Below are 223,592 nucleotides of genomic sequence, written 5' to 3'. Positions count from 1 at the left end.
GGCGAGGGCCACCGGCCGTTGGCAAGCATGGCCAACGTGCGTGTGACCGCGGGCGGTGAGAAGCTGCTTTCTTTGGTTACTTTCTTTGCAGCAGCAAAGAAAGTGACCCCCGCCCCGGGGAGGGGCAGTGCTAATAGACCACCGCGAATACGGGACCTAGCGAAAAAAACCTCACCCCGGCACATACCCCCGCCCAATCCAGGCAAGACTAACGGGCCCACCACCCCCTCGACCATCCACAACCCGCCGCCTTTCGATCACAACCCCCACCGCCTCGACATCATCAAACTTCGCGGGCTTGGCAAGCTCGACCCGCACCCAATGCGCCCCAAAATCCGCGATGACCAGCTGCGCGATGCGCTCAGCCAGCGCCTCAAGCAACTGCAACCCATGCGACGCGAGCAGCGAAAGAATCGCCTCCCGCACTGCCGCATAATTCACCGTATCTTCGATCCGATCGGTCACGCAAGCGCGAATCGAAGGGACGCCAATCGCGAGACTAAGACGCACCGGCTGCGGATCATGCAGCTCGCTCGTGTCGATGCCGATAACGGTCTGCCCCGTGAGTCCCTCGATATACACGATATCCATCGCACCGCCAGCGCGCCCATCGGAAAGAGCAGGTTGCGGCGCAACATAAACAGCTTCGCGAATCGGTTCGAATCGGCCCATATGCTCATCGCCGCGCAAAGCGGCCCTTAAGAACCCCCGACGCCCATCGCCGAAGTCATCCGTAAGGTGCAAGCAAAAACCGGGCGAGTTCGCCCTACTCTATGCGACTACTTATTGAACCTACGCGTCTAAGGATGTAAAGTTTTTGAGAACCGGGCCGGATCGGGTCCCAGACAGCACCTGAACCATCCCGACCACCCGGCCACGAGGCGCGCCTGCGAGCGGAAATATCCGCGAAATCGAAACAGGCAGAGAAAGCCGCAGCGCCAGCGTAAAACACAACAGATTCGGCGCCGGACGGCCGCGCGACACGCGCGCACCGGAACGCGGCGCAACGGAGACTTGCCCCCATGTCGTCGCTTGCTGACGTAGACACGCATGTCCGGGAAGTGCTGAACATCGTCAATAATCCGCTGGCCGCACGCCGCGCCAGCGATTCGGTCGCGCAATCGTGGCTGCGGTGCCTCACGGAATTCAGGCTCGATCCGGGCCGCTTCGTCATGCCGCCCGTGCTCACGCAGCACGAGCTCAACGATCGCCGCGAAGCCGCGACCGATCTCATCGCGTGCTCGAAGCTGGAAATGACGACGTTGTATCAGCAGCTCGCCGACCCCGAACTCGCCGTCGTGCTCGTCGATGCCGACGGCGTCATCGTGCATCAGGTGTCGTCGGTGCCGTTCGGCGAAGCCGTCGCGGCCGATGGCCTGCGCGTCGGCGCGCTGTGGAGCGAGCGCGAAGCCGGCACCAACGGCATGGGCACTTGCCTCATCGAGCGCGATTGCATCGCCGTGTGCCAGCACGAGCACTTCTATCCGCGCTATACGTCGCTCACCTGCTCGGCCGCGCCGATCTTCGACGAGCGTGGCACCGTCGTCGGCGTGCTCGACGTGACGAGCCGCTCGAAGCTCCTGCAACAGCATTCGCTCGTGCTCGTCGGCATGTCGCGGCAGATGATCGAAAATCGTCTGATCGATGCGCGCTACCGGCACGCGAACATGATCCACTTCCACAGCCGTCCCGAGTTCGTCGGCACGCTGCACGCGGGCAAGCTCGCCGTCAGCGACGATGGCGTCGTGCTCGCCGCAAGCCGCAGCGCACTCTTCCAGCTCGATCTGCGCTCACCCGGCGAACTGTGCGGCAAGCGCATCGAGGAAGCGTTCAATGCATCGCTCGAAGACATGATCGCGCGCAGCATCCGCGGCTCGTTCCACCCCGTGACGGTCTATAGCGCGAAGGCCAACAGCCGCTTCTTCCTCACCGCGCAGACGCCGCGCGAAGGCGGCAGCGGCGCGACGCGCATCCTGATGAACGATCCCGTCTCGCGCGACCTGTCGGCGCCCGCCGCGCGCCCGAAAGCGCCGAAGAAGGACATGCGCGAGACCGCCACCGCCGGCCGTCTCGACAAGCTCGCGCATCTGGAATTCGGCGATCCGCGCATGGCCTCGCAGATCCAGCTCGCCGCGCGCGTGATCCAGCGCAAGATTCCGATCATCCTTCGCGGCCAGACGGGCACCGGCAAGGAAGTGTTCGCCAATGCGCTGCACAGCATCAGCCCGAACGGCACGGGTCCGTTCGTCGCGGTGAACTGCGCGTCGCTGCCGGAGAATCTGATCGAAAGCGAGTTGTTCGGTTATCGCGCGGGCGCATTCACCGGCGCGCAGCGCGAAGGACGGCGCGGCAAGATCGTGCAGGCGAACGGCGGCACGCTCTTTCTCGATGAAATCGGCGACATGCCGCTCACGTTGCAGGCGCGTCTGCTGCGCGTGCTCGAAGAGCACGAGGTCACGCCGCTCGGCGCGGAAACCATCGTGAAGGTGGATTTCCAGTTGATCAGCGCGAGCCACCGCAATCTCGTCGAACTCGTGCAGACGGGCATGTTCCGCGAGGACCTGTATTACCGGCTGAACGGGATCGAGATCAATCTGCCGCCGCTGCGCGAACGCGCCGATGCGCTCGCGCTCATCGCTCATATTCTCGAAACCGAATCCGACGATCCCCCCGCGCTCTCCGCCGAAGCGCGGCAGGCGCTGCTGTCGTATCCGTGGCCGGGCAACATCCGCCAGTTGCGGCATGTGCTGCAAATGGCGATCGCGCTCTGCGACGGCCCCGAGATCCGTTGCGCGCATCTGCCGGCGGAGATCGTGAACGGCGCCGCGCCGATCACGCAGACTACGGCGCGCGCACCGGTTGCGCCGGCGCCGCATCTGACCGAAGACGCCGATACATCGTCGCTCAACGCGATCCAGGTGAAGGAGCGCGAGACCGTGCTGCAATTGCTCGACGAGCATCGCTGGAACGTGAGCAATGTCGCGAAAGTGCTGGGCATCAGCCGCAATACGCTGTACCGGAAGATGCATCGTCTGCATATTCGACTGTCGCACGACACGCCCGACGCATGACGGAACCCACGCCCGCCCGCCGGCTCGACGAGTTCAAGCCCGACGCGCGCTTCGCGTGGTGCGTGACCGGCTCCGGCCATATGCTGGAGGAGTCGATCGCGCTCGCACGGCAACTGCCGGGCGTCGATCTGTTTCTTTCCGCTGCCGGCGAGGAAGTGCTGCCGCTCTACGGCTGGACGCTCGCCAAGCTGCGCGAGCACTTCAAGGTGTTTCGCGACAACAGCGCGAGCAGCGTGCCCGTCGGCATGATCTATCACGGCGAATATCACACGGTCGTGATCGCGCCCGCGACGAGCAATACCGTCGCCAAATGCGCGTTAGGCATCTCCGACACCTTGCCCACCAATCTCTATGCGCAAGCCGGCAAGCAATGCGTGCCGGGCATCGTATTCGCATGCGATACCGCGCCGAGCGTCATCACGCAGACCCCGCACGAATGGGTCGAAGTGAGGCCGCGCGCGATCGAGTTCGAGAACGTCGAGCGGCTCGCGCGCTTCGCGCATACCACCGTGGCCCGCTCGCTCGACGATCTCAGGGCCGCGCTCGATCAACGCCTGTCGGACCTGAAGCTCGCATGGAACACATCGTCTTCCTGACGGGGCGGCTCGCGCAGTTGAGCCTTCATCAGGTACTCGAAAGCATCGCGCCCGCCGCCGTCGGATCGCCCTTCACGTGGGAAGTCCGCGAGATCGGCCTGCAGGTCGCGGGACTGATGACCGCCGACATGATCCGTCGTCGCGTCGAAACGCCTTTGAGCGAACGCACCAGCCGCATGATCGTGCCCGGCCGATGCCGTGGCGATCTCGATGCCCTCACCGCCCATTACGGCGTGACGGTCGAGCGTGGCCCCGAGGAAGTGAAGGACTTGCCGCAGTTTTTCGGGCGCGAGGCGCGGCATATGGATCTGTCGCGCTACGAGACTGAAATCTTCGCGGAGATCGTCGATGCGCCGCGCCTCGATCTCGATGGCATCGCGGCGCGCGCGCGCGAATACAAGCGTCAGGGCGCGGATGTAATCGATGTCGGCTGCCTACCGGAGACAGCCTTCCCGCATCTAGAAGATGCGGTTGCGATGCTGAAGGAGCAGGGCTATCGCGTGAGCGTCGATTCGATGCGCGACGAAGAACTCGTGCGCGGCGGACGCGCGGGCGCGGACTACGTGATGAGCCTCAACGCCGACACGTTGTGGATCGCCGATGAAATCGCCTCGACGCCGATTCTGGTGCCGCGCGAACCCGCCGACGTCGCCTCGCTCGATGCCGCGATCGAAGCGATGACGAAGCGCGGCCGCCCCTTTCTCGCCGACCCGATTCTCGATCCGATTCCGTTCGGGCTCGCGGCGTCCATCGCGCGTTACGTGTCATTGCGCGAACGCTATCCCGATATGCCGATCATGATGGGCGTCGGCAACGTGACCGAGCTGACCGAGGCGGACACGAGCGGCATCAACGCGGTGCTGTTCGGCATGGCGGCCGAATTGCGCATCGCTGCCGTGTTGACGACTTCGGTGAGTCTGCATGCAAGGCGTGCCGTTCGCGAAGCCGATGTCGCGCGCCGCGTGATGCATGCCGCGCGCGAAACGCAGACGCTGCCCAAAGGCATTTCCGCCGATCTGTCGGCGCTGCATGCGAAGCGGCCATTTCCGTACGACGCCGACGAGATCGCCACCCTCGCCGCCGCGATACGCGATCCGAATTTTCGCGTGCAGGTATCGGCGGACGGCATTCATGTCTATAACCGCGATGGTCATCATGTCGCGATCGATCCGTTCGCGCTCTATCCCGAGCTCAAGGTCGAGAGCGATGGCGGTCATGCGTTCTATCTCGGCGTGCAGCTTGCGCGCGCGGAGATCGCCTGGCAGCTAGGCAAGCGCTTCGATCAGGATCAGCCGCTCGATTGGGGATGCGAAGTCGATCGGCCGGATGAGGATCTGATGGCGTGGCATGCGCCCGGCAGCACCAAAAAGAAGAGCTAGGGCTTCCATTTGATCGAGCATCCGAGCGCCGGGTATTGGGCTTCGGGCGCTTCTCCGTTTGCGGCTATCGCGCGCATCGCTTCGAACAGATCGCGACGCGCGTCGGGCAAGGCTTCCTTGCGCGATGCGTCGATCCGGCCGCGATATCTCAAACGCAGATCGCGGTCGAAGCCGAAGCATTCCGGCGTGCAGACCGCGCCGTAGGCTCTTGCGACCTCCTGCGTTTCATCGTGCAGATAAGGGAACGGCAGGTTCCATGCTTTCGTGAGCGCGACCATGCGATCGAATGCGTCGTCGGTGTAGACGGTCGCGTCGTTCGAGTTGATGCCCGCCACATTGACGCCGATGTCCTTCAGCGCCCGCGCATCGCGAATCAGATTCGGCATCGCGGCCTTCACGTAAGGGCAGTGATTGCACATGAACACGATGACGAGACCGTTCGCGCCCTTCAGCGAGTCGGGCGTGTAAGTCTGGCCGTCGGTCGCGGGCAGCGTGAATGCGGAGGCTGTCGCGCCGAGTTCCGCGGTCGGAGATTCTGTGGGCATGAGATAGCTCCCAAATTGCTGGGTTGGCCGTTCGGCATATTGGCGGGTTGGTCGGACTCGGATAGCATGGGATCTCTTGTTAGTTATCCGGAGTAATCGTGTACATTTTCAGTATTGAAGAGGCGCAGAAGGACTTGCAGAAGCTCCTCGACCTCGTGGCGGACGGAAAGGATGTGGCTATCGGTGGCGAGCGTCCGGTGCTGTTGCTCAAGGTACGGTCGGTCAAGAATTTCGATAACGACCAACCTGAAGCCACCGGTTCGATCATCGTGTTCGATCCCGAAGACGAGAGCGTCTTCGAGGACGAATCCTTCAAGCCTTTGCCCGATGACATCATCGACCAAATGTACAACGGTCCAATTTTCCCGGAGGAAGCCAACGTCATTCACGAGAGCCGATGATGCGTGTACTGCTCGATTCTCACGTCTACATCTGGCGTGTGTCGAAAGATCGGCGACTACCCGCTCGTATTCGCAAGTCGATAGATGAGGCGGAGCAGGTGTACGTCAGCACGGCCACCATCTGGGAGCTGTCGATCAAGGCGGCGCGCGGCAAGCTGGACCCGCGCGCCGCACGAACCATCGACGAGCTTGGAGCGCAACCGTTCATCGTGCTTCCTGTTCAACTCAAACATGCTCTCGCGGTGCGGGACATGCCTGACCTGCATCGCGATCCGTTCGATCGTCTGTTAGTCGCGCAGGCGCGAACGGAAGTGCTCAGATTTCTGACAGTCGACAGTGAACTTTCCGAATACCTTGACGCCACGATCCCCGCCTGACCCAGCGCCGCCCGTCCCAAACCAACGAGCGGCGCTCCCTCAGTGATATCGCTTCGCCATCGCCTCCAGCGCCATCGGCCTGATCCGATCAGCATGCCCCGCACACCCGAACGCCTCGAAGCGCTCGATACACAAGTCCCGCGCCGCCGCCGTCGCCGCTTTCAACGCATGCCGCGGATCGAATTCCGACTTCGCCGACGCCATCGCCCTGCGCATCGCGCCGGTCATCGCGAGGCGGATATCCGTGTCGATGTTCACCTTCCTCACGCCGTTTGCGATGCCGCGCCGAATTTCCTCCACCGGCACGCCGAATGTCGCCGGAATTTCGCCGCCGTGCTCGCGAATGATCGCAAGCCATTCCTGCGGCACCGAAGAAGACCCGTGCATCACGAGATGCGTGTCCGGAATGCGCGCGTGAATCTCGGCGATGCGATCGATCGCGAGGATATCGCCAGTCGGCTGGCGGCTGAACTTGTACGCGCCATGCGAAGTGCCGATGGCGATCGCGAGCGCATCGATGCCCGTCGCCTCGACGAACGCGCGCGCTTCGTCGGGGTCGGTCAGCAATCGATCGTGACTCAACGCACCTTCCCCGCCGACGCCATCTTCCTCGCCCGCGCGCCCCGTCTCCAGCGATCCGAGACAGCCCAGCTCGCCTTCCACCGACACGCCCACGGAATGCGCCGCCTCCACGACGCGCCGGCTCACCTCCACGTTGTACTCGTATTCGGCGGGCGTCTTCTGATCCGGCATGAGCGAGCCGTCCATCATCACCGACGTGAAGCCCGAGCGTATCGCCTGCTGGCAAACAGACGGGCTCGCGCCGTGATCCTGATGCAGAACCACCGGAATATCCGGATGCGCCTCGACGGCCGCGAGCACCAGATGCCGCAGATACGGCTCGCCCGCATATTTGCGCGCGCCCGCCGACGCCTGCAGGATCACCGGGCTCTTCGTCGCCTCGGCTGCCTGCATGATCGCGTGCACCTGCTCCATGTTGTTGACGTTGAACGCAGGCACGCCGTAAGCGTGCTCCGCCGCGTGATCCAGCAACTGCCTCAATGCGATGAAAGCCATCGTGATGTCTCCATGCAGGGTGCGAAAATTCAGGCCGCCACGCGGCGCGCTTCATCGACGAGCGCCGCGGTCGTCACGCCGAAGTGCGCGAACAATTCGCTCGCGGGCGCGGATTCGCCGAAGCGATCGATGCCGATCACGCCGCCATCCAATCCGACGTACTGCCGCCAGAAGGCCGTGACGCCCGCCTCGATGGCGACGCGCGGCACGCCTTCGGGCATCACGCGTTCACGCCACACGTTGCACTGGCGATCGAACACGGTCGTCGATGGCATCGACACGACGCGCGCGAGAATGCCCTCTTCCTTCAGCGGCTCAACGGCCGCGAGCGCGAGCGCCACTTCCGAGCCGGTCGCAATCAGCACGACACGGCGCGCATCGCGTTCGCATGTCGATGGCCAGTCGAGAAGCACGTAGCCGCCGCGCTCGATGCCATCGATCTGCGCTTCATCGCGCGGCACGAAAGGCAGATTCTGGCGCGACAGCAGCAGGCACGAAGGCCGGTCGCGCTCCACCGCGCTCACCCATGCCTGCATCGTTTCGACGGTATCGCAGGGACGCCAAACGTCGAGGCCCGGAATCATGCGCAGGCTCGCGGCATGCTCGATCGGCTGATGCGTCGGGCCGTCTTCGCCGAGGCCGATCGAATCGTGCGTAAAAACGAAAACCACGCGCGCTTTCATGAGCGCGGCCATACGCAACGCGTTGCGCGAGTAGTCGGAAAACGTGAGGAAGGTTCCGCCGAACGGCAGATAGCCGCGATGCAGCGCGACGCCGTTCAGCACCGCGCTCATGCCGAACTCGCGCACGCCGAAGTGGATGTAGTTGCCCTTCTCCGGCGCTGCGCTCACATCCACTGCATCCTTCCAGCGCGTGAGATTCGATCCGGTCAGATCCGCCGAGCCGCCCAGCAGTTCGGGCAACGCGCGCGACAAGCCTTCGATTGCGAGTTGCGATGCCTTGCGCGTCGCCACCGTCTGCCGCGCGCGATCCGCATCGCGCACGAGCACATGCGCCATGTCGCGCCAGTTCGCGGGCAGCGCGCCGCGCACGCGACGCTCGAACTCGGCGGCCTCATCCGGAAACACACGGCGATACGCGTCCATGCGGCGATTCCAAGCTTCCTGCGCCGTCGCGCCCGCCTCGCGGGCGTCCCAAAGCGCGCGAACCGATGACGGAATCTCGAAGGGCGCATGCGTCCAGTCGAGCGCGCGGCGCGTCGCTTCGACTTCGTCGGCGGGAAGCGGCGCGCCATGCACGTCGTGCGTGCCGGCCATGTTGGGCGCGCCCAGGCCGATCACCGTCTTGCAGCAGATCAGGGTCGGACGATCCGACTCGCGCGCTTCCTGCAACGCACGCGACACGTCTTCGACATCGTGGCCATCGACCGCGCGCACGACGTGCCAGCCGTACGATTCGAAGCGCTTCGGGGTATCGTCGGTGAACCAGCCGTCGACATGGCCATCGATCGAAATGCCGTTGTCGTCATAGAGCACGGTGAGCTTGCCGAGCCGCAACGTGCCCGCGAGCGACGCCGCTTCATGCGACACGCCTTCCATCAGACAGCCATCGCCCACGAAAACATACGTGCGATGATCGACGATCTCATGTCCCGGCCGATTGAATTCGCGCGCGAGCAAGGCCTCGGCGAGAGCCATGCCGACCGCATTCGTCAATCCCTGACCGAGCGGCCCGGTCGTCGTTTCGACGCCGGGCGTCACGCCCACTTCCGGATGCCCCGGCGTCTTGCTGCCCATCTGGCGAAAGCGCCTGATCTCGTCGATGGACAAGTCATAGCCGCTCAGATGCAAGAGCGCATAGAGCAGCATCGAACCATGACCGTTCGACAGCACGAAGCGGTCGCGATCCGGCCAGTCCGGATCGGCGGGATTGTGCTTCAGATGACGCCCCCACAGCGCGACCGCGATCTCCGCCATGCCCATCGGCATGCCGGGATGACCGGAGTTCGCCTGGCTGACGGCATCGACGGCGAGCATGCGCAGCGCGTTCGCCATCTGTCGCGTATCGGGTGAGCGGTGAAGTCTGGGCAAAGCCTCAGCGACGGCATTCATGAGATGCCTCCTTTGATACAAGATGAGAAATCTTTCTAGGCGCGCGCGCGTCGGTCGCGCAGTTGCAGAATCATCGGCGTGAAGATGAGCTGCATCGCGAGACCCATCTTGCCGCCGGGCACGACGATCACATTCGGCCGCGACATGAACGAGTCGTGCAGCATCGTCAGCAGATAGGGAAAGTCGATGCCCTTCGGCTTCGCGAAGCGGATCACGACGAAACTCTCGTCAGGCTGCGGAATCTCGCGCGCGGTGAACGGGTTCGACGTATCCACGGTCGGCACGCGCTGAAAATTCACATGCGTGCGCGAGAACTGCGGACAGATGTAGTTCACGTAATCGGGCATGCGGCGCAGGATCGTATCGACTACGGCCTCGTGCGAATAGCCGCGCATCGTCTGATCGCGATGCAGCTTCTGAATCCATTCGAGATTGATGATCGGCACGACGCCGACGAGCAGATCCGCATGGCGCGCGATATCGACCTTGTCGGTCACGGCGCCGCCGTGCAGGCCCTCGTAGAACATCATGTCGGTGCCGGGCGTAACGTCCTCCCACGGCGTGAAGGTGCCCGCGTCCTGTTGGTACTGCGCGCCTTCGCCTTCATCGTGCACGTAGTGGCGAAACTGTCCGCCGCCCGTGCGGCCGTAGGTATCGAACAAGGATTCGAGTTCTTCGAGCAGATTCGCTTCCGGCCCGAAGTGGCTGAAATTGACGCGGCCGTCGCGCTCGCTCTGCTTCATCGCCTCGCGCATGCCGAGACGATCGTAACGATGAAACGCATCGCCTTCGACGATCTGCGCATTGATTTTTTCGCGCCTGAAGATATGCGTGAAGCTCTTCATGACGGTGGTCGTGCCGGCGCCGCTGGACCCGGTCACCGCGACGATCGGATGTTTGACTGACATGCGCTGCCTCCCTGGTATTCATGTAATGAGCGCTGTTTCAGATGCGTTTCTACGCTTCCGTCTCCGGCAGGAACAGCGAGCGTTCCTTGAACAACGGCGACGTGAACGGCTTGTCCTCGCCGCGATCGTATTCGCCGTGATAGCGCTGAATGCGCTCGACTTCATTGCGCGAGCCGAGAATCACCGGCACGCGTTGATGCAGAGCCTCGGGTTCGACATCGAGAATGCGCTCGCGTCCCGTGATCGACAGCCCGCCCGCCTGCTCTACGATGAAGCTCATCGGGCTCGCTTCGTAGAGCAGACGCAGGCGTCCTTCCATCTCCGGCGTCTTGAAGTCGCGCGGATACATGAACACGCCGCCGCGCATGAGGATGCGATGCACTTCCGCGACCATCGAAGCGATCCATCGCATGTTGAAGTCCTGCGCGCGGCAACCCGTGCGGCCATCCTTGCATTCCTGCACGTAACGGCGCACGGGCGGCTCCCAGAAGCGCTCGTTCGATGCGTTGATCGCGAACTCGCACGAATCCTCGGGAATGCGGATATCGGAATGCGTGAGCACGAAATTGCCGACATCGCGTTCCAGCGTGAAGCCGTGCGTGCCGTTGCCGACGGAGAGCACGAGCATCGTCGATGGTCCGTAGATCGCATAGCCCGCCGCGACCTGTTCGCGTCCGGGGCGCAGAAACGATGCGTCATCCGGCGGGCCGCTTTCGTCGCCGACGCGTCTCAGCACAGAGAAGATCGAGCCGACCACGCCGTTGATGTCGATGTTCGATGAGCCATCGAGCGGATCGAACGCGAGCAGATACTCGCCGCGCGGATACGGCTCGGGAATCGCATAGACGCGCTCCATCTCTTCCGACACCATGCCCGCGAGCAGACCGTCCCATTCGCAATGTTGCAGGAAGATATCGTTGGTCACGAGGTCGAGCTTCTTCTGTTCCTCGCCATGCGTGTTGACCGATTGCGCCGAGCCGTGCTGTCCGCCCAGCGCGCCGCGCGTCAATGCGGCCGCGATCGTCTTGATCGATGCGGCCACGTCGATGAGAAGCGCGGACAGGCCGCTCGCGGCTTCCGGACCGGGCTTACGGTCCAGCGTGTCGATCAGGAACTTCGATAAGGTCGTGCGTCCATCCTGCATCGCGCTCTCCTTTCTTCATCGTGAATCGGTGAACACACGGCTCGCGCGGATATCGCTTGCGTCGAGTTGCATCAATGCATCGGCGTCGGCGATGGCGCTGCCGTTTTCGGCGGCGGCGAACAGACGATTCGCCTGACGCAGACGCGCGCGATCCAGCGCATTGCGCACCGAGCGCGCATTGGCGAAGTTCGGCTGTCTGATGCGGTGCGCGAGATACGCTTCGAAGGCGCGGCGCGCGTCTTCGTCGAAGCGGTAGTGCATGTCGGTCAGCATGTGCTCGGCGATCTGCAGGAGCTCGTCGGGCGCATAGTCCGGAAACACGAGGTGATGCGCGATGCGCGAACGGAAGCCCGGATTGCTGTGAAAGAACGTCTCCATGCGCGACTCGTATCCCGCGAGAATCACGACGAGATCGTCGCGCTGGTTCTCCATCGTCTGCAGCAGTATTTCAATGGCTTCCTGCCCGTAGTCGCGCTCGTTCTCCGGGCGATACAGGTAGTAGGCCTCGTCGATGAAGAGCACGCCGCCCATCGCACGCTTGAGCACTTCGCGCGTTTTGGGCGCGGTATGGCCGATGTACTGGCCGACCAGATCGTCGCGCGTCACCGAAACGAGATGATTGCGCCGGATATAGCCGAGCCGATGCAGCACCTGCGCCATGCGCAGCGCGACCGTGGTTTTGCCGGTGCCGGGATTGCCCGAGAAGCACATGTGCAGCGTGGGCGGACCCGACGCGATACCGAGCGTCTTGCGTGCGCGCTCGACGAGCAGATGCGCGGCGATCTCGCGGATACGCGTCTTGACCGGCGCGAGGCCGATGAGATCGCGATCCAGTTCCGCCAGCACTTCGCCGATGCGCGATTCGCGGTAGAGCGCCATCAGGTCGGCTGTGGTTTGAAGCGGCGCTTCCTCTTCGAGCGTGGCTGCGGCGCTCATGATGTCTTCTCCTCATCAATAGCGCTCGCCGCTCGGGCGATCGGTTGCGTAGGTGCGGATTGCGTAGCGCTGGACGCGGTTTTTGTCGTCTTGGCGTTCGAGGCGGAAGCCTCGTTCTTGCTCGGGGCGGTTCACCATGAACGACAGGCGCATCGTTTCGAAGCCACGCACCGAGTCGAAGGCGTTCACTTTTATGTAGTGGTTCGGATACGTCTTGCGGCATTCGTTCACCTCCATCAGGACGCCAGCGGCATCGCGGAGGTCGAACATCGGTAAGCCCCACATTTCCCAATACGTGTTGCGGGGATGGGGATCGTCGGTGTATTCCACTGAGCATGACCAGCCCTGGTCTAGGGCGTAATTTATTTGCTTCGAGATTTCCTCGTCCGTAAGCGGGGGCAGGAAGGAGAATGTTCCTTGGGTTATGTTCATTTCGATATCCTTAGGGTTTGGTTTTGCGTTTGCGTTTGTAGAATCCTGATTTCGTGTCGGTCTATTAGTACTGCCCCTCCCCGGGGCGGGGGTCACTTTCTTTGCTGCTGCAAAGAAAGTAACCAAAGAAACAGCTATCCCCAGCCTAAGCACTTCATACCGGCCGCGGCACAGGCGATTGGCCTAATGGCCCGGCAGTAGCGAGTGCCCCCGCAAGCAGACAAGGGCTTGGACCGCGCACGGTCCGACAAATCGCACCACACAAGAAACTGGTTCAGCACGAAATAGCTCCAGCCCGCTTCGCGGCCGACCGGTCAATCGGGTTTGCGCGCGCTTCTTTGCTAATGCCTCTCCTATAGATGGTTTCCCTTGCAAACCCCACGGCAGCGCGTAGCGCTGTGCCGAAGCTATTTGGTGCTGAACCAGCGCGCTAAAACTTCTAGCTCGTCAGACCGTGCGCGAGCCAAGCCCGGTAAGTCCTTCGAGGGCGACACTTAGGCGAGTGTCACCGTGGGCTGGCAAGCATGGCCAAACTGCGTGTGACCGCGGGCTTAAACGAGCTGCTTTCTTTGGTTACTTTCTTTGCAGCAGCAAAGAAAGTGACTGCCGCCCCGCATAGGGGCAGTGCTAATAGACCGACACGAATACGGGATCCTGCGAAGAAAAAAACCCCTTACACCGCCGTAGCAGTAACAGCAAAATCCGGCGTATCCGTCGAAGCATAGTTAAAGGTCACATCGCGCCAAATATCGAGCGCCTGCTTCAACGGTGTACACCCCCGCGCAGCGGCTTCAAGTATCTCCGGTCCTTCATTAGCAATATCGCGCCCTTCATTCCGCGCCTTCACCATCGCTTCGAGCGCAACGCGATTGGCCGTCGCACCGGCCTGAATACCTTGCGGATGCCCGATCGTGCCGCCGCCGAATTGCAGAATGCAGTCATCGCCAAAGAGATCGAGCAGTTGATGCATCTGTCCTGCGTGAATGCCCCCCGATGCCACCGGCATCACCTTGCGCAAACCCGCCCACGGCTGATCGAAGAAAATGCCGCGCGACAGATCCGGCTCGTTGCGCGCGTCGCGGCATACGTTGTAATAGCCCTGCACCGACAACGGATCGCCTTCCAGCTTGCCGACCGCTGTGCCCGCATGCGCATGATCCACGCCGGCCATGCGCAGCCACTTCGCGATCACGCGGAACGAAATGCCGTGATTGCGCTGCCGCGTGTACGTGCCATGCCCCGCCCGATGCAGATGCAGGATCATGTCATTGCGACGCGCCCATTTCGACATCGACTGAATCGCGGTCCAGCCGATCACCAGATCGATCATCACGATGCACGAGCCCAGTTCCTTGGCGAATTCGGCGCGCTCGTACATGTCTTCCATCGTGCCGGCCGTCACATTCAGGTAATGGCCCTTCACTTCACCGGTTTCGGCCTGCGCGCGATTCACGGCTTCGATCGCAAAGAGATAGCGGTCGCGCCAGTGCATGAAGGCCTGCGAGTTGATGTTCTCGTCGTCCTTCAGGAAGTCGAGACCGCCTTTCAGTCCTTCATACACGACACGTCCATAGTTCTTGCCGGATAAGCCGAGCTTCGGCTTCACGGTCGCGCCGAGCAGCGGCCGCCCATACTTGTCGAGCCGCTCACGCTCGACGATGATGCCCGTCGGCGGACCCTGGAATGTCTTCAGATACGCAACCGGAATGCGCATGTCCTCCAGACGCAGCGCCTTCAGCGGCTTGAAGCCGAACACATTGCCGATGATGGACGCCGTCAGGTTCGCAACCGACCCTTCCTCGAAGAGATCGAGCTCGTAGGCGATGTACGCGAAGTATTGCGGCTCGTCGGCGCGTGCGTTCGGCACGGGTTCGACGCGATACGCCTTCGCGCGATACATGTCGCACGCGGTGAGGCGATCGGTCCACACGACGGTCCACGTCGCCGTCGACGATTCCCCCGCGACGGCGGCGGCCGCTTCCTCCGGCTCGACGCCCGCTTGCGGCGTGATGCGAAAGAGCGCGATCACGTCCGTCTCCTTCGGCGTGTAGTCGGGCTGCCAGTAGCCCATCTCGCGATACTTCATGACGCCGGCCGCATAGCGCGAGCGCGGATCGGACGGATTGCGCGCCGCCTCGACGGCGGCCTTGCTGAAGTCGTTCATTCCGTTTCCTCGACAGTGAGATGAGAGTGACGTGCGCCCCGATATCTGAAGCGACCGTCGCGCTTGTGTTGCCCGCTGTGATTCCAGACTACGCACTGACCGAGAGGAAAGGAATTCACGAATAACTTGCCGGACCATAAGCGATGCCTTAGTCGGGATTAGCCCTGATGCGTTTGTGGCGGCGCGAGTGGGACACTTTGTTCTGATTTCGTCACAGTCGGCGCTCACGATGAGCGAGCCGCGTTCTTCGGCATCCGCTTCATGCCATTGGCATGACGCTTGCATCGTCGAAGTGCCGGCTCCCTCCCGGCCGCCTGGCGGATTCGTCCGCATCGGCAAATCATTGAAGCGGTAACCGAGGCATCAACCCAACTCACATGGAGGAACGCGCATGCAATGGACCACGCCAAGCTTCACCGATATGCGTTTTGGTTTTGAAATCACGATGTATATCGCCACCCGCTAAACGCGGATCAAACCCGCACGAAGCCGCGCCGAAGCGTTTCGCGGTCATTTCGTGCGGCTTCGAAGACTTTCGCCGACCATCATGATTTACGAGACCATCGTCACGACCGCGGATCGCGATGGCCGGCCCCACATCGCGCCGATGGGCGTGCGTTTCGAGGACGGTTTCGCGATCCTCGCGCCATTCCGACCATCGACGACGCTCGACAACGTCATCGCGACGCAGAGCGCCGTCATCAACTTCACGACGGACGTGCGTGTGTTCGCGGGCTGCGTGACGGGCTACGCGCGCGACTGGCCGACGCTCGCCGCGGACACGGTGCCGAGCGTGCGGCTCGCATCCACGCTTGCGCATACCGAGCTGCGTCTCGCTGAACTTGTCGACGACGAAACGCGTCCGACGCTGCGCATGGCATGCGTGCATCGCGCGACACACGCGCCGTTTGCGGGCTTCAATCGCGCGCAGGCCGCTGTCGTCGAAGGCGCGATTCTGGTGAGCCGGCTCTTCATGCTGCCATCGGAGAAAGTGGACAGCGAGATTGCATATCTGAAGATCGCGATCGACAAGACCGCTGGCGATGTCGAGCGTGAAGCATGGCAATGGCTCTTGCGGGCAATCGAGGCGCATCGCGCCAAAGCGCTCACCTGAAGCGTCTTCCGTGGCATTTCCATTGGAGTTTTGACGATGACCGCACTGCTCGCGAGCGTCCGCTCGGCCGACGAAGCATTCGATGCCGCCGACGCCGGCGCGGAACTGATCGACCTGAAGGAGCCGGACGCGGGCGCGCTGGGCGGCGTGGTGATCGGCGATATTGCGCTTATCGTGCGGGCGTTGCGTGCGCGCTATGCGGTGCGGCCGATCAGCGCGACGATCGGCGACTTGCCCAACGATGCGCTCGACGAGATGACCGCGCGTGTGCTCGATGTCGCGGCGGCGGGTGTCGATTATGTGAAGGTCGGGGTGACGCCCGGTGTTGGTGCTTCCGCCTGCTTGCGGCATCTGGCGAGCTTGCCGGCGGCGGTGGTGCCGGTGTTGCTGTCCGATGATGGCGTGGATCGTGAGCTGGCCGCGCTGGCGGTTCAATTGGGCTTTGTCGGCATCGTGTTCGATACGGCGAGCAAGAACGGACGGACGTTGTTCGATTGCGTCGATGTGGACGTGCTTGCTTCATGCATCGTCGATGCGCGCGCTCGCGGGACGATGATTGCGGTTGCTGGTTCTCTTGGCTGGGACGATCTCGACAGGATTCGCAGGCTCGCGCCGGATATTGCCGGGTTTCGCGGGGCGCTGTGTGATGAGCGTCATGGGAGGGGGGGGCGGCTTGATCCCAGCCGCGTGGGGATGTGGGTTCGGGCTTTGCATGGTTTTGGGGGTTAGTTGGGGTGGGTTGCTTAAGGTTGTTGCCGGATCCCGTATTCGTGTCGGTTTATTAGCACTGCCCCTGTGCGGGGCGGCACCTACTTTCTTTGCTGCTGCAAAGAAAGTAGGCAAAGAAAGCAGCTCGTCACAGCCCGCGGTCACACGCACGTTGACCATGCTTGCCAGCCGCAGGCGGCACTCGCCTAAGTGTCGCCCTCGAAGGACATACCGGGCTTGGATCGCGCACGGTCTGACGCGTCGCACCACAGAACAAATTGGTTCAGCACCAAATAGCTCCGGCCCGCTTCGCGGCCGACCGGTCAATTGGGTTCGCGTGCGCTTCTTTTTCGACGGTTTCCCTCGCATACCCAACGGCAGCGCGCAGCGCTGTGCCGAAGCTATTTGGTGCTGAACCAGCGCGCTATAACTTATAGTGCGTCAGACCGTGTGCGATCCAAGCCCGATTGGGCCTGTGAGGGCGACACTTAGGCGAGGGCCATTGCGGGCTGGCAAGCATGGCCAAACTGCGTGTGACCGCGGGCTTAAGCGAGCTGCTTTCTTTGGTTACTTTCTTTGCAGCAGCAAAGAAAGTGACTGCCGCCCCGCACAGGGGCAGTGCTAATAAACCAATAAGAAATCGGGATCCGGCGACAAAAACCTCAAACCGCCACATTCAACAACCGATCCCGCATAACCGCCGCATCACCCTTACTAAAAATCTCGACAATATAATTCGCATCCCGCACATAAGCAGGAAACCGCCGATCCACGATGCCTTTCGCGGCGAGCGACTCCAACGGCGCATCCGCATCAACCTCACACGACTTCACGATCATCAGCCGCTCGGCATTGAGCAACGTCGAAAGCCACGCGGCAAGACTGTCCGAAGTGGTATCCCAGTTGGTCATCGAATCGGGCGTCGCGCGCATCAGATCCGTCGGTACCCACACCGCGACGCGCCCATCTCGCAATGCCCGCCGAATGCGATCCTCGTTCGACGCCAGCACGAGCTCCGGCACCACGCCCTGCATCAGTATCGCGTACTGCGCCATCGCGAGCAGGCACATGTTGTGGGCGGCGAGATCGTCGAACTGCCATTCGTGCTGATACTGCCGCACCGCGTCCGCAAAATCGCCGCCGCCCGGCACGATCACGACGCGCCCTCCGCCCACTTCCCAGAGCCGCGTCAGCCACTCGCGCAGCGCCGGGTCGTGGCTGAGGCTACCCCCGATCTTCACCACCCACATGTTCCTGTCCTCGTTCGATGATGCCGCCGGGCCACGCACCCGGTTTCGATACGCCGTCTTCGCTACGCTATATTTCGCACGCTATCACGCCGCGCGCGGCGATGCATCGTCGCGGGGACGGGCTTCGTTGCCTGCCGCGCCCTTCGCCGCCATCGACGCCAGCAGCGCGACCGCCACGCTCGGCGCGCACGTCGATACCCACTCGGCACGCGTCGCGTCGTCATCCGCGACGCCCGCGAGCCGCGCGAAATCGATATAACCGCGCGCCTCCTGCCGCGCCAGCGACGCCGCCAGAAAGCGCCCGCAGCCCGCGCCGACGATCGGCGCAGCGGCCAGCGCCGCATCCCGCGCGATCACGCGCGCGAGATTCGTCTCCAGCGCGCGCAACTGCTCGTGCCGCCAGCTCTGCGCAAAGCGCCGCCATTCGGCATCGCTCGCATCGGCGGCGTCGCGGCCGATCATCCGCGCGATACGCGCCCGGCTCGCGGCCTCCGTCTTCGGCCCGTTGTCGGCGCTCGGATGCTGGTCGTGCTCGGGCCACAACTCGCCCGTCAGTCGATACACATCGGCCGTCGTCGCGAACCATTCGTTCATCACGCCGGTCGTCTCGCCGCGAAACGCGATGCGATGCGCCACCCCGCACAACGGCGTGCGCACGATGCCCTGATAGACCAGTTCGCCGCTGATGAGCCGCTCGGCGTCGTTCGCGCCGCTCGCCACGACACGGCCGCCGACGATCGGGATGATGTCCGTCGTCGTGCTGCCGATATCGATGAGCACCGCGTCCGGCACGCACGTCGCGACCCATTGCGCGGTTGCGAGCCAGTTCGCCGACGCGACCTTGCGCCAGCCGTCCGCGCACGCCGAGCGCGCGAGCCAGCCGCCATCGCCGGCGAAGAACATCGTGCGCGGGCCGAGCCGCTGGGCGAGCGTGCGCGTCAACGTGCGCACGCCCTCGGCGCGGTCGGCGAAGAGATCGACCATTTCGCCCGTCATCGTGACGGCGTGACGCGCGGACGCATCGGCGGCGGCGGGCCAGCGCTCGAACATCGCGTCGATCACGCGTTCCAGATGCGGAATGCCCTGCCACAGCGGACACGCCCATTGCGCGACATCGGCGAGTACGCCCGCGCGCGTCGCCATCGACACCTTGACGTGCGCGCCGCCCACGTCCCAGCCGAACACCGGCGCATCCGCTGAAGTCGATGCCGTCATGACGCCGCTCCGCCGCACGCGCGCAGCAAACCGGCGTCGCCGTCGAAACCGGGCACGCGATGCGCCGCGAGCAGTTCCGCCGCGAGATTCCTGCCGCCGCGCCGGCTCAACTCGGCATACGCGACCGTCAGACGCGGATTCACTTCGATCACGACCGGCCCGCGTTCCGGATGCCACACGACATCGATGCCCACGAAGCCGCGCAAACCCGGAAACGCTTCGGCGACGCGCAACGCGAGCCGTTCGAGCGCGCGCCCTTGCGGACCGTGCCGGTCGATGCGATCGACATCGACGCCATCGAACTGCACGATGCGCGCGCGCCGTTCCGATCCCGCCGCATCCGACAAACCGATACGCTGACGATTGATGCTCACGAGCCGCGACAGCCGTTCGCGGCAAATCAGCGAAAGACTCAGCGGCTCGCCGTCGATCCATTCCTGCAACACGGGATTGCGGCCGGCTTCCGCGCGCGCCGCGTATTCGTTGCGCGCGGCTGAGAGGTCGTCGTAGACGTAGGTGTCGAGGCCACCCGCGCCGTCGTCGGGCTTGACGACCCAGCGCCGCCCGATTCCGGCGGACGCGTTCTCGGGTTCGAGCGCGGGCGTCGCCGGAATGCTGCGCGCGGCGAGACACGCGGCCGTCGCGCTCTTGCTCGATGCCGCTCGGATCGCTTCCTTCGCGCAGCCGAGCCAGCGCGCCTGGCCGACGGCGTCGTACAGCTTGAGGAGCAGGCCGTCGCACTCGGGCGCGACGATGCAGGCATAGTCGTGCTCGCGCGCCACGCGGGCGACGAAGCGTATGACCGGCTCGCCGGGCTGCGCGCGCACGTAGCCTTGTGCGTCGTCGAACTGCTCGAAGCGCGAACTGGCGACGGTCACTTCGATGCCCGGCAGCGCGCGCAGATCGGCGGCGATGGCATCGCGCATCACGCGGCCCTCGACGATCAGCGCGGAGAGGTCGGCGAGGCTGCCTGCGCCCGCCGCGTCCGGATCGATGCCGCCGCCGGTGAGATACTCGAATACAAAGATCTTGGTCAAAGGAAAGCCATCCATGCAGGTGATACCCGTTCTCGATCTGCTCGACGGCCACGCGGTGCGCGCAGTGCGCGGCGAGCGTTCGCGTTATCGGCCGATCCAGTCCTCGTTGTGCGCCACGAGCGATCCGGTTGCGATCGCTCGTGCGCTCGTCGCCGCCACCGGCGCGCGCACGTTGTACGTCGCCGATCTGGGCGCGATCCTGCAGCGCGGCGCGCACGACCATGCGCTCGCCGCGATTTGCGATGCCCTCGGCGAGGGCTTTCGCATCTGGCTCGACGCGGGCTTCACCGCATTCGCGCCGATGCGTGCGCTCGTCGAACGTATCGCGCGGCTGACTCGGTCCGTATCGCCCGCCGCGATCGTGCCCGTGTTCGGCACCGAGACGCTGCTCGACATCGGCGCGATCGCGGAAGCATCGGCTTGCGGTTTCGAGCCTATCCTTTCGCTCGACTATCGCGGCGGGCTCGCGCTCGGTTCACTCCATGCCGAGAGTTCGTGGTGGCCGTCGCGTGTGATCGTGATGACGCTCGATCACGTCGGTGCTTATGCCGGGCCCGATCTCGATACCTTCGCTTCCGTGCGGGCGCTCGCCGGTGCGCGCGAGCTCATCGGCGCAGGCGGTATCCGCAATGACGATGATCTCGCTCGGGCCGATGACAGCGGCGCACATGCGTGGCTCGTGGCCTCCGCGATTCACGATGGCACCGTGGGTCGGCGCGATGTGCATCGCCGAGCTTTCGACCTCTGAACTCAATATCTGTGCCAAGGGGGGTGGGCTTTGATTGCGCTTGTAATCCTTTGGCAAGCACGTGTTGCATTCAGTGATGCATAGGTGACAGTGTGTTGCATTGCGGAGCAGTTTTTTTTTGGTTTTTTTGGTTTCTCGCCGGATCCCGGTTTCGTGTTGGTCTATTGGCGTTGCCCTATGCGGGGCGGCAGTCACTTTCTTTGCTGCTGCAAAGAAAGTAACCAAAGAAACAGCTATCCCCAGCCTAAGCACTTCATGCCGGCCGCGGCACAGGCGATTGGCCTAATGGCCCGGCTGTAGCGAGTGCCCTCGTAGGTCTCGCGGGGCTTGGACCGCGCACGGTCTGCGCCACCAAATGTTTTGCCTCACTGGTTCAGCACCAAATAGCTCCGGCCCGCTACGCGGCCGATGGGTCAATCGGGTGTGCGCGCGCTCCTTCTTCGAAGGTGTCCCTCGCATACCCAACGGCAGCGCGTAGCGCTGTGCCGAAGCTATTTGGTGCTGAACCAGCGCGCTGAAACCTCTCGGGCGGCAGACCGTGCGCGATCCAAGCCCGGTTAGTCCTTCGAGGGCGACACTTAGGCGAGTGCCACCGCGGGCTGGCAAGCATGGCCAACGTGCGTGTGACCGCGGGCGGTGAGAAGCTGCTTTCTTTGGTTACTTTCTTTGCAGCAGCAAAGAAAGTGACCCCCGCCCCGGGGAGGGGCAGTGCTAATAAACCACCGCGAAAACGGGACCCAGCGAAAACCAAAAACGGCATAGACCTTGCTTAGAAGCACGACCATGCCCGAGTCCTCAACAACACCGAACCCACAGGCCACAGCAAGAAAACCCTGGACCTGTCCGTTCTGCCCCATGCTATGCGACGACATCACGCTCGCACCAACCGACGATCGACGGCTCGCAGCACCGTCCACCGCATGCCCGCGGCTCGCAGCATCCCTTGCAAGCTACAGTCCGCAGGATGCAAACCGCAAACCCGCGATCGACGGGCAAGACACCGACCTCGCGTCGGCGCTCTCTCATGCCACAGCGATCCTGTCGAACGCACATCGGCCGCTCTTCGGCGGCCTCACAACCGACGTGGCCGGCGCCCGCGCGCTCTATGAACTCGCCGCGCATTGCGGCGCGATCCTCGATCACCTTCACGGCGACACGCTCGCCGACAGCAACCGCGCGCTGCAAGATCGCGGTTCCTTCTTCACGACGCTCTCCGAAGTGCGCTCACGCGCCGATCTCGTCATCGTGTTCGCGTGCGAGCCCTCGCGGCGCTATCCGCGCTTCTATGAACGCGCCATCCGCGATGACCGCGACGTAAGTGTCGTATTCGTCGGATGTGACATCGATAAAGCAGCAAACGCGCGCGCCGAATCGATCACGCCGACCACCGACCCCTTCGATACGCTCGCGCTCTGGTCCGCGCACGTCGAAGGCGGCCGCCCGATTCCAGTCGCGGAACTCGTCGCACTCACAGAGCGCATCACAAAAGCGCAATACACCGCGTTCATCTACGAGCCTGCGATGCTGCCGACCAGACACGCGGCGCTCGCGATCGAGGCGCTGCAACGCATCGTGAAAGCGATCAACCGCACCGCGCGCGCAGGCGCACTCGCGCTGACCGGCGACGACGGCGCCGCATCCGTCAATCAGACGATCGCATGGCTCTCGGGCTTCCCGTCGCGCACGCGCGTCGCATACGGCCTGCCGCTCGATCACGACGCGCATCGCTATCGCACCGAAACGCTCCTGAGCCGCGGCGAAATCGATGCGCTGCTCTGGGTATCGAGCTTCGCGCCCGAGCCGCTGCCCGCATCGCTCGACGACGACGTACCCGCCATCATCCTCGGCCATCCTTCGACGCAACTGCCCGCGCGCAAAGGCCCGACCGTGTTCATTCCGGTCGCGACGCCCGGTATCGACAGCGGCGGGCATCTGTTTCGCGTGGATACATCCGTGGTCGCGCAGCTCTCCGCCGCACGCGATGTCGACCTGCCGACGGTCGCCGCGATCGCCTCGCAACTCGCGCAGGCACGGAGGCCGTCATGAGCCTCGCGCGTCTCAAGGGCGGCACGCTCTACGATCCGGCGAACGGCGTGAACGGCGAGAAGCGCGACATCTATATCCGCGATGGACGCATCGTCGATCACGCGCAAGGAGAAAGCATCGAACACGATTTCGATGCAAACGGCATGATCGTGATGGCAGGCGGCATCGACCTGCATTCGCATATCGGCGGTGGCAAGACGAATCTGTCGCGCCTGCTGCTGCCCGAAGATCATCGCGACGATCCGCGCGCCGTGCCCGATCGCCCGAACGAAGGCCGCTACATGCGTCTGCCTTCGTGCGGCGTGTGCGCGCCGGGTACGCTCGCCGCAGGCTATCGATATGCGGAAATGGGCTACACGGCCGCGTTCGAGCCGGCGATGATCGCGTCGAACGCGCGGCACGCGCATCTGGAAATGGGCGACACGCCGATCATCGATCACGGCGCCTACGTGATGATGGGCAACGACGAGCTCTTTCTCCAGATGCTCGCCGCGAACGAAGACTTCGAACGTCTGCGCGATTACGTCGGCTGGACGATCGATTCGGGCAAGGCGCTCGGCGTGAAGGTCGTGAATCCCGGCGGCATCTCGGCGTTCAAGTTCAATCAGCGCTCGCTCGATGTCGATGAAAAGCACGTGCACTACGGCATCACGCCGCGCGATGTATTGAAGACGCTCACGCGCGCACTCACCGATCTGCGCGTGCCGCATCCGCTGCATGTTCACGCAAGCAATCTCGGCGTGCCGGGCAACATTGAATCGACGATCCGGACGATGGACGCAGCCGATGGCCTGCCCATTCATCTGACGCATATCCAGTTTCATAGCTACGGGACCGAAGGCCCGCGCAAGTTCTCGTCGGGCGCGCGGGCCATCGCCGAAGCGGTGAACGCGCGGCCCAATGTGACGATCGATGTCGGCCAGATCATCTTCGGTCAGACTGTCACGGCATCCGGCGACACGATGATGCAGTTCAAGAACGCACCGATGGCCCGCCCGCGCAAATGGGTGCTCGGCGATATCGAATGCGATGCGGGCTGCGGCGTCGTGCCGTTCAAGTATCGCGAACAGAGCTTCGTGAACGCGCTGCAATGGATCATCGGGCTGGAAATCTTTCTGCTGGTCGACGATCCGTGGCGCGTGTCGATGACCACCGATCATCCGAACGGCGCGCCCTTCACGAGCTATCCGCACCTGATCCGCTTGCTGATGGACAAGTCCTTTCGCGACGAGCAACTCGACAAGCTCAACGCCGATGCGAAGACCGCGAGCGCGCTCGGCGAAATCACGCGCGAATTCTCGTTCTACGACATCGCGATCATCACGCGCGCCGGTCCCGCGAAACTGCTCGGTTTGAAGGATCGCGGCCATCTCGGCGCGGGCGCTGCGGCGGATATCGCCGTGTATCGCGATGATGCGGACCGCGAGCGCATGTTCACATCACCCGCATACGTGTTCAAGGACGGCGAGCTGATCGCGCGCGACGGCACGCTGCTCGCCACGCCCACCGGCGGCATTCATTACGTGAGCCCCGAGTACGATCGCGCGATCGAAAAGCGCGTGCGCGAGTATGCAGAGGCGAATCTGGCGACGCGCTTCGAAAATATCGCGATCGGCGACGACGAAATCTGCGCGTGCTGCAACGGCGGGCGGCTCTTGCCCGTCGCGTGCTTCGCGGCGAGCGGGAGTTGACGCATGCGCATCAACGACACGCTGATCGACGACACCTTCGCCGAAGCCTTCCCGATGAAGGCGACGCGCCTCGTCATCACCGCGCATACCTCGACGTGGGCGCGCCATGCGGCCAATTCGCTCACAGGCTTCGCCACGTCCGTCATCGATTGCGGCTGCGAGGCGGGCATCGAACGCGATCTGACCGGCGCTGAAACGCCCGACGGCAGGCCGGGCATCGCGGTGCTGATCTTCGCGATATCGTCGAAGGAATTGGCCAAGCAGATCGCGCGGCGCGTCGGGCAATGCGTGCTGACGTGCCCGACGACGGCGGTCTATGGCGGCATCGATCCCGCGACCACGCTCGCGCCGCTCTCCGACAACGCGCCGCTCGGCGCGGGGCTGCGCTTTTTCGGCGACGGCTATCAGATATCGAAAGTGCTCGACGGCACGCGTTACTGGCGCGTGCCCGTGATGGACGGCGAGTTCGTCTGCGAGGAATTCACCGCGACCGTGAAAGCGGTCGGCGGCGGCAACCTGCTCTTTCTTGCGCGCGATATCGACAGCGCATTGCATGCCGCCGAATCCGCCGTCGCCGCGATGCATCGTTTGCCGAACGTCATCACGCCGTTTCCGGGCGGCGTCGTGCGTTCGGGTTCGAAGATCGGCTCGAAGTACGCGGGCGCGACGGCATCGACGAATGACGCGTTCTGTCCGACGCTCGTCGGCTTGTCGAAGAAAAGCGAGCTGACGCCCGATGTCGCGTGCGTGCTCGAAATCGTGATCGACGGCTTGACCGACGCCGATGTCGGCGCCGCGATGACGGCCGGCATCGCCGCCGCCACCAAGATCGGCCGCGCGGGCGGCGTGCTGCGCGTTTCCGCGGGCAATTACGGCGGCAAGCTCGGGCCGTATCACTTCAAGCTGCATGAACTGTCGAAGGACATCGACGGGAGCCGCGCATGAACGCGATCACGTTGCGCGTAAAAAATGCGCCGGGCTTTCGCGTCGATGGGTCGAAATTGCTGCCTGTCGAACTTGCGGTTGCTTCGCGGACCGAATTGCCGCGCATCGTGCTGCAAGGCGCGGGCGAAACGTGCGCGCTCGGCGATCTCTTCGATATTGCGCTGATCGAGAACGAAGAGCCGTCGCTGACGATCGAAGGTGATGTGCACTGGCTCGATCGCATCGGCGCGAACATGACCGAAGGCACGCTCACGGTGCACGGCAGCGCAGGCGATTACGCGGGCATAAAGATGTCCGGCGGCGAGTTGCACATACAAGGCGACGCAGGCGCTTTCGCCGCGTGCGAGATGCAAGGCGGCCGTCTCTCGATTCACGGCGACGCGGGCGATTTCGCGGCGGGCGCGTTGCCCGGCGACATGGAAGGCATGACGGGCGGCACGCTCACGATTCACGGCAACGCGGGCGCGCGTCTCGCGGACCGCATGCGGCGCGGCACGGTGCTCGTCGCGGGCGATGCGGGCGATTTCGCGGCGTCGCGGCTCATCGCGGGTTCGGTCTGCATCGGAGGAAAAGTGGGCGCACACTTGGGATACGGCATGCGGCGCGGCACGGTGTTGCTGACAAACGCGCCATCTCGCATTCCGCCGACCTTCACCGAAGGCGGCCGCGGTTTCGACGTGTTCTGGCTGCTGTTCACGCGCATGCTCGCCCGTGAGATCGCACCGTTTTCGACATGCGCCGGTCATGTGTTGCCGCGACGCTACGCCGGCGATCTCGCGGTGGATGGACGGGGGGAATTGCTGATCGCCAATTCATAGCCTGGAGATGAACAATGGATTGTTGGCCATTCATAGGAGAGATGCGATGAGCACCGCGCGGACATCCGCGACCTCGCGCGACGGCGGCATCGGTGCCGCGAGCGAGCGTTACGCACGCCCGATGATCGCGCTGCACTGGCTCATCGCGATCGCGATCATCGCGATGCTGTGCATCGGCTTCTATATGGTCGGCCTGCCGCGCGGGCTGCCGTTCAAATCGGACCTCATCAACTTCCACAAGTCGCTTGGAATCACGGTTTTCCTGCTGGTGCTGATCCGCATCCTGGTACGCCTGGCTTATGGCCGGCCGCCTCTGCCGCCGATGCGAACGTGGCAACGCGCCGCCGCGAGCATTACGCAGGCTCTTTTATATGCAGGCATGGTGGCGATGCCGCTCACCGGTTATCTCGGCTCGTCGTTCAACAAGTTCGGCACGAAGCTCTGGGGCATCCCGCTGCCGCAATGGGGCTGGGACGACAAGCAGTTGCGGCAGATCTTTTTCGGCATCCACGAATATCTCGCGTGGATCATGGCCGCGCTGGTCATCCTGCATTTTCTCGGCGCGATGAAGCATCAACTGATCGACCGCGACGGTCTCATGCGGAGGATGCTGCCTTGAAAATACGCGTGCTCGGTTCATCGGCGGGCGGCGGCTTTCCGCAATGGAACTGCAACTGCCGCAATTGCGACGGCGTGCGGCGCGGCACCATTGCGGCGCGCGCGCGCACGCAGTCGTCCATTGCCGTTACCGATAACGGCGAGGACTGGCTGCTCGTCAACGCATCGCCGGACATTCTGGCGCAGATCGCGGCGAATCCCGAACTGCAGCCCGCGCGCCGCGTGCGCGACACGGGCATCGCAGCCGTCGTCACGATGGATGCGCAGATCGATCACGTCACGGGCCTCCTGATGCTGCGCGAGCGCGGCACGCCCTTGCCGCTCTACACGACCGACGCCGTGTGGCAGGACCTCTCGACGGGCTTTCCGCTCACGTCGATTCTGTCGCATTACTGCGGTGTGGAGCACAGGCGCATCGCGCTCGATGGCGCATCGTTCTCCGTGCCCGAGCTGCCGCGCGTGACCATCGACGCACTGCCTTTGTCGAGCAAGGCGCCGCCTTATTCGCCGCATCGCGATGCACCGGAAACGGGCGACAACATCGGCCTGATGTTCACGAATACCGCGACGGGCAAGCGCGCATTCTATGCTCCCGGTCTCGGCGCACTGGAACCGCACGTGCTCGACGCGATGCGGGAAGCGGACCTGCTGCTCGTCGATGGCACCGTGTGGACCGACGACGAAATGATCGCGCTGAAGCTCACGAAGAAGACCGGCAAGGACATGGGCCACCTCGCGCAAAGCGGCGCGGGCGGCATGATCGAAGTGCTGGATTCGATCGATCGCGGGAACGTCCGCAAGGTGCTGATCCATATCAACAACACGAACCCGATCCTCATCGAGGATGGACCCGAAAGACGCATTCTGTCGGAGCACGGCATCGAAGTCGCGCACGACGGCATGACCTTCGAGCTATGACATTCGCACCGGATACTGGAGACCGCCCGATGTTCGACCCGATGCTCAACCCGACCACAGGCCCGATCTTCACGAAAGTGAAGGACGATGGGCCCGCGTGGACGCGCGAGGAATTCGAAGCGCAGTTGCGCGCGAAGGGCACGGCGTATCACATCCATCATCCGTTCAACGTGACGATGAACAGCGGCGGCTGCTCGAAGGAACAGATACGCGGCTGGGTCGCGAACCGCTTCTACTATCAGATCAACATTCCGCTCAAGGATGCTGCGGTGATGTCGAATTGTCCCGATCGCGAAACGCGCCGCCGCTGGGTGCTCCGCATTCTCGATCACGACGGCTACGGCAATCAGCCGGGCGGCATCGAGGCATGGGCGCGCCTCGGCGATGCAGTGGGCCTTTCCCGCGACGATCTGTGGTCGCTCAAGCTCGTGACGCCGGGCGTGCGCTTCGCCGTCGATGCTTACGTGAACTTCGCGCGGCGCGCGCCGTGGCAGGAATCGGTGTGCTCGTCGCTTACTGAAATGTTCGCGCCGCAGATCCACAAGGATCGGCTCGCGACGTGGCCCGAGCATTACACATGGATCGAGCCGGAAGGGCTTTCGTATTTCCGCTCGCGCGTGTCGCTCGCCCAGCGCGATGTCGAGCACGGGCTCGAAGTGACGCTCGCGCATTTCACGACGCGCGAGGCGCAGCAACGCGCGCTCGATATCCTGCAATTCAAGCTCGATATTCTCTGGACCATGCTCGATTCGATCGAAAAGGCGTTCCCGCAATGAGCGACAGCAATCCGATTCAACGCAAGCAGGAAGCCGTCGTTGCACCGGACGATTCCCTGCATCCGAAACTGAAGCGCCTGTTCCGGCTGCAGTGGGAGCCGGCGCAGGATGCGCACGTGCTGCTGTATCCCGAAGGCATGGTGAAGCTCAATCAAAGCGCGGCGCAGATTCTCCTGCGTTGCGACGGCACGCGCGACATTCCCGCGCTCGTCGCGGATCTGGAGCAGGCGTTCAATGCGAACGGCCTCGGCGACGACGTGCGCGCGTTCATCGCCGGTGCGCGTGCGCGCGGCTGGCTGGAGTAGCGTCATGACCGACTTGTCCGAACCGATCGCGAAGCCCGAGCACGAAGGCGTGCCGATAGCGCCGCCGCTGTGGCTGCTCGCGGAGCTGACGTATCGCTGTCCGCTGCATTGCGTGTTCTGCTACAACCCGGTGAACTACGCGGACCACACGCGCGAACTCGATACCGGTCAATGGATCGACGTATTGCGTCAGGCGCGTGCGTTAGGCGCGGCGCAACTCGGGTTCTCGGGCGGCGAGCCGCTCTTGCGCGACGATCTCGAAACGCTCGTCGGGGAAGCGCGCAAGCTCGGCTTCTATACGAACCTCATCACGTCGGGCATCGGTCTGACGGAGAAGCGCATCAGCGCATTGCAGGATGCCGGGCTCGATCACATCCAGCTTTCGTTTCAGGATTCGTCGCAGGAACTCAACGACTTTCTGTCCAGCACGAAGACCTTCGACTACAAGAAGCGCGTCGCGAGCCTCATCAAGGCGTACGGCTTTCCGATGGTGCTGAACTGCGTGCTGCATCGCTATAACCTGCCGCATATCGGACGCATCATCGATATGGCGCTCGCGATGGGCGCCGAATATCTCGAGCTCGCGAACACGCAGTACTACGGCTGGGCGCATGCGAACCGCGCGCAACTCATGCCGACGAAAGCGCAACTCGACGAAGCCGAGGCGGTGGTCGAGCGCTATCGCAATGAGATCGGCGACAAGTGCAAGATCTTTTTCGTCGTGCCCGATTACTACGAGCGCCGGCCCAAGCGCTGCATGAACGGCTGGGGCTCGGTGTTTCTCGGCATCGCACCGGATGGCGCCGCGCTGCCCTGCCACACCGCGCGCTCGCTGCCGGGCCTCACGTTTCCGAACGTCACCGAGATGCCGCTCAAGGACATCTGGTACGAGAGCGATGCCTTCAATCGCTTTCGCGGCTTCGGCTGGATGAAGGAGCCGTGCCGCAGTTGCGACGAGAAAGCCATCGACATGGGCGGCTGCCGCTGTCAGGCGTATCTGCTGACGCAAGACCCCGCGAATGCGGACCCGGTGTGCGACAAGTCCCCGCATCACGAGCGCGTGATCGAAGTGGTCCGCGCGGCAACGGCAAGGCAGGAACCGCAGGAGCAACCCATCATGTTCCGCAACGATGCGAACTCGAAGCGCATCGCGGCCCTTGCTCGCGACAATGGTTCAGAAGAAGGAGAAGACAAGCCATGATTGCCGATATCTCCGTGCTGCTCGTGGACGATCACGCCGTCGTGCGTGAAGGCTACAAGCGTCTGCTCGAACTGAGTCCCGACGTGAGTGTCGCGGGCGAAGCGGCGGATGCCGCCGAGGCGTATCAGAAGTTTTGCGCGTTGCAGCCCGATGTGGTCGTGATGGATCTCGCGCTGCCCGGCGCGAGCGGCATCGAGGCGATGCGGCGCATGCTGGCGCGCGAACCGCATGCGCATGTGCTCATCTTCAGCGTGCACGAGGAAGCGATCTTCGTGCGACGCGCGCTCGATGCCGGCGCGCGCGGCTATGTCACGAAGGCGAGCGCGCCCGATGTGCTCGTGGAAGCGGTGCGTTCCGTCGCGCGTCGCGCGTGCTATCTGAGCCCGGATATTTCGCAGGCGCTCGCATTGCGCGCGACGATTCAGGAAGGGCCGCCCGGCCGGCAGTTATCCGCGCGCGAGTTCGAAGTGCTGCGTCTGCTGGTGCAGGGTTATACGCTGCCGAACATCGCGGAGAAGCTGGGCTTGAGTCAGAAGACGGTCGCGAATCATCAATCGGTGATACGGCAGAAGTTCGGCGCGGACAATGGCGTGCAGCTTGCGCAGATCGCGAATCGCCTGGGCCTTCACTTCGCCGATTTCGCGTCGTCGGCTGCTGCTTCGTTCGGACCCGAAGTCGGCAACGGCAGCCCCGCCTGAGCCGGCACGCGCGCGCAAAAAAGGAAGCCGCCGCCCGGCTCGCTGGCGATATGAAACTCCCCGCCGAGCGCTTCGACGCGCTCGCGCATGCCGATCAGACCGAGCCCTTCGCGCGGCTTCGCGAGATCGACGCCGGGACCGTCGTCGGCCATCGTCACGACGATTTCCTGCGGCGCGCGCGCCAGATAGATCTCCACGCGTGAGCGCCGCGCGAACTTCGACACGTTCGTAAGCCCTTCCTGCACGAGCCGATAGAGCGTGATGTTGAGCGCATCGCTCAGATTGTCGAAGTCGCCTTCGACGGCGAGCGTGAACGTCGCATCGGGCAAACGCTCGCGCCAGCCATCGACGCAATGTTCGAGCGCGGTCGGCAAGCCGAATTCATCGAGCCCGATGGGACGCAGCCTGCGGATCATCCCGCCGATCTCGCGATATACATGCGCCGCGCTTTGCATCAGCGACAGCGACAGCCGATGAACCTCCGCCTCGCGTCCCGCCGACAGATCGCGGATGCGCCCGGCATCGAGCGACATCGCGTTGAGATACTGGCCGAGCTCGTCGTGCAGTTCGCGCGCGAGATGGCGGCGCTCGGTTTCCTGCGCGGCGAGCGCCTGGCTCGCGAGCCGCCGGTTTTCCGCGAGCAGATGCTCGGCCTCTTCCTCCAGCACGCGCCGCCGGCGCACTTCCGACTGCGCCTCGCGATAGCGCCGCCATGCGAACCACGCGAAGCCGATCGCGAGCACGACGAGCGTCGGCGGCAGTTCGTCGAGCTGGAAACGCTCGGCGCTGCGCGTCAGGCGAAACGCGTACTCGCTGAAATCGAAGCGTGCGAAGAGCGCGCCGGCGACGAGCGTGACCGCAAGTACGCAGGCCAGATCGCGCCATGCCGGCGAGCGCGGCGCGCGACGGTCTGCGTCTTTCGCGAGAGAGGGCAGGGATTCGGATGGCATCACGGAATGCATTCTACGCACGGGGTCGTCGTGCTGCGGAGTAGCCGGAACGCGATTGGGAGCGCTTCCCTGCAAGATCGGGAAAAGCTCCCGGTCCACGCGTTCATTCTTATGCGACGCTTTCATTGAAAGAAACATACTCGAAGCGTGGATCGAAATATAAGAGGAGACGACGATGAGAAGCATGCCGCGCCTGCCCGCGCCCGCGCATCCGTTCAAACCCCGAGCAGGGATGCGGCTCGTATTCGGCGGCGCGTTCGCGAGCATCACGGTGGCTGCGTGGGCGCAAACGCCGCCTTCGACCGATGCGGCGGAAGCACCGCCAGCAGCTTCGGCAACGCAGGCGCAAACGCCGCCGAATACGGAGCTGCCATCGATCATCGTCGTCGGGACCACGCCGCTCGTCGGCGTCGGCACGCCGCTCGAAAAAGTGCCCGCGAACGTGCAGACCATCAAGGGCTCGGAGATCGAGGCGCAGCATTCGCCCACGATCGGCAATTACCTGGAGAAGAACGTCGTCAGCGTCGATACCAACGACGCTCAGGGCAATCCGTGGCAGACCGACATCAACTATCGCGGCTTCACCGCCTCGCCGCTGCTCGGCACGCCGCAGGGTTTGTCGGTGTTCATGGACGGCGTGCGCATCAACGAGCCCTTCGGCGATGTCGTGAACTGGGATCTGATTCCGCAGGCCGCGATCCAGACGATGCAGATCATCCCCGGCTCGAACCCGACCTTCGGCCTGAACACGCTCGGCGGCGCGGTCGCCGTGACGACCAAGAACGGCCGCAGCAATCCGGGCGGCAATGTCGACATAGGCTTCGGCTCGTTTGGGCGCAAGTATGCGCAAATCGAGCAAGGCGGCGTGATCGGCGATCATCTGGATTACTACTTCACCGCGAACATCACGAACGACAACGGCTGGGCCGATCACAATTCGAGCCGCATCCGCCAGGCGTTCGGCAAGATCCGCTACACCGATGCCGATACGACCATCTCCGTGTCGATGGGCGGCGCGGACAATACGCTGAACGGCTCGCAGACGATCCCGCGCTCGTTCATGGACAATTTCCGTCAGGCCTATACGTTCCCCGACACGAACGAAAACCAGGTCGGCTATCTGACGATCAACGCGGAGCATTACTTCACGCCGAACGTGCAGTTGAGCGGCAACGTGTACTACCGGCACTATCGCAACAAGAACGTGAGTTCGAACGTCAACGACGATTTCGATCCGGACGGCGACGATGCCGACGAACTCACGCAAGCCTTCAACGATCAGTCGGTGATCGTGACGGACAGCTACGGCGCGAGCCTGCAACTCACGCTGCTCAACAATCTGCTAGGCCATGACAATCAATTGATCATCGGCGCGGCGGGCGACTTCGCGAATTCGCACTTCAGCCAGGCCGAGCAGCCGGCCACGTTCGAAGAGAACCGCGCGACCATCGGCACCGGTCCCTTCGTGCCGACCACGGACGCGAAGACACACAACTCGAATCTGGGCATCTACTTCGAGAACACGTTCTCCTTCAGCGAGCAATGGTCGATGACGCTCGCCGGCCGCTACAACTGGGCGAAGGCGACCATCGGCGATGAAAGCGGCGTGCAGCCGCTGCTCGACGGGAATCACACGTTCTCGCGCTTCAATCCCGCTGTCGGCTTCAACTGGAATCCGACGCCCTACTTCACCGCCTACGCGACGTACAACGAAGGCATGCGCTCGCCGACCGCCATCGAACTGGCGTGCGCGGACCCGGCCGCGCCCTGCTCGCTGCCCAACGACTTCATCGCGGACCCGGACCTGAAGCCCGTGATCTCGAAGACCTTCGAAATCGGCGCGCGCGGTCGTATCGGCAGCCATACGCAGTGGAGCGCCGCGGCCTACAGCACGACCCTGACCGACGATATCCAGTTCGTCAGCAGCCAGGGCGCGGCGAGCACGCTCGGGTATTTTCAGAACGTCGGCAAGACGCGTCGGCAAGGCTTCGAACTCGCGGGCCGCACGCAATGGGGACCGGTCGGCGTCGCGGCGAGCTATAGCTATGTGAACGCGACCTATCGCTCGACGTGGACCGAGAGCAGCGCGAGCAATTCGAGCGCGGACGACAACGGCAACATCACCGTGCATTCGGGCGACCGCATCCCGGGCATTCCGGCGAACACGGTGAAAATGCGCGTGGACTACAACCCGTTCGCGCGCTGGAACATCGGCGCGAATCTCACGTATCGCAGCAACATCTTCGCGCGCGGCGACGAGAACAATCAGGACGTGAATGGCAGCGTCGCGGGCTATTTCCTGATCGACCTCGACACGACCTACAACGTGACCAAGCAACTCCAGGTCTATGCGACGGTGAAGAACCTGTTGAACAAGCGCTACGCGAACTTCGCGATTCTCGGCCAGAACTTCTTCGACGGACCCAATCACACGTTCAACAACGGAGCGACGGTGAACGAGCAGTTCCTCGGCGTGGGCGCGCCGCGCGGCGTGTGGGTGGGAATGCGTTACGCGTGGAAGTGAAAACGAAATGGCCGCACGCGCGGCCATTTCCCCGATGTGAACCACGCATCCGCTCAACGCCCGACGATCGACCCCGCGCTCGGCGGATACGTGACGATGCCCCACGCGAGCGGCAGATCGCCGATCTGCTTGACCTCCTTGTAATCCGAACCGTCGAGCACGTAGACCGCGTTCGAGCGCCCGCACGCGAGCAGCAGCTTCGAGCCATCCGGCGTGAAGCTGAAGTGCCAGCAGCGCTGACCGACGGGCACGTCCTGCACGTGCTCGTAGGTCGCGCCGTCGAACACCTGCAAGGTCTTGTCGCGCGATGCCGCAACCAGGAGCCGCTTGCCCGATGGATCGAACGAGACGCCATACGGGCCCGTCTTCGTATCGACGGTCTTCACGGTCTTCAGGCTTTTGCCGTCGAGCACGACGAACTTGTTCGCGTTCTCGAGCGTGACGACATATTGCTTGCCGTCCGGCGACGCCTTGATGCCGCGCGGACGCGAGCCCTTGTCGAGCTTCACCGTGCGCACCGGCTTGCCCGTGCCGACGCGATACACCGACACCGTGTCGTCGCCCTCGTTGGTCACGAGCATCAGCTTGCCATCGGGCGAGAACTCGACGCCTTCCGTCTCGTGGCCGCTCTTGACCGAATGCGTGACCTTCATCGTCTTCAGATCGACGATGGCGATTTCGGCGGGCGGCGAGTTGGCGTCGTCATCCTTTTCCGGTTCGCCCGGCTTCGGCGGGCCGCCGCTTTCGCCCGGCTCGTAAGTCACATACGCATAGCCGCCGAACACGCGCACGAACTCCGGGTTCTTGCCGATCTTCACGCGCTGCACGACCTTGCCCGTCGATGTATCGATCTCGGACAGGTCGCTCGTCGCCTTGTTCGCCACGTACAGACGCGTGCCATCCTTGTTCAGCGAAAGGCCGCGCGGGCCGTCCTTGCCGACATCCCAGGTTTTCGAGAGCGAGAGGCTGTCGAGATCGATCACGCCGACTCCGGCGTTCTCGGTCGTCACGTAGGCGGTCGGCGCGGCGGCCTGCGCGAGGCTCGCGGCGAGTGCGAGCGATGGCGCGAGCACCGACGCGCAGGCGATGCGCGCCGCCTTGAATCTGACTTGCATGGTCGTCTCCAGCGGTTTCGTTTGGCTTGTTCGAGTTCACGGGCGCACGCGCGCGGCGCATCGCACGGCGCGCATGCCTGCAAATCCAACTTAGCCTAATCGGCGCCGCCGTGGCAACGGCATCGGCCGGGAGAAATTCCCGAATTCGGCGGGGAAAGCCGCATCGCGGGATTCAGCGCGTCGCGGACGGATCGCTTGCAAGGAGATCGACGAGCGCTTTCGCCCCGCGCTTCCAGGAGAGATCGGTGTTGCCGCGTATGTCGACGGAGCGCTGAAAGAGCATCGCGCCGCTGTCCGCGTCTTCGACCCGCAGGTTCATGTTGAGAATAAGGTTGCTGATCTTCTGCACCCAGCACACGCCGACGCGCGACGCGCCCAGCTCTTTCGCCACACGCCGTTCGCAGCCGTTGCACGCGTTCATGTCCTGCGTGCTTTTCAGCGACGCGATCAGATCGCTCGCCCGCGCATTGTCGGCGACGCGAAAGAGCGCGCGTTGGCGCAGATCATCGCGCAACGCGCCGCTCACGACCGCGAGGCGCTCGGTCTGAATGCGATCGATCTCGGCGTCGTTGTAGGCGGCGTTGTCGTCGATGAGCGTGCAATCGAGCATCGCGATCGATTGCGGCGCCTGCTGCGCGAGCGCGCCGCTCATGAAGAAGGCAAGCGTGATCGCGAGCATCGCGCGAAACGTGGGGATCATGATCGTGGCCTCGTCGATGTGCCCTTCAACATACCGGTCGATGAAGCAACGATCAAGAGGCCGCGCGCAACGCTTCATCCGCGACGGCGAGCCGCGAAGCCATCATCTTCACGACGAAGCGATGCCATTCCTGCGCGGTCAGCGGATCGTCGAGTTCGAGCTTGCGCAAGGCGGCGAGCGTGAGACGGCGCAGGCGCGCAGGCTCGTCGGCGAAGACATCCGCGCTGCGCGGCGCGTTCGTGTACACCGCCATTTCGCCGATGATCGTCCCCGGCCCGAACGAGCGCAGCCTCACCGAGCGGCCGTCCGCGAGCGGCAGCGACACGGTCACGCGCCCTTCCTCGACGATATAGAGCGCATCGCCCGCATCGCCGCGGCGAAAGAGCGCCTCGCCCGCGCCGATATCCCACACGTCGAGCAAATCGGCCAGCCCTTGCAGCGCGCGTGCCGTGAAGTGCGGCGCGAGCATCGCCCGAAAATCGCCCGACGGCACGCGCGGTTCGAGCGCGTGCGTCAGCTTGGCGAGCTGCTGCGCTTCGATCCATTCGAGGCCCGCATCGAGCGTGTCGAACTCGCGGATGCCGAGCGAGAGCGCGCCGGTGCGCTTGAGCAGCGCGCGCGAGTTGTGCGGCAGCGCGGTCAGCACGAGATCGGCACCGATCGCCGCGCACGCCTGACGCAGCTTCACGAATGCGAGCGACACGGAGGCGTCCATGCCGTTGGTCCAGCCGAAATCGAGCACGACATGCCTGACCGGACGCGGCCCGTGCGAGCGAATGCGTTCGCGCACGCGTTGCAGCATCGAGTTCGCCGAGCCGAAGAAGAGAAAACCTTGCAGACAGACGCCGCAGATTTCATCGCCGCGATCGATCAGAAAACGCGTCTCCTCGATGCTGCGCTCGACATTCGAGGTGCGCGTGCGGCCGTCGAACTCCATGCGCACGCAACCGGCGCGTCCGTAGAGCAGCGCGAACGTCACGCACGCCGCGACCACGCCCGCGACGACGCCCGCGATCACGCCATAGAACGCGATCACCGCGAGAATCAGCGGCACGAGGAGGTATTCGTGCCACGTGAGCTTGCGATACGCGCCGACGAGCCAGTCCATCATGAGCCGCAGGCCCATGTAGATCTGCATGCCGACGAGCACCGGCACCGGAAACAGCGAGACGAGATCGGGCGACGCGATCAGCACGAAGAGGCACGCGAGCGCGGCGAACACGCCCGCCGCGCGGCTCGTCGCGCCGGCGCGCGCATTGAGCATCGAGCGGTTGTACGACTGATAGCCGACCATCCCGCCGAGCAGACCGCTCGCGATATTCGCGAGGCCCGCGGCGCGCATCTCGCGGTTCAGGTCGATGTCCTGCCCGGTGGCCGCCCCCATCGCGGTCGAGTTCATGATGATCGTGACCGCCGACACCGACGTGACGATGAGCGTCTCGGGCAGATGCGCGACGATCGCATGCCAGTCGATCTCGCCACGCGCAAGCGACGACGGCAAATGCAGCTCGGGAATGTGCAGCGCGTGCGTCGGCACATGCTGAAGCAGCAGGCCCATGTCGCGCGCCTCGTCGGGCGAGATGCCGGCGACGCTCAGCAGCACATAGAAGAGCGCGATGCCGATGGCGAGCGTGATCGGCAATGCCGCCGCGTGCCGCCAGGTGCGGGCGAGGATCGTGGCGAGTGCGCCGACGAAGAGCGCGGGCGCCCACGCGAGCCAGTGCAGTTGCAGGAGCCGCGGCAGCGTGTGCCAGTCGAGCGCGACGCCCGTCAGCACGCGAAACGCGCCCGCGATCAGCAGATAGCCCGTGCCCGCGAGAAAGCCGCCCATCACGGGATAAGGCAGGAATTGCAGCGAGCGGCTGCGTCGGGATGAACCGATCGCGAAGAGAATCAGCCCCGTCACGAGCGAGCACAGCGCGATGGCGACGAGCACCGTCAGCAGGATTTCCGTAGGCGACCCGCCGTTCGCGCGCACGCTGCTCGCGACACCCGCCGCGACGCCGACCAGAAACGCGGTCGCATTGCTGTCCGGCCCGCCGATGTTTATGCGCATCGAGCTCGTCAGCGCGATCACGAACGCGGTGACGATGCAACTCACGAGCGCGGTCGGGACGCCGAGTTCGGCATAGCGCGCGAGATCGGCGCTGAAGATGAGCGTGCCGAGGCTCATCGCGTAGCACAGCATCATGAGCGTGGACACGGTGCCGGCGGTGACGTCGCCGACGAGCGCGGCTGCGCGCGGCATGGCGCGCGCGAGAACCGTGCGATGTGTCGTAGCTGGCTTCACGGCGCCTCCCGATGCGGGAAAACGGCAGACGTACACGCGCGAACGCAAAGCGCGCCGAAAAGTATCCGCTGCGCGCGAAGACGCTGTCAAATCTATGTGAGCACGCTTTTCATCTGACGTGAATGACCTTCGCGGTGGATTCATCGCGCCAACTGGAGTAACGTTGATCGACGCGAGCGAACACTACACCAAGGAGGCGATCATGCCTGACGATCCCGCTCAGTGGCACGTTTTCGACTACGAAGGTTTCGAGATTCACGTGCAGCCGCAATTGAAGCCGACGCCCGAGCACGCGGCGGCGGGCAAGGCGGATCGTTACGTGTACATCGGACATGTGTGCCGGCCCGGCGCGAATGCGGACATACCCGGCGAAGCGGTGCATTTTCACGCCGACGGCGAAGACGCCTACAAGAGCGCGCAGGATGCCGTCGACGATGCGCGGCATATCGGCAAGAGCATCGTCGATGGCACGCATCCCGATCTTTCGGTGCTGCCGCTCGTGTCGCATCAGCATCATCCGGGATGACGAACGAAAGCATGGGATCGCCAGACGACGACGCGCACGTCGAAAGCCTGAGCGCGATCACGCTCGCGACGCACGACATGCCGCGCGCGGTGCGCTTCTATGAAGCGCTCGGCTTGCGCATCCTGCATGGCGGCGCTAACGACGCCTTCACTTCGTTCGCGCTCGGCGGTTCGTTTCTCAATCTCACCAGCGAAACACACGGCCCGATTCAGTTCTGGGGCCGCGTGATTATCTACGTATCCGATGTGGACGCGCTCTACCGGAAAGCGCTGGCGCACGGCATCGAGCCGCAATTCGCGCCGCGCGATGCGCCCTGGAACGAGCGCTACTTCCATCTCACCGATCCTGACGGCCACGAACTGAGCTTCGCGCGTCCGCTCTGATATACACGCACACGCACAGGCACGACATTCGCTTCAAATCGAGTGACGGGTAGCGTACGCATCGGCCATTTCATATGACCGATTGCGCACATACCCCGGCATCGCGTTGCACGACGATGAGTTCACGGCGGTACGCGTTTTTCATGAACGGGGCATGGCGGAAGGCGCGTGAAAGTTCGCTGTTGCTATTTCGCAAAAACGGGCACTGCTCTGAATTCAAGGCGTAGAGTTCAAGTGCTTTATGAAGAACGTGATGCGTTGCGGCAGGGTTTTCATGGATTCGGGCTTTAAACATCGGCAGGTTCGGCCGTTAACCCTTCTATGAATGCCGCAGGAGACTGAAATGAAAAACGCGAATGAGCGGTCCCTTCGTTACCAGGTCGAAAAATGGCTCGCTCCGGGCAGCATGCCGGTGCATGTGAGACAGTTCAGCCGCACGCGTGCCGACAGGCGTCGTTATGTGTGCGTCGAAGCGTTGCACGGCGCGGCGGCGAGAGCGCTGTTCTTCTTCCGTCACGATGACGGTCACTGGTGCGTCTATCCGCCGGCGCCGAAGCAAAGCAATATGCGCGGTGAAAGGCTCGCGGCCTGATTTCCTGCCTCGCGCGATCAGAAACGAAGGTTGTTGAGGAACTGAAACCACATCGCGCCGAGCGGATTCGCAGCATCGGCGCTGGCAGGCTCCTTCTCTTCCTTCCTGTTCGTTGCAGTTTCTTCCTCTCGTTCCTTGATTTCTTCCCTGGCTTGTCGCGATTCATGCAGCGCAATTGCGCTGTCCGCGATCTGGCGCGCCGCAGGCTCTTCGCACTGCGCACCGAGCAGCACGCCGAACACGACATCGCGGTTATATCCTTGCGATGCAAAGCGCATCGCTAGCGATACGCGCTCCGCATAGAGCGCCTCGCGTGCCTCGCGCTCCTTTGCCTCACGTGCCTCGCGCTCGGCTTCTTCCTGGCGCACGCGTTCTTCCCAGCGACGCATCTCGTCGGCATAGATGCGGTCGTACACCTCGCGCTGCGCGGGGTCGGACAGAATTGCGTAGGCTTCCTTGATCTCCAAGAATTTTGCGCGGGCGATGTCTTCGTTGCCCACGTTGCGATCGGGGTGGCAGCGCATCGCGGCCTTGCGATACGCGCGCTTGATTTCTTCTTCGGTGGCGTGCTCGTCCACGCCGAGCGTCTGATATAGCGTTGCCATCTTGCCTTCTGAGGACACGGATCGCCGATCATCGTAACACGCTAAAAACGGGGTCCTTTCGTCAGATGCGGCATTGCAACACGCGCGGCTAGCGGCCTGTGATCCTGCCTCCGAGCACGTCGTACATCGCGCGTGCAGGCTTCAGATAGCGGGAGATGTGAAACCGGATATTGACCACCGCCAGCACGAAGATCGCGAGCGTGATCAGCAGATAATCGCGCCGCTCAGGAACGACGTGATAGCGCGTATGCAGCAGCACGAAGACGATCCACACGAACGCCGGCGCATGCAGGGTCCAGTGGCGCTGCGCGAATTGCCACGCGAGGCGGCGCACGTCGCGGCGTGCGGCGCGATCGAGTCCGGCGAGTTCGGGGCGTCGGCTGAAGTAGAAAGGCATGGTCGAATCGATTCTGCGCGTGGCCATCGTCGCGTCATAAATTCCTGCGACGATTGCGCGTTGTCCCGCTTCAGCATACCCGCTCGACCCTTTCCTTACGATGGCGCTTACACTCGACGACATCCGGCATCTCTTCGACAAGCACGGCTCGATCGCCTATAGCGGCGAGCCGGTCACGCAGTTGCAGCACGCGTTGCAGAGCGCCGCGCTGGCCGAAGCGGCGGGCGCGAGCCCCGAGCTGATCGTCGCGGCATTGCTGCACGACCTCGGGCACCTGCTGAATCTGCAGGGCGAAACGCCGAGCGAGCGCGGCATCGACGATCTGCATCAGTACTACGCACTGCCCTTCCTGCGCCCGCTCTTTTCCGATGCCGTGCTCGAACCGATTCGCCTGCACGTCGATGCGAAGCGCTGCCTGTGCGCGATCGATGCGTCGTATCACGCGCGGCTGTCCGCGGATTCCGTGCGCAGCCTGCAACTGCAAGGCGGTGTGTTCGACGATGAAACCGCGCAAGCGTTTCTGGCAAAGCCCTACGCACGAGACGCCATCGCGTTGCGCCGCTGGGATGACGAAGCGAAGGACGCGCATCGCGTGACGCCCACGCTGCCGCATTTCATGGATATGGCCGCGAGCATCGCGCTCAGTTAGCCGCCGAGGCAGCGGGCTTTATCTCTTCAGCCGGAAACAGCGAATGCGTCCGATGATGCAGCGAGCGGAATTAAGATAAGCGCCGGCCAACAGACCATATAGAAATGCTTCTAAAAGTGACGTGTATCCAGACCGCCACGATTTATCTTGATCCGGTTCTTGCGCGGGTTATAAGCGAAAAGTCTAAATGATGTGGCGCGCGTGGCTGCCGATGACGAGGAGACGGTCGCGTGGCGAGCGCGGCTGCGGAAACGCAGCGTTGTTTGGGGCCGCGCCACAAAGACGCGGCTAAGACTCGCTTATTTTCGCTAGACCATCATTGGATTTTCAGAATTGTGAGCGTTCCATTAACATGCGCTCCTTCATCGGACGTTTTGTCGTAGCCCAGTCCGCATGTCCCAAACCCTCCCTCAGACTTACCGCAGAGGGTGAAACCGTAAAGTTGCCGACCGTTGTCCTGAACCGGCAATTGCAAATAGGTCTGAACTGCGAACTGATAAGGCCCAGGGTAACCCCAGCTCCGATCAAAGAACGAAGCCCTAAATTGTCCACTTGCAGAAGTATTTAATAATCCGAACATGAGAATTACAAATTGCCCCGGCGGAAAAACAAGATATCCGTTATCAAACTGTAATCCCGGAATGTCACCGCCATTTCCTTTTGAAAAATCATATCTCCAGTAATCACCCTCATCAATTCCATTCGCATTGTTCGGCTCATCGGTATGTCCAATGTCCCAAAAAGCCGAGGGTATGAAAGGGGACCCGGACGCATATAATCCATCGTCTCTTCTCATAATCGCATTGCTCGAGTCGCCGGAAACCGGAATTGAATCAGGGTTTAGAACGTCACCATAGTCTATTGGCTTGTGAATGTTATTAACTGCCACTACCGGCTGCTGAATACTCATGTTGAAGCTCCCATTCATAATAGTATGAAGATGGATATTTCAAATTGAAAAACTGTTTAAGCGATCAAGAAACGGTGCTGCATGAGAAGCTTAGGAATAAATCGTACGACCATGCGAGCGAGATTTCGTAATTGTTTATTTCAAAAAATGCGTCCATCCCCGCTTACCAGTTCTGCGAGCATGATGTAGACTTTTCTCGTTTAACGGCAAGAAGATACGAATGGAACTCACAGGGTTTTACTTAAACCTCGACCGCAGCATCGACCGGCGGACTAATATCGAATCGCAGTTGCGACGATTAAATTGCGAATGGATTCGTCGCTTTGAAGCAATTGATGGCGCGACAAATGGGCCATTCGACAACCAATTCAATAATAGCGTATGGGCGTGCCGGAAATCGCATGAGGCGGCAGTATCTTTAACGCCGACTGACGCCGCCATGCTGATCTTTGAAGACGATGTCGAAGTAAGTAATGAATTTCCGGCATATGTGAATTGCTCTACAGTAAATTCCTTCGTTCAGAATTTCCCTGATTGCGACATCCTGTTTCTAGACTGCGTTCCTTTCTATGCGCGAATACCCTTCCTCCTGTCGACATGTGAAGAACTAATGGCAGGGCGAAATCAGGACGATGCCGTCGGACTGGAAAGACATCGCCTCAACGGTGTCAGCGTTGTTGATTGCAAAACGTTGTACGCTTATTGCTCCGCGGCCTATATCGTCACGCCAAAGGGTAAGGTCACACTCGAATCTTTGTTCTCCAGCGATGCAACGCCGGCGGCGGCGATCGACATGTTGCTAAGAGATTGGATCGCTGACGGTCGGCTAAACGCGAAGCTCACGGTTCCATTTCTTGCCTCGCCCCCGTTTTCGAACGCTTCCACGATTCCTTATTCGGTGTTCAACAATCCGAGTCTTAGCAATTACGAAGGATTACTGAGTAATGCGGTTCGCCGATTGCTGTTTGCTGGCGAGTCAAATATAGACTTCGATCAGATTTCTAAACTAATAAAAACACGCCCTGCCTCAGTCGAATACGAAACTGGAATGCGCTTATACGAGACGCTCCGGGGGGGGTGCAAAGTGAGCGCCAACCGTCACGGATGAGGGAAACCGCTGTGCTCATTGCTGGCGCAGACGCGTACATGTCGTCGTAATTGACACTTCCACAGTAGTTGGAGCATAAGCGCCCGCATCATGAATGCGATGAAACCCGATCGCATCACACTAAATCTGAAAAGAATTAATCGCCATCAAAAACAGGGGATTTGCGGGGGAACGGGCATCATCGACTTCCATGCTATTCGCGCTAGACTGGCGGCATGAAATTTCATCCACTCCAACATCTCTCGCAGAAGCCCTCCCAGCAAGGCGCGAGCCACGCATCGTGAAAGGCGGCAACTTCCGCATCACCGCCGCCGTCGTCGCGAGCGCGCTCTTCATGCAGAACATGGACGGCACGATCGTCGCGACCGCCATCCCGACGATGGCCCGCGATCTCCAGGTCGACCCCGTCCATCTTTCCAGCGCGATCACCGCGTATCTCGTCGCGCTGACCGTGTTCATCCCCGCGAGCGGCTGGATCGCCGACCGCTTCGGCGCGCGCCGCGTGTTCATGTGGGCGATTGCGACTTTCACGCTGGCGTCCGTCGCATGCGCCGCCGCGATGAATCTGCCGCAACTGCTCGCCGCGCGCGTCGTCCAGGGTCTCGGCGGCGCGATGATGGTGCCCGTCGGCCGCCTGATCCTGTTTCGCGGCGTCAAGCGCGAGGAACTCCTGCTGGCGACGACGTGGCTCACGATGCCCGCGCTCGTCGGCCCCTTGCTCGGGCCGCCGCTCGGCGGCTTTCTCACCGACGCGCTCTCGTGGCGCAGCATCTTCTGGGTCAACGTGCCGGTGGGCATCGTCGGACTGTGGCTTACCTGGAAGCTGCTGCCGCCGTCGCCGCCCGAGGATCGGACGTCACCCGATCTGCGTGGCATGCTGCTGTCGGGCGCATCGCTCAGTCTATTCATGATCGGCATCGAGAGCGCGGGGCGCGGCGTGCTGCCCGTCGGCGTGCCGTGGATCTGTGTCGCGGTTGGGCTGCTCCTGTTTCGCGTGACGGTGCTGCATTGCCGCCGCGTGCAGAATCCCGCCATCGACTTCTCGCTGCTGTCGATTCCGACCTTCCATGCGGCGACGGTCGCGGGCAGCCTGTTTCGCGCCGGTGCGGGCGCGTTGCCCTTTCTCGTTCCGCTCACGTTGCAGACCGGCTTCGGCTACAGCGCGACTGCGAGCGGTCTCGTCACGTTCGCGAGCGCGCTCGGCTCATTCTGCATGCGTCCGATGACGGCGCTCGCGCTGCGGCGCTTTTCGGTCCGAACGGTTTTATGCACGGGCAGCGTCGTGTTCGCGGCCGTGCTGCTCGTCTGCTCGACGATGTCGCAAGCCTGGCCCGCCGTCGCGATCTTCCTGCTGCTTCTGCTCGGCGGACTCGGCCGTTCGCTCAGTTTTGCGACGATGGGCGCGCTCGCCTTCGCCGATGTGCCCAAGGCGCGCCTCGCCGCCGCCACCTCGTTCCAGGGCACTGCGCAGCAGTTGATGAAGGCGATCGGCGTGACGGTCGCGGCCGGCACGATCCAGGCGACGATGCTCGTTTCCGGCAGCGCGCACACCGAGCGCTGGCAACTCGCATGCGGATTCATCGTGACGGCGCTCGTCGTGCTGGCCTCGTTGCCGATGTTCGCGCGGCTCTCGAATGACGCGGGCGAAGGCATTTCGGCGCCCTCGGCGAAGCGCGCCGAACGCACGTAATTCATTCCGATTCGCGGGGTGAAACATCATATTTAATACAAGTGCATGATCCACAAGGATTTTTTATCTGGCTATAATGCGGTTCCGCTTTGATCCGTGAGTCCGATGCGCCGTTTCCTTCCTATCTTTGCCGCCCTGACCGTAACGCTGAGCGCAGCGCAACCCGCGCTCGCGCAGGAAAATCCGGTCGCCGCAAGCGACGCGGCCGCGCAGTCCACCGCTCAGGCGGACCCGAAGACCGAGCAGGCGAGCCACAAGATTTCGGAAATGCTGACGCGGAAATTCGGCGTGGCGCGGGAGAAGGCGCAGACCATCGCGGCGGCGGTGATGTCGTCGGCGTCGAAATATTCGCTTCCGCCAGCGCTCCTGCTCGCCATCATTTCGATCGAATCGCGCTTCAAGGAAACGGCCAAGGGGCCGAACAATGCGACGGGCCTGATGCAGGTGGTGCCGTCTGCGCACAAGAAGCTCGTGCGCAACGTAGACCTGACGGATCCGGAAGACAACATCGAAACCGGCTCGGCAATCCTGCACGGCTACGTGAAGTCCGCGCAAGGCGATGTCGATGCCGCGCTGAAGAACTATGGTGGATCACGCGCCTACGCCGAAAAGGTCAGTTTGCGCGTCAAGACGTTCGAGCCGGCTGCATCCGTGGATGCGGCATCGGCGAGCGGACAATAGTTTGTCGAAGTACGCGCGCCGCCGCCAGGCGGATGCCGGTTTCGCGTCTCAATGACGCCACGGCGATCGCACCCGCAAGCGCGCAGACATCGTTTTATATTCAATACGCCTTCTGGTTGCCGGTGCCGTCCGACTTCATGCCGCCGGAATTCATGTTGCCGTTATTCGGCGCGCTGCGCTTCACGGTGCCCTGATCCTGGCTCATGCCGTTGGTCGCATCGTTGCCCATGCCGCTCTTCACGCCGGTGCCGGTCGAACTATCCGCCGCGCCGCCCACGCCAGCGCCGCCCATGCCGACGCCACCGCCCTTGCCGCCCGCCGCCGAGCCTGCACCCGCCGAACCATTGCCGCCTGCGCCCGCCGAGCCGCCTGCCGCGCCGCCACCACCGCCCGCTTGCGCATAGACACCGCCGGACAAGCCCAACATCAGCGCGGAAATAACCAGTTTCTTCGTAGTCGCATTCATTGCAAGTCTCCCTGATTTGCGTATCGGTCGCTGCGCATTGGATGCAACGACCGTGTTCGCATTAGCGCAAGGGACGTGCCGCGCCCGACACTTGATCAATAACCGCAGGGCACATACGCGCCACGGTAGTTGTCGTAGCAGTAGCCGGGCGGCTGCGCCGGTTGTGCATAGACCGGCTGCGCGTACGCGGGTTGCTGATAGACGGGCTGCGCATACGTGGGCTGCGCACTCGCCACCGACGTCACCAGCGCGCCGAGCACCGCGCCGCCGATCAGCGCACCGACGATCGCACCGCCATCCCCGCCGCCGCCACGATGACCACCGCCGTGTCCATGCGCCGACGCCTGGCCTGCCACAGTCAAACTACCGATCATCAACAAGACAAGTGCTGCGCGTTTCATGAGCTTCTCCATTTCCCGTTTGGCCGGGTTTATGGAGATCATCTTAAGCAGACGGCTAAGAAATAACTGCAGCAGTTGGTAACCGTGCATTTCAACGATTACAAATAGCGCTTCGAAAAGTCGCCTTGGAAGATTCGATTCGGATGCCGAACTTCCCTAAGAGCCGTTACAAATGGAATTGAATTCGCCAATCGGTAACAGCTTTCGCGACGCGGTCGGTAACGCGCTTCGACATCCAGAAACGATGCAGCCGCTTTTACCGCACGCGGTTTCATTTGCTAGCCACTGGTTACCGTTTGTCACCAGAACGACGTCAACTGGATCGATGGACGCGGCGTTTTCATCGTCAACGCGGCGCACTGCGTGCCACGTGTCCTCAAAGAAAAGATCAAAGGGAGTTTCAAACCATGAAGAAGATCGTCGCTGCTCTCGCATCCGCCATGCTCGTCACCACCGTATTCGCGCAGACTGCCGCAACCGATGCCGGCAAAGCGCAATTGAAGGCAAACAACGAAAAAGCCGAGGCTCAGGCAACCGCCAACAAGAAGAAGGCCGACGCACAGCACGATGCCGCGAAGGCGCAGGCATCGGCGAACGAGGACAAGGCATCGGCGCAAGCCGACGCCAACAAGGAAGCCGCGAAGGTAGCGCAGGCGACCACGCCGGAACAGGCTTCCGACGCCCGCGGTGATGCCACCAAGGCACAGGCGAAAGCCAACAAGAAGAAGCACGCTGCGCAAACCAAGGCCGACAAGAAGAAGCAGGACGCAGCGAAGGATGCCAACGTGGCGCAAGCGAAGGCCGATAAGGAAAAAGTCGAGGCGCAAAGCGACGCTAACAAGACGGCCGCCGATGCGAAGGTGGACGCGGCGAAGAAGTAAGGGAGGCCAGCGTCATCGCATCGCGCACTGGGCATTGCACATAAACAATCCAGTGCGTTCGATTCAGGCGAGCCTTCGGGCTCGCCTTTTTGCATTTCCTTTGGTCCAACTTTTTGCGTGCGACTAAAGGAAATGCTCTACTTGCCGATATCGACGAGCGGCTTATCATTCGTGAATTAAAAGAACACGAACGGAGACGCCCGACATGCGCACGCTGACCGATCAGTTGTCGCAATACGCCGAATATCATCGCGACAGGCGCAACATCGCCACGCACTTCATCGGCATTCCGCTCATCGTGCTCGCGATCGCCGCGTTGCTGAGCCGTCCCGCATGGCCCGTATTATCCGGCGCGTTTCTGCTCACACCCGCGTGGGTGCTGTTCGCGCTCGCCACGCTCTACTATCTCTGGCTCGATGTGCCGCTCGGCATCGGCATGGGTATCGTGTCCGCGTTGAGCGCGGCGTTCGGGCAGTGGGCCGCGTCACAGAGTACATGGAGCTGGCTCGCGATCGGCATCGGCATGTTCGTGATCGGCTGGGCGTTTCAGTTCGTCGGGCATGTGCGCTATGAACATCGCAAGCCGGCTTTCGTCGACGATATCGTCGGCTTGTTGATCGGGCCGCTCTTCATACTCGTCGAGCTGATGTTCGGCCTCGGCCTCATGCGCGATCTGCACGATGCCATCGAAACGCGCGCCGCGCGTTGATCAGTCCACGCGCTCGATTTCCTCCGCGACGGTTTCATGCTCGACGCTCGCGTGGTGCTCGCTCATCGGCAATGTCCGCTTGTGCGACCGCTCGCGCATCAGCAGACGCGCGCTGTGCACGCCGGTCAGCACGACGGCGATCCAGATCGGCACATAAGTACCGAGTTGCCGCGCTGAAAACGGCTCGCCGAGCAACAGGACAGCGACGCCGACGAGCAGCACCGGTTCCACGTAGCCGAGAATGCCGAAGAGCGCGATCGGCAGATGACGGCTCGCGCGCAGGTACGAAGCGAGCGCGATCGTGCTCAATGCGCCGAGTCCTGGCAGAAGCAGCAAGCCGAGACGCGGCTCGCCGGCGACATCCGCGAACGAGCCGCGCACGATCAGCATGATCGCGGCGACGGGCGCGATCAGCATGATTTCGACGGCGAACGACACGAGCGGATCGGCATTGAGCCGGCGGCGCAAGACGAAGTAAGGCGGATAGCCGAGCATCACGACGAGCGTCGGCCACGCGAACGCATGCGTGATGACCAGTTCATGCGCGACGCCCACGGCCGCCGCGGCGACGCCCGCCCACTGGAAGCCGTCGAGACGCTCGCCGTAGTGAAAGCGGCCGAGCAGCACCATCGCTAGAGGCAGAAGAAAATAGCCGAGCGATACTTCGAGCGCGCGACCGTGCAGCGGCGCCCAGAGAAAGATCCACAACTGCACGCCGAGCAGCGCGGCGGCAATAGCGAACGCCAGCAGCAGTTGCGGCGTTTTGGCGAGCCTCGCGACGAGCGCGCATAATTGCGGCCAGCGCTTGCGCAGCGCAACGAGCGCGAGCGCGCCCGGCAGTGTCCACACGATTCGCCACGCGAAGATGTCGAGCCCGTCGAGGGGCGCGAGCCATTTCGTATAGCCGGACATGAGCGCGAAGAGCGCGGAAGCGGCAACGGACAGCGCGATGCCGCGCCCCAGGTCATGCTGATTCATCGAAAGAAGCGCTACGCGCTGAAGGTGACTGCAAGCCGAACGAAACGTGAACGCGCATTCTAACGGTGCACGCGCGCAATTTTCAAAACCCGCTTCAATCGAAATTCCCGGACGTGCCCGCTTTTTGCTTCCTTCATGCTTCGCATTTCCGCATGAACTCCGCTGCCTGATCGCTGTCACTTGCGGTTGTCTTTAGCCGGTCACGATGATCGGCGACCCTTGTCGGTCCGGCATTTGCCGGTCCGGTCCCGAAGTCCGGGCGGCGCCGCGTACGAACATCCGCCGCTCACGTCATTGCATCCGCAGCAACACGCGCCGTGCCGTCATGTTCGACGATGGCACGCGAAGAAAACGCCGCATCGATGGAGACGTCATGACTCAACCTGCCTTGTCGCCCCGCTTTTCCAACGCCTTCGCAGAGGCCGTGTACGTAGGACTCAGCAAGCGTCCGCAAAAAGAACTGCCTTCGATGTATCTGTATGACGAAGTCGGCTCGGCCCTCTTCGAAGTGATCACCGCGCTGCCCGAATACGGCGTGACGCGCGCCGAAGAACGCGTGCTGAAGGCTCACGCGGCGGACATCGTCGCGGCCATGCCGGGCGATATCCAGGTCGCCGAACTGGGCAGCGGAAGCGGCCGCAAGACGCGCCTCATTCTGGAGGCGCTGTGTAAAAAGCAGCCCACCGCTTACCATCCGATTGAAATTTCTCGCACCGCCTTGCAGTTGTGCCGGCGCGAATTGAGCGATATCGAGCGCGTGTCGATCGTCGGGCACGAGCGCGATTACCTCGCGGGATTGTCGGAAGTCAGCGCAAAGCGCAAGGACGGCGAAAGACTGCTCGTGCTGTTTCTCGGCAGCACCATCGGCAACTTCGCGCGGCTCGCGGCGACGAAGTTCCTGCGCTCGATCCGCGGCATGCTCCAGCCCGGCGACGCGCTCCTGCTCGGCACCGATCTCATCAAGCCGCTGCCGGTGCTCGTCGCCGCGTACGACGATCCGATCGGCGTCACGGCCGCGTTCAATCTGAACATGCTTGCGCGGATCAATCGCGAACTCTCCGGCGACTTCCCGCTCGATGCCTTCGAGCACGTCGCGCGCTTCAACCCGGATGCGCGCAGCATCGAAATGCATCTGCGCGCGAAGCGTGCGCTGTCCGTGCGCGTGCGCGGCGCGGACCTGCACGTCGAGTTCCGCGAAGGCGAGACGATCTGGACGGAAAGCAGCCACAAATATGCGGCCGATGAAGTCGCGCCGATCGCCGCCGATGCGGGCTTCGAATGCACGCATCAGTGGCGCGACGAGCAATGGCAGTTCGCGGAGAGCCTGCTGGTCGCGAAATGATTCAGTGCTGCTCGAAGCGCTCGTAGCGCTTCTCGACGTGGCGCTCTTCGCTGTGGAAATCGGTGACGCGGGCATGCGGCGGCCCGCGTCGCAGCCATTCGAGCATCAGATCGACCTGATTGGCCGCGCCCTGCACGATCGCTTCGACGGAGCCGTCGTCGAGATTGGCGACCCAGCCGCGCACGCCGAGCGCATGCGCCTTTCTGACCGTGTAATGCCTGAAGCCGACGCCCTGCACGACGCCGCGCACCCGCACGTAATAGGTTTCGATTCTCGTATCCAGATCCGGGCCTGGCATCGTGCTCACTCCTTTCAGATGTCGATACGCCGCATTGTAGCCACGCTCGTCAACTCAGACGGAAAGGCTGCGCCATGTCCGCGCGCTCGCCCGAACGCGGATGCGGCACGCGCGGCAGCGTCACTACGAACACCGTGCCGGATTCGGCGGTGGAGTGCGCCTTGACATCGCCGCCGTGCATCTGAGCGATCTCGCGCGTGATGTAGAGCCCGAGCCCGAGACCGCTCGATTCGTGCTGACGCCGGCCCGAGCGATACGGCGCGAAGATCGTCGGCAGAACGTCGGCGGGAATTTCGCCCGCATTCTGCACGGTGATGATCACGTCGTCGGCGTTGCCGTCGAGGCGCACCTGAATCGCCGAGCCTTCGAGCCCGTGTTGCAGCGCGTTGCCGATGAGATTCGAAAACACTTGCGAGAGCAGATCGCCGTCGCCCTGCAAAAGCGTATCGCCCTGACGCAGCACGAAGATGCGCCCTTCGCCGACCCGCGCCTCGTATTCGTCGACGATATTCTTCGCGAGCGTCATCAACTCCACCGCGCGCGGCTGCAAGGTCACGCGTCCGCCGCGCAGTCGCGCGAGGTTCAGCAACTGATCGACCATGCGCACCATGCGCATGCCGCTCGACTTGATGCGCGTGCCGATATTCGCGACGTTCTCGTCCGGCACGAAGCGCGCGAGATATTCCGCCGACGCGATCACCGCCGAGAGCGGCGTGCGCAGATCGTGGCCGAGCACGGCCATCAGCATCTCGTTCGCATCGAGCAGTTGCTGCACGGTCGCGAGTTGCGTCGCGAGCTGCTGCTTCTGGCGCTCCATCTGGATGAACACATCGACCTTCGAATTGAGGATGCGCGAATCGAAGGGCTTGTAGAGAAAGTCCACCGCGCCCGCTTCATAGCCGCGGAAAGTGCGGCTCGCGTCCTGCGCCGTCGCCGTGAGGAAGATGATCGGCACGTGCGCGGTGCGCGGGCTGCCGCGCATCAGCTCGGCGAGTTCGAACCCGTCCATGCCGGGCATGTTGACGTCGAGAATGGCGAGCGCGACTTCGTGCTTGAGCAGAAGCTCGAGCGCGGCCGGTCCCGATTCGGCTTTCAGCACCGACAGATCCGGCCGCGCGAGCGACGCTTCGAGCGCGGTGATGTTGTTGCGGATGTCGTCGACGATCAGCACGTGGATGGGTTGCGTCATCTGGTGACTCCTTGCCTTGCTTCCTTCATTGCCTGTAGCCGATGCACTGCGTGAGCCGCATCGCCATGTGATCCAGCGTGAGCACTTCGTTCACCGCGCCTTGCGCGATGGCCGCGAGCGGCATCGCGGGCGCGCTCGCCGTCGCCGGGTCCTGCGCCCAGCATGCGCCGCCCGCATCGCGGATCGCGCGTGCGCCGCGCGCACCGTCGTCGTTCGCGCCGGACAGCACGATGCCGAGCAGCCGCTCGCCATACGCATGCGCCGCCGATTCGAACAGCACATCCACCGATGGCCGCGAAAAGCGCACGGGCGGATCGACCGACAGCGCGATCGCCGGCGCTGCGCCGCCCTCCGCCTCGACGAGCATGTGATAACCCGGCGGCGCGAAATACACGGTGCCCGGCGCGATTTCGTCCTTGTCGAAAGGCTCCACGATGGCCATCTCGCAGCGCGTCGCGAACAATCCGGGCAGGAGGCTCGGCTGCCCCTGACGCACATGCACCACGACGAGCACCGGCGGCGCGAACGCCTTCGGCAACGCGGGCAGCAAGTGATTGAGCGCCTCGACGCCGCCCGCCGATGCGCCGATCACGACTGCCCCGATGCGGTTCGCGTCGATCATCGTCACACCTTCTGATAAAGCCGCTCGCGCGGATTGAAGTCCGCGAAACGGTCTGCGTACGTGGAAAAGCGCAGGCTCTCCTTGCTGCCGAGACCGAGAAACCCGCGCCGCACGAGCGAATCGCTGAAGAGGCCGAGCGCGCGATCCTGCAGCGCGCGATCGAAATAGATCAGCACATTGCGGCACGACACCAGATGCGCTTCGAGAAACACGCTGTCCGTCGCGAGACTATGATCCGCGAACACGACGCGCGACTTGAGCGTCTGCGAGAACTTCGCCGCGCCGTAGGCCGCGTGATAATAGTCCGAGAGCGAACGCTTGCCGCCCGCCGCCAGATAGTTCTGGCTGAAGCCCGCCATGCGCTCCAGCGGATAAATGCCGCTTTCCGCCTGACGCAATGCTTCGGCGTTGATGTCGGTCGCGTAGAACACCGTGCGGTCCGCGATCTTCTCCTCCGCGAACAGCACCGCGAGCGACCACAGCTCCTCGCCGCTGCTGCATCCCGCGACCCACACCTTGATCGACGGATACGTCTGCAGAATCGGCACGACCTGTTCGCGGATCGCGCGAAAATACTGCGGGTCGCGGAACATCTCGCTCACCTGCACGGTGAGGTACTGAAAGAGCCGCGCGAACAAAGCCGGGTCGCGCAGAATGCGCTCCTGAAGATGCGACAGCGTCGGCACACCGAAATCGTGCACCGCCTGCGCGAGTCTGCGCCTCAGCGAACTCACGGAGTAATGCCGGAAGTCGTGCTGATAGCGCAGGTAGATCGCTTCCAGAATCAGCTTCAGTTCGATGTCGAACGTCGCTTCTTCGTCGTGCCGGCCGTCATTCATCTGAGAGATGGGTCCGTTCATCGCTGGCGCAGCCATACGCGGCACAGCGACACGAGCTTATCCACGTCGATGGGCTTGGATATGTAATCGTCCGCACCCGCTTCGAGACATTTCTGGCGATCGCTCGGCATCGCCTTCGCCGTCAGCGCGATGATCGGCAGGCGCGCATGTTCCGCGCGCTTGCGGATTTCGGTCATCGCGGTGAGGCCGTCCATCTCGGGCATCATGACATCCATGAGAACGAGGTCGATGTCGCCGCGGCGCGCGAGCGCTTCGAGCGCCTCGCGTCCGTTGCGCGCGATTTCGAGCGTCGCGCCGAGCGGCTCGATCACGCGCGAGAGCGCGAAGATATTGCGCACGTCGTCTTCGGCGAGCAGGATCGTGCGGCCCTCGAACACGTCGTCGCGCTGACGCGCCGCGCGCAGCATGCGCTGCTGCTCGGGCGGCAACGCGCTTTCCACGCTATGCAGGAACAACGTGACTTCATCGAGCAGACGCTCCGGCGATTTCGCTCCCTTGATGATGATCGATTTCGAGTAGCGGCGCAGACGCTGCTCCTCGTCCTGCGACAACAGCCGTCCCGTATAGACGATGACCGGCGGCGATGCCTGCCCGCCGCCCGCCGACACGCGTTCGAGCAATTCGTAGCCGGAGCCGTCGGGCAGCGCGAGATCCATCACGACGCAATCGAACGGCGCGCGCTGCATTTCCTCGATGGCCTCCGCGATCGATCCCGCTTCCACGATGCCCACGGTCTCGCTCGCGAGCAGCGCGTGAATGCTCTGGCGCAGCGCCGGATCGTCCTCGACGACGAGCACGCGGCGCATGCCCTGCGACGAGCGCGCTTCGAGCTTGCGGATCGCGTGGGCGAGATCGTCGCGCGCGCTCGGCTTGAGCGTATAGCCGATTGCGCCGAGATGCAGCGCGACATCGGCGTGATCGGTCGCGGAGACGACGTGAATCGGGATGTGGCGTGTGAGCGGATCGTGCTTCAGCCATTCGAGCACCGTGAGACCCGACTGATCCGGCAGACCAATGTCGAGCAGAATTCCGTTCGGCTGGAGCGAGCGCGCGAGCTCGACGCCCTGCGTCGCCGTGGCGGCGTGCACGCAGTCGAAGTCGAGTTCGTGGGCGAGATCGTAGAGAATGCCGGCGAACGGCTGATCGTCCTCGATGACGAGAATCACGCGGCCCGGACGCTTGCGGTCGGCACGATCGTCGGCGATGGCCATCGGCTCGTGCATCGCGACCGGCGGATGAACTTGCTGCGGCTGCATCGGCGCGGGCGCGGGTGCCGGGGCGGCGGCCGGCGCCGGCTCGCTCGCTTGGGCGATCGTATCGAGCTTCGCGGTGACGGTGCCTTCACGCACGGCGATAGGCAGCCTCACCGAAAACACGCTGCCGTGCCCGAGTTCGCTCGACACGGACACCGAGCCGCCGAGCAGCCGCGAGAACTCGCGCGAAATCGACAGCCCGAGGCCGCTGCCGCCGTATTTGCGGCTCGTGGTGCCGTCGGCCTGCTGGAAGGCCTGGAAGATCATGTCCTGCTTCTCGCGCGCGATGCCGATGCCCGTGTCGCGCACGTCGAAGCGCAGCGCATTGTCGCCCGCGCGCTCGACCGCGACCGTCACGCTGCCGCGCTCGGTGAACTTGAACGCGTTCGACAGCAGATTGCGCAGCACCTGCAGGAGCCGCTGGCTGTCGGTGACGAAATACTGCGGCACGTTCTCGCCGTGCTGCGTGATGAATTCGACGCCCTTGCTTCCGGCAACCGGCGCAAAGGACTGCCGCAGCGTCTGCAGGATCGAATCGACGGACGTGGGCGCGAACTGCACGTCCATCTGTCCTGCCTCGACCTTCGACAAATCGAGAATGTCGTTGATGAGCGAAAGCAGATCGCTGTTCGACGAATGGATCGTGGCCGCGTAGCGCACCTGTTCGTCGGTCAGGTTGCCCTGCTTGTTGTCCTGCAGGAGCTTCGCGAGGATGAGCGAGCTATTGAGCGGCGTGCGCAGTTCGTGCGACATGTTCGCGAGGAACTCCGACTTGTACTGGCTCGCGCGCTCCATTTCCAGCGCGTTCGCGGTCAGTTCCTGCTGCGCCTGCAGAAGCTCGGCCTTTTGCCGCTCCAGATGCTGCGTATGCTCTTCGAGCTGGACATTGGTTTGTTCGAGTTCCGCCTGCTGCTGTTCGAGACGCCCCTGCGAATCCTGCAGCGCGCGGCCGCGCTCTTCGAGTTCCTCGTTCGACACGCGCAGCTCTTCCTGCTGCACCTGCAATTCCTCGCTCTGGCGCTGCGTTTCTTCGAGCAGTTCGACGAGACGCGCGCGATAACGCGCCGAACGCAGCGCCATGCCGATCGGTTCCGACGCCATGTCGAGCAGCGCGCGGGCATCGTCGAAACGTCCTTCGTTGCCGACGAAGCCGAGCTCGATCGCGCCCGCGACATCGCCATCGGCGAAGAGCGGGGCGATCAGCACGCGCGATGCCGTCGCCGATCCGAGCGCGGAACCGGCTTTCAGATAATGCGACGATGCGTCGCGCAGTTCGAGCACGCGCGCTTCCTCGATCGCCTGACCGACGAGCCCTTCGCCCCGCGCGATCCTCGCCGGCGCGCCGCCTTCGTCCGGCAGCGCCCACGCGCCGACGCGCACGAGCGCATCGCCGTCGAGCGCATAGACCACGCCGACTTTCGCTTCCACGTACGGAATGATCGAACGCAGGATGCTCACGCCGATCGAAGCCGGTGACTGCTCGCCGCGCAATTTGACGCCGAGCTGCACGATGCCCTGCTGCAGCCAGGTCGTGCGTTGTACGGCCAGCCGCGATTTGATATATAGATGCGCCACCGCCGCGAGCGCGAGCAGCACGACGATGCCCATCGCGCGATTGATCTGGAGCACGTCGCGGCTCGTGTTCGGGTCCGCGGCCGCGAGTGCGTATCCTGCGATCATCAGCACGGCCGATGCGCCCGCGGTGACGATCGGCACCGACGGCCGGTCGGCCCAGACGCACAGCACGACCGGCAGCACGTAGAAGATCCAGATCGCGACGCGCATCGGCGTGAGTACATCGATGCTGAACACGACCGCGAGCGAGAGCGCGATGGCGAGGTAAATCCAGGAGCGTAGGTTTCGAGTGTCTAGAGGCATCGTCCACCGGTTCTGTTCATGTTTTGCGCGGGCCTCGCGCCGGCAGCAGGCACGGACCTTAGCATGACGCGCAAGCCCTTGTCACATCGGGCTTTGCAGCCGATCGGCGCATGCTTTCCCGCGCGGCAGTTGTTACGAAAGACGGCCGCGCCAGTATTTTCAACGAGGTAAGAATGACTGATTTTTCCGGCTCTCGCGTGCTCGTCACGGGCGCCTCGGGGTTCGTCGGGTCCGCGGTCGCGCGGCTCGCCATCGAACGGGGTTTCGACGTGCGCGTGCTCGTGCGCAAGACCAGCCCGCGCAAGAACGTCGAATCGCTGAATGCGGAGATCGTCGTCGGCGATATGCGCGACGAAGCGTCGATGCGCGCCGCGCTCAAGGGCGTGCGATTCCTTTTCCACGTCGCCGCCGATTACCGCATCTGGGCGCCGGACCCGAGCGAGATCGAGCGCGCGAATCTCGAAGGCACCGAGGCGACGATGCGCGCGGCGTTAGCGGAAGGCGTAGAACGCATCGTTTATACCAGCAGCGTCGCGACCCTGAAGGTGACGAGTTCCGGCGCAATCGCCGACGAGACCAAGCCATCGGACCCGGCGAGCACCATCGGCGCGTACAAGCGCAGCAAGGTGCTCGCCGAGCGCGCCGTCGAGCGCATGGTCGCGCAGAACGCGCTGCCCGCGGTGATCGTGAATCCGTCGACGCCGATCGGCCCGCGCGACGTGCGTCCGACACCAACCGGGCGCATCATCGTCGAAGCGGCGACGGGCAAGATCCCCGCTTTCGTCGATACGGGCTTGAATCTCGTCCATGTCGATGATGTCGCGAACGGGCACTTTCTGGCGCTGGAGCGCGGCAACATCGGCGAGCGGTACATCCTCGGCGGCGAGAATCTGCCCTTGCAGCAGATGCTCGCGGACATCGCCGGATTCGTCGGACGCAAACCGCCGACGATCAAGCTGCCGCGCGGGCCGCTCTATCCGGTGGCGCTGGGCGCTGAGCTGATCGCCAAGCTGACCGGCAAGGAGCCGATGGTCACGCGCGACGCGCTGCGGATGTCGAAGAACAAGATGTACTTCACGTCGGCGAAGGCCGAACGCGAGCTGGGATACAGCGCGCGGCCGTACCAGCAGGGATTGAAGGATGCGCTCGACTGGTTCCGGGCGAACGGTTATCTCGCAGGATGAAGCACGGAATCATTTCATGAAACGTTCCGGCCGAGGCAACGAGGCGCAGGAGTGCAACTCTTGTATAAGACTCGAAAAAAGTTAAGTCATTGAAATAGCAAGAAAAACGTCCGTTTTGGCCCGTCTCGCACGGCGAGATTCACACGCGCGCCCCGCAAAAATCAGGCAGAATAGCGGTTTGTTGCCGGAGGGGTGCCGAGGCCGGCGGTTTTTTCCAACCTGTTTTCGGATGTCGAGACAAGCGATGAGTAATCAGCAACCCACCATCATCTACACCCTGACCGACGAAGCTCCGCTGCTCGCGACCAGCGCCTTTCTGCCGATCATCCGTGCCTTCACCGCGCCGGCGGGCGTCAATGTCGCGACGAGCGACATCTCCGTGGCCGCGCGTATCCTCGGCGAATTCCCCGAATTCCTGACCGACGAGCAGAAGGTCCCCGACAACCTCGCCGAACTCGGCCGCCTCACGCAGCTCGACGACACGAACATCATCAAGCTGCCGAACATCAGCGCGTCCCTGCACCAGTTGACGAGCGCGATCAAGGAGCTTCAGTCGAAGGGCTACAAGCTGCCCGACTACCCCGAAGAGCCGAAGAACGACGAAGAGAAAGCCATTCGCGCGCGTTATGGCAAGTGCCTCGGCTCGGCCGTGAACCCGGTTCTGCGCGAAGGCAACTCGGACCGCCGCGCGCCGCTCGCCGTGAAGAACTACGCGAAGAAGCATCCGCACAGCATGGGCGAGTGGAGCATGGCTTCGCGCACGCACGTCGCGCACATGAAGCATGGCGACTTCTATCACGGCGAAAAGTCGGTCACGAATGACAAGGCGCGTGAAGTGCGCATGGAACTCGTCACGAAGCGCGGCGAGACCATCGTGCTCAAGCCGAAGGTCAAGCTGCAGGACGGCGAGATCGTCGACAGCATGTTCATGAGCAAGAAGGCGCTGGTCGAATTCTACGAAGAGCAGATGGAAGACGCGCGGAAGACCGGTGTCATGCTGTCGCTGCACGTGAAGGCGACCATGATGAAGGTCTCGCACCCGATCGTCTTCGGCCACGCCGTGAAGGTGTTCTACAAGGATGCGTTCGAGAAGCACGCGAAGCTCTTCGAAGAACTCGGCATCAATGTGAACAATGGCCTCGTCGACCTGTACACGAAGATCGAGACGCTGCCGGAATCGCAGCGCGATGAAGTCATCCGCGACATGCACGCGTGCCACGAGCACCGCCCGGCGCTCGCGATGGTCGATTCGGCCAAGGGCATCTCGAACCTGCATGCGCCGAACGACGTGATCGTCGATGCCTCCATGCCCGCGATGATCCGCGCCGGCGGCAAGATGTGGGGCGCCGATGGCCGTCCGCAAGACACGAAGTGCCTGATTCCGGAAAGCACGTTCGCGCGCATTTATCAGGAAATCATCAACTTCTGCAAGACCAACGGCGCGTTCGATCCCAAGACCATGGGCACGGTGCCGAATGTCGGCCTGATGGCGCAGAAGGCCGAGGAGTACGGCTCGCACGACAAGACGTTCGAGATCGCGGAAGACGGCACGGCGCGCATCGTCGATAACGCGACGAACGAAGTCATCGAAGGACTCACGCAGGAAGTCGAGAAGGGCGACATCTGGCGCATGTGCCTCGTGAAGGATGCGCCGATCCGCGACTGGGTGAAGCTCGCCGTCACGCGCGTGAAGAACTCGGGCACGCCGGCGGTGTTCTGGCTCGACCCGTATCGTCCGCACGAAGCCGAGCTCATCAAGAAGGTCGAGACGTACCTGAAGGACTACGACACCGAAGGCTTGGAAATCCACATCATGTCGCAAGTGCGCGCGATGCGTTACACGCTCGAGCGCGTGATTCGCGGCATGGACACGATTTCGGTCACCGGCAACATCCTGCGCGACTACCTCACCGACCTGTTCCCGATCATGGAACTCGGCACGAGCGCGAAGATGCTGTCGATCGTTCCGCTGATGGCGGGCGGCGGGCTGTACGAGACGGGCGCGGGCGGCTCGGCGCCGAAGCACGTGCAGCAGCTCGTGCAGGAAAACCATCTGCGCTGGGACTCGCTCGGCGAATTCCTCGCGCTGGCGGTGTCGCTCGAAGAGCTCGGCATCAAGAACGACAACGCGCGTGCGAAGCTCGTTGCGAAGGCGCTCGATGCCGCCACCGGCAAGCTGCTCGACAACAACAAGAGCCCGTCGCCGAAGACCGGCCTGCTCGACAATCGGGGCAGCCAGTTCTATCTCGCGATGTACTGGGCGCAAGAACTCGCGTCGCAGACGGACGACAAGGAACTCGCGCAACTGTTCGCGCCGCTCGCGAAGACGCTGGCTGAAAACGAGCAGAAGATCGTCGACGAACTCGCTGCCGTGCAGGGCAATGCGGCGGACATCGGCGGCTACTACAAGCCGGACGAGCAGAAGCTCGAAGCGGTGATGCGTCCGAGCAAGACGCTCAACGCGGCGCTCGCGGAAGTGAGCGCGAAGTAAGGCGATACGGGCGCGTCATGCGCCCCGATGAACCGGCATCTCTTCGGGGATGCCGGTTTTGTTTTGCGCCATCGGCGTCGAAGAAATCTGTCGTGTAATCCGCAGTTTCGGTGCAATTGGTTACAACCTGTGCCGACCTCGCCAAATTCGAGCGGGTAGAATCGTTGCCTCGCCGCCCGCTTGCCAGACACAGACACACTCGCATGAATCTACAAGACCAGCTCGGCGCGCTTGAGTCGAGCCTCGACACGCTCCTCCAGACCGCCGCCGCATCTGTCCGATCATCCGTTGCATCGACCGAAACCGCTTCGACGTCCGTTGCGGCTTCGCCGGATGAACCGCCCGCGTTGGGCGACGTGAGCGAACCGGCCGATTCCGCCGCGCCCGCCGAACCGCCCGGTCTGAACGAGCCGCCCACGCTTGTCGTCTCGCGTCCGGAACGCGATGCAGTTGAAATGACGATTGCGGGCAAGACGGTGAAGTTGAGCCCGGAGGGGGTGTCGGAGTTGATCGAGGAGTTGTCGAACGTGCGGGCGTCGATGTCGGCGGAGCAGCCGGGGGGTATCGCGCCTGGATGGCGCTTTGCGGCTACCAAGAATCCCGTCATGGCGACGCAGAAATATGCCAACGGCGATCGGCTGCTGGTCATGCGTCATGCCGGGCATGGGTGGGTGCCGTTTACGTTTTCGCCCAACATGGTCATCGAGTTGTATGCCATGTTGACTAAGAAATAGGCTCCGTTTTTTCTTCGCTGGGTCCCGGTTTCGTGTCGGTCTATTAGCACTGCCCCTCCCCGGGGCGGGGGTCACTTTCTTTGCTGCTGCAAAGAAAGTAACCAAAGAAAGCAGCTTCTCATCGCCCGCGGTCACACGCACGTTGACCATGCTTGCCAGCCGCCAATGGTCCTCGCCTAAGTGTCGCCCTCGAAGGACCAACTGGGCTTGGCTCGCGCACGGTCTGCCGCCCGAGACGTTTCAGCGCGCTGGTTCAGCACCAAATAGCTTCGGCACAGCGCTGCGCGCTGCCGCCGGGTCCGCAAGGGAAACCATCGGTGTACGCAGTGCATTGAGATGGTGGCGTTAGCAACGAAGCGCACGCACACCCGATTGACCGGTCGGCCGCGAAGCGGGCCGGAGCTATTTGGTGCTGAACCAGTGTGTTGTGTGGCGCGATGTGTCAGACCGTGCGCGAGCCAAGCCCGGTCAGTCCTTCGAGGGCGACACTTAGGCGAGTGCCATCGGCGGCTGGCAAGCATGGCTAAACTGCGTGTGACCGTGGGCTTAAGCGAGCTGCTTTCTTTGGTTACTTTCTTTGCAGCAGCAAAGAAAGTGACTGCCGCCCCGCACAGGGGCAGTGCTAATAGACCACCGCGACAATGGGATCCGGCGAAACAAAAAACCCACCTACGATCCCTCCTGCCCCGGCGCCTGCACCCGCGCCTTCCACTGCCCGCCTTTCCCGCTCCAGTAACGCACCGCCGAGCCGATCGTCGCGCTCACATAAAACAACGCAACGAGCGGCAGAAGCGGCGCCCACAACAGCGACCTGCGGTAATAGCGCAGCATTGGACCATACGCGATGCACATGAACGCCCACGCCGCGCACGCCGGCCAGGCCCGCGCGCCATAAGCCAGCGCAAGCACCGGCGGCGCGAGATAAATCACCGCCATGCCGAGCACGGTGCCGGCGAGCAGCAACGGCGAATAGCGCAACTGCGTAAACGCCGTGCGGGCGATCATGTTCCAGATCTCTCGCCAACTATCGTAAGGACGCAGCGATTCGCTGCGATCGGCGAGATCGAGGCGAATCGGCCGCGCGTCGTTGCGGCCCGCGCGATGCTTGATGCGCGCGGCGAGACTGCAATCGTCGATCAGTTCCTGACGGATCGATTCGATCCCGCCCGCCTCCACCAGCGCCGAGCGGCGCACGAGCATGCAGCCGCCCGCCGCGCCGGCAGTCGGCTTCTTCACGTCGTTGACCCAGGCGAACGGATAAAGCTTCGCGAAGAAGAACACGAACGCCGGAATCAGCACCTTCTCCCACAGCGAATCGCAACGCAAACGCACCATCAGCGAAACCAGATCGCGGTCCTCGAGAATCGTGCGCGCGACGAGCTGCGTCGCGGCATCGGCCGGATGGTAAATGTCCGCGTCGGTCAGAAGCAGGAACTCGGCGGGCAGCCCGAGCGAATCGATCGCTCCGATGCCCTGCGACTGCGCCCACACCTTGCCCGACCAGCCCGGCGGCAGCGGCTGTGCGGTCAGCACGGTCAGACGGTCTTCGAGCCCGAGATCGCGTGCGGCGGCGAGCGCGACCTGAGCGGTGCCGTCGGTGCTGTGGTCATCGACGACGATCACATGGAACGCGCCCGCGTAGTCCTGCTTCAGGAGCGAGCCGACCGCGCGCCCGATGACGTCGGCCTCGTTGCGCGCCGGCACGACGGCCACGAGCGCGGGCCATGCGCCACGACGCGCGATCTCCGCGTTGCCAACGGCGTGGACCGTCGTACCCGACAGCGCCGGCGCGGGTTCCGCGCGCCAGAAGCCGCCGCGGGCGAACAGCAGCACGATCCAGATCAAAAAAGACAGCCAGGCGATCAGTAGCATGAAATAAACAATTAGCTTGGAAAGAGTGGCGCAGCCGAATGGCGCGGTCGACGAGGCGTTGCGAGAAAAATACACAAATCGAACGACGCCGGGAGTCCGTCCGGAAGGCCGCCGGGCGGGGCGCATCGGCGCAAGTCTCGCCGCCATGCGGTCCGAGGCGTTCGACAGTTTACTGGGTTCTGAAAATTGCCGTATCGACGCGCGCTGGGCGGTTGCACGCAGTGAAGCGGGCATTGAGCACCCAAAAAGGGAACGGGTTAGAATACGCGGTCAACTTCGGCGCGCAGACCCAATCACCGTGTCTTTTTTTCCGGTCTGCTTTCCCGGGGCGTTTTTAACGTCTCCGAGGCGTCGTGAAGGCCGAATCAAAGGAAAGCGCGAGCTTCGCGCCGGCTAACCCCGAAACCCGCGTCAGTCGGAGTTCGTTCGAATATGCGTATCATCCTTGCTCAACCCCGCGGCTTTTGTGCGGGTGTGGTCCGTGCGATCGAAATCGTCGATCGGGCCCTCGAACGACATGGCGCCCCCGTCTATGTGCGTCACGAGATCGTTCACAACCGTCATGTCGTCGATAATCTGCGCAGCAAGGGTGCGCGTTTCGTCGAGGAACTGGATGAAGTGCCGCACGGCGCGGTCGCGATCTTCAGCGCGCACGGCGTCGCGCAGAGTGTCGAGAAAGATGCGCAGACGCGCGGGCTCGATGTGCTGGACGCCACCTGCCCGCTCGTCACCAAAGTTCACGTGCAAGGCCGCCAGTATGTATCGCAGGGGCGCACGCTCATTTTGATCGGCCATGCGGGCCATCCGGAAGTCGAAGGCACGATCGGGCAGATTCCGGGCGAAGTCGTGCTGGTGCAAAGCGAAGCCGAAGTGGAGAAGATGACCCTCGCGCCCGATACGCCCGTCGCTTACGTCACGCAGACCACGCTTTCGGTCGATGACACGCGCGGCATCATCGATGCCTTGCAGCGCCGCTTCACGGATATCGTCGGCCCGGACACGCGCGACATCTGCTACGCGACGCAAAACCGCCAGGCCGCCGTGCGCGAGCTGTCGAGCCAGGTGGATGTGCTGCTCGTGGTCGGCGCGACCAACAGTTCCAATTCGAACCGCCTGCGGGAAATCGGCGCCGAAACCGGCGTTCCGAGCTACCTCGTCGCGGACGGTTCAGAGATCAGGCCGGAGTGGTTTGCCAATGTGCAGACGGTCGGCATCACCGCGGGCGCTTCGGCGCCCGAGGAAATGGTCAAACATGTGATCGATGCCCTGCGCGCGTTCGGAAACGTCGAAGTCACGACGATGAACGGCCGCGAGGAAAAGGTCGAATTCAAACTTCCCGCGAAGCTCACTCAGCCGGTCGCCGCCGTTGCGGCAACCGCGACTCGCGAAGAATAAGGAGAGGACGCAATTGTCTATCCCGATGCTCCAGAAGGCCCGCGTAGGCGCCTACATCTTCAAGCAGCACTTCACGGGCACCAAGCGTTACCCGCTCGCGCTGATGCTGGAACCGCTGTTCCGCTGCAATCTCGCCTGTAACGGCTGCGGCAAGATCGATTATCCGGATCCGATCCTGAACCAGCGTCTGTCGCTGGAAGAGTGTCTCGGCGCTGTCGACGAATGCGGCGCGCCGGTCGTGTCGATCGCGGGCGGCGAACCGCTGCTGCACAAGGAAATGCCGCAGATCGTGAAGGGCATCATGGCGCGCAAGAAGTTCGTGTATCTCTGCACGAACGCGCTCTTGATGGAAAAGAAGATGGACGACTACGAGCCGAGCCCGTACTTCGTCTGGTCGGTGCACCTCGACGGCGACCGCGAGGCGCACGATCACTCGGTTTCGCAGCCGGGCACCTACGACAAGGCCGTCGCCGCGATCAAGGAAGCGAAGCGCCGGGGCTTCCGCGTGAACATCAACTGCACGCTGTTCAACGATGCGGAACCGGAGCGCGTGGCAAAGTTCTTCGACACGCTCGGCCCGATCGGCGTCGATGGCATCACGGTCTCGCCGGGCTATGCCTACGAGCGCGCGCCGGATCAGCAGCACTTCCTGAATCGCGAAAAGACCAAGAACCTGTTCCGCGAAATCTTCAAGCGCGGCAACAACGGCAAGAACTGGTCGTTCAGCCAGTCGACGCTGTTCCTCGATTTTCTCGCGGGCAACCAGACGTATCAGTGCACGCCTTGGGGCAACCCGGCGCGTACCGTGTTCGGTTGGCAAAAGCCGTGCTATCTGGTCGGCGAAGGTTATGTGAAGACCTTCAAGGAACTGATGGAAACCACCGATTGGGACAAGTACGGCACGGGCAAGTACGAAAAGTGCGCGGACTGCATGGTCCACTGCGGCTTCGAAGCGACCGCCGTGATGGATACGGTGGCGCATCCGCTGAAGGCCGCGAAGATCGCTCTTTCGGGTCCGCGCACGACGGGCGCATTCGCGAAGGATCTGCCGATCGACAAGCAGCGTCCGGCCGAGTACGTGTTCTCGAAGCACGTGGAGATCAAGCTGGAAGAGATCGGCCGCACGCAGAAGAACAAGGGTGCGAAGACAGCGGCGGCGGTGAACTGAACCGCGCGTTGAACGTGTAGAAATGCGAGGGGCGGGTGACTTGGGTCATCCGCCCTTTTTGTTTTTGATGAAGAGCAAAAAACGCGACGGCTCCTCACCGTCGCGTTCTCGTCAGCTGCCGCCAAGCACCATCAACTCAACAGCACTTCCCCGCCCCCGATCCATACCTCGCCTCCTGACGCTCGCGGAAAAACTCCGCATAGCTCATCATCGGCTTGTCGGGATGCGTCGTCTGCATATGCGTGACATACGCGTCGTAATCAGGCATCCCGACCATCAGACGCATCGCCTGGCCGAGATACCGTCCTGCTTGCCGAAGATCGGTGAACATCGTGCGCTCCCTAGTGGCCCGAACGAACCGCCGCGCTCGCGCCGGCGGGCATCGCTTCGAAAGGCGTCTCGCGCACTGTCGGCTTCGTTTCGCGACGCGCGCGCAACACCGCCAGCACGCCATACACCGCGATGCTCACCACCACGAAGATGAACAAGCCGGCAAGCGCCGCATCGACGTAATCGTTAAAGATGATCCGCTGCATTTCCGCGAGCGACTTCGCCGGCGCCATCACCTTGCCCGCGTCGTACGCATCCTTCAGCTTGCCCGCGTGCGCGAGGAAGCCGACCTTCGGATTCGCGTCGAAAATTTTCTGCCAGCCGGCCGTCAACGTGCAGATGAGCAGCCAGATCGTCGGCAGCAGCGTGACCCACGCATAGCGCTCGCGCTTCATCTTGAACAGCACGACGGTGCCGAGCATCAGCGCGATGCCCGCGAGCATCTGGTTCGAGATGCCGAAGAGCGGCCACAACGTGTTGATGCCGCCGAACGGATCGACCACGCCCTGATACAGGAAGTAGCCCCACGCGGCGACGCACAGACCCGTCGCGACGAGGTTGGCCGGAAGCGACTCCGTGCGGCGCAGCGCCGGATGGAACGTGCCGAGCAGATCCTGCAGCATGAAGCGGCCGGCGCGCGTGCCCGCATCGACGGCGGTCAGGATGAAGAGCGCCTCGAACAGAATGGCGAAGTGATACCAGAACGCCATCATCGCCGGGCCGCCGATCACCTGATGAAGAATGTGCGCCATGCCGACCGCGAGCGTCGGCGCGCCGCCGGCACGCGCCACGATGGTCGTCTCACCGACCGCCTTCGCTGTCGATGTCAGCATGTCCGGCGTCAGCAGGAAGCCCCAGCTCGACACGGTCTGCGCGACCGCTTCGGGCGTCGAGCCGAGCAGCGCGGCGGGGCTGTTCATCGCGAAGTACACGCCCGGCTCGATCACGCAGGCGGCGACGAGCGCCATCATCGCGACGAACGATTCCATCAGCATCGCGCCATAGCCGATGAAGCGCATGTTGGCTTCGTTATCGATCATCTTCGGCGTCGTGCCCGACGAGATCAGCGCGTGAAAGCCCGACACCGCGCCGCACGCGATCGTGATGAACAGGAACGGGAACAGGTTGCCCGACCACACCGGCCCGCTGCCATCGACGAACTTCGTGAACGCCGGCATCTTCAGCTCGGGCGCGACGATCAGAATGCCGATCGCGAGGCCGAGAATCGTGCCGATCTTGAGGAACGTCGACAGATAATCGCGCGGCGCGAGCAGCAGCCACACCGGCAACACCGACGCGACGAAACCGTAGCCGATCAGGATCCACACGAGCTGCACGCCGGTGAACGTGAAGTACGGCGCGAGCGTCGCCGATTCGGCGACTTGCCCGCCGTACACGATCGCGAGCATCAGACCGATGAAGCCGATGATCGACACCTCGCCGATGCGACCCGGACGAATGTAGCGCGTATAGACGCCCATGAAGAGCGCGATCGGAATGGTCGCCGCGACCGTGAACGTGCCCCACGGCGAATTGGTGAGCGCCTTCACGACGATCAGCGCGAGCACCGCGAGAATGATCACCATGATGAGGAACGCGCCGAAGAGCGCGATCACGCCGGGCACGGTGCCGAGCTCCATCTTGATGAGATCGCCGAGCGAGCGGCCGTCGCGGCGCGTCGAGATGAACAGGACGACGAAGTCCTGCACCGCGCCCGCGAACACCACGCCGCCGAGAATCCACAGCATGCCGGGCGTGTAGCCCATCTGCGCGGCCAGCACCGGGCCGACCAGTGGACCCGCGCCCGCGATCGCCGCGAAGTGATGCCCGAAGAGCACGTACTTGTTCGTCGGCACGTAGTCGAGGCCATCGTTATGACGAACGGCCGGCGTCATGCGCAGGCCGTCGAGCTGCAGGACCTTCGACGCAATGAAGCGCGAGTAGAACCGGTAAGCGATGAGATAGACGCAGACCGCCGCGATGACGATCCATAGCGCGCTGATGCGCTCGCCGTGCGCGAGTGCAATAGTGCCGAATGCGAACGCGCCCAATAGCGCGAGCGCGATCCAGCCCAGGAATCCGGAAGCCCGATTCATGGCGTCTCCTTAGTTATTGACCCGTCAGGTCGATGGATGCGCCGTGATAGCGCATTGGGCGGTAGTATTCGCTTTCGCCACGGCGCTTACAAGCGCATAACTACGTATGCGCGCTACGTGGCTTCACGTAGCGGAAAACCCTGTATCGATGAACCTCAAGGCTAAGATCTTCCTGCTCGCGATCGTTCCGTTCGCACTGGCGATCGGCGGCATCACCTACGGCGTGCGCCAGCAGGCGCAATCGCTCGCGCAGGCGCAGCACGACACCACGCAGGCCGCGTACATGTCGAGCAAGGAAATCGAGCTGCGGCATTACGTCGAGATCGCGAAGAGCGCCATCGCACCGTACTACGATGCACCCGCCACCGATCCGCGCAGCGACGACGAACGCCGCCGCCTCGCGCTCGACGCGCTGCAGCGCCTCGACTTCGGACAGGACGGCTACTTTTTCGTCTACACGATGCACGGCACGTCGCTCATGCATCCGCGCCAGCCGGATCTCGTCGGACGCGATCTCTGGCTGATGCGCGATCCGAACGGCGCGCTGACCATTCAGGAACTCGTCAAGCAGGCATCGAAAGGCGGCGGCTACGTGCGCTACGTCTGGCGGCGGCCGTCCACGGGCCTCCTCGCGCCGAAGCTCGGCTACGTGGTGCCGCTCGAACGCTGGGGCTGGATGATGGGCACGGGCATCTATCTGGAAGATGTCGAAACGACGCTGGCGCGCATCGATGCGCAGGCGGCCGCGAACATCGAACGCACGCTGATGTGGATCGGCGCGATCGCGCTCGCCGCACTTGCGATCATCGCGGTATGCGGCGCGGTGCTGAACATCAGCGAGCATCGCAGCGCCGACGCGAAACTGAAGCGCCTCGCGCGGCAAGTCGTGGACTCGCAGGAACAGGAACGCGCACGGCTGTCGCGCGAGTTGCACGACGGCATCAGCCAGATGCTGGTCTCGGTGAAGCTGTTGCTCGAATCGGCGCTCGCGCGTTTCGAGCGCGGCGCGGCGCGCGAACCGACCGCGGAAGCCGCGCTCGCGACGAGCCTCGGACGCCTCTCCGGCACGCTGCGCGAAGTGCGCCGCATCTCGCATGCACTGCGTCCCGCGATGCTCGATGATCTCGGTCTAGCCGCCGCGCTCGAGCAACTCGCGCGCGAATTCGACGGACACGACGGCATCGAGGCGCGTTTCGAAGCGATGGACCACGGCAAGCCCTGCGCGACGCAGCGCACCACCCTGCCGGATCCCGTCAACACCGTGCTCTTTCGCATCGCGCAGGAAGCGCTGACCAACATCGCGCGGCACGCGCAGGCGTCGCGCGCGGCGATCACGCTCGATATCGCCACGCACGCCGTCACGCTCGACATCACCGACAACGGCCGCGGCTTCGATGCGCACAGCGCAGTCTCCGACCCGGCGAGCGGCGTCGGTCTGCGCAACATGCGCGAGCGGCTCGACACGCTCGGCGGCACACTGGCGATCAGTTCGCAACTCGGCCGCACGTCGATCACCGCGAGCGTGCCGCTGCCGCTCGCCGCACCCAATCTTCAAGGACATATCGATGAGCGCTGAACCCGCCCGCATCATTCTCGTGGACGATCACCCGCTCGTGCGCGACGGCCTGCGCGCCCGCCTCGACTCCGTGCCGCGTCTCTCCGTGATCGGCGAGGCGGGCAACGCAAAAGAGGCGCTCGCACTCGCCGCCGACGAAGCGAATCCGCCCGATCTCGCGCTGATGGACGTCGGCATGTCCGGCATGAGCGGCATCGAGCTGGCGGCGCTTTTTCACGAGCGGCACCCGGGCATCCGCGTGCTGATGTTGTCGATGCACGACAACGTGGAGTATGTGAAGCAGGCGGTGCGCGCGGGCGCGAGCGGCTACGTGCTGAAGGATTCGCCCGCCACCGAGATCATTCAGGCGATCGATGCGGTGCTTGCCGGGAAGACCTTTTTCAGCGCCGGCCTCGCCGCGCGCATGATTCAGGCACAGTCGATGCAGACGCCGCTCGAACGTCTGACGCCGCGCGAGCTCGATATTCTCGACGCGCTGGCCGAAGGCTTATCGAGCAAGCAGATCGCGCTGCAGCATGGGTTGTCGGTGCGTACGGTGGAAACGCATCGGCTGAATTTGAAGCGCAAACTGGATATCGATGGACAGGCCGAGCTGATCAAGTTCGCGGTGGAGCACCGCAGAACATGAGGCCGGCCTGCCAGCAAAGAGACGCGAGCGTCAGCCCGCCGAACGGGCGTTGTGCTCGGAAAGGAACTTGATGAGACCGTCGACGCCACCCTTTTGCAACTGGCCGGCGAATTGTTGCTGATAGACCTGAATGAGCCAAGCGCCCATCATGTCGATGTCGTAGATTTTCCAGCCCTGCGGCGTCTTCTCCAGACGATAGCGCACGGGATTGTCGCCGCCCGTGGAGATGACGTGCGATTCGACGACCGTGTCTTTCGCGTTGGCATCGATGTTGGGGGCGTCGAACTTGAACTTCACGTCCTGATCGCGCAATTGCGCGAGCGAAGCCGCATAGGTGCGAACCAGCAGCGTCTGGAACTGGTCGTAGAGCTGCTTTTGCTGCTCGGGCGTGGCGCTCGCCCAGGCCTTGCCAACCGCGATGCGCGTGGTGCGCTGGAAGTCGGTGGCGGGCAGGAAGCGCGTCTCGACGAGCTGCGTGATCTTCGCCATGTCGCCGCCGCGCGCCTGCGGGTCGGCCTTCATCGCGTTGACGGTGCCTTCGACGGCATTCTTCACGACGGCATCGGGACTCGTTTGTGCGAGCGCCTCGCCTGCGAAGGACAGCGAGACAAGGAGGAAAGCGAAGCAAATAGACAAATAGCGTTTCATGGCACCCGTTCTCTAATCAGGTTTGGTGGCGCGGGTTGTGCGGCCTTCCGGCATTGCAGGAGCGGCCAGCTTGCTGCGAGGTCAGTATATCGACATCGCCGCGCCGCAACAGTTCAAGCGCGGCGTGTTGCGTGCGCCCGGTATACTTGCGCGGCTCCCCGCATCGTTTCAAAGGAAATGATCCGGGTTCCGGCGCTCGGCATTATGCAATTCGCGCGTTCGCACGCACAAAAGATAACAGGCACCAGGTAGCGTCTTCATGCTGACGTCCAACATTACTCGCTTCGTCACCCTCGCCATCCGCCGGCCGGCGTGGATTATCGCCGTTTCGCTCCTGCTCGGCGTGCTCTCCACGATTTATGTCGTCCATCACTTCAGAATCAGCACCGACGTAAGCCAGTTGATCGAGACGGAGCCCGAGTGGGCCGCGCGCAGCAAGGCCATCGACAAGGCGTTTCCGCAGCGCGGCGCGACATTGCTGATCGTCGTTCAGGCGCCCGCCCAGGAATTCGCCGACGCCGCCGCGAACGAACTCGCCGCCGCGCTCGCGAAGGAGCCGGAGCGGTTCAAGTCGGTGTCGCAGCCCGAGGGCGGCACGTTCTTCGAGCACGACGGCCTGCTCTATCTGCCGACGGACAAGGTCGAACAGGTCACGAAGCAGCTCGCGCAGGCGCGCCCGCTCATCAATACGCTCGCGCACGACCCGACGCTCACCGGCCTCGCGCAGACGCTCAACACCACGCTCAATCTGCCGCTGACGCTCGGACAGGTCAATCTCGGCCAGATGGCCGGTCTGCTCGGCAGAAGCGCGACGGTGCTCGACCGCGTGCTGGCGAATCAGCCCGCCGCATTTTCGTGGCGCGGGCTCGCGGATTCGTCCGACAGCGCCGCGCCGGGGCGCGCGTTCGTCACCGTGTTGCCGGAGCTGAACTTCAATGCGCTGAAGGCGGCGGCGGGCACATCGGAGGAGATTCGCGCGAAGGCCGCCGAGCTCGGCATCGACAAAAAATACGGCGCGACGCTGCATCTGACAGGCGCGCAGCCGCTCGCCGACGAGGAATTCGCGTCCGTGCAGGACGGCGCCGTGCTCAACGGCGTGCTGACCTTCCTCGTCGTGCTGATGATCCTCTGGGTCGCGCTGCGCTCGAAGCGCATGATCCTCGCGGTGTTCATCACGCTCTTCGTCGGGCTCGCGATCACCGCCGCGCTCGGACTCATGATGGTCCACGCGCTCAACATGATCTCGGTCGCGTTCATGGTGCTGTTCGTCGGGCTGGGCGTGGACTTCGGCATCCAGTTCGGCGTGAAGTATCGCGAGGAGCGCTACAAGCACCGGCGGCTCGACGTATCGCTCGCGGAAACCGCGCGTCATGTCGCCGTGCCGCTCACGCTCGCCGCCGCCGCGACGGCCGCGAGCTTCTTCTCGTTTCTGCCGACCGCGTATCGCGGCGTGTCGGAGCTGGGGCTGATCGCGGGCGTCGGCATGTTCGTCGCCTACGCGACCAACATGACGCTTCTGCCCGCGCTCATCAAGGTGTTCGCGCCGCCGGGCGAAGCGCATTCGCCGGGCTTTCCGGTGCTCGCGCCGCTCGACGAATTCCTCGACAAGCATCGCAAGCCGGTGCTGATCGGCACGCTCGTGGTCGTCATCGGCGCGCTGCCGCTGCTCTTCGATCTGCGTTTCGACTTCAACCCGCTCCATTTGAAGGACCCGCATACCGAGTCGATGGCGACGCTCATCGCGCTCAAGGATTCGCCGGAAGGCGCGGTGAACGATGTCGCGGTGCTCGCGCCCTCGCTCGCCGACGCCGACAACATCGCCGCGAAGCTGCGAAAACTGCCGGAAGTCGGCAGCGCGACCACGCTTTCGTCGCTCATTCCCGCCGATCAGCCGAAGAAGCTGGAGCTCATCAAGGCCGCCGCCGATCAACTGCTGCCCGCGCTCGATCAACAGACGGCATCGCCCGTGACGGACGCGGTGCGCGTCGCCGCGCTGAAACGGGTGTCGAGCCAGCTCTCGCTCGCCGCCGACGAGCATCCCGGTCCGGGCGACAAGGAAGCGAAACATCTGTCGCAGACGCTCGCGAAGCTGGCGCAAGCCGACTCCGCGGCCCGCGACCGCGCCGAACACGCGATGGCCGAGCCGCTGCGCATCGCGCTCGCGCAATTGCGCGCGCTGCTCACGCCGACGGAAATCACGCGCGAAACGCTGCCGCCGCAGATGGTCGCGTCGTTCGTGACGCCGCAGGGCCAGGCGCTCGTCGACATCGCGCCGAAGGTTCCGCCGGGCGTCGATCCCAACGACGACGCGCTGCTCGCCCGCTTCGCCGACGCGGTGCAGAAGGCGGCGCCCGACGCCATCGGCGGGCCGATTTCCGTGCGCCATTCGGCGGAGACGATCATCAAGGCGTTCGAGCAGGCGGCGCTCTACTCGCTCATCGCGATCACCGTGCTGCTGTGGATCGCGCTGCGCCGTTTTGGCGACGTTTTGAGAACTTTGGTACCGTTGCTCGTCTCGGCGATCGTCACGCTGGAACTGTGCGTCGTCTTCAGGATGCCGCTCAACTTCGCGAACATCATTGCGCTGCCGCTGATGCTGGGCGTCGGCGTCGCGTTCAAGATCTACTTCGTGATGGCGTGGCGGTCCGGGCAGACGCGCTTGCTACAGTCGAGCCTCACCCATGCCGTTATGTTCAGTGCGGCCACGACGGCGACGGCGTTCGGCAGCCTGTGGTTCTCTCATCATCCGGGCACGTCGAGCATGGGACGGCTACTGGCGCTGTCGCTCTTTTGTACGCTGATCGGCGCGGTGGTGTTCCAGCCCGTTCTGATGGGCAAACCGCGCAAGGTGCGTGCGGCGGCGCGGGCGAAGCTCAGGGCGGCGCAACGACATGACAACCTAAGAGGAATTGAAGAATGAAGTGGGGATCGACGGCTTTGACCGCTCGTGCAGTGCGTAAATTGGGGATGAGTCTGGCGATTGCGGGCGTGCTCACGACAGCGGGCTGCGCCACCGGCCCGGACCGCAATCCGAAAGACCCGCTCGAGCCGATGAACCGCAAGATCTTCACGTTCAACGACACGCTCGACACCTACGTCGCGAAGCCCGTCGCGCAGTTCTACGTCGATTACACGCCGAGCCCGTTTCGCACGGCCGTCAGCAATTTCTTCTCGAACCTCGGCGATTTCTCCAACTTCGCGAACAACCTGCTGCAGTTGAAGATCACCGATGCGACGCAGGATCTGATGCGTATCGCGATGAACTCGCTGTTCGGCGTCGGCGGCCTGATCGATGTCGCTTCGCCTGCGGGCTTGCCGAAGCATCATCAGGACTTCGGCCTGACGCTCGGGCACTACGGCATGCCGTCGGGGCCGTATCTGGTGCTGCCGCTGCTCGGCCCGAGCTCGTTCCGCGATTCGACGACCTGGCTCGTCGACTGGCGCGTGAACCCCCTGAGTTATTCCGAAGCGGAAATACGCTGGCCGTTGTTTGGAGTGAACTTCGTGAGCGCGCGCGCGGACCTGATCGGCGCGACCGATCTGCTCTCGGCGGCCGCGCTCGACAAATACGCGTTCGTGCGCGATGCCTACACGCAGCGGCGTCAGTACCTGCTGACGGGCGGCGGCGCGAGTACGTTGCCCGACTACGGCGACGAAGGCGCATCGGCGCCCGAAGGCGCGAGCGCGCCGGGCGAAACCGGCGGTGGCAGTACGGAGCAAGGCTTGCCGACGTATGTCGATCCGGGCGCGGCGGCGTCGCCTGCGGGTGGCGTCGGCGGGAAATCGCCAGCGCCGGAAGAGAACGCGCCGAAGGGTCAGCCGTCGCCGAGTTCGAGCAAGGCGCAGGGGCTGCCGCAGTATGACGATCCGGCGGCGCAGCCTGCGGGCAAGTGAGCTGGGGGGTGATGGCTGGAAAAGCAAAACGGGCGCGTGGGCGCCCGTTTTGCTTTAGTGCGCGACTTTTCGATTCCGTGAAATTTGGCGCGTCAAAGACTCTGCCCTCGCTCCCACGCCGCCGCGGCTGCCTCGTAGATTCCGCCATCGCGACGCCCAACCGCCAGGACGACAATATCGGGATCGGCTTCGTCGTCGCGAACCAGATAAACGAGCCGATAGTTCACGCCCCGCAGCTTGATTTTGTAGCAATCTGAAAGGGGCGACCGAAGTTCGGAGCCCGGCACACGCGGCGTCTTGAGCCGTTTTCTCAATGCCTGCTTGAAAAGCGCTTTGAGCGAGCCATCCAGTTCGGCCCAGTCCTCTAGTGCCTCGGGAACGAACAGGAGTTCATGGGCCATCAAAGATCGTCGAGATTGACTTTGACCGCGCGTTTCACCGATTTGAGCCGGGACTGGACCAACGTCGCCAACTGGCGCTCGTCATACAACTCCGCGATCTCCGCCATCAGCTCCGGAGAAACCGTGTAAAAGGCAGGCCGATTGTGATTAAGTACGGCGACCGGTTCACCGCCCGCCTCGTCGACGATCTTCCCCGGGTTCTGCTTGAACTCGGAGATGCTGACGGACAACACGCTATGAATGCGTTCCATGAAGGCACCAAAAATAGGTCTGAATTTCGACCTATTTTACATGGCTAATCGCGTCGGTACGCGATCAATGCGCGGCCTCCTCCGCCACTTCCTCGAACAGATCATCGCCAGACATATTCGGCGCTTCCACCGCACCCTGATCCCGTCGATACGCCTCGAACAATTCATCGGCGTAGCGAATCTGCGTGCGGCCGTGCGGCGCGGGCTCACCCTGCTCGTTCAGATTCACGAAAACCATCTTCTCGACGGTCAGAATGCTCTTGCGCGTGATCTTGTTGCGCACTTCCGCGCGCAGCGTGATCGACGTGCGGCCGAATTGCGTCGCGGTGATACCCAGCTCGATGATGTCGCCCTGACGCGCCGAGCTGACGAAATTAATCTCGGACATGAACTTGGTCACGACGCGCTGGTTACCCAGTTGCGAAATCGCGTAAATTGCGGCTTCTTCGTCGATCCAGCGCAGAAGACTGCCGCCGAACAAGCTGCCGTTCGGGTTCAGATCTTCGGGCTTGACCCATTTGCGGGTGTGAAAATTCATTTGCGGTACCTCGCTTTCATTACCGCGCGCGTCACGGTGCAGAGAAATCGACGCGCGCAAGATTAGGGTTTTCCCTGACTATATCGAGATGAGGGTTAACCCGCAGAAAGCAAGGATAGAACTGACAGGCTCAACCGAAAGTGAGCGCCCGCGCCGATCCCAGCGCGTGCCGCGCCTGCACGAGCGTTGCGCGGGCGGCGCGCGCGTCGGAGGCGAGCCGCAAAAGCGCGCCCAGTTGCGCCGGATCGCGCATCAATTCCCGCAGAATCGGGCCGATGGCCGTCGTGCCGTCATCGCGCAAACCGGCCGTCGCGGCGGGCGGCAGCGTGCGCCAGGCAGGATCGACGACCGCCCGGCACACCGCGAACGGCAGGCCGCGCGCCGTCGCGATCGCCCCGGCGATATGCGATTCCATATCGACGGCCAGCGCGCCGGTCGACGAATGCAGCGAGCGCTTCTCCGCCTCGCTCTTGACGGGCGCGGTGACGCCCGCCATCTTGCCGCGCCGCATGACGCGCTCGACGGGCGTGCCCGCGAACGCATCGACGATGCGCGCGGACCACGCCGCATCGGTATGCAGCTCGCCGAACGGACCGGACACGCTCTCGGCGACGATCAACTCGCCCGGTTCGAGATCCGGCGCAAGCCCGCCCGCCGTGCCGAAGCTGATGATGCCCGAGCAGCCGCGCGCGATCGCTTCGGACAACGCGCGCTCGAGCCAGTCCGCACGCGCCGCGAACACCACATCGACGCCGCGCCCGCGCACGATCTTCGCCTCGAACGCCATGCCGGTCACGGCGACGACGGGCGCGGTCACATGGCCACCGTCACGCGCGTGAGGCCGTCGCGTGTCAGGTTTCGGTAGCGCGCGAGCGCCCACAGCGGGAAGAATTTGCGATAGCCGTGGTAGCGCAGATAAAACACGCGCGGGAAGCCCGTCGCCGTGAAGCGCGTTTCGTCCCACAGCCCGTGCGCCTGTTGCGTCTTCAGCAGATAGCCGACGCCGCGCGCTACCGCCGGATGTTCGACCAGACCGGCCGCCATCAGTCCGAGCAGCGCCCACGCCGTCTGCGACGCGGTGCTCGGCGCCTGCTCGTAACCGCGATAGTCGAGCTTGTAGCTCTCGCCGTCCTCGCCCCAGCCGCCGTCACTGTTCTGAATGCCGATCAGCCAGTCCGCCGCGCGCGTCATGCGCGGGTCGGTCGGCGCGACACCGGCCGCGTTCAGCGCGCACATCGCCGACCAGGTGCCGTAGATGTAGTTCAGGCCCCAGCGTCCGTACCAGCTTCCATCGCGTTCCTGGCCTCTCACGATGTAGTCGAACGCGCGGCGCGCCGGCTCGCTGTTCAGCGACGTCTCGCCGAGCTGCGCGAGCATCGACAGACAGCGCGCGGACACATCGACCGTCGGCGGATCGAGCAGCGCGCCGTGATCCGAGAACGGAATATTGTTCAGGTAGTACTGCGTGTTTTCCGGCTCGAACGCGCCCCAGCCGCCGTCGCTGCTCTGCATGCCGACGACCCACTCGCGCGCCCGCGCGATCGACTCGCCGTACAGCGCCGTGCCATTCTCCCGATCCGCCCGCTCCATCGCCATCGCGACGACGGCCGTGTCGTCGACATCGGGATAGTGCGGGTTCGCGAACTGGAACGCCCAGCCGCCCGGCCGCACGTTCGGACGGCGCGAGACCCAGTCGCCGCGCACATCGAGAATCTGCAGCGGCACGAGCCATTCGAGGCCGCGCGTCACCGCCGAGCGGGCCTTCGGCATGCCGGTTTCGAGCAGCGCGTGCGCCGCGAGCGACGTATCCCACACCGGCGACAGACACGGCTGGCAATACGCTTCGCCATCGTCGGCTTCGTCGATGATCAGGAGCTTGTCGAGCGACTTGCGCGCGATCGCGCGATTCGGATGCTCGGGCGGATAGCCGAGCACGTCGTACATCATGACCGAGTTGGCCATCGCCGGAAAAATCGCGCCGAGTCCGTCCTCACCGTTCAGGCGCTCGTCGACGAAGCGCACCGCTTCATCGATCGCGCGTTCGCGGCCGGCTTTCGGCAACAGCGGATCGGCGACGCGCAGGATCGAATCGACGACGCGAAAGAACGCGAACCAGCCGCGGCTCTGATGCCCCGAGCGCGTCGGCATGCCGGTATTGACCGGCGGATTCGTGAATACCTCGTCGATGCGCACGCCGCGCGGATTGCGCGCGCGCGGGCGCTTCGCGTTGAGCACGAGCATCGGCACGATCACCGTGCGCGCCCAGTACGACACCTTCGACAGATGGAACGGGAACCACATGGGCAGGCGCATGATCTCGACGGGCATCATCGGCACCGCGCGCCACGACACGACGCCGAAAAGCGCGAGCAGAATGCGCGTGAACACGTTCACCTTCTCCGCGCCGCCCGCGGCGAGAATCGCGCGGCGGGCGCGCTGCATGTGCTCGGCGTCGGGCGAATCGCCGATCATCTTCAGCGCGAAATACGCCTTCACGGTCGCGGAGACGTCCATCGCGCCATCGGTGAAGAGCGGCCAGCCACCGTCCTCGCGTTGAATGCGGCGCAGATAGCGGCCGATCTTCGCTTCGAGCTTCTCGTCGGCGGTCTCGCCGAGATAGTGGACGAGCAGCACGTATTCAGCCGGGATGGTTGCGTCCGCTTCGAGTTCGTAGAGCCAGTAGCCGTCCGGATGTTGCGCCGCGAGCAGCGCGTCGGTGGCGTGGTTGACGGCGGAATCGAGCGAGGCGCCCGACACTCGCGCGCCCACGGCCGACAGGGATAAATCGTTCATCAGCGTTCCATCGATGGGTTCAACAGCGCGTCCGCGGCCTTCTGGCCGGAGCGGATCGCGCCTTCGATCGTCGCGGGCAGGCCGGTCGCCGTCCAGTCGCCCGCGAGCGTGAAATTGGGCCAGCGTGTGCGCGTGGCGGCCCGCAAGCCTTCCTGCGAAGGCACGGCGGCAAACGTCGCGTGTTCTTCGACGATGATCTGCCACGGCGGCGTCGGCGCGGCGGCCATGCGCATCGCCTTCGCCGTTTCCCGCCAGATCGCCTGCGCGAGTCCCTCGTGCGGCGTCGCGAGCCATCGGTTCGCGCTTGCGAGCGTGACCGAGAGCCTTCCGTCGGCGGCAAAGATCCAGTCCGACATGCCGTTGACGACGCATGTCTGCGGCTGAAAGCCCGCTGGCGCATCGACGGCGAAATGCACGGTGACGATTGCCCGCGATGCATCCGGCGCGATCAGGTCCGGCACCAGCGCGCGCGCCGCATCGGGCGGCACGGCGAGCACGACGCCATCGCCTGCTCCGAGCGCGACAGGCTCCGCGCCTTCGAAAGCCAGCGAGCTTACACGCTCCGTCGAATCCGTGCCCGATACCCCGATAGCCGCGACGCGCGAGCCGAGCCGGATCTCCGCGCCGCCATACTGCAAATGCCGCAGCGCGGGTTCGACGAATGCATGCGACAGCCCGCTTCTCGCGATGAGCGGACGGCACGCCTGCCCGCCCTGCGCGACCGTCTCGCGCAGCAAAACGGCCGCGAGCTCGGCGCTCGCTTCGGACGGGTCGGCGTTGAGCATGGCGCGCAGCAGCGGGCGCACGAGAAGATTCCACACGCGATCCTTGCGGCGCACCGATTCCTCGATCGCGCGGCCCGGCTTCGCCCAGAAGAGCGGCAGGAACGGCAGGTAATCGGCGGGCTGCGTGCCCGGCACGCGCGCGGCGGCGTCGAAGATCCAGCGCGGCAAGCGCCCCGGCGACATGCGGATCGTCCAGGCGTCGCCGGTCGCGGCATCGAAGAACGGATACTCCGGCTGCGTCGGGCCGATCAGCGTGTCGGTTGCGCCGATCGCGCGCAGATAAGCCATCGTCGATTGATTGCCCGATAGCAGCAGATGATTGCCGTTATCGAGCGTGACACCGAGCTTGGCATCGAAGAAGGAGCGGCAACGGCCGCCCGCGTAGGGCGCCGCCTCGTGCAGCACGACGCGTGCGCCGCGCCGTTGCGCCTCGACCGCGGCGGCGAGGCCGGCGATGCCCGCTCCGACGACGATAACCCGCCGGGACATCAGATCAGGTTGCGCGCCACGATCCACAGCAGGCGCGCACGCGGCGTGCGCACGCGCGTGCGCGGCAGGTCGAAGCCGCGTTTGAGATTGGCGTCGAGCACGGCGCGATACGCCGCCGACATGATGCGCGGGGCGCGTACCTGGGCGCGCGGCGACGCCGCCATGATCGCATCGGACTGAGCGTAGTGGCCCTTCGCGCGCTCGGCGAGCACGGCGCAGACGCGCGGCAGGCGCGCATCGCCGACGATGCTTGCCGGATCGCTGGTGGAAATGCCTTCGCGCGCGAGCAGCTCGCGCGGCAGATACACGCGGCCGATTTCCGCGTCTTCGTCGATGTCGCGCAGGATGTTGGTCAGTTGCAGCGCGCGGCCGAGATGGTGCGCGAGCCGCCGCCCGGCATCCTCGTGCATCCCGAAAATTCTCACCGACAGCCGCCCGACCGCGCTCGCCACGCGATCGCAATAGAGATCGAGCGTGGCTTCGTCGGGCGCGACGATATCGCCGGCGGCGTCCATCGCCATGCCGTCGATCACGGCCTGGAAGTCGTCGCGGGAAAGGTGGAAAGCCTGGATGTGGCGCGTGAGCGCTTCGAGCGACTGCTTCGGCTTGCCGGCGTAGCAGGCGTCGATGTCCTCGCGCCACTGGTCGAGCGCGAGCGCGCGCTCGCGGCGCGGCAAGGTGCCTTCGTCGGCGATATCGTCGACCGCGCGGCAGAACGCGTAGATCTGATACATCGCGTCCCGCTGCTCGGCGGGAAGGATGCGCATCGCAAGATAAAACGAACTCCCCGACGACGTTTTCGCGGCGTCTGGAGCAGGCTCTTCAGCGATGAAATTGGAAACGGCCAAGACGAACTCCGCTGTGGCGCCCCCAAGGGCAAATTTAGTAAGAGATCGCCGCCGGTCTCGATGCGATTCCGGCGCGCGCGGAACCATCTGGCGCTGAAAAGACGATCGAGGGAAAAGCCGGCGCGAGCCGGCTGTGACTGCGCCGGAAGCGGCAAAGAGTATATCAATACTTTGCCCGATTGCGCTCGCCGTACAGAGGTTAGCTCGTGCGCCTAGCGCAATAGCGACATCAGGCAGTCTGCCTTGAGCAGCGAAGAGAGCGTCTTCCGCGAGTAGTACAAAGACAAAGAGTGTAAAAGTGCCACGCTTGCTCTCTTTAGGTCGACAGTCGCAAGGTAGTATGCAGCTTCAATTCGGCAGTCAAATTAGCGACTAACAGCAGTATTGGAAACATTTTCAATGCTTGCGATCAAATTTTAGGTGTGCTACCACTCTTCGGACGATCTGACCATGTCCAAAACCGTCAAGACGCTGCATATCGAAGTACACGCGAACATTGGTGATAATATCGCATCCATGTCAGCCCATAGCAACAGGCGCGCAGTACCGCCTGAGATTTTTAAGGACATAAAGGAAGTTCATGAATTAAAGCCGCTCACGCAGATAGCAATCTATAATTATATTCTTGATAACCACGGCAAATTTTCTGCGCAACAATACAAAAAGCTGCGCAGTAAGCATCCGCACTATACGAGCGCTGCCAATGCAGTTTCGCGTGCCATAGATACAGCAATCACGCTATACGGGTTGTGGTTTCTCGAGGATCATCGCCATAAGGCAAAAAAACGCAAAAAAGAGGCAGAAACCGCCGCGAAAGACCAATCTGAGCAATCGATTCTCGAAATATTAAGTATACTGAAAGGAATGGAGGGAGAAATCCGCTGGAAATTCGCGAAACGCGACGAAGGAATCGAGGATCAACTGCTTGTTATTTGGAATGAAATTACCACAAATACAGTCGGTTATAAGCCGAGTTAGACAGAGAGCTTTAATTTCGCACATTCTGCCGAGCGCACTCAAAGCTCTCGACGCATTTAACCCGCACAAGAAAACGGCGATTCAGGTGAAACCCACCGCCCGATTCCGCCCCTCGCGTTTCGCCGTATAAAGCGCCGCGTCGGCCTCGTTGATGAGCGCCTCGTACGACGAAGTCACGCCGGTCCGCGCACGCGCCGCCCCGACGCTCGCCGTGACCGGCACGCGCGCGCCCTGCACGTCGATGGGCGTCTCGCCGATCTCGCGGCGCACTTTCTCCGCGACGATCATCGCGTCCTCGAAATTCGTGCACGGCAGCAGCAGCGCGAATTCCTCGCCGCCGAAGCGCCCGAAGACGTCCTGCACGCGCACGCTCTGCGCGACGCGCTCGGCCATCACGCGCAAGACCGTGTCGCCGACGAGGTGGCCGAGATCGTCGTTGATGCGCTTGAAGTGGTCGAGATCGAACAGCAGCATCGACAGTTCGCCGCCGTAGCGCTGCCAGCGCGAGAATTCGTCGCGCAGGCGCAGTTCGAAATAGCGCCGGTTCGCGATGCCGGTCAGGCCGTCGCGGTCCGCGAATTCCTGCAGCTTCGCCACCGCTTCGTCGCGGGCGCGCTGCATCATGCTCGCGTGCGTCGCGTCGGAAATCGTCACGCAGACGGCGCGCACCTCGCGCTCCAGCATGAGCGGCATGAAGGTGCAGTCCTGCTGCATGAAATCGACGCCGCCGGTGATCGGCCGGTCGTGATCGAACTTGAAGAGATACGGCCGCTGCTCCCACGAGCTGAACGCGAAACTGCCGAGCTGAAACACGCTCTCGACCTTGCGCGTGAACCACACGCGCGGCAGCTCCGGAAAGCTCGCGAAGATCGACTTGCCGATCACCTGCTCGGCCGTCCTGCCGCTGTGGTCCTGCATGAACCGGTTCCACATCAGCACGTTCAGGTCGCGATCGAGCACGAATATGCCGAAGCCCACGCGCTCGATCACGAGTTCGGAAAGCGCGTGGCGCAGTTCGTCCATGCTCACGATGGCGTCCCGTTCAGAGGCTCGACAGAAGCGCGTCGAGCGCTTCGTTCAGATGCGTGATGGCGTCTTCGGCCATCAGCATCACAAGATGCGCGCGGAAGCTGTGATCCTCGAGCGCGAAATTCACTTCGAGCAGGAGCGCGGTCTTCCACGCGAGCATCGCGGGCTGAAAGACCTCGTCGAGCCCGATTTCCGTGCCGAGCATGCCCGGCGGCGAGAAGATCGGCGAGCGGCCGAGGCGGTCGAGGATGCACGACACGCACGCGCCCATCAGCACGGTGGCGACATCGAAGACGAGTTCGGTGCGCGTCGTCGCCTCGTAGGTCGACTTGGTGTACGGATCGCTGACGAGCGCGCAAAGCTGATCGACGCTGCCGCTCTTGCACAGCACGATCGCCTCGCCCTTGATGTCCGAGCGAAAGCCCTGGCGCACGGCCGTGACGGTATCGGTGATGCCGGTCATCTCGGCGAGCGCCGCCGACGCCTCGGCCACGCTCACCACGCGCACGCGCGGCACCGATAGCTCGATGAACGTTCCGAGCAGCTTCGAGAGCCGCGTCGCGGCCTGGCCCATCGCCATGTTGGCGACTTCCTGCAGCGCGTCGCGCTGATCTTCGTTCAGGGCGGAATCAACCATGGAGTCCGTACTCCTTTAAAACGGGACGCAGCGCTTCGGGCGTCACCGGCTTCGGCAGAAACGCGATCGCGCCGAGCGCGCGCACCCGCTCCTGGGCCATCGGCTGGACGTCGGCGGACACGACGATCACGAACGTGTTCAGGTCCTCGTGCTGCAAGGCGTCGAGCACCTGATAGCCCGTCATGTCGGGCATCGTGAGATCGAGGAACATCACCGAGGCGCGGCCCGCCCGATAGTGCTCGAGCGCCTCGCGCCCGTTGGTCGCGTAGGAAATCTCGACGTCCCAGTCCGGGGGCAGCGCGCGCGTCATCACCTTGCGTGCGAGCAGGGAATCATCGGCAATGACAATCGGCAACGGCATGGTTGGCAGGATCTCTTAGGCTGTTTTCGGGCTGAGGATGGTCGTGTCGGCGGACACGGCAGGCACTCGTATGTGATTACGGCATCCGCGCGGCGATCTTTATGGCGATCTTCACGGCAGAACCGGCGTGAGCCCTTTGGCCCGGCGGGAATGCGGACGCTGTCGGAGATGCAGATCGGCGGCGATGAGCCAGGCGCGGCGCCTGTGGACATAGGCGCGCCACCCCGCGGGCGAACGCTGGGTGATGAGCATGCGCACAGCGCGCGATGCTTGCTGGCTCTCGATCGGCGTCATGTCGACTGCCCCGTGCATGATCCGGAAGAGGTTTCCGGACCGTGGCCTTCTTCTCCTCGTTCGGTCGCGCTGCCTGCCGGCGACTGGCCGGACAAGCGGTACTTCTCCCCGGCGCGCGCCGCGAGGCTGCTTGTGTCCTCCGGCCGGCGCTCTGCGCGGCGCATGTGGTCGGAGGATTGCATTGTCGGCCGATCAGAATGTCAAAGCAACTCGCCAGAGCGCCAAGCGAGAATTAATCTGATGAAAACCGTGCGTAATCGGGTACATTTCACTCGATGTATTCTGATGTGATACGTTGTCATACTTTTGTGTACGTTTGCGCTTCCGATAATCTCGCTAACTTCGCGGCGCGACCGAGGTTTTCCTCCAGATGTCGCGCGCCGCACATACTTTCGTCCGGCATGCTTCGTGCGTTCCAGTTGCGGTTGCACCGCTCAAACCCGGCAAGTCCCGCGCGCACGCCCGCCAGAGCGGACGCCGAGCGCGGGCGTCGAGTAAGTTTTCCAATTCGCTGCCAAAAATGACGCTGCAACGTGAGGAGTCCGACGCCGATCCTGCCGCGGAATCATGGCAGGAAGAACCGCCGTTTCCGGTGGTTCCCGAACGCAACTTCGCCGCGCAGCGCCTCACGCTCTACGCCCTCCTCGTCGCCGCGATCGTGCTGCCGTGCGTGTACGTCGCGGTCACCGCCTTCACCGACTACCACGCGCGCGTCGCCGATGCTTCCGATCTCGTCGCGCGCAATGCCCGCGTCGCCGAGGAGCATGCGCTCAAGGTCTTCGATCTGAACGTGACGCTCAACGAGCGCATCGTCGATCTGCTCGACGATCTCGACGCCGCCGCCATCAGCCGCGAGAGCGCAACGATCCACCAGCGTCTCAAGACGATCAGCAACACCTATCAGCAGGTCGCGGCGGCCTCCGTGTTCGGCGCCGACGGCAAGCTGCTCGCGACGAGCCGCGCCTGGCCGACGCCCGACATCTCCGTCGCGGACCGCGACGACTTCGGTGGCTTGCGCGCCGGCCAGCGGCTCGAGCAGATTTCCCGCGTGATGATCGGCCGGGTCGCCGGCGAGCAGGTGTTCAACACGGCGGTCGCGCGACGCACGGTGTCGGGCAAGTTCGACGGCATCGTGTCCATCGCGCTGCGGCCTGCGTATTTCGGCGCGTTCTACCGCGAACTCATCGGCGACAATCCGAGCGTCTCGCTCGGCCTGTCGCGCTCGGACGGCGAAGTGCTCGCCTGGTATCCACCGCGCCCGCCCGAACGCATGGCGCTCGCAGCCAGTTCGCCGCTGCGCGAAGCGTACGCCGCGGGGCGCAGGAGCGGCGTCGTGAAAATGGTGTCCGGCCTCGACGATCAGTTGAAGATCGTCGCGTTCCGGCGCGTTGGCACATATCCGGTCTACGTATCGAGCGGCTATCCGATCGCGACGATCTGGTCCGCGTGGTGGAAGCATCTGAGCGTGCTCGCGCTCTCGATCTTCGCGCCGTGCGTCGTGCTCTGGGGCGTGATCACGCAGTCGTTGCGGCGGCTCGCGACCGAAGAGGAAGCGTGGGAGCGCTGGCAGGCGGAAGCGTCGATGCGCCGTTCGATCGAATCCGCGTATCGCCAGGCGCGCAAGATGGAAGCGCTCGGCAATCTCGTCGGCAGCGTGGCGCACGATTTCAACAATCTGCTGATGATCGTCTCGACCAACGTGCAGATCGCGCGGCGGCGCGGCGCGCCCGGCCTCGACCGCGAACTGACCGCGATGGAGCGCGCGTTGAAGAGCGGCCAGTCGCTGACGCGGCAGTTGCTCGGCGTCGCGCGCAAGCAGCCGTTGAGAAGCGAAGTCATCGCCATCGGCAAATGGGTGCCGGCGGGACGCGAATTGCTGCGCGCGTCGCTCGGCGCGAAGGTCGCGCTCAATGTCGAGGTCGCGCCGGACGTATGGGCGATCCGCGTCGATCCGGCGGAGCTGGAGCTCGCGCTCATCAATGTCGCGGTGAATGCGCGCGACGCGATGCCCAACGGCGGCACCTTCACCGTGCGCGCCGGCAACGTGCGCTTTCGCCACGAGGACGGCTTTCCGATCACCGGCGAATTCGTGCAGATCATGCTGGAAGACAACGGCTTCGGCATGAATTCCGACGTGCTCGGGCGCGCGTTCGAGCCGCTCTTCACGACCAAGCCGAAGGGCATGGGCACGGGCCTCGGCCTGCCGCAGGTTTTTGCGTTCTGCGAGCGCGCGGGCGGGCTCGCGACCATCGACAGCGCGATCGGCGCGGGCACGGCCGTGCGCCTGTATCTGCCGCGCGCGGCGGCGGGCGCGCCGGGCGCATCCGTGACCGAGGCAGAGGCCGCGGCGAAGGAGGCGGACGGCTTGCGCGTGCTGCTCGTCGAAGACAACGAGGAAGTCGCCGCCGGCACCGAGGCGCTGCTCACGATGATGGGTCACCACGTCACCTACGTCTTCAACGCCGATACCGCCGCCACCGTGCTCGAAGCCGCGCGCGCCGACGCCTCGACCGGCTTTCCGTTCGACGTCGTGCTCTCCGACATCCACATGCCGGGGCAGATGAACGGCATCGATCTCGCGGAGATGCTGCAGCGCTTCGAGCCGCGCATCCCGGTGATTCTCGTCACGGGCTACGCGGAAGAGCTGGATCGCGCGCGGCAGGTCGGCGCGCGCGTGCTGTCGAAGCCATTCGATATCGCGCTGCTCGATTCACTCCTGCGCGCGATCCGCGAGCGCGCGGACGGCCCGGACGCAACGACGCGCGATGCGCGAGCCGCGCGCTAACCCGATCGGTTTTTTTGCACGCGCGTTTGTAAAAGCGCCGTCATCCTTCCAGACGCTTCCCTGTGCGCGACGGTCCGCGGGCATCCGGCACGCGAGTTGCGTGAGCGCTTCCATGTACGGCGACGCCGTCGCCGATTTCCGGAATTCGCCCACCGCAGGAGGCGTACATGCGACACACCGTCATCGGAGTTTTCGATACTTATGCGCAAGCCGAGGACGCCCGTTCGGCGTTGATCGCCGCAGGTTTCCCGCGCGCGGATATCGAACTGCAAGCCAATCCGAAGCGCGACGACGCGGCCGCGCCGTCCGAGATGCCCGACGCCGTCACGCATCAGGAGCCGGGCATGCTCGCGAATATCGAGCGCTTCTTCAGCATGCTCTTCGGCGGGCGCGATCAGCCGCCTGAAGTCGCGCATTATTCGGAGGCCGTGCGGCGCGGCGCGATTCTCGTCGCCGTCGATACGCCGAGCGCCGAGCAAGCGGATGTCGCGCGCGCGACCTTGAGCGATCAGGGCGCAATCGATATCGACGAACGTGCCGCGAGCTGGTCGACGCTGGAACACGGCACGCCGGAAGTGTCCGCCGCTGCCGCCGACGAGCGCGATCATTCGGTGCTCGACGAACTGGGCCTCGGACGCGGCAGCGCCGTTCCGGGACGCGAGCCGGTGAATGATCCGGACATGACGCCCTTGCGCGCACGCGCTTATCCGCACGCCGATGTCGGCGACCCGGCCGCGGTTGCTCCGCGCGATTACGTCAGCGATCCCGCCGACGATCCGTTGATGCCGCGCGGCGGCATGCAGTCGCAATCGCAGTCGCAGACTCAATCGATCATGAGCGAAGCCGAGCGCGCGGCACGCGACCCGCTAGCCGGACGCGATCCGGTGACGGGCCGCGATCCGTATGCGACGACCGGCATCGATCCGCTCGCCGACCCAATCGCCGGCGTGCCCGCCGAGCCGCTCGCGGCGCGCGACGGACTCACCGGCGAATCGCTCTCGGAACGCGATGCGCTTGCCGGCCGCGATCCGCTTCGCACGACGGGTGCCGTTCCCGCCGAACGCGACCCGCTGCCGGGCGTACGCACGGACATGGCTTCTGAATGGCGCTCGGTAGAACCGCTCGGACCGCTCGACGAACCGGCCGCGCCGTATCAGGCCGGAGCGGCGCGCGCGGCGGGATCGTCGCCTGATCCGGTGCTGGCTTCCTCAGGCTCGCAAGCGGCGGGACCGGTCGGTCCCGCTCCTACGACGACCGGCCCGGCAACCCTGCCCAATGAATACATGGAGTACGAAGAGGACTTCCGCGCCGATTACGACTCGAAGTATTCGGCGACGGGCGAGCCTTACGAGGACTATCAGGGTGCGTATCGCTACGGCGCGACGCTCGGCAACGACGATCGCTTCCGCAGCCGCGCGTGGGACGATCAGATGGAGTACGAGACGCGTCGCGACTGGGAAAGCAAGCATCCCGAAGGCGGCGATACGTGGGACCGCTTCAAGGCGGCGATCCGCCACGGATGGGATCGCGTGACGGGACATCATCACGTCTGATTCCACCTTCGGTAGCAGCAGCAAAATAAATACGGCCCGCTCAGCGGGCCGTATTCGCATCAGGAAAGGTGAGCGCTCATGCCGCGCGATCGCGCACCCACGCGGCATACTTGTCCATGAACGTCTGCAGATATTTGCGCGTGTCCTCGCTCACGATATTGCCGCTCGCATCGATGCGCGATTCGTCGTGCTTGATGTACATCTCCGGCTGATTCATCAGCACGATATCCAGATATGCGCACACGCCGCGCAGATGCGACTGCGCGATCGCCGTGCCGATCGCCCCGACCGACGTCCCGATGATCGCGCCCGGCTTGCCGCCCCACACGCTATGCCCCCACGGACGCGAGGCCCAGTCGAGCGCGTTTTTCAGCACGCCCGGAATCGAGCGGTTGTACTCCGGCGTGACGATCAGCAAGCCGTTCGCATCGGCGATCTTCTGCTTGAACGCGCGCGCGACTTCGGGAAAGTCGCTGTCGTAATCCTGGCTGTAGAGCGGCAGCGTGCCGATGTCGAGAAACTCGAAGGAAAAATCGCTCGGCGCAAGCGACACGAGCGCATGCGCGAGCTGCTTGTTGAACGAATCCCGCCGCAGGCTACCAACGACCACCGCAATCTTTAAGGCCATGAAATCTTCCCCGTGAAAGGATGAAAAGGTGGATGACCCGGACGATGATCGGTCCGGAAAACGCCGTCCTCGAAACGACGCGCGTGCACATGATAGGCGCATCGCAAGGTTATCGTCTTCGATGCGTTCTCGGCGCGTCGCGGACTATTTTTGCGACGAATCAAGCAATCTACCTTTCACCGCGACGGCGCGCGGTTCCCGACGAGCTATCCCCACGGTTATCCACAGATTCTGTGGATAAGTCTGGAGTAACTTGTATTCCGTTTAGTTTTTGATTCGTAAACGAAACATGACGCTCGTCGGACGAGCCTGAACCCCTCGCCAATGTCGTGACAACCGCCGCATTCAGGCGACGATTGCTTGCGAATCGCGGGCCAGCATTCATCCAGTCTCGACAACAATGTGTTGGCTCAATCGGTATTTTTGTCCAATAGGAATCCTCCTAGACTGCACTTCAAGCGTCGGGTCCGGCGCACAGGCATCCAGGAGGCTTCAAATGAAAAACACATTGATCGGTGGTCTGGTTTTGTCCGCGCTTTTCGCCACCGCGCCCGCTTTTGCTCAGTCGGCATCGGCGGGGAAATCGCGTGCTGAAGTGAAGGCGGAACTCGCAAGCGCGCGCCGCGCGGGCGATCTCGACGCCGTCAATTCGCTGAGCTACCCGCAGTTGCGCCCGTATCAGGAACGGCACGCGCAACTTCGCGCCGAGGCCCGCGACGGCAGCATCACGCGGTAAGCAGCAACTTGCAGAACTCAGAGGAAGCAGTCTGAACTGGCCCTCCTCCACCGTCGAACAGAAGGTGGTTACGCCCGGTGCACTCGCGCCGGGCGTTTTTTTGCGTGCTCAGAGCATCAGGGTCAGACAGAGCGTGACCGTGATGAGCGAGACCACGGTCGAGAAAAGAATCGCGCTCGATGTCACCCCGCCCTCGCGTCGATAAAACTCGGCGAGCATGAAGGGGCCGGTGCCGGTCGGCAGCGCGCTCAGAATCACGGCGCTCTTCGCCCACAGCGGCGGCAGGCTGAACACATGAAAAGCCAGCCACCAGGTCAGGAGTGGCTGGGCGACGAGCTTCATCGTCACGAGCGCGCTCGTCGTCCCGACGGCGCGTGCCTCGCCCTTCGCGCCAAGAAAAAGACCGAGCGCGACAAGCGCACACGGACTCGCCGCGCCGCCCAGCAACTTGAGCAACGCCTCGGCGCCTTCCGGCACATGCGCGCCCGAGCCGCTCAGCAACGCGCCCGCGACAGGCGCGATCAGCAACGGATTCTTCACCAGCGACTTCGCCACATGCCCGAGCGTCGCACCGATGTGCTTCTCGGTTTGCAATCCCAGCTCGATCAACACGATCGCGACCGCGAACATCACGCAGACGGTGATGATCGTCGCGATCACGGCCGGCGCGAGACTTTCCTTGCCGAACGCGAGCAGGCAAAGCGGCAAGCCGACGAATCCGGTATTCGGATACGCCGCGTTCAATCCGTCGATGCTCGCATCGGCGAGATGACGCGACTGCATCAGCCGCACGACGAGCGTCAGCAGAAAGATCACCGCCGCGCCGATGCCGAAGGCAGCGATGAACGCGGGCTGATCGAGCATGCTCCACGGCGTCTTCGCCATGATGTCGAAGAGCAGCGCGGGCAGCGCCAGAAATACGACGAAGCGATTCAGCTCGGACGCCGCGCCTGGTCCGAGCCTGTTCAGCTTGCGGCAGGCGTAGCCCGCGAAGATGAGACCGAACACAGGCAGGATGATCGTGACGAGCGGAGTAAGCAGCGAAGGCAGTGATGCGAATGCTTGAGGCAAGGAAACCGGCGAAGGCATGCTGCTTTGAGCGTTGGATGTGAAGAGCGAGAGAATACCCCGGACAACAAGGTGAGACGTTTCGGGAGCGTGGCGACGGTGAGCCGTTCGATGGATACGCAGCTCACTCTTCATCGGATCGTCGGGATCGCGAAGCAACTTCGTAGCTCATTCCCTCTCTCAAGTGGACGATGCAAGCCATTGTTCTTTAACGTATTCGACATTTCGCTCGTTCGCGGCCCATTGCATCGGTCGCACGGTCGGGCAGGGCTTGAAAAATCGGCGCGGCGGGCGGTCAATCGCGTGTGTGCGGTTAAGGTGAGGTGATTCGGGAGCCGGCGGAACGTTGTATCGCCGGACGGCGGATGCCGAATAAAACCCAATCAGGACAGCCACTTGCGCCTTGCGCCGGATTCAGCGCGTGCCGTCGGACGGGCCTGAAGGTGAGGAGATTCGGGAGACGCGCACAGCGGAACGAAGCTTGCTGATCGATCTGCCTTCGCACTTCTCACCCAACCGGGCAACATGAAAATCAGTAGACCTTGGGCATACGGCGCCGCGGCGCTGGCTTTGATCGGCGGCATCGTCACGCTGGCCGCGTGCGCATCGAACGGGGCGCGCAAGAGCGGCAACGACAACGTGCCAGAACCATCGAAGGCCGTCGATCTCGACCGCTATCTCGGCCACTGGCATGAGTTCGCGCGCTACGAGAATCGCTTCGAACGCAACTGCGAAGCCGTCACCGCAAACTATGCGCGACGCGAGGACGGACTCGTGTCAGTCGTCAACGCGTGCAGACAAGGCGGCGTGAACGGTTCATATCGCTCGGCGGAAGGTCGCGCGAAGATCGTCCCCGGATCGAACGGGACGAAACTGAAGGTGTCGTTCTTCGGCCCGTTCTATGTCGGCGACTACTGGATTCTCGATCACGCCGACGATTACACATGGTCCATCGTCGGCGAGCCGAGCGGGCGTTATCTTTGGATCCTGACGCGCGAGGCGAAGCCTTCCGCCGAGTTGCGCCGCACGCTGATCGAGCGCACGCGCGCGCTCGGTTACGACGTGACGATGCTGCGCGAGACGCAGCAAAGCTGACCGGCTAGCTTCCCTTGCAGGCGATGAGCAGCGCGTTCTGATTGTTCTCGGTCGATTGCCCGAGCACGTCGTAGCCGCTTGGACAGAGCGCCTTCGCGTTGTCGGTGCAGTTGCTCCAGCCGCTGTACGTGGGGCACTGGATCTGCTGCGTCGGGCGGCCATCGGTGGAAAAAAGCGGCGGCGCGCTGCTGCATCCGGCAAGCGCACACGCGCTGCCCGCGAACATGGCCGAAAGGCCGATTGCCCTGCCGATTTTCATCCCGCGTTTCATCCCGTACCCCTTTGATTCTTGGTCGTTATTTTCGATTTCGGGAGTATGCCACGCGAAGCTTTCGCGTCGATCTGGCGTGTTCGCAAAAATCCGTCAGACGGCGATCCCCAGTGCCGCGATCTTCTTGTACAACGTCGCCCGCCCGATGCCGATTTTCTCCGCCGCATCCGCGACGCGCCCGCCGCTCGCGCGCAACGCATCGGAGAGAAAGCGCCGTTCGAAATCGGTTATGGCGTCTGCATAGGACAGGCTCGGCGGATCGCCATCTTCCTGCTCCGACGGCTCCGCCTGCGCCGCGATCGCGACCCGCCCCGCATCGATGAATGCGCTCAACGCGCGGGCATCGATATGCTCGGTCTCGGAGAGCATCAGCGCTCGCTCCAGCGTGTTGCGCAACTCGCGGACATTGCCGGGCCAGGAATACGCCTCCAGCAGTTGCAGGCCATCCTTGTGCAGCACGAAATGACCGCCGTGCCCCGGCCGTGTGTCGGCGGACAGGTCTTCGAGAATCGCGTAGGCGAGCGCCTCGATATCGCCCAGCCGGTCGCGCAACGGCGGCGCCTGAATCGTGAGCACGTTCAGACGATAGAACAGGTCCGCGCGAAAGCGTCCCGCCGCAACGAGCGCGGACAGATCAGCGGACGTCGCCGCGATGATGCGCACATCCGCGCGCACGATGCGATTCGAGCCGAGCGGCTCGAACTCCTTGTCCTGCAACACGCGCAGAAGTTTTCCCTGCAAGGGCAGCGGCATGTCGCCGATTTCGTCGAGGAAGAGCGTGCCGCCATCGGCCAGTTCGAACTTGCCGACGCGGCCCTTTCGCTCCGCGCCGGTGTACGCGCCCGCCGCCGCGCCGAAGAATTCGACTTCGAGCAGCGTGTCCGGAATGGCCGCGACGTTGACCGTCACGAGCGGCTTGCCGGCGCGCGTCGATGCCCCGTGGATCGAATGCGCGAGCAGTTCCTTGCCGGTGCCGGTTTCGCCCAGCAGGAGCACCGGAGAATCGACGAGCGCCGCGCGTCGCGCCTGCCGCTTCACTTCGAGACTGACCGGACTCGTGCCGACGAAACTCGAAAACGTGTACTTCGCGCGCCGCGCCTGCGCGAGCGACTGGCGTGTCGCGATCAGTTCCTGCTGCACGCGCGAGTAGTGCGCGAAAAGCGGCGTGAGCGCCTTCATCTCGTCGAACAACGCAAAACCGATCGCGCCGATGATCACGCCCGCGTCGTCCTTGAGCGGCAGACGCGTGACGACGAGCGGCTCGCGGTCCGTTTCCAGCACGTCGAGCAGGATCGGCTTGCCTGTCGCGACGACTTCGCGCATCAGGCTGTTCGGAATCACGGTTTCGCAGTCGAGGCCGATCGCGTCGAGCGGATCGTCGAATCCGAAACGCGCGGCGTAGCGCTTGTTGATCCACACGACGCGCGCGTCCGCATCGACGATGAAAGTGCCTTCGCTCAGATTCTCGAAGGTCTTGAAAAGCGACTCCATCGCGCGGCGCATCACGTCGCTGTAGTCCAGGGGCACGTTGATCCAGTCGTTGCGCATGGCGCCCAAAGTCTCCGTTTTCTCTATATCGAGACAAATATCTCAATCAGGAGACTCGCCGGCAATCCGCATCTGTACTAGTCTTGACAAGTTGCGTGATCGCGCGTGGTGCCGAAGATGTCTCTATTTTGAGACATCTGGATGAAACGTTGCGATGGCATGCTCGTCCGATGCCCGCAGCGGCTTCGTTATAACCAGCTGGCACGAAAACTGCATTCTGCCCGCGCGGTGCGTTACCGACGCGCCCGCAGCGCTTCCAGAAGAAGCGCGCACTATGCTTCAAAGAACAAACCACTCACGGAGACTCAATGTCGTTCATCATCGTGCTCGCCGCCCTGGCGTTCCTGATGCTCGCCGCCTACCGCGGCTACAGCGTCATTCTTTTCGCCCCGATCGCGGCGCTCGCTGCCGTCCTTCTCACCGATCCAGCCGCCGTCGCGCCCGTGTTCTCCGGCATCTTCATGGAGAAGATGGTCGGCTTCGTGAAGCTCTACTTTCCGGTGTTCCTGCTCGGCGCGGTGTTCGGCAAAGTCATCGAGTTGTCGGGCTTCTCCGAGTCGATCGTCGCCGCGGCGATTCGCTATATCGGCAAGTCGCGCGTGAATGCGGTGATCGTCGCGGTGTGCGCGCTGCTCACCTATGGCGGCGTGTCGCTGTTCGTGGTCGTGTTCGCGGTGTATCCGTTCGCGGCGGAAATGTATCGCCAGAGCAATATTCCGAAGCGCCTGATGCCGGGCGCGATCGCGCTGGGCGCGTTCTCGTTCACGATGGATTCGCTGCCGGGCACGCCGCAGATCCAGAACATCATCCCGACGACGTTCTTCAAGACGACCGGCTGGGCCGCGCCGTGGCTCGGCGTGATCGGCTCGGTGTTCATCATCGTCGTGGGCCTGACGTTCCTCGAATGGCGCCGCCGCTCGGCGATGGCCAAGGGCGAAGGCTACGGCACGTCGCTCGTGAACGAGCCGGAGCGCGTGGAATCGACGTCGCTGCCGAATCCGTTGCTCGCGATCGCGCCGCTGATTCTCGTCGGCGTCGCGAATTTCGCGCTGACCAAGTGGATTCCGACATGGTACGGCGCGAGCTATACCGTGCCGCCGGAAGTGCTGCCGGGCGTGCATGCGCCGGTTACCACGGCCGTCAAAACCGTCGTGGCGATCTGGGCGGTCGAAGGCGCGTTGTTGCTGGGCATCGTGCTCGTCCTGCTGACCGCCTTCCCGCGCGTGAAGGAACGGTTCGCGGTCGGTACGCGGGCGGCCGTCGCAGGCGCGCTGCTCGCGGCGATGAACACGGCTTCGGAGTATGGCTTCGGTGGCGTGATCGCCGCTTTGCCGGGCTTCCTCGTCGTCAGCGATGCGCTCAAGAGCATCCCGAATCCGCTCGTCAATGCGGCCATTTCCGTGAGCTCGCTCGCGGGGATCACCGGCTCGGCGTCGGGCGGCATGAGTATCGCGCTCGCCGCGATGTCCGATACGTTCATCGCCGGCGCGCAGGCCGCGCATATTCCGCTGGAAGTGCTGCATCGCGTGGTGGCGATGGCCTCGGGCGGCATGGATACGTTGCCGCACAACGGCGCGGTCATCACGCTGCTCGCGGTGACGGGGCTTACGCACCGCGAGTCGTATCGCGATATTTTCGCGGTGACGGTCATCAAGACGCTGGCCGTGTTCTTTGTTATCGGCGTCTACTACATGACTGGAATCGTTTGATGGGTTCTCTTTGAGACCTGTGCAGACAAACGCCCCTGCGGCCGAAAAAACCGCAGGGGCAAACGGCATTAAGCCGCCTTCAGCAGCCCGTGCGGATCGATGACGAATTTCCGCGGCGCACCGCCATCGAACTTGCGATAACCATCCGGCGCTTCATCGAGCGACACCACCGTCACGTTGACGATATCCGCGATCGGCAGACGGTCCCACAGAATCGCCTGCATCAGATTGCGGTTGTACTTCATGACCGGCGTCTGCCCGGTATGGAACGAGTGCGACTTCGCCCAACCGAGACCGAAGCGGATGCTCAGGCTGCCCTTCCTCGCGGCGGCATCGACGGCGCCCGGATCGTCGGTCACGTAGAGACCCGGAATGCCGATCGCGCCCGCCGCCTTCGTGATTTCCATCAGCGAATTGAGCACGGTCGCGGGCGCTTCGTGGCCGCTGTCGCTGCCGTGGCCGTGCGCCTCGAAGCCCACGCAATCGACCGCGCAGTCCACTTCCGGCTTGCCGAGTATCTGCTCGATCTGCTCGCCGAGCGTCGCGTCGTTCGACAGATTGATCGTCTCGAAGCCCATCGCGCGTGCGTGCGCGAGACGCTCCTCGTTCATGTCGCCGACGATCGTGCACGCCGCGCCCAGGATGCGCGCCGACGCGGCCGCCGCCATGCCGACGGGACCCGCGCCCGCGATATACACCGTCGAGCCCGGCCCGACGCCCGCCATCACGGCGCCGTGATAACCCGTCGGAAGAATGTCGGAGAGGCAGGTGAGATCGCGAATCTTCGACATCGCCTGCGCCTTGTCGGGAAACTTCAGCAGATTGAAGTCCGCGTACGGGACCATCACGTATTCCGCCTGTCCGCCGATCCAGCCGCCCATGTCGACATAGCCGTACGCGCCGCCCGCCCGCGACGGATTCACGTTCAGGCACACGCCCGTGTGCTGCGCCTTGCAAGTCGGACAGCGGCCGCACGCGACATTGAACGGCACCGAAACGAGATCGCCGACCGATAGCGTTTCCACGTCGCGCCCGACTTCGATGACCTCGCCCGTGATCTCATGGCCGAGCACGAGACCGACCTGCGCGGTCGTGCGGCCGCGCACCATGTGCTGGTCCGAGCCGCAGATATTGGTGCTGACAACTTTCAGAATGACGCCGTGACCGATGTCGCGGCCGCGTGGATCGACCATTTTCGGATAGTCGATGGATTGCACTTCGACCTTGCCCTGCCCCAGATAAACGACGCCGCGATTGCTGCTCATTGATCGTCTCCATGTTTCGTGGACGGCACGCGCGATGAGCCCGCCGCACTTCATCGGGTCATCGCGCCCGTGCAACGAGGGTAGCGCTCTCGCACAGCCGCGACTGTCACTCAATGCGACGCGCGTTTGACTGAAACCGACATCGCGCCCCGAAAGCCTTTCGACCCGGTTTTTATTGATTGACCGTTCAAAATAAAAAAACTAGTATCGGCGCAAATCATCCACTACAGAACCGCCATGCCCAAAGTCGGAATGCGCGAAATCCGCCGCGCGCAACTCATCGACGCCACGCTGCACACCATCGATCAATCCGGCCTCGCGGGCGCGACGCTCGCTTCGGTCGCGCAGCGCGCGAGCACATCGACGGGCATCGTCAGTCACTATTTCGGCGACAAGGACGGCCTGCTCGAAGCCACGATGCGTCATGTGCTGCGCTCGCTGTGGCAGGGCACGTCACGCCGGCGCAAGGCCGCGAAGCCCGATCCGCGGTCGAAGCTGCGCGCGGTCGTCGCGGCGAATTTCGATGTCGAACAGGTGAACGGACCGGTCATGAAAACCTGGCTCGCGTTCTGGTCGGAGAGCATGCACAAGCCGGAATTGCGGCGGTTGCAACGCGTGAACACGCGGCGTCTGAACTCGAACCTGTGCGCGGATTTCGCGCGAGCGTTGACGAAGCCGGCCGCGCGCCGCGCCGCGAGCGGTCTCGCCGCGTTGATCGACGGGCTGTGGCTGCGCGGCGCGCTCGCGGGCGAGCCATTCGATACGAAGGGCGCGCTGCGACTCGCCTACGACTACATCGACCTCGTGCTGGAAGCGCGCGGCTGATCACTCACATTCAAGGAAAGGAGCGCGACATGTCCGCATTCGGAGAGCAACGGCTTTATATCGGCGGCGAATACGTCGATGCGACGAGCGGCGAAACCTTCGACACGCTCGATCCCGCAACGGGCGAAACGCTCGCGCGCGTGCAGCAGGCGTCGGAGGCGGATATCGATCGCGCGGTGCGATCGGCGCGTGAAGGCCAGCGCGAATGGGCCGCGATGACCGCGATGCAGCGCTCGCGCATCCTGCGCCGCGCGGTCGACCTGCTTCGCGCGCGCAACGACGAACTCGCCGCGATCGAAACGCGCGATACCGGCAAGCCGATCGCGGAAACGCGCGCCGTCGATATCGTGACGGGCGCGGATGTCATCGAGTATTACGCCGGGCTCGCAACGGCCATCGAAGGCGAGCAGATCCCGCTGCGGGAAACGTCGTTCGTCTATACGCGGCGCGAACCGCTCGGCGTGTGCGCGGGCATCGGCGCGTGGAACTACCCGATTCAGATCGCATGCTGGAAGTCCGCGCCCGCGCTCGCCGCGGGCAACGCGATGATCTTCAAGCCGAGTGAAGTCACGCCGTTGACCGCGCTTAAGCTCGCCGAGATCTACACCGAAGCGGGCGTGCCCGCGGGCGTCTTCAACGTCGTGCAGGGCGATGGCCGCGTCGGTGCGATGCTCGCCGAACATGCCGGCATCGAGAAGATTTCGTTCACGGGCGGCGTCGAGACAGGAAAGAAGGTGATGGCGCGCGCGGGCGGTTCGACGCTCAAGGAAGTGACGATGGAGCTAGGCGGCAAGTCGCCGCTCATCGTCTTCGACGATGCGAACCTCGAACGCGCCGCCGATATCGCGATGAGCGCGAACTTCTTCAGCTCGGGACAGGTGTGTACAAACGGCACGCGCGTGTTCGTGGAGCGCGGCGTCATCGACAGGTTCGAAGCGCTGGTTCTGGAGCGCGTGAAGCGCATTCGCATCGGCGCACCCGATGACCCCAGCACGAACTTCGGGCCGCTCGTGAGCGCGGCGCAATTGCAGAAGGTACTCGGCTTCATCGAGAGCGGCAAGCGCGAAGGCGCGCGGCTCGTCGCGGGCGGCGCGCGCATGACCGATGGCGCGTTTGCGCGCGGCCAGTATGTCGAGCCGACCGTATTCGCCGATTGCCGCGACGACATGCGCATCGTGCGCGAGGAAATCTTCGGCCCCGTGATGAGCATGCTTGCGTTCGATGACGAAGACGAAGTCATCGCGCGCGCCAACGATACGGACTACGGTCTTGCGGCGGGCGTCGTGACGGAGAACCTGTCGCGTGCGCATCGCGTGATTCATCGGCTCGAAGCGGGTATTTGCTGGATCAATACGTGGGGCGAATCGCCGGCGGAAATGCCTGTGGGCGGCTACAAGCAATCGGGCATCGGTCGCGAGAACGGCATCGTCGCGTTGCATGCCTATACGCGCATCAAGTCCGTGCAGGTCGAGCTCGGCCCCTATCAGCCCGTGTTTTAAGGAGTATCTGCGATGAGCGCGAACGAATACGACTACATCATCGTCGGCGCGGGATCGGCGGGCAACGTGCTGGCATCGCGTCTCACCGAAGACGAGGATGTGACCGTGCTGCTGCTCGAAGCGGGCGGGCCGGACTATCGCTTCGACTTCCGCACGCAAATGCCTGCGGCGCTGGCTTATCCGCTTCAGGGGCGGCGCTATAACTGGGCGTATGAAACCGAGCCCGAGCCGCATATGAACAACCGTCGCATGGAATGCGGGCGCGGCAAGGGGCTGGGCGGATCGTCGCTTATCAATGGCATGTGCTATATCCGCGGCAATGCGCTCGACTACGATAACTGGGCGTCGATGCCGGGGCTCGATGACTGGAGTTATCTCGACTGTCTGCCGTATTTCCGGAAGGCGGAGACACGCGATATCGGCCCGAATGCGTATCACGGCGGCGATGGTCCCGTGCACGTGACGACGAGCAAGCCCGGCAACAATCCGCTGTTCGCCGCGATGGTCGAGGCCGGCGTGCAGGCGGGTTATCCGCGCACCGAGGATCTGAACGGCTATCAGCAGGAAGGCTTCGGCCCGATGGATCGCACCGTGACCGCGAACGGACGGCGTGCGAGTACGGCGCGCGGATATCTGGATCGCGCGAAGCATCGCGGCAATCTCACGATCGTCACGCATGCAACGACTGACCGCGTGCTGTTCTCGGGCAAGCGTGCGATCGGCGTCGCGTATCTGCATGGCGGGCAGCGCGTCACGGCGCATGTGCGGCGCGAGGTGCTCGTGTGCAGCGGTGCGATCGCTTCGCCGCAGTTGCTGCAACGTTCGGGCGTCGGGCGAGCCGACTGGCTGAAGGAACTTGAGATTCCGGTCGTGCACGATCTGCCGGGCGTCGGTGAGAACTTACAGGATCATCTGGAGATGTACATGCAATACGAATGCAAGGAGCCTGTGTCCTTGTATCCGGCGTTGCAGTGGTGGAATCAGCCGGGGATCGGGCTCGAGTGGATGCTGAACGGTACGGGCATCGGCGCGAGCAATCAGTTCGAAGCGGGCGGCTTCATCCGCACGCGCGACGATGACCTCTGGCCGAACATCCAGTATCACTTTCTGCCGGTGGCGATCAACTACAACGGCTCGAACCCGATCACGATGCACGGGTTCCAGGCGCATGTCGGATCGATGCGCTCGCCGAGTCGCGGACACGTGAAGCTCAAGTCTCGCGATCCGAATGCGCATCCCGCCATCCTTTTCAACTATATGGCCGATCCGCTCGACTGGCGCGAATTCCGCGACGCGATTCGCATCACGCGGGAGATCATGCATCAGCCTGCGCTTGGGCGTTATCGCGGTCGCGAGCTTCATCCTTCCGACGATCTGAAAAGCGATGCGGAACTCGATGCGTTCGTGCGAGCGAAGGCGGAGACGGCTTTTCACCCTTCCTGTTCATGCAAGATGGGTTATGACGATATGGCCGTCGTCGATGGGGAAGGACGCGTGCATGGGATGGAAGGACTGCGCGTCGTCGATGCTTCGATCATGCCGCAGATCACGACGGGTAATCTCAATGCGCCGACGATCATGCTGGCGGAGAAGATCGCAGATCGGGTTCGGGGATTGCAGGCTTTGGGGCGGGTGGATACGCCGTATTTCGTGGCGGAGGGGAAACGGGCGCGGAAGGAGTCGGTGGCGCGCGTCACGCGAGAGTTCGGAGAGGTGAAGGGTTAAGAGCGCCAGGCGGTGATCAAAAAAAGGGCCGCGCAAGCGCGGCCTCGAATCGCCCTACCTCATACCCCTTCGGAATTCATCCAACGCACGTCACGCATCGAACCGCGCACGCGCCGCCGCCGCGATCTGCATCAATACTTCCACACTCAACCGCGACGCAATCACCTTCACATACTCATGATGCCGCGCTTCGAGCGGCGCATCGAGATACTGCGCGTGCAGATAGCGAATCAACGCAATACGCCGATGCTTCAGCGCAATACTCCGATCGAGCAACGCGAGCGCAGCATCCGCGTCATGCCTCTTGCACGCACGCTCGGAAAGTCGCGCGGCGGCATCGCGCGACGCATTCATCGCACTGACATGTGATGCGCGGAAGCGCTCAACCGCCACGCTTCGAAATCCGCACGCCGCCAGTCAAGCTCAAGCGCGAGCCGCTTCGTGCCTTCGCGAATCTTCGGCTTGTGCAGCACGAGCGTGAGCGCATCGAGCGCCGGCCATTCCTCGAACGAAAGCGCCGCGATCTCTACCGCGAGCGTCTCCAGCAAACGCGTATGCCCCTTCGTCTCAAGAAACGCACTCACGCGATTGCACCACGCTTCGTAATCGATCAGACCATCGTCCGATTCATGCGGCATGCCGCGATACCTCAGGCTCGCATCGATGCACACGGGCTGCGGCCCTTCATGCTCATGCTCGTACAGGCCGACGCGCGTTCGCACGATCAACTCATCGACAATCACGCGCCAGCCCTGCCCACCTGCTTCAAGCGGTTCGAACGGCTTCATGAGAGCAGCGGCTCGGCGGCGTCGAGCATCATCTTCACGAAGTAATCGGCGAAGCTGCGGCGCACGATCATCTCGAAGCGATCGCCGCCGAGCGGCACGAGCGTCAGGGATGCCTTGAAATAATGGCTCTGTGCGCACTGGCCTTCGCCGAAGACCTTCGGATGCAGATCGAGCGGACAGCCGCGCGAGAGCACTTCACGGGTCTTCGGACCATCGATGTCGAGCACCGTATAACCGCTGCCGATATCCACCGCCGCCGAGAACTGACCGACGAACGCGTCGCGCAGCTTCGCTTCGAGCGGCGCGGGACGCGATGCGTCGTGGGCCGTATCCGAATACACGAGCCATTCATCGGGGCCGAGCCACAGCATCGTGTAGCCGTTGCCGCGCGCGATGGTGTTCGCCTTCTCGGGCGGCGTGCAACCGATCACGTTCTGCACCGCCTTGACGAACGCAGGATCACGCGTGTCGCCACGCACGTTCACGAGTTCGAGGAACGGCCGCTCCGTGAGACGAAACTTTTTCGGCGAGCCGCTCTGATGCGATTTCATCAACGCATCGGCGCCGACGAGCGGAGACTCCTGCCACGTGCCGCTCAGAGCCTGTCCGCTGATTGCGCGATCGACGACCGTCGAGGAACCTTTGATCTCATTCAACATGCTGACGTGCTCCTTCGCTGTCGTAGAACACCGAACTGGTGATTTTTGCGTTGATGCGCTTGCCGTTCGCAAGCGGAATCATGACCGATTCGCCGACCTTCTCGAGACCGCCCTTCACGACGGCCAATGCAATCGAACGCTTCAAAATAGGGCTGTAATAGCTCGACGTGACGTGACCGAGCATCGGCGCGGTATCGCCCTGGAATGGACCCGCGACGATCTGCGCGCCTTCCGGAAGCACGAACGAAGGATCATCGGTCAGAAGGCCGACGAACTGCTTGCGCCCGGCCTTCGCCGTGTCCGAACGCGTCAGCGAACGCTTGCCGATGAAGTCCTTCGACTTCGCGACCAGCCCGCCCATGCCGAGGTCGTAAGGCGTCATCGAACCGTCCGTATCCTGACCGACGATGATGTAGCCCTTCTCCGCGCGCAGCACGTGCATCGTTTCCGTGCCGTACGGCGTGATGTCGAACTCCGCGCCCGCCAGCATGAGCGCTTCCCACACCGCGCGTCCGACGTTGGCCGGCACGTTCACTTCATACGCGAGCTCGCCCGAGAAGCTGATGCGCATCACGCGCGCCGCTGCGCCCGCGACCGTGCCGTCGCGATAGCTCATGAACGGGAACGATGCGTTCGCGAAGTCGATGTCGTGGCACACCTTCTGAAGAACCTTACGGCTGTTCGGGCCGACGACCGCAAAAGTTGCCCAGTGATCCGTCACCGATGCGAGACGCACGCGCATGTCGGGCCATTCGGTCTGCAGCCAGCGTTCGAGCCACGTCAAAACGCGCGCCGCGCCGCCGGTGGTCGTCGTCATCATGTAGTGCTGTTCGCCGAGGCGCACCGTCACGCCGTCGTCGAAGATCATGCCGTTCTCGTCGAGCATCAGGCCGTAGCGGCACTTGCCGACTTCGAGCTTGCTCCACGGATTCGTGTACATCCAGTTCAAGAGCTTCGCGGAATCCGGGCCCTGGATGTCGATCTTGCCGAGCGTCGATGCATCGAGAATGCCGACGCTCTGACGCACCGCGAGCGATTCACGGGCGACCGCCGCGTGCATGTCCTCGCCCGCTTTCGGGTAATACCACGGACGCTTCCAGTTGCCGACGTCCTCGAACATCGCGCCGTTCTCGACGTGCCATTCGTGAATCGCGGTCTTGCGCACCGGATCGAGAAACTCGCCGAGCTCGCGGCCCGCGAACGTGCCGAAGGTGACAGGCGTGTAGTTCGGGCGGAACGTCGTCGTGCCGGTCTCGGGAATCGTCTTGCCGAGCGCCTGCGCGAGAATCGCCATGCCGTTGATGTTGCCGAGCTTGCCCTGGTCGGTGCCGAAGCCCATCGCCGTATAGCGCTTCACGTGCTCGACGGATTCGAAGCCTTCACGCGCCGCCAGATAGATGTCCGCCGCGGACACGTCGTTCTGGAAGTCGACGAACTGCTTCGGGCCGCGCGTCGACATGTCCCGGTTGCCGACGATCCACAGCGGCATCATCGGTGCTTCGACGATCTCAGCGACCTGCACGGGATTCGGCTTCACGACGATATGACCCGCCGCACGCGCCGCTTCCGCACCGGCATCGCCGCCGAAGCGGATGCCGCGCGCCAGCGAGAACTCGCCCGCGCATGCGCCGACGCTGCTTTCCAGTTGCATCGCCTTGCCCGGAACGAAACAAGCCTTCTCGTCGTGCCAGTGCGCCTTGCCGCCCGATTGCGCGAAGAGGTGCAGCACCGGGCTCCAGCCGCCCGACATCGCGACGAGGTCGCATTGCAGATCGGTCTGCTTCGGGCCGACCTCGCCCTTCGCATACGAAGCCACTTCCACCGACGCCACGCGCAGCTTGCCGCGCGCAACGGTGATCACCGCGTTGTTCAGCACGCGCACGCCGTAGCGGCGGGCCGCTGCGGGCAAGGCGCCTTTCGATTCGGCCGGACGCGGATCGACGACGGTCACTTCTGCGCCTGCCGCCTTCAGATCGAGCGCGCATTGATAGGCGTCGTCGTTGTTCGTGAAGACGACGGCCTGACGTCCCGGCAGCACCGCATAGCGATGCAGGTACGTCGACACCGCCGATGCCAGCATCACGCCCGGCAGATCGTTGTTGCCGAAGACGATGGGACGCTCGTGCGCGCCCGTCGCGAGCACCACGCGCTTCGCGCGCACCTTCCACATCAGTTCGCGCGTGCCCTTGCGCCGCGATACGGGCAGATGATCCGTCAGGCGCTGCGTGATCGTGACGAGGTTGTGATCCTGATAGCCGAACGCCGTGCTGCGCGAAAGAATCTTCACGTCAGGCATCTTGCGCAGTTCGGCTTCGAGCTTCTGCACCCATTGCAGCGCGGGCTTGCCGTCGATCTCCGCGCGGCACGACAACAGTGAGCCGCCGAGTTCGCGCTGATCGTCGACGAGAATCACGCGCGCGCCCGACAGACCCGCCGCATGCGCCGCCGCGAGACCCGACGGGCCGCCGCCGACCACGAGCACATCGCAGTGCGCGAAGCACTTGTCGTAGCGATCGGCATCGAGATGCTTCGGCGCTTCGCCGAGGCCCGCCGCATCGCGGATCACTTCTTCGTACTTCGGCCAGAACTTGCGCGGCCACATGAACGTCTTGTAGTAGAAGCCCGCGGGAATGAAGCGCGCGATCTTCTGATTGACCGCCATGCGGTCGTTCTCGATGTTCGGCTTCGCGTTCACGCTCTCGGCGACCAGACCCTGGTACAACTCGACTTCCGTGGCGCGCGCATTCGGCACCGTGTACGCGCCGGTTTCGAGCTGCACGATTGCATTCGGTTCTTCCACGCCCGCGGTGATGATCCCGCGCGGACGGTGATATTTCCAGCTCCGCGCAACGAAGCGCTCGCCATTCGCGAGCAACGCGGACGCGAGCGTATCGCCTTCGAAGCCGTGATACGTCTTGCCGTTGAACGTGAAGGTCACGGGGATCGCGCGATTGATGCGCCCGCCCATGCCGAGTCGGTCTTTCTGGCTCATTTCGACGTGCCTCCGTTGTCTTGCATCACAGCCAGCGGACGGTCGAACGTCTCGTAGCCCTGGATTTCATAACTCACCGTATCGCGCTGCGCCTTGAACCAGCGCCGGCAGCCCTGCGCATGCATCCATTGCTCGCGATGCACGCCGCGCGGATTCTTGCGCATGAAGAGGTAGTCGCCCCATTCCTTGTCGGTGAGCTTTTCCGTGTCGAGCGGACGCGCGATATCCGCTTCGCCGCCGCAGGAGAATTCGGTTTCGGCGCGCGGCCCGCACCAGGGGCATTCGATCAGCAACATGTTTCTTTCCTCGATGCGGTTAGTGAGCCACGGCAGCCGCGCCGTGTTCGTCGATGAGATGGCCGGTATAGAAGCGATCCAGCGAGAACGGCGCGTTCAACGCATGCGGCTCGTCCTTCGCGATCGTGTGCGCATAGGCCCAGCCAGAGCCCGGCGTCGCCTTGAAGCCGCCCGTGCCCCAGCCGCAGTTGAAGTAGAGTCCCTTCACGTCGGTCTTGGAGATGATCGGGCATGCATCCGGCGAGACATCGACGATGCCGCCCCACTGGCGATTCATGCGCACGCGCGAGAACACCGGGAACATCTCGACGATCGCTTCCAGCGTGCCTTCGATGATGTGGAAGCTGCCGCGCTGTCCGTAACCCGCGTACTGGTCGACGCCCGCGCCGATCACGAGATCGCCCTTGTCGGACTGGCTGATGTACGCGTGCACCGCGTTCGACATGATCACCGTGTTCACGACCGGCTTGATCGGCTCGGAAACGAGCGCCTGAAGCGGATGACTCTCAATCGGCAGACGCACGCCGGCCATGTCGGCGAGCGTCGTCGTGCTGCCGGCCGTGACGACCGCGACCTTCTTCGCCTTGATGAAGCCCTTCGTGGTATCGACGCCCGTCACCTGGCTTCCATCGCGGCGAATGCCGACGACCTGGCAGTTCTGAATGATGTCGACGCCCGCGCGGTCCGCGCCGCGCGCGAAGCCCCAGGCCACCGCATCGTGACGCGCGACGCCGCCGCGACGCTGAATCGACGCGCCCAGCACCGGATAGCGGCTGTTGAGGTTGATCGTCGGCTCGATTTCCTTGATCTGCTGCGGCGTGAGGAACTCGGCATCGACGCCATTGAGACGGTTCGCGTTCACGCGGCGTTCCGTATCGCGCACGTCCTGCAGCGTGTGCGCGAGGTTCATCACGCCGCGCTGCGAGAACATCACGTTGTAGTTGAGGTCTTGCGAGAGGCCTTCCCACAGCTTCATCGCTTTCTCGTACAGCGCGGCCGATTCGTCCCACAGATAGTTCGAGCGCACGATGGTCGTGTTGCGCGCGGTATTGCCGCCGCCGATCCATCCCTTCTCGAGAATCGCGACATTCGTGATGCCGTGCTCTTTCGCGAGGTAATACGCGGTCGCGAGACCATGACCGCCGCCGCCGACGATCACCACGTCGTACTCGCGCTTCGGCTCGGGACTTCGCCACTGGCGCTCCCAGTTCTCGTGATACGACATGCCGTTGCGCAAGAGGCTGAAGATGGAATAGCGGCTCATGGTGTTTCTCTTCCTTCGTGGGGTCCTGAATTCAGCATTCGATGACGTTGACGGCGAGGCCACCGCGCGACGTCTCCTTGTATTTCGTCTTCATGTCGGCGCCGGTTTCGCGCATCGTCTTGATGACCGAATCGAGCGACACGTAGTGCGTGCCGTCGCCTTTCATCGCCATGCGCGCGGCGTTGATCGCCTTGATCGCGCCCATCGCGTTGCGCTCGATGCACGGAATCTGCACCAGGCCACCGACGGGATCGCAGGTCATGCCGAGGTTATGTTCCATGCCGATTTCCGCGGCGTTTTCCACTTGCGCGGGCGTGCCGTTCATCACGGCGGCGAGTGCGGCCGCGGCCATCGAGCACGCGACGCCGACTTCGCCCTGACAGCCGACTTCCGCGCCGGAGATCGAAGCCGTTTCCTTGTAGATGATGCCGATGGCGGCCGCGGTGAGCAGGAAGCGCACGATGCCTTCGTCGTTCGAGGCGTGCATGAACTTCACGTAGTAGTGCAGCACGGCGGGAATCACGCCGGCCGCGCCATTGGTCGGCGCGGTGACGACGCGGCCGCCCGCCGCGTTTTCTTCGTTGACGGCCATCGCGTAGAGATTGACCCAGTCGAGCATCGACAACGGATCGCGCAGGGACTCTTCCGAACGCGAACGCAGCGAAGCGGAGAGATCGGCTGCGCGGCGCTTCACATGCATCGGGCCGGGCAATTCGCCGCGCTCCTTGCAGCCGCGCTCGACGCACGCGGCCATCACGCGCCACACGGCGAGCAGACCTTCGCGCACTTCGGCTTCGGTGCGATTCGCGCATTCGTTCTGCATCGTCACTTCGGCGATAGACAGACCTGTCTCCCGGCAGACGCGCATCAGATCGTCGCCGGTGCGAAACGGATGCGGCACCGGGTTGGCCGCCCGCAGACCGTTCACGCGATCGCCTTCGCGATTCACGACGAAGCCGCCGCCGACCGAGTAATACTCTTTCTCGACGAGCAACTGGCCGTTCTCGTCGAACGCCTGAAAGCGCATGCCGTTCGGATGCACGATGCTCGACCCCGGCGCGCCCGGCATCAGCTTGCGATAGAAACCGATGTGCTCGCGTTCCTCGAACACGACTTCATGCTTGCCGAGCAGCTTCAGGCGCTTCGTCGCGCGGATGTCGGCGAGGCGCGGCGCGATCATGTCGGGATCGATCAGGTCGGGCAGATTGCCTTCGAGACCGAGCAGCACGGCCTTGTCGGTGCCGTGGCCCTTGCCGGTCGCACCGAGCGAGCCGAACAGCTCGGCGCGCACGCGGGTGACGAAGGCGAGCAGATTGGCGTCCTCGATATGCGACGCGAAACGGCACGCCGCGATCATCGGCCCGACGGTATGCGAGCTTGACGGTCCGATGCCGATCTTGAACAGATCGAAGACGCTGACATTCATGGGTGTGTCCCTGGTTGGCGTTGCGCACGAGCGCGACCGTGGTTTCGGTATGGCGCTCATTGCACCAAACCCTGAAGAGACCCGATAGAACAAAAGCGCCATCGAAATGGGACCGCGGCGTCAGGGCTCGATTCGCCGTGCGCCGGGCGATGTTTTCGTGAAGATTTCCAGCGCGTTCGCTGCTTCGCGACACCTATCAATGCCGGTTCCGCTAACAGAGCATTTCGCGTCCGGCGCGTTTTTGCGCATCTTCGTTGCACTTTCCGCCTTTTTGAGACTGATCCGAATCGTCGCGCGGACGCTCATCGGTATATTCCCCAAGTTCCCGGATGAGCCGCGCCAGGCGGCTTCACTCCACGTTCCGCCTTCTCTCGCTTCTCTGGTTTGCATCGATGGAAACTCACGCCTTACCCGATCAGTTCTTCAAATCCTGGGCTTTCGCATTCGTCGTCGGCGTGGCCGTCGTCGGCACGCTCGAAGCACTCGATCTCCTTACCGCCGATCGCTTGCTCGCGCGTGAGGCGCCCGTCTGGGCCGCGCTGACGCTGCTCTGCTCGATCGATCCCGTGCTGCGCTACTTCGGCGTGTTGCAGGCCGAAGTCGAGCAGCGCTGGGGCGATTACGCGGTCGCGAGCGTGCTCGGCCGCTCGACCGGCGCGCTCGTCGGCTGCATCTTTGCGTGGGGGTTCGCCGTGCTCGGCGGCTGAAGCGCCTCTCGCTTTTCTCCGTTCGCAATCGCGCGGCCGCCGTCTCACGACGCCGGCCGCGTTCTCTTTCTGACACGCGCCCGAGGCTCGCGGGCGAGTGTTATGCTCGCTGGATAACGTCCAGCCGCATGTCTCCCGCATGAATGCCGCAGAGCCTCTCCCGCCGTCTTCCGTCGACGGTCAATCGAAATCGCGTATCCGCTTCGGCATCATCCTGTTGCCGAACTTCACGCTGACCGCGTTCGCCGGTTTCGTCGATCTGTTGCGCCTGTCCGCCGACGAAGGCGATTTCAGCCGTCCGGTGCGCTGCTCATGGAGCGTGATCGGCGAAACGCTCGCGCCGGTGCGCGCAAGCTGCGGCATTCAGATCACGCCGTGGGAAACCTACGACCAGGCCGAGCCGTTCGATTACGTCGTGGTGGTCGGCGGCCTGCTGCATTCCGGCCCCGCCACCAGCGACGCGACGCTGCAGTTCATCCGCCGCGCGGCCTCGGCGAACGCGACGATGGTCGGCATGTGCACGGGCGTGTTTTCGCTGATGCGCGCGGGCGTGCTCGAAGGGCATCGCATCTGCGTGAGCTGGTTTCACTACTGGGACTTCATCGAGCGATTCCCGCACGCCGACGAGAAATCGCTCGTCGCGGACCGCCTGTTCGTGATCGACAGAAGGCGCATCACGTGTTCGGGCGGGCGTGCATCGATCGATGTCGCCGCCGCCATTCTTCTGCGTCACTTCGAAACGGCGACGGTGCAAAAGGCCCTGCGCATCCTGCTCGTCGATGACATGCAGAAGGGCAATGCGCCGCAGCCGCATCCGCCGGGCCTCGCGCCCGCGACGCATCCGAAGGTGAAACGTGCGATCCTGCTGATGGAGCAGCACGTCGGGCGCTCGCTCACGCTCGATGAACTCGCGCACAAGCTGGATCTGTCGACGCGGCAACTCGAACGCCTCTTCAAGGCGGAGACGGGTAAAGCGCCGCAGGCGTACGCGAAGCAGGTGCGGCTGCGCACGGCGGCGTGGCTTCTGACGAGCTCGGACAAGACGGTGGCGGATATCGCATCGAGCTGCGGCTTCTCCGATGCATCGCATCTCGGCCGCGAGTTCCGCAAGCAATTCGGCCTGCCGCCGATGATGTATCGCGAGCAGGGCGGCGCGCCGGATGCGCAGGAAGCCGCTCAGGCAATGGACTACGACGAGACTTTCCCGGGCCGCGCCCAGGCGATCTAGCAGGATCTGTTCACGTTTTCCGCGGCTCATCAATCCAAGGAGGAACGGCATGGAGACTCACGGATATTCGCAGGAAGAATGGAAGGTGCGTTGCGAACTGGCGGCGCTTTATCGCGTGATCGGGCACTTCCGCTGGACCGACATGATCTTCACGCACATCAGCGCGCGCGTGCCGGGACCGGATCATCACTTCCTGATCAACCGCTATGGCGTGCTGTTCGACGAGATGCGCGCATCGGATCTGGTGCGCATCGACAGCGAGGGACGTCCGGTCGAAGCGGGCGCAAGCGATGATCCCGGGCGCTATCGCGTGAATCCGGCGGGCTTCACGATTCATTCCGCCGTTCATATGGCGCGTCCCGATGTGTTTTGCGTCGTGCATACGCATACGGCGGCGGGCGCGGCGGTGTCGGCGCAGAAGCAGGGCCTGCTGCCGATCAGTCAGCACGCGTTGAAGTACTACGGGCACATCGCGTATCACGATTACGAAGGGATCGCGCTGGATCTCGCGGAGCGGGATCGGCTCGTCAACGATCTCGGATCGCATAACGCGATGATCCTGAAAAATCACGGCTTGCTGACCTGCGGGAAGTCGATTCCGGAGGCGTTTCAGGAGATGTATTTCCTTGAAAGAGCCTGCGAGATTCAGATTCGCGCGCTGGCGGGCAACGCGGAACTGAATCTGCCGTCGCAGAAGGTTTGCGAGGTGACGGCGGAGCAATATCGGCGGGACGAGTCCGACGGGATCATGGCGCTGCAATGGGAAGCGGCGTTGAGGATGATCGAAGGCGCGAAGCCCGATTACCGGAGCTGACGCGCCCTCTTCGTATCACCGCGTTCAGTTGCCGGCCACATAAGCCTTCACCGCCGGCAACCCGTCCTTCCCGTCGAACGTCTTCACGCCCGCAAGCCATTTGTCCAGCACCGCCGGGTTCGCCTTGAGCCACTCGCGCGCCGCCTTGTTGGCATCGGTCTTGTTCATGATCGGCAGCATCACGTGGTTCTCGATGTCCGTCGTGAACTGCAGGTTCGACACGAGCTTCGCGACATTCGGGCAACGCGTGTCGTAGTCCGTCGGCGTGACGGTCAGCACCTTCGCTTCGCCGTAGTTGGGACCGAACACATCGTCGCCGCCGGCGAGATAGTCGATCTTCATCTGCACGTTCATCGGATGCGGCTCCCAGCCGAGGAACACGATCGGCTTCTTGTCGCGAACCGCGCGATTCACCTCGACGAGCATGCCCGCCTCGCTCGACTCCACGAGCTTGAACTTGCCGAGCCCGTACATGTTGTTGTCGATCATCTTCTTGATGAGCGCGTTGCCATCGTTGCCGGGTTCGATGCCGTAGATCTTGCCATCCAGCTTGTCGTAGTTCTTCGCGATGTCGTTGAAGTTCTTGATGCCCGCCTGATACGCGTAGTCAGGCACCGCGAGCGTGTACTTCGCGCCCGTGAGATTCGGCGTCGGCAGCACTTTGACTTGATTAGCTTTCCTGAATGAATCGATCATCGGGTCCATCGTCGGCGACCAGTAGCCGAGGAACACGTCGATCTGCTTGCTCTTCACGCCCGCGAACGTGATCGGCACGGAAGCGATCGTTTTCGTCGGGTTATAGCCCAGTCCCTGAAGAACGGTCGATGCAAGTCCGGTCGTCGCGGCGATATCCGTCCATCCGACATCGGCGAAGCGCACGTTCCTGCACGCAGCGGGCTCGGCGGCATTCGCGGCATAGGCACCCGACAGCATCGCTGCAATCATCGACGCGATCCACAAGCGTTTCATGTATCTCTCTCCCAGTTTTTTGAAGGCATGGCGCGGCCCGCGCGCGCGACTCGAAAGCCCGCACGGACCGAAGAAAACAGACCAGAAAGACCTCAGGCCGACAAGCGGCGCTCCACGCTCGGTGCGTGTCCGAACTGCGCGCGATACGCCTTGCTGAAGTGACAAGGCGAATGGAATCCGCAGATGCTCGTCACACGCGCGATCGATGCATCCGTATTGCGCAACAGTTCGCGGGCGCGGCGCAAACGCAGCGTCAGGTAGTAATGCGTCGGCGATACGTTGAGGAACATCTTGAACATGCGCTGCAGATGCCGTTGCGACAGATGCACGAGACGCGCGAGCTCTTCGAGCGACAGCGGCTCTTCGATGTTCGCCTCCATCAGCCGCACCACTTCGACAAGCTCGGCACGCGAAAAACCGACGCGCGCATCGACGGGAATGTGCTGATAGTCCGTCGATCCGCGTATGCGCTCGACGATGAACTGCTCCGACACCTGCGCCGCGTGCGCCTGCCCGAGCCGCATGCCGACGAGATTGAGCATCAGATCGAGCGGCGCGGTGCCGCCCGTGCACGTCAGGCGATCGCGATCGATCACGAAGAGCTCGTCCGCGAATCGCACATGCGGGAAGCGCTTGTTGACCGGCGACATGTCTTCCCAGTGCAGCGTGCAGCGATAACCGTCGAGCAGCTTCGCCGCGAGCAGCGCATACGGCCCGGTGCAGATGCCGCCGAGCGGAATGCCCGCTTCATGCGCGCGCCGCAGCAGTTCGATCACCTTGTCGTCGACATAATCGGCGACATGCCAGCCCGCGCACACGATCAGCACGTCCGGCATGCCCGCCTCGTCGAGCGTCACTGTCGGCTTCACGGTGATGCCGTTGCTCGCGCGCGCCGGCTCGCCCTCCGGCGTGATGATCGACCATCGATAGTGCTGCTCACGGCCCACGTAATTGGCCATGCGCAGCACCTCGACCGCGCTCGTGAACGCGATCATCGAGAAGTTCGGCAGTGTGAGAAAGCCGAAGTGCGCGAGATTGGACAACGGTGAATCGGTAACCGCTGGGACGATCGCGTCGCGCTTCATGGGTCGGACCTTGTCAGCTTTGTTGCGTCGCCGGTTCGCGGCGCACTTTCATCACGCTCTTCAGACCGGAGAACAGCGGGGCGCGCGCCATGCCGGGCGAACGTCCGAAGCTCTCGGTGATGCGGTCGAGAATGATCGCCAGCAACACCACCGACAAGCCGCTCTCGAAGCCGAGGCCGATATCCAGACGCTGAATCGATGCGAGCACGTCGTTGCCCAGTCCGCCCGCGCCGACCATCGACGCGATGATGACCATCGACAACGCCATCATGATCGTCTGGTTCACGCCGGTCATGATCGAAGGCAGCGCGTTCGGAATCTGCACCTTGTAGAGCAATTGCCACGGCGTGCAGCCGAACGCTTGACCCGCTTCCACGATCTCGCGATTCACCTGCTTGATGCCGAGCGCGGTAAGACGCACAGCCGGCGGCATCGCGAAAATGACGGTGGCCAGAATGCCGGGCACGCGTCCGAGGCCGAACAGCATCGCGGCCGGAATCAGATAGACGAAGGCGGGCATCGTCTGCATCAGATCGAGGACCGGACGCACGCCCATTTCGACGTACTTGCTCTTCGAGGTCCAGATGCCGAGCGGAATGCCGAGCAACAGGCTGATGAACGTCGACGACAACGTGAGGCCCAGCGTGATGACCATCTGGTCCCAGAAGTTCGTCGCGTAGATGAGCAGTAGCGACGCCAGCACGAATGCGGCGAATCGCCAGCCGACGCGCCACAAGCCGATGCCGACGAAGATCGCCATCAACAGCCACATCGGAATGGCCTGCAGGCCGTGCTCGATCGCGGCAGCGAACGTTTCGATGACCTTGCCGATGGAGTCGAAGGTCTTCGCGTCGTGATCGAGGAGATAGTGGACGCCGTGGTCCACCCAAGTGCCAAGCGGAATGATTTCAGACATGGGAACCTCGATGGTGCGTAAGAACCTTCAGGACATTGGCCTTGTTGATCGAGCCGCAATACGAACCGTCTGCTTCGACGACCGGCAGCGGCGCCGGACTGGCGACCACGCGATTCACGACGTCATCGAGCGCCATGCTGCGCTGGACGCATTCGATGGGATTGACCTGCGACGCGGCATTGCCATTTGCATCGCGTCCGACGAAGCCGCGGATACGGCGCTGCGCATCCAGCACGAACGCGTAGTCGGCGCTGCCGTTGAGCGTCGCCGCGACGCTCGACGCGTCGATCTGCGGCGCGTGCTTCATGAGCGGCACGGCGTCCGTCTGCATCAGGTCGCCTGCCGTCAGATAGCGGCTCGTGTCGATGCCTTCGAAGAACGCTTCCACGTAATCGTCGGCCGGATTGGTGATGATTTCCTGCGGCGTGCCGATCTGCACCACGCGGCCGCCTTCCATGATCGCGATGCGTGTGCCGATGCGCATCGCCTCTTCCAGATCGTGCGACACGAAAAGAATCGTGCGGCGCTGCTCGCGTTGCAGATCGAGCAGCACGTTCTGCATTTCCTTGCGCTTGAGCGGATCGAGTGCGGAGAACGCCTCGTCCATGATCATCAACGATGGATTCACGGCCAGCGCGCGCGCGAGACCCACACGCTGCTGCATGCCGCCCGAGAGTTGCGCGGGCAACTTCTGCGCGAACGGCGCCAGGCCGACCTGTTCGAGCACGGTCATCGCGCGCGCCTCGCGCTCCTTCTTGCTGACGCCCGCGACCTCGAGGCCGAACGCGGCGTTCGAAATAACGGTGCGCTGCGGCATCAGCGCGAAGGACTGGAACACCATGCTCATGTCCTTGCGTCGCAGGGACGTGAGTTCCGAGCGCGGCACGGAGGCCACGTCGCGGCCGTCGATCAGCACCTTGCCGGCTGTCGGTTCGACCAGCCGGTTGATGAGCCGGATCAGCGTGGATTTCCCCGAGCCGGACAGGCCCATGAGCACGAAAATCTCGCCTTCCTTGACGTCGAAGGAGACGTTATGGACGCCGACGATCTGTCCGGTGCGCTTGAAGACTTCTTCCTTCGTCGCGCCTCCGGCCAGCATGTCCAGCGCCTGTTTGGGACTATTGCCGAATACTTTGCATAGTCCTTCGACTACGACCTTGGGGGAATTCATCGAATATCTCCTGGCGTGGGCGGACGCTCGTCCGCGCTGTGCATACATAGTTGCCAGAAAAAAGTCACATCAGCCGACTATTTGCGACAACCACATGTGGAAATACGACACCGGAATAAGGACGAAAGTGCCAATCCAGAAGCGGAGCCTTGCTGGACAAGGGTTTGCGGGGAATGAAGTGAACGATCTTGCGATTTTCGACGTGTCGCGCAAATACAAGTCGCGAGGTCATTTTGCGATGCAGGCGGCTTGCGATGCAGCCGTCGGCAAGACGAAAGGAAAGAGAAACTGGCGTCGCGCGCGAATCGCGGGAGCGGGATGCGTCCGGCAAGAAAGCCGAAGCTGTATGAAAACTGCTAGAAAAACTACAACAACAGGAGAAACTGGCGGGCGGGTCGTACGGCGTGTGCCGTCGTGTATTGCTTGTGTTCTGTTTCCCGCGCCGCCTCAGCTACGCATTACAGACGGATGCCGAAAGCGGTGCCGCGTGCCTTGCGTTGACGCTCGGATTCACGGAAACGTGCTTGATACGAGTAGTCTTTGTCCATCGGCAGGTGAGCCGATTCGAACATCGAAGCGAATTTTTGCAGCAGGGCGAAGAGGTAGCTCATGACTGACTCCGGTTAGTGATAGAGGGTTTTCCCTTAGAGAGAATTATAGGGTTACCCCTAAGCAATTTCTAGTGCAATGCAACATTTCTTGGAAGAAAACTGGTAGTTTTTCTACCAAATTGCCGATTTGGGCTATTCGAAAAAGAGGGACGGGCCGGAAAAGGCCGTGTGGCGGACATCGGATGACAAGGCGAACGAAGCCGCGACACGCCGCCGCAGAGCGCGGTGTCGCGGGAATGTGACAGCGGGGATCAGCGTGCGGAGGAAATGGCGTGGTGATGCGCGTGCCGAACGTGTTTTTTAGGCGCGGAATCAGGCTGCGCGGCGCTAACCGGCTGTATCGGCGAGGCGTCCTCGGAATCGCGCGCAATTCCGGGCGCGCGTTGCATGCCGACGGTCGCGGAATCGGTGTCGAACAGCGAAGCGAGCGTCGCCTGCTGGTTGAGCATCAACTGCTCCGTGCGGTCCTGTTGCAGCTTGCCGTCGCGGCTCATGCGCAGCAGCACGGCCGTCTGCGCGATGCCGGTCGCCACCGTGACGAGCATCACGCAGACGATGATCGTCAGCATCGTCTTCATGCGACGCGAGTGCGCCGCGGCGGACGTGCGCTGCTCGGCGATCACCGCATAGAGCGCGTCGATGGTGTCCGCGAACGCCGTCGCGCGGGCGCGGTCGAGTTCGGGCGCGACGACGTCGCGGGCGCTGGCCTTCGCGAGCGGCTCAGCGGCGTTGCGTTCCCCACGATCTCCGCGATCACGTCGATCGCTCGCGATCAGCGCGGACGCGAGCACAGCCGGCGACGGCGCTGCACTCTCCGGAGCGACGCAAGTACTGATGCTCGCCGATCGCGTCGCGGTAGCGGCCATCGCGCCGGTCTTCCCGGCGGATCTACTCTCGTCCGGCCGCGGTGTATCGACATCGGGCAAATCGTCCTGAAACAGGCCCTGCGCCGGCGCGAGCGCGGTCACGCTTGCGCGCGCCGTGCGTTTCGCGACAGTGGAATCGGCCGAATTGCCTCCCGGCGACGCCGTTCCCCCATTCGATTGCACCGCCGCGAGAAACACATCCGGCAACTCGAAACCTTCGAAGGTGCCCTGGCGGATATCGGTGTTCATCGCCTGAAGATGCGCACGTTCGGCGTCTTCGGCGAACAGGTCGAGCGTTTCGCCGCCGCGCGCGCCTTCGCTCAACTGCGCGAGACGCTGCGCCGAGCGCGCGGCGCGGGCAAGCTTCTTTTCGGTATCGACACTGACTTGCGTGACCTGCACTTCATGCGTTTGCGCTGCGCGCCGGCGACGGGACGGTGCGGCCGAGTCGCCCCGGCGCGCGTCGGGATCTCTCTTTACTGCGGAATCTGGCATAGGTTCGAAAGGCGGCGGCCTCTATGGCCGGCGCACGAGGCACACCGGCGCTTCGGCGATTATTTCGAGAGGCCGCATTGTCGCATGGCCGCGTGCGCAAACCAGCATCCTGACGGCGATTTCAGGTCGCATCGTCCTCGCGAAACTCGCGCACCACGTCGAGTTGCCGCAAACGTTCGCAGATCGCCTGATATTCCATCGCCGATGCGCGCGACAATTCCACCCGTACCTCGTCCAGATCGGGCGAATCGTCGCTTTGCTGCACGACGAACTGCTTCACGCGCACGCTGCCGGGCCCGAGCGCCTCGTGCAGCGCATGAAACGAGAGCGAGCCGCGATCGACGAGCATCGTCAGTTGCCGGCGCTGCTTCACGCTGATGAAGCGGCGTTCGAGCGGCTTGATGCCCGCGAGGATGATCAGGATGATCGCCGTCGCCGCGATCGACGCCGTGTAGAGTCCGCCGCCGACCGCCAGCCCGATCGCCGCCACCGACCAGAGGCTCGCGGCCGTCGTCAGCCCGCGGACGATTTCCCCGCGCAGCAGGATCGAGCCTGCGCCGAGAAAGCCGATGCCCGACACGACCTGCGCCGCGACCCGCGACGGATCGAGCACGACGTGTTCGTACTTCAGCGCATCCGCGAAGCCGTACGCCGACACGATCATGATGAGCGCCGAACCGACGCACACGAGCATGTGCGTCCGCAGCCCGGCCGCCCATGAGAGGCGCTCGCGCTCGAAGCCGATCACGCTGCCGAGCGCGGCGGCCATCACGAGTCGCGACACCAGTTCCATATTTCCCAACATGTTTTAGTCCTCCTCGCGGTGAGAAGCCCAAAGACGCGTCGCGCTTCGGGCCGCGTTTGCTATTCTTTCCAGTTGCGTGTGCCGCGCAAGGCTGCGCGCCCCTCGAAACAATAAGAGTGTTCTCATGCAGGATCAGCAATCGAACGCTTCGTCGTTCATGCAATCGACGAACCCGAACTCCGCCGCGCAGTTGCGCGCGCATTACGCGAACACCGTGCTGCCCATATGGCGCGGGCCCGGTTTCAATGCGAGGCTCGGCCTCGCGTATGAAGCCGTCGCGCCGGGCGATCACGCGCCGCTGCCGCCCAAGCGTTATCGCGCGATGGCCTGCGCGCGCCAGCTATTCGTGTTCTCGGAAGCCGGCGATCTCGCGCACGCCGCAACGCTCTTCGAATCGCTACGGCACTATTTTCAGGACAAGCAAAACGGCGGATGGTTCTACAGCGTGGATGCAAGCGGCGCGCCGCTGGAGCGTCAAAAGGATCTCTACACGCATGCGTTCGTCGTTTTCGCGTGCGCGCATTACGCGAAGAAGAGCGGTTCCGCCGACGCCTTCGCGCTGCTCGATGAAACGTCGCGACTCATCGAAGTGCGCTTTTCGAGCGGCGGCGATCTGCTGAACGCGGTGCTTGCCGAGGATTTCGGCGCGACGATCGAAACGCCGTTGCAGAATCCGCTCATGCATCTCGCCGAAGCGTGGCTCGCCGCGCGCGACGCAACCGGCGACGCCGCCTACGACCGGCGTCTCGCGCTGCTCGCGCAATCCGTCGCGGACGCGTTCGTGCACGCGCCGAGCGGTTCCATCGCCGAATTGCCGATGGGCACGGCGGGCAACCGGCTGGAGCCGGGTCATCAGTTCGAGTGGTACTTTCTGGCGCTCGGCAGCGGACATCCCGCGTTCGAGGCGGCAGGGCTCAACGAAGGACTCGCGCGCGCGTTCGATTTCGCCCGGCAATGGGGCGTCGATAAGGAAACAGGCGGCGTGGTAGCCGCCATCGACGAAGCCGGCCATGTGATCGACGGCACGCAGCGTATCTGGGCGCAGACCGAGTATCTACGCGCGCTTGCCACGCGCGGCGATGCCGTCGGCGCGCAGATCGAGCGTTTTCGCGCGCGCTTTCTGCATGGAACCGGCTGGGTCGAATGCCGCTCGGCGCAGGGCGAGATCAGCCGCGCCGAAATGCCGTCGACGACGCCGTATCACCTCGCGACGTCGTACGCGGCGCTGCCGCTCTGAGCCCGCTCAGGCGAGCTGGAACACCGAGACAGCCGCCTTCAGTTGCCGCGTCTGCTCGTGCAGCGACGACGCGGCCGCCGCGGCCTGTTCGACGAGCGCCGCATTCTGCTGGGTCATTTCGTCCATCTGCGTGACGGCCTGATTGACCTGCTCGATGCCCACGCTCTGCTCCAATGACGACGCGCTGATCTCCGCCATCATCTGCGTGACGCGCGAAATCGACGCCGATACTTCACGCATCGCCGCGCCCGCGCGCTCGACGAGCACGGAGCCGTCGCTTACCTGCGCGACCGATTCGCCGATCAGTTCCTTGATTTCCTTCGCCGATTGCGCCGAGCGCTGCGCGAGGCCGCGCACTTCGCCCGCCACGACCGCGAAGCCGCGCCCCTGCTCGCCCGCGCGCGCCGCCTCGACGGCCGCGTTCAATGCGAGGATGTTGGTCTGGAACGCGATGCCGTCGATGACCGAGATGATCTCCGCGATCTTGTCCGAACTCGACGCGATGCCGCGCATCTTCTCGACGACATCGTCCACCACGCTCGAACCGCGCGAAGTCGCGTTCAGCGCTTCGCCCGCGAGCGTGTTCGCCTCGCGTGCGTGCTCCGCGTTCTGACGCACCGTCGCCGTCAGCTCTTCCATGCTCGATGCGGTTTCTTCGAGCGAAGCCGCCTGATTCTCCGTGCGCGCGGACAGATCGGCGTTGCCGCTCGCGATTTCATCGGCGCCGAAGTTGATGGAATCGGACGTCTCGCGCACGGTCTTCACGGTGCTCGCGACGCTTGCCTGCATGGTCGCGAGTCCCGCGAACAGGCGGCCGATCTCGTTCGTGCCGCGATCTTCGATGCGCTCGTCCAGACGCCCGTTCGAAATGCGCTCGAAATGGCGGCCCGCTTCCTCCAGCGGCTGAATCACGCCACGGCGCAGCGCGACGTGCACGAGCGCGATCCCCGCGACGAGCGCCACCAGAATTACGATGCCCACCGCGCGGAACCACGCATAACGCGTGTCGATCGACGAGAGATAGCCGCGTCCCGCTTCATCGCCGAAATTGACGAAGTTCTGCTGTTCCGCGAGATAGCGGTCCTGGAAACCCTGCGTCGGCTGATCGAGGAACGCCTGGATATTGCCGGCGTCGAGATACTGGACGAGTTCGCTCAGCGCCTTCGAATATTCGGCGTATTTCGCCTGGAGCGCGGTCGTGCGCGCGGTGTTTTCCTCGCCGGTCTTCGGCGCGTTCAGGAACGCGGTGAACGACTTGTCGGCCGCCGCGATCTGCTCGCGCGCGTGCTGAACGATTTCCGTCGGCTCGGTGCCGCCGCGCACCATGCGCGTGCCCGCGCGCGAAAGGTTGATGCGCGCATCCATCAGATGCTGCGTGGTCTTGTTGACCGCGTTGACCTGCTTCAAGGCGATATCGGACAGGCTGCCGACATCGTCATGCGTACGCGAGAGCGACCAGAAGCCGAGCCCTTCGGTCACCAGCTGAAAGAGACAGAACACCACCAGTACTGCGAGCAAACCCGATGAAACCTTGATCTTTCCGAACATCACTTGCACCCACGCTTTCCGAAATGAGGCCCGCCAGTGCGGGGACAGTGCGGGTTTACGGCAGTCGCGCCGAAAAGCTTGAATCGTTTGCCCGAAGGCGGGTCTATGCGGATGCATCCAATGCGAAGCCCTTCGCGCGACTTCATCGGCGCGGCGTGCAGGTCAGCCAAAACGCACCATTGCACATTTTTTGCCGGACTTCCTTGCAGTGCGCGCGAACGCTTCCTATTGTCTTTGCAGGACGGCACCGAACCCACCCAAGGAGTGTCCGAATGGCCGAAATCGTCGATATCGCGCGCGGTGCGCTGAATGCGCAACCGTTCAGCGCCTTGCTCGGAACCAAGCTGATGCAGGTCGATTCAGCGAGTCTCACGCTGTGCCTGACCATCAGGGATGAGCTAAGGCAACAACACGGCTTCGTACACGGCGGGGTGGTGAGTTATCTCGTGGACAACGCGCTGACCTTCGCGGGCGCGCTGCGCCTCGGGCCGAAGGTCGTCACGGGCGAGTACAAGATCAACTATCTGCGTCCGGCCGTGTCGGGCACGCTGATGGCCCGCGCCCGCGTCGTCCATGCGGGCATGACGCAGGCGACCTGCCAGTGCGACGTCTTCGTCACCGACGGCGGCGCCGAGCGGCTCGTCGCGGTCGCGCAGGGCACGATCACGCGCATCAGCGAAGGCGTCCCCGCCGAACCGGTATTTCACGCCTGATTCTTCAATCTCCGTCCTCCAACGCAAAAAACCTCGCCGCGGCGAGGTTTTTTGTTGGCTGTGCGCGTGCGCGTTACTGCGCGGCGACGGTCTTCTGCGTCTGCTCGCCGAGTCCCTGAATGCCCAGGCGCACCGTCTGGCCGGCCTTCAGATACACCGCGTTCGGCTTCACGCCCATGCCGACGCCCGGCGGCGTGCCCGTCGAAATGACGTCGCCCGGCTGCAGGCTCATCACCTTCGACAGATACGCGACCAGTTGCGCGACCGTGAAGACCATCGTCTTCGTGTTGCCGTTCTGATAGCGCTTGCCGTCGACTTCGAGCCACAGATCGAGCTTCTGCGGATCGGCGACTTCGTCCTTCGTGACGAGCCACGGGCCGATCGGGCCGAACGTGTCGAAGCCCTTGCCCTTGTCCCATTGCGTGCCGTGCTCGAGCTGCCATTCGCGCTCGGAGACATCGTTGATCACGCAATAGCCCGCGACGTAATCGAGCGCGTTCGCTTCGTCGACGTACTTCGCTTCCTTGCCGATCACGACGCCCAGTTCGACTTCCCAGTCGGTCTTGACCGAGTTGCGCGGAATTTCGACGTCGTCGTCCGGGCCGTTGATCGCGCTCGTCCATTTGTTGAAGATGACCGGCTCGGTCGGCACCGGCAGATTCGATTCGGCGGCGTGATCCGCATAATTCAGCCCGATGCACACGAACTTGCCGACACGCCCCACGCACGGCCCGATGCGCGGCTTGCCGTCGACCACGGGCAGCGACGCGATATCGGTTGCGCGCAGTTTCGCCAGGCCCGCTTCGGTCAGCGTCGCGCCCGCGATGTCATCGACGACCTTCGACAGGTCGCGAATCTGGCCCTCGGCGTCCAGCAGACCCGGTTTTTCCTGACCCTTGGGGCCGTAACGAAGCAGTTTCATCTGGTTTGATCCTCCTGGTTCGGAAAAAGAATGAGGGCGGTCAGTTCGACCAGCCGCCATCGATGACATGAATCTGGCCCGTCGTGAACGACGATTCGTCCGACCCGAGATAGAGCGCCAGCGCCGCGATCTCTTCGGCGCGGCCGACGCGCCCCATCGGCTGGCGCGCGACGAACGCCGCCTGAATCTGATCGACGCTCGCGCCCTGCGCCTTCGCCTGCTCCGCGATGCGGTCCTTCAGCGACGGCGATTCCACCGTGCCGGGACAGATCGCGTTGCAGCGGATGCCGCGCGTGACGAAATCGGCGGCGACGGACTTCGTCAGCCCGATCACGGCCGCCTTCGACGCACCGTACACGAAGCGGTTCGGCACGCCCTTCACGCTCGACGCCGCCGACGACATGTTGATGATCGAGCCGCCGCCTTTTTCCAGCATCTTCGGCAGGAACGCGCGAATCGTACGATACATCGCCTTCGCGTTCAGATCGAAGGCGAAATCCCAGTCGTCCTCGCTGGCTTCGAGAATCGAGCCGGCGTGCACGTAGCCCGCGCAGTTGAAGAGCACGTCGATCGCGCCGATTTCGTCGGCCAGCGCGTTGATCGCCTGCGGATCGCGCACGTCGAGCCGATGTACGTCGAAAGACTTCCCCTCGAGCGATTCCGTGCGGATATCCGTCGCGATCACGCGCGCGCCCTGCGCTGCGAAAAGCTCGGCCGTCGCGAGCCCGATGCCTTGTCCCGCCGCCGTGATCAGCGCCGTCTTGCCTGCCAGTCTTTGTACCATCTACTGCTCCAGTCGAAAGTGTTTTTGAGACATGCCGGGTATATCAGCCGTTTCAGAGACGGTAGAACGCGCGGGCGTTCGCGCCGAAAATCCCGGCCTGATCGGGTTTTTCGAGATGCGACGTGAGGTTTTGGGCCGTGCTGTGCCATGCAGTGTAACTGCCGTTCATGTCGAGCACGGGCCAGTCGCTGCCCCACATCAGACGCTCGGAGCCGAAATGTTCGAGAAGATGCGCGACGTAGGGTTTCAAGGTTTCGTCGGTCCAGTTTTCACCGGATTCGGTCGCGAGGCCGGAGAGCTTGCAATGAAGTCTTTGCGGCAAGGCGGCGAGTTGCGCGATGCCATCGGCCCAGGGTTGCCAGTCTGATGCGAGGCCATCGCGGATCGGTGGCTTCGCGCCATGATCGACCACGACGCGCAAGCTCGGATATCGCTCCACGAATTCGATCAACGAGGGCACATGCCGCGCGAAGATCAACGCGTCGAAGGCGAGATCGAGGTCGATGAGGCGCTCGATCGCGTCCTCGCGCGGCGCGTGTGCGATCCACGTATCGTCGGGCAGGTCCTGCAGCATCGGGCGCACGGCTTTGAACTTCGGCTCGCGTGCGAATTCGTCGATGAACTTCGGTGCATCGGGCGAATCGAGCGGAACCCAGCCGACGACACCCGCGATCGATTCGTCATCGCGCGCGAGGTCGAGCAGATAGCGCGTTTCGTCGAGCGTCGGCGCAGCCTGAACGACGACGGTTCGTTGAACACCGACCGCCTCGCGAAGCGGCGCGAGATCGTCGGGACCGAATACGCGAAAGAGCGGCTTCATGTCCGGCGTGAGCCATCCATAGTCGCCGCGCGATGGATCCCAGTAATGCTGATGCGAGTCGATATTCATCGCGGCACCGGCGCGTTCGCCTGAAGCAGACCTTCTGCGCGCAACGCGTCCCATAGCGCAGGCGGAATCGGCGTCGCGAACGATGCCGCGTTTTCGCGCACTTCATCCGGCGTGCGCGCGCCCATCAGCACCGTGGCCACGACTTTATGCGCATAAGGAAACTGGATGGCCGCGGCCGCCAGCGCGACGCCATGCGCACGGCATACACGCTCCAGTTTGCCGACGCGCTCGACGATGTCCTTCGGCGCATCGCCGTAGTTGAACTTGAGATCGCCGTGCGCGTTGGCATCGAGACCGCGCGCGAGAATGCCCGAGTTGAACGCGCCGCCGAGCAGGATACTCACGCCGCGTTTTTCGCATTCGGGCAGAAGATCGTCGAGCGTGTTTTGTTCGAGCAGCGTGTAGCGGCCTGCGAGCAATGCGCAGTCGATATCGAATTCGGCCATCGCTTCCATCACCGCCGCGCCTTCGTTCACGCCGAGGCCCACCGCCTTCACGCCGCGCGACTTCTTCAACTCTTCGAGCGCGCGAAAACCGCCTTCGTCGGTGAGTTGCTTCCAGTACTGGGCGTTCTTCTCGCCATGCGTGACGCGACCGATGTCGTGAATCAGCACGATGTCGATATCGATCATGCCGAGCCGCATCTGGCTGTCTTCGAACGAGCGGATGATGCCGTCGTAGGTGTAGTCGTAGATCGCCTGGAAGGGCAGCGGCGCGGCCCAGCCTTCGCTGCCGTCGTCGGGCGTCGTGCGCGGGACGAAGCGCCGGCCGACTTTCGTCGAGATGACGAAATCGCCGCGCGGATGGCGCCGCAGGGCATCGCCCAGACGATGCTCCGCCTTCGTGTGACCATAGTGCGGCGCGGTATCGAAGCAGCGGATGCCGGCGTGCCACGCGGCATCGACGGTTGCGCGCGCCTCGTCTTCCGTCAGTTCGTGATACAGCCCGCCGAGCGGCGCGGTGCCGAGCGACAGCGCCGTGACTTCCAGCGCCGTGCGGCCGATCTTGCGCCGGCGCGAAACTGCCTGCGTGTCTCCAGTCATGTGTGCGACCCTCAGTCGATACGTTCAGTTTGAAACGATCTCCACGGTGCGAGACGCCACAGTAACGCGTCCCGTGCCGCCGGGCAAACACGCGGGCCCAACCGGTTCGAAGGTTTTGTAAGTCAGGATGAATTCCTGATGCCCGAGCGCCTCCGACTTCGACGCCGCGCCCGCCGCCACCGCAACCGTGACATCGAAAACTTCGCGCCCTACTTCGTCGAGCGTCGCGCGGCCTTCGAGGATACGGCCGGCGTCGACGTCCATGTCGCCGGACAGATTGCGATACGTCGATGGATTCGCGCAAACCTTGATGACCGGCGATATCGCCGAGCCGACCACCGAGCCGCGCCCCGTCGTGAAGAGGATGACGTGACAGCCGCACGCGATCAGCTCGCCGATCTCCGCGTTGTCGCTGATATTGGGAAAGCCGAAGCGCGGTTCGCCATCGGGAACGACATCGAGCAGATAGAGCCCGCCCGTCGGCGGCACATCGCCCGGCTTGATGATGCCGACGATCGGCGACGCGCCGCTCTTCGAATACGCGCCGAGCGATTTCTCTTCCTGCGTCGTCAGCCCGCCGTCCGCATTGCCGACGGAGAAGGAGCCGTGGCCCATCGTCGTGTAATAGCGCGCGGCCTTCTGCACGCATTCGACGATCGCGTCGCCGAGTTCGGGCCGCGCCGCGCGGCGCTTCATATGGAATTCGCAGCCGACGAGCTCGCCCGTTTCCTCGAAGACGCACGACGCGCCCGCATCGATGAACGCATCGAATGCGCGGCCCACCGCCGGATTCGCCGTGATGCCGCTCGTGCCGTCCGAGCCGCCGCAAATCGTGCCGACGATCAGTTCGTCGAGCGCCATCGGCACCTTCTGTTGCGCCGCGAGCGTCGCGCGCGCCTCGCACACCCAGTCGAGTCCGTTCTGGATCGTGCTGCGCGTGCCGCCTTTTTCCTGGATCGTCAGCACGGCGGCGGGGCGCCCGCTCGCGCGCACGGCATCGGCGAGATAGTGCTTGTTCATGCTCTCGCAACCGAGCGATACGAACAGCACCGCGCCGACGTTCGGATGCGTGCAGATGCGCTCCAGCATTTTTTCGGCGTAGCTGTTCGGATAGCAGCCCGGAAAGCCGATCAGATGTACGGGCGATTCGGCTTGAGGATCGAAGGAATCGAAATCATCGAACGATGGCCGGAAATGCGTGACGATCTCGCGCGCGACGTGATGCGCGCATTCGACGAGATACGCCACCGCGACGACATTGCGGATGCCCTTCCTGCCATCCGCGCGGAGATAGCCTTGCAGTGCGGGACTGTTCATGAGTGTTCTTCAGTGCTGTACGTAAGCGTGCCCGGCGTCGTGCGTATATGTCGGGATGTAGTCGCTTTCCAGATTGTGCGTATGCAGATGCTCGCCGCACGCGACATCGGCATTCACGTGGCCGATGATCGCGCCGTAGCGCAGCACCTTTTCGTCCTTCGACAACGCCCGCCGCGCGAGCTTGTGCGCGAGTTCGATGGTCGTCGCGAGCGTGACGGACTCGCCTTCGATCATCAGCGTTTCGCCAGCCGGCAAACGCGCGCCGGCGATCAGGCAGTTGTCTTCCGGACTCAGCAGAATGAGGCGCGGGTCGGTGGTTTTTTGCATCGTCGATATCGTCAGTTTTGCGCTTCGCCGCCCGCGATTCGCGCGACCATCAGCGAGCCGAGGATGATCGCGCCGTAGATCGCCTGAATCCAGAACGAAGGAACTTGCGCAAGTGTCAGGAGGTTTTGCACGACGCCCAGCAGCAAAACCCCCGACAGTGCGCCGAGCATCGTGCCCTTGCCGCCATCGAGCGAGATGCCGCCGATGACCGCCGCGGCGAACACCGTGAAGATCATGCCGTTGCCCTGATTCGCGTTGATCGCGCCGACATAGCCCGTGACGACCAGCCCGCCGATCGACGCGAGCACGCTGCCCAGAACGAACACGCCCCACGTGATGCGCTCGACGCGAATGCCCGCCGCGCGCGCCGCTTCCGGATTGCCGCCGATCGCGTAGAGCGCGCGTCCGAGGCGGTGGTAGCGCAGCATGAACGCGGCGGCCGCGAACGCCGCCGCCGCGAGCCACACGGAGACGGGCAGGCCGAGCACGAGCGTCGTCGCGAGCGTGAAGAACGACGGCGGCATGTCGAACAGCGTGCCGCCCTTCGTCGCGCCGACGAGCATCCCGCGCAACACGATCAGCATCGCGAGCGTGACGATGAACGCGTTCAGGCGCAGCCGCACGACCAGAAAGCCGTTGACGAAGCCGATCAGCGCGCCGACCACCACGATCGCCGCGAGACCGGCGGCAGCCGGCCACTCGAGACCGAAGCCCGCCGATGCCGCGGGCATCACGAGCATCGCGCCGACGGCGGGCGCGATGCCGACCGTCGATTCGAGCGACAAATCGAACTTGCCCGTCAGCACGATCAGCGATTCGGCGAGCACGACGAGCGCGAGCGCCGCCGACGCGCCGAGAATGCTGATCAGATTCGCCTGCGTCAGAAAGCTCGGGCTGACGAACGCGCCGATCGCGAGCAGCAGCGCGAGTGCGGGCAAAAGCGCGAGATCGCGAAACCGCGCGAGCTCGATGCGCGGACGCTGACGCTGCATCGGCAGGCCGGCCATCGCGGAACTGGAAACGTCATGCTTCATGGAGACTCACTCCTTCGACGGATGCGATGAGTTCATGGTCCTGCCAACCGGCAGGGAATTCGGCGGCGATCGCGCCACGGAACATCACGAGGACGCGGTCGCAGGTGCGCAGATCGTCGAGTTCGCCGGAGACGACGAGCACCGCCTTGCCTTCCTCGCGCACGCGTTCGACGACGCCGAGCAGCGCTTCCTTCGATTTCACGTCTACGCCCGCGGTCGGATCGATGAGCACGAGCACGTTCGGATCGGTCGCAAGCGCGCGCGCCATCACCACTTTTTGCTGATTGCCGCCCGACAGGCCCGACACGACATGCTCCGGCCCTTGCGTCTTGATGCCGAGCGCCGCGATCATGCGGCGCCCGAACGCGTTCTTCTTCGCCGGCGACGCGATGCCGAAGCGCCCGAGCGTGCGCGCGATCGTCATCGATGCGTTCTCCGCGACGGACTGCGTGAGCACGAGACCTTCGCGATGCCGGTCCTTCGGTACGCAACCGACGCCGCTCGCCAATGCGCCGGGCACTTCGCCGGGCGTAAGCGTGCGGCCGTCGACGGCGATCGTGCCGCTGCGTTGCGCCTTCAATCCGGCGATGGCTTCCGCGACGCTCGTGCGACCGCTCGTCGTCGCGCCCGTCAGGCCGATGACTTCGCCGCGTCGCACGTCGAAGCTGACGTCGTCGTAGTCGCCGCCCGAGAGCGCGGACACGGAAAGCGCGATCGGTGCATCGGCGGGCAACGGCGTACGCGTTGCTGCATCGGTGACGGCGAGACCGCCCTTTTCGCCCGTCATCGCTTCGATCAGCTTGTCGCGCGGCAACGCCGATACCGGCGCGCTGACGATATGCCGCGCATCGCGCAGCACGGTCACCGCCTGACAGATTTCGTACACCTCCTGCAAGTGATGGGAAATGAACAGGAAAGTGACACCTTCTGTCTGCAACTCTTCGATACGCCTGAAGAGACGCTTGATTTCGTCGCCGTCCAACTGTGCAGTAGGCTCGTCGAGGATGATGAAGCGCGCGCCGTACGACAGCGCCCGCGCGATCTCGACGAGTTGCCGCGCCTCGACGGTCAGATCGCCGGCGCGCGCGTCCTCGCGCACATCGATCTTCCAGTGATCGAGCAAGGCACGAGCGTCACGGCGCATCGTGCGCCAATCGATCACGCCGCCGCGCCGATGTTGCCGGTTGATGAACAGGTTCTCGGCGACCGACAACTCGCGGATGATCGTCGAATGCTGATAAACGCACGCGACGCGCTCGCGCCAGCCATCGCGATCCGCGAGCGGCGGCGCGGGCTCGCCGCCGAAGCGGATCTCGCCGGCGTCGGGACGGCGCAAGCCGGTGATCATCGAGACGAGCGTCGACTTGCCCGCGCCGTTGCGCCCGACGAGCGCGTGCGACTCGCCGGGCAGAACGCGCATCGTGACGTCCGACAGCGCCGCCGTCGAACCGTAGCGCTTGGTCAGCCCACGCGCTTCCACCACGGGCGCGCTCATTTGATGTTGTTGCCCCAGAGGGACTTGTCGTCGACGTTGGCTTTCGTCACGAGCGGCGCGGGCAACTGGTCTTCCAGAATGCCGGGCGCGCGCTGGACGATCGTGCTGCCGTGATCCGTCGGGCCGGGCTTGAAGGTCTGTCCGGCGAGCGCCGCCTTGATATAGAAGAGGCCGTACTTCGCGTACAGATCGGCGGGCTGCGAGATGGTCGCGTCGATTTCGCCGCGGCGGATCGCATCGTATTCCTGCGGGATGCCGTCATTGCTCACGATCACGATGTGCTTCGGATCGCCCGCCTTGACGAGCAGTTGCTTGCGCCGCAGCGTCTGGAGCGTCGGCGACAGATAGACGCCGCCCGCCTGCATGTAGATCGCCTTCACATCGGGATTCGCCGTCAGCAGGCTGTCGAGCGCGGTCGCGGCGGCGTCGCCCTTCCATGCGGCCGGGATTTCCAGAAGACTCAGCGACGGATATTTCTTCAGGCACTCGCGGAACGCCTCGGACCGGTCGCGGCCGTTCACCGACGCCAGATCGCCCATGATCTGCACGACCTTGCCCGACTTCACATGCTCGCCGATGTACTCGCACGACTTCGAGCCGTACGCGCGGTTGTCGGCGCGCACGACCATCGCGACCTTGCCCTGCGTCGGCGCGACATCCACCGCGACGACCGGCACGCTCTTCGCCGACGATGCATCGAGCGCCCGGCTGATCGCCGCCGAATCCAGCGGCCCGACGACGATGCCCTTCGCGCCGAGGTTCAGCAGGCTGTTCATGTCGGTGATCTGCTGCGCGGGGTCGCCGTTCGAATTGACGGGCGCGAGGATGTCGAGGCCCATCTCCTTCGCGTATTTCGGCAGGTAGTTGTTGTACGACTGCCAGAACGGCGATGTCAGCAGCGGCAGGCCGAGGCCGACTTTGCCGCTCTCGGCTGCGTGCGCGAGGCCGATGGTGCCGATCGCGGCGATGGCGACGGCGAGTGTCTTCGTGAATCTCATGCGTTTGTCTCCTGATGTGTGCGGTTCTTCGTGACTGCGACGTGGGGCTTCGGGAAACTGCCGGTGCATCTATTCATCAGTGAACGTATTATTCATATACGCACAAACCGAAGTCAAGGACGACGCGCGGCGAAACCGGTCGGTAATTTCCCTAGCCGGTTTTCGTCGACTGACAGAAGGCTTAAACTCGCGCGAATTCATGAACCGACCCAGACAGCCCATGGACGTGGAAGACAACGACGCTGACCGCTATCGCGCGCCCGCCCTCGACAAGGGGCTCGATATCCTGGAATTGCTTTCGGAGCAGAAGTCGGGACTCACGCGCGCGGAAATCACGAAGATGCTCGGGCGCAACGCGAGCGAGATGTATCGGATGCTGGAGCGGCTGGTCGCGCGACAGTACGTGGTGCGCTCGCCCGAGGGCGATCGCTATTCGCTGAGCCTCAAGCTCTATGCGCTCGCGCATCGTCATCCGCCGATGAACCGGTTGATCTCCGAAGCGTTGCCGGTGATGCAGCGTTTCGCCGACGGGGCGGAGCAGTCGGTGCATCTCGCCGTCTACGATCGCGGCAATCTGCTCGTCATCGCGCAGGTGGATGGCCCCGGCACGTGGGGCATTTCGGTGCGGCTCGGCTCGCGCGTCGGCCTGATCGACACCGGCTCGGGCCGCGTGATGCTCGCGTTCCAGACCGAGGAGCAGCGCGAGCACATGCTCGCGGAGCACACCAAGGTCAAAGGCGAGCTTGCGCTGGATCGCGCCGTGCTCGACGCCGACTACGAACGGATTTGCGAACTCGGCTATTCGCAGAAGGGAAGTCAGCAGACCTTCGGCGTGACGGACGTGACCTTTCCGCTGCTCGGGCCGTCGGGCCAGGCGATCGCCGCCCTCACCTGCCCATATATGCGACGTATCGATGAATACGTGGCGCCGTCGATCGACGACGTCACGGCATTGCTGAGAGACGCCGCGGCATCGCTTTCGATGATGCACGACTGAACGGCGCGGGCGTCGCGCGTTAGAATGGCGGCCCTCTCAAAAAGCCGGCGCGCTGCGTACAGCGTGCCGGCGTGTTCAATTCGACGCACTCCCGATGGCGAAACTCCTTTCCGATTCCGAATTCCTCCGATTCACCGAACTTCAGCAAAAGCAGGCGAACTTCACTATCTCGTCCGACGAAGCCGATGAGCTGCGCGAGATCGTCGCGCGTGCGCAGAAGACGCGCGACGATCGCGCGGCCGCGATGCAGGCGATCGAAACGTATATCGCGCAATTCGACATCACGCCCGACGAGCTTTTCTCGGCCGAGCAGATCGGCGATGCAGCGCGCACCTTCGGCCTGATTCCCGCCGCGAAGAAAGAGCGCATGCTGCCGCCGCAACTGACGCACAACGGCAAGCCCTATCAGTGGACGTCGCGCGCGCTGCCCGATGACATCCGCGTGCCGCTCTTCGACGCGTTCACGTCGGGTCAATCGGTCAAGCCGTTCATCGCGACATTGAAGGACACGTCGCGTTGCGCATTGACGATCGCGCGGCTCGAAAAGGAAACAGGAAGTACGTACGCCGAAGCATTGCTCGACGAGCTTTCGCTGTCGCGCGCCCAGATCGACGAAGCGCTGACGAAGCTCGCGGCCTAATCCGCGCGCGGCTGTGCTGGTGCATCGCACAGTCGCATCCTGAAACCGACGACCCCCGGATCTTCGGTCTTCGTCAACTCGAAACCAGTATTGCGTGCGAGCGCGATCATGCCGGCGTTCTCGCGCAAGGCTTCCCCGACCATCCAGCGCGTGCCGCGCTTCTTCGCGTAATCGATGATGCGCGACAGCAGCAGCGAACCCAGTCCCCTCCCCTTCATATCCGAGCGTGCGGCCACGGCGAACTCGGCGGTCTCGTTGTCGGGATCCGCAATCGCGCGCGCGACGCCGAGCGTCTCGCCCGTGCCTTCGCCATTCGCCCGCGTGACGATCAGCGCCATCTCACGGTCGTAGTCGATCTGCGTCATGCGCGCGAGTTGCGAGTGATCGAAGCTGCGCACGGCGCCGAAGAAACGCAGACGCAAATCTTCGGCGGTATTGGCGGCGACGAAAGCCGCATGCGCCTCTTCGTCTTCGGGGCGAATCGGCCGCACGGTGACGCGCATACCGCGCCAGTCGAGCGTCTCTTCGAGGCAGCGCGGATACGGCACGATTGCAAGCGGCTTGCGATGCGCGCCGAGCGTGAGCTGCGGCTCGTGAACGGCAACCGAATCGCGCGTGACGCGCAGGGTGAGTCGCAGCGCAACGATTTCCTCGACATAGCAAACCAGTTGCGATAGCGCGGTCAGCGCGTTGAGCAGCGTCTCGGCGGGCAGCTCGCGCGAGCGCGGCGAACGCATGACGAGATCGCGCGCCAGCACGGGATTGAGCGGCGGTAACGCGAACTCGTGAAGCGCGTCCGCGAGTCCGAGCGCGCCCTCGGCTCTGAATTCGAACACTGGACCGAACACGCGATGATTGAGCAGCCGCGTCTGAATTTCGACGGCGTCGCTCGTGAGCGAGTCGGGCGGTCCCGGCTTCACCGTGATGCCGAAGCGACCGAACACGCGCGCCGCACGTTCGCCATTCAATTCGGCGATGCCGTTTTCGAGTGCGCTGCGAATCTCGCATTGCGCGGCATCGATCTCTTCCGGAATGTCGACGGGGAGGCCGTCGGGGGTTTGCATCAACAGTTCGCGGCCTTGCCGGAAATCGACGAGGCGCGCGAAACCGCGTGCAAGCCGATGCGGCGTCGTGTGCACCGGAATGCCGTTCGCGTGCAGTTCGTCGCGTGTGGCCGCATCGACGCAACCGAAAAAGCACGCCAGCAATCCACGATAGGCGTGACGCCGCTCGGCGATCAAGATGCGCGCGACGTCCGCGACGGGCGCGCTGTGCGTCGGCGCATGCACGACGAACACGGTGCCGGTTTCGCGATGCGATGCGAGCGCTTCGAGCGCGGCGCCGAAGTCGGCGGGTGTGGCATCGTCGCCGAGAAGAAGCGGGTTGCCCGCACGGGCGCGAGGCAGCGCGGCGGCAACGGCATCGCGCGCGGCGGTCGGCCAATGCGCGAGGTCATCGCCCGACGCGCTGAACGCGTCCTGCGCGAGCGTCGCGACGCCGCGGTCGCTCGTGATGACGGTCGCGACATCGCTCGCCGCCACGCGGCCGATGCCGAGCGTTTCGATTTCGTCGAGCAGGTCGTCGAGTGAGTCGACACGGACGAGTCCGGCACGACGGAAGGCCGCGCCATAGAGACGATCGAACGGATCGTCGCGACCGGTGCGAAGCACGAGCACAGGTTTATTTCGCGCCGCGGCGCGCGCGGCAGACATGAACTTGCGCGCCGAGCGGACGGTTTCTATGGCGAGCAGGATTGCACGCGTCGATGCATCGCTCGCGAGGAAGTCGAGGATGTCGCCGGAATCGACATCGGCTTCATCACCGAGCGCGACGATGCGCGAGAATCCGAGCCCACGCGCGCGCGCCCAGCCCAGAACGCCGTTCGTCAGCGCGTTCGATCCGGATACCCACGCGACGCCGCCAGATTTGACGCTGCATGCGGGCGCGCCGAGACATGCGCCTATCGCGGGCGTCACCACACCGAGACTGGCAGGCCCGATGATGCGCACGAGGAAAGGACGCGCGGCCGCGAGCGTACGAACGGTCCATTCATCCGCTTCGCCGGTGAACGATTGCTGCTTGTCCGGCGATGATGACGCCCTTCCTCGCTGCGTCGCTTCGCCGACGATCACCACCGCTTTCGTTCCACGCCGGCCCAGACGCTCGACCAGGTCCGGCCACGTCCGCGGACGTGTGCAGAGCACGGCGACGCTCGGTGCTTCGGGCAGGTCATCGACGTCCGCATACACGGTCTCGCCGCCCAGCGATTCATGCTTCGGATTGACCGGCCAAAGAGCGCCTTTGAATCCAGCGCACTGAGTCCGCGTCCATACCATCTCGCCGATGCTGCCCACGCGCGACGAAGCCCCCACGATAGCGATCGATTTCGGCGCGAACAGAATATCCAGGTTGCGAACGGTCATGACGGCTCCGGCGCGAGCGGCAGTTGGGTCAGCGCTTAGGATAGGCGATTTTGTTTTGGGGGTGATGGCTGAGATTGAGCTCCTCGGGGGCGACTTTATGCGCATAAAGTCTGGCGGGCACGGATGGGAATTCCCGGTTGATCCTTCGGGGCTCCGTCGCCGTCGACACGGCTGCGACGACTTTATGCGCATATACCTCGGCCGAATGGCTAACGAAGTTCATTTGTTGCGGTTTATCACTGGAAAAATAACTACGCCAATGTAGAATTCAACGAACTTCAAAATTCGGAGCAAAACGTGGCGGCGGAAATCATAGCGATCACGCAGCAGAAGGGCGGTGTCGGCAAAAGCACGATTGCGATGCACCTCGGTGCGGCCTTTCACGAAAAGAAGAAGCGTGTGCTGGTGGTCGACGCGGATGGTCAGAACACCTTGATACATTGGTCGAGCGCCGCATCGGATGGGTCGAGCGGCATCCCGTTTCCGGTGGTCAATCTGTCTGAAGCGGGAGGGCAGATCCACCGCGAGATCAAGAAGTTCGTCAACGACTACGACATCATCGTGGTGGATTGCCCACCGTCGATTACCGAGAAGGTGTCCGGTGTCGTGCTGCTGGCGGCGAGCGTCGCGGTGATTCCGACTTCTTCGTCGCCGGCGGACTACTGGTCGAGCGTCGGTCTCGTCAAGCTCGTACAACAAGCACAGGTCATGAACGAAGACCTACGCGCTGTCTTCCTCCTCAACAAGACGGAGGAGAAGCGCATGCTCACACGCGAACTCAAAGTCGCGCTCGAAGAGCTCGGCTTCCCATTGCTCAAAACCCAGATCCCCACACGCGAGTGCTACAAGCAGGCGATGGCGCTCGGAGTGACCGTCCTTCAAATGAGCGATCGCGGGTCGCGCCTGGCAGCGGCAGAAATCCGCGCCGTGGCGGACGAGATCCTTGGCATGCTCGCCTGACTTTATGCGCATAAAGGACCCTGTATGAAACCATCCCAGTTTGCGAAGGGCTTCAAGGCTCGCCCCGATTCGACAAGCAGCGAGAAGCGCACCGCGCTCGATCGTCTCAATGCGATCGATGGCATCGTCGACATTCAGCACGCAGGGCAGGCTGCGGCGAATGGTCGATCGAGCGCCTTCGTCGCCGACGATCCCGCCGACGTCAATACCGGGCCGGAATCCGACGAATATCGCGCCTGGAGGCGCGCCAACCGTTATACGAGCGGCCAAGTGATCGAGTTGCCGCTCAAGTCGATCAAGCCCAGCCCGTTCAACCCGCGCCATTTCTATCTCAAGACTTCCATCGCGGAGTTGGCCGTCAACCTCGCGAAGCAGGGACAGCAGCAGGCGATTCACGTCATTCCCGACTATGAAAGTCCGGGAACGTTTTTCGTCAGCGATGGCGGTCGGCGCGTGCGAGCGCTGAAAGAGGCGAATAAGGATACGGTCAAGGCGGTGGTCGTCGATCTGCCGATCGGCATTCAGAGCTACAAGCTGGGTTATGACCTGAACGTCCAGCGCGACTCGCAGACCGTGTTCGACAACGCGATCGTCTGGCGGCGCTTCCTCGACGAACAGCACTTCCAAAGCCAGCGCGAACTCGCGGATCACCTGGGTCTCGACGAGTCGACGATCGCCGTGGCGTTGTCCATCGCGAAGCTTCCGGAAAACGTCATGCACGAGATGGTCGCGCGACCGGATCGATTCGGCTCGAACATGGCCTATCAGATCGCCCGCTATCACACGGCCCGCGGCAGCGACGCCACGCTGCGGCTTATCAACAAGATCACCTCGGACGACCTGAGTACGCGTCAGGTCGCCGACATCGTCAAGGGTCGCGCGAGCGCTCAGGAAACACCGAAGACGCCGAGCCGTCAGCGCTATGCGCAACGTCTCGAGATCAAGCTGGATGGCATTGCGGTCGGCGATCTGAAGTCATACGGAGAAGATCGTCTCGAACTGCGTTTGCGGGGTTTATCGCGGGAGAAGCGGGACGCGCTCCTGCATCAGATCGAACTCATGCTTCAACCGGTCGACGCCGAGAAGTGATGTAACGATGGCCGCGGAGATGATTCTCTAGCGGCCTTTTCTGTTTTCGGGGTCCGTCCTCTGACCGCGCCGGTGGCAGCAGCCCTCATGCGACGAGATCAGCGCGACTGACTCAGCGTAAATGCCAGCAAGTCGCCATCCGTCGGCTCACCCCATGTCCTTCGGGCCAGCCAGTCGAAAAAGGACGTCTCGGCGAGCTTCGAATCCAGTCCGCGCTTGCGCCAATCGTCGCGCATGTGCGTGCCCAGGCCCGGCAGCACATCTTCCTCGAACGACTGGCGCGCGATCTCCCGTTCTTCCTCACCTTGCTCGTCGTACAGCACTCGCGCTTCCTTGCGACGGTAAGCGGAAAATTCGCTCAGCAATCGGGCTTTGAGATCGTCGGCGCCGGAAACGGTCGCTGGGGTGCGCGTCGCCGTACCGCTCGTTGCCGGAGGCAGCGCCTCGACCGGCGGCGCGTAACCCTTCTTGAGCGCGTCTTTGAAAAGTGCGGCCGCGCTGCGAACCGGCGGCAAGGTCGTGCTGCGCATCCGCTGCTCCGTCATCTGCAAGGCGGCGCGGATACGGTTTTCCTCGCTGTCCGCGTAGAGCGTCTGCGCATCCTTCAGCGGAATGCCGATCTTCACCATCCGATCCACGAGCGTGCTGTCGAAAACATTCGGATGTTCGTCGAGCGCGAGCATCGGCTGCTTGCGTTCGGTCACGCGGAACTGAATTTCAGCGACTCGCCGTCCTTCACGATGTTCAACCAGCTCGACGAAGATGTTCGTCACCGCATTCACTTCGGCGATCGCGGGGCGAAGATAATCGCGCTTGAAGTATTTGTACTCGCGCTTGGCTTCGTCGCCGGCTTCGGTGTCAGGGGTGCCGGAAAGAATCGGCCGCCACCACTCCCACGTTTCGCGCATCGTCAGATGACTGGGATTGGTCAGATAGCGAACGCAGATCTCGTAGAGCGCGAGGCCAGCGCTGCTACGCAACTGGCTTTGGAATTGCAGGCTCAGCCGCGCATATTGAACGGGGTCCAGCAGCTTCTTCTTGATCTTGGGCGCGAACGAGAATTCGACCCACACGCGGCGTGTCGTTGGATCCTCGAGAATTTCGGCGTCGGCGATCAGCGTAGAAATTCCCCATTTCCGACCGGGCTTCTGACTCGATGTGCCAGTACTCCACTCGACCTGCACCGACACCATGCGACGCAAATGCTCTTTGACGAGTGCAGTATCGTTCGAATCGAACGCAGAGTTCGCGACAATATCGGATAGCAGCGCGCGATACGTATCACCGGCGTCGTCGGCTTGCTGAGCAACCGCGAGGAGCACGTTGAAGAGCTTTCTCGTGAGCAGCGTGATCTTGCCGCTCTTCGGTTGAATCGCAATGGCCTCGACCGCCTTGCGCAATTCCGCCGAACTCGGGCTGACTACGTCGGTTTTCTTTGCGCGCTTGGTGGCCATGAAATGGTCAGAATCGATATTGCGAGCAAGGATACCGACCGGGGTGAACCACGTCTATAGGGGAGTCTTCACCTTAACGGGGTGATGGTCGACCGAGCGATTCGACTCACTGCGGTGCGCTCCCGTAAACCCTCACCGCTCACCAATCGGATTCTTCTCATACCTGCAGATTCCACGCGGGTAAACGAATTGCGGCGATCCTGGTGCGTCTTCGGAACGGACAAATCAGGGTCCCGAAAGCCCTCACCTGAAAAATTTTTGCGTGTTGTTGACTGTGGTGCGCCGGAGACAGCACCGCCGTCGACTGCGCTTTCGCTCGACATTGTGACCCTCGCGGTGCACATCTTGCGACGCGAGCACTCACTTTTGGTTGGAGACGGAGGAAAGTCCCGGAAATCCTCACCTTTGCACACCCTTTTTCAGCCCCGTACGGCATTTCGGACCTTGATCCAAGGCGCGTCCCAACGAAATAGCTCCCGAAAAACCTCACCTTGACGGGTTTCAGTACTGTACCGCGTCACCTGAAGGAAAGCGCCGCCGCTCCTGAAAATGCTCACCTTTGCGCGTGGCCTCTGAAAAAGACACACCATTCCAGGCACTTATCTCGCTTTATTCACGTAATTAGGAGCAGGCACACTCCCGCAAACTCTCACCATTCGAAGCGTCGTCACACGCCGCACCAATGTTCGCTTCTCCCGAATTTGCTCACCTTATCTCGAAGCATGTACGCTGACGTTCAGCTATATCATTGATTTCAAGTGATTTTTAGCATCGAAACGTCGTAGAGGTTATCGCTTCTGACCCATCGTCCCCAAAACTCTTCCCGCATCTCCTCACCGTCGAACTGCGGCACCTCCATAAGGAAACCACGAAAGAACCTTCCGTCAGCTCCTGAAAACGCTCACCTCAGTGACAAACATCGACGAATCTTGTCTTCGACGTGCAGTCCTGAAGGTCAGCCCGGCCCATAGTCCGGCTTTTCACTCCCGCAAACTCTCACCTTGGAGCCACAATGCGCAGAGATTCCGGGCCAAAGTCACGTAGGCGCCCGAAAATACTCACCTTCATCCCCGCTTGTTCCCCGCAAACGCTCACCGATCGGTAAAAAAGACCCAATCTGATGGGCGAACACTGTCTTTCGCATGCTCCCGAGAATCCTCACCTTTCCACATCGATTCATCGCGAGAGAGATACCGAACATCAATGCTGCCATGGAAGTTTTCTCCCGTATCCGCTCACCTGCGGGTTTACGCGCTTCCCTGAATCCGCTCACGATCCTTCCCGCGACCACTCACCGAGAATCCCGAAGTCCGCCACCGATCCCTCCCGAAGAGCTTCACCATAGTTCCCGTACAATCTCACCTGACCACCGGCAAAGCCTTATCCCGTAAGGCTTTGCCTTGGCGTTAACTGGGTTAACAAGGGTTCAAGGGTGTTTACTTCTAATACTCTCAAGCGTTACTGAGTCTCCGCGAATAGAGCAACCAAACCGAAATCGCGTGAAACAACGACAGAAAGCGATATACGAGCTAAAATTGTTGGCAAATCATGCGCTTGCACAGATAAGCTCAGGATGTTTCACGATAGGCCTCGCCGCATGTAGGCCGAATCCATCTGAACGCAGAAAGTCGTCATTCTGAAGCGCGGCTGCACGTCAATCAACGAAATCGATCACGTTCGACACGTAAAACGTTATGATCGTCACGTTGAGCTGCCTCTTTCTCCGCCATGAATCAATACACTCGCGACAGTCTGCGTCAAGAAATCGAAGCGATGCGAACCGCAGGCGCCCGCCGCCAGGATCTTTCTCAACACGCGTGCAAGCGACTTTTTTTCGACCTCGGCATCCGTCCGTCGGTGATGACGGTCCGCGAACTCACTCAAACGGGTAGCGCGAGCGACATCCCTAAAGATATCGAAGCTTTCTGGGACAGCCTGCGCTCGGCGCTACGCGTGCGCATCGATGCCGGCGCGATGCCGGAGTCGTTGCAGCAACGCGCGGGTGAGCTGCTGGCGGCGCTCTACGACGAGGCCCAGAAACTTGCACTTTCCGCTCTCGACGACGACAAGGCCCGTCTCGACGCCGCCGTGCAAGCCGCGCAGGCGCAAGTTCGCGATGCCAACGTGCGCCGCGAAGCGATCGAGCAGGCCCATCAGCGTGCCGAGGCGCGAGCCGAAGCAAGCGCTGCGCAGATCGCCGCGCTGGAAGCCGACCTGAAGGCGCTGCGCAATCAGGGATCGGGCGCTCAGGCGGGATTTCGCGAAGTCATCGCGCGTTGCGAAAAGGAAAATGAGACCTTGTCGGAACGCCTGCAGAACGAGCAGGAGTCTGCTGCGCGGCTTCGCGATCGTATCGACGAACTGCAGGACGAGCTGCGCCACAATACGGAGCACTACGCTCAGCAGATCAAGGACGCGATCAAGGAAGCCGAGCGACGCGTTCATCCAATGCTGGTCGAGCTCGACTCTTTGCGTGGCATGGCAGCGACCTATCAGGCAGGCGCCCGCGAGGCGAGCCAGAAAGAATTCGATTTTATTCAACAACTTAGCGCCGCGAGGAGTCGCGCCGATCGACTCGAATCTCAAGTGCGGGCACAGTCCGACGAAATCGATGCACTCGTTCTCGAGCGCGATGCGCAGCGCGTCCAGTCTGGGGCCAGCGCGGAAGTCGGTGCGCTGATCGCATCGCTGGTAGTCGACGGCCGCCTGAGTGGCGCCGAAATCGCCGCGCTTGGAACGCAAATGGATGGGCATATCGTTGCGCCGACCGCCTGTCCCGCATGCGAGGCCGGCGAGCCGGAACTTCAGCGGCACGAAGACGAGTACGAACTTTCCTGCCCAAACTGCGAGCGGACGTCGGGCGCGGCGTCATCCAAGCTCGCTGCCATCGACGGTTTCCTCCGATTAGCGCGTGTCGGCGCAACGGATCAAAGGTGAGAGTTTTCGGGATCGGCGGCGAGTCCCTGCGAACCTCCGTCCGGCGTGCCGCTGGCGCGCGCCTGAGCGATATCCCGCTCCCGTATTTGCTCACCCATCCATTCCTGCCACGCGCGAAGCAGGCGATGAACGGAGATCGTCTGCTGAAATCCGAGCCATTGCCCGACGCGATCGGGGTCCGTTCCGTCCTCGAAGTGTTCCGCGGCGTAGGTGTTGCGCAACGTCTGCGGACTCGCCCGCGCGACGCGTGACGCAGCGATGCCGGACGCGGCCACGACTGCGTCGATCGCGCGCAGCATCGTCGCCTTGTGCATGGAGCGGCCCGACGGCGCTGCGGGGAACAGCAACTCACCCGCGAGATCCGCCGTCTTGCGCTCGCTGATCCAGTTGTCCAGCAATTCGATGGCGAACGGCGCGAGCCGCGCTTGCCGGATCAGCAGCGGGTTCGCCGCATCGACGGTGATGTACGGCGCGCCCGCCGCGTAGCAGTCGACGGTCAACTGCGCCGCTTCGCCCGTTTTCACGCCTCCGCCCAGAAATACGGCGACCAGCGCCCGATCGCGCCGCTCGCGCCAGCGCTGCGCGCCTGGCAACGCGCCCATCGGCGAAAACAGATGCGCGACGAGCAGCGCGCGCTCGTCGTGAGTCAGAAATCCGGTCGGCTCGTTGTCGCGAGCCTTGCGCCATGCCGCGTCGCCGTCCTGGGCGATGAATCGCGCCGGGTTCGTTGCCGCCGATTCCACTTCCCGCACGTGATCCAGCACGCGTTCGATCAGCCTTAGGTAGCGCATCCGCTGTGGACGTCGAATGTCCAGTTGCGCGACGAACTGCTCGATGACGGGACGTTGCACCGTATGCAGCGTCGCGCGCTTCGCGGCCAGCCATTCGAGAAAGTTGCCCCACTGCGCGCGATACACGTCGGCCGACGATGCCCGGAACGACTGTTGGGCGAGCCATGCATCGAATGCGGCGTGCGGATCGGCCTGCCAGTCGGCGCGCTGTTGGTCGAAGAGATCGGAAGTGTTCGGCATGGTGTCAGAAGGCGCAGTGCGCGCTGTGTTGCACTGCGCACAGGGTCGGGCTTCGAGCGCCGAACGTCAAGCGGAGGTGTTCGCCGAAGTGTCAATCACTGTCTTGCCGCGGATGCGTTTTGTCCTCTACTGTCGTCCATACGGCTTCCTTCGACCCGCAAGCACAAGAGCAAAAGGAGTGAGCGATGGCCCGGCAATCCTGGCAGGAACGCCGCGCGTTGGGACGCGCCGCGCGTGAGCGCACGCCGCGCGGCGCGCACGATGCGATTGGCGATGTCGATCGCGATCCCATCGAACTATTGCGGATGAGCAGCAAAGGTCGCGTCGATGCGCTGATTCCCTTGCGCTACGGCCGCATGCTGGTTTCGCCGTTCACTTTCTATCGCGGGAGCGCCATTCTTCAGGCGCATGATCTGGCCACCACGCCTGACAGCGGCATCGCGATACAGATTTGCGGCGACTGTCATTTGTCCAACTTCGGCGGCTTCGCAACGCCCGAGCGCGCGCTCATCTTCGATCTCAATGACTTCGACGAAACCGCGCTCGGCCCCTGGGAGTGGGATTTGAAACGACTCGTCGCGAGCTTCACGATCGCCGGCCGCCATTTCGGCCACGACGATCTCGCCGCCGACGAGTTCGCGTTTCTCGCCGCGCGCAGCTATCAGACGCATCTGCGCGAATACGCCGAAATGAGCGTGCTCGATCTCTGGTACGAGCGCATCACGTTCGATCGCATGTACGACGCCGTGCAGAACGAAGACGCGCGGCGGCGCATCAAGCGCGGCATCGAACGGGCTTCGCGCCGTACGCACGAGACGATGCTGCCGAAACTCGCCGAGCGAACCGGCGACACGTGGCGTATCCGCGATGCGCCGCCCGCCGTGTTCCACATTCGCGGCCAGAGCACGCTGATCGACAAAAACGATGGCTGGATGACGCTGAAAGGCAGCCCACAGGAGATTTTCGGGGCGCTCATTCTGAAGTATGTGGCCACGCTGACCCCGGAGCGCGCGAGGCTGCTATCGCAATTCACGTTGCAGGACGTCGCGTTCAAGGTGGTGGGCGTGGGCAGTGTCGGCACGCGTTGCCTCGTTTTATTGCTCACCGATCACCACGACAAACCGCTTTTCCTGCAGATGAAGGAAGCATCGACATCGGTAGTCGCGAGATACGCGAACCGTGCGAGAGACGCCGACGATTCCGGCCACGACGGTCAGCGCGTCGTGCACGGGCAACGACTGATGCAGGCGGCCACGGATCCGTTTCTCGGCTGGGCGACGGGGCCTCTCGGACGTACGCTGTACATCCGTCAGTTGCGCGACATGAAGATATCCCCCGAACTCGACACCTTCAGCGACGATGCCTTTCGCGAATACGCCGCACTGTGCGGCTGGGCGCTTGCCCGCGCGCACGCGAAATCGGGCGGACGCGCGTTGGACATTTCGGGCTATCTCGGCAACGGCGACCGTATGGCGGACGTGCTCGTGCGGTACGGCCGCGCGTACGCGGATCAGGTGGAGAAGGATTACGAGGTGTTTCGCGCCGCGTGTCGGGATGGCAGGCTCGAAGCGCGTTCCGATGCGGATATGTCGGCGGACTTTGCGCCCTGAAGCTATTCGATGCCGGAAGAGATGAACCAAGGCACGCGGTTCTCGCCGCGTGCCGGGCGGGTGCGCGTCAGTGCGCGGCGATGACGGCCTGCGGTTGTCGCTGTCGGGCCGCGCGCTCGTAGGCGTCCACGGCGAAGCCGAAAACGGCGGGCAAGGCATCGGACGATGCGACGTCGACTACGTCGTCGGTTTCGGGAAAATGGAAGTCGTCGGGACGCGCGAACAGTTCGCGCAATGCGGCTTCGTGCCGCCCGGCAAATCCGAGGTCCGCCACAGCCTCGGCCTCGATTGCATGCAACAGCCGCCAGGTCAGCGGCACGCCTTTGTCGATGTAACGCCCCGCTATCTGCCGCGTGATCTGCTCCAGATCACGCACAGCGCGGGCAAACTGCCTCCTGCTGAGATTCTCGCCATTCGACTCCATGATTCACCCCCTTCGCCAACTGGTCTTATTGTACTGTATAAACATACAGTACTTGTTGCAATGAAACTAGCGTCGCGCTACTCGACCCGGGTGTATGTGCGATTCCGCCTACGTGCGTTTCAGACATCCACTGCTATGCGTGCCGGCCAACGAAGCGCATCGTAGAACCATGCTTAGGAAATCCCCTGAGCGGAACGCGCAGGCACTACTGCGTACGTTCGACGGCACTGCGCGGCCAACAGCGCTGCAAACCACGGGAGAACTGACATGAATAAGGATCAAGTCGAAGGCGTCGGCAAGCAGGTGAAGGGCAAGATCAACGAGGGCGTCGGGAAAGTGACCGGCGACAAGGCTCAGGAAGCCAAGGGCGATCTGCAACAGGCTGCGGGCAAGGTCCAGAAGGGCGTGGGCGATGCGCGGGAAGATCTGAAGGACGCAGTGAAGAAGCCGTAAGCCAGGCGTTGAGCGCCGCGACGGCGGCGTTGCTTAAAGCGGGACGCACTCGACGTGCGTCCCGCTTTTCATTTCGGGCGGCGAGACTTTGTGCGCATAAAGTCGCCTTGGTGGCCCCGTGTCATCCGTGAATCACCACCAGCAGCGCCTTGGCGTCGGCGCGTCCTACATTGCGGATCGCGTGCGTTTCGTCCGCTGCGTAACGTGCCGTTTCTCCCGCCTTGAGTCGCCGCGTCGCCCCCGATGCATCCACTTCGATCGATCCGTTCAGCACCGTGAGATGCTCGCGCGTTCCCGGTTCGTGCGCATTCGATGTGAGCGCAGCGCCCGATTGCAGCGTGAGTTCGTACCATTCGAACTTGCCGGCGAGTTCTATCGGTCCCCACACCCGCAGTTGATAGCCACCGTTATCGCCGCTCAACGTCGGTATTTCATGCGGCCCCGCGACCCGGATCGCTTCAACGGGCCTCTGTTGCGCGAACAATTGATCCAGGCTGATGCCAAGCGCGTTGGTCAATCGCCACGCGACCGCGATCGTCGGATTCGCCTTGTCGCGTTCGATTTCCGAAAGCATCGACTTCGATACACCTGCCGCCCGCGATAGATCGTCCAGCGTCAGTTTCCGTTCACTGCGCAGGCGTTGAATGATCTCGCCGACGCGCGGCGGCGTTGCGCCCGCTCCCGCGAGATCGCTCGCTTTGCCTTCTGAACCCGTGCTTGCCATGAATCGATCAATCCCTTAAAGTGTTCGGCATATCGGAAATGTGTTCGAAATATCGAACATGTCCGATGCGATGAATGCACTATAACAGGGCTATGGGCCGCTTGCGGGCGCCGCGCGGCCGAACACACGATCAGCCCAAAACAAGGATTGCGATGAAAGACCGGTATCTCTCCCATCTGCGTTCGACGCTCGACGAAATCCGCGCTGCGGGCTTCTACAAAACGGAGCGCGTCATCGCGAGCCCGCAGTCATCGGCTATCCGGCTCGCGAACGGAAGCGGTGTGCTGAACTTCTGCGCGAACAATTATCTCGGTCTTGCGGACGATCGCCGTCTCGTCGAAGCCGCGAAGGCCGGTCTCGACGCCGACGGCTTCGGCATGGCGTCCGTGCGGTTTATTTGCGGCACGCAGACCGTACACAAGGAACTCGAGCAGTCCATCGCCCGGTTTCTCGGCACCGACGACTCAATTCTCTATTCGAGCTGCTTCGACGCGAACGGCGGCCTCTTCGAGACGCTGTTGACCGAGGAAGACGCGATCATCAGCGACGAGCTGAATCACGCCAGCATCATCGACGGCGTGCGGCTCTCGAAGGCACGGCGTCTGCGCTACAAAAACAACGATCTCGCCGATCTCGAAGCGCGCCTTCAGGAAGCCGACGCCGCCGGCGCGCGCTTCAAACTGATCGCGACCGATGGCGTCTTCTCGATGGACGGCATCATCGCGAATCTTGCCGGCATCTGCGATCTCGCCGACCGTTACGGCGCGCTCGTGATGGTCGACGATTCGCACGCCGTGGGCTTCATCGGCGAAAACGGACGCGGAACGCCGGAGCATTGCGGCGTACTGGATCGCGTGGACATCATCACCGGGACGCTCGGCAAGGCGCTCGGCGGCGCATCGGGCGGTTATGTCGCCGCGCATAAGGAAGTGATCGATTTGCTGCGTCAGCGCAGTCGTCCGTATCTGTTCTCGAACACTTTGGCGCCGAGTATCGCGGCGGCATCGCTGAAGGTGCTCGAACTGCTCGACAGCGAAGAAGGCGCGACCCTGCGCAGGCGTGTCCGCGAAAACGGCGCGCACTTCCGCAGCGCGATGTCCTCGCTAGGCTTCGATCTCGTCCCCGGTGAACATCCGATCATTCCGGTCATGCTCGGCGACGCGCAACTCGCTTCGAAGATGGCGGATGCATTGCTCGAAGAAGGCGTCTATGTGATCGGCTTCTCCTACCCCGTCGTGCCTAAGGGACGCGCACGTATCCGCACACAGATGAGCGCGGCGCATACGCCGGAACAGATCGATCGCGCAGTCGATGCATTTGCGCGCGTCGGCCGGTCGCTTGGCGTGATCCGCTGAGCAGCGCCGCCGACTTTATGCGCATAAACCCAGGGACCGGACCACGAGCCCGCGACCGTCGAAGCAGCACCACGAAGACCAAACGTCAGGATCAACGCAATGAAAGCCCTCGCCAAACTCGAACGTGCCCCCGGCCTTACCTTGACACGCGTGAAGCGGCCTGAAGTTGGCCACAACGACGTTCTCATCCGTATCCGCAAGACAGCGATTTGCGGCACCGACATCCACATCTGGAAATGGGACGACTGGGCACAGAAGACGATTCCCGTGCCGATGCATGTCGGGCACGAATACGTCGGCGAGATCGTCGAGATGGGTCAGGAAGTGCGCGGGTTCGCAATCGGCGATCGCGTGTCCGGTGAAGGCCATATTACGTGCGGCTTCTGTCGTAACTGTCGCGCGGGCCGTCGTCATCTGTGCCGCAACACGGTCGGCGTCGGTGTGGACCGCGAAGGCGCCTTTGCGGAATTTCTCGTAATTCCGGCGTTCAACGCGTTCAAGATTCCGCCCGATATCTCCGACGACCTCGCCGCTATCTTCGATCCGTTCGGCAATGCGACGCACACGGCCCTTTCGTTCAATCTCGTCGGCGAGGATGTGCTGATCACCGGCGCAGGACCGATCGGCGTGATGGCCGCCGCGATCGCGCGGCATGTCGGCGCGCGCAATGTCGTCATCACCGACGTCAACGACTATCGCCTCGAACTCGCCCGCAAGATGGGCGCGACGCGCGCGGTCAACGTGGCGAACGAAGACCTGCGCGATGTAATGAGTGAACTCGGGATGACCGAGGGCTTCGACGTAGGTCTGGAAATGTCCGGCGTGCCGAGCGCGTTCACGGCGATGCTCGAATCGATGAATCACGGCGGCAAGATCGCGCTGCTCGGCATTCCGCCCGCGCAGACGGCGATCGACTGGACTCAGGTGATCTTCAAGGGCCTCGAAATCAAAGGCATTTACGGACGGGAGATGTTCGAGACCTGGTACAAGATGGTCGCGATGCTGCAAAGCGGCCTCGATCTATCGCCGATCCTCACGCACACTTTTCCCGTCGACGACTATCAGCAGGCGTTCGAAACGATGCTGTCCGGAAACAGCGGCAAGGTCGTGCTCGACTGGACCGCGGCCTGAACGCCGCACGTCATTGAGCCGAATCAGCCGGCGCTTTCGAAAACTCGGCCTGAATGGCGACGTGCACATCGTCGCCGACGGCCGGATACCACGTCGTCAATCCGAACTGCGCGCGGCTGAAATGTCCGTCGGCGGAAAAGCCCAACGTTTCCTGCTTCGTCAGCGGATTGACCGCGTGGCCGTTGAAGGTCACGTTCAGCGTCACCGGCTTCGTCGTGCCGCGTATCGTCAGATCGCCGGTCAATACGCCTTTGTCGTCGCCCGTGCGCTGAAAAGCCGTGCTGACGAACACGATGCTCGGATAACGCTCGACATCGAACATGTCGGGCCCTTTCACCATGCGATCGAGCAGCGGCACGTTGGTGTTGACGCTCGACGCGTCGATAGTCGCTCGCACCGAGCTTCCGGACATTCCGTCCGCATTCCAGTCCAGTTGCGCCGTCGTCTTGTCGAATCGGATGACGAAGCGCGAGTAGTGAAAATGATCGACGTCGAAGCTCACGTTCCAGTGATGCGGATCGAGTTGATAACGCCCCGGCGGCACGCTCGATTCGCTCGACGACACATGATGCGTGACGACTTGCAGCGGCGTGCACGCCGTCAATGCAACCGCCGCCAAAAAAGGAACGAGACGCTTATAGACGTTCATCGGGCTTTGCCTCGAATACGAAAAAAACTTCGACAAGTTTCGCCGAGATTGCAAAAACTTGCGCAAGCCGTCACGCGCTTTTCGTCAGCACACACGAAAATCGCGCGATCAGGTAGAGTTCGCCTCGACCTCCATCTCAAAAAAAGGCGCCATCGTAGACGCGCGATGGCGGAGAACCCATGCGCACATGGCTGTCCCGTTTCCGAACCTTCCGCGCGCACTTGTTGACCGTTGCCGCCATCGCCGCGTTGGCCTGGGCGCCTGCCGCGCACGCGAGCTGGTGTGGCGACGGTCTCTGGCTCGATGCGATGGTCGCATCGCATCACTTTCACCCGGACAAGGACTTCGAGCAGTTCAATCCCGGCATCGGCGCGGAATGCTGGGTCGCGCCGCAATGGGCGGTGACGGGCGGATACTTTCGCAACTCGCTGTCGAAGCCGTCGTTCTATGGCGGCGGCGTCTGGGGCCCGGACTTTCTTCACTGGAACTACATCAGGCTCGCCGTGATGGCCGGCCTCATATCCGGCTACGACTACGGCAGTTATGGTATCGGGCACAACCATACGGTCGGACCGGTGGCCGCGCCGCTCATCATGCTCGAATACAAGCGCGTGGGCGCGAACATCATCCTGATTCCGCCGATTCCTTCGAGCGATCTTCCGTTCACGCTCGGCTTCATGCTCAGACTGAAATTCTAGGGAATCCGAACTAAATCCCTATAAGATGTTCGGCGCATGTCATTTCGAACGCGCCGCGTGTTGCAGGCATTCCAGCAACACCGTCGCTGCGGGCGTCAACGGACTATCTCGCCGCGTCACGACTCTCACCGACACCGCGGGCAACGGATCCGCGATCGGAAAAATGGCGAGCCCTTCGCTGACCCACGAATGTTCGAGCAACGCGGCAGGCAGCGCGGCCAATACATCCGACCCGCGCAACAAGCCATGCGCGATGATGAAGCTCGGGCATTCGATCACGCGGTTCGGCACCGTCAGACCACGCTCGGCATACGAGTGAAGCAGCGCCTGCGTCGAGCTTTCCGGCGACGGGTTCAGCAGCCACTCCGCATCCGATAGCTCCGCCAGCGACGTGCAGTGCCGCAACGGATGATCCGCGCGCCCGACGATAGCCGAGCGGCTCTCATACAGTTCGATGTGATCGAACTCCGGCGCGAGATGCTCGGGCACGACCACCGCGACGACGAAGTCGAGCGTGCCGTCGCGCAAACGCGGCATCGCGACACCCGGAAAGCCTTCGATAAAACTCACGCGCGCGTTCGGCATCTGTCGCCGGAACGCGCGATACGCCTGCGGCAGTATCGATAGCGCGGCCATCGGCGTGATCGCCGCGCTTACGCTTCCCGAACCCGCGCTTTTCATCTGCGTGATGTCTTCTTCGGCGCGGCGCATTTCGCTCACGATCAGATGCGCGCGCACGCGCAATTGCTGGCCGAACGCGGTCAATTGCACGCCGCGCGCCGTGCGTAGAACCAGCGGCACGCCGAGATCCTGCTCGAGTTCCTTGATCGCCTTCGTTAGCGCAGCCTGCGACAGATGCAGGCTGCGTGCGGCCGCGCGGATGCTGCCTTGCTCGGCGGTCGTCAGAAACGCGCGTATCTGATGAATCTTCATGCTCATGAGCGACACCTAAGGGTTAGCACCGACGACTAATGGTAGTCACGCAATAAATTTACCGTCTTTTGGTTTGCTTTTCGGCTTTATATGCTTGGGTCACGTTGATCACGCATCGAGCAAGGAGTGTCTACATGTTGTCAGTCGAGCCCGTCATCCCCGGCATTGCCGCCATCGCATCGGAATTCGTCGATGTGCGCCGTCGCATTCATGCGCATCCGGAACTCGCGTATGAAGAAACGCAAACGAGTGATCTCGTCGCCGGATTGCTCGCTCAATGGGGCTACGAAGTGCATCGCGGGCTCGGCAAGACGGGCGTCGTCGGCGTATTGAAGGAGGGCACGGGCGGCAAGCGTATCGGCCTGCGCGCGGACATGGATGCATTGCCGATCGAGGAAGCGACCGGCCTGCCGTACGCCAGCAAGCACGCGCGCACGATGCACGCGTGCGGCCACGACGGCCACACCGCGATGCTTCTGTGCGCCGCGCGCTATCTCGCCGAAAGCCGCCAGTTCTCGGGCACGCTGATCGTGATCTTCCAGCCCGCCGAGGAAGGCGAGGCCGGCGCGCGCGCGATGATCGAAGACGGCCTCTTCGAAAAGTTTCCATGCGATGCCGTGTTCGGCCTGCACAACATGCCCGGCCTGCCCGCGGGCGACATGTTCTTCACGCCGGGCCCCGGCATGGCCTCGTCGGACCGCGTGAACATCACGGTGCGCGGCGTCGGCGGTCATGGCGCGATGCCGCATGTCGCGTGCGATCCGATGCCCGCCGTCGCGTCGATCATGCTGGGCCTGAACAGCATCGTCGCGCGCGAAGTGGATGCGCAAAAGCCCGCCGTCGTCACCGTCGGCAGCGTGCAGGCGGGCGAGGCGTGCAACGTGATTCCCGAGACCGCGCTGATGAAGCTCTCGGTGCGCGCGCTCGACGCGGGCGTGCGCAAGCAGCTTCAGGAACGCATCACGGCGCTCGTGAACGCGCAGGCGCTGGCATTCGGCTGCACGGCGGAGATCGATTACGAACTCGGTTATCCGGTGCTCGTGAATCACGAAGGGCCGACCGCCTTCGCCACCGATGTCGCGACGAAAATGCTCGGCGCGCAACGCATCGATCCGACCGCGCGGCCGCTCATGGGCAGCGAGGATTTCGCGTTCATGCTCGAAGCCTGTCCGGGCACGTATGCGTGGATCGGCAACGGTGTCGGCTCGAAGGGCGGCTGCATGGTCCACAACCCGGCCTACGATTTCAACGACGACATCCTCGCAGTCGGTGCGAGCTACTGGGTGCGCCTGGCCGAAGCCTGGCTCGCCGACTGATCCCTTCGGAGCACATCATGAACGCACCCACGATCGCCAGCGCGCCGGCGAATGCATCGACGCAGACCAGCCGCGCAGCGCGCACGCGGCTCGTGATGGCGGCTGCCGTCGGCAACGCGCTCGAGTTCTACGACTTCACGGTCTATGCGTTCTTCGCGCTCGTCATCGGCAAGCTGTTCTTTCCGGTGCACGATCCCGTTGGCCAGTTGCTGCTCGCGGTGGCGAGCTTCGGCGTCGGGTTCTTCACGCGGCCCGTGGGCGGCCTCGTGATCGGCATGTACGCCGACCGCGCCGGCCGGAAGAAGGCGATGCTGCTCACGCTCGGCCTGATGGCGCTCGGCACCGCGATGATCGCGGCCGCGCCGACGTTCGCGCAGGTCGGTATCGCCGCGCCGGTCATCCTCGTGATCGCGCGGCTGATTCAAGGCTTTTCGGCGGGCGGTGAAGTGGGTGCATCGACGACGCTTCTGCTCGAACAGGCGCCGTCGAATCGTCGCGGCTTCTACGCTTCGTGGCAGTTCGCGAGTCAGGGACTCTCGGCGCTCGCGGGCGCGTTGACCGGCGTCGCGCTGACGGCGACGCTCACGACCTCGGAACTCGAAAGCTGGGGCTGGCGCGTGCCGTTCATCATCGGCACCGCGATCGTGCCGGTCGGCTGGTGGCTGCGCCGTACGATGGAAGAAGCGCCGCGCGAAAGCATCGAAGCCGCGCCGAAAGCGCCGAAGCTGCCGCTCGTTACCGTGCTTCGCGAGCATGGCCGCGCGGTGCTCAACGGTCTCGGTCTCACAATCGGCGGCACGTCGGCGCACTTCATCATCGTGTTCTATCTGTCGATCTACGGCGTGAAGACGCTCGGCCTGCCGGGCTGGACGGCGATGCTCTCCGGCTGCGTATCGGGCGCGATTCTCTTTATCGTCGCGCCGATCGGCGGCTATCTGTCGGATCGCATCGGCCGCAACAAGCTCGCGCAGACGACGCGCATCCTGCTCATGCTCGCGATCTGGCCGGCCTTCGCGCTCCTGAACAAGTCGCCGACGGCAGGCACGCTGCTCGCGGTCGTCACGGCGCTCTCGATCGTGCATTCGCTCAACGTCGGCCCGACCGGCGCGATGCTCGGCGAACTGTTCCCGCGTTCGGTACGGGCGACGGGCGCGGCGATCGTCTACAGTCTGGGCGTCGCGATCTTCGGCGGTTTTGCGCAGTTTTTCGTGACGTCGCTGATCGTCATCACGAAGAGCGTAATGGCGCCCGCGTGGTATGTGATCGGCTGCGGCGTGTTCTCCGTGATCGCCGTGGCGTGCATGCGCGACAGATCGAAGGAAATGCTCGACTGATCGTGAAATCGCGCGCCGGATGCGATGCGAGGTGTATAACTCGACGTATCCGGGTTTCGAAAAGGCCGCCCATGCGGCCTTTTTTCACTGGATCCCACACTATGAAGAACGCGCGATAAAAGGGGACGTCCATGCGCAAGCTACGCTCGCAAAGCTGGTTCGGCGGCAACGATAAAGACGCCTTCATCCACCGCTCGTGGATGAAAAATCAGGGCATTCCTCATGATCAGTTCGACGGCCGGCCGGTCATCGGCATCTGCAATACATGGTCGGAGCTCACGCCCTGCAACGCGCATTTCCGCGAACTCGCCGAGTACGTGAAGCGCGGCGTGCGTGAGTCGGGCGGCCTGCCGCTCGAATTCCCGGTGATGTCGCTCGGCGAATCGAATCTGCGGCCCACGGCCATGCTGTTCCGCAATCTCGCGTCGATGGATGTCGAAGAGTCGATTCGCGGCAATCCTATCGATGGCGTCATTCTGCTCGTCGGCTGCGACAAGACCACGCCCGCCTTGCTGATGGGCGCGGCGTCGTGCAATCTGCCCGCGCTCGCGGTATCGGGCGGACCGATGCTGAATGGGCGCTTTCGCGGCGGCACGATCGGCTCGGGCACGGGCGTATGGCAGATGTCGGAGGAAGTGCGCGCGGGCAAGATGACGCAGGCAGAGTTCGTCGAAGCCGAGTCGTGCATGAACCGCTCGCGCGGCCATTGCATGACGATGGGCACCGCGTCCACGATGGCGTCGATGGTCGAATCGCTCGGCATCGGCCTGCCGCACAACGCCGCGATTCCCGCCGTCGATGCGCGCCGTCAGGTGCTCGCGCATATGGCGGGACGGCGCATCGTGGACATGGTCAAAGACGATCTCACGATGGACAAGATCCTCACGCGCGACGCCTTCGAGAACGCTATCCGCACGAACGCGGCCATCGGCGGATCGACGAATGCGGTCGTGCATCTGATCGCGCTGGCGAAGCGTATCGGCGTGGAACTGAAGCTCGAAGACTGGGAGCTCGGCTCCGACGTGCCGTGCCTCGTGAACCTGCAACCATCGGGCGAGTACCTGATGGAAGACTTCTATTACGCGGGCGGTTTGCCCGCGGTGCTGCGTCAGCTCGGCGAGCAAGGCTTGCTGCATCGCGACGCGCTCACGGTGAACGGCCGCACGCTGTGGGACAACGTGAGCGACGCGCCGAACTACGACGAGAAGGTCATCACCCGCTTCGAGCAGCCGTTCAAGCCGCATGCGGGCATCGCGGTGCTGAAGGGCAATCTCGCGCCGAACGGCGCGGTGATCAAGCCATCGGCGGCGACGCAATCCTTGCTGAAGCATCGCGGGCGCGCGGTCGTGTTCGAGAACGTCGAGGAGTTGCATGCGAAAGTCGACGACGATTCGCTCGATATCGACGAGCACTGCATCATGGTGTTGAAGGGCGCGGGACCGAAGGGTTATCCGGGATTCGCGGAAGTCGGCAACATGCCGCTGCCGAAGAAGGTGCTGCAAAAAGGCATTACCGACATGGTCCGCATTTCAGATGGCCGCATGAGCGGCACGGCATACGGCGCGGTCGTGCTGCACGTGTCGCCGGAAGCGGCGGCGGGCGGTCCGCTCGCGCTCGTGCAGACAGGCGACATGATCGAACTCGATGTCGAGGCGCGCCGTCTCAATCTCGAAGTCTCCGACGAAGAACTGGCGAAGCGCCGCGCCGCGTGGCAAGCGCCCGAGTTGCCGAAGCGCGGCTATTACCGCCTATATGTGGAGCATGTGTTGCAGGCGGATCAGGGCGCTGACCTCGATTTCCTCGTCGGTTCCAGCGGCGCGCCCGTGCCGCGCGACTCGCACTGAGCGGAGGCGTCGATGTCCGATCATCAAACGCCGCCATCCGGCATGTGGCCGGTGCTCTACGCCTACTTCGACACGCTGAACCGGCTCGACAGCGACGCCACGCGCAGACAGATCGATGCGACCATCGCGGCGGGCGCGCCCGCCATCGTCACGCTCGGTCTTGCAACTGAAGTGAATCGCCTGTCCGATGCCGAAAAGCGCACGATGATCGACGACTGCGCCGCGCATATCGCGGGCCGCGTGCCGCTCGCGGTCACGATCACCGGCGACAGCATCGAGTCGCAAGTCGCGCTCGCTGACTACGCGCTCGAACGCGGCGCGTCGTGGCTCATCCTTCAGCCGCCATCGATGCGCGGCGAGCCCGAAGCCTTCTACTACGATTTCTTCGCGTCGGTGCTCGAACGGACCGGCGCGAACGCGGGCATTCAGAACGCGCCGGAATATCTCGGCGTCGGTCTGTCCGCGGAATCGATCGCCGCGCTCGCTGCCGAGCAGCCCAACTTTCGCTTGCTCAAAGGCGAAGGCCCGGCCGTGACGATCCGCGCGACCATCGAACGTCTGCGCGCGCTCGAACAGACGCTCGCGGTGTTCAACGGACGCGGCGGTCAGGAACTCATCGACAATCTGCGCGCGGGTTGTGACGGCCTCATCGTCGCGCCGGATGCGTACGATCGTCAGGTCGCGATTCATCAGGCGTTCGCCGACGGGCGCGAGCACGACGCCGAATCGCTGTATGCGGAAACGCTGCCGGAAATCGTCTTCGTGATGCAGTCCCTGGAAACGCTCACCTGTTACGGCAAACGCATCGCGGCATGGCGCATGGGCTTCGATGTCCTGCACGATCGCGGCGCGCGTCCGAGCCCGTTCGGCATCGAATGTGCGCGGCGTTTCGCGCAACGGCTCGGGCCGACGTCGCGCGCCTTGCGTCGATGAATCATCGAACCGGGCGGCGCGTGAAGCGCTGCTCGGTCACCGAGGTGCCCCATTGCGTGCCTTCGGCTTCATCGGTCAATATGAAACCGAAGGATTCGTACAAGTGGCGCGCGGCATCGAGACTCTTGAAGGTCCAGAGGTACGTCTCGTCGTAATGCGCATCGACGAATTCCATCGCGCGCGCCATCAATTGCCTTCCCATGCCGCTGCCACGCAATGCATCGTCGATGATGAACCAGCGCAGATGCGCGACGCGCGTCGCGGCGTCGCCGTCGATCGCAATCGAGCCGAGCGTGCGCTCGCCGTCCATGACGAGCCACAACGCCTTGTCTGACGCGGGCAGGCTCTCGGCGAACGCGGCCAGTTCGGTGGCGACCCTGCGCTCGAAGAACACGCCGAAGCCCGCATGATGCGCGTAGAAGCGCGCGTGCAGGCTCGCCACGTCGCCGATGCAGCCCGGCCGATATCCCTCGACGATGCGCGCGCTGTGCGTATGCGCGGCGTGCTGCGTCTTGTGGTCGTGACCGTGCGCGAGCGCATCGGCGTAGAGCGCGAGCGAGCGCACGAGCGTCTGCTGATCTTCGGGCACCATGCGGCGCAGCGCGTCGGAAACCTGATCGGTGGCGAACTTGTCGATCTTTCTGCGCAGCTTCTGACCTGACGTAGTGAGATAAAGCTCGGACGAGCGCGCATCCTCGCTCGATGTCTGCCGCGTGATGAGTCCCGCCGCTTCGAGCCGCGCGATCTGCCGGCTCGCGTTGGACTTGTCCAGCCGCAAAGTCTGCGCGATGTCGCGCGCCTGAATGCCGGGCGTCGCGCCGATCTCGATGATCGCGTGCACCGCCGACGGCGCGAGGCCGCTATCCGCGAGCGTGTTGCGCATGAAGCCCAGTTCGCGCACGAGCTTGCGCGAGAACTCACGTAGTTCGAGGATGGTTTTGTCGCGCGATTGAACGGGTGTGTCGATGAAATCCATGACGTCTCCATCGGTTGCGAAGCGCAACCACATCCGTTCAATTTAGTTGCGTATTGCAACTTTCGCAAGAAAAATCGTGCTCCCGAAAGTTCTCACCTTCAACCGCGATCGCGTGCGAATGTCTCCGCGCGCTCGCGCTCCGGTTCCGCGGCGCGCAGCAGCACGAGCGCGATGCCGCCCCACACGAACTCGCGCACGCGTCGCAGCAGCGCGAAGGACAGCGCGGCCTGTCGATCGACGCCGAACGCCGACGCGATCGCGACGATCGTCGCTTCCTGCACGCCGAGTCCCGCGGGCGCGATGAATACCGCGTTGCGCACGGCCTGCGTGAGCGTTTCGATCGCGATCGCGCCAGCGATGGAAACCGGATGGCCGAGCATGTCGAACGCCGCAAAGACTTCGATCGCGCCGAGCACGTATCCCGCGAACTGCCACGCGAACGCGCGCGCGAGCAGCGGCGTGCGATGCAACAACGCGCGGATGTCATGGTCGAGCCGTTTGCCGTCGAGCTTCGCGGCAAGCGCGTGAGCGGGATCGAGCCAGCGCCGAGCCATCGCTTCGAGACGATGAAATGGCGCGCCCTTGTGCGCGACGACGAACGCCGCCACGCAGATCGGCAGCGATGCGACCAGGCCCGCCCCGATCACGTTGCCGATGCCGCCGCCCGAGTCGTTCGCATGAAAGCGCAGCAGGAAGAGGCCGAGCATCGCGAGCGCATATTGCACCGCGATCGTCACGAGCATCTCGACGATCACGGATGCGCTCACGCGACTCACATCCGGCAGATAGCGCGTGCCGAGCCGGATGCCCGCGAGCTCGCCGCCGATGCCGAGCACCGGCAGCAGGCGTCCGACAGCTTCGCGCACGACTGCGATCCACCAGAGCGCGAGCAGATCGATACGCTTGTCGAGCAGAAGCTGCCACGCGCGCGCATCGAGCAGCAACGGCAATGCGTGCAGCGGCACGAGCCACAGGAGCACCGGCCCCGTATGCGCGATGAGCGTGAACGCATCCGCGATGCCTTCATGCAACGCGAGCGCAATCAGCAATGCGATGGCCGCCGGCCAGCGCAGCCACGCGATGCGTTTGAGCCATGTCGTCACGTAGTTGGCTCCGGCATGCGGGCGTGCCCGAACACATCCGCGAAGCCGCCGTGCATCGCGCCTGTCGATTCGATGGCGCGCGCGACGCGCGGCGAGCACAAGGCGGCCAGTTCATCCGCATGACGATAGTCGTGCATCGATGGCGTCAAGGGCGCGCCTTCCGTCGCGGGATGACTATAGATTTCGAGCACGCCTTCGCGCGGCTTCGCGAGCGCCGCGAGCAAAGCGGCTTCGTCCATGCGACCCGACGCGGCGATTCCCGCGACCCAGTCGTTATGAGCGATGCCCGCATCGTCGAGCCGCTTTTTCATCGGCGCGACCCACGGCCTGAGAAAGAGCGAGCCGTGCATCTCGCGCGGCAGGCGCATCGCGCGCATGCCGAACTGCGGCCCGATTTCGAGGATCAGCGCGAGGATCGTCGGATGCAGATGAAAATGCTTGTGCACGTTGACGTGATCGAGTTCGAGGCCGGTCGCGGCGAATGCCTTGAACTGCGCGTAGATCTCGATGGCGAGCTGCCGCCGCACGCGTTGCAAAAAGAAGAAACGCACGCCGTTCTCGAACATCGAGCCTTCGAACGCGCCGCGGGCATCGACGAGATCCGGGATCGACCAACGCGGCAGCGTCGCGGCGCCATCGGTCAATACGAGGTGCAGGCCGACACGTAGCGTCGGCAGATCACGCGCGATCTTCACGGCGTGGTGCGCGGCGTTCGCGCCGACCATCAGGCTCGCGCACGTGAGCACGCCTTCGCGATGCGCGCGCGCGACCGCATGGTTCACGCGTTCGTGCAGCCCGAAGTCGTCGGCGGTGACGATGATTCCACGCACGGCATCATGCCTCGTGTGCGCGCAGGAAGCGGAAGAACTCGACGCCTTCGCGCAGGCGCCGCGTCATCATTTCCCAGCTCGTGAGCATTTCGCGCACGATCTCCCAGATCTTCGACGGACGGAAATAGAAGCGTTTGTAGAAGCGTTCGAGATCATGATAGATCTCTTCGCGCGACAGATGCGGATAACCGATAGCGGCCAGTTGCACGCCTTCCTTGCTCACGAGATTGATGACCTTGTTCTCCGCGAGCCAGCCGTTCTCCACCGCCTGGTTATAGAGCGTCGTGCCGGGATAGGGCGCCGCGAGCGAAACCTGGATCGTATGCGGGTTGATCTCCTTCGCGTATCGAATGGTCTTTTCGATCGTCTCTTTCGTTTCGCCCGGCAAGCCGAGGATGAACGTGCCATGCACCTTGATGCCGAGCTTGCGGCAATCGTCCGCGAAGCGCCGCGCGATATCCGTGCGCAGGCCCTTCTTGATGTTCAGGAGGATTTGATCGTCGCCGGATTCATAGCCCACGAGCAGAAGCCGCAAGCCGTTCTCCTTCATGATCTTGAGCGTCGCATAAGGCACGTTCGCCTTCGCGTTGCATGACCATGTGACGCCGAGCTTGCCGAGCCCGCGCGCGATCTCTTCGACGCGCGGCTTGAAGTCGGTGAAGGTGTCGTCGTCGAACATGATCTCTTTCACTTCGGGCATGTTGTCGCGAATCCACTTCACTTCCGCGAGCACGTTCTCGACCGAGCGCACGCGATAGCGATGTCCGCCGACCGTCTGCGGCCAAAGGCAGAACGTGCAGCGTGAACGGCAGCCGCGTCCGGTGTAGATCGACACATACGGATGCTTCAGATAGCCGATGAAATAGTTGTCGATCTTGAGATCGCGCTTGTAGACCGGCGCGACGAACGGCAGCTCGTCCATGTTTTCGAGGATCGGGCGCGCTTCGTTGTGTTCGATCGAGCCATCGGGCAGGCGATAGCTGAGTCCCTTGATATCGGCGAACGCGCGGCCCTCGGCAATCTCCCGGCAGGTGAAATCGAATTCCTCGCGGCACACGAAGTCGATCGCCTCGCTCGCGGCGAGCGAGTTGTGCGCATCGACGGCCACCTTCGCGCCCACCATGCCGATCACGACGCGCGGCGCGCGCGCCTTCAGTTTCTCGGCGAACAAAGCATCCGTGGGAAACGAAGGCGTGCTCGTATGGATGATCACGAGTTCGTGCTGCGCGGCGATATCGAGCGTCGCTTCGACCGACACGCCGTCGGCGGGCGCATCGAGCACGCGTGAACCGGGCACGAGCGCGGCAGGCTGCGCGAGCCACGTCGGATACCAGAACGAACGGATTTCGCGCTTCGCCTGATAGCGCGAGCCGGCGCCGCCGTCGAAGCCGTCGAAAGAGGGCGCCTGAAGGAAAAGCGTGTGCTTCATGGTGCGAGGTCCGGTGAATATGTTATTGACTGTCGGAGGCGTTGGCGTCGTAGCGCTCGCGTGCGTCGTCGAGCGGAATGCGCACGCCGCGCCACATGACGCTCGATCCGAACGATGCGGCGAGCCATTGCAGCCACATCAGCAGGTCGCGCAACGGAATGAACGGGAGATCGCGCCAGAACGCGCGCCATGAGCGTGCGGCGCGCCAGTGCAGCAGAAGCCGCGCGGAAAGACCGAGCGACGTGCTCAGATCGACGATGGTGTCCGCGATGCTTTGCGCGGTCTCGGTGCCGTGCTCGAAGCCGAGCCCGAGGATTGCGCTCGTCAGAAGCCAGGGCGTGGTGAACGTGACGCACAGGCACGCGAAGCCGAGCGGATTGACCGAGCGGATCGTGCGCAGCCAGCGCGTTTCGCGGCGCCAGAGCGAGGCCAGATCGTGTTCGATCACGTCGGTGGTGACAACCACGTCGGACAGCACCGTGCGCAAGCCGAGCGCGCGCACGTGCTCCGCGAGCCAGTAATCGTCCGCGAGACAGTCGCGCACGGCTTCGAAGCCGCCGCTTTTCGCGAGCGTGTCGCGCCTGAGCGCGAGCGTCGCGCCGAAGCCGAAGCGATTCTGACCGAGCACATTGGCCACGTGCACCGAAGGCGCGAACCATTCGTCGATGAACAGCGCGCCGATGCGCGACCAGAAGCCGCCCACGCGCCGCGCGCGATACAGGCAGGTGACGACGCCCACGTTCGCGTCGGCGAGCGGCCCGGTCACGCGCACGAGATAGTCCGGCTCGACGGCGATGTCGCTGTCCGCGATCACGATGAGATCGTGCTTCGCGCGCGCGGCGAGATTGATGAGATTGCCCACCTTGCGATTGCTGCCGTGCGCGGTGCCGTCGATCACGAGTTCGATGTCGAGCTTCGGAAAAGCGCGCGCGAGCCGCTCGACGACGCCCGCCGCCGGATCGGACGCGCTCGCCACGCCGAACAGCAGTTGATATGACGGATGCGTCTGCGTGCAGAAGGTTTCGAGGTTGGAGTACAGGCGCGGCTCGGTGCCGCACAGCGGTTTCAGCACGCTGACGGAGCCGGGCGTGTCGTCGCCGCGCCGCGCGCCGGCCGCGCCGCGCAAACCGGGAAACACGAGCGCGGCGAATGTCGCGTGGCACGTCGCGGCGCAGCACAGCGCGATGACGAGCCATACGAACAACGGAACCGAATGCGCCGTCATGATCGTCGCGTCCGGATGCAGCACATGAACCACGGCATGAGGATCTCCACAGTTGCCTTGCACATCGCAAGGATTCGAATGCGTGTCGAGAACCCGAAGCCTGCCTTCGCGAACCTTAAGAGATGCTTAGATAAGCGAACGAATGCACATTGAAATACGCGTGAAAGCGGCTTGTATCGCCGCGCTAAGAAACGGCCGTGGGCAAAAAAAAAACCCGGCGGAGAGGCCGGGTGAAGGGGATCGGGCGAGATCCGAGGTCACGCCCGACCGCGTGGCACTCTGCAGGACGCCGCCGCGCGCGGACAGGCTCGCGCGGCGGCGTTTAGCCGGGAGCTGGCGGGATGAAGTTCCGCATGGAGCTGCACCAGCCAGTCGCCCGGAGAGGTTCCGTCGATCACGAGCCTGTCGGCGGCCCATGCGATGCGACGTGCCGTGCGGGCGGCATCGAATGCGAGCTTCGCGATGTGCCGCACGACGAGCACGATGCCTACCGCGCTCGCGAGCGTCGCGAGGCGCACCGCGGTGTTTTCGAGCGCATGCACGTGACCCGTGCAGCCGCAGACCGTGAGCCACGCTGCATCCGACGCGGCGATGCACAACGCGATCAGCACCGTGTTCGCACGCAGGGAAACAAGAGTGGACGATCGCATCGGCATCTCCGGGCCGCGCGCCCGCGAATCGGCGCGCTCGACGGTATAGTGCGGGGACGAAGCTTATGCAATGCTTAAGCAGGACGCGCGCAATGCCGATAACGGGGCCACCATGTGCGGCAGCGCGCAAAGCTTAAGTGGCGCTTAAGCATGCAGGCCGGAGAATCGGTGAGCCCCTGTTCGAGCCTGGAGAAAGCGCATGCGCCTGTTATTGGTGGAGGACGACGAGATGATCGCGGAGACCGTGCTCGCCGCGTTGCGCCGCGCGAGTTACACCGTGGACTGGGCGCAGGACGGCCGGGCCGCGGAGCTTTCGCTCGGCAATGGCGTATATGACCTCGTGCTGCTCGATTTGAATCTGCCCAAGCGCGACGGTCTCGACGTGCTCGGTACTTATCGCAAGAACGGCGGCAATGCGCCCGTGATGATCCTGACCGCGCGCGATGCCGTCGATGACCGCATCCGCGGCCTCGATGCCGGTGCGGACGACTACCTGATGAAGCCCTTCGACCTCGACGAGCTCGCGGCACGCGTGCGCGCGCTCCTGCGACGCCGCACGGGTCACAAGCATCCGGTGTATTCGCACGGCGAGCTGTCCCTCGATCCCGCCGCGCACGAAGCGAGCAAGGGCGGCGTCGCGCTCAATCTCGTGCCGCGCGAGTTCGCGCTGCTACAGGCGCTGATCGAAGAACCGTCGCGCGTGTTTCGCCGCTCGGAGCTGGAAGAGAAGCTGTACGGCTGGGGCGAGGAAGTGGGCAGCAACGCGATCGAAGTCCACGTGCACAGCTTGCGGCGCAAGATCGGCGCGGAGGAAATCGTGACGGTGCGCGGCGTGGGTTATCGCCTGAAGAGGATCGGATGACATCCATTCGCCGATGGCTGCTCGGATGGCTCATTTGCGGCCTCGGCGTCGCGTGTCTGATCGCGGGCGTCGGCATATTCAGCACGGCGCGGCTGGAAGCGGGCGAGCTCTTCGATTACGAGCTGCGCACCGTCGCGCTTTCGCTGCCGCACAACATCAACGCCGACGACGTCGCGCAAGGGCGCGATCACGAACTGCACGGCATTTCGGACGACAGGCTCGTCATCGACATATGGGACCGCTCGGGCCGGCTCATTTATCACTCGCCGCGCGAGCCGGCGCTGCCGCGCTTTGGCGTCGGCTTCGAATCCGCCGAGCGCGAAGGCTTTCGCTGGCGCGCGTTCGGCGTCGCGCAGCCGGATCGCTTCGTGCAGGTGGCCCAGCCTTACTACATCCGCGACGACCTCGCCATCTCGCTCGCGCTGCGCACGATCTGGCCGCTCGCGTTGCTCATACCGGTGATCGTCGTGATCGTGCTGTTCGTCGTCGCGCGCGGGCTCTCGCCGGTGCGCTGGCTGTCGCAATCGCTCGCCGCGCGCTCGCCGGAGTCGCTCGAACCCATTGCATTCGACAAGCCGATGCCCGTCGAACTGCATTCCCTCGTCAATGCATTGAATGACTTGCTCGCGCGACTGGGCGACGCGTCGCAGGCGCAACGAACGTTCGTCGCGGACGCGGCGCACGAGTTGCGCACGCCGCTCACGGCGCTCAAGCTGCAAATCCAGGGCGCAATCGGCGACGGTTCGCTTCAGGTCGATGCCGCGACGCTCGCGAAAATCGATGGCCGCCTGAACCGGCTGATCCACCTCGCGCAGCAACTGCTCAGCATGGCGCGGGAAGATGCCGCGCGCGAGGCGGCCATCGCGCCGATGAGCCTGCGCACGCTGTGCGAGCTACGCGTGAGCGATTTCTCCTTGCTGGCCGAAGCCCGCTCGATTGATCTCGGCCTCGAACTCGAACAGGCGCGCGACGAACACGACGCGTTCACCGTGATGGGCGATGTGCAGGCGCTTTCCGTGCTCGTGAACAACCTGCTCGACAATGCGATCCGCCATACGCCGCACGGCGGCCGCGTCGACGTGACCTTGCGGCGAGAAGCGGAAGGCATCGCGCTGACCGTGCTCGACTCCGGCCCGGGCATTCCTGAGAGCGAGATCGGCCGCGTATGCGATCGTTTCTATCGCTGCGTCGGCGCATCGGGGCATGGCAGCGGCCTCGGGCTCGCGATCGCGCTGCGCGTCGCGCAACGGCATCACGCGACGCTCGAAATCACGAATCGTGACGATGCGAGCGGGCTGATCGTTCGGGTGCGCGGCTTGCGCGCGGTTGCATCGACGGCGCACGCGAAGGATATCGTCAGCGGAATGCATGCGTGAATGAAAGCGCAAGAAGCGGGGCGTCGCATGTCTCGTGCGCGACGAAGCTTGTCGTTTCCTCCCTTCATGCCGGGCCTATCATGAAGAAGTTTGTCCTCTTGTGCGCATGTCTCGCGTGGACCGACGCCGCGCTTGCAGCCGATGCAGCCGCGCCCGCTGCCGCCCCGGCTGCGGCATCCGAGCCCAAGACCCTGAAAGAGCGCCTGGGCGACAAGGCGAGCGACGAGCAACGCGTCGACAATTGCCATGTGCCCGCCGACCGGCGCGGCACGAAGGTTCGCCCCGACCGGTGCGCGCCCTGACGCATGGGCGAATGTGTTACCTTTCGAGGATGAACCATTTGGTACAAACTCAAGGAGCCCGCCTTGTCTTCCACTCAAGATTCATCCGTCCTGCGCCTCGGCATTCTCGGCGCCGCGAACATCGCCAGGCAATTCGCGCGTGATGTCAGGCCGAGCGAGCGCGTGCGCGTCGTCGCCGTCGCGAGCCGCAGCGACGATAACGCGAAAGCCTACGCGGAAGCGAACGGCATCGAAACATGGTTCGGCAGCTATGACGCGCTGCTTGCGAGTCCGGATATCGATGCCGTCTATATTCCGCTGCCCAACAGCCTGCATGCCGAATGGGCGATCAAGGCCGCCGATCACGGCAAGCACATCCTGTGCGAAAAGCCGCTCGCGCTCGATCGCGACGAAGCCGTGCGCATGTTCGAGGCCGCCGATCGCAACGGCGTGATGCTGCTCGAATCGTTCCCGTATTACTTCCAGCCGCAGACCGCAGCGATGATGGCGCTGATCGGCGAAGGCGCGATCGGCGAGGTGCGCGCGATTCAGGCGAGCTTCGGCTTCACGGTGGGCAATCCCGGCGCGAATATCCGCATGAAGCCCGAGCTCGGCGGCGGCGCGCTGCTCGACGCGGGCAGCTATCCGCTGAGCCTCATCCGGCTCGTGATGGGTAGCGCCCCGCAGCGCGTCGATGCGGTCGCGACGTGGGCGGACAGCAAGGTCGACATCAGCCTCATGGCGACGCTCGTCTATGCCGATGGCCGTCGCGCGCAGGTCTCGTGCTCGATGGATGCGGCGAATCATCGATACGCGACGATCATCGGCTCGAAGGGCACGATCGACACCGAGTATCTCAATCACACGAGCGCGCAGACGGCCGGCGATCAATACGGCTATCTGCCGAGCCAGATGCGCGTGCGGCGCGGCATTCCGAATTCGGTGCCGTTCGAGCCGGTCGCGTCCGATGTGGGCAGCGGTTTCCTCTTCGCGGCGGAAAGCTTCGCGCGCATGATCGAGACGCGCGACGCCGCCGCGATCGAGTACTACGCGCAGGTGAGCCTCGACAATGCCGCGACGCTTGCGGCGATCATCGAAAGCGCGCGCAGTGAAAAGCCTGTCACGCTGTGAAGTGAATTCGGATTGACGTCGGTTGATTCTCTGACTAGAGTCAGAGACATGAACCCGACCGACATCAGCCAGATTCGAAGCTTCAACCGCACCGTTGCCGAGGGCATCGGTGCGCTCAACGATCATTTTCTCGGGCGCGGCCGTCCGATGGGCGAGTCGCGGCTCGTCTGGGAGATCGGGGCTCAGGGTGTCGATCTTCGCGTGCTGCGCGAGCGCCTCGGCCTCGACTCGGGCTATCTGAGCCGCACGCTCGCCGCGCTGGAGCGGCAGGGTCTCGTCGCAATCGAGTCTCGTCCCGAAGACCGCAGGGTGCGCCGCGCCAGCTTGACCAAAGCGGGCCGCGCCGAACGCGAGGAACTCGAACGGCTCTCCGATGCCGTCGCGGGCGGCATGCTGGCGCCGTTAAACGAGGCGCAGCGCCAGCGGCTGATCGCAGCGATGGCCGAAGTCGAGCGCTTGCTGCTGCCGTCGCTGATACGTTTCGAGGTCGAAGATCCGACGAGCGTCGATGCGCAATGGTGCATCGATCAATACTTCGCCGAGTTGAATGCGCGCTTCTATGCGGGCTTCGATCCGTCACTCAGCCTGTCAGCCGATGCGCGTGAACTGACCGCGCCGCAGGGCGCGCTGATCGTGGCGAGGCTTCGCGGCGCGGCGGTAGGCTGTGTCGCGCTCAAGTTTCACGGCGCGGCTCCGGCCGAGTTGAAACGCATGTGGGTGAGCGAGGCCGCTCGCGGACTGGGCCTAGGACGCCGATTGCTCGAAGAAGCCGAAAGGCACGCACGGCAGAGCGGCGCGAAGGTCCTGCGCCTCGAAACGAACAAGGCGCTCGCGGAGGCGGTCGGACTGTATCGGCGATCGGGTTATGTCGAGGTCGCCGCGTTCAGCGACGAGCCTTATGCGGATCACTGGTTCGAGAAAGCATTGCGTTGAAGCGTCTTCTTCAACTCGCGTCCGTCAGCGCGATGACGAGATCGAGAAACGCGCGCGTCTTCGCAGGCGGATGATGCCGCGACGGATAAAACGCATAGAGCGGAAAGCGCTCGTCGGGCCAGTCGGGGAAAAGATCGACGAGCTTGCCATCGGTAAGCAGGTGTTCGTGGCCGAGCAGCAGAATCTGCGCGATGCCATAGCCCGAGAGAATCGTGCTGAGCATCGTGCCGGGATCGTTGAGCGTAAGCCGGCCGCGCGTCTGCACGGTCAGACGCTTCTTCTTGCGATGAAACTCCCACGCGAACGGCCGCGCCGTCTCGGGATCGCGAAACTCGATGCAGGTGTGCGTGTCGTCGGCGAGCGCCTGCGGCGTCGCGGGCTTGCCGTGCCGCTTGATGTACGAGGGCGCGGCGACGGTGCGCACCGGCGTATCGAGCAGCTTGCGCGCGATAAGGCTCGAATCGCGCGGCTCGCCGAAGCGCACGGCGAGATCGAAGCCGTCCGCGATGATATCGCCGAGACGATCGCTCGTGATGAGCTCCAGTTGCAGGTCGGGATGCGCGTTCAGGAACGCATCGAGCTTCGGGCCGAGCAATAGCCGCGAGAAGATCGGATCGACATTCACGCGCAAGCGGCCGCGCACGGCCGTCGCGCCCTCCGATGCAGTGGCCGCGGCTTCCTCCAGTCCCGCGAGATGCGGCATGACGTGCTCGAAGAAACGCCGGCCATCGTCGGTGAGAGCAACGCTGCGCGTGGTGCGATCGAACAGACGGATCTTCAGGCGCGCTTCGAGACGCGCGATCGCACGGCTCACGCCGGGCTGCGACATGCCGAGCCGATCGCCGGCTGCGGCGAAGGTGCCCGCATCGACGATCGCGGCGAACACGCTGATGCCGTTGAGGATGCGTTCATTGAAGGCGGACATTCATGCCTCTGTGTCATCGATGAGAGGGCATTCATGTTATCGCGATGCGGGGTGAAGATGCGAATGCCGGCCGCGCGCAAAAAAAAACGGGCCCCGAAGGGCCCGGCAAATCACTCCAACACGGTCACCTTTACGCGTGGCGCGCCTTCGCCACCTTGTCCACGGAAATCGAATCGGCACGCAGACGCTCGTATTCCTGCTCGCTCATCGGCACAGCGTCCTTCTTGCCCAGATCGTTCAGGCGGATGCGATACGTTTCACGCGCCGAGTAAGCCGCGATCGCCGCGATGATCGTCACGCCGAAGGCAATCGCGCCGACCGTCACCGGGATGTTGTTCGATCCCGGGGGCGCAACCGCTGCGAACAGGGCGGGCAGGAGCGCGGTGATCGTCGTGCCGATGTTCTGCGCAATCGCCATCGCCGAAACACGCGAGCGGGTCGGGAACAGTTCCGGATAGAAGCTCGGGAAGATCGCGTTGTAGCCTTGATACACGACGCCCCACATCAGAAGCGACATCAGGAACGCGAGCGGGACGCTGTGGATGCTGATCGCATAGAGATACGCGAACGCCAGCACACCGGAGATCAGCGAGCCGCCGATCATCATCGGGCGACGGCCGATCTTGTCCGACAGGTTGCCGACGAACGGAATCACCAGCACCGCGACGATGTTGCCGACCACCGGGATCCACAGATACACGCTCTTGTGAAAGCCGATGCCATACGAAGACTGCACCGCATACGCCGCACCGAAGATCGTCGCGACGACGGGAATCACGTTCATCAGCGCCATGCAGACGACGCGGATCATATCGGGCGTGCTGTTGGCGAACGCTTCCTTGATCGGCGACTTCGGCAGATCGCCGTGCGACTCTTCGGACGTGAACGCCGGCGTTTCATGCACTTCCTTCCGGATGATGTAGCCCGCGACCAGCACGAACGCCGACAGCAGGAACGGAATGCGCCAGCCCCAGGAGTTGAACATGTCTTCCGGCATGAACGTGGCGAGCGGCAGGAACACGGCGGCGGCGAGAATCTGGCCAGCCTGCACGCCCTGCAACGTGAAGCTCGCGTAGTAGCCGCGGCGTCCGAACGGCGCATGCTCCAGAATCATCGAGCTCGCGCCGGAGATTTCACCCGCCACCGCGAAGCCCTGAACCAGACGCAGCACGACGAGCAACGCCGGAGCCAGCATGCCGACGCTGTGATACGTCGGCAGGAGACCGACGGCCATCGTCGAGAAACCCATCAGGAACATGCAGATGAGCAGCACGTTCTTCCGGCCGTGCGTGTCGCCCAGATGGCCGAGCACGAATGCGCCGATCGGACGGGCAACGTAACCCACGCCGTACGTCGCGAGCGACGCGATGATCGCCACCTTCGGATTGCCCGACGGGAAGAACAATTGCGGGAAAATGAGTGCTGCTGCCTGGGCGTAAATGAAGAAGTCGTAATACTCCAGCGCCGAGCCGATCCAGCCGCTCGCGGTGGCCTTCTTCGCCTGGCGTCCGCTGTGCGCGTCTTCCTTGGGGCTAGCCATAGAGATGTCTCCGAACAATGGGTTTATGGAGTTGAGCCTGAAACCTGGTCGAGCGGCAGGGCGTTTGAAACACCCGAATTTCGCGTCGCTCTGAAAGTGATTGGAGAATAAGAGCGCAACCCCTTTGGATCAACGCTTTATGATAAATTTTGCGCGATTATCGTACGCGTGTGTCCGATAATCGATCACTTTGGGGGTTAGCACTAGCAAAAGGCTTTGCTTGAGCGCCGAAACACTTGGCGATCCATAACTAAACAAGCATGTCAGCATGACTAAACCGGAACTCGACAAACGCGACTGGATCGCCGGTCTGGAGAAGGGCCTTGCGATCCTCGAAGCCTTCGACGATCAGCACGCGCGCATGACGCCCACGCAGGCCGCGATGCGCACCGGCCTCACGCGCACGGCGGCGCGCCGCTATCTGCTGACCCTCGCGCATCTCGGCTACGTGCAGACCGACGGCAAGCTCTTCAACCTGACGCCGCGCGTGCTGCGCATGGGCTGGTCGTATTTCGAGTCGGCGCGGCTGCCGCGCATCGTGCAGCCTTATCTGCAGCAGTTGAGCGCGTTGATTCACGAATCGGTGTACGTGAGTGTGCTCGATGACTGGGACCTCGTGATCATCGCGCGCAATGGTTCGACGCGCGTGATGACGACGGGCTTCGTGCTCGGCGCGCGCGTGCCGGCCGCGCTGATGTCGGGCGGCATCGCGATGCTCGCGTACATGAACGAGACAGCGGTGCGCGGCTGGCTCGACGCGACCGAGTTCAAGCCTTTCACGCCGCTCACGATCACCAACAAGGAAAGGCTCTACGACAAGATCCGGCAGGCGCGGATCGATGGCTATGTCGCGATCGAGCAGCAATTGCAGATGGGTGTGCGCGGCATCGCGGTGCCGATGAAGAACCGGCATGGTGAAGTGGTGGCGGCGTTGTCGGCGAACATGCCGATCGGAAAGGAAACGGGCGAGGCCGCGCTCGCTCGCGTGTTGCAGCCGTTGCAGGAGACGGCGTTGTCGATGTTGAACGTGATCTAGATGGAGCGGGTTGAGGGTTGAGGTGAGGGTTTTCGGGACCGTGTGGTCCGGACGCTGCCGAAGCCCGTGTTCAAAGGCTTTGCGGCGGGTGTCAACGGCTCAGAGGTGAGGATTTTCGGGAGCGCCGCACGGCGGACGAACGCCCTCACTTTCACCTAATTCCCCCTCCCTACACTCCTTTCCATGGTTGCGGCGACACACCCGCTCAACCACATCCGCACATCGACAAAAGGAAAGGGGAAGGACATGACCCAGCTCAACGCATCGGCGAACGCGCGCAAGGCACGAAGCACCGGCTTGCTTCTCAAGCTCTCGGCGTTATCCGTCGTCACCGCGCTTTCGCTCGGGCTCGGCTCCGCGCCGGTCTACGCTCAGGCACTGCCGATGGATAACGCCGCGCCCGCCCGCGTGCAGCCGTTCGACGTGCGCACGCTCCACGATCGACTGAACCTCAGCGCCGATCAGGAAGTGCAGTGGCAGGCCGCGCTCGACGCGATGCGCGAGAGCCATTCGTCGGAGCGCATGAACGCGGACCAGATGCAGGCGCGCATCCAGACGATGCTCAAGCAGCCGATACTCGATCTCCCCGCGCTGCACGCGCTGGACCAGAAGATCCGGCAGCAGGACGCGCCCTTGTCCGAGCAATCGGCGAAAGCTTGGCTCAAGTTCTACGGCAGCCTGAACGATCAGCAGAAGACCACCTTCAGCGATGCGATCCGGCCGCAGTTCGAGAACATCGCGCATCATCCGGCGCGCCCCTACGATCCGCGCACCGGACTCTGACGCGAACAAGCTCAGGACGCGCCCGTGAAGATCGGACCTTGTCCGCCCGGCACGAACGTGCGCGGTGCATGGTCGATGCTCGCGCCGGACTGATCGCGCCCGGCCGACGACGGCGCGGGATCGCGCAACGTGACGGCGGTCTCCGATGTGATCGGCACGCTTGGTTGCGCGAGCAGTTCGGTCTTGCGCATCGAGCCCGCCGACGTCCCGAAGTAATACCCGATGATGCTGATCCATGCGGTCCCGAGCGCGCCGACCACGACGTTCACGAGATCGCGGTTCGGCTCGGGCAACGCGCGCAGCGCCATCAACAGCAGAATGCCGAAGAAGCCGGCCGTGACGCACATCGCGAGAACCTTCGGCACCCAGTCCTTGTTCGCGATACCCATTGCGCGCGCATCGGCGCGATCGCCCGCCGCGATGCGCGCCATGTCCGCTTCGAACGACAGGCGCGCCTGCGCCGCCGCCACCACGAGTTGCTGCAGCTGCAACGAGTTTGCGTTCTCCGCCTGACTGATCTTGTCGAGCGCGGCGGGATCGTTGAGCGCGGTCTCGACGACATCCGGATCACTCGGCGTACCGAGCGCATGCGAGATGATCGCGGCCGCCGTGCTCACGCCGAGCCCGACCGGCCCGCCGATGAGACCCGCCAGAAGAGGCGCCTTCGCGCCGATGGTTGCCGCCACTTTCGTCCAGTCCATCATGCTGCTCCCAGGAGAAGATTCGTCGCCATGCGATCGGTCCAGCCGCGGCTGAACGTCGGCCAGGCATGCAGGCCCTTCAGATAACGCAATCGATATGCGATGAAACGCAGGACGAAGCGCATCGGATCGGCGGCTTTCACGGCATCGACGGTATCGGGGCCGAACTTGCCGTCTTCCTTCGCGCCCGATGCCTTCTGCATCCACAGCACGACGAGACCGCCGTTGTAGTTCGCATCGAAGATCTGGAACGCGACGCGCGGATCGAATTCGTCGAGATGCAGTGGATCCCAGTACTTCTGCTTCGCGATGCGCTTCGCGAGTTCGAGCGGCAGATCCTTCATCGCGCCGGCATAACCGTAGCCACGCGCGACGCGCGCCGTCACGCCCCACATCGTTTCGCCGCCCGGGTCCGCCGGATGAAACGAGTAACCGCCTTCGCTGCCGATCAGCGCTTCGAAGGCGTCATCGAAATTGTTCATGGTTGTCTCCTTGGCGCCTGCGCGTGCCGCCGGTAACTCGCGATACGAAAGCCGCGGCGCCGGAAGAAACGGGCCGGCGCACGAGGCGGCCGGCCCGGTCGCGTCAAACAGTGGCAGGCAGTCATGACGCGACGGCAATGCCTTATGCATCGGCTATGCCAGGCGCTGGGCGAAACGCGCCAGAGCCTTGTCCGGCAAGGCTTTGGCAGCGTTCGGAAGCTGGCGAAGAAAAGTGAACTGTCGTGCGCTGACCAACGCTTTTAAATGCGATTGTTCGATCTGCGCAGACATCGAACTGCACACCGCTCGCTCATTCGACGCTCATTGTCCACGCCTACGATGCGAAGCATCCAGGCGGCGCGGTCCCGATCGAAACCATCGCACTGCCTTTCGTTGACGACGTTTCATCGAGGAGAAATGCCATGCGCCACTACCCATCGGACAGTCCCCGCGCGGCCGCGCGCATCGTCGTGATGTCGCTCATCGCGGACGGGCATATCGGCAGTGCGGAAATCGAAGAGCTCGAAAAGCGCGGCTTCTATGCGCGGCTCGGGCTTCACGCAGGCGAGTTGCACGAGGTGGTGCGCGAGGTCTGCGAAGACCTCACGCGATGCTCCTATCTCACGTGGGACGACGCGTGTCGGGTCGATTCAGGCATCGTGCAGCAGCTCGCGGAAGAAGTGCGCGACGAGCGCATGAGACGCGACGTGCTCACGCTCTGCGAATCGGCGGTGGTCGCGGACGGCATGATGACCTGCACCGAAGCCGCCGTGATCGATGCCGTGAAGCGCACGTGGCGCATGCATTGAAGCGCGCGAATCATCGAACGGAGACGACATCATGCAAAAGCACATTCTCGTCGCAGTGGGCCCGGGATACAGCCACGCCGCGCTCGCGCTCGGCATCGCGCGGGCCCGCGAATGCAACGCACGCCTCACCGCCCTTCATGTGGTGGACCGTACGCCGTTCTGGGCGATATCGTCCGCGCAGTACGACTGCGGCGCGGCGCTCGCGCATGTCGATGAACTCGCGCGCGGAATCGAGAAGCGCACGCTCCAGGCGATACGCGCGTCGAGCATCAACGGCGTGTGCGTGACGATGGACCTGCCCGCGCGCACGACGCTCGGGCGCGTGATCGCGCAGGCGGCGCGCGAGTTCGATGCCGACCTCATCGTGATCGGCCGCACGAAAGCGACGAACTGGCGCTTCTGGGAAGAGCGCGTGTCAGACGCGGTGAGCCGTTACAGCAATCGCCGCGTGCTGATCGCATCCAATCATGCGGGGCATGTAGCGGCCGTTGAAACAAAAGCGACACCGTTAGGATTTACCATCGTCGATTCGACGCAGCGCGTCACTACTCCATCGTAAAGTCCAATAGGAAGCTCGCCATGCCGGATCGCATCGTCAAGCCGTCCCGACGCACCTTGTTGAAGGGTCTCGTTTCCGGCACGGGACTCGCGCTTACGGGCGCGGGTCTCGCCGATGCCCTCGCGCAAGGCGTCGCGCCCGCCGTCGTCACCGCGGACAGGTTGCGTCCGCAACTGCCCGGCGGCGTGATGAGCGGCGATGTCACGGCGACGAGCGGCATCGTCTGGAGCCGCACGGACCGGCCGGCGCGCATGATCGTCGAGTATTCGACGAGCGAGCGCTTCGATACCTTCCAGCGTCGCATCGGGCCGGCTGCGCTCGACAGCAGCGGCTTCACGGCGCGCGTCGATCTGACCGGCCTGCCGCCTGCCGCCGACGTGTTCTATCGCGTGCGCTTTCAGGATCTCGTCGATGGCAAGGCATATAGCGAGCCGGTGACGGGACGCCTGCGCACGGCATCGCTCGATGCGAACAAGCCGGTCACGTTCGTCTTCTCCGGCGATGAAGCGGGGCAGGGCTGGGGCATCAACGAGCGCTTCGGCGGCTATCGCATCTATGAGGCGATGCGCCGCGAAGCGCCGGACTTCTTCATCCATCAGGGCGACCAGATTTACGCTGACAGCGTGATCGAATCGGAAGTGAAGCTGCCCGACGGTTCCATGTGGACCAACATCGTCACCGAAGGCAAGTCGCATGTCGCGCAGACGCTCGACGATTACCGCGCGGCCTTCGCCTACAACCAGCTCGACAGGAACAAGCGCCGCTTCGCCGCGGAAGTGCCGTTCCTCGTGCAATGGGACGATCACGAAGTGCGCAACAACTGGTATCCGGGCCAGAGAATCGGCGACGCGGAGAAGCGTTATCAGGTGCGCTCGATCAATCTGCTCGAAGCGCGCGCGAAGCAGGCGATGTTCGAATACAACCCGTATCGCATCAATCAGCTCGATCCGGAGCAGGTGTATCGCGGCTTTCAGTTCGGTCCGCTGCTCGACGTGTTCATGCTCGACGAGCGGTCGTATCGCGGCGCGAACTCGCCGAACAGACAGACCCGTCTCGATGCGGATTCGGCGTTTCTCGGCTCGCAGCAGACGGCGTGGCTGAAGGCGTCGTTGAAGGCGTCGCGCGCGACATGGAAGGTGATCGCGAGCGACATGCCGATCTCGCTCGTCGTCCCCGATGCGAACCCCGACGTGCCGAAGGGCACGTTCGAGGCGTGGGCCAACGCCGAAAACGGCGCGCCGCTCGGCCGCGAACTGGAGCTCGCGGAGATCCTGCGCTTCATCAAGCAGGAGGACATCAGGAACGTCGTGTGGATCACGGCCGATGTGCACTACGCACAGGCGACGCATTACGATCCGTCGCGCGCGAAGTTCACCGAGTTCAAGCCGTTCTGGGAATTCGTAGGCGGCCCGATCAACGCGGGCACCTTCGGACCCAACGATCTCGACACGACGTTCGGTCCGGAACTGCGCTACGTGAGCGTGCCGAAGGACAATCCGCAGAACCGCTCGCCCGCGTCGCTGCAACAGTTTTACGGCCGCGCGAAGATCGATCCCGTCAGCCGCGCGATGACGGTCTCGCTGCACGACCTGGACGGCAAGTCGCTCTACGAAGTGAAGCTCGACGTCGAAGCGTGAGCGTAGCTTCGATTTCTATCCGGCGAGCTTCGTCGCCAGTTCGGCGACATGCTTGCCCTGATAGCGCGCGATATCGAGTTCGTTCTGCGTAGGCTGGCGGCTGCCGTCGGCGGATGCCATCGTCGTCGCGCCATAGGGCGTGCCGCCTGAAATCTCGCTCATGTTCGTGAGCCCGGCGCAGGCATACGGCACGCCGACGATCACCATGCCGTGATGCAGCAGCGTGTTATGAAACGACGTGATCGTGGTTTCCTGTCCGCCATGCTGCGAAGCGGTCGATGAAAACACGCTGCCGATCTTGCCGACGAGCGCGCCTTTCACCCACAGCCCGCCGGTCTGGTCGAGAAAGGTGCGCATCTGGCCCGCCATGTTGCCGAAGCGCGTCGGCGTGCCGAAGATGATCGCGTCGTAATCCGCGAGTTCGTCGACGGTGGCGACGCTCGCCTGCTGATCGAGCTTCACGCCGATCTTCGCGGCCTGGTCGGCGGGAATCGTTTCGGGCACGCGTTTGACCGTGACTTCCGCGCCCGCGACGCCGCTTGCACCTTCGGCTATCGCCTGCGCCATCGTTTCGACGTGGCCGTACATCGAATAGTAGAGAACCAGTACCTTCGCCATGATGTGTCCTTGTGTGAGGGTGCATCGGATGGAGACGTGCGGCGCCTTGCGCGCCTTCAAAGATAGCACCGCCGCGCCGGTTCGCAAGGAACTGGCCTGCCCGCGCGAATGCCAGCCGTTCATGGACGAGGGCGCGTTTCTCCGGTCAGAATGTCGATAAATCGAATCGGAGACGCCAACGCCATGAACGGCCACGCCTTGCTCAGCGCCAATCTGCTCCTTGCCTACTCGGCTTATTTCGTCGGCACCGCGAGTCCCGGGCCGAGCAATCTCGCGATCATGTCGATTGCCAGCACGTCGGGCCGGCGCGCGGCATTCGCATTCGCGGCGGGCGTGATGTCCGGCTCGTTCTTCTGGGCGATGCTCGCGGCGCTCGGCCTGTCCGCCGCGCTGACCGCGTACTCGGGCTTTCTCATCGGCGTGAAAATCTGCGGCGGCTTATATCTGCTGTGGCTCGCGTTCAAATCGGGTCGCGCGGCGCTGAAGCCTCCGGTGCGGACTTCATCGGCGGATGCGCAGGGGCAAAGCGTGCGCAGGCTCTACGCACGCGGCGCGCTCTTGCATCTCACCAACCCGAAGGCGATTCTCGTGTGGATGTCGGTGGCGGCGCTCGGCTCGTCGGCGGGGGAAGGGCCGGGACATATGCTCGTGGTCGTCGCGGGCTGTCTGTGCATCGGGGCGTGCGTGTTCGGCGGCTATGCCGCGCTCTTCTCGATGGCCTCCGCAAGGCGCATCTACACGCGCATCCAGCGCGGCCTCGATGCGTGCCTTGCGCTCGTGTTCGGCGCGGCGGGCATTCGCCTGCTGACTTCGCGCGTGTGATGCATGAACCGGCTTGCGCGGGCATCGGCGCATTCGGGTGATTCGGCGTTTGCGTTTTTGATGCGACTGCCGGCGGCGGTGCTCATCGAGCAGGAAAAGCGCGGCTCGCCGTTCTGGGTCGTGACGACCGTGCACGCGTTCTACAACCTCATCGCGCTGTTCGCACTTTCGCAGCTCGTGTAGCGGATTTGCCGCATCTCGTGCGGTTCGGCTTTGCATCTGGACGATCGGCGGCTACGCTCAAACAGACGCCCGATATCACCAGAACGATGCCGACCGACGATTCCTCCCGCAGCGCCCGCACGATCCCGCCCGAAAGCGCCGCGGCCGTGGGCGCGTTCGTCCACATCGTCGGCGATGCATTTGCCGCGCTCGGGCGCGAACTCATTGCGATCAGACCGACGCCTGCCCGCGCGCTCTTCGCCACGCAGGCGATGCTGTCCGTCGGGCTCGCCGTGGCGCTCGCCTATGCGTTCCACCTGAGCAACATCTGGTGGGCGGCGATCAGCGGCTTCGCGGTGATGCAGTCGAAGTTCTCCGCGTGCGCGCAGCGCGGCGTGCAGCGCGTGGTCGGCACGGTCGCGGGCGCGATCATCGGCGCGGTGGCGGGCGCGATGATCGGCGACGTGCCCTGGATCTTCGTGCCGTTTCTCGGCGTGATCGTGGGTGTGTCGGTGTATCGCGCGCTCGTGTCCGATGCGGGTTACGCGTGGGTGCTGGGCGCGGTGACGGCGTTGATGGTGACGTTCGAGGCGCATCGGCTCGTCTCCGCGGCGGCGACGGCGTCGTTCGCGCTGTTGCGCGTCGCGGAAGTGGTGGTCGGGACGGTGGCGTGCGTGGCCGTGTCGGCGCTCTTTCATGCGGGCGTTCAGCACTATCGCAAGTCGCGCGGCGCGCCGCCGGTGCCACGCGCGCAGGCGGCATCCACGGTCGATCGCGTCGATGGCGTCAACGCGCAGGCCGTCACCGTGATTCCCTCCGATGCGGCGCAGGCCGTGCAGGCGCTCGATGCGACGCACATCGCGCGCGCGGAGCAGATCGCGCTCGCGATGCGCAAGCGCCTCGCGTGGCAGAGCGCGTGGTCGGTGATGATCCTGGCGGCGCTCGCGTACACATGGAACCTGTCCGGCTTCGCGCAGGCGATGGTGACGGCGGTCGCCGTGCTGATTCTGCCCGCATCGGCGCTCGGCAAGCCGACGCACAAGCCGATCGCCGAGCGCATGATCCAGCGCTTCATCGGCTGCCTGCTGGCGGGTGCGGTGAGTCTCGCGCTTCTGCCGTTACTGGGCGATAACGCGTTCGCCTGCATGGCGGCGCTGTGCGCGGGCGTGTGGATCGGCTGTCACGTGCAGACGGGCACGCAAGGCGCGAGCTATGTCGGGCGGCAGTTCAGCATCGCGTTCATCATGGTGTTCGTGCAGGACCATCACTGGTCGTCTGACCCGATGCCGGCGCTGATGCGGCTCGTGGGGATTCTGGGCGGGATCGTGGTGTTGTCGGGCGTGATGGCGCTGGGCGCGGCGTGGGCCGCGAGACGGACATCGCACGTCGCGATGCGGTGAACGAACGTCACCGCATCGCGCGATGACTCAAGCCTCTTCCGCCCAGGCCTGATTCTCCCGCGCCATCAACGCACTCGACGCCGCCGGTCCGAACGTCCCCGCCGTGTACCCGCGCGGCCGGTCGCCCAGCTCCTTCCAGCCGTTGAGAATCGGCTCGACCCACGTCCACGCCGCTTCCAGTTCATCGCGACGCATGAAGTGCGTGAGCCTGCCGCGAATCACGTCGATCAACAAACGCTCGTAGGCCTCGGCGCGGCGTTGCGTCATGGCCTGTTGCAGATCGAGATTGAGCGTGACCGGCTGCATGTGCATGCCGCTGCCCGGCTCCTTCGCCATCATCTGCAACTGGATCGACTCTTCCGGCTGCAACGTGATCGTCAGCCGGTTGCCGTAGTGACGCGGACCATCCGGAATGATCGAGAACGGCAGATCCGCGAAATCGATGACGATCTCCGAGCGGCGATTCTGCATGCGCTTACCGGTGCGCAGGAAGAACGGCACATTCGCCCAGCGCCAGTTGTTGATATGCGCGCGCACGGCGACGAACGTTTCCGCGCGGCTGTCAGGAGGCACGTTCTGCTCTTCGAGATAACCCTTCACCGCCTCGCCGCCCACCGCGCCCGCCGTGTACTGACCGCGCACGGTGTCGCGGGCGGTATCGGCGACGGTCATCGGGCGCAGCGATTTCAGCACCTTCAGCTTTTCGTCGCGCACGGCGTCCGGATCGAGGGATACCGGCGGCTCCATCGCGACGATGCACAGCAGTTGCAGCAAGTGGTTCTGCACCATGTCGCGCAACGCGCCGGTGTGATCGTAGAAGCCCGCGCGGCTGCCCACGCCGACCGTCTCCGACACCGTGATCTGCACGCTCTTGATGTACGGCGCCTGCCACAGCGGCCCGAAGATCGCATTGCCGAAGCGCAGCACCATCAGGTTCTGCACGGTTTCCTTGCCGAGGTAATGGTCGATGCGATAGATCTGCTCTTCCTTGAAATGCTTGCCGACGGCGTCGTTGATCGCGCGCGCGGAGGCGAGATCGTGGCCGAGCGGCTTTTCCAGCACGACACGCGCGTGGTCGTCGAGAATGCCGGCGTTGTCGAGGTTCTCGCAGATGGTGACGAAAAGCTCCGGCGACGTCGACAGATAAAGCACGCGCTGCGAGCCGGGACGCACGGCTTGCGCGAGACGCTGGAAGTCGCCGGGATTCTCGACGTCGACGCGCACGTAGTCGAAGAGCGCGAGAAATTTGTCCCACGACTGCGCGTCGAACGCTTTCGCGTCGATGAACGGACGCGCCTGTTCTTCCATGAAATTCTTGAGGTAATCCTCGCGCGCCCAGTCCTTGCGGCCGATCGCGAGAATGCGCGTGTCGGCGGGCAGGTTGCAGTGCATGTGCGCCATGTAGAGCGCGGGCAGCAGCTTGCGCGCCGCCAGGTCTCCGCCGCCGCCGAAGATGATCATGTCGAGCGGGCGTTCATTCGAGGGAGCAGTTGGATTCGTCATGGTGCGTGAGCCGGTAAAGGTTCAGAAAAGCCGAAAGCGCGCCGATCGGTGCGATCGTTCGAGACAGCTATGTTGCATGTTTTGCCGCTACTTTGCACGGCAGTCGTGCTAACGCCCGTTCGATTCGCCGGACGATGGACGAAATGTCACTCGCGGCGCGTATGTTTAGCGCGCTTCAGCGCAACGAGTCGTCCGCGCGCAGCGTCGACACGGCGAGATCGAGGAACGCGCGCACCTTCTGCGTGACATGGCGTCCTTCGCGATGCACGAGATGAATAGGCAAGGGCGGCGGTTCGAATTCGGGCAGCACGATCACGAGACGCCCTTCGCTGACATCCTGCGCGACCTGATACGACATGAGCCGCGCGATGCCGAAATCCGCGATCGCGGCGGCGATCGCGGAATCGTTGGTGGTCGTCGAGATGCGCGGATGAGCGCGCACGAGAAACTGTCGCTCGCCGTCCTGAAGGCGCCATTCCGGCGACGACGACGAGCCCGTCGACGCGATGATCACATGCTCCGCGAGATCGTCGGGATGACGCGGCGTGCCGTGCGCTTCGAGATAAGCGGGCGACGCGCACAGCACGCGCCGCACGCGTCCGACGTTGATCGCCTGCAGCGAGGAATCCGGCAATTGCGCGATGCGCACCGCCACGTCGATGCCCTCATCGACGAGATTCACCACGCGGTCGACGAACCAGCAGCTCGCGTCGGCCTCGGGATAACGGCGCAGATAGTCGAGCACGACCGGCGTGACGTGCAGCCGGCCGAACATGACCGGCGCGGTGATCGAGAGCAGGCCGCGCGGCGACGAATGCGTGCCCGTCGCGGAAAGCTCGGCGGTATCGATCTCGCCGAGAATGCGCCGGCAGTCCTCGAAATAGCCGCTGCCGGCGTCGGTGAGACGCACGACGCGCGTCGTGCGCGTGAGCAGGCGCACGCCGAGATGCTCTTCGAGCTCCGTCACGACGCGGCTCACGACCGACGGCGAGACATCGAGCTTGCGCGCCGCCGATGCGAAGCCGCCGGTTTCGACCACCGTGACGAAGGTCGTCATTGCCTGTATACGGTCCATGGGAGAGCCCGAGGCATGCAAGCATGAAGGATGCCGTGCATTCTCGGGGATATATGCGCGGGGCACAATCCACGACCGCTTCACACAGGAATCAAAGATCGAGTTCCAGCTTGCCGCCGCCGTCCGCGGCGGGCACTGCGCAACAGATCAGCGCTTCGTCATCGCCGACATGGAAAGCCGGCTCGCTTTCATACGACACCGCGCCCTGCGCGATGCGCGTCCTGCACGTGCCGCACGTGCCGCCCCGGCAGTTGAACTCGGGCGAAAGCCCGCTCGCTTCCGCGAGTTCCAGCAAGGTGCCGCTGCCGGGTTTCCATTGCGCGCTCGCGCCCGACTTCAGGAATTCGATCTTCACCGGCTCGGTCGCGGCGGGGCGCATCGGCTTCACGTCGGCGCCCCGATCGGCCGTGCGCTTCAGCGCCGAAGGACCGAACGCCTCCGCGTGAATGCGTCCGTCGGAGACGTTGAGCGCGCGCAGGCCGTCGTAGATCGACTGCATGAACGTGCCCGGACCGCACAGATAGAAGTCGTAGTCGTTGAAGGGCAGGCGGCTCGTCAGCAGATCGATGTCGATGCGCCCCGATGCATCGTAATCGCGCCCGAGCCGCGCGCCGTTCGTATCGCTCAGCACGCGGATCACGTTCACCGCGCCGCCCGCGCTTTGCTCGAGCGCATCGATTTCCTGCGCGAACGCGCGGCTCGCGAGCGAATGCGACGACACGATCATCCACACCGGACGAACGCGGCGCTTTCTCAGGCCGTCATAGACCACGTGCCGGAGCATCGCGAGCATCGGCGTGATGCCGACGCCCGCCGCCATCAGCACGGCCGGGCGACGCTCCAGCGCATCGATCGTGAAGTCGCCGGCGGGCGCGCGCGCTTCGATCACGTCGCCCACTCTCAACGTGTCATGCAGATGCGCCGATACGCGCCCGTCGCGCTTCACGCTGATGCGATACAGCCCGTCCGATGGCGCGACCGACAGCGTGTACGTGCGAATCACCGGTTTCGCATCGCCCGGCAGCGTGACGCGGATCGGCAGATGCTGGCCGGCCTTGTGAGGGACGATGCCCGCGCCATCGGCCGGTTCGAGATGGAAGGAACGGATCGCATCGCTTTCATCGACGATCTTGCTCACGCGGAACGTCCGCCATACGTTCGCGAGCGCGGCCGCCTTGAGGCGCTCGGCCACCTGATCCCAGTCGCCGGTCATCAGCGAATTGGGCGACGCGCCCTCGCTGCGCGCCTTCCACCGCAACGGCAGCGCGCCCGCGCGATACACGATGCGGCGCGGCGTGAAGCGCCACAGCCGTTCCGCGCCCTGGAACGCGGCGGTTTCCCGGGAATCGAGCAGCACTTCGGCGTCGCCGGCGAGTTGCAGGACGTCGCCGGTGTCGAAGTCAGCGAACACGAGTCCCGCGCGGCCGTTCACGAGGATATTGCCGAGCGTATTGAAGAAGAGATTGCCCGCGAAATCCGGGATCGTGAGCGTGCCGTCGTCCGCGAGGCGCACGAAGCCCGGCTTGCCGCCGCGATGCGACACGTCCACTTGCCGATGCCCGTCCTCGCGATCGAAATACGACGCGACGAAGAACGTGTCCGCGCCCGTGATCATCGCCTTTGCGCGCGGCGAAAGCGCGTCGAGCATGACCGGCTGCACGGACGAAGACACGGCCGGATCGCGCACGAATTCGAAGTCGCGCAACTGGATGTATTGCGGGCAATTGCCGTAACTCTGCTCGACGGCCACGTCGAATGCGACGTTCGCGCCATCGCGACGAATCACGCCGTTCATGCGGTTGCGGCGGCGCGTGTGCATCTCGATGCCGAGCAGGCCGATCGACGCGCCGTCGTTCATGCCGGCATCGGCGGGATCGAGCGGATCGCGCGCGCGGCTCATCGACAGGGTTTTCGAATCGGGCGTGCGCATGAAGCCGGGACGCCCGGCGAGCAGCGTCGCCCACGGATCGCCGTGTTCATCGACCGCGCCCGCCACGATGAACGGCAACTGCGCGAAGAACTGGCGATGCTGATCCGGCATGTGATCGCGCACGACGCGCCGCCCGACGCTGTCCATGCGCTCATCGACGCCGAAGGCCTTCTGGATGGCGATTTCACCGGGATGCCACGGAGAGGGCGTGGCGACTCTTGGAACATCGGCGAGCGCGGAAGCGGACATGATCGTATGCCTCTTCGATTCAGGCGCGGCGGCGGAAGCCGCCGCGCTTACTTTACGCCGCGAGACCCGCGGCTGTCTTTTGGAACGGCACGAAACCGGGCAGCGCTTCGACGCGCGCGAGCCACGCGTTCACGTTCGCGTAGCCGGAGATATCGACGTTGCCTTCGGGGGCGCTCGAGATATAGCTGTAGAGCGCGATATCCGCGATGGTCGGATGCGCAGCGCCGGTATCCGCGATCCACTCGCGCTGCGCCAGTTCCGCATCGATCACCTTGAGCACGCCGTGCGCGCGGGCGATGACTTCCTCCGCGTTGAATTTCGCGCCGAACACGGTGATGAGACGAGCAGCGCCGGGCCCGAACGCGATCTGACCGGCCGCGACCGAGAGCCAGCGCTGCACGGCGGCGGCTTGCGCGGGGGTGTCGGGCAGCCATTTCGTGGCGCCGGCTTTCTTCGCGAGATAGACGAGGATCGCGTTCGAATCGGCGATGACTGCTTCACCGTCGATGAGCACGGGAATCTGGCCGAAGCGATTCAGCTTGAGGTACTCCGGCGTCTTGTGCGCGGCGGCCGCGAGATCGACGAATTCTGCTTCGTGATCGATTCCGAGCAGATTCAGAAAGAGACGCGCGCGGTGCGCATGCCCGGACAGCGGATGGTAGTAGATCTTCACGGCAGATTCCCTGATTCGGTTGGCGGCCGGGAGAAGTCCCGTCCTGTGAATCAAGTATCGGTTTTTGCCGTGAGAAGGAGAATAGCGGCGGAATTCAAATCACCATTCTCGAAACGAGAATGGTGATCGCGAGTTTCGTTGCTTCGCTCACGCGATATCTATTCGCCGCGCGGCACGTTCGCCTTGTTGCCCGCGAGCGGTGAGCCGTAGCCGCCGCTGTTGGCATTGTTCGGAAGACCGTTGACGAGCTGCGCGCGCGGATCGCTCGGATTGAGATTGAGCTCGCCCGCCTGCGCGTTGCCGTGCGTCGGATATTGACTGCCGAGCGGCGCGTTCGGCATGAGCTTCGTGCTGTTCTGCGGCGCGTTCATGTCGGTTTCGACGCTGGGATGCAACTGCGCGAAAGCCGATGTGGCGGCAAAGGCGGATGCGAAAACGAATGCGGCACAAGTCACTTTCATGGTCGACTCCCTGCAAAGTCTGATTCAGTGTAGTCCGCGCGCGGGAAGAAACGCGGCATCACCCTTTCGCCGACCAGTCCAGCCTTTGTTCTTTCGCGATGCCTACTTCCGGTGCTTCTTGAGCTTGGCCCGGCGCCTGGGTCTTTCGTCGATGATGCGCGCGCGATGCTTGTCCTTCATCTTCTTCCATTGCCTGCATTCGTCCTTCGTGCGCAGACAGCCGATACAGAGACCGGTCTTCTCGTCGAACTTGCAGATGCTGATGCAGGGTGAATCGACTGCCATGATGTCCTTTTCCAAGAGCGGCGGTGAAAAAGCCAATGTCGCACGCGCGCGGTTCGCGCATCCAACTGATTGTTTCGATCATGCCGATAGAGCACGGCGCGGACCCGCTTCGTTCCCGTATCGCCTCACCGTTGAACCGATTGCAGTAGAATTCGGCTCCCGAATAGACTCACCTCAATGGCGACGGGCGCTGTCGCGACGGCATGCGCCTTGCTTGACCGTTGCTTGCTCCGCACAGTCGTGCGCCGCCGGACTTCCTATAGAAAGCGAGCCATTCCCCATGCCGCAAGCACCCGGGCCGCGCCGGCCACCCGCGAAGATCCTGCCGCCCGAAGCGCCCGGCGTGCGCGCGCTGGCGTCGCTGGTGACGGGCGTCATCATCATTTGCGCGCTGTACTTCGGCCGCGCGGTGATGATTCCGATCATCCTCGCGATTCTGCTGAGCTTTCTGCTCGCGCCTTTCGTCGATTTGCTGCGGCGGCTGCGCCTGGGTCAGGTGCCGTCGGTGATCGTCGCGGTGTTGATCGCGCTATCCGTGCTGACCGCGGTCGGCGCGTTGATCGGCGCACAGGTCGCGCAGCTCGCGGGCGATCTGCCGAAGTATCAGGTCGCGGTCGAGCGCAAGATCGATTCCGTGCAGCGCGTGACGGTGGGCCGTGCCGACGAGTTTCTCGGCCGCGCGTCGCGTGCGTTGAAGCGGCTTTCGCCCGCGGCGCGCGAGCAGGAGCAGAAGAAGGAGGACAACCCGACCTCGTCGCCGATCGATCAGCCGATGCCCGTCGAAGTCCACGAGCCCACGCCGACGCCGCTGGAACTGGCGCAGCGCTTTCTGTCGCCCATCATCAGTCCGCTGGAAACCACGGGCATCGTGCTGGTCGTCGCGGTGTTCATCCTCTTGCAGCGCGAAGATCTGCGCGACCGCCTGATACGGCTTTTCGGCTCGCGCGATCTGCATCGCGCCACTACCGCGATGGACGAGGCCGCCCGGCGTCTGTCGCGCTACTTCCTCGCGCAGCTCGGCATCAATGCGAGCGTGGGCATCATCATCGCGATCGGGCTGGCGATCATCGGCGTGCCGGGCGCGCTTCTGTTCGGCGTGATGACCGCGCTGCTGCGCTTTGTGCCCTACGTCGGCACGTGGATCGCGGCGATCGTCGCGGTCGTGTTCGCCGCGGCGGTCGGTCCGGGCTGGGCGATGCTCGTGTGGACCGTCATCCTCTTCGGCGTCACCGATATCCTCGCGGGTCAGGTCGTCGAGCCGCTGCTTTACGGACACAGCACGGGGCTTTCGCCGTTCGCCGTGATCGTCGCGGCGATCTTCTGGAGCTGGATCTGGGGGCCGATCGGCCTCGTGCTCTCGACGCCGCTTACCTTGTGCCTCGTGATTCTGGGCCGTCACGTCGATCGCCTCGAGTTTCTCGACGTGCTGTTCGGCGACCGGCCCGCGCTCACGCCCGCCGAGAATTTCTATCAGCGCCTGCTCGCGAACGATCCCGACGAAGCGCTCGTGCAGGCCGAGACGCTGCTCAAGGAGCGTTCGCTGATCGCGTATTACGACGAAGTCGCGCTGGAAGGCCTGCGCTACGCCCACAACGACGTGCTGCGCGGCGTCGTGACGGCGGAACAGTTGAGGCGCATCAACGAATCCGCGCTCGACATCATCGAAGGACTGGAAGACGCCGACGATATCGCCGTGACCATCGAGCGCAAGGAAGGTCCGCCCGCGAGCCTCGATTCGCCCGACGACGCGCCGAACGTGGCGCACGAGACACCACCCGCGCGCTTCGACGCGCAGAAGGAAGGCCACACGGCGTCGGTGCTGTGCATCGCGGGGAGAAGCGAACTCGACGATCTCGCCGCGACCATCGCCGTGCAGCTTTTTCGCAAGCACGGTCTGTACGCGGATCTGGCGGGCTACGAGCGTTTCTCGCGTGGGCGCTTCGGCGAAGTGGATCTCGCGGGCGTGACGATCATTTGCGTGGTGTCGTTCGATGCGGCCGAGTCGCCGCCGTATCTGCGCAACCTGCTGCGACGCCTGCATCAGCGGGCGTCATCGGCCGAGCTGATTGTCGGGCTCGTGTTTCCCGAAAGCCCGCTGCAAGGCGAAGTGCTCGTGCGCACGAGCTCGGCGGCGGTGTCGTTCAGGGAGCTGGTCGAGGCATGCGTGGCGGCCGCCCGCCGCCAGTCCGGCGACGGCGTGCCGTGGGCAGGACTCAGCGACACGACCGGCGAGGCCGCGCTGAGCGGCCCGAGCGAGGACGTGCCGGAATTGCGTAATGCCTGACCGTGACGGCGCGCCTAGCGGTTGCCGTCGAACAGATCGTTGAGCATGGTGTCGAAGGCGGCTTGCGCGTCTTCGAGCTCCTGAAGCGCGGCATCGAAAGTCTGCAGCGCCATCTGCGACGGACGGGCGTCGCCTTCGGGCGGAAAGTGCTTTTGCAGCGACAGGAAAGCGGACTGAACCTGACGCGTCGCGTTGACGATACGTTCCATCGCTCGCGCTTCTTCCGCGCGATTGTTCTCAGCGGTCATCGGACACACTCCTCGTTGGCAATGTCCCGATAGTACCAAGCGATGCGCTTTTCGACGCTGCCCGATCTCAAGCTTTCGCGACCGTGAACAGTCGCACGGCTTCGTCGAGCACCACGGCGCGTTCCGCGAGACGTTGCGCGGTGGCCGCCGCCTGTTCGACGAGCGCGGCGTTCTGCTGGGTCGAATCGTCGAGATGCGCGACCGCCTGATTCACCTGCGCGATGCCCTCGGCCTGCTCGCTGCTCGCCTTCGCGACTTCCATGATGATCGTCGATACGCGGTTGACCGCTTCGTCGATGGCGCGCATCTGGCTCGTCGTGCGTGTGACGAGGCTCGTGCCTTCCTCGATCTGCGCGACGCTCGTCGCCACCACGCCTTCGATTTCCTTCGCCGATGCCGCGCAGCGCTGCGCCAGATTGCGCACTTCGGTGGCGACGACCGCGAACGAGCGGCCCGCCTCGCCCGCGCGCGCCGCCTCGACGGCCGCGTTCAACGCGAGGATATTGGTCTGGAACGCGATGCCGTCGATGACGTCGGTGATGTCAGCGATGCGCCGCGAGGCCGCCGTGATGCCCGCCATCGTCTGCTCGACCTGACTCGCGATGCGTCCGCCGTCGTCCGCCGCGGCCTGCGCTTCCTTGACGAGTTCGAGGGCGCGCACGGTGGCGTCGGCGTTGCCTTGCACGGTGGTGGTGAGTTGATCCATCGTCGCGGCGGTCTGTTCGAGCGACGCCGCCTGCATTTCCGTGCGACGCGAAAGGTCCGTGTTGCCGCTGGAAATCTCGTTGGCGGCGTCGAGCATGCCGCCGATCTGGCCGCGCACGTCGAAGACGATCGCCGCGAGATTCGCCTTCAGCTGGCCGAGCGCGCGCTGCACGTCGCCGAGATCGTCGTGGCGCGCATCGGGCATGTCGGCGGTCAGATCGCCTGCTGCCATGCGCGCGGCGAAGCCGGACATCGTGCGCACGGGGGCATCGACCTGACGCGACAGCGCGAGCCAGCCCGCGAAGCTCGCCACCGAACCCACGCCCAGCGCGATCCAGAAGGGCAGTGGCGGCGCGCCGCCCCAGCCGGCCAGCGCCGCGATCGACGTGGCGACGGGTACGGCGGCGCACGCGGTGCCCAGACGCGCGCTGACGGGCATGTTCGCGATCGCCGCGAGCTTGCCGGCGATGCCGTGCTTCACGAGCGCGCCGCGCACGAGCCTGTGCGACGCGTTGCCGGCTTTCATTTGCGCATAGAGCGCGGTGGCGTCGCGCACTTCCTCGCGCGTCGGCTTCACGCGCACGGAGAGATAACCGACGACCTTGCCGTGCTCCATCACCGGCGTGACGTTGGCGCGCACCCAATAGTGATCGCCGTTCTTGCGGCGATTCTTGACGAGCGCGGTCCACGAGCGGCCGGCGCGGACGGTCGCCCAGAGATCGGCGAAGGCTTCGCGCGGCATGTCGGGATGACGGATGATGTTGTGCGGCTGGCCGATCAGCTCCTCGCGCGAGAAGCCGGACACCGACACGAACGCCGGATTGCAGTACTGGATGTTGCCGGAGAGATCGGTGGCGGAGACGAGCATCTCCGAGGCGGGAAATTCGAACGCTTGCTGGGTGACGGGCTGATTGTTGCGCATGATGTCCTTGCTTCTTCCGATTCACGCGCCGCCTTCGGGAGGCGGCGCGCGTCTGATTACAAGGACATAACGGCTAAAGGCCCCACGTTCTTTAGGGGATTCCGAGTAAAACGCTCAAGTGTGGCGGAATGATGCCGATAGGCGTGCCGATTATGTGAGCGTATGACGGTTCAAAATCTCGTCCACTTGAACACGCGCTGTGGGATCTTGCTGCAGTAACGCTTCGGTCCAGTGGAGGATTTCCTGTTTGGACATCGAGGGATGACCGAAAGCGACGAGATCGGAAGACCGATCGACGACAAGGAGCGACTCGATGTACTGCGTCACGAACACACAGTCTGTCCAGTCCGGCAACACGCGCTCGCAGAGCGCGCTGTATGCGAGACGATCCAGATAGGCTTCGTTGAAGATGTGCCGATTCGTTTTGACAAAAATCACTTCGAATGGATGCGCGCTTCTGCCCAAATAGCTGAACTTGCAGCTTGGATCTCCCTGTGACTCACGGGCATCTGCCGAATTGAAACCGCTATGGGCCTTCCGATAATCAATCCGATTGTATTCCGGTAGTATTGCCGCGATATTCCAGTTGCGTTTCAGAATAAGTTGCGACAGGAGCAGCTCATATCGCACGATGACTTGCTCCTTGGTCAGCGTCGCGTTATTCGCATAAAAGCCCACATCCCGCAGGTACCCCAGACTCCTCCTCGGCAAGACGTAAGCCATGGTTTGAACGTGAGAAAAAGGTTCGCAGCCTCCGAAATTCGCCTTGTAATACGATGAGTAGGGCGATGCCGGCGATAGAATATTGATGGTGGATCCGACCAGCCCGATATCGTCGGTCAGTTTCGTGTTGAAGATGCTTTTCCAGTCGCGGCTTTCGTACGGCGGCAGAAATGGACCACGAACGGACGAATTGACGAAATAGACGAATTCGTAATTTAGCGCATCGTTGCCGAGGGCGTTGATCGCGGCGCAATAGCCGCCGAAATCGTTATTGATGTTCTCGGTGAAGAGGTAACGGATATTCTTTCGTTCCGGTAGATCGATCGTGTGCTGTCCGGCGATGACGACGAGATAATCGCAATCCTCCGAATAACCGAACAGAAGAAAATGCGCCAGGTTATGAATGTAGGATTGATCTTTCTCGAAGAAATGATAAACGACGAGAGCGTCCGTGCGGCGGATATCACATTTGCCCGGAGCCATAATACGCATGGGGGACCATTCCATAAAATCGATCTTTCAGAGAGCCGTGCATATTATATGAACTCGTCGAAAGCAGGATCGGAAATAGCCGGTCAAATTCCGTGATTTATTGTCTCATCGTAATTCGCGCGCCGCTCGAACCGGGCGGCGCGCGGAGCGCTTACTGCGCGCTCCATCCCCCATCGATCTGCAGCGCCGAGCCGCGCATCTCGCTTGCGGCGTCGGAGCAGAGGAACACGGTCATGTCGCCGATCTGCTGCGCGGTCACGAACTGCGCCGACGGCTGCTTGTCGCCGAGCAGCTTCGCGCGGGCCGCATCGGGCGTGAGCGAGTCGCGGGCGGCGAGATCGTCGATTTGCTTCTGCACGAGCGGCGTGAGCACGAAGCCGGGGCAGATTGCGTTGACGGTGACGCCGGTGCGGGCGTTTTCGAGCGCGGCGACTTTCGTCAGTCCGAGAATGCCGTGCTTGGCGGCGACATAGGCGGACTTGCCTGCCGAGCCGACGAGCCCATGCACCGACGCGATGTTGATCACGCGGCCCCAGTTGCGCGCGCGCATTTGCGGGAGCGCGACGCGCATCGTGTGGAACGCCGAGCTCAGATTGATGGCGATGATCGCGTCCCAGCGGTCGGTCGGGAATTCGTCGATGGTCGCGACGTGCTGGATGCCGGCATTGTTCACGAGGACATCGACGGCGCCGAAGGTTTCGTTCGCGAACGCGATCATCGCTTCGATTTCATCGGGCTTTGTCATGTCGGCCGGATGATGCACGGCTTTCACGCCGGTCGCTTCGATTTGCTTCAGGGCGCCGTCGATATCGCCGAAGCCGTTGAGCACGAGGTTCGCGCCGGCTTGCGCGAGCGCCGTGGCGATGGCGAGGCCGATGCCGCTCGTCGAGCCGGTGACGAGAGCCGTTTTGCCAGCGAGCGATTTGTTCGATGCGGTTTGAGTCATACGAGGGTTGTTTTCCTTCGGGTTTGATTGGGTGCTGGGTGCTTGTGGAGTTTGGAGCGGCCGTTGCTTCTGAGTAAATTGGGGTTTTCGGGCGATTGATTTGGTTTTTGGTGGGTGTCCCGTATTCGCGTCGGTCTATTAGCACTGCCCCTCCCCGGGGCGGGGGTCACTTTCTTTGCTGCTGCAAAGAAAGTAACCAAAGAAAGCAGCTCGTTCAGGCCCGCGGTCACACGCAGTTTGGCCATGCTTGCCAGCCGTCGGTGGCACTCGCCTAAGTGTCGCCCTCAAAGGCCCTATCGGGCTTGGCTCGCGCACGGTCTGTCACATCGTACCGCTTGCTTCCCTGGTTCAGCACCAAATAGCTCCGGCCCGCTTCGCGGCCGATGGGTCAATCGGGTCTGCGCGTGCTTCTTTGCTGATGCCTCTCCCATAGATGGTTTCCCTCGCATACCCAACGGCAGCGCGTAGCGCTGTGCCGAAGCTGTTTGGTGCTGAACCAGCGCGCTATAACTTATAGCGCGTCAGACCGTGCGCGAGCCAAGCCCGACTGGGTCTTCGAGGGCGACACTTAGGCGAGGTCCACGTGCGGCTGGCAAGCATGGCCAACGTGCGTGTGACTGCGGGCGGTGAGAAGCTGCTTTCTTTGGTTACTTTCTTTGCAGCAGCAAAGAAAGTGACCCCCGCCCCGGGGAGGGGCAGAGCCAATAGACCGACACGAAAACAGGATTCCATCGAAACCCAAGCAACCACGAACAGAAATTCAGCGTCATACTTGACGCATGAAGGCCGATTATCTCCGCACAGCGCTTTCCTTCCGCCTCGCGCGCCCCGCCGACGCCGCGGAGATCGCGCGCATCCACGTCAAGGCCTGGCAGGCCGCCTATCGTTCCATTTTTCCCGCCGAATTTCTCGATTCCCTTTCCGTCGCAAAACGGCGAGCGCTATGGACCGATCTTATCGCCCGCGGCACGCCCCGCGTGATGCTCGCCGAACGCGACGACGTGATGCTGGGCTGGATAGCATGGGGACCATCACGCGACCACGACAAAGGCAAAACGGACGCCGAAATCGAAGCCGTCTATATCGATCCGGCGCATTGGCGCAAGGGCGCGGGCAGGATGTTGATCGACGAAGCAATCAACGCCGCGGCGAGCGAAGGTTATCGGGAAATGACGCTCTGGGCGCTCGAAGAAAACGCGCACGGCCTGCGCTTTTATAAAGCGCTCGGCTTCGCACTGGACGGCGTGTTCCGGACGGAAAGAGTCGGCGGCTGCGAAGTCTGCGAAACGCGCCTTCACATGTCGATCTGAACGCTCACGCCACCATCGCAGGGACGGCAGATAGCGAAGGCAGTTGCTTGCGCCGTTCGCGCGTCGGCGCCGTGCCGAAAGCATCGCGATAGCTTTTCGAAAAATGACACGCCGACTGAAAGCCGCACGCCATCGTGATATGCATGATCGACATGTCGGTCTGCAGCAGCAATTCACGCGCGCGCCGCAAACGCAATGTCAGGTAGTAATGCGTCGGCGTCATGCCGAGATGCTCGCGAAATAGCCGCTGCAATTGCCGTTGCGACATCCTCGCGAGCCGCGCCAGTTCTTCGCGCGATAAAGGCTCTTCGATATTGTTCTCCATCAGCGAGATCACTTCGAAGAGCGACTTGTTCGCCGATCCCAGCCGCGCCACCAAAGGCATGCGCTGCTGCGCGCTCGTATCCCGCACATGCTCGACGATGAACTGCTCGGCAATCTGCGTGACCCGCGCCGTGCCGACACGCGCAGCGATCAGATTGAGCATCATGTCGAGCGGCGCGACGCCGCCCGTGCACGTCACTCGATCGCGGTCGATCACGAACAGCTCCTTGAGAAAGCGCGTGTCGGGAAACTCTTCCTTGAGCGCCGACATGTTCTCCCAGTGGATCGCGCACGCGTAGCCTGCGAGCAAGCCCGCGCGCACCAGCGCAAAGGTGCCGGTGCAGAGCGAGCCGAGCACGCTGCCCGTGCGCGCGAAGCGGCGCAAGGCCGAAAGATGCGCGGGCGTCGTCGCGCGCTGCACGTCGATGCCGCCGACCACGAACACGATGTCGGGCTGCCCCACGCAATCCACCGGACCGGTATCGACGGAGAGTCCGTTGCTCGCCGTCACGGGGCCGCCTTCGGGACTCACGATCGACCACCGATAGAGCGGCTGCCCCGTCAGATAGTTCGCCATGCGCAGGACTTCGATCGCATTGGTGAAAGCGATCATCGTGAAGTTGGGAAGCGGCATGAACGCGAAGTGTGACAGCGACGCCGTGCGATCGGAGGACATGTGAGAACTGATTCCTTGGAATCTATTTGTTGGCGCCGTCAGTGCGGCGCTTCGCCACTTTTTTAATTTTGGTTGTTAGTGCAACTACCATGCCATCAGGCTAAACCCTGAGCAATGTATGGCGCAGCGCATGCTTCGCTGCGGGCGCGCACCGCCGCGGGGCCAAGCGCCGCAAGCCGCGCACTGCGATAGCGCACGATCGTTCCGACGCAGTGCAGCAAATCACCTAGGTAAATGCGCTACACCGAATCGCAATTCGCCACTTGTCGAAAACAGACGCCGATGTCGGAAAAGGTAAAGAACACGTCTAAATTCATAAATTGACCGGCAGGCCAAGAGTCAAGAATAGACGCAACGACGAAGGCATCGATCAGGCGCTGCAAAGCCCGTCAGACCTGCGTCTTTCCCCCTCTACCCGGCAACGCGGAGCACACCCAGTTGAGCACCCTCCACAACGACAGCATCATCATCGACGGACTGAACATTTCGAAGTTCGAGCGCTCCGTGTTCGAGGATATGAGGAAGGGCGGCGTCACCGCCGTGAACTGCACCGTGTCGGTGTGGGAAGACTTTCAGAAGACCATCGACAACATCGCGGAAATGAAGCAGCAGATCCGCGAGTACAGCGAGATTCTCACGCTCGTGCGCACGACCGACGACATCCTGCGCGCGAAGAAAGAGAACAAGACCGGCATCATCTTCGGCTTTCAGAACTCGTATGCCTTCGAGGACAACCTTGGTTATATCGAAGTATTCAAGGAACTCGGCGTCAACGTGGTCCAGCTTTGCTACAACACGCAGAACCTCGTCGGCACGGGTTGCTATGAGCCGGACGGCGGCTTGTCGGGTTATGGCAAGGAAGTGATTCATGAGATGAATCGCGTGGGCATCATGGTGGATCTCTCGCACGTCGGCGCGAAGACTTCTTCCGATGCGATCGCCTGCTCGAAGAAGCCCGTCACGTACTCGCACTGCTGCCCGTCGGGGCTCAAGGATCATCCGCGCAACAAGACCGACGAGCAGTTGAGAGAGATTGCCGATGCGAACGGCTTCGTCGGCGTGACGATGTTCTCGCCGTTCCTCAAGAAAGGCCCGGACGCGACCGTCGAGGATTATCTCGAAGCGATCGAATACACGATCGATGTGATCGGCGAAGACAAGGTCGGCATCGGCACCGATTTCACGCAAGGCTACAGCACCGAGTTCTTCGACTGGATCACGCACGACAAGGGCCGCTATCGCCGCCTGACGAACTTCGGCAAGGTCGTGAATCCGGAAGGCATCCGCACGATCGGCGAATTCCCGAATCTCACCGCCGCGATGGAAAAGGCGGGCTGGAGCGAGTCCCGCATCAAGAAAGTGATGGGCGAGAACTGGATGCGCTTCTTCGGCGAAGTCTGGAACGTCTGATCACTCACGACAAATACAAAGGAACCCTGCGATGCAACCTCAATTGCCTATCGACGTCGATGCGCAAACCGGCGTCTGGACCACCGACGCGCTGCCGATGCTCTACGTGCCGCGCCATTTCTTCACGAACAATCATGTCGCCGTCGAGGAAGCGCTCGGCCGCGAAGCGTATGCCGAGATTCTCTACAAGGCCGGCTACAAGTCCGCGTATCACTGGTGCGATAAAGAAGCGGAAAAGCACGGCATCAGCGGCATGGCCGTATTCGAGCATTACCTGAAGCGTCTGTCGCAGCGCGGCTGGGGCCTGTTCGACATCGTCGAAGCCGATCCGGCGACGTCGCATGCGCGCATCCATCTGCGTCACTCGTCGTTCGTGCTCCAGCAGCCGGGCAAAGAGGGCAAGCTCTGCTACATGTTCGCGGGCTGGTTCGCCGGCGCGATGGACTGGGTCAACGACACCGCGCCGGACAGCGCGAAGAAAGGACCGCGCTCGAAGTCGATCGAGACGCAATGCGCCGCCGAAGGACACGATCACTGCGTGTTCGAAGTGTCGCCGCTGTAAGCGCCACGCACCGAAGCAAATTCATTCCGAGGTCGATCGCAATGCGTTACCCGAACCTTTTCAAGCCTCTCCAGCTGAACAAGCTGACCCTGCGCAACCGCATCGTCAGCACCGCGCACGCCGAGGTCTATGCCGAACCGGGCGGCCTGCCCGGCGACCGCTATATCCGTTATTACGAGGAGAAGGCGAAGGGCGGCGTCGGCCTCGCCGTGTGCGGCGGTTCGAGTCCGGTTTCGATCGACAGCCCGCAAGGCTGGTGGAAGTCGGTGAATCTCGCGACCGACAAGGTCATCGATCCGCTCTCGCGTCTCGCCGAAGCGATGCATCGTCATGGCGCGTTCATCATGATCCAGGCGACGCACATGGGCCGCCGTTCCGCATGGCACGGCGAGCACTGGCCGCATCTGATGTCGCCCTCGGGCGTGCGCGAGCCGGTGCATCGCGGCAACGCGAAGATCATCGAAGTGGAAGAGATCAAGCGCATCATCCAGGACTTCGCTGCAGCCGCGAAGCGCGTGAAGGATGCGGGCATGGACGGCATCGAAATCTCGGCCGCGCACCAGCATCTGATCGATCAGTTCTGGAGCCCACGCACGAACTTCCGCACGGACGAGTGGGGCGGCTCGCTCGAGAACCGTCTGCGCTTCGGTAGGGAAGTGCTGAACGCGGTGCGTGAAGCCGTGGGCGCGGACTTCTGCGTCGGCCTGCGCATGTGCGGCGACGAGTTCCATGAAGACGGCCTCTCGCACGAGAACCTGAAGGAGATCGCTCAGGCGATGTCCGAAAGCGGCCTCATCGATTACGTCGGTGTGATCGGCTCCGGCGCGGATACGCACAACACGCTCGCCAACTGCATGCCGCCGATGGCGCTGCCGCCCGAGCCGTTCGTCCATCTCGCAGCGGGCATCAAGTCGGTCGTGAAGCTGCCGATCATGCATGCGCAAAGCATTCGCGATGCAGGTCAGGCCGAGCGTCTGCTCGCGAACGGCATGGTCGATCTCGTCGGCATGACGCGCGCTCAGATCGCCGATCCGCACATGGTCATCAAGATTCGCGATGGCCGGGAAGATGAAATCAAGCAGTGCGTCGGCGCGAACTATTGCATCGACCGTCAGTACAACGGGCTCGACGTGCTGTGCGTGCAGAACGCGGCGACCTCGCGTGAAGAGACGATGCCGCATGTCATCGAAAAGACGCGCGGACCGAAGCGCAAGGTCGTCGTGGTCGGCGCGGGTCCCGCAGGTCTCGAAGCGGCGCGCGTCGCGCGTTCGCGCGGCCACGATGTCGTGCTGTTCGAGAAGAACGATTACGTCGGCGGCCAGATCATGCTCGCCGCCAAGGCGCCGCAGCGTGAGCAGATGGCCGGCATCGTGCGCTGGTTCGACATGGAAACGAAGCGTCTGGGCGTCGATCGCCGTCTCGGTGTCGCGGCCGACGACAAGATGATCATGGCGGAGAAGCCGGACATCGTCGTTCTCGCGACGGGCGGCTCGTCGTTCACGAGTCAGGTGCCAGCCTGGGGCGTCGAGCAAGGCCTCGCGGTCAGCTCGTGGGACATCCTTTCGGGCAAGGTCGAGCCGGGCAAGAACGTGCTCGTGTACGACGGCGTGTCGACACACGCGGGCGCGGGCGTCGCGGACTTCATCGCGTCGAAGGGCAACAACGTCGAGATCGTCACGCCGGACGTGAAGGTCGCCGACGACACCGGCGGCACCACGTTCCCGATCTTCTATCGGCGTCTCTATGCGCAAGGCGTGATTCACACGCCGAACTACTGGCTCGACAAGGTGTACGAGGAAGACGGCAAGAAGATCGCCGTGATCCGTAACGAGTACACGGAAGAGCAGGAAGAGCGCGCGGTGGATCAGGTCGTGATCGAGAACGGCATCACGCCGAACGACGCGCTCTACTGGAAGCTCAAGCCCGAGTCGCTCAATCGCGGGCAGACCGATGTGCACACGCTCTTCGCATCGCAACCGCAGCCGTCGTTGAGCGAAGAGCTCGGCAACGGACGCTTCCTGCTGTTCCGCGTCGGCGACTGCATCTCGATGCACAACATCCACAGCGCGATCTACGATTCGCTGCGCCTCTGCAAAGACTTCTGACGAGGTATTCGACGATGAACCCCGTGTTTGTCATCACCGCGCTGCTGTGGCTTTCGATGGCGGGCCTCGCGTTCGCCCTGCTCAAGCGCGCAGCCTACTGGCGCGAAGGCCGCGCGACGACGGCCGGCGCATACGGATGGGCGAATCTGCTCACCATCCCGAAGCGCTATTTCGTCGATCTGCATCATGTCGTGGCGCGTGACCCGTATATCGCGAAGACGCACGTCGCGACCGCCGGCGGCGCGATCCTCGCGATGGCGCTCGTCTTCATCAACTACGGTCTCGCGATCTACTCCGTCTGGCTCGACCGCGCGATCTTCATCGCGGCGATCATCATGCTGGTCGGCGCGGTGTTCGTGTACCGGCGTCGTCGTGCGAAGGACGTGCCCGCGCGTCTGTCGCGCGGACCGTGGGACAGCCTGCCGCTGTTGCTCGGCTCGTTCGCCGTGGGTCTCGCGCTGTTCGTGCTGTTGCCCGCTTCGTGGATGTCGGGATCGCTCGCGATCATCGTGGCGTTGCTGATCGCGGCGGGCGCATACACGATGACCTTCGGCGCGGCGCAAGGCGGCCCGATGAAGCACGCGATGGCGGGTCTGCTGCATCTCGCGTTCCATCCGCGCCAGGAACGCTTCAGGGCGAAGACCGAGCATGAAGTCGTGCCGCCGACCGCCCTGAAAAAGCCCGTGCTCGATGCGAAGGAATACGGCGTCGGCAAGCCGGTCGAGTTTCGCTGGAATCAGCTGTTGAGCTTCGATGCCTGCGTGCAATGCGGCAAGTGCGAAGCCGCGTGTCCCGCGTTCGCATCGGGTCAGCCGCTCAATCCGAAGAAGCTGATTCAGGATCTGGTCGTCGGCATGGTCGGCGGTTCGGACTCGCAATACGCGGGCAGCCCGACGCCGGGCATTCCCGTCGGCAGGCACACCGGTGGTCCCGCCAAGCCGCTCATCTCGCAGATGATCGAAGCGGACACGATCTGGTCGTGCACGACATGCCGCGCCTGCGTGCAGGAGTGCCCGATGCTGATCGAGCACGTCGATGCGATCGTCGATATGCGCCGCAATCAGACGCTGGTCGAGGGCATCGTGCCGGGCAAGGGTCCCATCACGCTCTCGAATCTGCGCGAGACGGGCAGCCAGAACGGCTACGACATCGGCGCGCGTTACGACTGGTCGGTGGATCTGCAAGTGCAGGTCGCGCAACCGGGCCGTCCCGTGGATGTGCTGCTGATCGCCGGCGAAGGCGCGTTCGACATGCGCTATCAACGCACGCTGCGCGCATTGGCTAAGGTGATGAACAAGGCGGGCGTCGATTACGCGGTGCTCGGCGGCGTCGAAACGGATACCGGCGACACGGCGCGGCGTCTCGGCGACGAAGCCACGTTCCAGCAATGCGCATCGAAGCTGATGAACACGCTTTCGCAGTATCAATTCCGTCGCATCGTCACCGCCGATCCGCACGTGCTGCATAGCCTGCGCAACGAATATCGCGCGCTCGGCGGCTATTACGAAGTGCAGCATCACACCGCGTTCATGGCCGAACTGGTCGAGAGCGGCAAGCTGTCGCCGAAGGCCGCCGCCGTCCTCGCGGACAAGAAGATCACGTATCACGATCCGTGCTATCTCGGCCGCTACAACGGCGAAACGGAAGCGCCGCGCAAGCTGTTGAAGACCATCGGCATCAAGGTCGTCGAGATGGAACGTCACGGCATGCGCGCGCGCTGCTGCGGCGGTGGCGGCGGCGCGCCGCTGACGGATATCCCCGGCAAGCAGCGCATTCCCGATATCCGCATCGCCGATGCACGATCGGTCGGCGCCGAAGTGGTCGCGGTCGGTTGCCCGCAATGCACCGCAATGCTGGAAGGCGTGGTCGGTCCTCGTCCCGAAGTGCTCGACGTGGCGGAACTCGTCGCCGCAGCGCTGGAGTGAAGCCATGAACGACATCAAAAGAATCGATCCGCGGCGGCCTTTCATCGTCACGGCGGCCGGGCTGAAGCGCATCACGCTCGGCGAAGTCGGCAACGGCTTCGTGCTGGATTTCGCGCATGGCGGTCACAGGGAAGCGGTCAAGCCGCGCCGCACGACAAAGCCCGCGACGCGCTCGCTGCTCGTCGCGGCGCATACGGATCGCGGCGCGCTCGACGATCACGCGCGCCAGGCGCTGGCCGCCGCCGCCCTGCTCGCCGACGATCAGACCGAAGTCGTGCTGATCGCGTTCGGCGAATTCAAGGACGATGCCGCGGCGCTGGGCGCGGATCGTCATATCGCGCTGCCCGCGTTCGACCGGCGCAATTACGCGCCCGATGAAGAAGTGCGCGCGTTGACGGCATGCGTCGCGGCTTTCGCGCCGGCGCATATCTTCATGCCCGACAACGCAACCGGCGACGGCGATCTCGGCCGCCGCTACGCCGCGCGCGCCGATGCATCGATCGCGACGCAAGTCGTCGAGCTCGATGCGGCGCATGTCGCATCGTATGCGCATGCGGGCCGCGCGCTCGCATCGCGTGCCTTGCCCGATGTGGTTTTGCTTGCCGCCAATGCCGTCGATGCGAAGCTGCCGTTCGTCGGCGCGGGCGAGGCGGTGAGTCCGCAAGGCATCGTGCCGGCATCGAAAGTAAGCGCTTATGTCGATCTCGGCATCGAGGAAATGGATGCCGCGCAGGTCGCGCTGGAAGAAGCGGACTTCATCGTGTCGGCGGGCAACGGCGTGTCCGACATCGCCGCTTTCGAGGCGCTCGCGGGCACGCTGGGCGCGGCGATCGGCGCGAGCCGTGTGGCCGTCGACGATGGCAAGTTCACGCGCGACAAGCAGATCGGCGCAACGGGCAAGACCGTCGAGGCGAGCGTGTATATCGCGTTCGGCATTTCGGGCGCCGTGCAGCATTTGCAGGGCATCAAGGATTGCCGTCACGTGATCGCCGTGAATCTCGATGCGAGCGCGCCGATCGCGAAGCGCGCGAATCTCACGATCGTCGCGGACACGCAGGAAACGATCAAGGCGCTGAGCGATGCCGCCGCCGCCGCGCGCGCCGCGCGTGCCAACGGCACATCGATCGTCGAGACCGCGCACGTTGCCGAAGGAGTTGCAGCATGAAGATCGCCGTTCTGGTTTCCACCGGCCGCCATCCCGTGAGCGGCACGGCGCGCTACAGCCGCAACGATGCGGCGGCGCTTGCGATCGCCATCGACATCGCAAAAGCGCAGCGCGCGCAACTCGACGTGCTGCACGCGGGCGATCCCGCGAATCCGGCGCTCGCCGAATATCTCGCGCTCGGCGCGCCGAAAGTCGAAGTGCTCAATACGCAAGGCGACGCGTGCGCGGCGCTTGCAGCAAGGCTCGCGGGCTACGACCTCGTGTTCACCGGCACGCGCGCCGAAGGCGCATTCGACAGCGGCACGCTGCCCTACAAGCTCGCGGATGCGCTGAACGTTCCGCTCGTCGGCGCGGCCGTCGATGTCAGCGTGACGAAGGAACGTGTCGAAGTGCGGCAGTTCATGCCGAAGGGCTTGCGCCGCCGCGTGCGGGCGCCGCTGCCCGCGCTCGTTGCGGTGCATCCGCTCGCCAATGCGGCGCCGCGCTACGCGTATGCGCGCATGCGTGAAGGCCACGTCGCGCCGGTCGCGGCGAGCGCGCCTGTCGACCGGGAAAGCACGGCGTGGAACATCGGCCCGATCACCGCGAAGCCGAAGAAACTGGCCGCGCCCGAGAAGCGCTCGGGCCACGCGCGCATGCTCGGCGCGACGACGACGGAAAGCCGCGGCGGCAGCGTCGTAATTGAAGGGAGTTCCGTCGAAAAAGCACAAGTGATTCTGGCGTATTTGCGCGAGCATCAACTCGTCGATTATTGATTTTCGGCCCGACCGGGCGACCCACATACGAAAGCAGCAGCCCGCGTTCAAAGGTGTTTGGCGGGGCACCAGACGTGACGCAAAACGGAGCACACGATGAAAGTTTCGGCAGACGTTCGCGCTTTGATCGAACGCCGCAAAAAGGGCCACACGCTCGAGGCGCCGTTCTATACGAGCGAGGAGATTCACGCGCTCGACCTCGACGCCATTTTCCGCAAGACCTGGATTCAGGTCGCCATCGAACCGGACATTCCCGAACCGGGCGATTACACCACGGTCGAGATCGGCAACGATTCGATCCTGATCGTGCGCGACGACGACATGGAAATCCGCGCCTTCTATAACGTGTGCCGTCATCGCGGCGCGCGCCTGTGCAATCAGGAGAAGGGTTCGCTGGGCAATATCGTGTGCCCGTATCACAGCTGGACGTACAACCTCTCCGGCGATCTGATGTTCGCCGAGCACATGGGCGACCAGTTCGACCGCTGCAAGCACAGCCTGAAGAAAGTGCACGTGCAGAACCTGGCCGGCCTCATTTTCATCTGCCTCGCCGACGAGCCGCCCGCCGACTTCGCCGTGATGCGCGAAGCGATGGAACCGTATCTCGCGCCGCACGGCCTGAAGGACTGCAAGATCGCGGCGAGCATCGATATCGTCGAGAAGGGCAACTGGAAGCTCACGATGGAGAACAATCGCGAGTGCTATCACTGCGTCGCGAACCATCCGGAACTGACCATTTCGCTCTATGAATATGGCTTCGGCTATCAGCGCTCGCCCGCCAACGAAGAAGGCATGGCCGCGTTCGAGAAGACCGTCGAAGAGCGCACGAAGCAATGGGAAGCGATGTGCCTGCCGTCCGCCGAAATCGAACGCCTCGCCGATCTCGTGACGGGCTTTCGCACGCAACGCCTGCCGCTCGACCGTGAAGGCGAATCGCAGACGCTCGACGCGAAGGTCGCATCGAAGAAGCTGCTCGGCGGTTTCGAGCGCGCGGACCTGGGCGGCCTATCGTTCTGGACGCAGCCGAATTCATGGCATCACTTCATGAGCGATCACATCGTGACGTTTTGCGTGCTTCCGCTTGCTTCGGGCGAAACGCTCGTGCGCACGAAATGGCTCGTGCACAAGGATGCGCGCGAGGGCATCGATTACGACGCCGACAACCTCACCGCCGTGTGGCGCGCGACGAACGATCAGGACCGCACGCTCGTCGAGTATTCGCAACTCGGCGTCGCGAGCAACGCGTACGAGCCGGGTCCGTATTCGCCCTTCACGGAAGGACTCGTCGAGAAGTTTTGCGAGTGGTACATCGGACGTCTTGCCGATTACGCCGACACGCCGGTACACGGTGTCGATGCGTCGCACGGCGAGAAAGTCGTTTCCTTCATGCGCTAAAGCAGTCGTAGCAGGAGCAGAACATGATGCGCGATCAGGCTACGTTCGAGCCGACCCAAAGCCGCGTGACCCAGCCGAAATTCTGGGGAACGCTGCCCATGCGCTGGGACTGCGACACGGACGAGACGCTCGTCTGCTGTCACGTCCGGCAGGAAACGCACGACGTCAAAAGCTTTTTCTTCAAGGCGCCCGGCGAACGCACGTTCGTGTTCGAGCCGGGGCAGTTCATCACGCTGGAACTCGATATCGACGGCGAGCAGATCAACCGCTGCTACACGATCTCGTCCGCGCCGACTCGCCCGCACACGATCTCCATCACGGTGAAGCGCGTGCCGGGCGGCAAGGTGTCGAACTGGCTGCACGATAACGTCGTCGCGGGCACGACCGTGCGCGTGCTCGGACCGTCGGGCGAATTCACGTGCGCGCGGCATCCGGCGCGCAAGTACCTCTTCTTGTCGGCGGGTTCGGGCGTGACGCCGCTCATGTCGATGAGCCGCGCGCATCACGAACTCGGCGACGATGCCGACATCGTGTTCGTGCACAGCGCGCGCACGCCCGACGACATCATCTTCGCGCGCGAGCTCGATCTGATCGCGTCGAATCACAAGAACTTCCGTACGTCGTTCGTGTGCGAGCGCATCGGCGCGCGCACGAGCTGGCCGGGCGTGACGGGCTTTCTGAGCCTGCCGTTGCTGAAGCTGATCGCGCCGGACTTTCTCGACCGGGAAATCTTCACGTGCGGCCCCGCGCCGTACATGAAGGCGGTGCGTGATCTGCTCGATGAAGGCGGTTTCGATCGCAAGCACTATCACGAGGAAAGCTTCTCGTTCGGCGTCGTCGAGGAAGTCGCGGCGGAACTGACCACTGCGCACGTCGCCGATGCGCTCGCGACGCAGACGGATTTCGTCGAAGCGCGTGAGGAAGCGGTCGGCTTCGAACCGGCCCCGATCGAAACGGTCGAGCCGATCGTAGAGCCGGTGGCGGAACCCTTGATCGAAACGAAGTTCAAGGTGAACTTCGCGAAGAGCCGGCGCGATATCGAATGCGGCAGCGGCGAGCACGTTCTCGATGCCGCGAAGAAGGCGGGCGTGCGTCTACCTTCGTCGTGCACGCAGGGCATGTGCGGCACCTGCAAGGTGAAGCTCGTATCGGGCGAAGTGAGCATGAAGCATGCGGGAGGCATTCGTCAGCGCGAGATCGATCAGGGCATGGTGCTGCTGTGCTGCAGCAAGCCTTTGAGCGATCTCGTCGTCGACAAATAAGGTCCTCGGGCGACCCGGATGGGATGAGTCGTTTCTTGACAACTGAGTGTCGGAAAAGTGCGTTACGGGCTAATTCTGGCTGGTGATTCTGTTCGCTAGACGGCGTGGGGCCGCTAAGGGGAAACCAAATGAAACCGATGAGAAGAATGCTCGTGCTTGGGGCGATGACCGCCGCTCTCGCCGCGAGCTTTATGGCAAGCGCCGCAGATAAGCCGACGATCAAAATCGGTTACGTCGAGGGCTGGGACGATAGCGTGGCGACGTCGAATGTCGCTGCACGTGTCATCGAGAAGAAGCTGGGTTATCCGGTGCAGCTCGTGCCGGTTGCGGCTGGCGTGATGTGGCAGGGTGTGGCGCGCGGCGATCTGGATGCGACGCTCTCGGCGTGGCTGCCGGTCACGCATGGCGCGTACTGGAACAACTTCAAGGCGAAGGTCGTGAATCTCGGCCCGAACTTTCAGGACGCGAAGATTGGCCTGATCGTGCCGGAGAATGTCGACGTCAACAGCCTGTCGGATCTCGAAGCGAAGAAGACGGAATTCGATTCGCGCATTGTCGGCATCGACGCGGGCGCGGGCGTGATGCAGAAGACGAGCGAGGCGATCAAGGCCTACAACCTCGACTACAAGCTGCTGCCGAGTTCGGGTTCGGCGATGACGGCGGAACTGGCGCGTTCGGAGGCGGCCAACAAGCCGATCATCGTGACGGGCTGGAAGCCGCACTGGATGTTCGCGAAGTACAAGCTGAAGTTCCTCGAAGATCCGAAGAAGGTTTTCGGCGAGTCGGAGCACGTGGATAACGTGATCAATCCGGAGCTCGAGAAGAAGGCGCCGCAGGTGGTTGCGTTCTTGAAGAAGTTTCAGTGGAAGCCGGGTGAGATCGATAGTGTGATGCTTGCGACGCAGAATGGAGAGAAGCCGCAGGCGGCTGCGGATGCGTGGATCAGCGCGCATGGGGATCGGGTGGATAGCTGGACCAAGTGATTGGGTTTGAGCGTTGGGCAACGCTAAGCGCCGTGGGGGTTTTATACTCGCGGCGCTTTTTTTTTGTCGCCGGATCCCGTTTTCTTTTTGGTTTATTAGCACTGCCCCTGTGCGGGGCGGCAGTCACTTTCTTTGCTGCTGCAAAGAAAGTAACCAAAGAAAGCAGCTTCTCACCGCCCGCGGTCACACGCACGTTGGCCATGCTTGCCAGCCCGCGATGGCACTCGCCTAAGTGTCGCCCTCACAGGCCCAATCGGGCTTGGCTCGCGCACGGTCTGCCGCCCGAGAGGTTTCAGGGCGCTGGTTCAGCACGAAAGAGCATCGGCACAGCGCTACGCGCTGCCGTTGGGTATCCGAGGGAAACCATCGAAGAAAAAGCGCGCGCACACCCGATTGACCCATCGGTCGCGAAGCGGGCTGGAGCTATTTGGTGCTGAACCAGTCCGTTGTGTGCTGCGCTGTGTCAGACCGTGCGCGGTCCAAGCCCTTGTCTGCTTGCGGGGGCACTCGCTACAGCCGGGCCATTCAGCCAATCGCCTGTGCCGCGGCCGGTGTGAAGTGCTTAGGCTGGGGATAGCTGTTTCTTTGGTTACTTTCTTTGCAGCAGCAAAGAAAGTGACCCCCGCCCCGGGGAGGGGCAGAGCTAATAGACCGACGCGAAAACAGGATTTCACAAACACGCAAGCAAGCAAGCAAGCAAGCAAACCACAAAACCTATCGCAAAACCACAGTCCGTTCCCCATTGATAAACACGCGCCGTTCGATAAACGCCTTAACGGCCCGCGCCAGCGTAATACACTCCACATCCCGCCCGGTAGCCAGCAACCGCTCCGGCCCATACGAGTGATCGACCCGTTCGACTTCCTGCTCGATGATCGGTCCTTCATCGAGATCATCGGTGACGAAGTGCGCGGTCGCGCCAATCAACTTCACCCCACGCGTATGCGCCTGATGATAAGGCTTCGCGCCCTTGAACCCCGGCAAAAACGAATGATGGATATTGATCGCACGCCCAGCAAGCTTGCGACTCGTCTCACCAGAAAGTATCTGCATATAACGCGCAAGCACCATCAACTCGGCGCCTGAAGTCTCGAACAGATCGAGCAAACGCGCTTCCTGCTGCGACTTGGTATCGGCGGTGATCGGCAGATGATGAAACGGCAAGCCATGCTGCTCGGCCAGATGAGCAAGATCGATATGATTCGACCCAATCCCGACGATATCCATCTTCAGCTCGCCCATGCGCCAGCGGAACAGCAAATCGGCAAGACAGTGCTCCAGCTTCGACACCATGAGCAGCACCTTCGGCCGCACGGCGAGATCGTGCATCGCCCAGGTCATCGAGAAGCGCCCGGCGATCGGCTCGAATTCCTGCTTCAGCATCGCGAGATCGAGCGTCTCTTCGGGTCGCGCGCCATGAAACACGCAACGCACGAAAAAGCGTTCCGACAGATCGTCGTCGAAGACCGTGAATTCATCGATATAGCCGTGATGCCGCTCCAGAAAACCGACGATGGCGGCCACCTGCCCCGCCGCGCTCGGGCACGAAACGGTAAGCACCAGTTGATCAAAGCGGGAATCGGCTGCCATGCGTGCTCCACATTCGAATGGTTGCAGCGCCACGAAATGCGGCGAGCGTACGCGCTAGTAGAGCAAACGCGAGCACATCCGGGATAGAAGCGAACCGCCGCGCAGATAGTACGAAAGCGTCAGCCGGCCACGTCGCATTCGTCGAGCAGCCACTCGCTGAACGCGCGCACAGCCGCAGCCGGTTCGCGCGGCGTGACGAGCACGTAGCCGCGATCGGTGACGAGCGGCGCATCGCAGAGCGCGACGAGCTGGCCCGTCGCGATGAGTTCATCGATGAGCGGCGCCCAGCCGAGCGCGACGCCCTGGCCCATCACCGCCGCGTGCGCGACGAGCGCATAGCTGTTGAACGTGAAGCCGCCGTGCGTCGGCGGCGCGGCGAGGCCCTGTGCCTCGAACCAGGCGCTCCACGATAGCCAGCGCTCGGGGAAGGTCGGTTCGAGATGCAGCAGCGGCAGTCCGAGCAGATCGGCGGGCGAAACAGGCTCGCTTCTGCCTGCGATCAGCGCGGGGCTGCACACCGGCATCACGCGCTCCGCAAAGAGCTTGACGGCGCTTTTCGTGCCCCAATCGGCCTGCGTATCGCCGAATACGATGACCACATCCGCATGATCGCCCGATGCGCTCGGCAGGCTCTGCGACGTAATGATCTTCACATCGACATCGGGCATCAGCGCCTTGAATTGCGGCAGGCGCGGCATCAGCCAGTAAGTGGCGAAGCCGAAGTCCGTCGAGAGCGTAAGCGTGCGCTGCGCGTGACGTGAGCGGATATCCGACGTGGCCGCGCGGATGAGATCGAGGCCCTGACGCACGGCATCGAAGAGACGCGCGCCATCTTCCGTGAGTGTGACGCCGCGATGCCCGCGCTCGAAGAGCGGCGCGCCGAGCGATTCTTCGAGCTGCACGACGCGCTGGCTCACGGCGGGTTGCGTCGAGCCCAGTTCGCGCGCCGCGGCCGTGAAGCTCGCGAGGCGCGCGGCGGATTCGAACATCGATAGCGCCTGCATCGGTGGCAGGCGGTCCGGCCGCGGCATAAGTGCTCCTTATATGCGCATAACGAAATGCCGTCTTCACAGGTGCAATCTGAACGGCAATAGTGACGCTGAACGCTCAATCAAAGATTCTATTCGAGGCACGCATTCATGCTTGAGACGAAACAAAATATCCTTGTGCTGATGGCCGATCAGCTCACGCCCTTCGCGCTCTCCGCATACGGCAACCGTGTGACGAAGACGCCGCGCATCGATGCGCTCGCGCGAGAAGGCGTCGTGTTCGAATCCGCGTATTGCGCGAGTCCGCTGTGCGCGCCGTCGCGCTTCTCCCTGCTCGCGGGCAAGCTGCCATCGAATATCGGCGCATACGACAACGCCGCCGAATTTCCCTCCGAAACGCTGACCTTCGCGCACTATCTGCGGGCCGAAGGCTATCGCACGATTCTCTCGGGGAAGATGCATTTCTGCGGCGCGGATCAGTTGCACGGCTTCGAGGAGCGTCTCACGACCGATATCTATCCCGCCGATTTCGGCTGGACACCCGACTGGCAAAATCCCGATGCGCGCCCGACGTGGTATCACAACATGAGCTCCGTCATCGATGCGGGGCCGTGCGTGCGGACCAATCAGCTCGACTTCGACGATGAAGTGACCTTCACCACGCGTCAGAAGCTCTTCGATATCGCACGCGAGCGCAATGCGGGCAGGGACGCGCGGCCTTTCATGATGGTCGCGTCGCTCACGCATCCGCATGATCCGTACGCCATTCCGCGCAAGTACTGGGACATGTACGCCGACGATGATATCGACATGCCTTCGTATCGCGATTCGCTCGATGCATGCGATCCACATTCGAAGCGCCTGCGTCACGTGTACGAGGCGGACCGCACGCCGCCGACCGACAGGCAGATCCGCAACGCGCGTCGCGCGTATTACGGCGCAGTGTCCTACGTCGACGATCAATTTGCGTCGATTCTCGAAGCGCTGGAGCAGGCCGGCCTCGCCGACGACACGATCATCGTCGTCACGTCGGATCACGGCGAGATGCTCGGCGAGCGCGGCCTCTGGTACAAGATGACGTTCTTCGAAGGCGGCTGCCGCGTGCCGCTGATCGTGCATGCGCCGAAGCAGTTCAACGCGCGTCGCGTGCCGGACTCGGTCTCGCATCTCGACGTGCTGCCCACGCTCGTCGAATTCGCACGCGGGGAAGCGCCGCAATCATGGCCCGACAGCATCGACGGTCGGAGCCTCGTGCCGCATCTGCGCGCGACAGGCGGCCACGACGAAGCGATCGGCGAATATCTCGCGGAAGGCGCGATCGCGCCAATCGTGATGATCCGGCGCGGACGCTTCAAGTTCATCCACACGAGTGTCGATCCCGACCAGCTTTTCGATGTGGCAGCGGACCCGTTCGAACGCGAAAATCTCGCGGGCGATGAACGGCACGCCGCGCAAGTGGCCGAATTCCGCGCGGAAATCGCGCGCCGCTGGAATCTCGATGCGTTGCATCAGAACGTACTGAAGAGTCAGCGTCGCCGTCATTTCCATTTCGCGGCGACGACGCGCGGCACGATTCAGTCATGGGACTGGCAGCCGCATGTCGATGCGAGCCAGCGCTATATGCGCAATCACATCGATCTCGACGATCTCGAAGCGATGGCGCGCTTTCCCGCCGTCGAGCACTGACGACGCGAGACGCGATTCCCACTTTCATCATCCCCATATCCGACAGGAACGCACCATGAAAAAGGGCTTCATTCATGCGCTCTTCGCCGCCGCGCTGGTGTGCGTGGCTTCTCATGCATTCGCCGCCGAGCCGCAGGCCTGCGCGCAGGTGCGCATGGCGGGGCCCGGCTGGACCGACATCGACGCGACCAACGCGATGAGCGGCATCGTGCTCAAGGCGCTGGGCTACCGGCAGAACGTCGCGAACCTGTCGGTGCCGATCACGTATCAGGGCATGAAGAAAGGGCAGATCGATGTCTTTCTCGGCAACTGGATGCCCGCTCAGGCGCCGCTCGTGAAGCCGTTCTTCGAGGAGAAATCGATCGACGTGGTGCGCCCGAATCTATCCAACGCGAAGTTCACGCTCGCGGTGCCGGACTATGTCGCGGCGGCCGGCGTGCACTCGTTCGCGGACCTCGCGAAGAACGCCGACAAGTTCGATAACCGCATCTACGGCATCGAGCCGGGCGCGCCCGCGAATCAGAACATCAAGCACATGGTCGATGACAAGGCCTTCGGCCTCGGTGACTGGAAGCTGGTCGAGTCGAGCGAGACCGCGATGCTCACGCAAGTGGAGCGGGCCGTGCGCGACAAGAAGTGGATCGTGTTTCTCGCGTGGGAACCGCATCTGATGAACACGAAGTTCAAGCTGGCCTATCTCGATGGCGGCGACAAATACTTCGGCCCGAACTACGGCGGCGCGACGGTCAATACCGTTGCACGCAGCGGTTACGAGCAGCAATGCCCCAACGTGGGCCGGCTGTTCAGGCAGATGGCGTTCAACGTCGATCTGGAAAACGGGGTGATTACCGAGGTGCTGGAGAAGAAGACGAATGTCGATGCAGCCGCGACGGATGCGCTGAAGCGGCATCCGGAACTGCTGAAGTCGTGGCTCGACGGGGTGACCACGGCGAGCGGCGGAAACGGGCTTGCAGCCGTTCAGACCGCGCTCGGCGTGAAGTGAAGGTGCAATGCCCGGCTAGATGTCGAAACGGTCGAACGCCGCGCTGGTCGCGGGGGAAACGAAGTGGCGGATCAACCGCACGTGCGACGCGTCGACGAGGTTGTTGTCGCGATAGATGTCGGCCATTTTGCCCAGGCGATCGATGAGCATTGCGTGGACCACGGACGTGTCCTGCCCGAAGTCGCGAGGCTTCGCGACCATGAGCTTGTCGATTGCACGCACGATGGTGCAGAAGGCGTCGGTGGAGCCCGGATAGACCTCGAGCAACGGGATGATGATGTTTTCGACATCGCGCGCATCGAGGTCGGGATACCAGAGCGACACGAGCCGACGCCGGGCCGTTTGAAGCCAAGGCCCTGCTATCTCCGTCCGGCTGTTGGTGAAGCTGCCGCGATGGGACCGGTGCTCGGTGAGAACCTGGTCGACATTGGCGAGCTCGCCGCCGGCCGCCATGATCGAAGTGAGATAGTCCAGGTCTTCGGAGCTGGGGGCGCCCTCATCGAAACGGATGCCATGTTCCCGAACGAAGGCGCGCCGCACCATGAGCGTGCCCCCGCTGATGGTGTTCAGACCGTCGAGGAGGCACGCCTTGATGTTGCTGTCCTCCAAAAAGCAATGCGCGATGCCGTCCGGGACATCGCCGAATATGCGGACGTGCGACCCTGCCGCCGCGAGACGCTCGTTTTCCCTGAAGGCAGCGACCTGAGTGGCCAGCCTGTGCGGGAGCGCTCTGTCGTCCGAATCCAGGCGAGCGATGAAGTGGCCGCGAGCCGCGTCGAAGCCGGCGTTCGACGCGGTGCTGATGCCCTGGTTCCGGTCGAAGCGGATGAGGCGAATGCGCGGGTCGTCGCCGGCGGCCTGACGTGCAGCGGACAAGGTTTGATCGGCGGAGCCGTCGTCCACGACGATGAGTTCCCAGTCTTCGAGAGTCTGATGCTGGATCGAGGCGATTGCTTCGCCGATGAAGGCTTCCGAATTGAACGCGGGAATGACGACGGTGACGAGAGGTGAAGACGGCGAGGCGGTTTTATGCGTCATGGTGCTTGCGAGGACAGACAGGTCTACGAACGAAATAAAGATGAGGATTGTCGGCTTTCGGCGGAATCGATTGCTGAAGCGACACGAACGAGATGCAGCTTTTTTACAGATTCGGAAGTATGGAAGCCGCGCCCCGTCACGCATATCGGGCATGTCCGAAATCGAAGTAGTTCTATCGACGCGAAACCTTGCATCGCATTGGTCGCAACTGGACAGATTTGCGTCGCAACGGGTCGAGCCGCGACATATATGGGGCCTTATTTTTAACAACGTCGACGCAAGCGTGTTTCTTCGCGTGCGATAGCGGCTCGAAGGCAGTCTTCCGCAGTTTCCGGCAACGTCAGCATGGCGCATTGTCCTCTCGCCGCGTGCGCGAGGCAGGGCATCGCTTTTTCCAACGCAATATCGATCAAGACGAGCAAAGGACCAGCACATGAGAAAAGGACATGCCGCGAAGATTGCAGGCCTCGCGTTCGCAGCGGGCACGGCGAGCGCGCCGATGGCCGCGCATGCACAAAGCAGCGTGACGCTCTATGGCATTCTCGATGCGGGCGTCACCTGGGTGAGCAACACCGGCGGCTCGCACGTCGTCAAGTTCGACGACGGCATCTCCTACGGCAACCGCATCGGCTTTCGCGGCACGGAGGATCTGGGCGGCGGCTTGCAGGCGGTCTTCGTGCTGGAGTCGGGCTTTCATCTCGGCAATGGCCAGCTCGGATTCGGCGGCGCCGAGTTCGGCCGGCAGGCGTATGTGGGCCTGAAGAACCATTGGGGCACGGTGTCGCTCGGCAACCAGCTCGACATGACCGAGGAGTTCGTCTATCTCTACAACATCTCGGCGTGGGCGAGCGGCTACGCGATTCACCAGGGCGACTTCGACCGCATGAACGGCGACCGCCTGCCGAACTCGATCAAGTTCCTGTCGAACGACTTCGGCGGCTTCACGTTCGGCGGCATGTATTCGTTCGGCAATCAGGCGGGCAACTTCCATCGCAACAGCGCGTGGAGCGTGGGCGCGCACTATGCGACGAACACCTTCAATGTCGGCGCGGCGTACACCCAGCTCAACAATCCGAACGGCATCTATGCGTTCGATCCCTACGCGATGATCGGCGCGCGCACCTTCCTCGGCCAGCCGACCGTCTCCGTCGATCCGACGACGGGCGCGGTCACCGATCTCTACAGCGCGAATCCATTCCCCGTCGATAAACAAGGCGCGTTCGCGGTGGGCGCGGCGTGGACCATCGGCAACCTGATGCTGTCGGGCAACTTCACGTACACGACCATCAAGGGTCTCGGTCAGACCTCGCACATGCAGGTGTATGAAGGCGGCGCGTCATACAGCTTCATGCCCGACCTGAGTCTCTACGGCGGCTATCAGCACACGCGCTTCGAAGGCAATCACTGGAATCAGGGCTCGCTCGGGCTGCACTATCTGCTCTCGAAGCGCACCGACCTCTACGTGTCCGGCGACTATCTGCGCGCGTCCGGTCCGATCGATGCGGTGATCGGCTACAGCTTCACGCCGTCGTCGTCGAACACGCAGGCCGATGTGCGTGTCGGCATGCGGCACTCGTTCTAGGCCGCGGCTAGCCGCGCGGGCAGGACGGCGCGCAATGCGCTGCGGTCCTGCCTCGGGCTCGTGTGAAAGCGCGCGCGATACGTGCGCGAAAAGTGCGACGGCGATTCGAAGCCGCACGCGACGCAGACGGCGAGAATCGACATGTCGGTCTGCTGAAGCAGTTCGCGCGCACGCGTGAGGCGCAGGCCGAGATAGAAATGCGTCGGCGTGTCTTTCAATGACGAACAGAAGAGCCGTTCGAGCTGACGCCGCGTGACGCCGATGGATTCGGCGAGCGCATCGGGCGACAGCGGCTCTTCCATATGCTGCTCCATTAGCTCGATCACCTGGATCAGCTTGCGGTTGTGGATGCCGTAGCGCGCGGCGATCTGCAGACGCTGGTGATCCGAGCGCTGCCTGATGCGCCCCAGCACGAACTGCTCCGACACTTTCGCGGCGAGGCTCGCGCCGTGCTCGCGTGCAATTACGTCGAGCATCAGATCGATCGAGGCCGTGCCGCCCGCGCACGTGATCCGCCGCGTGTCGATTTCAAAGAGCTCCTGACTCGTCTCGATGGCCGGATAGCGTTCGCTGAACGCCGCCGCCGCTTCCCAATGCAGCGTCGCGCGCTTGCCCGCGAGCAGGCCCGCTTCGGCGAGGATGAAGCTGCCGGTGTCGATGCCGCCGAGCGTCGCGCCCGCGCGGTCGAGCCGCTTCAGCCAGTCGCCGATCGCGCGCGTGTAGCCCGAGAGCGGCTCGAATCCCGACACGACGAACACGGTGCGCGCGTCGCTGACCTTGTCGAACGCGCATTCGGCATTGAGCGTGATGCCGTTGCTCGCGGCGACGGGCCCGCCGTCGACGGTGAGGATATGCCAGCGATACAGGTCGCCCGCGAAGCGATTGGCGACTCGCAGCGGCTCGATCGCGGACATGAATCCGATCGACGAGAACTCGGGCAGCAGAAGGAAATGGAAGTCGTTGGGAGCGGACATCGGATCGATCGATAAGGCCAGGTCGATGAGCAAGCCGTCCACATTAACAAGCGCAAAAAGCGCGCGCAATCCGGCGCGCCCCGTAGGGCGGCCGGATTGCATACTGACATCGAAGCGGGTCAGGCGCTCGAGAGCGCGTTCGTGAGCGTCCGCGCGACGTTGGCGAGTTGCGGTTCGACGACGAGATCGGTGTGCCTGCCATCGATTTGCATGACCTGCAGGCCGTGCTTCGCGACGCGTTGCCAGACCGGCAGCGGATCGCTGCGCGAGTTGTCGAGCAGGCTCGCGCGCACGTAGACGATCGGACCGCCTTCGTAGCGGCGCGGCTTGTAGGTCGACATCGCGACGCGCATCGATTCGCGCACGCGCTGGAGCACGGGCGGCAGGCCGGCCGCTTCGGGCGCGGGCTTGTGCGCCTGCTTGCCCATGCGCATACGCATGCGGTCGGTGATCACCGCCGCCTTGCCGCGCATGTAGCCGAGACGCTCGCCGGCTTCGAGCGCGCGCAATTCGCGCAGCCGGTCCACGACCACGGCCGCCTGATAGCGCGTCCACTGCGAGAAGGGCAGGCAGCGCGTATGAACGTACGTGTCGAGGAGACAAAGCATCTCGATCTTCTCGCCCGCCGCGACGAGCTGCTGCGCGATCTCGAACGCAACCAGGCCGCCGAACGAATAGCCGACGAGCGCATACGGCCCGCTCGGCTGCACTTCACGCATGCGCAGCACGTAGCCGCGCGCCATCGCCTCGACGCTGTGCTGCGGGGCTTCATCGCCGTCGAGGCCGAGCGCCTGAAGGCCGTAGACGGGCCGTTCGTTTTGCAGCATGCCCGCGAGCGTCAGGCACTCCATCACCGAACCGGTGATGCTGTGCAGCATGAAGAGCGGCCGGCCGCTGCCCGCGCGCATCTGCACGAGGGTCGAGTCTCCCGCGCGCGTGTCCGGATCGGCGGCGAGAACGGAAGCGAGACGCGCGATGGTCGGCGCGACGATCATCGTCGAAAGCGGCAGCGTGCGGCCGGTCGCGCGCTGCACGTCGGCGAGCATGCGCGCGGCGAGCAGCGAATGGCCGCCCAGTTCGAAGAAATTGTCGTCGCGGCCGATCGGCGAGAAGCTGAAATGCTGCTCCCAGAGCGCGCACAGATAGGCTTCGATCGCTTCGGCCGATTCGCCCGGCGCGGGCAGATCGCGCTTCATGCGCGTGAGCGACGGATGCTCGCGAATCTGATCGAGACACTCCGGATTGGCCAGCGACGACACGTTGCGCGCGGGCAGGCCGTTGACCGCATCGCGCGCGGCGGCTTCCGAAGGCTTGTTGTTGTGCGTGACGGGGAGGCCATCGACCTTCACGATCACGTCGGGCACGAGCGCGGCGGAGCCCTGGCGCGTGAGTTCGCGGCGCACGCGCGCGGCGAGCGCCGCATTCAGTTGCTCGCCCGGCCGCAACACGAGCAGAAGCACGATGCGCTGGCCTGCATCGCCCGCGTTGGCGCCGGTCTGGGCGACGACCATCGCGTGACGGATCTCGTGAATCTCGCTCAGGATGCGATAGATCTCGCCCGGGCTCACGTTGATGCCGCGCACGTTGAGCACGCCGTCGCTGCGGCCATGCAGGCGCGCGGAGCCTTCCGGCGAGAACTCGATCACGTCGCCGTGCGTCCACACGCCTTCGTTGGCGGCGAAATACGCCTTGTGAAAGCGCGAGCCGTCGTCGTCGCCGAAGAAACCGAGCGGCCGCGACGGAAACGGATTCGTGCAGACGAGCTCGCCCGGCATGATCGTGCTCGCGCCCTGATCGAACGCCTGCACGTCGAGGCCGAGGCTCTTGCACTGCGCTTCGCCCGCATAGACGGGCAGATTCGGATTGCCGAGCACGAAGCAGCCGATGATGTCCGTGCCGCCCGAAATCGATTGCAACTGCAACTCCTTCACGTGGTCGTAGACCCACTGGAACTGCGAGTCGTAGAGCACGGCGCCGGTCGACATCATGCCGCGCAGCGCGGACAGATCGAACTGCGCGGCGGGCTCGATGCCCGCATCCTCGCTCATCTTCAGATAGGCGGGACTCGTGCCGAAGACGGTCGCGCGCTCGCGGGCGACGAGGCGCCAGAGCGTGTCGACGGCGGCGACGGGACCGTCGTAGGTAACGATCTCGACGCCCGACGCGAGCACCGACATCTGCCAGTTCCACATCATCCACGAGCAGCTCGTGTGGAAGAAGAGCTTGTCGCCGGGACCGAAGTCGCTGTGCAGGCGATGCTCCTTCACGTGTTCGAGCAGCGTGCCGCCCGCGCCGTGCACGATGCATTTGGGCTTGCCCGTCGTGCCCGACGAAAACATGATGAAGAGCGGATGATTGAACGGGAAGCGCTGCCATGCGAAACGCATCGCGTCGCCGCTCACGATCAGCGCGTTCAAATCGTGATGACGCTGCGTTACCGTGCTCGGCAGTTCCGTGTCGTCGAGGCAGACGATGTCCGTGAGCGTCGGAAGCTGCGCGGCCACCGCGGCGACGTGCCCCGAGAGCGAGCCGCCCGTGTCGAACGGACGCTGCATCGTGTGTGCGAACATCATCGTCGGGTCGAGCGGCGCGAAGCGATCGAGTATCGCCTGCACGCCGTTTTCCGGCGCGGCCGTCGAGAGCGTTGCGCCGAGCGCGGTCACGGCGAGCGCGGCGGTGATCGCTTCGCAGTCGTTGCGCATGATCGCGACCACGCGGTCGCCGGGCTTGAGGCCGAGTTCGGAGAGCGCCTGCGCGAGGCGCACGACGCGCTCGCGCAACTCGCCGCGCGTGTACGTGACGCGGCGGCCATCGGCGAAGCACGATGTGATGGCGGGGGCGTCATCGGGCGCAATGCGTTTGCCGAGCAGATTTTCTGCGTAATTCAGTTCGACGTTGGGGAAAAACCGTGCGGTTTCGCATTGATTGCCGATGCAGACCGGTTCATCCGATCCCGACCATTCGAGTCCGTGCGCCGATTCGAGAAAGCATTTCCAGAATTGCCAATATTCACGGGCTGAATAGACATGCAATGCCGAATAGTCAGCGAAATGCTGGCCGGTCGCTTTCTGGAAGGCCTCCGTAAAGGCCGTCATGCGCGATGCGGAAATCTGGTCGGCGGAAGGCGAGAACAGCGGTTCGCGTGCGTACAGCCGCGCGCTCTCTCGGATGGCGTCTTGACGGTCCATTTTCCAGGCACCTTTGATTTGGAAGCGTGTAGTAAACAGCTGTGCTCGACGGCGTCGCAGGAAACCTCTCCATTTCCTATGGCCGAGCCATCGCCGAGCCGAGCATAGCCCTTTGCCGGCACATTACCCGGTTAGAAATCCTTGCTATGTGCGACCAACCACAGAGACCGTGGCGTTTCGGAAAAGATTGCCCTTGCACAAGCGGGTCGGACGTGTTTTCCGATGCTGAAGGGCGGGAATGAGCGCGTATTCGCTCCAGACTCATCGTTTCAATGCGCGTTAACACTATGGTGCGCAATCGCCGGATATGAGCAAGCGCGTCGCGCGAAAGAGCATCCACAACGGCAATGTGCGGGGAGGTCGCAAGCGGTCAAGTCACGGTCGCAGGCGGGCGTTCGGGCGCCTTTATGCGGCGGTACTTTTGATGCACGCCGGCACTCGAACCGGCGCATCGATTCAACCCTCAACGGAAGGCTCGTCATGACACAACGCCTGATTTCCACTTTGCTGGTCGCCGCCGCGGGCGCCGCGTTCGCCGTCGCGCCGGTTGCGCACGCGGAGGATGCGAGTTGCCGCACGGTGCGCTTCGTCGATATCGGCTGGACCGACATCACGTCGACGACGGCGCTCGCATCGGTCGTCTTCGAGGGACTCGGCTATGCGCCGCGGACCACGGTGGCATCGGTGCCGATTTCGCTCGCGGGCCTGAAGAGCAAGCAGATCGACGTGTCGCTTGGTTACTGGTGGCCGGTGCAGCAGAAGGCGGTCGAGCCGTTCCTCGATGCGAAGAGCATCGAGAAGCTCGAACCGCCGAATCTGTCGGGCGCGAAGGCGACGCTCGCGGTGCCGTCGTATGCGTATGACGCGGGCATCAAGACGTTTGCGGATATCGCGAAACATCGCGACGAACTGGGCGGGACGATCTACGGCATCGAGCCTGGCAGCAGCGCGAACGCGAAGATACAGAAGATGATCGACACCAACCAGTTCGGACTTGGCGGATTCAAGCTGGTGCAGTCGAGCGAGGCGGGGATGCTGGTGACGGTCGAGCGCGCGATCCGCGAGAAGAAACCGGTTGTGTTTCTTGGCTGGGAGCCGCATCCGATGAACATACAGATGAAGATCAACTATCTCGCCGGCGGCGATGAGGTGTTCGGGCCGAATTATGGCGAGGCGCGGGTCTATACGCTGACGAATACGGACTTCCTGACGCGATGTCCCAATGCGGGGAAGTTCGTTTCCAATCTGCGCTTTACGACCGATCTGGAGAATCGGCTGATGCAGCCTGTCATGAATAAGGAACGGCCTGCTGAAGCGGCCAAGGCTTATCTCAAGAAGAACCCGCAGGTGTTGGATGCGTGGCTTGCAGGCGTGAAGACCGTCGATGGGAAGGATGGGTTGCCGGCGGTTCGGCAGTATTTGGGGCTTTGAAGGTTTTGTTTTCGCCGGATCCCGTGTTCGTGGTGGTCTATTAGCACTGCCCCTCCCCGGGGCGGGGGTTACTTTCTTTGCTGCTGCAAAGAAAGTAACCAAAGAAAGCAGCTCGTTTAAGCCCGCGGTCACACGCAGTTTGGCCATGCTTGCCAGCCCGCGGTGGCCCTCGCCTAAGTGTCGCCCCCAAAGGCCCAATCGGGCTTGGCTCGCGCACGGTCTGACGCACCAAACGTTTTGGCGCGCGGGTTCAGCACGAAAGAGTTTCGGCACAGCGCTACGCGCTGCCGTTGGGTCTGCAAGGGAAACCAACGGGATACATGTGCAGTGCATTGAGATGGAGGCATCAGCAAAGAAGCACATGCAAACCCGATTGACCGGTCGGCCGCGAAGCGGGCTGGAGCTATTTGGTGCTGAACCAGCGCGCTCAAGGTTATGGCTCGTCAGACCGTGTGCGGTCCAAGCCCCGCGAGACCTTCGAGGGCACTCGCTACAGCCGGGCCATTAGGCCAATCGCCTGTGCCGCGGCCGGTGTGAAGTGCTTAGGCTGGGGATAGCTGTTTCTTTGGTTACTTTCTTTGCAGCAGCAAAGAAAGTGACTGCCGCCCCGCACAGGGGCAGAGCTAATAGACCGACACGAAATCAGGATTTCACAAAGAAAGAACAGGAACCCTAACAAAAGTGGAAAAGGAGCAAAAACCGTGAACTACGAAGTGATAGTGACATGCGCGGTAACCGGCGCCGGCGACACGACGGCCAAACACCCCTCAGTCCCGGTAACACCGAAGCAAATCGCCGAGGCAGCAATCGAAGCGGCCCGCGCGGGCGCCACCGTCGCCCACTGCCACGTCCGCGACCCCAAAACCGGCCGAGGCAGCCGCGACCCCGCGCTATACAGGGAAGTAGTAGACCGCATCCGTTCGTCGGACACGGACGTCATCATCAACCTGACGGCAGGCATGGGCGGCGACCTCGAAATCGGCCCGGGCGAAGACCCGATGCGCTTCGGCAAGGGCACGGATCTCGTCGGCGGCCTGACGCGCCTCGCGCATGTCGAAGAGCTGCTGCCCGAAATCTGCACGCTCGACTGCGGCACGCTCAACTTCGGCGACGGCGACTACATCTACGTATCGACGCCCGCGCAATTGCGAGCCGGCGCAAAGCGCATTCAGGAACTCGGCGTGAAGCCCGAACTGGAAATCTTCGACACGGGTCATCTGTGGTTCGCGAACCAGCTACTGAAAGAAGGCCTGCTCGATGACCCGCCGCTCTTTCAACTGTGCATGGGCATTCCGTGGGGCGCGCCGCCCGACACCGGCACGATGAAAGCGATGGTCGATAACCTGCCGCCCGGCGCGCACTGGGCAGGCTTCGGCATCGGCCGCATGCAGATGCCGATGGTCGCGCAGGCGATGCTGCTCGGCGGCCACGTGCGCGTCGGTCTCGAAGACAACCTGTGGCTCGATCGCGGCGTGCACGCGACCAACGGCTCGCTCGTGCAGCGCGCCGTGGAAATCATCGAACGTCTGGGCGCACGCGTGCTCACGCCCGCCGAAGGACGCAGGAAGCTCGGACTTCCCCCGCGCGGCGAACGTCCTCTGGACAAGCGCAGCGCCGAACAATTCGCCTGAATCCAAGAGAACCCAAAGGACACATCGACATGCAAGTGAAGCAATTCGCCGCGCTCGGCGCGGGTGTGATCGGCAGCGGCTGGGTAGCGCGCGCGCTCGGAGCAGGGCTCGACGTCACCGCGTGGGACCCGGCGCCCGGCGCCGAGGCGCAGCTTCGCGCGAACGTCGCGAATGCGTGGCCGGCACTCGAACGCGCCGGCTTGGCCAAGGGCGCGTCGCCGGAGCGGCTGCGTGTCGTATCGACGGTCGAGGAATGCGTGGCCGATGCGGACTTCATCCAGGAAAGCGCGCCCGAGCGCGAGGAACTGAAGCTCGCGCTGCACGAGCGCGTGAGCCGCGCGGCCAAGCCCGATGCGATCATCGCGTCGTCGACGTCCGGGCTCCTGCCGAGCGAGTTCTACGCGCGCGCCGTCAATCCGGAACGGTGCGTGGTCGGCCATCCGTTCAATCCGGTGTATCTGCTGCCGCTCGTCGAAGTGCTCGGCGGCGAAGCGACCTCGGGCGAGGCGATCGATGCGGCGATGAGCTTCTACGCGTCCATCGGCATGCGGCCCTTGCGCGTGCGAAAAGAGGTGCCGGGCTTCATCGCGGATCGCTTGCTCGAAGCGCTCTGGCGCGAAGCGCTGCATCTCGTGAACGACGGCGTCGCGACGACCGGCGAAATCGATGACGCCATCCGCTACGGCGCGGGCATCCGCTGGTCGTTCATGGGCACGTTCCTCACCTACACGCTGGCGGGCGGCGAGGCCGGCATGCGACACTTCATGCAGCAGTTCGGCCCCGCGCTCGAATTGCCGTGGACGAAGCTCGTCGCACCGCAGCTGACCGACGAGCTCATCGACCGCGTGGTGGACGGCACGTCGCGGCAGACGAACGGGCGCGGCATCAAGGAACTGGAGCGTTATCGCGACGACTGCATCGCGAGCGTGATCGAGGCGATTGCGGCTGCGAAAGCGCGTCACGGCATCGAAGACTAGAGGAACCACGATGATCTATCGCGACACGGTCAAGCCCGAATGGGTCGACTACAACGGCCATCTGCGCGACGCGTTCTACATGCTGATCTACAGCCTCGCGACCGATGCGTTCATGGACCGCATCGGTCTCGACGACGCGGGCCGCACCGCGAGGCAGCGCACGCTGTACACGCTCGAAGCGCACATCAGCTATCTGCGCGAGATCAAGGAAGGCGCGGCGGTGCGCGTGGAAGCGCGGGTCGTCGCGCATGACAGGAAGCGCGTCCATCTCTATATGGAGATGTTCGAGGGCGATGCCGCCGAGCCGGTGTCGGCGTGCGAGCAGATGATGATGCACATCGATTCGAGCGGCGCGCCGAAATCCGCATCGTTCGATGAAGACATCGCCGCGCGCATCGCCGCCGAGCCGGCCGTCGCGCTGAAGGACGCGCGTTACGCCGGCCGCGTGATCGGTTTGCCGGCGCGCGCTTCGTCGGCCACCGCGCCGGCCTGAGCGCGCCACGTTCTCAGCAACAGCGCGTTGGTCACCACGCTCACGCTGGAGAACGCCATCGCCGCGCCCGCGAACATCGGATCGAGCAAGCCGAATGCCGCGAGCGGAATGCCGATCAGGTTGTAGACGAACGCCCAGAAGAGGTTCTGCTGAATCTTGCGATAGGTGCGCCGCGAGATGTCGATCGCATCGGCGACGAGCGCCGGATCGCCGCGCATCAGCGTGAGGCCGGCCGCTTCAATCGCCACATCGGTGCCGCTCGCCATCGCGATGCCGATGTCGGCGGCGGCGAGCGCGGGCGCGTCGTTGATGCCGTCGCCGGCCATCGCCACGATGCCCTTGCCCGACGCCTTCAGTTGCGCGACGACGCGCGCCTTGTCCTCGGGCAGCGTTTGCGCGAACACGAGATCCGATGGAATGCCCAGCGCGCGCGCGACGCTGTGCGCGCTGCCTTCGTTGTCGCCGGTGACGAGCGCGCTTTGCACGCCCATGCGCGCCAGGCGTTCGATCGCGGCGCGCGCGGTCGGCTTGATCGTGTCGCCGAACGCCATCAATGCGAGCACGCCGCCATCGAGGTCGATGAGCCAGGAAATCGTGTTGCCCTGCGCTTCGAGTTCGCGCGCGCGTTCGGCGAGCGTCGGCGGAACGTCGAGCTTCAGTTCCGCGACCCAACGCGCGCTGCCGATCGCGATGCGCCGCGCCCCGACATTCGCCTCCACGCCGCGCCCGGCGACCGCGCGCGCCGCGCTCGCATCGAAACGCGGCGCGTCGTTAGCGGCGGCGACGACAGCCTTCGCCAGCGGATGCTCGCTCATGCGCTGCACGGCGGCGGCGAGCCCGAGCGCTTCGGTCCTATCCTGCCCGGGCGCAGCATCGAACGCGACGAGACTCGGGCGGCCGGCGGTCAGCGTGCCCGTCTTGTCGAACGCGACGATGCGGATCGCATGCGCCTGTTCGAGCGCCTGCGCGTCCTTGATGAGAATGCCCTGGCGCGCCGCGACGCCGGTGCCGGCCATGATCGCGGTCGGCGTCGCGAGGCCGAGCGCGCACGGGCACGCGATCACGAGCACCGCGACCGCGTCGAGCAGCGCCGTTTCCGCGCTCGCGCCGTGCAGCAGCCAGCCGGCGAGCGTGACGAGCGCGATCGCCAGAATCGCCGGCACGAAGACCGCCGACACGCGATCGACGAGCCGCTGGATCGGCGCCTTCTCCGCTTGCGCGGATTCGACGAGCCGGATGATGCGCGCAAGCGTCGTTTCCGCGCCGATCGCCGTGGTTTCGATCGCAATCACACCTTCGCCGTTGATCGAGCCGCCGGTCGCGCGTGCGCCCGGTTCCTTCGCGACGGGAAGGCTTTCGCCCGTGATCAGCGATTCGTCGATATGCGTGCGGCCCTCGCGCACGATGCCGTCGACCGGCACACGCTCGCCCGGCCGCACGATGGCGATGTCGCCGACGCGCACATCGGCGAGCGCGACTTCCCGTTCGCGCGCCGGGTCGTCGCGGTCGCGCACGCGCGCCTTGTCGGGACGCAGCGCATTGAGCGCGCGGATCGCGTCGGTGGTCTGCCGCTTCGCGCGCGCCTCCAGCCACTTGCCGAAGCGCACCAGCGTGATGACCACCGCCGACGCCTCGAAGAACAGATGCTCGGTCATGCCGCCGTGCGCGAACATCTGATAGACGGACAAGCCCCAGGCCGCCGACGTGCCGAGCGCGACGAGCAGATCCATGTTGCCCGCGAACGCGCGCACCGCGCGATAGCCGCCGATATAGAAACGCGCGCCGAAGCCGAACTGCACGACGCTCGCGAGCGCGAGTTGCAGCCACGGGTTCAGCGCGAGGCCGAACATCGGCGCGAGCAGCGGCACGGTGAGCACGGCTGCGGCGAAGACCGCGGCGAGCTCGCGATCGAATGCGGGCGGCGCAGCGGCGGCGGGTGCGGCTTCGGGCAAAATCGGCGCCGCTTCGTAGCCGGCTTTCGCGACGGCGGCGACGAGCTGATCGTCGGTCACGGCGCCGTTCGCGTGCACGGTCGCCTTCTCGGTGGCGAGATTGACCGCCACGCTTTCGACGCCCGGCACGCGCCTGAGCACTTTCTCGACGCGCGCGACGCACGACGCGCACGTCATGCCGCTGACGGCCAATTCCGCGGTTCTCGGTTTCTCGGATGTTGCTGTGGACATGGTGAAACGCTCCGGTCTGGCTGGGATCGCGAAGATCCCTCACGAGACGAGTATCGACCTTCCAATGATTGGAAGGTCAAGGGCGGAATGAACGGCGTTGTGCGATCGTGGAACACATCGGAAATAATCGTATTCGAAGGACGAAACGCGCGTCATTCAGTGCTTTTAGGCAGCATCTAGTGCATTCTTCGATTTGCCGGAGCGCTTTTATACGCTTCGTCTTGCCTATAGTCAGCGGATAAGTTAAAACCCGAATTTCGAGATAATGCTCGCGGCGCGCCGCGCGGGGATTCGAAGCGGCGTCGAGCCGTTCGCGAGCGTGCCGTGAATCGATCCCGGATCGAGTCGCGCGAGAACCCAAATCGAAAGAAGAACCGGATTTCCATTCGAATGAAGAACAACCGACGCTGGACTTTTCCGCTCAACCCCGCGATCTGGATGAGCGTGAGTCTCGCCGGCATGGCGGTCCTGGCTGGCTGCGCGACCAGGCAGCCGGAGGTGAAACCGACCACCACGGGCTGGGTGAAGAATCAGGTCGCCG

The 223,592-nt window shown here is 63.5% G+C and carries 207 protein-coding genes (1 of these 207 only partly in view); 99 read left to right on the top strand and 108 right to left on the bottom strand.

Features of this window, described 5'->3' with window-relative positions; genetic code table 11:
• Positions 1-171: 171 nt before the first annotated feature.
• Positions 172-672 carry a dihydroneopterin aldolase gene (locus tag PQR08_RS06535; RefSeq protein ID WP_238294042.1) on the bottom strand — a complete coding sequence of 167 codons (501 nt, stop codon included), beginning with the start codon at positions 670-672 and terminating at the stop codon, positions 172-174.
• Between the two features lie 350 nt (positions 673-1,022).
• Between PQR08_RS06535 and PQR08_RS06530 the strand changes: the two genes are divergently transcribed.
• The 3 genes from PQR08_RS06530 to PQR08_RS06520 are packed head-to-tail and all read left to right on the top strand — an operon-like array spanning position 1,023 to position 5,046.
• Positions 1,023-3,071: a sigma-54-dependent Fis family transcriptional regulator gene (locus PQR08_RS06530; RefSeq protein WP_029672357.1), complete on the top strand. Its 2,049-nt coding sequence runs from the start codon at positions 1,023-1,025 to the stop codon at positions 3,069-3,071.
• Positions 3,068-3,667: a flavoprotein gene (locus PQR08_RS06525; RefSeq protein WP_238217330.1), complete on the top strand. Its 600-nt coding sequence runs from the start codon at positions 3,068-3,070 to the stop codon at positions 3,665-3,667. Before PQR08_RS06530 ends, PQR08_RS06525 begins: the two co-directional genes overlap by 4 nt.
• Entirely contained in the window at positions 3,646-5,046 is a 1,401-nt protein-coding gene (locus tag PQR08_RS06520) for a DUF6513 domain-containing protein (protein ID WP_250485126.1), read from the top strand. The genes PQR08_RS06525 and PQR08_RS06520 overlap by 22 nt, the downstream gene beginning before the upstream one ends.
• Here PQR08_RS06520 and PQR08_RS06515 read toward each other — a convergent pair.
• Entirely contained in the window at positions 5,043-5,591 is a 549-nt protein-coding gene (locus PQR08_RS06515; protein ID WP_250485127.1) for a thioredoxin family protein, read from the bottom strand. The two genes, PQR08_RS06520 and PQR08_RS06515, sit on opposite strands and share 4 nt — an antisense overlap.
• Positions 5,592-5,689: 98 nt before the next feature.
• On the opposite strand from PQR08_RS06515, the gene PQR08_RS06510 reads away from it, so the two are divergent.
• The gene (locus tag PQR08_RS06510) at positions 5,690-5,992 is read left to right on the top strand and encodes a hypothetical protein (RefSeq protein ID WP_250485128.1); all 303 of its coding nucleotides are present in this window, start codon (positions 5,690-5,692) and stop codon (positions 5,990-5,992) included.
• Positions 5,989-6,369 (top strand): type II toxin-antitoxin system VapC family toxin, encoded by a 381-nt coding sequence (locus PQR08_RS06505; protein ID WP_309243938.1) that lies wholly within the window; start codon positions 5,989-5,991, stop codon positions 6,367-6,369. The genes PQR08_RS06510 and PQR08_RS06505 overlap by 4 nt, the downstream gene beginning before the upstream one ends.
• A gap of 39 nt (positions 6,370-6,408) precedes the next feature.
• Here the strand turns inward: PQR08_RS06505 and fba are convergent, their stop codons facing one another.
• The 7 genes from fba to PQR08_RS06470 form a co-directional block, all read right to left on the bottom strand.
• Positions 6,409-7,446, bottom strand: a complete 1,038-nt coding sequence (fba, locus tag PQR08_RS06500) for a class II fructose-bisphosphate aldolase (protein ID WP_250485129.1) — start codon at positions 7,444-7,446, stop codon at positions 6,409-6,411.
• A gap of 29 nt (positions 7,447-7,475) precedes the next feature.
• A complete protein-coding gene (tkt, locus tag PQR08_RS06495) occupies positions 7,476-9,518 on the bottom strand; it encodes a transketolase (RefSeq protein ID WP_250485130.1) in 2,043 nt (680 codons plus the stop codon).
• 35 nt (positions 9,519-9,553) lie between these two features.
• Positions 9,554-10,426, bottom strand: coding sequence for a phosphoribulokinase (locus tag PQR08_RS06490; RefSeq protein WP_250485131.1), 873 nt, complete (start codon positions 10,424-10,426; stop codon positions 9,554-9,556).
• A 49-nt stretch (positions 10,427-10,475) separates the two neighbouring features.
• Positions 10,476-11,570 carry a class 1 fructose-bisphosphatase gene (locus PQR08_RS06485; RefSeq protein ID WP_238217315.1) on the bottom strand — a complete coding sequence of 365 codons (1,095 nt, stop codon included), beginning with the start codon at positions 11,568-11,570 and terminating at the stop codon, positions 10,476-10,478.
• Positions 11,571-11,585: 15 nt separating this feature from the next.
• Complete coding sequence (cbbX, locus tag PQR08_RS06480) at positions 11,586-12,506, bottom strand: CbbX protein (protein ID WP_250485132.1); 921 nt, start codon at positions 12,504-12,506, stop codon at positions 11,586-11,588.
• Between the two features lie 15 nt (positions 12,507-12,521).
• On the bottom strand, positions 12,522-12,938 hold the full coding sequence (locus PQR08_RS06475) for a ribulose bisphosphate carboxylase small subunit (protein ID WP_029672368.1): 417 nt from the start codon (positions 12,936-12,938) through the stop codon (positions 12,522-12,524).
• 673 nt (positions 12,939-13,611) lie between these two features.
• Positions 13,612-15,102: a form I ribulose bisphosphate carboxylase large subunit gene (locus PQR08_RS06470; protein WP_250485133.1), complete on the bottom strand. Its 1,491-nt coding sequence runs from the start codon at positions 15,100-15,102 to the stop codon at positions 13,612-13,614.
• A 391-nt stretch (positions 15,103-15,493) separates the two neighbouring features.
• Between PQR08_RS06470 and pqqA the strand changes: the two genes are divergently transcribed.
• The 3 genes from pqqA to PQR08_RS06455 all read left to right on the top strand — a co-directional run bounded on the left by pqqA (position 15,494) and on the right by PQR08_RS06455 (position 16,945).
• A complete protein-coding gene (gene pqqA, locus PQR08_RS06465; protein WP_008354335.1) occupies positions 15,494-15,568 on the top strand; it encodes a pyrroloquinoline quinone precursor peptide PqqA in 75 nt (24 codons plus the stop codon).
• Between the two features lie 81 nt (positions 15,569-15,649).
• Entirely contained in the window at positions 15,650-16,216 is a 567-nt protein-coding gene (locus PQR08_RS06460; protein ID WP_238294026.1) for a DUF447 domain-containing protein, read from the top strand.
• A gap of 36 nt (positions 16,217-16,252) precedes the next feature.
• The gene (locus PQR08_RS06455) at positions 16,253-16,945 is read left to right on the top strand and encodes a (5-formylfuran-3-yl)methyl phosphate synthase (protein WP_250485134.1); all 693 of its coding nucleotides are present in this window, start codon (positions 16,253-16,255) and stop codon (positions 16,943-16,945) included.
• Positions 16,946-17,586: 641 nt separating this feature from the next.
• Here PQR08_RS06455 and PQR08_RS06450 read toward each other — a convergent pair.
• The 3 genes from PQR08_RS06450 to PQR08_RS06440 all read right to left on the bottom strand — a co-directional run bounded on the left by PQR08_RS06450 (position 17,587) and on the right by PQR08_RS06440 (position 20,426).
• Positions 17,587-18,174, bottom strand: a complete 588-nt coding sequence (locus PQR08_RS06450) for an amino acid kinase family protein (protein WP_250485135.1) — start codon at positions 18,172-18,174, stop codon at positions 17,587-17,589.
• 84 nt (positions 18,175-18,258) lie between these two features.
• Positions 18,259-19,389 carry a hydantoinase/oxoprolinase family protein gene (locus PQR08_RS06445; RefSeq protein WP_250485136.1) on the bottom strand — a complete coding sequence of 377 codons (1,131 nt, stop codon included), beginning with the start codon at positions 19,387-19,389 and terminating at the stop codon, positions 18,259-18,261.
• The gene (locus tag PQR08_RS06440; RefSeq protein ID WP_250485137.1) at positions 19,386-20,426 is read right to left on the bottom strand and encodes an ATP-grasp domain-containing protein; all 1,041 of its coding nucleotides are present in this window, start codon (positions 20,424-20,426) and stop codon (positions 19,386-19,388) included. The genes PQR08_RS06445 and PQR08_RS06440 overlap by 4 nt, the downstream gene beginning before the upstream one ends.
• 13 nt (positions 20,427-20,439) lie before the next feature.
• Here PQR08_RS06440 and PQR08_RS06435 point away from each other — a divergent pair, with 13 nt between their 5' ends.
• The 11 genes from PQR08_RS06435 to PQR08_RS06385 all read left to right on the top strand — a co-directional run bounded on the left by PQR08_RS06435 (position 20,440) and on the right by PQR08_RS06385 (position 31,190).
• Complete coding sequence (locus PQR08_RS06435; RefSeq protein WP_250485138.1) at positions 20,440-21,174, top strand: HisA/HisF-related TIM barrel protein; 735 nt, start codon at positions 20,440-20,442, stop codon at positions 21,172-21,174.
• A gap of 783 nt (positions 21,175-21,957) precedes the next feature.
• Positions 21,958-23,220, top strand: coding sequence for a molybdopterin-binding domain-containing protein (locus tag PQR08_RS06430; protein WP_250485139.1), 1,263 nt, complete (start codon positions 21,958-21,960; stop codon positions 23,218-23,220).
• Positions 23,217-24,911 carry a formylmethanofuran dehydrogenase subunit A gene (locus PQR08_RS06425; protein WP_250485140.1) on the top strand — a complete coding sequence of 565 codons (1,695 nt, stop codon included), beginning with the start codon at positions 23,217-23,219 and terminating at the stop codon, positions 24,909-24,911. Before PQR08_RS06430 ends, PQR08_RS06425 begins: the two co-directional genes overlap by 4 nt.
• 3 nt (positions 24,912-24,914) lie before the next feature.
• Entirely contained in the window at positions 24,915-25,856 is a 942-nt protein-coding gene (gene fhcD / locus PQR08_RS06420) for a formylmethanofuran--tetrahydromethanopterin N-formyltransferase (protein ID WP_250485141.1), read from the top strand.
• On the top strand, positions 25,853-26,674 hold the full coding sequence (locus PQR08_RS06415) for a formylmethanofuran dehydrogenase subunit C (protein WP_250485142.1): 822 nt from the start codon (positions 25,853-25,855) through the stop codon (positions 26,672-26,674). Before fhcD ends, PQR08_RS06415 begins: the two co-directional genes overlap by 4 nt.
• 46 nt (positions 26,675-26,720) lie before the next feature.
• Complete coding sequence (locus PQR08_RS06410; protein ID WP_250485143.1) at positions 26,721-27,293, top strand: cytochrome b; 573 nt, start codon at positions 26,721-26,723, stop codon at positions 27,291-27,293.
• A complete protein-coding gene (gene pqqB, locus PQR08_RS06405) occupies positions 27,290-28,210 on the top strand; it encodes a pyrroloquinoline quinone biosynthesis protein PqqB (protein WP_250485144.1) in 921 nt (306 codons plus the stop codon). Before PQR08_RS06410 ends, pqqB begins: the two co-directional genes overlap by 4 nt.
• A 29-nt stretch (positions 28,211-28,239) precedes the next feature.
• On the top strand, positions 28,240-28,986 hold the full coding sequence (pqqC, locus tag PQR08_RS06400; protein ID WP_408161102.1) for a pyrroloquinoline-quinone synthase PqqC: 747 nt from the start codon (positions 28,240-28,242) through the stop codon (positions 28,984-28,986).
• The gene (pqqD, locus tag PQR08_RS06395) at positions 28,983-29,291 is read left to right on the top strand and encodes a pyrroloquinoline quinone biosynthesis peptide chaperone PqqD (protein WP_238218204.1); all 309 of its coding nucleotides are present in this window, start codon (positions 28,983-28,985) and stop codon (positions 29,289-29,291) included. Before pqqC ends, pqqD begins: the two co-directional genes overlap by 4 nt.
• Before the next feature lie 4 nt (positions 29,292-29,295).
• Complete coding sequence (pqqE, locus tag PQR08_RS06390; protein WP_187605329.1) at positions 29,296-30,492, top strand: pyrroloquinoline quinone biosynthesis protein PqqE; 1,197 nt, start codon at positions 29,296-29,298, stop codon at positions 30,490-30,492.
• Complete coding sequence (locus tag PQR08_RS06385) at positions 30,489-31,190, top strand: response regulator (RefSeq protein WP_187605330.1); 702 nt, start codon at positions 30,489-30,491, stop codon at positions 31,188-31,190. The genes pqqE and PQR08_RS06385 overlap by 4 nt, the downstream gene beginning before the upstream one ends.
• On the opposite strand, the gene PQR08_RS06380 is transcribed toward PQR08_RS06385, so the two are convergent.
• A complete protein-coding gene (locus tag PQR08_RS06380; protein WP_250485145.1) occupies positions 31,118-32,140 on the bottom strand; it encodes an ATP-binding protein in 1,023 nt (340 codons plus the stop codon). The two genes, PQR08_RS06385 and PQR08_RS06380, sit on opposite strands and share 73 nt — an antisense overlap.
• Before the next feature lie 175 nt (positions 32,141-32,315).
• Here PQR08_RS06380 and PQR08_RS06375 point away from each other — a divergent pair, with 175 nt between their 5' ends.
• On the top strand, positions 32,316-34,664 hold the full coding sequence (locus tag PQR08_RS06375; RefSeq protein WP_250485146.1) for a TonB-dependent receptor: 2,349 nt from the start codon (positions 32,316-32,318) through the stop codon (positions 34,662-34,664).
• 53 nt (positions 34,665-34,717) lie between these two features.
• Here PQR08_RS06375 and PQR08_RS06370 read toward each other — a convergent pair whose 3' ends face one another.
• The 3 genes from PQR08_RS06370 to PQR08_RS06360 form a co-directional block, all read right to left on the bottom strand.
• Positions 34,718-35,779: a YVTN family beta-propeller repeat protein gene (locus PQR08_RS06370; RefSeq protein WP_187605333.1), complete on the bottom strand. Its 1,062-nt coding sequence runs from the start codon at positions 35,777-35,779 to the stop codon at positions 34,718-34,720.
• Between the two features lie 172 nt (positions 35,780-35,951).
• A complete protein-coding gene (locus PQR08_RS06365; protein ID WP_187605334.1) occupies positions 35,952-36,479 on the bottom strand; it encodes a DUF3280 domain-containing protein in 528 nt (175 codons plus the stop codon).
• A 52-nt stretch (positions 36,480-36,531) separates the two neighbouring features.
• Positions 36,532-38,727, bottom strand: a complete 2,196-nt coding sequence (locus tag PQR08_RS06360) for a SulP family inorganic anion transporter (protein WP_250485164.1) — start codon at positions 38,725-38,727, stop codon at positions 36,532-36,534.
• A gap of 244 nt (positions 38,728-38,971) precedes the next feature.
• Here PQR08_RS06360 and PQR08_RS06355 point away from each other — a divergent pair, with 244 nt between their 5' ends.
• Both PQR08_RS06355 and PQR08_RS06350 read left to right on the top strand, forming a co-directional pair.
• The gene (locus PQR08_RS06355) at positions 38,972-39,295 is read left to right on the top strand and encodes a hypothetical protein (RefSeq protein ID WP_187605335.1); all 324 of its coding nucleotides are present in this window, start codon (positions 38,972-38,974) and stop codon (positions 39,293-39,295) included.
• Positions 39,296-39,306: 11 nt separating this feature from the next.
• Complete coding sequence (locus tag PQR08_RS06350; protein ID WP_250485147.1) at positions 39,307-39,678, top strand: VOC family protein; 372 nt, start codon at positions 39,307-39,309, stop codon at positions 39,676-39,678.
• A 70-nt stretch (positions 39,679-39,748) separates the two neighbouring features.
• On the opposite strand, the gene PQR08_RS06345 is transcribed toward PQR08_RS06350, so the two are convergent.
• Positions 39,749-39,973 (bottom strand): hypothetical protein, encoded by a 225-nt coding sequence (locus tag PQR08_RS06345; protein WP_250485148.1) that lies wholly within the window; start codon positions 39,971-39,973, stop codon positions 39,749-39,751.
• A gap of 48 nt (positions 39,974-40,021) precedes the next feature.
• Here PQR08_RS06345 and PQR08_RS06340 point away from each other — a divergent pair, with 48 nt between their 5' ends.
• Entirely contained in the window at positions 40,022-40,270 is a 249-nt protein-coding gene (locus PQR08_RS06340; protein WP_187605337.1) for a hypothetical protein, read from the top strand.
• Between the two features lie 17 nt (positions 40,271-40,287).
• On the opposite strand, the gene PQR08_RS06335 is transcribed toward PQR08_RS06340, so the two are convergent.
• Positions 40,288-40,875, bottom strand: coding sequence for a J domain-containing protein (locus PQR08_RS06335; RefSeq protein WP_250485149.1), 588 nt, complete (start codon positions 40,873-40,875; stop codon positions 40,288-40,290).
• An 88-nt stretch (positions 40,876-40,963) separates the two neighbouring features.
• The gene (locus PQR08_RS06330) at positions 40,964-41,272 is read right to left on the bottom strand and encodes a hypothetical protein (RefSeq protein WP_408161101.1); all 309 of its coding nucleotides are present in this window, start codon (positions 41,270-41,272) and stop codon (positions 40,964-40,966) included.
• Positions 41,273-41,372: 100 nt separating this feature from the next.
• Here PQR08_RS06330 and PQR08_RS06325 point away from each other — a divergent pair, with 100 nt between their 5' ends.
• A complete protein-coding gene (locus PQR08_RS06325) occupies positions 41,373-41,921 on the top strand; it encodes a phosphonate degradation HD-domain oxygenase (protein WP_250485151.1) in 549 nt (182 codons plus the stop codon).
• A 316-nt stretch (positions 41,922-42,237) separates the two neighbouring features.
• Here the strand turns inward: PQR08_RS06325 and PQR08_RS06320 are convergent, their stop codons facing one another.
• The gene (locus tag PQR08_RS06320; RefSeq protein WP_250485152.1) at positions 42,238-42,831 is read right to left on the bottom strand and encodes a hypothetical protein; all 594 of its coding nucleotides are present in this window, start codon (positions 42,829-42,831) and stop codon (positions 42,238-42,240) included.
• Between the two features lie 220 nt (positions 42,832-43,051).
• Here PQR08_RS06320 and PQR08_RS06315 point away from each other — a divergent pair, with 220 nt between their 5' ends.
• From PQR08_RS06315 to PQR08_RS06305, 3 genes are all read left to right on the top strand, one after another.
• Positions 43,052-43,939 (top strand): glycosyltransferase family protein, encoded by an 888-nt coding sequence (locus PQR08_RS06315; protein WP_250485153.1) that lies wholly within the window; start codon positions 43,052-43,054, stop codon positions 43,937-43,939.
• Positions 43,940-44,219: 280 nt separating this feature from the next.
• A complete protein-coding gene (locus tag PQR08_RS06310) occupies positions 44,220-45,629 on the top strand; it encodes a DHA2 family efflux MFS transporter permease subunit (RefSeq protein WP_250485154.1) in 1,410 nt (469 codons plus the stop codon).
• 105 nt (positions 45,630-45,734) lie between these two features.
• Positions 45,735-46,310: a transglycosylase SLT domain-containing protein gene (locus tag PQR08_RS06305; RefSeq protein ID WP_250485155.1), complete on the top strand. Its 576-nt coding sequence runs from the start codon at positions 45,735-45,737 to the stop codon at positions 46,308-46,310.
• 100 nt (positions 46,311-46,410) lie between these two features.
• Here the strand turns inward: PQR08_RS06305 and PQR08_RS06300 are convergent, their stop codons facing one another.
• Complete coding sequence (locus PQR08_RS06300; protein ID WP_250485158.1) at positions 46,411-46,776, bottom strand: hypothetical protein; 366 nt, start codon at positions 46,774-46,776, stop codon at positions 46,411-46,413.
• A 95-nt stretch (positions 46,777-46,871) separates the two neighbouring features.
• Positions 46,872-47,177, bottom strand: a complete 306-nt coding sequence (locus PQR08_RS06295; RefSeq protein WP_035506984.1) for a hypothetical protein — start codon at positions 47,175-47,177, stop codon at positions 46,872-46,874.
• 407 nt (positions 47,178-47,584) lie between these two features.
• Between PQR08_RS06295 and PQR08_RS06290 the strand changes: the two genes are divergently transcribed.
• Positions 47,585-48,058 carry a hypothetical protein gene (locus tag PQR08_RS06290; RefSeq protein ID WP_035506862.1) on the top strand — a complete coding sequence of 158 codons (474 nt, stop codon included), beginning with the start codon at positions 47,585-47,587 and terminating at the stop codon, positions 48,056-48,058.
• A 205-nt stretch (positions 48,059-48,263) separates the two neighbouring features.
• Positions 48,264-48,767, top strand: a complete 504-nt coding sequence (locus PQR08_RS06285; RefSeq protein ID WP_238218219.1) for an Mpo1 family 2-hydroxy fatty acid dioxygenase — start codon at positions 48,264-48,266, stop codon at positions 48,765-48,767.
• Here PQR08_RS06285 and rarD read toward each other — a convergent pair whose 3' ends face one another.
• On the bottom strand, positions 48,768-49,745 hold the full coding sequence (gene rarD, locus PQR08_RS06280; protein WP_187605345.1) for an EamA family transporter RarD: 978 nt from the start codon (positions 49,743-49,745) through the stop codon (positions 48,768-48,770). It lies immediately after the preceding gene.
• 373 nt (positions 49,746-50,118) lie between these two features.
• On the opposite strand from rarD, the gene egtD reads away from it, so the two are divergent.
• On the top strand, positions 50,119-51,087 hold the full coding sequence (gene egtD / locus PQR08_RS06275) for an L-histidine N(alpha)-methyltransferase (protein ID WP_187605346.1): 969 nt from the start codon (positions 50,119-50,121) through the stop codon (positions 51,085-51,087).
• A gap of 1 nt (position 51,088) precedes the next feature.
• Here the strand turns inward: egtD and PQR08_RS06270 are convergent, their stop codons facing one another.
• Genes PQR08_RS06270 through PQR08_RS06250 form a run of 5 tightly spaced genes read right to left on the bottom strand, consistent with a single transcriptional unit; the run spans position 51,089 to position 57,187 of the window.
• Positions 51,089-51,385: an acylphosphatase gene (locus PQR08_RS06270; protein ID WP_061175015.1), complete on the bottom strand. Its 297-nt coding sequence runs from the start codon at positions 51,383-51,385 to the stop codon at positions 51,089-51,091.
• Positions 51,386-51,434: 49 nt separating this feature from the next.
• On the bottom strand, positions 51,435-52,574 hold the full coding sequence (locus tag PQR08_RS06265) for a hybrid sensor histidine kinase/response regulator (RefSeq protein ID WP_187605347.1): 1,140 nt from the start codon (positions 52,572-52,574) through the stop codon (positions 51,435-51,437).
• A gap of 25 nt (positions 52,575-52,599) precedes the next feature.
• Entirely contained in the window at positions 52,600-53,196 is a 597-nt protein-coding gene (locus tag PQR08_RS06260) for a chemotaxis protein CheB (protein ID WP_250485159.1), read from the bottom strand.
• A 2-nt stretch (positions 53,197-53,198) separates the two neighbouring features.
• Positions 53,199-54,035 carry a CheR family methyltransferase gene (locus PQR08_RS06255; RefSeq protein ID WP_187605349.1) on the bottom strand — a complete coding sequence of 279 codons (837 nt, stop codon included), beginning with the start codon at positions 54,033-54,035 and terminating at the stop codon, positions 53,199-53,201.
• Between the two features lie 17 nt (positions 54,036-54,052).
• On the bottom strand, positions 54,053-57,187 hold the full coding sequence (locus PQR08_RS06250; RefSeq protein WP_250485160.1) for a response regulator: 3,135 nt from the start codon (positions 57,185-57,187) through the stop codon (positions 54,053-54,055).
• Between the two features lie 173 nt (positions 57,188-57,360).
• Between PQR08_RS06250 and hpnA the strand changes: the two genes are divergently transcribed.
• From hpnA to PQR08_RS06235, 3 genes are all read left to right on the top strand, one after another.
• Complete coding sequence (gene hpnA, locus PQR08_RS06245) at positions 57,361-58,371, top strand: hopanoid-associated sugar epimerase (protein ID WP_187605351.1); 1,011 nt, start codon at positions 57,361-57,363, stop codon at positions 58,369-58,371.
• A 244-nt stretch (positions 58,372-58,615) separates the two neighbouring features.
• Positions 58,616-60,862: an NADP-dependent isocitrate dehydrogenase gene (locus tag PQR08_RS06240; RefSeq protein ID WP_250485162.1), complete on the top strand. Its 2,247-nt coding sequence runs from the start codon at positions 58,616-58,618 to the stop codon at positions 60,860-60,862.
• 203 nt (positions 60,863-61,065) lie between these two features.
• Positions 61,066-61,596: a hypothetical protein gene (locus tag PQR08_RS06235; protein ID WP_250485165.1), complete on the top strand. Its 531-nt coding sequence runs from the start codon at positions 61,066-61,068 to the stop codon at positions 61,594-61,596.
• A 669-nt stretch (positions 61,597-62,265) separates the two neighbouring features.
• Here the strand turns inward: PQR08_RS06235 and PQR08_RS06230 are convergent.
• Complete coding sequence (locus PQR08_RS06230; RefSeq protein ID WP_250485265.1) at positions 62,266-63,468, bottom strand: glycosyltransferase; 1,203 nt, start codon at positions 63,466-63,468, stop codon at positions 62,266-62,268.
• A 432-nt stretch (positions 63,469-63,900) separates the two neighbouring features.
• Between PQR08_RS06230 and ispH the strand changes: the two genes are divergently transcribed.
• Together ispH and hpnH are read left to right on the top strand one after the other, a co-directional pair.
• Positions 63,901-64,863: a 4-hydroxy-3-methylbut-2-enyl diphosphate reductase gene (gene ispH, locus PQR08_RS06225; protein ID WP_250485259.1), complete on the top strand. Its 963-nt coding sequence runs from the start codon at positions 63,901-63,903 to the stop codon at positions 64,861-64,863.
• A gap of 13 nt (positions 64,864-64,876) precedes the next feature.
• Positions 64,877-66,031 carry an adenosyl-hopene transferase HpnH gene (gene hpnH / locus PQR08_RS06220; RefSeq protein WP_187605356.1) on the top strand — a complete coding sequence of 385 codons (1,155 nt, stop codon included), beginning with the start codon at positions 64,877-64,879 and terminating at the stop codon, positions 66,029-66,031.
• A 136-nt stretch (positions 66,032-66,167) separates the two neighbouring features.
• Here the strand turns inward: hpnH and PQR08_RS06215 are convergent, their stop codons facing one another.
• Positions 66,168-66,362 carry a YbdD/YjiX family protein gene (locus tag PQR08_RS06215; protein ID WP_035502870.1) on the bottom strand — a complete coding sequence of 65 codons (195 nt, stop codon included), beginning with the start codon at positions 66,360-66,362 and terminating at the stop codon, positions 66,168-66,170.
• Positions 66,363-66,372: 10 nt separating this feature from the next.
• Positions 66,373-68,457, bottom strand: coding sequence for a carbon starvation CstA family protein (locus PQR08_RS06210; RefSeq protein WP_187605358.1), 2,085 nt, complete (start codon positions 68,455-68,457; stop codon positions 66,373-66,375).
• A gap of 148 nt (positions 68,458-68,605) precedes the next feature.
• Here PQR08_RS06210 and PQR08_RS06205 point away from each other — a divergent pair, with 148 nt between their 5' ends.
• Positions 68,606-70,033, top strand: coding sequence for a cache domain-containing protein (locus PQR08_RS06205; protein WP_250485254.1), 1,428 nt, complete (start codon positions 68,606-68,608; stop codon positions 70,031-70,033).
• Complete coding sequence (locus tag PQR08_RS06200) at positions 70,023-70,661, top strand: response regulator (protein ID WP_187605360.1); 639 nt, start codon at positions 70,023-70,025, stop codon at positions 70,659-70,661. Before PQR08_RS06205 ends, PQR08_RS06200 begins: the two co-directional genes overlap by 11 nt.
• Before the next feature lie 30 nt (positions 70,662-70,691).
• On the opposite strand, the gene PQR08_RS06195 is transcribed toward PQR08_RS06200, so the two are convergent.
• Positions 70,692-71,309: an MlaC/ttg2D family ABC transporter substrate-binding protein gene (locus tag PQR08_RS06195; RefSeq protein WP_187605361.1), complete on the bottom strand. Its 618-nt coding sequence runs from the start codon at positions 71,307-71,309 to the stop codon at positions 70,692-70,694.
• Positions 71,310-71,568: 259 nt separating this feature from the next.
• On the opposite strand from PQR08_RS06195, the gene hpnN reads away from it, so the two are divergent.
• On the top strand, positions 71,569-74,229 hold the full coding sequence (gene hpnN, locus PQR08_RS06190) for a hopanoid transporter HpnN (protein ID WP_250485253.1): 2,661 nt from the start codon (positions 71,569-71,571) through the stop codon (positions 74,227-74,229).
• A 47-nt stretch (positions 74,230-74,276) separates the two neighbouring features.
• On the top strand, positions 74,277-75,203 hold the full coding sequence (locus PQR08_RS06185; protein WP_238214431.1) for an MlaA family lipoprotein: 927 nt from the start codon (positions 74,277-74,279) through the stop codon (positions 75,201-75,203).
• Positions 75,204-75,295: 92 nt separating this feature from the next.
• Here the strand turns inward: PQR08_RS06185 and PQR08_RS06180 are convergent, their stop codons facing one another.
• From PQR08_RS06180 to hpnD, 7 genes are all read right to left on the bottom strand, one after another.
• On the bottom strand, positions 75,296-75,604 hold the full coding sequence (locus PQR08_RS06180) for a type II toxin-antitoxin system RelE family toxin (protein ID WP_250485252.1): 309 nt from the start codon (positions 75,602-75,604) through the stop codon (positions 75,296-75,298).
• Positions 75,604-75,855 carry a type II toxin-antitoxin system Phd/YefM family antitoxin gene (locus PQR08_RS06175; protein WP_187605365.1) on the bottom strand — a complete coding sequence of 84 codons (252 nt, stop codon included), beginning with the start codon at positions 75,853-75,855 and terminating at the stop codon, positions 75,604-75,606. Before PQR08_RS06175 ends, PQR08_RS06180 begins: the two co-directional genes overlap by 1 nt.
• 64 nt (positions 75,856-75,919) lie before the next feature.
• Positions 75,920-76,393, bottom strand: coding sequence for an acyl-CoA thioesterase (locus PQR08_RS06170; RefSeq protein ID WP_187605366.1), 474 nt, complete (start codon positions 76,391-76,393; stop codon positions 75,920-75,922).
• 130 nt (positions 76,394-76,523) lie between these two features.
• The gene (locus PQR08_RS06165; protein WP_250485273.1) at positions 76,524-77,180 is read right to left on the bottom strand and encodes a phosphorylase; all 657 of its coding nucleotides are present in this window, start codon (positions 77,178-77,180) and stop codon (positions 76,524-76,526) included.
• Positions 77,181-77,206: 26 nt separating this feature from the next.
• Positions 77,207-79,186, bottom strand: coding sequence for a squalene--hopene cyclase (gene shc, locus PQR08_RS06160; protein WP_250485251.1), 1,980 nt, complete (start codon positions 79,184-79,186; stop codon positions 77,207-77,209).
• On the bottom strand, positions 79,186-80,460 hold the full coding sequence (hpnE, locus tag PQR08_RS06155; protein ID WP_408161100.1) for a hydroxysqualene dehydroxylase HpnE: 1,275 nt from the start codon (positions 80,458-80,460) through the stop codon (positions 79,186-79,188). Before hpnE ends, shc begins: the two co-directional genes overlap by 1 nt.
• Positions 80,460-81,308: a presqualene diphosphate synthase HpnD gene (gene hpnD / locus PQR08_RS06150; protein ID WP_187605370.1), complete on the bottom strand. Its 849-nt coding sequence runs from the start codon at positions 81,306-81,308 to the stop codon at positions 80,460-80,462. The genes hpnE and hpnD overlap by 1 nt, the downstream gene beginning before the upstream one ends.
• A gap of 450 nt (positions 81,309-81,758) precedes the next feature.
• Here hpnD and PQR08_RS06145 point away from each other — a divergent pair, with 450 nt between their 5' ends.
• On the top strand, positions 81,759-82,286 hold the full coding sequence (locus PQR08_RS06145) for a hypothetical protein (RefSeq protein WP_250485249.1): 528 nt from the start codon (positions 81,759-81,761) through the stop codon (positions 82,284-82,286).
• An 81-nt stretch (positions 82,287-82,367) separates the two neighbouring features.
• Here the strand turns inward: PQR08_RS06145 and PQR08_RS06140 are convergent, their stop codons facing one another.
• From PQR08_RS06140 to PQR08_RS06125, 4 genes are all read right to left on the bottom strand, one after another.
• Entirely contained in the window at positions 82,368-83,309 is a 942-nt protein-coding gene (locus PQR08_RS06140; RefSeq protein ID WP_250485272.1) for a GGDEF domain-containing protein, read from the bottom strand.
• Between the two features lie 19 nt (positions 83,310-83,328).
• Entirely contained in the window at positions 83,329-83,952 is a 624-nt protein-coding gene (locus PQR08_RS06135) for a chemotaxis protein CheC (RefSeq protein WP_250485247.1), read from the bottom strand.
• On the bottom strand, positions 83,945-84,313 hold the full coding sequence (locus PQR08_RS06130; protein ID WP_035502605.1) for a response regulator: 369 nt from the start codon (positions 84,311-84,313) through the stop codon (positions 83,945-83,947). The genes PQR08_RS06135 and PQR08_RS06130 overlap by 8 nt, the downstream gene beginning before the upstream one ends.
• A 111-nt stretch (positions 84,314-84,424) precedes the next feature.
• Positions 84,425-84,607: a hypothetical protein gene (locus PQR08_RS06125; protein WP_408161099.1), complete on the bottom strand. Its 183-nt coding sequence runs from the start codon at positions 84,605-84,607 to the stop codon at positions 84,425-84,427.
• 520 nt (positions 84,608-85,127) lie between these two features.
• On the opposite strand from PQR08_RS06125, the gene PQR08_RS06120 reads away from it, so the two are divergent.
• Positions 85,128-87,392 carry a hybrid sensor histidine kinase/response regulator family protein gene (locus PQR08_RS06120; RefSeq protein ID WP_250485245.1) on the top strand — a complete coding sequence of 755 codons (2,265 nt, stop codon included), beginning with the start codon at positions 85,128-85,130 and terminating at the stop codon, positions 87,390-87,392.
• Between the two features lie 167 nt (positions 87,393-87,559).
• Positions 87,560-88,945: a hypothetical protein gene (locus tag PQR08_RS06115; RefSeq protein WP_250485244.1), complete on the top strand. Its 1,386-nt coding sequence runs from the start codon at positions 87,560-87,562 to the stop codon at positions 88,943-88,945.
• A 76-nt stretch (positions 88,946-89,021) separates the two neighbouring features.
• Here the strand turns inward: PQR08_RS06115 and PQR08_RS06110 are convergent, their stop codons facing one another.
• Positions 89,022-89,573, bottom strand: coding sequence for an NADPH-dependent FMN reductase (locus tag PQR08_RS06110; RefSeq protein ID WP_035502617.1), 552 nt, complete (start codon positions 89,571-89,573; stop codon positions 89,022-89,024).
• Between the two features lie 496 nt (positions 89,574-90,069).
• Here PQR08_RS06110 and PQR08_RS06105 point away from each other — a divergent pair, with 496 nt between their 5' ends.
• Positions 90,070-90,309 (top strand): DUF4148 domain-containing protein, encoded by a 240-nt coding sequence (locus PQR08_RS06105; RefSeq protein ID WP_250485243.1) that lies wholly within the window; start codon positions 90,070-90,072, stop codon positions 90,307-90,309.
• A gap of 108 nt (positions 90,310-90,417) precedes the next feature.
• On the opposite strand, the gene PQR08_RS06100 is transcribed toward PQR08_RS06105, so the two are convergent.
• A complete protein-coding gene (locus tag PQR08_RS06100) occupies positions 90,418-91,398 on the bottom strand; it encodes an AEC family transporter (RefSeq protein WP_371881662.1) in 981 nt (326 codons plus the stop codon).
• A gap of 504 nt (positions 91,399-91,902) precedes the next feature.
• Here PQR08_RS06100 and PQR08_RS06095 point away from each other — a divergent pair.
• Complete coding sequence (locus tag PQR08_RS06095; protein WP_187605376.1) at positions 91,903-92,472, top strand: lipocalin family protein; 570 nt, start codon at positions 91,903-91,905, stop codon at positions 92,470-92,472.
• Between the two features lie 4 nt (positions 92,473-92,476).
• Here the strand turns inward: PQR08_RS06095 and PQR08_RS06090 are convergent, their stop codons facing one another.
• Together PQR08_RS06090 and PQR08_RS06085 are read right to left on the bottom strand one after the other, a co-directional pair.
• Positions 92,477-92,731: a hypothetical protein gene (locus tag PQR08_RS06090; RefSeq protein ID WP_408161098.1), complete on the bottom strand. Its 255-nt coding sequence runs from the start codon at positions 92,729-92,731 to the stop codon at positions 92,477-92,479.
• Positions 92,732-92,836: 105 nt separating this feature from the next.
• Positions 92,837-94,291: a sigma-54 interaction domain-containing protein gene (locus PQR08_RS06085; protein WP_250485242.1), complete on the bottom strand. Its 1,455-nt coding sequence runs from the start codon at positions 94,289-94,291 to the stop codon at positions 92,837-92,839.
• Positions 94,292-94,599: 308 nt separating this feature from the next.
• On the opposite strand from PQR08_RS06085, the gene PQR08_RS06080 reads away from it, so the two are divergent.
• Positions 94,600-96,000 carry a GntP family permease gene (locus tag PQR08_RS06080; protein ID WP_250485241.1) on the top strand — a complete coding sequence of 467 codons (1,401 nt, stop codon included), beginning with the start codon at positions 94,600-94,602 and terminating at the stop codon, positions 95,998-96,000.
• Positions 96,001-96,068: 68 nt separating this feature from the next.
• On the opposite strand, the gene fdhA is transcribed toward PQR08_RS06080, so the two are convergent.
• The gene (gene fdhA, locus PQR08_RS06075) at positions 96,069-97,265 is read right to left on the bottom strand and encodes a formaldehyde dehydrogenase, glutathione-independent (protein ID WP_035502631.1); all 1,197 of its coding nucleotides are present in this window, start codon (positions 97,263-97,265) and stop codon (positions 96,069-96,071) included.
• Positions 97,266-97,502: 237 nt separating this feature from the next.
• Between fdhA and betI the strand changes: the two genes are divergently transcribed.
• The 3 genes from betI to betA are packed head-to-tail and all read left to right on the top strand — an operon-like array spanning position 97,503 to position 101,314.
• Positions 97,503-98,090, top strand: coding sequence for a transcriptional regulator BetI (betI, locus tag PQR08_RS06070; RefSeq protein ID WP_250485240.1), 588 nt, complete (start codon positions 97,503-97,505; stop codon positions 98,088-98,090).
• Between the two features lie 29 nt (positions 98,091-98,119).
• Complete coding sequence (gene betB / locus PQR08_RS06065; protein ID WP_250485239.1) at positions 98,120-99,589, top strand: betaine-aldehyde dehydrogenase; 1,470 nt, start codon at positions 98,120-98,122, stop codon at positions 99,587-99,589.
• 12 nt (positions 99,590-99,601) lie between these two features.
• The gene (betA, locus tag PQR08_RS06060) at positions 99,602-101,314 is read left to right on the top strand and encodes a choline dehydrogenase (protein ID WP_250485238.1); all 1,713 of its coding nucleotides are present in this window, start codon (positions 99,602-99,604) and stop codon (positions 101,312-101,314) included.
• 90 nt (positions 101,315-101,404) lie between these two features.
• Here the strand turns inward: betA and PQR08_RS06055 are convergent, their stop codons facing one another.
• The 7 genes from PQR08_RS06055 to PQR08_RS06025 are packed head-to-tail and all read right to left on the bottom strand — an operon-like array spanning position 101,405 to position 108,739.
• Positions 101,405-101,668, bottom strand: a complete 264-nt coding sequence (locus PQR08_RS06055) for a hypothetical protein (RefSeq protein WP_187605381.1) — start codon at positions 101,666-101,668, stop codon at positions 101,405-101,407.
• A complete protein-coding gene (locus PQR08_RS06050) occupies positions 101,665-102,102 on the bottom strand; it encodes a dihydroneopterin aldolase (protein WP_250485237.1) in 438 nt (145 codons plus the stop codon). The genes PQR08_RS06055 and PQR08_RS06050 overlap by 4 nt, the downstream gene beginning before the upstream one ends.
• Positions 102,099-102,761 (bottom strand): sarcosine oxidase subunit gamma, encoded by a 663-nt coding sequence (locus PQR08_RS06045; protein ID WP_250485236.1) that lies wholly within the window; start codon positions 102,759-102,761, stop codon positions 102,099-102,101. Before PQR08_RS06045 ends, PQR08_RS06050 begins: the two co-directional genes overlap by 4 nt.
• A complete protein-coding gene (locus PQR08_RS06040; RefSeq protein WP_250485235.1) occupies positions 102,751-105,753 on the bottom strand; it encodes a sarcosine oxidase subunit alpha family protein in 3,003 nt (1,000 codons plus the stop codon). Before PQR08_RS06040 ends, PQR08_RS06045 begins: the two co-directional genes overlap by 11 nt.
• On the bottom strand, positions 105,750-106,049 hold the full coding sequence (locus PQR08_RS06035) for a sarcosine oxidase subunit delta (RefSeq protein ID WP_035502661.1): 300 nt from the start codon (positions 106,047-106,049) through the stop codon (positions 105,750-105,752). Before PQR08_RS06035 ends, PQR08_RS06040 begins: the two co-directional genes overlap by 4 nt.
• Positions 106,050-106,068: 19 nt before the next feature.
• Positions 106,069-107,313, bottom strand: coding sequence for a sarcosine oxidase subunit beta family protein (locus tag PQR08_RS06030; RefSeq protein WP_035502665.1), 1,245 nt, complete (start codon positions 107,311-107,313; stop codon positions 106,069-106,071).
• Positions 107,314-107,344: 31 nt separating this feature from the next.
• Entirely contained in the window at positions 107,345-108,739 is a 1,395-nt protein-coding gene (locus tag PQR08_RS06025) for an L-serine ammonia-lyase (RefSeq protein ID WP_250485234.1), read from the bottom strand.
• A gap of 392 nt (positions 108,740-109,131) precedes the next feature.
• On the opposite strand from PQR08_RS06025, the gene PQR08_RS06020 reads away from it, so the two are divergent.
• The 3 genes from PQR08_RS06020 to PQR08_RS06010 all read left to right on the top strand — a co-directional run bounded on the left by PQR08_RS06020 (position 109,132) and on the right by PQR08_RS06010 (position 111,488).
• Positions 109,132-109,446: a hypothetical protein gene (locus PQR08_RS06020; RefSeq protein ID WP_187605387.1), complete on the top strand. Its 315-nt coding sequence runs from the start codon at positions 109,132-109,134 to the stop codon at positions 109,444-109,446.
• Between the two features lie 139 nt (positions 109,447-109,585).
• Positions 109,586-110,674 (top strand): GlxA family transcriptional regulator, encoded by a 1,089-nt coding sequence (locus tag PQR08_RS06015; RefSeq protein ID WP_187605388.1) that lies wholly within the window; start codon positions 109,586-109,588, stop codon positions 110,672-110,674.
• A 49-nt stretch (positions 110,675-110,723) separates the two neighbouring features.
• On the top strand, positions 110,724-111,488 hold the full coding sequence (locus tag PQR08_RS06010; RefSeq protein ID WP_250485232.1) for a class II aldolase/adducin family protein: 765 nt from the start codon (positions 110,724-110,726) through the stop codon (positions 111,486-111,488).
• A gap of 24 nt (positions 111,489-111,512) precedes the next feature.
• Here the strand turns inward: PQR08_RS06010 and PQR08_RS06005 are convergent, their stop codons facing one another.
• The 7 genes from PQR08_RS06005 to PQR08_RS05975 all read right to left on the bottom strand — a co-directional run bounded on the left by PQR08_RS06005 (position 111,513) and on the right by PQR08_RS05975 (position 118,406).
• On the bottom strand, positions 111,513-112,457 hold the full coding sequence (locus PQR08_RS06005) for a choline ABC transporter substrate-binding protein (protein WP_035502685.1): 945 nt from the start codon (positions 112,455-112,457) through the stop codon (positions 111,513-111,515).
• A 92-nt stretch (positions 112,458-112,549) separates the two neighbouring features.
• Positions 112,550-113,542 (bottom strand): GlxA family transcriptional regulator, encoded by a 993-nt coding sequence (locus tag PQR08_RS06000; protein WP_035502687.1) that lies wholly within the window; start codon positions 113,540-113,542, stop codon positions 112,550-112,552.
• Between the two features lie 13 nt (positions 113,543-113,555).
• Positions 113,556-114,458, bottom strand: coding sequence for a choline ABC transporter permease subunit (gene choW / locus PQR08_RS05995; protein ID WP_035502690.1), 903 nt, complete (start codon positions 114,456-114,458; stop codon positions 113,556-113,558).
• Complete coding sequence (locus PQR08_RS05990; protein WP_250485231.1) at positions 114,451-115,629, bottom strand: quaternary amine ABC transporter ATP-binding protein; 1,179 nt, start codon at positions 115,627-115,629, stop codon at positions 114,451-114,453. Before PQR08_RS05990 ends, choW begins: the two co-directional genes overlap by 8 nt.
• Before the next feature lie 458 nt (positions 115,630-116,087).
• Positions 116,088-116,240, bottom strand: a complete 153-nt coding sequence (locus PQR08_RS05985) for a hypothetical protein (protein WP_167357790.1) — start codon at positions 116,238-116,240, stop codon at positions 116,088-116,090.
• Positions 116,241-116,491: 251 nt separating this feature from the next.
• Positions 116,492-117,508 carry a hypothetical protein gene (locus PQR08_RS05980; RefSeq protein ID WP_250485230.1) on the bottom strand — a complete coding sequence of 339 codons (1,017 nt, stop codon included), beginning with the start codon at positions 117,506-117,508 and terminating at the stop codon, positions 116,492-116,494.
• Positions 117,509-117,722: 214 nt separating this feature from the next.
• Positions 117,723-118,406, bottom strand: a complete 684-nt coding sequence (locus tag PQR08_RS05975; RefSeq protein ID WP_187605392.1) for an MgtC/SapB family protein — start codon at positions 118,404-118,406, stop codon at positions 117,723-117,725.
• 124 nt (positions 118,407-118,530) lie between these two features.
• Here PQR08_RS05975 and PQR08_RS05970 point away from each other — a divergent pair, with 124 nt between their 5' ends.
• A complete protein-coding gene (locus PQR08_RS05970; protein ID WP_250485229.1) occupies positions 118,531-119,643 on the top strand; it encodes an AGE family epimerase/isomerase in 1,113 nt (370 codons plus the stop codon).
• 6 nt (positions 119,644-119,649) lie between these two features.
• Here the strand turns inward: PQR08_RS05970 and PQR08_RS05965 are convergent, their stop codons facing one another.
• Entirely contained in the window at positions 119,650-121,191 is a 1,542-nt protein-coding gene (locus tag PQR08_RS05965; protein ID WP_250485270.1) for a methyl-accepting chemotaxis protein, read from the bottom strand.
• 272 nt (positions 121,192-121,463) lie between these two features.
• Here PQR08_RS05965 and PQR08_RS05960 point away from each other — a divergent pair, with 272 nt between their 5' ends.
• The gene (locus PQR08_RS05960; protein ID WP_187605394.1) at positions 121,464-121,904 is read left to right on the top strand and encodes a PaaI family thioesterase; all 441 of its coding nucleotides are present in this window, start codon (positions 121,464-121,466) and stop codon (positions 121,902-121,904) included.
• 73 nt (positions 121,905-121,977) lie between these two features.
• Here the strand turns inward: PQR08_RS05960 and PQR08_RS05955 are convergent, their stop codons facing one another.
• The 9 genes from PQR08_RS05955 to PQR08_RS05915 are packed head-to-tail and all read right to left on the bottom strand — an operon-like array spanning position 121,978 to position 130,713.
• Positions 121,978-122,826 carry an ureidoglycolate lyase gene (locus PQR08_RS05955; RefSeq protein ID WP_035502710.1) on the bottom strand — a complete coding sequence of 283 codons (849 nt, stop codon included), beginning with the start codon at positions 122,824-122,826 and terminating at the stop codon, positions 121,978-121,980.
• A 40-nt stretch (positions 122,827-122,866) separates the two neighbouring features.
• Positions 122,867-123,610, bottom strand: a complete 744-nt coding sequence (locus PQR08_RS05950) for an SDR family oxidoreductase (RefSeq protein WP_187605396.1) — start codon at positions 123,608-123,610, stop codon at positions 122,867-122,869.
• A 52-nt stretch (positions 123,611-123,662) separates the two neighbouring features.
• The gene (locus tag PQR08_RS05945) at positions 123,663-124,499 is read right to left on the bottom strand and encodes an amidohydrolase family protein (RefSeq protein WP_250485228.1); all 837 of its coding nucleotides are present in this window, start codon (positions 124,497-124,499) and stop codon (positions 123,663-123,665) included.
• A complete protein-coding gene (locus PQR08_RS05940; protein WP_250485227.1) occupies positions 124,496-125,542 on the bottom strand; it encodes an aldo/keto reductase in 1,047 nt (348 codons plus the stop codon). The genes PQR08_RS05945 and PQR08_RS05940 overlap by 4 nt, the downstream gene beginning before the upstream one ends.
• 24 nt (positions 125,543-125,566) lie before the next feature.
• Positions 125,567-126,859, bottom strand: coding sequence for a UxaA family hydrolase (locus PQR08_RS05935; RefSeq protein WP_250485226.1), 1,293 nt, complete (start codon positions 126,857-126,859; stop codon positions 125,567-125,569).
• 9 nt (positions 126,860-126,868) lie between these two features.
• Positions 126,869-127,186, bottom strand: a complete 318-nt coding sequence (locus PQR08_RS05930; RefSeq protein ID WP_035502721.1) for a UxaA family hydrolase — start codon at positions 127,184-127,186, stop codon at positions 126,869-126,871.
• Between the two features lie 11 nt (positions 127,187-127,197).
• Positions 127,198-128,220 (bottom strand): ABC transporter permease, encoded by a 1,023-nt coding sequence (locus tag PQR08_RS05925; RefSeq protein ID WP_035502724.1) that lies wholly within the window; start codon positions 128,218-128,220, stop codon positions 127,198-127,200.
• A complete protein-coding gene (locus tag PQR08_RS05920; RefSeq protein ID WP_250485225.1) occupies positions 128,210-129,715 on the bottom strand; it encodes a sugar ABC transporter ATP-binding protein in 1,506 nt (501 codons plus the stop codon). The genes PQR08_RS05925 and PQR08_RS05920 overlap by 11 nt, the downstream gene beginning before the upstream one ends.
• The gene (locus PQR08_RS05915) at positions 129,712-130,713 is read right to left on the bottom strand and encodes a sugar ABC transporter substrate-binding protein (protein WP_035502729.1); all 1,002 of its coding nucleotides are present in this window, start codon (positions 130,711-130,713) and stop codon (positions 129,712-129,714) included. The genes PQR08_RS05920 and PQR08_RS05915 overlap by 4 nt, the downstream gene beginning before the upstream one ends.
• A gap of 220 nt (positions 130,714-130,933) precedes the next feature.
• On the opposite strand from PQR08_RS05915, the gene PQR08_RS05910 reads away from it, so the two are divergent.
• Positions 130,934-131,710 carry an IclR family transcriptional regulator gene (locus PQR08_RS05910; protein WP_408161105.1) on the top strand — a complete coding sequence of 259 codons (777 nt, stop codon included), beginning with the start codon at positions 130,934-130,936 and terminating at the stop codon, positions 131,708-131,710.
• Between the two features lie 94 nt (positions 131,711-131,804).
• Positions 131,805-132,350: a hypothetical protein gene (locus tag PQR08_RS05905; RefSeq protein ID WP_250485224.1), complete on the top strand. Its 546-nt coding sequence runs from the start codon at positions 131,805-131,807 to the stop codon at positions 132,348-132,350.
• Here PQR08_RS05905 and PQR08_RS05900 read toward each other — a convergent pair.
• Entirely contained in the window at positions 132,347-134,773 is a 2,427-nt protein-coding gene (locus PQR08_RS05900; protein ID WP_250485223.1) for a bifunctional acetate--CoA ligase family protein/GNAT family N-acetyltransferase, read from the bottom strand. The two genes, PQR08_RS05905 and PQR08_RS05900, sit on opposite strands and share 4 nt — an antisense overlap.
• A 297-nt stretch (positions 134,774-135,070) precedes the next feature.
• Between PQR08_RS05900 and parA the strand changes: the two genes are divergently transcribed.
• Complete coding sequence (gene parA / locus PQR08_RS05895) at positions 135,071-135,733, top strand: ParA family partition ATPase (protein ID WP_035502737.1); 663 nt, start codon at positions 135,071-135,073, stop codon at positions 135,731-135,733.
• Between the two features lie 24 nt (positions 135,734-135,757).
• A complete protein-coding gene (locus PQR08_RS05890; RefSeq protein ID WP_250485222.1) occupies positions 135,758-136,822 on the top strand; it encodes a ParB/RepB/Spo0J family partition protein in 1,065 nt (354 codons plus the stop codon).
• Between the two features lie 98 nt (positions 136,823-136,920).
• Here the strand turns inward: PQR08_RS05890 and PQR08_RS05885 are convergent, their stop codons facing one another.
• Positions 136,921-138,276: a replication initiation protein gene (locus tag PQR08_RS05885; protein WP_035502741.1), complete on the bottom strand. Its 1,356-nt coding sequence runs from the start codon at positions 138,274-138,276 to the stop codon at positions 136,921-136,923.
• A 1,728-nt stretch (positions 138,277-140,004) separates the two neighbouring features.
• Between PQR08_RS05885 and PQR08_RS05880 the strand changes: the two genes are divergently transcribed.
• Entirely contained in the window at positions 140,005-141,213 is a 1,209-nt protein-coding gene (locus tag PQR08_RS05880) for a DNA-binding protein (protein ID WP_250485221.1), read from the top strand.
• Here the strand turns inward: PQR08_RS05880 and PQR08_RS05875 are convergent.
• Positions 141,204-142,244, bottom strand: coding sequence for a tyrosine-type recombinase/integrase (locus tag PQR08_RS05875; RefSeq protein WP_250485220.1), 1,041 nt, complete (start codon positions 142,242-142,244; stop codon positions 141,204-141,206). The genes PQR08_RS05880 and PQR08_RS05875 overlap by 10 nt on opposite strands.
• A 185-nt stretch (positions 142,245-142,429) precedes the next feature.
• On the opposite strand from PQR08_RS05875, the gene PQR08_RS05870 reads away from it, so the two are divergent.
• Positions 142,430-143,854, top strand: a complete 1,425-nt coding sequence (locus PQR08_RS05870) for a DUF2252 domain-containing protein (protein WP_250485219.1) — start codon at positions 142,430-142,432, stop codon at positions 143,852-143,854.
• A 67-nt stretch (positions 143,855-143,921) separates the two neighbouring features.
• Here the strand turns inward: PQR08_RS05870 and PQR08_RS05865 are convergent, their stop codons facing one another.
• Positions 143,922-144,278 (bottom strand): DUF2471 family protein, encoded by a 357-nt coding sequence (locus PQR08_RS05865; protein WP_035502759.1) that lies wholly within the window; start codon positions 144,276-144,278, stop codon positions 143,922-143,924.
• Between the two features lie 267 nt (positions 144,279-144,545).
• Between PQR08_RS05865 and PQR08_RS05860 the strand changes: the two genes are divergently transcribed.
• On the top strand, positions 144,546-144,731 hold the full coding sequence (locus PQR08_RS05860) for a CsbD family protein (RefSeq protein WP_035502761.1): 186 nt from the start codon (positions 144,546-144,548) through the stop codon (positions 144,729-144,731).
• Positions 144,732-144,852: 121 nt separating this feature from the next.
• Here PQR08_RS05860 and PQR08_RS05855 read toward each other — a convergent pair whose 3' ends face one another.
• Positions 144,853-145,455, bottom strand: coding sequence for a helix-turn-helix domain-containing protein (locus PQR08_RS05855; protein WP_250485218.1), 603 nt, complete (start codon positions 145,453-145,455; stop codon positions 144,853-144,855).
• Positions 145,456-145,607: 152 nt separating this feature from the next.
• Between PQR08_RS05855 and PQR08_RS05850 the strand changes: the two genes are divergently transcribed.
• Both PQR08_RS05850 and tdh read left to right on the top strand, forming a co-directional pair.
• On the top strand, positions 145,608-146,810 hold the full coding sequence (locus PQR08_RS05850) for a glycine C-acetyltransferase (protein ID WP_250485217.1): 1,203 nt from the start codon (positions 145,608-145,610) through the stop codon (positions 146,808-146,810).
• A 99-nt stretch (positions 146,811-146,909) separates the two neighbouring features.
• Positions 146,910-147,941 (top strand): L-threonine 3-dehydrogenase, encoded by a 1,032-nt coding sequence (tdh, locus tag PQR08_RS05845; protein WP_250485216.1) that lies wholly within the window; start codon positions 146,910-146,912, stop codon positions 147,939-147,941.
• Between the two features lie 10 nt (positions 147,942-147,951).
• On the opposite strand, the gene PQR08_RS05840 is transcribed toward tdh, so the two are convergent.
• A complete protein-coding gene (locus PQR08_RS05840; protein WP_250485215.1) occupies positions 147,952-148,590 on the bottom strand; it encodes a YceI family protein in 639 nt (212 codons plus the stop codon).
• 179 nt (positions 148,591-148,769) lie between these two features.
• On the opposite strand from PQR08_RS05840, the gene PQR08_RS05835 reads away from it, so the two are divergent.
• Complete coding sequence (locus PQR08_RS05835) at positions 148,770-149,288, top strand: hypothetical protein (RefSeq protein ID WP_187605413.1); 519 nt, start codon at positions 148,770-148,772, stop codon at positions 149,286-149,288.
• A 39-nt stretch (positions 149,289-149,327) separates the two neighbouring features.
• Here the strand turns inward: PQR08_RS05835 and PQR08_RS05830 are convergent, their stop codons facing one another.
• Positions 149,328-150,221: a LysR substrate-binding domain-containing protein gene (locus PQR08_RS05830; RefSeq protein WP_250485268.1), complete on the bottom strand. Its 894-nt coding sequence runs from the start codon at positions 150,219-150,221 to the stop codon at positions 149,328-149,330.
• 134 nt (positions 150,222-150,355) lie between these two features.
• On the opposite strand from PQR08_RS05830, the gene PQR08_RS05825 reads away from it, so the two are divergent.
• From PQR08_RS05825 to PQR08_RS05810, 4 genes are all read left to right on the top strand, one after another.
• Positions 150,356-151,537 (top strand): M20 aminoacylase family protein, encoded by a 1,182-nt coding sequence (locus tag PQR08_RS05825; protein WP_250485214.1) that lies wholly within the window; start codon positions 150,356-150,358, stop codon positions 151,535-151,537.
• Positions 151,538-151,554: 17 nt separating this feature from the next.
• Entirely contained in the window at positions 151,555-152,871 is a 1,317-nt protein-coding gene (locus tag PQR08_RS05820; protein WP_238214486.1) for an MFS transporter, read from the top strand.
• Between the two features lie 131 nt (positions 152,872-153,002).
• The gene (locus tag PQR08_RS05815; protein ID WP_250485213.1) at positions 153,003-154,715 is read left to right on the top strand and encodes an IlvD/Edd family dehydratase; all 1,713 of its coding nucleotides are present in this window, start codon (positions 153,003-153,005) and stop codon (positions 154,713-154,715) included.
• Positions 154,716-154,727: 12 nt separating this feature from the next.
• Positions 154,728-155,648, top strand: coding sequence for a dihydrodipicolinate synthase family protein (locus PQR08_RS05810; RefSeq protein WP_250485212.1), 921 nt, complete (start codon positions 154,728-154,730; stop codon positions 155,646-155,648).
• Position 155,649: 1 nt separating this feature from the next.
• Here the strand turns inward: PQR08_RS05810 and PQR08_RS05805 are convergent, their stop codons facing one another.
• From PQR08_RS05805 to PQR08_RS05780, 6 genes are all read right to left on the bottom strand, one after another.
• Positions 155,650-156,624, bottom strand: coding sequence for a bifunctional helix-turn-helix transcriptional regulator/GNAT family N-acetyltransferase (locus PQR08_RS05805; RefSeq protein WP_250485211.1), 975 nt, complete (start codon positions 156,622-156,624; stop codon positions 155,650-155,652).
• A 98-nt stretch (positions 156,625-156,722) separates the two neighbouring features.
• Positions 156,723-157,727 (bottom strand): lysylphosphatidylglycerol synthase domain-containing protein, encoded by a 1,005-nt coding sequence (locus PQR08_RS05800; protein WP_250485210.1) that lies wholly within the window; start codon positions 157,725-157,727, stop codon positions 156,723-156,725.
• The gene (gene hpnK, locus PQR08_RS05795) at positions 157,724-158,557 is read right to left on the bottom strand and encodes a hopanoid biosynthesis-associated protein HpnK (RefSeq protein WP_250485208.1); all 834 of its coding nucleotides are present in this window, start codon (positions 158,555-158,557) and stop codon (positions 157,724-157,726) included. The genes PQR08_RS05800 and hpnK overlap by 4 nt, the downstream gene beginning before the upstream one ends.
• 4 nt (positions 158,558-158,561) lie before the next feature.
• Entirely contained in the window at positions 158,562-159,986 is a 1,425-nt protein-coding gene (gene hpnJ, locus PQR08_RS05790; protein ID WP_250485204.1) for a hopanoid biosynthesis associated radical SAM protein HpnJ, read from the bottom strand.
• Between the two features lie 22 nt (positions 159,987-160,008).
• A complete protein-coding gene (hpnI, locus tag PQR08_RS05785) occupies positions 160,009-161,211 on the bottom strand; it encodes a bacteriohopanetetrol glucosamine biosynthesis glycosyltransferase HpnI (RefSeq protein ID WP_250485267.1) in 1,203 nt (400 codons plus the stop codon).
• A 257-nt stretch (positions 161,212-161,468) separates the two neighbouring features.
• On the bottom strand, positions 161,469-161,861 hold the full coding sequence (locus PQR08_RS05780) for a hypothetical protein (RefSeq protein WP_250485198.1): 393 nt from the start codon (positions 161,859-161,861) through the stop codon (positions 161,469-161,471).
• A 199-nt stretch (positions 161,862-162,060) separates the two neighbouring features.
• Between PQR08_RS05780 and PQR08_RS05775 the strand changes: the two genes are divergently transcribed.
• From PQR08_RS05775 to PQR08_RS05755, 5 genes are all read left to right on the top strand, one after another.
• On the top strand, positions 162,061-162,723 hold the full coding sequence (locus tag PQR08_RS05775; protein WP_035502804.1) for a response regulator: 663 nt from the start codon (positions 162,061-162,063) through the stop codon (positions 162,721-162,723).
• A complete protein-coding gene (locus PQR08_RS05770; RefSeq protein ID WP_250485196.1) occupies positions 162,720-164,099 on the top strand; it encodes an ATP-binding protein in 1,380 nt (459 codons plus the stop codon). Before PQR08_RS05775 ends, PQR08_RS05770 begins: the two co-directional genes overlap by 4 nt.
• Positions 164,100-164,179: 80 nt before the next feature.
• Positions 164,180-164,401: a hypothetical protein gene (locus PQR08_RS05765; RefSeq protein WP_250485194.1), complete on the top strand. Its 222-nt coding sequence runs from the start codon at positions 164,180-164,182 to the stop codon at positions 164,399-164,401.
• Positions 164,402-164,464: 63 nt separating this feature from the next.
• Positions 164,465-165,511, top strand: coding sequence for a Gfo/Idh/MocA family protein (locus tag PQR08_RS05760; RefSeq protein WP_250485192.1), 1,047 nt, complete (start codon positions 164,465-164,467; stop codon positions 165,509-165,511).
• A gap of 48 nt (positions 165,512-165,559) precedes the next feature.
• Complete coding sequence (locus tag PQR08_RS05755) at positions 165,560-166,444, top strand: bifunctional helix-turn-helix transcriptional regulator/GNAT family N-acetyltransferase (RefSeq protein ID WP_250485191.1); 885 nt, start codon at positions 165,560-165,562, stop codon at positions 166,442-166,444.
• Positions 166,445-166,454: 10 nt separating this feature from the next.
• Here the strand turns inward: PQR08_RS05755 and PQR08_RS05750 are convergent, their stop codons facing one another.
• Both PQR08_RS05750 and PQR08_RS05745 read right to left on the bottom strand, forming a co-directional pair.
• Positions 166,455-167,369 (bottom strand): LysR family transcriptional regulator, encoded by a 915-nt coding sequence (locus PQR08_RS05750; protein ID WP_250485190.1) that lies wholly within the window; start codon positions 167,367-167,369, stop codon positions 166,455-166,457.
• 130 nt (positions 167,370-167,499) lie between these two features.
• The gene (locus PQR08_RS05745) at positions 167,500-168,909 is read right to left on the bottom strand and encodes an MFS transporter (protein WP_250485189.1); all 1,410 of its coding nucleotides are present in this window, start codon (positions 168,907-168,909) and stop codon (positions 167,500-167,502) included.
• 268 nt (positions 168,910-169,177) lie between these two features.
• On the opposite strand from PQR08_RS05745, the gene PQR08_RS05740 reads away from it, so the two are divergent.
• A complete protein-coding gene (locus PQR08_RS05740; RefSeq protein ID WP_238293585.1) occupies positions 169,178-169,945 on the top strand; it encodes an IclR family transcriptional regulator domain-containing protein in 768 nt (255 codons plus the stop codon).
• Between the two features lie 246 nt (positions 169,946-170,191).
• Positions 170,192-170,728 carry a Spy/CpxP family protein refolding chaperone gene (locus tag PQR08_RS05735; RefSeq protein ID WP_238293589.1) on the top strand — a complete coding sequence of 179 codons (537 nt, stop codon included), beginning with the start codon at positions 170,192-170,194 and terminating at the stop codon, positions 170,726-170,728.
• Positions 170,729-170,739: 11 nt separating this feature from the next.
• On the opposite strand, the gene PQR08_RS05730 is transcribed toward PQR08_RS05735, so the two are convergent.
• The 3 genes from PQR08_RS05730 to PQR08_RS05720 form a co-directional block, all read right to left on the bottom strand.
• Positions 170,740-171,429 carry a hypothetical protein gene (locus PQR08_RS05730; RefSeq protein ID WP_238293637.1) on the bottom strand — a complete coding sequence of 230 codons (690 nt, stop codon included), beginning with the start codon at positions 171,427-171,429 and terminating at the stop codon, positions 170,740-170,742.
• Positions 171,429-171,911, bottom strand: a complete 483-nt coding sequence (locus PQR08_RS05725) for a glycoside hydrolase family 108 protein (RefSeq protein WP_035502886.1) — start codon at positions 171,909-171,911, stop codon at positions 171,429-171,431. The genes PQR08_RS05730 and PQR08_RS05725 overlap by 1 nt, the downstream gene beginning before the upstream one ends.
• Positions 171,912-172,064: 153 nt before the next feature.
• Positions 172,065-172,202, bottom strand: coding sequence for a hypothetical protein (locus tag PQR08_RS05720; protein WP_250485188.1), 138 nt, complete (start codon positions 172,200-172,202; stop codon positions 172,065-172,067).
• A 131-nt stretch (positions 172,203-172,333) separates the two neighbouring features.
• Between PQR08_RS05720 and PQR08_RS05715 the strand changes: the two genes are divergently transcribed.
• From PQR08_RS05715 to PQR08_RS05705, 3 genes are read left to right on the top strand one after another with little or no spacing between them, the layout of a single operon-like run.
• Positions 172,334-172,720, top strand: a complete 387-nt coding sequence (locus tag PQR08_RS05715) for a hypothetical protein (protein WP_035502822.1) — start codon at positions 172,334-172,336, stop codon at positions 172,718-172,720.
• Positions 172,721-172,751: 31 nt separating this feature from the next.
• Positions 172,752-173,279 (top strand): universal stress protein, encoded by a 528-nt coding sequence (locus tag PQR08_RS05710; protein WP_250485187.1) that lies wholly within the window; start codon positions 172,752-172,754, stop codon positions 173,277-173,279.
• A 20-nt stretch (positions 173,280-173,299) separates the two neighbouring features.
• Positions 173,300-174,916 carry an alkaline phosphatase D family protein gene (locus tag PQR08_RS05705; RefSeq protein ID WP_238293593.1) on the top strand — a complete coding sequence of 539 codons (1,617 nt, stop codon included), beginning with the start codon at positions 173,300-173,302 and terminating at the stop codon, positions 174,914-174,916.
• 15 nt (positions 174,917-174,931) lie between these two features.
• On the opposite strand, the gene wrbA is transcribed toward PQR08_RS05705, so the two are convergent.
• On the bottom strand, positions 174,932-175,534 hold the full coding sequence (gene wrbA / locus PQR08_RS05700; RefSeq protein WP_238293595.1) for an NAD(P)H:quinone oxidoreductase: 603 nt from the start codon (positions 175,532-175,534) through the stop codon (positions 174,932-174,934).
• Positions 175,535-175,717: 183 nt separating this feature from the next.
• Between wrbA and PQR08_RS05695 the strand changes: the two genes are divergently transcribed.
• From PQR08_RS05695 to PQR08_RS05685, 3 genes are all read left to right on the top strand, one after another.
• The gene (locus PQR08_RS05695; RefSeq protein ID WP_187605430.1) at positions 175,718-176,356 is read left to right on the top strand and encodes a LysE family translocator; all 639 of its coding nucleotides are present in this window, start codon (positions 175,718-175,720) and stop codon (positions 176,354-176,356) included.
• Positions 176,357-176,359: 3 nt separating this feature from the next.
• Positions 176,360-176,539, top strand: a complete 180-nt coding sequence (locus tag PQR08_RS05690; RefSeq protein ID WP_250485186.1) for a hypothetical protein — start codon at positions 176,360-176,362, stop codon at positions 176,537-176,539.
• A gap of 86 nt (positions 176,540-176,625) precedes the next feature.
• Positions 176,626-177,918, top strand: coding sequence for an FUSC family protein (locus PQR08_RS05685; protein WP_250485185.1), 1,293 nt, complete (start codon positions 176,626-176,628; stop codon positions 177,916-177,918).
• A gap of 27 nt (positions 177,919-177,945) precedes the next feature.
• On the opposite strand, the gene zwf is transcribed toward PQR08_RS05685, so the two are convergent.
• From zwf to PQR08_RS05655, 6 genes are all read right to left on the bottom strand, one after another.
• Entirely contained in the window at positions 177,946-179,421 is a 1,476-nt protein-coding gene (zwf, locus tag PQR08_RS05680) for a glucose-6-phosphate dehydrogenase (RefSeq protein ID WP_035502837.1), read from the bottom strand.
• 175 nt (positions 179,422-179,596) lie between these two features.
• Positions 179,597-180,496 (bottom strand): LysR family transcriptional regulator, encoded by a 900-nt coding sequence (locus PQR08_RS05675; protein ID WP_250485183.1) that lies wholly within the window; start codon positions 180,494-180,496, stop codon positions 179,597-179,599.
• Between the two features lie 91 nt (positions 180,497-180,587).
• Positions 180,588-182,675 carry a 2Fe-2S iron-sulfur cluster-binding protein gene (locus PQR08_RS05670; protein WP_250485182.1) on the bottom strand — a complete coding sequence of 696 codons (2,088 nt, stop codon included), beginning with the start codon at positions 182,673-182,675 and terminating at the stop codon, positions 180,588-180,590.
• A 52-nt stretch (positions 182,676-182,727) separates the two neighbouring features.
• On the bottom strand, positions 182,728-183,348 hold the full coding sequence (locus tag PQR08_RS05665; RefSeq protein ID WP_250485181.1) for a glutathione S-transferase family protein: 621 nt from the start codon (positions 183,346-183,348) through the stop codon (positions 182,728-182,730).
• A 158-nt stretch (positions 183,349-183,506) separates the two neighbouring features.
• Positions 183,507-183,809 (bottom strand): hypothetical protein, encoded by a 303-nt coding sequence (locus PQR08_RS05660; protein ID WP_187605436.1) that lies wholly within the window; start codon positions 183,807-183,809, stop codon positions 183,507-183,509.
• 102 nt (positions 183,810-183,911) lie between these two features.
• Positions 183,912-184,094: a DUF1289 domain-containing protein gene (locus PQR08_RS05655; RefSeq protein ID WP_187605437.1), complete on the bottom strand. Its 183-nt coding sequence runs from the start codon at positions 184,092-184,094 to the stop codon at positions 183,912-183,914.
• A gap of 280 nt (positions 184,095-184,374) precedes the next feature.
• Here PQR08_RS05655 and PQR08_RS05650 point away from each other — a divergent pair, with 280 nt between their 5' ends.
• Positions 184,375-186,378, top strand: a complete 2,004-nt coding sequence (locus tag PQR08_RS05650; protein WP_250485180.1) for an AI-2E family transporter — start codon at positions 184,375-184,377, stop codon at positions 186,376-186,378.
• Positions 186,379-186,392: 14 nt separating this feature from the next.
• Here PQR08_RS05650 and PQR08_RS05645 read toward each other — a convergent pair whose 3' ends face one another.
• The 4 genes from PQR08_RS05645 to PQR08_RS05630 all read right to left on the bottom strand — a co-directional run bounded on the left by PQR08_RS05645 (position 186,393) and on the right by PQR08_RS05630 (position 190,414).
• On the bottom strand, positions 186,393-186,626 hold the full coding sequence (locus PQR08_RS05645; RefSeq protein WP_035502848.1) for a hypothetical protein: 234 nt from the start codon (positions 186,624-186,626) through the stop codon (positions 186,393-186,395).
• Positions 186,627-186,693: 67 nt separating this feature from the next.
• Entirely contained in the window at positions 186,694-188,253 is a 1,560-nt protein-coding gene (locus tag PQR08_RS05640; RefSeq protein WP_238214518.1) for a methyl-accepting chemotaxis protein, read from the bottom strand.
• Positions 188,254-188,403: 150 nt separating this feature from the next.
• Positions 188,404-189,483 carry a hypothetical protein gene (locus PQR08_RS05635; protein ID WP_408161095.1) on the bottom strand — a complete coding sequence of 360 codons (1,080 nt, stop codon included), beginning with the start codon at positions 189,481-189,483 and terminating at the stop codon, positions 188,404-188,406.
• A 136-nt stretch (positions 189,484-189,619) separates the two neighbouring features.
• Positions 189,620-190,414 (bottom strand): 3-hydroxybutyrate dehydrogenase, encoded by a 795-nt coding sequence (locus PQR08_RS05630; protein WP_250485178.1) that lies wholly within the window; start codon positions 190,412-190,414, stop codon positions 189,620-189,622.
• A 779-nt stretch (positions 190,415-191,193) separates the two neighbouring features.
• On the opposite strand from PQR08_RS05630, the gene PQR08_RS05625 reads away from it, so the two are divergent.
• The gene (locus PQR08_RS05625) at positions 191,194-191,724 is read left to right on the top strand and encodes a GNAT family N-acetyltransferase (RefSeq protein WP_187605441.1); all 531 of its coding nucleotides are present in this window, start codon (positions 191,194-191,196) and stop codon (positions 191,722-191,724) included.
• Positions 191,725-191,728: 4 nt separating this feature from the next.
• Here PQR08_RS05625 and PQR08_RS05620 read toward each other — a convergent pair whose 3' ends face one another.
• Positions 191,729-192,724 (bottom strand): GlxA family transcriptional regulator, encoded by a 996-nt coding sequence (locus PQR08_RS05620; protein ID WP_408161094.1) that lies wholly within the window; start codon positions 192,722-192,724, stop codon positions 191,729-191,731.
• Between the two features lie 438 nt (positions 192,725-193,162).
• Between PQR08_RS05620 and PQR08_RS05615 the strand changes: the two genes are divergently transcribed.
• The 9 genes from PQR08_RS05615 (at position 193,163) to PQR08_RS05575 (ending at position 204,286) form a co-directional block, all read left to right on the top strand.
• The gene (locus PQR08_RS05615; RefSeq protein ID WP_035502855.1) at positions 193,163-194,134 is read left to right on the top strand and encodes a dipeptidase; all 972 of its coding nucleotides are present in this window, start codon (positions 193,163-193,165) and stop codon (positions 194,132-194,134) included.
• 31 nt (positions 194,135-194,165) lie between these two features.
• The gene (locus PQR08_RS05610; protein ID WP_035502857.1) at positions 194,166-194,696 is read left to right on the top strand and encodes a DUF5943 domain-containing protein; all 531 of its coding nucleotides are present in this window, start codon (positions 194,166-194,168) and stop codon (positions 194,694-194,696) included.
• 41 nt (positions 194,697-194,737) lie between these two features.
• Positions 194,738-196,801 (top strand): NADH:flavin oxidoreductase, encoded by a 2,064-nt coding sequence (locus tag PQR08_RS05605; RefSeq protein ID WP_250485177.1) that lies wholly within the window; start codon positions 194,738-194,740, stop codon positions 196,799-196,801.
• A 14-nt stretch (positions 196,802-196,815) separates the two neighbouring features.
• Positions 196,816-198,726, top strand: a complete 1,911-nt coding sequence (locus PQR08_RS05600) for a (Fe-S)-binding protein (protein WP_250485176.1) — start codon at positions 196,816-196,818, stop codon at positions 198,724-198,726.
• 4 nt (positions 198,727-198,730) lie between these two features.
• On the top strand, positions 198,731-199,891 hold the full coding sequence (locus PQR08_RS05595) for an electron transfer flavoprotein subunit alpha/FixB family protein (RefSeq protein WP_250485175.1): 1,161 nt from the start codon (positions 198,731-198,733) through the stop codon (positions 199,889-199,891).
• A complete protein-coding gene (locus tag PQR08_RS05590; RefSeq protein WP_250485174.1) occupies positions 199,888-200,646 on the top strand; it encodes an electron transfer flavoprotein subunit beta/FixA family protein in 759 nt (252 codons plus the stop codon). Before PQR08_RS05595 ends, PQR08_RS05590 begins: the two co-directional genes overlap by 4 nt.
• A gap of 96 nt (positions 200,647-200,742) precedes the next feature.
• Complete coding sequence (locus tag PQR08_RS05585) at positions 200,743-202,041, top strand: aromatic ring-hydroxylating oxygenase subunit alpha (protein ID WP_238293625.1); 1,299 nt, start codon at positions 200,743-200,745, stop codon at positions 202,039-202,041.
• Between the two features lie 23 nt (positions 202,042-202,064).
• Entirely contained in the window at positions 202,065-203,303 is a 1,239-nt protein-coding gene (locus PQR08_RS05580) for an FAD-binding oxidoreductase (protein ID WP_408161092.1), read from the top strand.
• 128 nt (positions 203,304-203,431) lie between these two features.
• Complete coding sequence (locus tag PQR08_RS05575) at positions 203,432-204,286, top strand: glycine betaine ABC transporter substrate-binding protein (protein WP_250485173.1); 855 nt, start codon at positions 203,432-203,434, stop codon at positions 204,284-204,286.
• Positions 204,287-205,000: 714 nt separating this feature from the next.
• On the opposite strand, the gene purU is transcribed toward PQR08_RS05575, so the two are convergent.
• Together purU and PQR08_RS05565 are read right to left on the bottom strand one after the other, a co-directional pair.
• Positions 205,001-205,876 carry a formyltetrahydrofolate deformylase gene (purU, locus tag PQR08_RS05570; RefSeq protein WP_250485172.1) on the bottom strand — a complete coding sequence of 292 codons (876 nt, stop codon included), beginning with the start codon at positions 205,874-205,876 and terminating at the stop codon, positions 205,001-205,003.
• Between the two features lie 119 nt (positions 205,877-205,995).
• A complete protein-coding gene (locus tag PQR08_RS05565; RefSeq protein ID WP_187605450.1) occupies positions 205,996-206,907 on the bottom strand; it encodes a choline sulfate utilization transcriptional regulator in 912 nt (303 codons plus the stop codon).
• A gap of 108 nt (positions 206,908-207,015) precedes the next feature.
• Between PQR08_RS05565 and betC the strand changes: the two genes are divergently transcribed.
• Together betC and PQR08_RS05555 are read left to right on the top strand one after the other, a co-directional pair.
• On the top strand, positions 207,016-208,551 hold the full coding sequence (gene betC / locus PQR08_RS05560) for a choline-sulfatase (RefSeq protein ID WP_250485171.1): 1,536 nt from the start codon (positions 207,016-207,018) through the stop codon (positions 208,549-208,551).
• 55 nt (positions 208,552-208,606) lie between these two features.
• The gene (locus PQR08_RS05555; RefSeq protein WP_238295546.1) at positions 208,607-209,554 is read left to right on the top strand and encodes a choline ABC transporter substrate-binding protein; all 948 of its coding nucleotides are present in this window, start codon (positions 208,607-208,609) and stop codon (positions 209,552-209,554) included.
• Between the two features lie 15 nt (positions 209,555-209,569).
• On the opposite strand, the gene PQR08_RS05550 is transcribed toward PQR08_RS05555, so the two are convergent.
• Positions 209,570-210,592 carry a glycosyltransferase family 2 protein gene (locus PQR08_RS05550; RefSeq protein ID WP_250485170.1) on the bottom strand — a complete coding sequence of 341 codons (1,023 nt, stop codon included), beginning with the start codon at positions 210,590-210,592 and terminating at the stop codon, positions 209,570-209,572.
• 433 nt (positions 210,593-211,025) lie between these two features.
• Between PQR08_RS05550 and PQR08_RS05545 the strand changes: the two genes are divergently transcribed.
• Entirely contained in the window at positions 211,026-212,174 is a 1,149-nt protein-coding gene (locus PQR08_RS05545) for a porin (protein WP_250485169.1), read from the top strand.
• Here the strand turns inward: PQR08_RS05545 and PQR08_RS05540 are convergent.
• Both PQR08_RS05540 and PQR08_RS05535 read right to left on the bottom strand, forming a co-directional pair.
• Positions 212,171-213,148, bottom strand: coding sequence for a GlxA family transcriptional regulator (locus tag PQR08_RS05540; protein WP_250485168.1), 978 nt, complete (start codon positions 213,146-213,148; stop codon positions 212,171-212,173). The genes PQR08_RS05545 and PQR08_RS05540 overlap by 4 nt on opposite strands.
• Positions 213,149-213,267: 119 nt before the next feature.
• Positions 213,268-216,336 (bottom strand): acetoacetate--CoA ligase, encoded by a 3,069-nt coding sequence (locus tag PQR08_RS05535; RefSeq protein ID WP_250485167.1) that lies wholly within the window; start codon positions 216,334-216,336, stop codon positions 213,268-213,270.
• A 480-nt stretch (positions 216,337-216,816) separates the two neighbouring features.
• On the opposite strand from PQR08_RS05535, the gene PQR08_RS05530 reads away from it, so the two are divergent.
• The 4 genes from PQR08_RS05530 to PQR08_RS05515 all read left to right on the top strand — a co-directional run bounded on the left by PQR08_RS05530 (position 216,817) and on the right by PQR08_RS05515 (position 220,868).
• Positions 216,817-217,767, top strand: coding sequence for a choline ABC transporter substrate-binding protein (locus PQR08_RS05530; RefSeq protein WP_408161090.1), 951 nt, complete (start codon positions 216,817-216,819; stop codon positions 217,765-217,767).
• A 701-nt stretch (positions 217,768-218,468) separates the two neighbouring features.
• Entirely contained in the window at positions 218,469-219,398 is a 930-nt protein-coding gene (gene cdhC / locus PQR08_RS05525) for a 3-dehydrocarnitine:acetyl-CoA trimethylamine transferase CdhC (protein ID WP_250484250.1), read from the top strand.
• A 29-nt stretch (positions 219,399-219,427) separates the two neighbouring features.
• Entirely contained in the window at positions 219,428-220,375 is a 948-nt protein-coding gene (locus PQR08_RS05520; RefSeq protein WP_250484251.1) for an L-carnitine dehydrogenase, read from the top strand.
• Between the two features lie 10 nt (positions 220,376-220,385).
• On the top strand, positions 220,386-220,868 hold the full coding sequence (locus PQR08_RS05515) for a thioesterase family protein (protein WP_238295551.1): 483 nt from the start codon (positions 220,386-220,388) through the stop codon (positions 220,866-220,868).
• Here the strand turns inward: PQR08_RS05515 and PQR08_RS05510 are convergent.
• Positions 220,808-223,051 (bottom strand): heavy metal translocating P-type ATPase, encoded by a 2,244-nt coding sequence (locus tag PQR08_RS05510; protein WP_250484252.1) that lies wholly within the window; start codon positions 223,049-223,051, stop codon positions 220,808-220,810. The genes PQR08_RS05515 and PQR08_RS05510 overlap by 61 nt on opposite strands.
• Positions 223,052-223,441: 390 nt before the next feature.
• Between PQR08_RS05510 and PQR08_RS05505 the strand changes: the two genes are divergently transcribed.
• Positions 223,442-223,592: the 5' portion of a DUF1254 domain-containing protein gene (locus PQR08_RS05505; RefSeq protein ID WP_250484253.1), read on the top strand. Its footprint extends 1,313 nt past the window's final position; the window shows 151 of its 1,464 coding nt (coding positions 1-151); it begins with the start codon at positions 223,442-223,444; the stop codon falls past the right edge of the window.

The organism is Caballeronia jiangsuensis (assembly GCF_046030135.1).
Lineage (GTDB): Bacteria > Pseudomonadota > Gammaproteobacteria > Burkholderiales > Burkholderiaceae > Caballeronia > Caballeronia jiangsuensis.
The sequence above is the reverse complement of the archived record's forward strand: the minus strand, read 5'-3'. Positions and strand labels throughout refer to the sequence as shown.

Coding starts and splice junctions, on each gene's coding strand:
- PQR08_RS06535 (WP_238294042.1), bottom strand. CDS start 672: ATGGGCCGATTCGAACCGATTCGCGAAGCTGTTTATGTTGCGCCGCAA.
- PQR08_RS06530 (WP_029672357.1), top strand. CDS start 1,023: ATGTCGTCGCTTGCTGACGTAGACACGCATGTCCGGGAAGTGCTGAAC.
- PQR08_RS06525 (WP_238217330.1), top strand. CDS start 3,068: ATGACGGAACCCACGCCCGCCCGCCGGCTCGACGAGTTCAAGCCCGAC.
- PQR08_RS06520 (WP_250485126.1), top strand. CDS start 3,646: ATGGAACACATCGTCTTCCTGACGGGGCGGCTCGCGCAGTTGAGCCTT.
- PQR08_RS06515 (WP_250485127.1), bottom strand. CDS start 5,591: ATGCCCACAGAATCTCCGACCGCGGAACTCGGCGCGACAGCCTCCGCA.
- PQR08_RS06505 (WP_309243938.1), top strand. CDS start 5,989: ATGATGCGTGTACTGCTCGATTCTCACGTCTACATCTGGCGTGTGTCG.
- fba (WP_250485129.1), bottom strand. CDS start 7,446: ATGGCTTTCATCGCATTGAGGCAGTTGCTGGATCACGCGGCGGAGCAC.
- tkt (WP_250485130.1), bottom strand. CDS start 9,518: ATGAATGCCGTCGCTGAGGCTTTGCCCAGACTTCACCGCTCACCCGAT.
- PQR08_RS06490 (WP_250485131.1), bottom strand. CDS start 10,426: ATGTCAGTCAAACATCCGATCGTCGCGGTGACCGGGTCCAGCGGCGCC.
- PQR08_RS06485 (WP_238217315.1), bottom strand. CDS start 11,570: ATGCAGGATGGACGCACGACCTTATCGAAGTTCCTGATCGACACGCTG.
- cbbX (WP_250485132.1), bottom strand. CDS start 12,506: ATGAGCGCCGCAGCCACGCTCGAAGAGGAAGCGCCGCTTCAAACCACA.
- PQR08_RS06475 (WP_029672368.1), bottom strand. CDS start 12,938: ATGAACATAACCCAAGGAACATTCTCCTTCCTGCCCCCGCTTACGGAC.
- PQR08_RS06470 (WP_250485133.1), bottom strand. CDS start 15,102: ATGAACGACTTCAGCAAGGCCGCCGTCGAGGCGGCGCGCAATCCGTCC.
- PQR08_RS06460 (WP_238294026.1), top strand. CDS start 15,650: ATGATTTACGAGACCATCGTCACGACCGCGGATCGCGATGGCCGGCCC.
- PQR08_RS06455 (WP_250485134.1), top strand. CDS start 16,253: ATGACCGCACTGCTCGCGAGCGTCCGCTCGGCCGACGAAGCATTCGAT.
- PQR08_RS06450 (WP_250485135.1), bottom strand. CDS start 18,174: ATGTGGGTGGTGAAGATCGGGGGTAGCCTCAGCCACGACCCGGCGCTG.
- PQR08_RS06445 (WP_250485136.1), bottom strand. CDS start 19,389: ATGACGGCATCGACTTCAGCGGATGCGCCGGTGTTCGGCTGGGACGTG.
- PQR08_RS06435 (WP_250485138.1), top strand. CDS start 20,440: ATGCAGGTGATACCCGTTCTCGATCTGCTCGACGGCCACGCGGTGCGC.
- PQR08_RS06430 (WP_250485139.1), top strand. CDS start 21,958: ATGCCCGAGTCCTCAACAACACCGAACCCACAGGCCACAGCAAGAAAA.
- PQR08_RS06425 (WP_250485140.1), top strand. CDS start 23,217: ATGAGCCTCGCGCGTCTCAAGGGCGGCACGCTCTACGATCCGGCGAAC.
- fhcD (WP_250485141.1), top strand. CDS start 24,915: ATGCGCATCAACGACACGCTGATCGACGACACCTTCGCCGAAGCCTTC.
- PQR08_RS06415 (WP_250485142.1), top strand. CDS start 25,853: ATGAACGCGATCACGTTGCGCGTAAAAAATGCGCCGGGCTTTCGCGTC.
- PQR08_RS06410 (WP_250485143.1), top strand. CDS start 26,721: ATGAGCACCGCGCGGACATCCGCGACCTCGCGCGACGGCGGCATCGGT.
- pqqC (WP_408161102.1), top strand. CDS start 28,240: ATGTTCGACCCGATGCTCAACCCGACCACAGGCCCGATCTTCACGAAA.
- pqqD (WP_238218204.1), top strand. CDS start 28,983: ATGAGCGACAGCAATCCGATTCAACGCAAGCAGGAAGCCGTCGTTGCA.
- pqqE (WP_187605329.1), top strand. CDS start 29,296: ATGACCGACTTGTCCGAACCGATCGCGAAGCCCGAGCACGAAGGCGTG.
- PQR08_RS06385 (WP_187605330.1), top strand. CDS start 30,489: ATGATTGCCGATATCTCCGTGCTGCTCGTGGACGATCACGCCGTCGTG.
- PQR08_RS06380 (WP_250485145.1), bottom strand. CDS start 32,140: ATGCCATCCGAATCCCTGCCCTCTCTCGCGAAAGACGCAGACCGTCGC.
- PQR08_RS06375 (WP_250485146.1), top strand. CDS start 32,316: ATGAGAAGCATGCCGCGCCTGCCCGCGCCCGCGCATCCGTTCAAACCC.
- PQR08_RS06370 (WP_187605333.1), bottom strand. CDS start 35,779: ATGCAAGTCAGATTCAAGGCGGCGCGCATCGCCTGCGCGTCGGTGCTC.
- PQR08_RS06365 (WP_187605334.1), bottom strand. CDS start 36,479: ATGATCCCCACGTTTCGCGCGATGCTCGCGATCACGCTTGCCTTCTTC.
- PQR08_RS06360 (WP_250485164.1), bottom strand. CDS start 38,727: ATGCCGCGCGCAGCCGCGCTCGTCGGCGACGTCACCGCCGGCACCGTG.
- PQR08_RS06355 (WP_187605335.1), top strand. CDS start 38,972: ATGCCTGACGATCCCGCTCAGTGGCACGTTTTCGACTACGAAGGTTTC.
- PQR08_RS06350 (WP_250485147.1), top strand. CDS start 39,307: ATGGGATCGCCAGACGACGACGCGCACGTCGAAAGCCTGAGCGCGATC.
- PQR08_RS06345 (WP_250485148.1), bottom strand. CDS start 39,973: ATGTTTAAAGCCCGAATCCATGAAAACCCTGCCGCAACGCATCACGTT.
- PQR08_RS06340 (WP_187605337.1), top strand. CDS start 40,022: ATGAAAAACGCGAATGAGCGGTCCCTTCGTTACCAGGTCGAAAAATGG.
- PQR08_RS06335 (WP_250485149.1), bottom strand. CDS start 40,875: ATGGCAACGCTATATCAGACGCTCGGCGTGGACGAGCACGCCACCGAA.
- PQR08_RS06330 (WP_408161101.1), bottom strand. CDS start 41,272: ATGCCTTTCTACTTCAGCCGACGCCCCGAACTCGCCGGACTCGATCGC.
- PQR08_RS06325 (WP_250485151.1), top strand. CDS start 41,373: ATGGCGCTTACACTCGACGACATCCGGCATCTCTTCGACAAGCACGGC.
- PQR08_RS06320 (WP_250485152.1), bottom strand. CDS start 42,831: ATGAGTATTCAGCAGCCGGTAGTGGCAGTTAATAACATTCACAAGCCA.
- PQR08_RS06315 (WP_250485153.1), top strand. CDS start 43,052: ATGGAACTCACAGGGTTTTACTTAAACCTCGACCGCAGCATCGACCGG.
- PQR08_RS06305 (WP_250485155.1), top strand. CDS start 45,735: ATGCGCCGTTTCCTTCCTATCTTTGCCGCCCTGACCGTAACGCTGAGC.
- PQR08_RS06300 (WP_250485158.1), bottom strand. CDS start 46,776: ATGAATGCGACTACGAAGAAACTGGTTATTTCCGCGCTGATGTTGGGC.
- PQR08_RS06295 (WP_035506984.1), bottom strand. CDS start 47,177: ATGAAACGCGCAGCACTTGTCTTGTTGATGATCGGTAGTTTGACTGTG.
- PQR08_RS06290 (WP_035506862.1), top strand. CDS start 47,585: ATGAAGAAGATCGTCGCTGCTCTCGCATCCGCCATGCTCGTCACCACC.
- PQR08_RS06285 (WP_238218219.1), top strand. CDS start 48,264: ATGCGCACGCTGACCGATCAGTTGTCGCAATACGCCGAATATCATCGC.
- rarD (WP_187605345.1), bottom strand. CDS start 49,745: ATGAATCAGCATGACCTGGGGCGCGGCATCGCGCTGTCCGTTGCCGCT.
- egtD (WP_187605346.1), top strand. CDS start 50,119: ATGACTCAACCTGCCTTGTCGCCCCGCTTTTCCAACGCCTTCGCAGAG.
- PQR08_RS06270 (WP_061175015.1), bottom strand. CDS start 51,385: ATGCCAGGCCCGGATCTGGATACGAGAATCGAAACCTATTACGTGCGG.
- PQR08_RS06265 (WP_187605347.1), bottom strand. CDS start 52,574: ATGACGCAACCCATCCACGTGCTGATCGTCGACGACATCCGCAACAAC.
- PQR08_RS06260 (WP_250485159.1), bottom strand. CDS start 53,196: ATGATCGACGCGAACCGCATCGGGGCAGTCGTGATCGGCGCATCGGCG.
- PQR08_RS06255 (WP_187605349.1), bottom strand. CDS start 54,035: ATGAATGACGGCCGGCACGACGAAGAAGCGACGTTCGACATCGAACTG.
- PQR08_RS06250 (WP_250485160.1), bottom strand. CDS start 57,187: ATGCCTCTAGACACTCGAAACCTACGCTCCTGGATTTACCTCGCCATC.
- hpnA (WP_187605351.1), top strand. CDS start 57,361: ATGACTGATTTTTCCGGCTCTCGCGTGCTCGTCACGGGCGCCTCGGGG.
- PQR08_RS06240 (WP_250485162.1), top strand. CDS start 58,616: ATGAGTAATCAGCAACCCACCATCATCTACACCCTGACCGACGAAGCT.
- PQR08_RS06235 (WP_250485165.1), top strand. CDS start 61,066: ATGAATCTACAAGACCAGCTCGGCGCGCTTGAGTCGAGCCTCGACACG.
- PQR08_RS06230 (WP_250485265.1), bottom strand. CDS start 63,468: ATGCTACTGATCGCCTGGCTGTCTTTTTTGATCTGGATCGTGCTGCTG.
- ispH (WP_250485259.1), top strand. CDS start 63,901: ATGCGTATCATCCTTGCTCAACCCCGCGGCTTTTGTGCGGGTGTGGTC.
- PQR08_RS06215 (WP_035502870.1), bottom strand. CDS start 66,362: ATGTTCACCGATCTTCGGCAAGCAGGACGGTATCTCGGCCAGGCGATG.
- PQR08_RS06210 (WP_187605358.1), bottom strand. CDS start 68,457: ATGAATCGGGCTTCCGGATTCCTGGGCTGGATCGCGCTCGCGCTATTG.
- PQR08_RS06205 (WP_250485254.1), top strand. CDS start 68,606: ATGAACCTCAAGGCTAAGATCTTCCTGCTCGCGATCGTTCCGTTCGCA.
- PQR08_RS06200 (WP_187605360.1), top strand. CDS start 70,023: ATGAGCGCTGAACCCGCCCGCATCATTCTCGTGGACGATCACCCGCTC.
- PQR08_RS06195 (WP_187605361.1), bottom strand. CDS start 71,309: ATGAAACGCTATTTGTCTATTTGCTTCGCTTTCCTCCTTGTCTCGCTG.
- hpnN (WP_250485253.1), top strand. CDS start 71,569: ATGCTGACGTCCAACATTACTCGCTTCGTCACCCTCGCCATCCGCCGG.
- PQR08_RS06185 (WP_238214431.1), top strand. CDS start 74,277: ATGAGTCTGGCGATTGCGGGCGTGCTCACGACAGCGGGCTGCGCCACC.
- PQR08_RS06180 (WP_250485252.1), bottom strand. CDS start 75,604: ATGGCCCATGAACTCCTGTTCGTTCCCGAGGCACTAGAGGACTGGGCC.
- PQR08_RS06175 (WP_187605365.1), bottom strand. CDS start 75,855: ATGGAACGCATTCATAGCGTGTTGTCCGTCAGCATCTCCGAGTTCAAG.
- PQR08_RS06170 (WP_187605366.1), bottom strand. CDS start 76,393: ATGAATTTTCACACCCGCAAATGGGTCAAGCCCGAAGATCTGAACCCG.
- PQR08_RS06165 (WP_250485273.1), bottom strand. CDS start 77,180: ATGGCGTTCGAGGCGAAGATCGTGCGCGGGCGCGGCGTCGATGTGGTG.
- shc (WP_250485251.1), bottom strand. CDS start 79,186: ATGAACGATTTATCCCTGTCGGCCGTGGGCGCGCGAGTGTCGGGCGCC.
- hpnE (WP_408161100.1), bottom strand. CDS start 80,460: ATGTCCCGGCGGGTTATCGTCGTCGGAGCGGGCATCGCCGGCCTCGCC.
- PQR08_RS06145 (WP_250485249.1), top strand. CDS start 81,759: ATGTCCAAAACCGTCAAGACGCTGCATATCGAAGTACACGCGAACATT.
- PQR08_RS06140 (WP_250485272.1), bottom strand. CDS start 83,309: ATGGACGAACTGCGCCACGCGCTTTCCGAACTCGTGATCGAGCGCGTG.
- PQR08_RS06135 (WP_250485247.1), bottom strand. CDS start 83,952: ATGGTTGATTCCGCCCTGAACGAAGATCAGCGCGACGCGCTGCAGGAA.
- PQR08_RS06130 (WP_035502605.1), bottom strand. CDS start 84,313: ATGCCGTTGCCGATTGTCATTGCCGATGATTCCCTGCTCGCACGCAAG.
- PQR08_RS06125 (WP_408161099.1), bottom strand. CDS start 84,607: ATGACGCCGATCGAGAGCCAGCAAGCATCGCGCGCTGTGCGCATGCTC.
- PQR08_RS06120 (WP_250485245.1), top strand. CDS start 85,128: ATGACGCTGCAACGTGAGGAGTCCGACGCCGATCCTGCCGCGGAATCA.
- PQR08_RS06115 (WP_250485244.1), top strand. CDS start 87,560: ATGCGACACACCGTCATCGGAGTTTTCGATACTTATGCGCAAGCCGAG.
- PQR08_RS06110 (WP_035502617.1), bottom strand. CDS start 89,573: ATGGCCTTAAAGATTGCGGTGGTCGTTGGTAGCCTGCGGCGGGATTCG.
- PQR08_RS06105 (WP_250485243.1), top strand. CDS start 90,070: ATGAAAAACACATTGATCGGTGGTCTGGTTTTGTCCGCGCTTTTCGCC.
- PQR08_RS06100 (WP_371881662.1), bottom strand. CDS start 91,398: ATGCCTTCGCCGGTTTCCTTGCCTCAAGCATTCGCATCACTGCCTTCG.
- PQR08_RS06095 (WP_187605376.1), top strand. CDS start 91,903: ATGAAAATCAGTAGACCTTGGGCATACGGCGCCGCGGCGCTGGCTTTG.
- PQR08_RS06090 (WP_408161098.1), bottom strand. CDS start 92,731: ATGAAAATCGGCAGGGCAATCGGCCTTTCGGCCATGTTCGCGGGCAGC.
- PQR08_RS06085 (WP_250485242.1), bottom strand. CDS start 94,291: ATGCGCAACGACTGGATCAACGTGCCCCTGGACTACAGCGACGTGATG.
- PQR08_RS06080 (WP_250485241.1), top strand. CDS start 94,600: ATGTCGTTCATCATCGTGCTCGCCGCCCTGGCGTTCCTGATGCTCGCC.
- fdhA (WP_035502631.1), bottom strand. CDS start 97,265: ATGAGCAGCAATCGCGGCGTCGTTTATCTGGGGCAGGGCAAGGTCGAA.
- betI (WP_250485240.1), top strand. CDS start 97,503: ATGCCCAAAGTCGGAATGCGCGAAATCCGCCGCGCGCAACTCATCGAC.
- betB (WP_250485239.1), top strand. CDS start 98,120: ATGTCCGCATTCGGAGAGCAACGGCTTTATATCGGCGGCGAATACGTC.
- betA (WP_250485238.1), top strand. CDS start 99,602: ATGAGCGCGAACGAATACGACTACATCATCGTCGGCGCGGGATCGGCG.
- PQR08_RS06055 (WP_187605381.1), bottom strand. CDS start 101,668: ATGAATGCGTCGCGCGATGCCGCCGCGCGACTTTCCGAGCGTGCGTGC.
- PQR08_RS06050 (WP_250485237.1), bottom strand. CDS start 102,102: ATGAAGCCGTTCGAACCGCTTGAAGCAGGTGGGCAGGGCTGGCGCGTG.
- PQR08_RS06045 (WP_250485236.1), bottom strand. CDS start 102,761: ATGTTGAATGAGATCAAAGGTTCCTCGACGGTCGTCGATCGCGCAATC.
- PQR08_RS06040 (WP_250485235.1), bottom strand. CDS start 105,753: ATGAGCCAGAAAGACCGACTCGGCATGGGCGGGCGCATCAATCGCGCG.
- PQR08_RS06035 (WP_035502661.1), bottom strand. CDS start 106,049: ATGTTGCTGATCGAATGCCCCTGGTGCGGGCCGCGCGCCGAAACCGAA.
- PQR08_RS06030 (WP_035502665.1), bottom strand. CDS start 107,313: ATGAGCCGCTATTCCATCTTCAGCCTCTTGCGCAACGGCATGTCGTAT.
- PQR08_RS06025 (WP_250485234.1), bottom strand. CDS start 108,739: ATGAATGTCAGCGTCTTCGATCTGTTCAAGATCGGCATCGGACCGTCA.
- PQR08_RS06020 (WP_187605387.1), top strand. CDS start 109,132: ATGGAAACTCACGCCTTACCCGATCAGTTCTTCAAATCCTGGGCTTTC.
- PQR08_RS06015 (WP_187605388.1), top strand. CDS start 109,586: ATGAATGCCGCAGAGCCTCTCCCGCCGTCTTCCGTCGACGGTCAATCG.
- PQR08_RS06010 (WP_250485232.1), top strand. CDS start 110,724: ATGGAGACTCACGGATATTCGCAGGAAGAATGGAAGGTGCGTTGCGAA.
- PQR08_RS06005 (WP_035502685.1), bottom strand. CDS start 112,457: ATGAAACGCTTGTGGATCGCGTCGATGATTGCAGCGATGCTGTCGGGT.
- PQR08_RS06000 (WP_035502687.1), bottom strand. CDS start 113,542: ATGAAGCGCGACGCGATCGTCCCAGCGGTTACCGATTCACCGTTGTCC.
- choW (WP_035502690.1), bottom strand. CDS start 114,458: ATGTCTGAAATCATTCCGCTTGGCACTTGGGTGGACCACGGCGTCCAC.
- PQR08_RS05990 (WP_250485231.1), bottom strand. CDS start 115,629: ATGAATTCCCCCAAGGTCGTAGTCGAAGGACTATGCAAAGTATTCGGC.
- PQR08_RS05985 (WP_167357790.1), bottom strand. CDS start 116,240: ATGAGCTACCTCTTCGCCCTGCTGCAAAAATTCGCTTCGATGTTCGAA.
- PQR08_RS05975 (WP_187605392.1), bottom strand. CDS start 118,406: ATGTTGGGAAATATGGAACTGGTGTCGCGACTCGTGATGGCCGCCGCG.
- PQR08_RS05970 (WP_250485229.1), top strand. CDS start 118,531: ATGCAGGATCAGCAATCGAACGCTTCGTCGTTCATGCAATCGACGAAC.
- PQR08_RS05965 (WP_250485270.1), bottom strand. CDS start 121,191: ATGTTCGGAAAGATCAAGGTTTCATCGGGTTTGCTCGCAGTACTGGTG.
- PQR08_RS05960 (WP_187605394.1), top strand. CDS start 121,464: ATGGCCGAAATCGTCGATATCGCGCGCGGTGCGCTGAATGCGCAACCG.
- PQR08_RS05955 (WP_035502710.1), bottom strand. CDS start 122,826: ATGAAACTGCTTCGTTACGGCCCCAAGGGTCAGGAAAAACCGGGTCTG.
- PQR08_RS05950 (WP_187605396.1), bottom strand. CDS start 123,610: ATGGTACAAAGACTGGCAGGCAAGACGGCGCTGATCACGGCGGCGGGA.
- PQR08_RS05945 (WP_250485228.1), bottom strand. CDS start 124,499: ATGAATATCGACTCGCATCAGCATTACTGGGATCCATCGCGCGGCGAC.
- PQR08_RS05940 (WP_250485227.1), bottom strand. CDS start 125,542: ATGACTGGAGACACGCAGGCAGTTTCGCGCCGGCGCAAGATCGGCCGC.
- PQR08_RS05935 (WP_250485226.1), bottom strand. CDS start 126,859: ATGAACAGTCCCGCACTGCAAGGCTATCTCCGCGCGGATGGCAGGAAG.
- PQR08_RS05930 (WP_035502721.1), bottom strand. CDS start 127,186: ATGCAAAAAACCACCGACCCGCGCCTCATTCTGCTGAGTCCGGAAGAC.
- PQR08_RS05925 (WP_035502724.1), bottom strand. CDS start 128,220: ATGAAGCATGACGTTTCCAGTTCCGCGATGGCCGGCCTGCCGATGCAG.
- PQR08_RS05920 (WP_250485225.1), bottom strand. CDS start 129,715: ATGAGCGCGCCCGTGGTGGAAGCGCGTGGGCTGACCAAGCGCTACGGT.
- PQR08_RS05915 (WP_035502729.1), bottom strand. CDS start 130,713: ATGAGATTCACGAAGACACTCGCCGTCGCCATCGCCGCGATCGGCACC.
- PQR08_RS05910 (WP_408161105.1), top strand. CDS start 130,934: ATGGACGTGGAAGACAACGACGCTGACCGCTATCGCGCGCCCGCCCTC.
- PQR08_RS05905 (WP_250485224.1), top strand. CDS start 131,805: ATGGCGAAACTCCTTTCCGATTCCGAATTCCTCCGATTCACCGAACTT.
- PQR08_RS05900 (WP_250485223.1), bottom strand. CDS start 134,773: ATGACCGTTCGCAACCTGGATATTCTGTTCGCGCCGAAATCGATCGCT.
- PQR08_RS05890 (WP_250485222.1), top strand. CDS start 135,758: ATGAAACCATCCCAGTTTGCGAAGGGCTTCAAGGCTCGCCCCGATTCG.
- PQR08_RS05885 (WP_035502741.1), bottom strand. CDS start 138,276: ATGGCCACCAAGCGCGCAAAGAAAACCGACGTAGTCAGCCCGAGTTCG.
- PQR08_RS05880 (WP_250485221.1), top strand. CDS start 140,005: ATGAATCAATACACTCGCGACAGTCTGCGTCAAGAAATCGAAGCGATG.
- PQR08_RS05875 (WP_250485220.1), bottom strand. CDS start 142,244: ATGCCGAACACTTCCGATCTCTTCGACCAACAGCGCGCCGACTGGCAG.
- PQR08_RS05870 (WP_250485219.1), top strand. CDS start 142,430: ATGGCCCGGCAATCCTGGCAGGAACGCCGCGCGTTGGGACGCGCCGCG.
- PQR08_RS05865 (WP_035502759.1), bottom strand. CDS start 144,278: ATGGAGTCGAATGGCGAGAATCTCAGCAGGAGGCAGTTTGCCCGCGCT.
- PQR08_RS05860 (WP_035502761.1), top strand. CDS start 144,546: ATGAATAAGGATCAAGTCGAAGGCGTCGGCAAGCAGGTGAAGGGCAAG.
- PQR08_RS05855 (WP_250485218.1), bottom strand. CDS start 145,455: ATGGCAAGCACGGGTTCAGAAGGCAAAGCGAGCGATCTCGCGGGAGCG.
- PQR08_RS05850 (WP_250485217.1), top strand. CDS start 145,608: ATGAAAGACCGGTATCTCTCCCATCTGCGTTCGACGCTCGACGAAATC.
- tdh (WP_250485216.1), top strand. CDS start 146,910: ATGAAAGCCCTCGCCAAACTCGAACGTGCCCCCGGCCTTACCTTGACA.
- PQR08_RS05840 (WP_250485215.1), bottom strand. CDS start 148,590: ATGAACGTCTATAAGCGTCTCGTTCCTTTTTTGGCGGCGGTTGCATTG.
- PQR08_RS05835 (WP_187605413.1), top strand. CDS start 148,770: ATGCGCACATGGCTGTCCCGTTTCCGAACCTTCCGCGCGCACTTGTTG.
- PQR08_RS05830 (WP_250485268.1), bottom strand. CDS start 150,221: ATGAAGATTCATCAGATACGCGCGTTTCTGACGACCGCCGAGCAAGGC.
- PQR08_RS05825 (WP_250485214.1), top strand. CDS start 150,356: ATGTTGTCAGTCGAGCCCGTCATCCCCGGCATTGCCGCCATCGCATCG.
- PQR08_RS05820 (WP_238214486.1), top strand. CDS start 151,555: ATGAACGCACCCACGATCGCCAGCGCGCCGGCGAATGCATCGACGCAG.
- PQR08_RS05815 (WP_250485213.1), top strand. CDS start 153,003: ATGCGCAAGCTACGCTCGCAAAGCTGGTTCGGCGGCAACGATAAAGAC.
- PQR08_RS05810 (WP_250485212.1), top strand. CDS start 154,728: ATGTCCGATCATCAAACGCCGCCATCCGGCATGTGGCCGGTGCTCTAC.
- PQR08_RS05805 (WP_250485211.1), bottom strand. CDS start 156,624: ATGGATTTCATCGACACACCCGTTCAATCGCGCGACAAAACCATCCTC.
- hpnJ (WP_250485204.1), bottom strand. CDS start 159,986: ATGAAGCACACGCTTTTCCTTCAGGCGCCCTCTTTCGACGGCTTCGAC.
- hpnI (WP_250485267.1), bottom strand. CDS start 161,211: ATGACGGCGCATTCGGTTCCGTTGTTCGTATGGCTCGTCATCGCGCTG.
- PQR08_RS05780 (WP_250485198.1), bottom strand. CDS start 161,861: ATGCGATCGTCCACTCTTGTTTCCCTGCGTGCGAACACGGTGCTGATC.
- PQR08_RS05775 (WP_035502804.1), top strand. CDS start 162,061: ATGCGCCTGTTATTGGTGGAGGACGACGAGATGATCGCGGAGACCGTG.
- PQR08_RS05770 (WP_250485196.1), top strand. CDS start 162,720: ATGACATCCATTCGCCGATGGCTGCTCGGATGGCTCATTTGCGGCCTC.
- PQR08_RS05765 (WP_250485194.1), top strand. CDS start 164,180: ATGAAGAAGTTTGTCCTCTTGTGCGCATGTCTCGCGTGGACCGACGCC.
- PQR08_RS05755 (WP_250485191.1), top strand. CDS start 165,560: ATGAACCCGACCGACATCAGCCAGATTCGAAGCTTCAACCGCACCGTT.
- PQR08_RS05750 (WP_250485190.1), bottom strand. CDS start 167,369: ATGTCCGCCTTCAATGAACGCATCCTCAACGGCATCAGCGTGTTCGCC.
- PQR08_RS05745 (WP_250485189.1), bottom strand. CDS start 168,909: ATGGCTAGCCCCAAGGAAGACGCGCACAGCGGACGCCAGGCGAAGAAG.
- PQR08_RS05740 (WP_238293585.1), top strand. CDS start 169,178: ATGACTAAACCGGAACTCGACAAACGCGACTGGATCGCCGGTCTGGAG.
- PQR08_RS05735 (WP_238293589.1), top strand. CDS start 170,192: ATGACCCAGCTCAACGCATCGGCGAACGCGCGCAAGGCACGAAGCACC.
- PQR08_RS05730 (WP_238293637.1), bottom strand. CDS start 171,429: ATGGACTGGACGAAAGTGGCGGCAACCATCGGCGCGAAGGCGCCTCTT.
- PQR08_RS05725 (WP_035502886.1), bottom strand. CDS start 171,911: ATGAACAATTTCGATGACGCCTTCGAAGCGCTGATCGGCAGCGAAGGC.
- PQR08_RS05720 (WP_250485188.1), bottom strand. CDS start 172,202: ATGTCTGCGCAGATCGAACAATCGCATTTAAAAGCGTTGGTCAGCGCA.
- PQR08_RS05715 (WP_035502822.1), top strand. CDS start 172,334: ATGCGCCACTACCCATCGGACAGTCCCCGCGCGGCCGCGCGCATCGTC.
- PQR08_RS05710 (WP_250485187.1), top strand. CDS start 172,752: ATGCAAAAGCACATTCTCGTCGCAGTGGGCCCGGGATACAGCCACGCC.
- PQR08_RS05705 (WP_238293593.1), top strand. CDS start 173,300: ATGCCGGATCGCATCGTCAAGCCGTCCCGACGCACCTTGTTGAAGGGT.
- wrbA (WP_238293595.1), bottom strand. CDS start 175,534: ATGGCGAAGGTACTGGTTCTCTACTATTCGATGTACGGCCACGTCGAA.
- PQR08_RS05695 (WP_187605430.1), top strand. CDS start 175,718: ATGAACGGCCACGCCTTGCTCAGCGCCAATCTGCTCCTTGCCTACTCG.
- PQR08_RS05690 (WP_250485186.1), top strand. CDS start 176,360: ATGAACCGGCTTGCGCGGGCATCGGCGCATTCGGGTGATTCGGCGTTT.
- PQR08_RS05685 (WP_250485185.1), top strand. CDS start 176,626: ATGCCGACCGACGATTCCTCCCGCAGCGCCCGCACGATCCCGCCCGAA.
- zwf (WP_035502837.1), bottom strand. CDS start 179,421: ATGACGAATCCAACTGCTCCCTCGAATGAACGCCCGCTCGACATGATC.
- PQR08_RS05675 (WP_250485183.1), bottom strand. CDS start 180,496: ATGGACCGTATACAGGCAATGACGACCTTCGTCACGGTGGTCGAAACC.
- PQR08_RS05670 (WP_250485182.1), bottom strand. CDS start 182,675: ATGTCCGCTTCCGCGCTCGCCGATGTTCCAAGAGTCGCCACGCCCTCT.
- PQR08_RS05660 (WP_187605436.1), bottom strand. CDS start 183,809: ATGAAAGTGACTTGTGCCGCATTCGTTTTCGCATCCGCCTTTGCCGCC.
- PQR08_RS05655 (WP_187605437.1), bottom strand. CDS start 184,094: ATGGCAGTCGATTCACCCTGCATCAGCATCTGCAAGTTCGACGAGAAG.
- PQR08_RS05650 (WP_250485180.1), top strand. CDS start 184,375: ATGCCGCAAGCACCCGGGCCGCGCCGGCCACCCGCGAAGATCCTGCCG.
- PQR08_RS05645 (WP_035502848.1), bottom strand. CDS start 186,626: ATGACCGCTGAGAACAATCGCGCGGAAGAAGCGCGAGCGATGGAACGT.
- PQR08_RS05640 (WP_238214518.1), bottom strand. CDS start 188,253: ATGCGCAACAATCAGCCCGTCACCCAGCAAGCGTTCGAATTTCCCGCC.
- PQR08_RS05635 (WP_408161095.1), bottom strand. CDS start 189,483: ATGGAATGGTCCCCCATGCGTATTATGGCTCCGGGCAAATGTGATATC.
- PQR08_RS05630 (WP_250485178.1), bottom strand. CDS start 190,414: ATGACTCAAACCGCATCGAACAAATCGCTCGCTGGCAAAACGGCTCTC.
- PQR08_RS05625 (WP_187605441.1), top strand. CDS start 191,194: ATGAAGGCCGATTATCTCCGCACAGCGCTTTCCTTCCGCCTCGCGCGC.
- PQR08_RS05620 (WP_408161094.1), bottom strand. CDS start 192,724: ATGTCCTCCGATCGCACGGCGTCGCTGTCACACTTCGCGTTCATGCCG.
- PQR08_RS05610 (WP_035502857.1), top strand. CDS start 194,166: ATGCAACCTCAATTGCCTATCGACGTCGATGCGCAAACCGGCGTCTGG.
- PQR08_RS05605 (WP_250485177.1), top strand. CDS start 194,738: ATGCGTTACCCGAACCTTTTCAAGCCTCTCCAGCTGAACAAGCTGACC.
- PQR08_RS05600 (WP_250485176.1), top strand. CDS start 196,816: ATGAACCCCGTGTTTGTCATCACCGCGCTGCTGTGGCTTTCGATGGCG.
- PQR08_RS05595 (WP_250485175.1), top strand. CDS start 198,731: ATGAACGACATCAAAAGAATCGATCCGCGGCGGCCTTTCATCGTCACG.
- PQR08_RS05590 (WP_250485174.1), top strand. CDS start 199,888: ATGAAGATCGCCGTTCTGGTTTCCACCGGCCGCCATCCCGTGAGCGGC.
- PQR08_RS05585 (WP_238293625.1), top strand. CDS start 200,743: ATGAAAGTTTCGGCAGACGTTCGCGCTTTGATCGAACGCCGCAAAAAG.
- PQR08_RS05580 (WP_408161092.1), top strand. CDS start 202,065: ATGATGCGCGATCAGGCTACGTTCGAGCCGACCCAAAGCCGCGTGACC.
- PQR08_RS05575 (WP_250485173.1), top strand. CDS start 203,432: ATGAAACCGATGAGAAGAATGCTCGTGCTTGGGGCGATGACCGCCGCT.
- purU (WP_250485172.1), bottom strand. CDS start 205,876: ATGGCAGCCGATTCCCGCTTTGATCAACTGGTGCTTACCGTTTCGTGC.
- PQR08_RS05565 (WP_187605450.1), bottom strand. CDS start 206,907: ATGCCGCGGCCGGACCGCCTGCCACCGATGCAGGCGCTATCGATGTTC.
- betC (WP_250485171.1), top strand. CDS start 207,016: ATGCTTGAGACGAAACAAAATATCCTTGTGCTGATGGCCGATCAGCTC.
- PQR08_RS05555 (WP_238295546.1), top strand. CDS start 208,607: ATGAAAAAGGGCTTCATTCATGCGCTCTTCGCCGCCGCGCTGGTGTGC.
- PQR08_RS05550 (WP_250485170.1), bottom strand. CDS start 210,592: ATGACGCATAAAACCGCCTCGCCGTCTTCACCTCTCGTCACCGTCGTC.
- PQR08_RS05545 (WP_250485169.1), top strand. CDS start 211,026: ATGAGAAAAGGACATGCCGCGAAGATTGCAGGCCTCGCGTTCGCAGCG.
- PQR08_RS05540 (WP_250485168.1), bottom strand. CDS start 213,148: ATGTCCGCTCCCAACGACTTCCATTTCCTTCTGCTGCCCGAGTTCTCG.
- PQR08_RS05535 (WP_250485167.1), bottom strand. CDS start 216,336: ATGGACCGTCAAGACGCCATCCGAGAGAGCGCGCGGCTGTACGCACGC.
- PQR08_RS05530 (WP_408161090.1), top strand. CDS start 216,817: ATGACACAACGCCTGATTTCCACTTTGCTGGTCGCCGCCGCGGGCGCC.
- PQR08_RS05520 (WP_250484251.1), top strand. CDS start 219,428: ATGCAAGTGAAGCAATTCGCCGCGCTCGGCGCGGGTGTGATCGGCAGC.
- PQR08_RS05515 (WP_238295551.1), top strand. CDS start 220,386: ATGATCTATCGCGACACGGTCAAGCCCGAATGGGTCGACTACAACGGC.
- PQR08_RS05510 (WP_250484252.1), bottom strand. CDS start 223,051: ATGTCCACAGCAACATCCGAGAAACCGAGAACCGCGGAATTGGCCGTC.